This is a genomic window from Actinomadura citrea, assembly GCF_013409045.1.
GTDB lineage: Bacteria > Actinomycetota > Actinomycetes > Streptosporangiales > Streptosporangiaceae > Spirillospora > Spirillospora citrea.
In genome coordinates this window covers 8,141,915-8,368,438 of the sequence record NZ_JACCBT010000001.1, presented here as the reverse complement: position 1 = coordinate 8,368,438, position 226,524 = coordinate 8,141,915, and the positions used below count along the sequence as shown (strand labels likewise).

The following is a 226,524-nucleotide window of genomic DNA, read 5'->3' as shown; positions in this document are numbered from 1 at the left end:
GCGGCGTGGTGGCCTCGTAGCGCAGCAGCTCGGCGTCGTCCTCGTCGGTGATGTAGAGCGTGGAGGAGAAGGTGCTGAACTTGAGCGCCTTCTTGCCCATCCAGGTCGTCTCGATCGGCTTGACGCGCGACAGCCGGGCCGAGCGGATCTTGCTCGCCAGCGCCGTCGGCGACAGCTGCTCCTTGAAGTCGAGGTCGAGCTCGTCCGCGCCCAGCCGGCCCCACTGGTCACCCGAGGTGAGGTAGTAGGGGGTGTCGGTGGAGGAGATCTGCCGCGTCCAGTAGCTCCGGTCGCCCTTCACGAACAGCTTGCCGTCGGCCGACAGCACGGTGACCTGGTCGCTGTTCCAGGTGACGGGCCCCATCGCGCGGCCGCCCTTGGTGACGTTCAGCTCGCCGCGCAGCGTCTCGCTGCCGCCGAACGTGCCCTTCAGCGAGACCGCGCGCGCGGCGTCCATGTTGGTCGCGGCCGCGGTCAGCTTCTCTTCGGGGGACTTGCCGCTGCCCTTGGCCACCACGAACACCACGACCGCGATGATCACAAGGAGGACGACGCCGCCGCCGACGAGGCCGATCACCAGGCCGCCGCCACCGCCGCGCCTCGGCGGCGGCATCGGCGGGCCCATCGGGGCGCCGGGGGGCGGGGGGAAGAAGGGGGGCGGTGTTCCGGGACCTCCGAAGCCGCCGGGCGGGGGCGGCCCGCCCGGACCGCCGGGTCCGCCGGGACCGGGCCCGCCCGGGCCCGCTGGCGGCGGCGGAGGCGGCCAGGAGGCCCCACCCGGGGATTCCCAGCCCGGGGGAGGCGGGGGGTTGCTCATCCGGTCACGTCCTTCCAGGTCAAAACCGACCCATGCGAATCTAGTGTGCAGCAAGAGCATGACATTGTGATCCTCCAGGGGGGAGGTACGAAGTCACACTCCTCGATGCTGCTTCGCGAGATACTGGATGTGACGCACGCGAGGAGGATCTGGTGCATAACTATTTCGACACATATGTCGTCCTGGCCGTCTTGCTCCTCGCGGGCGCCGCTCTCGTGGGGGGAGCGCTGGCGGCGAACCGGCTGCTGCGGCCTCATCGTCCCACGGTCGAGAAGTTGACGACGTACGAGTGCGGCGTCGACCCGGTCGGCGAGGGCTGGGCCCACTCCTACGTGCGCTACTACGTCTTCGCCTACCTCTACGTGGTGTTCGCGGTGGACGCGGTGTTCCTCTTCCCCTGGGCGACCGTCTTCGCCGCCCCGGGCTACGGGGCCACGACGCTCGGCGAGATGTTCGTCTTCCTGGCGTTCCTGGCCGCGGGGCTCGCGTACGCGGGCAAGAAGGGCGTCCTGTCCTGGGTCTGACGCCCCGAGCGCTGTAACAATGGCGTCGTGGGCACCATCGATCTTCCCCCGCCGAGCGTCGGGCCGCTGTCGCGGCTCGCGCCCAAGCCGATCAGGTTCGTGCTCAACTGGGGCCGCCGCTACTCACTCTGGGTCTTCAACTTCGGCCTGGCCTGCTGCGCCATCGAGTTCATCGCGACGTCGATGAGCCGGCACGACTTCATCCGGCTCGGCGTCATCCCGTTCGCGCCCGGTCCGCGGCAGGCCGACCTGATGGTCGTCTCGGGCACCGTCAGCGACAAGATGGCCCCCGCGGTGCGCCGCCTCTACGAGCAGATGCCCGAACCCAAGTACGTCATCTCCTTCGGCGCCTGCTCCAACTGCGGCGGCCCGTACTGGGACTCCTACTGCGTGACCAAGGGCGTCGACCAGATCATCCCGGTCGACGTCTACGTGCCCGGTTGCCCGCCCCGCCCGGAGGCGCTGCTGCAGGGCATCGTCCACCTCCAGGAGAAGATCGCGGCCGAGTCGCTCGGCGACCGCTACGGCGGGGCCGGCGACGGCGGGGAGCCCGTCGCCCCGCCGCCGGCGCCGCGTCCGATCCCGGCCACCGTCCTGCGCCGCCCGCTCCAGCCGCCGCCTCCGCCCGACCAGCACGAGACCTTCGAGCACTGGAACAGCCTGGAGGACGAAGGCCAGGAGGCCCCGGAGAACGCGGCGACGGAGCAAGAGACAGCGGAGCAAGAGGCCGCGGAGCAGGCGGTGACGGACCACGAGGCCACGGAGAACGAGACGCTGCCCGTCCGGCATCTCGGCGATGCGGAGGCCACGGCCGAGGCCCGGCCGGAGCCCGAGGCGCCGCCCGTCAAGCCGACGGACACCACGCAGCCGGTCCGGCACCTCACCGAGGCCGAGGCCGAGGTCGCGGCGAAGCCGGCACCTGAGCCTGGGCCGCCCGTCGAGCCTCCCGTCGATCCGACCGACATCACCCAGCCCGTCTGGCACCTCGGCGAGGCCGACGCCTCGGCCGAGCCCGAACACGAACACGAACCGGAGCCGGAGGGCGCCACGCCCCCCGGCGGGCCGACCGACACCACGCAGCCCGTTCACATGGTCGAGGACCAGGACGTCACCGCGCCCGTCCCGGCGGTGGAGGACGACGATCCCGGCCCCGACCCCTCGCACGATCCTTCGATCATCCCCGGACTGGTGGACGACGACCACGACGACCAGATCGGACGTGACCGATGAGCCCGCAGCCCCCGGGAGCGGAACTCGCGGACGCCTGGACGGGACGCTTCGGCGACGAGGTCACCACCGAGGAGACCTTCGGGGGGCTGGCCGTCGGGGTGGCGCCCGAGCTCTGGGTGGACGCGCTCACCTTCGCGCGCGACGAGCTGGCCTGCGGTTTCTTCGACTGGCTGACCGGCGTGGACGAACTGGAGGAGGGCTTCGCGGTCGTCGTCCACGTGTACTCGCTGGAGCGCCGCCACCACCTGCTGGTCCGCACGCGCGTCACGAAGCGGGCGCCCGTGCTGGCGACGGCTACGGGCGTCTACCGGGGCGCCGCGTGGCACGAGCGGGAGACGTCGGAGATGTTCGGCATCCTGTTCGAGGGCCATCCGAACCTCGTCCCGCTGCTGCTGCCGGACGGGTTCGAGGGCCACCCGCTGCGCAAGGACTTCGTCCTCGCCGCCCGCGTCGCCAAGCCGTGGCCGGGCGCGAAGGAACCGGGCGAGTCCGGGCACGGCGCGCCGAGCCGCCGCCGCGTCCGCCCGCCCGGGGTCCCGGAGGGCTGGGGGCCCCATGCTTGAGATCGTGGTCAAGCTGGTGCTGGTCGCGGGCGCCTTCGCGGTGCTCCCGCTGCTGGTGGGGCAGGCCGAGCACAAGGTGATGGCGCACATGCAGGGCCGCCTCGGCCCCATGTACGCGGGCGGTTTCCACGGCTGGGCGCAGCTCGTCGCCGACGGCGTCAAGTTCGCCCAGAAGGAGGACGTGGTCCCGCGCGACGCCGACCGGTGGGTGTTCAAGCTGGCGCCGGGCGTGGCGATCGTCCCGTACCTGCTGGTGCTGCTGGTGGTCCCGGTCGGGCCCGGCGGGCAGGTCGCGCTCGACCTCGGCCCCGGGGTGTTCTTCGCGCTCGCCGTGATGGGCGTCGGCGTGATCGGCGCGATCATGGCGGGCTGGGCGAGCGCGAACAAGTACTCGCTCCTCGGCGGGATGCGGGTCGCGGCGCAGCTGATGTCCTACGAGCTGCCGATGGTGTTCGCGGCGTCGTCGGTGGCGATGGCGGCGGGAACGCTGTCACTCCAGGGCGTCGTGGAGGAGTGGCGCTGGTGGTGGCTGCCGTGGCAGGCGGTCGGCGGCGTCGTGTTCTTCGTCGCGGGCCTGGCGGAGCTGCGGCGCCCGCCGTTCGACATGCCGGTCGCCGACTCAGAGATCATCTTCGGTCCGTACACGGAGTACGGCGGGCTGCGCTTCGCGCTGTTCATCCTGGCGGAGTACGCCGGGATCGTCGTGCTGTGCGCGCTGACGACCGTGCTGTTCCTCGGCGGGTGGAAGGGCCCGTTCCTGAACACCGAGCTGGGCTGGCTCTGGACGCTGCTGAAGGTCGCCGTGCTGGCGTTCTGCGTGATCTGGCTGCGGGTCAGCTACCCGCGCATGCGCGAGGACCAGCTGCAGAAGCTCGCCTGGGCGTGGCTCGTCCCGCTGTCGCTGGCCCAGCTCGCGCTGACCGGCGTCCTCAGGGTCGCCCTCTGAGCCGCCCATCACCGAGCCGCCCAGCACTGAGCGCCGCCGGCGCCCGGCCGTCACCTGAGGAAGATCGTGAAGTCGGCCAGCTGGGGGAGGACGTCCGGCGGGACGTCGGCGTCGACGGCCATCTCCTCGACGGAGACGAACCCGCCCGTCTGCGCGCGGCGGCGGACGATCCGGTCGGCGATGTCCGGGGTCATGCCGGGCAGCGCCTCGATGATCGCGCGGGGCACGTGGTTGACGTCCACGAGCCCGCCGTCGTCGTAGGTGCGCGGCACGTCGGGGCGGCCGATGCGCAGCTCGCGGGCGAGCGCCGGGTCCTCGGAGGCGAGCGCGCGGGCCTGCTCGCGCAGCGTCCGCCGGTACTTGGCGACCTCGATCGCGTGCTCGTTCAGCACGCTGCGGGGGATCTCGCGGGGGAAGACCGACGACCGGACGGCGAACGCGTGCCCCGTGCCGGCGATCCACAGCAGGAGCATCACGAACGAGCCGAAGACGATGAAGAACGGGTTGCCGGACTGGAGCATCATCAGCACGGCCGCCGTGCCGGCGCCGTAGCCGGCGGCGGTGCCCCCGAGCCCCAGGGACCGCCGGTGGACGGCCGCGTACAGGAACGAGACCGGCGTCCCGAAGCCGAGCGTGATGAAGGGCACGAAAGCCCACAGGATGCCGTGGGCCGTCTGGGGGCTGGGCACCGGGATGGGCGACGGCAGGGGCGGCTGCGGAGGCACGGGCGGACCCGGATACGGGGGGCGCCAGCCGGGCGCCGCGGGCGGACGCCGCGGAGGCGGCGGTCGGCGGTGCGGGGAACGTGGCTGGTCAGACGCCGGCCGAGAGGGGTACTCGGGCTCAGGGTCGTAGGGATGCTCCGCGTGATGACCCACATGCCCTCCCCAGCCGTAAGCCTGCTCCGTGGCACACGACCTATACCTCGTTGGACGAACGCGGAACCCGCCGCGTTCCCCCCGCGCCGATCGTGCGCAATCATGGGGCGCGTGGGACGGCTACCAGGAGGCGGACTGGCCAAGGGACTGGCGGTCACGTTGCGGACGATGACGCGGCGGTCCATAACGCGCCAGTACCCCGAAGTGCAACCGGATCTGCCGCCGCGCGGCAGGGGCGTCATCGCGCTGTTCGAGGAGAACTGCACGGTGTGCATGCTGTGCGCCCGCGAGTGTCCCGACTGGTGCATCTACATCGATTCGCACAAGGAGACGCTCCCCGCCGAAGGCGGCGGACGCCCCCGGACCCGTAACGTCCTCGACCGGTTCGCGATCGACTTCGCGCTGTGCATGTACTGCGGCATCTGCATCGAGGTGTGCCCGTTCGACGCCCTGTTCTGGTCGCCGGAGTTCGAGTACGCCGAGTACGACATCGCCGAGCTGACGCACGAGAAGGAACGGCTGCGGGAGTGGATGTGGACCGTCCCGCCGCCGCAGGCGCACGATCCGTCCGCCGAGCCGCCGAAGGAGGTGGCCGCGGCGGAGAAGGCCGCCGCGCGGGCCGCCCGGCCGCCCCGGACGGGACCGCCCCGCGAGCCGGGGGAGCGCGGATGAGCGGCCAGGAGATCGTCTTCACGCTGCTCGGCGTGGTGGCGGTCGGCTCCGCGATCCTCGTGGTCACGACGCGGCAGCTCGTCCACGCGGCGCTGTGGCTGGTGGTGTCGTTCGGCGCGCTCGCGGGCGGCTACCTCGTCCTCACCGCGGAGTTCGTCGCCTGGGTGCAGGTCCTCATCTACGTCGGCGCCGTCGTGGTGCTGCTGCTGTTCGGGGTCATGCTGACGCGGGCGCCGATCGGGGAGTCCGCCGACCTGGACTCGGGGAACCGGTGGGCCGCGCTGGCCGTCGCCGCCGCCACGGCCGCCGTCCTGATCACCGTGATGGTCATGGGGTTCGGCGACGCGCGGACACCGCTGCGCGCGGGAGGCGGATCGGCGGAGGAGCTCGGCGGCGCCGTGTTCCGGACGTGGGTACTGCCGTTCGAGGTCCTGTCGGTGCTGCTGCTGGCCTCGCTGGTCGGCGCGATCGTCCTGTCGCGGTCGGACATCCGGGCCCGTCCGGGCGCCGCCGCGAAGCCGGACGCGAAGCCCGGCGGGAAGGGCGACGCCTGATGCATCTCGCCTACCCGACGGTCGTCGCCGCCCTGCTGTTCTCCGTCGGTGTCTACGGGGTGCTGGCGCGCCGCAACGCGATCCTCGTCCTGATGTCGGTCGAGCTGATGCTGAACGCGGTGAACCTCAACCTCGTCACGTTCGACGTCTGGTACCGGGACCGCCTGCACGGCGGCCAGGTCCTCACGCTGTTCACCATCGTGATCGCCGCGGCGGAGATCGGGCTCGGCCTCGCGATCGTGCTGCTGGTGTTCCGCAACCGGCAGATGATCGACGTCGACCGGCTCCGCGCCCTCTCCGAGGACGCGGAGGAGACGCGGCCCCGTCCGGACGGACGCGCGTCAGCGGGACGGGAAGCCGGCCCCGAACCGGCACCCGAGCGCGAGGAGGCGCCGTCGTGATCCTGCTCGCGTCGCTCGTCGCGCTGCCGCCGTTCCTCGCCGCGTTCGCCGGGATGCTGTCCGGCCCGTCCCTGACCCGGCTGCTGCGCGGCGCCCCCGCGGGCTCGCCGCTGCGCAACGGCCCGGCGCTGATCGCGTGCGCGCCGGTCGCGGTGTCGCTCGTCCTGTCGGCGATCGTCGCGTTCGCCGTCTGGCGCGACCCGGGCGAGCGCACCGGCACCCTCACGCTGGTCGACACCGGATCGGTGCCGATCGGCGTCGGCCTCCAGGTGGACGGCCTGGCCGCGGTCGTCGGCCTCATGGTCTGCTGCGTGGCGCTCGCCGTCCAGGTGTTCTCGGTCGCGTACATGTCCGGCGACCGCCGGTACTCCTCCTACGCCGCGTTCATCTCGCTGTTCACGTCCGCGATGCTGCTGGTCGTCTACTCCGGCGACCTGCTCGTCCTGTACGTGGGCTGGGAGGTCATGGGCATCTGCTCGTACTTCCTGATCGGGCACCACTGGGAGGAGCGGGCCAACTCGCGGGCGGCGGTCAAGGCGTTCCTCGTCACGCGGCTCGGCGACGCCGGCTTCCTCATCGGCGTGATCGTGCTCGGCGTGGGCGCCGGGACGTTCCAGATCGACCGGATCGTCCGGATGTCCGGCGACCTCCCGCAGTCCACGGTGACGGCGGCCGCGCTGCTGCTGCTCGCCGGGGTCGCGGGCAAGAGCGCCCAGTTCCCGCTGCACACCTGGCTCCCGGACGCGATGGCGGGCCCCACTCCGATCAGCGCCCTCATCCACGCGGCGACGATGGTCGCGGCGGGGATCTACGTCGTGGCGCGGCTGTACGGGGTGTTCCTCGCGGCCCCGTCCGCGCTCGCCGTGCTGGGCGCCGTCGCGGTGGTCTCCATGGTCGGCTCGGCGTGCGCGGCCCTCGCCCAGGACGATCTGAAACGCGTCCTGGCGTACTCCACCATCAGCCAGCTCGCCGTCATGGCCGCGGGGCTCGCGGTGGGCGCGAAGTCGGCCGCGATCTTCCACCTGCTGACGCACGCGGCGTTCAAGGCGCTGCTGTTCCTGGCCGCCGGGTGCGTCATCGTGACCGCAGGGTCGAACATGCTCGCCCACTACGGCGGCCTACGGCGCGGCATGCCCCTCACGTTCTGGTCGATGACCGTGGGCTTCGCCGCCCTCGCGGGCGTCCCGCCGTTCAGCGGATGGTTCAGCAAGGACGCCGTCATAGAGGCCGCCCAGCACGCCGCCCTGCATGGCGGCGAGGTCACATCGGGCGGGATCGCGTGGCTGGTCTATGTCGGATTGCTCGTCACGGTCGTCCTGACGGCCGCCTATGCGATGCGTGCGTGGTTGATGACGTTCTTCGGTGAGCGACGCGGCACATACGAGATCCGCGACCCGGCACGCATCATGTCGTGGACCGTGGCGGCGCTGGCCGTCCCCGCCGCGATCCTCGGATTCTTCGGCCTCGGGGCTCCGGAGCTGCGTCCCCAAATCGGAGCATCGCTGCTCAGCGTGCTGCTGCTCGCCGTGGGGGCGGGCGGTGCGTTCCTTGTGTGGAACCGCGACCCGGCATTGGACCCCGCGCGCGCGCTCGGCCCCGTCCGTACCGTCTTCGCGCGGGCCTTCTTCGTGGACGAGCTCTATGCGGCTGCCATCGTCCGGCCCGTCCAGGCGCTGGCGCGTCACGTCGTCCTGTTCGACCAACGACGCGTGGACGCCGCCGTCGTCGGCACCGGACGGGGCGCGGGCCGCCTGGGCGGCCTGGTCAGATTCGTCCAGAACGGAAACCCCCAGACCTACCTCACCGGCCTGCTCGCCGGTGTCGCCGCCATCGCGGCCGCGGTGGTGATCTTCCAGTGATCTTCGTGCTGATGATGACGCTCCCGCTGCTCGGGGCGCTGGCGATGCTCGTCCCGGCGAACCGGTTCCTGCGCACCGGCTTCGCCGTCCGCGCGTTCGGGACGGCCGTGTCCGCCGCCACCCTGCTCGTCGCGGTCTCGGCCATGTCGGCGTTCGACTTCGGCGACACGTCCCGCATGCAACTGGAGGTCGACCGGCCCTGGGCGCCCGCCATCGGCCTGCGGTTCCACCTCGGCGTCGACGGCATCTCGCTGCCGCTCGTCGTGCTGACCGCCCTGCTGACGTTCCTGTGCTTCCTCTACACGCTGCGGCACCCGCCGGAAGGCAGCCGGATCCGGCTGCTCACCGCGCTGCTGCTCGTCCTGGAGGTCGGGATGCTCGGCACGTTCGTCGCGCTCGACCTCGTGCTGTTCTTCGTGTTCTTCGAGACCGTCCTGGTCCCCATGTACGCGGTGATCATGCTGTGGGGCGGGACGGGACGCCGCGCCGCGGCCACGAAGTTCATCCTCTACACGCTCCTCGGCTCCGGGCTCCTGCTCGCCGGGATGCTGCTCGTCGGCGCCAAGGCCGGCACGCTCGACATGACCGACCTGGCCGCCCGGCACGGGTCCGGCCTGTCGCACGGCCTCCAGGTCACGGCGTTCGCCCTGATGGGGATCGGGTTCGCGGTCAAGGCTCCGATGTGGCCGCTGCACACCTGGCTTCCGGACGCGCACACCGAGGCCCCGACGGTCGGGTCCGTCCTGCTGGCCGGGGTGCTGCTGAAGATGGGCACCTACGGCCTCGTCCGCGTCGCGCTCCCGCTCGCCCCGGACGGCGCGCGGGTCTGGGCGCCGTGGCTCGGCCTCCTCGCCGTCATCGGGATCGTCTACGGCGCGCTCGCCTGCCTCGCCCAGCGCGACCTGAAACGGATGATCGCCTACTCGTCCGTCGGGCACATGGGGTTCGTCCTGCTCGGCATCGCGACCCTCACCCCGGTCGGCATCAACGCCGCCCTGTTCGGCAACATCGCGCACGGCCTCATCACCGGCCTGCTGTTCTTCCTCGCCGGCTCGGTCAAGGAACGCTGGGGCACCGGCGACATGAACGCCCTCGGCGGCGGCATGCTCAGCACGTCCCCGCGGCTGGCCTCCATCCTGACCTTCGCGTCCGTCGCGTCCCTCGGGCTCCCCGGGCTCGCCGGCTTCTGGGGCGAGGTGCTCGCCCTGATCGGCGCGTACCGGCCGCACGCCGACCTGCCCCGCGAGACGTTCGTGACGTTCATGGTCGTCGCCGCGCTCGGCACCGTCCTGACCGCCGCCTACTTCCTGCGCATGCTCGCCAAGCTCACCCACGGGCCGTCCGACGGCGTCGCAGCCCCCCGCGGCCCGGTCGCGTCGATCTCCCTCCAGGAGTACGCCGCCTGGGTGCCGCTGATCGCGCTGACGCTGCTGGTCGGCCTCTGGCCGAAGACCCTGCTGGACGTGACCACGGGTCCGGTCCGCGCGCTGCTCGGAGGCGGCTGATGATCCAGGACATCGACTACGCGGCGGTCGCGCCGCCGCTGGTCCTCGCCGTCGCCGCGATCGGGCTGCTGCTCGCCGACGCCTTCGACGCGCCCCGCCGCGTCCTGTCCCTGCTGTCCGGCGGGTCCCTCGCCACCGCGCTCGTCGCCGTGATCGCGCTGGCCGCCGGGGACCGCCGCGCCACCTTCTGCCTGCCGGACGGCCTGCGCTCCGGCGGCCCCGCCTCCTGCTCCTACGTCGCGGACGACTTCACCCTGCTGTTCCAGGGGATCATCCTCGGCGCCGCCGTCATCGTCGTGCTGCTGTCCCTCCAGGAGATCACCGACTCGAAGATCCCGGTGGGGGAGTACCACTTCCTGCTGCTCGCCGCCGTCATCGGCGCCCTCACCCTGGTCGCGGCCCGCGACCTCATCCTCCTGGTCGTCGCGCTGGAGACCCTCTCCCTCCCGGTGTTCGCGCTGGCCGCGCTGCGCCGCTACGACGGGACGTCCTCCGAGGCCGCGCTGAAGCTCTTCCTCGTCTCCGTCGTGTCCACCGCGGTCATGCTGTTCGGCATCAGCCTCGTGTACGGCGCGACCGGCGCCATGCACCTGGACCGGATCGCGCCCGCCCTCGCCCGGCTGCCAGCCGACCTCGACCCCGTCGCCGCGCTGGGCTCCGTGCTCGTCCTCGCCGGGTTCGCGTTCAAGGTCGCCGCCGTCCCGTTCCACTTCTGGGCCCCGGACGTCTACCAGGGCTCCCCGCTGCCCGTCGCCGCGTTCCTCGCCGTGGTCTCCAAGGCCGCCGGGTTCGCCGGGCTCGCGATCGTCCTCGCCCTGGGCCTGCCCGCCTACGGGCACGTGTGGGGCCCCGTCGTCGCCGTCCTGGCCGCGCTCACCATGACCCTCGGGAACCTCGCCGCGCTTCGCCAGCGGACCGCCATTCGCCTGCTGGCCTGGTCGTCGGTCGCCCAGTCCGGCTACATGCTCGCGCCCCTCGCGGTCGGCTCGCACCGCCTCCCCGAGGCCGTCGCCGCCACCACCGCCTACGTCGCCCTCTACGCCGTCATGAACATCGGCGCGTTCGCCGTCGTGATCGGCTTCCACCGCCGCGGCACCGCCACGGGCCGCCGGGACACCCTGGACGACTACCGCGGCCTCGCCCGCCGCAGCCCCGCCGTCGCCACCGCCCTCGCCTTCTTCCTCATCTGCCTCGCCGGCCTGCCCCCCGGCGTCATGGGGCTGTTCGCGAAGGTCGTCGTGTTCCGCGCCACCCTCGCCGGCGGCGTCACCTGGCTCGCCGTCGTGATGGCGATCAACACGGTCATCGGCCTCTACTACTACCTCGCGTGGGCGGTCCGCCTCTTCACCCCGTCCGCCACCAGCGAGGACTACGACGCGGCGCCCGGTCTCGGCGTCCGTGTCGCCATCACCGCGGCGGCCGCCGGCGCGATCGTGCTGTCAGTCGCGCCGCAGATCGTCCTGCAGACGGTCGCGCAGGCCACGTAACCGGGGAAACGTCTGGGAACGTTCCCCCAGGTCAAACCGTTGATGTTCATGCCGGGGTCGACGGGGAGGCAATGCAGGTGCGGTTCAACGGCGTCAGAACGGCAGCATTGATCGCTGCGCTGTCGGCATTGATGCTGGTCGCCGGCTGGGCGTTCGGCGGCACGGCCGGTCTGACGATCGCGCTGGTCATCGCCCTCGGAACCAACGGCATCGCGTACTTCTTCAGCGACCGGATCGCGCTCCGCTCGATGCGCGCCCACCCGGTCGGCGAGGTCGAGACGCCGGTGCTGTACCGGCTCGTCCGGGAGCTGTCGACCTCTGCCCGCCAGCCCATGCCGCGCCTGTACGTCTCCGAGACCCGCCAGCCCAACGCGTTCGCCACCGGCCGCAACCCGCGCAACGCCGCCGTCTGCTGTACCCGCGGCATCCTCCAGATGCTGGACGAGCGCGAACTGCGCGCCGTCCTCGGCCACGAGCTCTCCCACGTCTACAGCCGCGACATCCTCATCGCCTCCGTCGCCGCCGCCATCGCCACCGTCATCACCTACCTGTCCCACCTGGCGATCTTCCTGCCGATCGGACGGTCCGAGGACGACGACGGCCCCGGCATCCTCGGCGCCCTCCTCATGCTGGTCCTCGGCCCGGTCGCCGCAGCCGTCGTCCAGATGGCCATCAGCCGGACCCGCGAGTACTCCGCCGACGCCGCCGGCGCCCGCCTCACCGGCGACCCCCTGGCCCTCGCCTCCGCCCTCCGCAAGATCGACGCCGGCACCCGCGCGCTCCCCCTGCCGCAGGACCCCGAACTCGCCACCACCAGCTCCCTGATGATCGCCAACCCCTTCCAGGGCGCCGGCATCGGGAAGCTCTTCTCCACCCACCCCCCGACCGCCGACCGCATCGCCCGCCTGGAACGCATGGCAGGCCACCGCTGAGCGTCCGCGGAATTCGACCGAACCACTCTGGACGCCGCCGCGTCATAACACACAAGAGCGCGCCGGCCACTTCTGCGGGGGATGGGGCCGGCGCGCTCCCCTCGTCCTACCGGTAGTTCACGAACTGCAGCGCGACCTCGAGGTCCTTGCCCTTCAACAGGTTGATGACCTGCTGGAGGTCGTCCTTCTTCTTCGAACTGACCCGCAGCTCGTCCCCCTGGACCTGGGCCTTCACACCCTTCGGCCCCTCGTCCCGGATGAGCTTGCCGATCTTCTTCGCGTCCTCCTGGGCGATGCCCTCCTTCAGGCCGACGCCCAGCTTGTACACCTTGCCCGACAGCTTCGGCTCACCCGCGTCGATCGCCTTCAACGAGATCCCCCGCTTGACGAGCTTGTCCTTCAGCACGTCCAGCACCGCGTTCGCCCGCTCCTCGGTGTTCGCCTGGATCTCGATCGACTCCCCGGACCACTTGATCCCCGCGTCCACGTTCCGGAAGTCGAACCGGTTCGCCACCTCCTTGGCGGCCTGGTTCAACGCGTTGTCGACCTCCTGCCGGTCGAGCTTCGACACGATGTCAAACGACGAGTCGGCCATCGCCCACACATCCCCTCAGCAGCAGCATCACGATCTACAGAGCGTATCGACTCCCCACGCCCCGCACGCCCCGCCTCGATGTCACACCCACCCCGAGGGTCCGCTATCCTTTCCAGCGAAACACCACGGCGGGTTGCCCGAGTGGCCAATGGGAGCGGACTGTAAATCCGTCGGCTTAGCCTACGCAGGTTCGAACCCTGCACCCGCCACCACCACGTAGAACGGCCCCTGACCAGCTAGAACGCTGTCAGGGGCCGTTCTCGTTGTTTCCCGGTAGCTCCCCACTCCTACCGGCCATTGCCGGGTGCTCACGGAACAGTCACGGAACACGGCCGGGGCGCCCGAGCGCCCTCTAGTCGACGTCCTCGACCGCGTTGTCGCCCGGACCCGTGTGAGGAGGCACCTTCGGCTTCCACTGCGAGCAGTAGGTGTGGAGCGAGTCGAAACGCCCGGTGTACGCCGCGTACAGCGTGGCGTTCCGCACGCGGAGGATGTTCTCGTCCTGCTGGCGCAGTGCCTGGACGGTGAGGTTGTGGCTGCCCACGTACAGGCCGGACGACGTGCCCTTACTGATCTGCATGAACTTCTCGTGCATCCACGAGATGTTGTTCACCGGCCCGCAGTACCTGACGCCGCCCTCGATGTAGGAGCTGTACGCGAGCTTGTTGACCGCCGCGTAGATCAGCTCCGCCCCACCGTCCTCATAGGCGATGTCCCCGGTGAGCACTCGGACCGTACAGCCGCGCTTCCCAGCATCGATGAGCGCGTTGGCCACCGCCATCCGGGCGACCCTGACGTTCGCCACGTTGATGACGTCGTCGCTGGCACTGCGCGAGCACCTCGCCGCCTTCACGTCCGCCACGACCGGATCGTTGGACGCACTCGTGCGCGCTTTCCCGGCGGCCTCCCTCCGAGGGAACGTGTAGACCTGATACTTCCCGCCGGACGGCTTGTACACGTGACTCGATCCGTAGTTGTCGAGCCGCCCCGACCTGTTCGCGAGACGGTACATGTCGTCGAAATATCTGCTGTAGAACCTGTACAGCCCGGCGTCCCGCACCGTGATGGCACTTTCGTACGAGGTCCACTCGTGCAGATTGGCGGACGCCACGTAAACGACGTTCCGCGCGACGCCTCCCCCCTTCTTCGCGACCTTGTCGATCGTCATGAACTTGTTGTGCATGCGCGAGTAGTTGTCGCCGACCTTCCGGTTGGCGGCGCATCCGCGAGTGGATATGTAGCGCCCGCTCTGCTTCGGGAACCCGCCGGCGCCGTCCGTGACCCGCTGCCCGCACGTCCGCACCGCATCGGGCGAGTCGGCGAACGCCGCCGTCAGCTCCTGGTACTGCGGCATGCCGATCTCGCTGCCGTTGATGACGACCCTGACCTTGACGCCCCGCCCCTTCGCCCTGCTGAGAGAGGTCACGATCTTGCTCTGGCTGAAGTAGTACAGCGGGAGCCGGATCGTCGCCCCGCTCGGCGCGGCGTCGATGAGGGCCTTGGCGTGATCGGAGATCACCGTGTTGTCGTCCTCGGTGAACTTCACATAGTCGTCCACCTGATCGAGAGCGATGGGAATCGCCTCATTCGGCGGATCGGCGTGCACTGGACCGGCCGGGAGCGCGGCACTCGCGAAAGCGAGCGCACTGAGAGCGACGGGCACCTTGAGGGGGAGCTTGCTGGACATCTTCAGCCTTCCGGTAGGGATCCGAGCCTCGCTGTTGGATGCCTTCTGACCGATGTCACATCCGCTGTCTTGCCAATGAGGCTAAAAACCCTCCGAACCCTCAACTAGGGCCCTAGGACCCTAGGACCGCACCGCGGGGACCCCAACCCGAACACCTCACGCCCAAACACCAGCGCTGCCACTGAGCCATCTGGCACAGGACGGCCAGAACGCCCCCGCGCAGCTCACCGTGTCGATGACCTCGCCGGTCCCCTCCGGTCGTCCTGGCGGGCATCGCACTCCTAGCTAGTCGCCGTCCTTGAGAGCTTCCTCGATACGGCCGTTCCACATGTGCTCGTGGCCGTCGATGCACCCGGCGTAGACCCGTAGCAGGACGTCGACGCCGTGGCGGGCGACCTCGGGCGCCGGGACGCCGGCGTTGAGGGCGAGCGTGACGCCGCTGTGGCGGAGGTCGTAGGGCCGTCCGGCCAGGGGAGAGGCCACCTGTGTGGGCGTGAGCGCCATGTCGCGGGCGAGCTGCCAGACGCGCCCGTACACGCTCTCTGAGAGCGGCCCACCGCGCCCACCGGAGAACAGCCGGCCGTCCGGTGCCGTCCCATGCTCGGCCAGGTGACGACGCAGCAGCCGGACGAGCTCGGGCGGGATGGGGACGGGCCGAGCGATCTTCTTCGCCCTGTGCTTCAACTGCCGTTCCTCATGGCTCGTCCCGGTGTCCGTCCACTCCGATCCGACGCGGGGTGAGTTGCCGCTGAGCAAGAGCTGTCCCCATCCCTCGTCGGGCAGGTCGATGCAGTCGCCCTTGCGCAGGACTTTGGCCTCACCGGGCCGCATGTAGGCGTAGTAGAGGCAGCCGTAGAACGCCGTGAGTTCGGGTCGCTTGTCCTCGATCGCGGCCAGGAGTGCCCGGACCTGGCGCGGCCGGGCGACGACGTTGCGGTTGACCTCCTCGGCGATGGCCGGGGCTTTCCATGCCACGCGGTCGATGGGGTTCGCCGGCAAGATGTCGAGTTCCACGGCGTAGTTGAGCGCGCCGTAGAAGATCGCGCGCTTCCTGGCGACGGTCTTCGCTGCGGCGGGCGTGCCGTCCATCTTGAGCGCGATTGTGTCGAGTGCCGAGCGGATGAGTTGGGATCGCTGGTCCTTCTCGTTGAGCGTGACGACTCGCAGAGAGTTGGCCTGTAGCCACTTGAGCGCGGCGGCCTCCTTGCCGGTGAGCTTGGTCGTCTCGCGGCGGACCTTGTGGAAGGCCCAGCCGTACAGCGCCGCGCGTAGAACCTTGTCGTCTGGCTTCCCGCGCTTCGTGGTCACTAGGACGGGCGTGACGGTCGCGAGTGCATCGGCGATGCCGGTTCGGAACTTGGCTGCGGCGTGCGGCCACTTGAGATCGACGTACCGGCACGCGAGGTCGAACCACGTGACCGCGAGTTGGGCCCGGACCATGGACTCGGGAAGGCCCGTGTCCGTGTCGAACCCCTCTCCCTTTCTCGCGGCTTGCATGATGTTTTAGCCGATCTACGGCGCCGGGCGGGCTGTGCACGTTGGGTACTCGTTCCGGGGTGGGCGATCGTGTGTTCGGGGGGCCGGCAACCGCGACCAGGACGACACCCGGGTGAGAGCCCACGGGGGGCGGAACACAGCGCCGCGAGATCCTTGGGTGGCCCGAAGCGCGGACGATCGGAGGTTGGGTATTCAGCGCTTGGTCTCGTACCTGGTCAGGAGTACGCCGTCGGGGAATTTCCGGGTCTCCACCAGGGTCAGGTTCACCCAGTTGTCCAGCGCCGTGAAGAACGGCGTGCCGCTGCCCACCAGGACCGGTGCGGTGAGCAGCACGTACTCGTCGATCAGCCCGGCCCGCATCGCCGCTGCGGCGAGTGTGGCGCCGCCGATGTCCATCGGGCCGCCGTCCTTGGCCTTGAGCCGGGTGATCTCGGTGACCGCGTCGCCGGTGACCAGGCGGGTGTTCCAGTCGACCTTGTCGATCGTGGAGGAGAACACCGCCTTCGGCATGTCCCGCCAGCGGCGGGCGTACTCGATCTCTGCCGGTGTGGCGCCGGGCTGCTGGTCGGCGGTCGGCCAGTGGGAACTCATCGTCTCCCACAATCTGCGCCCGTACAGCGCCAGGCCCGTCGCCCCCACCCGGTCGGACCACCACTGGAACAGCTCGTCGCTCGGCACGCTCCAGCCGAGGTCGTCGCCGGGCGCGGCGATGTAGCCGTCCAAGCTCAGGTTCATGGCGAAGGTCAGTTTCCGCATGGCGTCAGCCTCCTGTGAGTCGGTTGTCGGCGTACAGATCAGCACGGCGCGGAAAAATCATCGGTCAGGCCACGCCGAGGGCCGGTCCGCTTCGGCGTGATCACCGTCGTTGCTACTTCTGAAAAGCGGACGGTCGAGCCGTCGACCCTCCCAGGACCGCAGCGCTTGGCCTTCACAGATCAGTCCAGGGGTGGCTACGCGACCGGTCTGCTGCAGGGCGACTGTGAGGACGACGGCTTGGGCGGAGAGTGAGGACTCTGGCATCAACCGTCCTCGGGATACCGTTCGGCCAGGCGACGTCTGAGAGCGGCTCGCTTACGCGCCGACGCGCCGGGCAATGCGGCTGGGCGTTGCACCTCGTTCGGTTCCAGTTGCCGCCGGGGCGCGAGCGCCAGGACAGCCGCGTATGGGTCTGCCCGTGGAGGTCAGCAATCGAGCCTCAAGCTCGGCCAGCACCTTGCGCAGCACCTGACGATCAGCGTTCGGGTGCTCTGCAGGCAGTCGCAAGAGCCGGCTGTCGTACCACGCGTTATCACGCTTCGAGCACAGCTCTCCCAGGACACTCGCAGGCGGCTACTCCCAGGGCGCTCACCGGCGCATTTACCGGCTTCACGCCTCGGCGCGCTCCTCCGGGCGGCCGAGTATGGCCAGGTATCCGCCGCTGACGATCGCGTCGGCGGACGCCGCGTATTCCGCGGTGTCGTCGGGCAGGGTCGTGCCGAGGCCGTCCACGTACCGGTTGAACATGCAGAACGCGGCGGCGATCAGCACCGTGTCGTGCACCTCGACGTCGGTCGCGCCCTCGGCGCGGGCGGCGGCCACGTCCTCGGGTCGCACGTCGCGCCCGCTCCGCTGGACGGCGCCGGCCACCCGCAGCAGGGCCTTCAGCTTCGCCGGGACGGGCGCGCTCTCGAGGTCGGCCCGTACCTGGTCGACCAACGCGATGCCCTCGGGGAGCTGGGCGGCGGCGAACGCCGCATGCGAGGTGGTGCAGAACTCGCAGTCGTTGAGGGCCGAGACGTAGGAGGCGATCAGTTCCCGCTCGCCGCGGCTCAGCGAGCTCGGGCCGCGCAGCAGCACCTCGGCCAGCTCGCTCAACGGGCGGGCGGTCTCGGGCCGGTAGGCGAACAGCGAGATGATTCCGGACGCGTCGTTCCCCAGGGCGATATGCGGCATCGGCTCTCCAATCGTCGTCCCCGCGTCGGGGGAGCGATTCGCTCTCCGTGCACAAGGAAGTGTCTCGCATCGGGCGCGCCCAGGGCAGGGGTAAGAAGGTGCCAACTCCGGCCATGCCGACATTCGGCTTCGCGGGGTCAATTAGGCTGACGGCCCGTCCTCAGCACCATGCCAGAGCGGCCATGCGGGCCTGTTCACCAGCGTGCCTCTGCGCGGTCACTTCTATCTGCTGTTGCCGCTGGCCCGGCGTGCCGGGCGCTCGGCTACGAGGTGCTCGTGGCGGCACCCCGGACCGTTTCGTGGCTACCGCCGCGCGGGCCGGCCTGCCCGCCACGTCCTGCGATGCTTCAGGTGCTCCAACGCACCGTCCAGGATGTCTAGCTGCGACGATCCTTCCCGGCGTTCGGTGACCTCCAGTCCCCGAAGATGCTCCTATGCTCGCCCAGTGATCGGAGGACTTCCCCGACGAGGCAGATTACCTCTGCGACGTTTTCGACGCCGGAGGCGGTTTCCCCCGCGTCAGCGAGCCCCCATTAGTGCGGACACGCGCCATGACCATCTTGCTGCAATGGTCGGAACTGCCGAGCATATGCCGGACAATCAGTTTCTTAATGTGCCTATCCCGGGGGACATTTTAGATGACCTATCCCAAGAAATAGGCGCTGTTGCGTGCTCATTTATTTGCTTGGCTGCCCGTTCGGAGTCATTGCACATTGCTAGGAACGTGCAAAATCTACTCCCCGGTTCCGCCGCGTGGTAGCCCATCGCCCGCCCGCCCGGCCTCGCCCGAACCCGCAGCATCGCCCCGGTATCCACGACCGCATCTCTGGCGTACACCCACAGCAAGGGCACGGGGAACACGAAGTGATGAACCTCGCGCGGTCGCACGCTTTGCCACCCCAGTGGCCTAAGGCTGATCTTGAGTAGATCTAGCCGCTGTACCGCCAGCTCATGACCAAGGGGCGCTGAGCCAGAGGACAGGGCTGGCGATGGGTGACGACGGCGCGGTAGTGGGCGGCGAGTATCTTGTATCGGGTGGCCAGGCCGCGGAAGCGTTTGAGCTGGTTGAAGCAGCGTTCGACGACGTTGGAGCCCACGCACACCGCCGACCAGTCCACCGCCCCGATCGCGTCGTCGTGCACCTGGACGTGCGTCAGCGGCCGGTCCCAGGTCCCGTCTACGCTCCAGCGGCGGAGCTGCTGGTAGAGCGTCGGCCACGGCCCATAGCGTGCGGGCACGTCCCGCCAGTAAACCTGCCGCACACTCGCCAAGCTCGTCCCGTGACTCCCCTTGCCTGACGCCTGCCGCACCGCTCGGCGATGTTTCGCCCTACGATCGCGACAGCCTGGCTGAGGCGGGTTGCGTGGTCGGGGCGATCGCTGCCGCGCGGCACCGGTGCTCGGACCGTGGCGGAACCTGCGCTCGGGGTCCGCTTGCCCTCGCATGATCGGGGGTGCTGTCGCTGATCCGAGCAGGCCGAGAACGTCCAGCTCAGCAACTCCGGCGGGCGCCCAATTGGCGTGCAATTAGCCAGGGTGATCAAGGGGCCACAGCGGACACTGGCGGTACGCGCGAAAGCCGTGTCAGCCGCTGCGACGACCGGGATCGGTTTGCTTCCCAAGCTGACAGCGCGGGTTTGGTTCCTGTCGCCGCCCTCCGTTATGCGAGCCGAGCATGGGGCCTCTGAGTGCGATATTGTCTCGCGTCGCTGGGCGCGGCGCCCCTATGCTCAGGGTAAGCACCGTTATCTTCATTGGTGGTTCGGGAGGCGTGCCGGATGACCGGCAGAGATGATCCTCGACTGGGCGTGATTAATCGGCTCGTCGCGGAATTGAGCACGTTGTTGCAGGAACCGATCGAAGTTGTAGAGCTTTTGGACGACCGTTTCCAAGACGGCGAGGGCTTGGATTTTTGCGTAAGTATCCGTAGTTCGCCTCCGCAAGGCAATGGCTTCCAATTGTGCTGGGAAGGAGTGATGGGGAGTCAACTCATCCAAGACGGGAGCCGTCGCGCCAGCGTCACGCTCTTCCTGTACAGCAGGAACCGGCGACTCGGGATGATGGAGGATAGAGAGGGCAGTAGCTTGGAGATCGACTACGAGGGTTCGCTGGAACATGGCGGCTGGTGGGGAACTCCCAGATGGCTCGCGGACGAGTTCGGTGAGTTCCTCGGGTACGAATCGTACGGCGACGCCGAGTAGGTCGAGCGTGCACGCCCCGCTTGCTGTTACCAAGCTTGTCGGCCTGCGGCGAGGGGCCGTCTCCGCATACGTATCAAGAACTGGGGCAGTGAGTCACTCAACTCCACCAGGTCCACGTCCAGCCCCGGGATATCCCGTGTCACCACGGGTTCGATGAGGTTCGCGGGACGCCGTGAACTCCGCGACGACTTGCGTTGCGGGGGTGCCCTGTCCAGCGCGAGATCATGAGCGGATGAGGGAATTTTTGAGGGAACCGCTGCTGTCGCCCCCGATGTCGACCGGCCCCGGTCAAAGCGTGCTTCTGACTCTCTTGCGCAGTCGACGGCCGATCTCGATGGCTGCCCCTTCTCCCGTGTCCTTCAGGGGGCGGCGGTGGCGCTGACCTTCGGCTGGTCTCTGGCCGATGACCCGGCCGAGTTCGACGCGGGCGAGGAATTCCTGCTCGCGCGGGCGGCGACCAACCTGCCCCTGCTGATCGCGCTGTCCGCCGTCCGCCGCTCGGGCGGTGGGCGGACACCACCATCGCTGTTCGGCTGGTGGACCGGCCATGAGGGAGCAGTCGGAGGCGCGTTCGTCCGCCCGTCTTTCGGTCCGCTGCTCCTTGGCGACATGCCGGTGGAGGCTGCTGCTGCGTTGCCCGGGCAGTTGGACGGCAGGCCCCATACGTGGGAGGGGCGCAGCGACCTGGCTGAGGCGTTCGCGTCGGAATGTCCTGGGCAGCCGGTCGGCCCTCGATCGCGGCTGCACCGGCTGGAGACGCTCTGCCCGTGTTCGACGCCGGACGGTTTCGCGCGCCCCGCGACGCCGGCGGACCATGACCTGCTGGACCGCTGGTACGAGGCCGTCACCCGGGGCCACGGCACGCTCGGCGCCGTGGCCGGCCGAATCGCCTCCGGCGACCTGAACGTCTGGGAGACCGGTGGCCGCGTGGTGGCCGTGGCCGGTCACGGGCCCCGGTTCGGCCCGGCGGTGCGCCTCGACCCGATCTACACCGCGAGCGAGCATCGGGGACATGGCTACGCGACCGCCCTGGTAGCCGCCATCACCCGCTCACTGCTGGCCACTGGTGTGACCGAGGTCGTGCATGTCACGACCCCAGCGAACCCTGCGGCCTACCAACGTCTCGGCTACCAGCCCGTCGCTGACTATGTGACGTTCTCGCGCTTCGCCTGAGCCCATGCCCTGGACGGCGGTGGCGACCGCCTCCAGCAGTCAGGCATACGGCCCGGCCACGGCGGCCGGTACCGCGGGGACATGCTGCTCATCGTTCGTGGCCGCAGAGGTCCTTCCTGTAGGCAGTGGAGTTCACGGCTCCGCTGGAAGACCCGCGGCGTGGGCGCCGGTCACAGGCGGTGCGGAGCGCCAGCCGGCTCCGCACCGATCGCCCGCCCCAGGGTCGCGGCGCCGCCCTAGGCGGGTCGACGCCGGAGCGTGAAGGCCCGTTCGGCGACGGGCATCGGGGGTGAGTCTGGTCGGGTGACGCCAAGAGCCGGCCCGTCGAATGGGCTTCGTGGCATAAAAGAAGACGGCGGGAAGGATGCACCTGCCCGCCGTCGATTGGGAAGCGATGGGGGTGGCCCCTTCGCCCGCTGGTAGCGATAAAGAGGAGCACCTCTCTCCGCGAGTAAGTTCAGCAGCATGGCCGCTGACCTCATCGGGGGGATGCCACTCCCACCGTTGTGCATGAAGTTTCAGGTCGGGCGGACCTTCGACCTCACGATAGGGTGTCTTGCCCGAGACACCGTTTTTACTTGGATGTAGAACGAGAGTTGCCGGCCCTCGTTCACACCCGCATACACCCACGTCTTCTCACGTGTGATTCCTTGGGTGCGAAGTAAGAGTTAGCCAGCTCTCGACCGGCAGTGTACCGCATGTCCCTCGCCGGACAATACGGTGGTCGGGCCGCGGGATCGATGCCTTGGTTCCGGAGGAGCAGGGAAGCGTGGCACGCACCGGGCGGTCAGTTTCAGGTTCTGGAATATGCGGAATCATCGACAACAACAAGCTGGTGGTTCGGATCCGACGCCGTAGCGGGATCACCCTCCGACCAGTGCGAACACAATCAGATGTTGCTCGCTTTTCGAGATCCTTCGCGTGCGGATGGGGTGCAACTGGGCGTATCTGGATTCCAGCGTTCGGGAGTATGCGCGCATGGACACGGGGGACTCGGGCTGGGTAAGTACAGGGGCTTCGGATAGACCGGAGGGCCCGACATCCTTAATTCAGGGCCGAGGTCCTAGCCGCCGCTGAAACTTGCCGTAGGCGGTGGAGCAACAAATGCGCCCCGCTCAGCCTGGAGGGTCTGCCTCCCGTCAGGCGCCCCGAACTCGCGAGGTGCTCCTGGAGGATCGCCTCCAGGACCGGACGAGGATCGTGATCGCCGGACGAACCTTGAGCACGCGTTACGTGACGCTCTTCCGCTTGGCGGGAACTCAGGCCCTGGCAGAGGCAGCGGTCGCCTCCGGCGGTCCGGCATAGGAGATCCGCTGCGGCGGCCGGTACTGCGGTGCGGGACATGGCCGCGGATGTCCTCGATCACCCAAGATCCAGCGCAAGGTCAACTACCGCAGGTCGACGGGCGAGCGGGACAAGCTGATCAACAAGTCGAAGCGGCCGGTGAAGCGCACCTACACGCTCACCAGGCAGGCGGGCACGAAGTGGAACGTCAGCGTCGAGGCGTCCGCGTCGTTCAAGGTCTGGATCTTTGCCGAGGTGAACGTGAGGTCGCCGGCTCCGTGCGCTGATCGCGATGCGCGCGGCCGTACTCGCGGTCGCCATGAGCCGCTTGCGATGGGGCACCTTCCACGGACAGTCCATTCTGCGGACTCGGTCCGTAGACAACCGAAAAAAAAGAGAAAAGAGGAAAGGCAATGGCAGGCTCCAAGATCACACGACGCCAGGTCATCGCAGCGGCAGCTGTCGGGGCGGTGCTCGCGGTGACCCGTGACAAGGACGAGGAGCAGGGTGACACCACCACCCCGCAGGAGACTCCTCGCTCTGGCGAGTCCACCGAAGAGCAGCCGAACCGCTGATCGCAAAGCATTCCAGCCGGGCCCTCTCGATGAGGGGGCCCGGCCCTTCTCTTGGGCCTGGCAGGGTTATCTCTGAGTGGACGTTGCGAAGAGGTCGTCTCGTGGCGAACCAGATCGCGACCGAGTTGTTCCCCCCTTTTTTCTTGAGCTGGAGCTCTTCCCGCCGCAGTCCGCCCCCTCACTTCGCGGGCGTGGGCCGACGGCAAGAGGAGGGACGAGGGTCACATGCCCAGGGCGTGGCGGAGGTCGTGCGCCGACTCCAGGACGATCAGCGCGCCGATGGTGATGAAGGCGACCGGGACGAGCCATCGGCCGTGCTGGTCGAGAAGGTCGATGACCTTCTTGTGCGAGCCCAGCCAGGACGCGGCCACGCACCACAGAGCCACGCCGGCGGCGAAGACAGCGACGGTGACGAGGGTGGGCGCCGGGCCGATGGTGCGGAAGACCGGGGTGTAGGCCGAGATGTTGTCGGCGCCGTTGGCGATCGTCACGCCGGCGATCGGGAGCAATCCCGAGGCCACCGCGGGAGGGCCGTCTTGGTCGCGGGAACGGACGGCCGCGACGAGCCCGCGGACCCCCAGGGCCAGCGGGACGAGGCCGAGCAGACCGATCCACTCGTCAGGGACGATCGTCAGGCCCAGCGCGGCGACCACCGAGACGAGGACCAGGGCGGCGATGCCCGCGTACTGGCCCGCCCAGATCTGCCGGGGCCTCGGGGATCCCGTCGCTCGCCCGGACAGGAAGAGGACGGTCAGGACGATGAGGTCGTCGACGTTCGTCGCCGCGAACATGCCGCACGCCGTCGCGATCGTGCCCGCGATTCCGTCCACCTGCCGGAACCTACCGGAGCGGGGAGAAGGTCGGGAAGGCGACGTTCGTGGGGGCGGCCGCATCTTGGAAGTGGTCCGGAGGATCGTGGCGGGCGCCGAAACTCCATACATCCGTCTGCGACGTCTCCACGCCTTCGGTGGTCGGCATCCTCGGAGCCGGGTCGAAGACCCAACCTCCGCGTAATGAGAATTCACAGAACGGCCGCTGCTTGACGTCGGCGGGCCGAGTAACAGCGTTGGCCGGGACCGGCCGAAGGGGATCTGTGTTCGGCTCGCGGTAATACCTGTTGTCCGCATGTGGGCAGGTCAGGCCGAATGTCCGCGCGAAGTCAAAGGCGGGATTAGCCTGCCGCCATGTTCGCGCACGAGTGGGTGCTTGTCGACGAGAACGTCACCCGGCGCGTCGCGGAAATGTTTCGTGGATGGGTGCTCCTGGCGCACAACGCGCCTTTCGACTACGGATTCCTGGCCGAGGAGTTTGTCGTCGTGGCGGCGATCGACGGTGTGGTGACGTTCGGGGAAATGGGCGCCGTCGAGGTCACCGTGGGTCCGGGTGACGGCGAGCGGGTGCCGGTGCAGGCGACCCTCGACGCCGGGACCACGGAGCGCACCATGCTCCTCGCCGAGGTCTACCGGCGCGAAGGGCGGTGGCGGCTCCGCGTGGTCGGGCAGGGCCACGACTCCGGCTGTACGGGCCGGCGCGCGGTCTCGGCGTCGACGTCGAGGACCGACCGGCGCCGGGACCGGCGACCACATCAGGACGTGCGGGGGAACGCGGGGTAAGGGAATTGGTCTAGCGGCCCGCAACGGGCGGGCCAGCGGGTAAACCTGCATCTGTGCAGGTGAGTTATGTGAGTGTGGCGACGCCGGGACGGGAGAACGAGGACTTCGTGGCGGCCGGGCCCGGGTGGGTGGTGCTGCTGGACGGCGCGACGGCGCCGCAGGGGGTGGACAGCGGGTGCCGGCACGATCCGGCGTGGCTGGTGCGCAGGCTCGGCGGGCGGATCGCGGCGCTGCTGGCGCTGGAGGACGGCAAGCCGCTGCCCGACCTGGTCGCCGAGGCGATCAAGGTGACCGGGGAGGCGCACACCGAGACGTGCGACCTCGGGAATCCGGACAGCCCGTCCGCGACCGTGTCGCTGCTGCGCCGCCGCGGCGGGGCCGTGGAGTGGTACGTCCTCGCCGACTCGCCGATCGTGGTGGACGTCGGCGAGATCAGGGTCTTCCGGGACGACCGGGTCGACCATCTGCCGAGCTACACCCTGGAGGGCGTGCGGCGTTCGCGCAACAGCCCCGGCGGGTTCTGGGTGGCGAGCACCAGGCCGGAGGCCGCGTACGAGGGGCTGACCGGTGAGGTGCCGGTCGAGGGGCTGCGGCGGGCGGCGGTGCTGAGCGACGGCGCGTCCAGGCTCGTGGAGCGGTTCGGCCAGATGGGGTGGGGCGATCTGCTGCGCCTCCTGGACGAGGAGGGCCCGCGGGAACTGGTCAGGAGGACCAGGGCCGCGGAGGCGGCGGCGACCGCCGCCCGCGGCAAGCGGTACGACGACGCCACCGCCGTCTTCGTGCGCTTCGACACCTGACCGCGGCCCGCCCTTCCGCCAACGCGTCGGGGTCGCCCTGCCTCAGCGCGTCGGGGCCGCCCTGCCTCAGCGCGTCGGGGCCGCCCTGCCTCAGCGCGTCGGGGCCGCGATGTGCGGCCACCAGGCGTCCAGGTCCTCCGGCAGGTGCATGCCGTCCACGCGGAGGGTGGCGGGCATGAGGGGGAAGCGCCGGCCGGCGGGGAACGTGCGCTCGTAGGACGGCGGGTCGATCACGACGACGCGGGTGCCGTTCACGACCGGGATGTCGGCCGGTACGCCCTCGTTCCAGATCCACTCGCCGTGCGCGTCGACGAGGTTCCACGGGCTGGAGATGACCGGCGGCCCGGGCGGGGCGTCGGCGTTCAGGAAGCAGGCGATGATCTCGGGGGCGGGACGGTCGCCGGTCAGCCCGCCGGGACGTCCGATGAGCGCGCCCCCGAGCAGGACGTGCAACTGGAAGTTGTCGCCGATCCCGCCGATGGTGACCGTCCAGCCCTTTCGGCTCGCTCGGTCGAGGACGAGGAGGCGCTCGCCGTCCAGGACGCGCAGCAGCGCCTGGTAGTGCTCCATCTGCCCGAGGTACTGGGACGCCTGCCCGGCGGCGAAGGTGAGGAAGTCGCGGTCGGCGAGGCCGGCCCGCACCGAGGGTCCCATCTGCAGGACGGTGCAGCCCGCCATCGTGAACTGCGGCAGCGCGAACCACGACATCATCGCGGTCACGGCGCCGTCCCCGAGGTGCGGCGCGACGGTGTCGAAGACCTGCTGGGACGGCTGCTCCTCCTGCATGTCCGGCGGCGGCTTGCCGCCGGCGGCCTGGTCCCACGCGTTGGCGAACGCCAGTGCGGCGGCGGTGACCTCGGAGAGGCGGTGGACGAGGGGCTCGCCGACGGCGGCGGGGTCGGCGCCGTTCTCGATCCAGGCGCCGGAGACGATGGCGAGCCAGCCGCCGAGGTTCGGGGGTGCCTCGGCGATGCCCTCGGCCAGGCGGGGCAGCGCGGCGGTCATCTCGGCGGGGGAGGCTGTCTGGAATACCTGCATGAGCTGCGGGAGGAGGTCGCCGAAGGAGCGGTCCTCGACCATCGCGGCCCGGACGATCTGATCGACGAGAGGCTGGAGCGACATAAATGATCAGCCTGGCATATCGGGGGCGCAGGCCCGGAACCCGCCCACCATCCTGGAATCTGATTCTAGAATGACACGCATGGAGCCACAGGATTTCGCCGACGTGCTCAAGGCCGTCCGCAGCTTCGTCCGCGACCAGGTCGTCCCGCGCGAGGAGGAGATCGAGGAGACCGACGCGATCCCGGAGCAGGTGCGGCGCACGTCCCGCGACATGGGCCTGTTCGGGTACGCGCTGCCCGAGGAGTACGGCGGGCTCGGCCTGTCGCTGAGCGAGGAGGTGCGGCTGGTCTTCGAGCTCGGCTACGCCAGCCCCGCGTTCCGCTCCATGTTCGGCACCAGCAACGGCATCGCCGGGCAGGTCCTGGTGAACTCGGGGACGGCGGCGCAGAAGGACGCCTGGCTGCCGAGGCTCGCGTCCGGCGAGGTCATCGGGGCGTTCGCGCTGACCGAGTCCGAGGCGGGGTCCGACCCGAGCGCGCTGACCACGACCGCGGCCCGCGACGGTGACGACTACGTCATCGACGGCGCCAAGCGGTTCATCACCAACGCGCCCGAGGCCGACGTCTTCATGGTCTTCGCCAGGACGGGCGGCCCCGGCTCCCGCGGCATCTCCACCTTCCTCGTCGAGAAGGGCGCGGACGGCCTGCGCGTCGGTCCGTCCGACGAGAAGATGGGCCAGCGCGGCGCCCACACGGCCGAGGTCTTCTTCGACGGTGTGCGCGTCCCCGCCGACGCCTTGGTCGGGACGGAGGGGACGGGCTTCCGCACTGCGATGGCGTCGCTCGCCCATGGACGAGTCAGCATCGCCGCCGTCTGCGTGGGTCTCGCCCAAAGGATCCTGGACGAGACCGTCGCGTACGCGAAGGAACGCAGCCAAGGCGGCAAGGCGATCGGCGAGTACCAGCTCGTCCAAGGGCTCATCGCCGACTCCCAGACCGAGCTTTACGCCGGACGCTCGATGGTCCTGGAGGCGGCCCGCGCCTACGACGCCGGCGAGGACACCAAGCTCGGCCCGTCCTGCGCCAAGTACTACTGCTCGGAGATGGTCGGACGGGTCGCCGACCGCGCCGTCCAGGTCTACGGGGGCATGGGCTACATGCGCGGCGTCGCCGTCGAGCGCTTCTACCGCGACGTCCGCCTCTTCCGCATCTACGAGGGGACGAGCCAGATCCAGCAGCTCGTCATCGCCCGCAACCTGCTGCGCTGACCAGCGCGGACACCGTCGCGGGAATCTGGTTCGCACCACGCGCCCAGGCCGTGTATGGTTTCACTGCGCGAACGACGCAGGCCCCTTTAGCTCAGTCGGCAGAGCGTCTCCATGGTAAGGAGAAGGTCTACGGTTCGATTCCGTAAAGGGGCTCACGACATCCCGGCCGCCATCCGCACTCCGGACGGCGGCCTTCGTCGTACCGGGGGCACGGCCGCCGCCGGTTCGCGGCGCCGACCGTCCTGATTCGCTCCATACCTGGGCCTGTGGTACCGTCCCACCGGTTCTAGCAGGACGTTTCGCAGCTCATCGGTGCACCCGGTAACCTGGGGGACGGTCCCGCGGAGCCCGCGGAACCGGTTCCCCGATGCTCATCCGGGTTCTCGTGTTCCCAGGGCTCGGTGCGCATCCGGTATCCTGGCAATCCGGTCCACACCGACCATCACGGCGGGGTAGCTCAGTCAGGCAGAGCAAGCGGCTCATAATCGCTGTGTCGCCGGTTCAAGTCCGGCCCTCGCTACTACCCAGGTCTCTCACCCCTCGACGGGGGTGAGCAGGCTGGGTCGAATCGCCGGCCGTCCCCCGGGACGGCCGAGGTCCGAAAGTCCATGTCCCTAGCTCAGAAAGGCACTCCATCGTGGCTGCCACCGACGTCCGGCCGAAGATCACGCTGGCCTGCCAGGAGTGCAAGCACCGCAACTACATCACGCGGAAGAACCGGCGCAACGACCCGGACCGCCTGGAGATCAAGAAGTACTGCCCCAACTGCCGGACGCACCGTCCGCACCGGGAGACCCGCTAACCGAGGTCCGGACGGAGAAGTACTGCCCGCTGCGCTCGACCGCAGGGCCAGGACCCACCGTCCGAACAGGGAGATCCCGCCGGCCACGGACTCACCGTCCGGCCCGGGAACCCCGTCCACGGCGCGAGTCCGCCCCGCAGGCCCCGCAGACTTCTTCGCACGCTTGCCCTGACACGAATCAGCCCGTTCTCGCAGTGAGGCCCGCGAGAACGGGCTGAACGTCGTCCTGGTGCCGTCGGTCCGCAAGAAGCGGATCAGCGGTGCTGATCCACCCGGAGAGACGGCCGCCCGCAGCGCAACAGGGCACTGCACAGGTCCCGAGGACCGGTCGGCAGCTCAGCTGCCGACCGGTCCCCGGGCAGGTTTCACCCAGGCGCTTCTCAGGCAGTTTTCACCTGGTTGATTCCCGGGCGGTGTTGGGACGGTTGGTCTCGTCCGTGAGCATGAACTCCTCGATCTCCTGCAGCTCCGGTTCGGCCATCTCGATCAGGTCGGCCTCGACGAGCCACCGGACCCAGGAGAACGTGAGACCGGGCTTGCTGGCCCACTCTTCGTCGGTGAGCTCGTTCCTGACGCGCTGCAGGGTGCGCTGGGCCAGTTCCTGCAACTGGGTCTTGGAGACCCATCGCACGTTGTGGAACGAGCCCCGATCAGGGGTGAGGCACCCTTCCACCTCGGCAACGTACAGCTGCCAGAAGTGGCCGAGTCCGAACGGGCCGTCCCCGCGCTTGCACGGGTTGGAACGCCACACCGGCTCTTCGAACAGCGGTCGCAGCGATGTGACGATCAGGCCCGTTTCTTCGCGGACCTCTCCGTGCGCCGCTTCGTCGAAGTCGGCGAAGTCGTCGGTGACATGCCCGCCCACGCCGGACGCGCCGCGGCCGTCGGAAATGTCGCCGATCAGCACACCCAGCTGCGGATCGGTGACGATGACGGCGACAGAATGACCGTCGCATGGTTTTTTGGGCTTATTCGGGGCAGCGTTCATCGCTGCTTCACTCCCTCTTCTTCTTGTTTGTCGGATATCTCGCGGCACTGTGCCGCAGTCAGGACAGTCCAGGACCGGCGACCTTTGGCAATGGTCGGGCGTGCCCCGACGGGCGACGCCTCCAGGCCGGTGCGCGCACTGATCATCGCGGTGCGCACGCAGGTCAGCGCGGCGCGCACCGCGGGTCCTCGACCGCCGGAACTCGTCCGCCATCGGGGGTTGCGGCCGGCCCGCAGCATCGGACGATCAAGAGCGTGCCCGAGATTCGGGTGCACTTGCGACGTCTCGGACGGCGCAAGGAGCTTCAACGGAGAAAAGAGATGACAGAACCGATTTCTCCCTCAGCCGGTTCGGCTGAGAGGCACGGCCTTCACCTGACCACCTCCGGCGCCCCCGAGCCCGCCCTGGTCGAGCCCAGCTCGTTCCTGGGCCGGCGGGCGCAGGCCGAGTTCGAGAAGGGCTTCCGGGCCCTCGACGGCATCGGCCAGCCGGCGGTCACCGTGTTCGGCAGTGCCCGCACCGAGCCCGGCACGGAGGAGTACGAGCTCGGCGTCGGCATCGGCGCCGCGCTGGTCGCGAAGGGATTCGCCGTGATCACGGGCGGCGGTCCCGGCGCGATGGGCGCCGCCAACAAGGGGGCGCACGCGAGCGGCCTCTCGGTCGGCGTGGGCATCGTGCTGCCCAACGAGCAGCAGCTCAACCCCGACCTCGGCATCGGGGTCGAGTGCCGGTACTTCTTCACCCGCAAGGTGATGTTCGTGAAGTACTCGGACGCGGTCGTGGTGCTGCCGGGTGGTTTCGGCAGCCTCGACGAACTGTTCGAGGTGCTGACCCTCGTCCAGACCCGGAAGATCCCCTGGCGGCCGATCGTGCTGGTCGGCCGGAAGTACTGGGGAGGACTGGACGCCTGGATCCGGGAGACCATGCTGCCCAGCGGCAAGATCTCCCCCGGGGACCCCGACCTCTACCGTCTCGTCGACACGGTGGACGAGGTCATGGACCTCATGCCCGAGCACGCCGTCTCCCAGGACGGCGTGAAGTAGGGATCCCGCTCCCCAGGCGGGTTCCCTGAGCGTCACTGGACTCCCGGTCGGACAGCGCCTCGCTGTCCGCCCGGGAGTTTCACGTATGCGAACGACCCGCGCCCGCCAACCCCGAACAGAGCCCCCGCACCCCGCTCACTCCACGCACCGTCCACTTCCACGGGCGGCCCATTCCCCCGGCCGTCCGCACGGTCCCGGCAGGTCCGTTCTCGGCGGTGAGACCCGCGCGGACGGTGTGAATGCCGTTCTGTTACCGTCCGTCCGAAGAGACGGAACCAGCGCGCTCAGAGGGCGCCCGGGCACCCCCGGCCGGCGTAGCGGTGCGGCCGGCGAGAGTCCGCGGGCCCTGGTCCATCTGGAGGGAACGGACTGCATGGCACTCAACCGTGATTTCATCGGGCGGAGCTTCCCGCCCAGCGAGCCCTACGAGGTCAGCCGGGTGAAGATCCGCGAGTTCGCGGACGCGATCGGTGACCGCAACCCGCTCTACCGCGACCGCGAGGCGGCCAAGGCGGCCGGGTACCCCGACGTCATCGCGCCCCCCACCTTCCCGATCGTGGTCTCCCTCGGCAACCCCGGACTCGCCGACCCCGACCTCGGCCTCAACTACGCGATGGTCGTGCACGGCGAGCAGCGCTTCGAGTACACGCGCCCCCTGCGCGCCGGCGACGTCATCACCTGCACCTCGACGATCACCGAGATCAGGTCGATCGGCAACAACGAGAAGATGGTCGTGGAGACCGAGATCGCCACCGTCGAGGGCGAGCCGGTCTGCAAGTCCTACAACACGATCGTGGAGCGGGGTGCCTGATGACCGCCAAGGTGAACTACGCCGACGTCGAGGTCGGCACCGAGATCCCCAAGCAGACCTACGCCGTCGACCGCGCCAACCTCGTCATGTACGCGGGCGCGTCCGGCGACTTCAACCCGATCCACTGGCGCGAGGGCGTCGCCAGGGCCGTCGGCCTCCCGGACGTGATCGCGCACGGCATGTACACGATGGCGCAGGGCGGCCGGTTCGTCACCGACTGGGCAGGCGACCCGGGCGCCGTCGTGGACTACGGGGTACGGTTCTCCTCTCCGGTCGTGGTCCCGGACGAGGGCGGCGCGACGCTGGAGATCAGCGGCAAGGTGGAGGAGAAGCTCGACGACAACAAGGTCGTCGTGGCGCTCACCGCCAGGTCCAACGACCAGAAGGTCCTCACGCGCGCCAAGGCGGTCGTCAAGCTCGCCTGAGCGCGGTGACGCACCGGCCGGGGCCGCCCCGGCCGGTGCGCACGTCAAGGGGACGAGGGCGGGCCGGCCCGGCGGCGCGGGGCAGGGCAGGAGGGGGAGACGACGTGGCGGTGTTCGCCGAAGACGTGAACCTGGCCGGATACACCACGCTGCGGCTGGGCGGTCCCGCGCGGCGCTTCGTCGAGGCGACGACCGAGGCGGAGCTGGTCGCCGCCGTCCGCAAGGCCGACGACGAGGGCGAACCGGTCCTCGTGCTCGGCGGCGGCAGCAACCTCGTGGTGTCCGACGACGGGTTCCCCGGCACCGTCGTGCACGTCGGGACCCGCGGCACCGAACGCGTCGCAGCCGAGGGCGGCAGGGTGCTCCTGCGCGTCCAGGCCGGCGAGGACTGGGACCCGTTCGTCGCCCGCTGCGTCGCCGACGGGCTCGCCGGCGTCGAGTGCCTGTCCGGCATCCCCGGCCGCGTCGGCGCCACGCCGATCCAGAACGTCGGCGCCTACGGGCAGGACGTCAGCGAGACGATCGTGGAGGTCCGCGCCTACGACCGGGAGGCCCGCGCCTGTGTCACCCTCGACCGCGACGCGTGCCGGTTCACCTACCGGCACAGCGTCTTCAAGGGCAATGACCGTTATGTCGTCCTGGACGTGACCTATGCCCTGGACGAGGCCGAGGAGTCGCAGCCCATCGCCTACGCCGAACTCGCGCGGAGGCTGGGCGTCCGGCCGGGGGACCGGGTCACGCTGAAGGAGGCCCGCGACGCCGTCCTCGAACTGCGGCGCGGCAAGGGCATGGTCCTGGACGCGACCGATCCCGACACCCGCAGCGCCGGGTCCTTCTTCACCAACCCGATCCTCGACCCGGACCAGCTCGCCGAGCTCGAACGCCGCGTGGCCGAACGCCTCGGCCCGGACGCGACGTTCCCGCGCTATCCGGAGGCCGGCGGCCGGGTGAAGACGTCCGCCGCCTGGCTCATCGACCGCGCCGGGTTCACCAAGGGCCACGCGCGCGGACCGGCCCGCATCTCGACCAAGCACACCCTCGCCCTCACCAACCCGGGAGGCGCCACCGCCGCCGACCTGCTCGCGCTGGCCCGCGAGGTCCGCGACGGCGTCCGGGACGCGTTCGGCGTCGAGCTGGTCAACGAGCCCGTCATGATCGGCGCGAACCTCTGACCGCAGGTCCGAGGGCTCTGACCGCGGGCCGCCGGAGCCGCCTTGGTAGGGTGGACGGCGTCGAGGGGGAGTAGTCCCAATCGCGTGATCGACATACTGGCGCCGCCGACGGCGCCCGGTCACGCGGGCCCGATTCACATCGCGGCGGACGAGACCTTCGGCCCGGAAGTCATGCCGGGCCGAGGTCGTGCGCGCGAGCCCCCGCCCTTCGCCCGGCAGCACGAGCGAAAGGGATCAGGTGACCGCCTTCCTCATCAGCCTGGCCGTGATCTTCGTGGCCGAGCTGGGCGACAAGAGCCAGCTCATGGCCATGACGTTCGCGACCCGCTTCCGGGCGCTCCCGGTGCTGATCGGCATCACGGCCGCGACCGCGATCGTCCACCTGGCCAGCGTCGCCCTCGGCGCGGCCCTCGGCGCCGCGCTCCCCACCGGCCCGATCTCGATCATCGCCGGCATCGCGTTCCTCGGCTTCGCGCTGTGGACGCTGCGCGGCGACGAGCTGGACGACGACGAGCGCGACAAGGCGCGGCGCGCCACCGGATCGGCGATCCTCGCCGTCGGCGGGGCGTTCTTCCTCGCCGAACTCGGCGACAAGACGATGCTCGCCACCGTGACCCTCGCCGCCGACCACGGCGGCCTCGCCGGGCTGACCGGCGTGTGGCTCGGCTCGACGGTCGGGATGGTCGCCGCCGACGCGCTCGCCATCGTCGCCGGCCAGATGCTCGGCCGCAGGCTGCCCGAGCGCGTCATCAAGTACGGCGCCGCAGCAGGGTTCGCCATCTTCGGCGTCCTGCTCCTGTTCGAGGGCATCACCGCGTGACCCGGCGGGAACACTCACTCCAGGGCCCTTGAGCAACCGCGAGGCTCCACCGCGGCAGGGCCCGGACGGGAGTTACCACCGTGGCCCTACCCGCCTCCCTTCCCCCGCCGCGGCAGGCGCTCGGCACGCGGCTCCAGCTGAGCGACGAGGCCGCCGCCCGCATCCGAGAACTGATCATGGACGGGCGCATCCGGCCCGGCGACCACCTGCGGCTGGAACGGCTGGCCCTGGAGTTCGGCATCAGCGTCACGCCCGTCAGGGAGGCGTTGAAGTCGCTGCGCAGCGAGGGCTTCGTCGTCCTTGAGCCGCGGCGCGGGTTCGTCGTCGCGCCGCTGTCGGAGCGGGACGTCCAGGACCTGTTCTGGGTGCAGGCGGGCATCGCCGCCGAGCTGACCGTGCGCGCCGCGCCCCGGATCGGGCCCGCCACCCTGGCGCGGCTGGACGGCCTCCAGCACGCGCTGGCGCGCGACAAGGCCGCGCGCCGCCCCGACCTCATGGAAGAGCGCAACCACCTCTTCCACCGGGAGATCAACCTGGCCGCCGACTCACCGAAGCTCGCCTGGTCGCTCGGCACGGCCGCCCGGTACGTGCCGCGCGGCCTGTACGGACGGCTCGCCGACTGGCCGGACGTCGCCGTGAGCGACCACGGGCGGATCCTGGCGGCGCTCCGGGACGCGGACGCCCGCACGGCCGGCGAGGAGATGCGCGCCCACATCGTCCGGGCGGGGGAGCTGCTGGTATCGCACCTCGAACGCCGGGGCCTCTGGCGCCCGGCCACCTGACCGCCGCGCGCCCGGCCACATGACCGCTACCGCACCCGGCCGCACGACCGCCTCCGGCGGCACGACCGCTACCGCGGCGGGTCGCCGAGCCAGGCGTCGACGCCCGCCAGCAGCCGGCGCCGCACGTCCTCCGGGGCCGCCGAGGCCCGGATCGACTGCCGGGCCAGCTCCGCCAGCTCGGCGTCGGTGAACGCGTGGTCGGTGCGGGCCAGCTCGTACTGGCGCGCCAGCCGCGAGCCGAACAGCAGCGGGTCGTCGGCGCCGAGCGCGATCGACGCGCCCGCCTCGAAAAGCCGCCGCAGCGGGACGTCCGCCGCCGTCGCGGCCACGCCGAGACCCACGTTCGACGCCGGGCAGACCTCCAGCGTCACCCCGCGGTCCACGATCCGCTCCAGGAGCCGCGGGTCCTCGACGGCGCGGACCCCGTGCCCTATCCGGTCGGCCTCCAGCGTCTCCAGGCATTCGCGGACGCTCGCCGGGCCGAGCAGCTCCCCGCCGTGCGGGTTCGACAGCAGCCCGCCGCGTTTGGCGATCCGGAACGCGCCCTCGAAGTCGTAGGCGCGGCCCCGCCGCTCGTCGTTGGACAGGCCGAACCCGACGACGCCCTGGCCGGTGTAGCGCACGGCGAGGCGCGCGAGGGTCTTGGCGTCCAGCGGGTGCCGGGTCCGGTTCGCGGCGATCACCACGCCGACGCCGACGCCGGCCGCCTCCGACGCCTGGCGCGCGGCGTCCAGCACCAGCTCCACGGTCGGGGTCAGCCCGCCGAAGCGCGCCGCGTACCCGCTCGGGTCGACCTGGATCTCCAGCCAGCCCGATCCCTCCGCGGCCTCGTCCTCGGCCGTCTCGCGCAGCAGCCGGCGCAGGTCGTCCGGCGTCTGCAGGACCGAGCGGGCGATGTCGTACAGGCGCTGGAACCGGAACCAGCCGCGCTCGTCGGTCGCGCGCAGCCGGGGCGGCCAGTCCTCGACGAGGGCGTCCGGCAGGTGGACGCCGTGCAGGCCGGCGAGCTCCACGAGCGTGGAATGCCGCATCGACCCGGTGAAGTGAAGGTGCAGGTGCGCCTTGGGGAGCAGGGCCACGTCCGGGCGGGCGGGACCGCGCGCGGGCGCGGGTTCCCGGGGGTCCGGCATGGGACGGTGCTCGACCGGACGGGCTGAAACGGTACGTGCCTCCATGAGCCAATGTTGCCGGATCATCGTCCTCGTCGAACGCCCGCCCCGGCAGTATCACCACACCGGACTACCTCGCATGACTCGCGGCGGCCATCACGCCCCATGGGCATCCCCGAAAAAAAGTTGGGAATCCCGTGCAACCCCTCACCGGCACCGTGCGTATACGAGGGGCGCCAGAGAGAGACAGGCACCCCCCAGAGCAACACCCCCGTCAGAAGGGATTCACGATGATCACGCTGAAGGCCGCCTTGATCGCAGCGTCCGCCGTCGGAACCGTGGCCGTGGGCGGCGGCGCGACGTGGGCCATGACCGGCTCCCACCACGAGGCCGGCCTCCAGTCGAACGGCGCCAAGGCCCCCGCGGTGGAGCGCAAGGTGCAGGACGCCGCGCCCAAGAGCGCCCCGACGTGCCTCCCGGCCGACCTCCCGGCCAAGCCCGGACTTCCCAAGGTCCCGGCCGACGGGGTGAAGAAGCAGGTCGAGCAGCACCTCAAGCAGAACCCGGCCACGAAGAACCTGCCGGAGGGCCGGCTGCCGAAGGCGGGCGTCCCCGGCAAGGACCTGCCGCAGGCCGGCATCCCGAGCACCGAGCTCCCCGGCGTGAAGGCCCCGGACGGCAAGACCCTCCCCGCGAAGCCCGGTGTCCCCGCCAAGCCCGGTGTCCCGGCGAACCTGCCCACCTGCGTGCCGTCCACCGGCGACCTGCCCGGCGGCGCCCCGGCGGCCAAGCCGGACGCGGGCGTGCCCGGCGCGCCCGCCAAGCCCGCGGTGCCCGCGCTGCCCAAGCTCGACTGCAGCACGCTGAAGCCCGCCGTGAAGGTCGGCAGCACCGTCGAGAAGACCGTGATGACCGCCAAGGGCCTGCGCTACGTGTCGTCCGTCCCCGGCTCCGCCGACCTGCGCAAGGCGCAGATCTGCGCCGTCACGCAGAAGTGGACCGGCAGGGCCGGCCAGTGGCTCACCGTCGAGACGCTGAAGACGCGCGCCGGCATGACGCAGGAGCAGCTGCGCCAGGCGCTCGGCCTGCCGCAGGGCGGCACCCCGCTGACCATCGCCGGCCTGGCCGCCTGGCAGAGCCCGAACGGCAACGGCGTGCTGCTGTTCGACCCGAACGGCTCCTCGCTGTTCATCAACGGCAGCCCCGTCCTGGCCGGCGGGACGAAGGACGTGGCCGCCGCCCTGCGCAAGGCGGGCTGACACCCGGTAACGGACCAGGGCGACATCAGTAACACCTAACACAACACAGACGTGGGCGGGCGGCCCTGGCGCGGAGGCCGCCCGTCCCGACAACACAAACTGCCGGAACCGCTCTAGCCGGGACGGAGCACTGTGGGGCGTCGAGACGACGAGTCGTTCGTGGAGTTCGTGGCGGCACGCGGCGATGCCCTGCTGCGCACCGCGGCACTGATGTGCGGGGCCCGGCAGGACGCCGAGGACATCCTGCAGACCGCGCTAGAGAAGGCCTACCGCCAGTGGGGGCGGCTGGAAGCCGGCAGCGATCCCGAGCCGTACGTCCGCCGGATCCTGGTCAATCTGGTGATCAGCCGGTCCCGGCGGTGGAAGGTGCTCCGGGAGATCCAAATGGCGCGGCTCCCGGAGACGCCGGCCGAATCGCCGAACCATTCCGTCGAGCTGAGGGGGACCCTCATGGACGAGTTGCGCAAGCTCGGCCCCCGGCAGCGCGCGGTGCTGGTCCTGCGCTTCTGGGAGGACCTCTCGGAGGCGGAGACGGCACAGGCTCTCGGCTGTTCGGTCGGAACGGTGAAGAGCCAGGCTTCCCGGGGGCTCGCCAGGCTCCGGGAACGCCTCGACAGGAACCTGGCTCCTTTGGGGAGATGAGCGATGGATCTGGAGAGTGAACTGCGGAAGGCCATGGCCGAGCAGGTGGCCGGGGCGACCGCGTCACAGTCGCTCGTCACCGACGTCAAGCGGCGCCACCGCCGCCGCAAGGCCCGCGTCCACGCGGCCGCGGGCGTCGCGGCGGCCTCGGTCGCCGCCCTGGCCCTGGTACCCACCTATCAGTCGTTCCGGGCCACACCGGCCGGAGACACCGAGACGACCCGTCCCAGCAACACCGTCTCGGCTCTTCGGCTGCCGGAACGACCTCCCGCCTCGGGCCTCCCCGAGTCCCCGTCTCCTCAGGGGAGGCCCGAGGCAGGAGCCTCGCAGAAGCCGGAGGCGCGCGGCCCGTCCGGCGACGGGCAGGCCCCGCCCAAGCCGGGCGCGGGCGGCGTCGCGGGCGCGCTGCCGAAGTGGATCACGTACCTGCCGGACGGCCTGGCCGCCACCGGCCCGTGCGCGGTCTCCGGCGACGCCGACCGCACGACCACGACCTGCGCGTGGCGCGGCAGCGGCGGCTGGGTGGAGATCGCGCTCGTGAAGGGCGGTCTGACCGGCCCGCAGGACCTGATGCGCGCGCCCGGCATTCCCGGCCGCACGTCCGTGCACGGCATGCCCGCGCTGACCGGCGACCGTCCCGATTCGTCGCGGCAGATCTCCTGGCTGGCACGGCACGGCGTCGGAGTCACCGTGACCGCCTCCGGCTCCGCCAAGGACCGGCTCATGCGCATCGCGGAGGGCGTGCGCCCCTGAACCCCGTTCCGGCGGGGCGTCCCACGGCGGAGAGGGGCCGTGCGCGGGACGTCCCGCCGGACTTCCCGGGACGGGAACCGGCGGAACCCGTCCCATACGAAACCGGCCCCGGGAGTTGTGCGCCCGGGGCCGGTTTCGTGTACGCCGGTTCGCTCACACGGCGTGCCTGTGGGGGTCAGCCCGCCTCGGACAGCAGCTTCGCGACGCGCGAGACGCCCTCGACCAGGTCGTCGTCGCCCAGCGCGTAGGAGAGGCGGAAGTAGCCCGGCGTGCCGAACGCCTCGCCCGGCACCAGCGCGACCTCGGCCTCCTCCAGGATCAGCGACGCCAGCTCCACCGACGTCTCCGGACGCCTGCCGCGCACCTGCTTGCCGAGCAGCGCCTTGACCGACGGGTAGGCGTAGAACGCGCCCTCCGGCTCGGGGCACACCACACCCGGGATCTCGTTCAGCATCCGCACCATCGTCTGCCGGCGCCGGTCGAACGCCGTGCGCATCTCCGCGACCGCCGACAGGTCGCCGGTCACCGCGGCGAGCGCGGCGGCCTGGGAGACGTTCGCCACGTTGGACGTCGCGTGCGACTGCAGGTTCTGCGCGGCCTTCACCACGTCCGCCGGGCCGATCAGCCAGCCGACCCGCCAGCCGGTCATCGCGTAGGTCTTGGCCACCCCGTTCAGGACGAGCGTCCGGTCGGCCAGCTCCGGCACCACCACGGGCATCGAGTGGAACTCGGCGCCCCCGTACACGAGGTGCTCGTAGATCTCGTCGGTGACGACCCACAGGCCGTGCCCGTCCGCCCAGCGCCCGATCGCCTCGATCTCGTCGCGGCTGTAGACCGCGCCCGTCGGGTTGGACGGCGACACGAACAGCAGCACCTTCGTCCGGTCGGTGCGGGCCGCCTCCAGTTGCTCGACGCTCACCTTGTAGCCGGTGGTCTCGTCGGCGACGACGTCCACGGGCACCCCGCCCGCCAGCTTGATCGACTCGGGGTAGGTCGTCCAGTACGGCGTCGGGACGATCACCTCGTCGCCCGGGTCGAGCAGCGCCGCGAACGCCTCGTACACCGCCTGCTTGCCGCCGTTGGTCACCAGCACCTGCGACGCATCGACCCGGTGGCCGGAGTCGCGCTCGGTCTTCTCGGCGATCGCGGCGCGCAGCTCGGGCAGCCCGCCCGCGGGCGTGTACTTGTGGAAGCGCGGCACCCGGCACGCGGTCACCGCGGCCTCGACGATGTAGTCGGGGGTCGGGAAGTCGGGCTCGCCCGCGCCGAAGCCGATGACCGGGCGGCCCGCCGCCTTCAGCGCCTTGGCCTTGGCGTCGACGGCCAGCGTGGCGGACTCGGAAATCGCGGCGATGCGCTTGGAGATGCGAGGACGGTCGATGCTCATCCCCCTATCGTTACAGACGGCGCGCCGGGACCCGCAGCCATATATCCAGGCCGGTCGGACGGGTCGCCGCCGCGGCCTCCCGGCGGTCCCCCGGTATCCGGTTCGACGCGGGCCCCTCCGGCACGTAGACTCCTCCTCCAAGTGACGTGTCGCCGGTATACGCGCCTGTCCGCACGCGGGCACAGATCAGGCCGTAAGCTGGGACCCGGCACCCACCCGATCCTGTGGTCGGGGTTCTCCTTAGCCGGAGAAGCGAAGGGCAGTGGCTCAACTGGTAGAGCTCCGGTCTCCAAAACCGGCGGTTGGGGGTTCGAGTCCCTCCTGCCCTGCGAGGTGCGGTGCGCGCACCCGTGCCGGCCGCGCCATGGCGTCGCCGTGGCACTCCGCGGCACGGGACCGCGCGGCAACCACAGAGTGGTTGGATCACGACCTATGAGGTGAACGGCGGCAAATGGCGACTGAGACTCGCGACGAGCCCGAGGCCAAGGACGAGGGCAAGGGCAAGAACAAGTCCCCTTCCAAGCGGACCTCGCCCGCGCTGTTCGTGCGCCAGATCATTGCCGAGCTGCGCAAGGTCATTTGGCCGACGCGGCGAGAGCTGATCACCTACACGACCGTTTCGCTCGTGTTCGTGCTGGTCATGGTCGCGATCGTCTCCGGCGTCGACTACGGGTTGCAGAAGGGCATCTACGAGCTCTTCGGCTGACGCCGCCCGGCCAGGGCCGGATGCCGGGCCCCGCCGTACCTTCGCAAGTCCATCACCGCAGACCGAGAGAAGAGTTGACCGTGTCCGAGCCCTCACAGCCCTACGACGAGGCCGTGGAAGAGGCCCAGTCCGCTGCGGCTGCTGCGGCCGACCAGGCGGCCGAGCCCGCCGACGAGACGGCCGAGGCGGTCGTCTCCGCCGGTGACGCCGAGCCCGCGGACACGAAGCTCGAGGGGGAGGGCCCCGCGCCGGACGCGGCCGAGGGCGCCGCCGAGCTCGCCGAGTCCGTCGAGGGCGAGGAGCCGGCCCCGTCCGCCGAGGACGAGGCCGCCTCCGAGGAGGCCGCCGAAGGCGAGGCCGGCGAAGAGGAGGAGGCCGCCGCCGAGCCGCCGGCCGACCCGTACGCCGACTTCAAGATGCAGCTCCGCCTCCAGCCGGGCGACTGGTACGTCGTGCACTCCTACGCGGGCTACGAGAACCGGGTCAAGACCAACATCGAGACCCGCACGCAGACCCTCAACATGGAGGACTACATCTTCCAGATCGAGGTCCCGCAGCACGAGGTGACCGAGATCAAGGGCGGCAAGCGCCAGAAGGTCAACGAGAAGGTCCTGCCGGGCTACATCCTCGTCCGCATGGAGCTCACCGACGAGTCGTGGGCCGCGGTCCGCAACACCCCCGGCGTCACCGGGTTCGTCGGCCTGCTGAACAAGCCGTCCCCGCTCAGCCTGGACGAGGTCGCCAACCTGCTGGCCCCCGAGCCGGAGGAGGGCGTCGCCAAGACCGCCAAGGAGCAGGCCAAGGCCCCCGCCACCGTCGACTACGAGGTCGGCGAGTCGGTCACCGTCATGGACGGCCCCTTCGCCACCCTCCCCGCCACCGTCAACGAGATCAACGCCGAGCAGCAGAAGCTCAAGGTCCTGGTCTCCATCTTCGGTCGCGAGACGCCGGTCGAGCTCTCCTTCAACCAGGTCTCCAAGATCTGACAGCTCACGTCCGACCCCGTCCCCGAGACGTCCGGGCCGCTCCGGCCAGGCCGTATCCTGGACGGGCCGTTCCCGCCCAGGCGGGGACGGGTTCGGGTTCCCGGCCTCCGGTCCTCGGAGGCGGGCGCCCGTCGGCCCCGCTCGCGCGGGGATGGCCCCAGCGCTGCGCCCGTGAGGGTGCGGCTTCGCGCCCCGCACACGCGGGGGCGCGGGGGGTCGGCCAAGGTCCCAACGCGGCGGTCTAGTTCCGCCCGCCGTGTCGCCCGGTGTCCGGGAGTCGGGACCACAGTGAAACGGAACACGAGGGAGAGGCATGCCTCCCAAGAAGAAGAAGATCGCCGCGCTCGTCAAGGTCCAGCTGCAGGCCGGTCAGGCCACGCCTGCGCCGCCGGTCGGTACCGCGCTCGGTCCGCACGGCGTCAACATCATGGACTTCTGCAAGCAGTACAACGCTGCCACGGAGTCCCAGCGCGGCAACGTCATCCCCGTAGAGATCACCATCTACGAGGACCGGTCGTTCAGTTTCGTCACCAAGACCCCGCCGGCCGCGCAGCTCATCCTGAAGGCCGCGGGCGTGGAGAAGGGCAGCGGCGAGCCGCACAAGACCAAGGTCGGCTCGGTCACCCGCGACCAGGTCCGTGAGATCGCCACGACCAAGATGCCCGACCTCAACGCCAAGGACCTGGACGCCGCCGAGAAGATCGTCGCCGGCACCGCGCGGTCGATGGGCATCGAGGTCAAGTAAGCCGTCAGTGGGAGGGCCGGCGCTGGCCCCTACCACGAGTTCCAATCTGGAGGAACGCACATGAAGCGCAGCAAGGGCTACCGCGCCGCGGCGGAGAAGATCGACCGGGAGCGGCTGTACAGCCCGGTCGAGGCCGTGAAGCTGGCCAAGGAGACCGCGGTCACCAAGTTCGACGCGACCGTCGAGGTCGCCATGCGGCTGGGCGTCGACCCGCGCAAGGCCGACCAGATGGTCCGCGGCACGGTCAACCTGCCGCACGGCACCGGCAAGACCGCCCGCGTGCTCGTCTTCGCCGTCGGCGCCAAGGCGCAGGAGGCCGAGGCGGCGGGCGCCGACCTGGTCGGCTCGGACGACCTGATCGAGCGGATCCAGGGCGGCTTCCTGGACTTCGACGCCGTCGTCGCCACGCCGGACCAGATGGGCAAGGTCGGCCGGCTCGGCCGGGTGCTCGGTCCGCGCGGCCTGATGCCGAACCCGAAGACGGGCACGGTCACCATGGACGTGTCGAAGGCCGTCACCGACATCAAGGGCGGCAAGATCGAGTTCCGGGTCGACCGGCACGCGAACCTGCACTTCATCATCGGCAAGGCGTCCTTCGACGAGCGCCAGCTGGTGGAGAACTACGCCGCCGCGGTCGACGAGATCCAGCGCCTCAAGCCGTCCGCCGCGAAGGGCCGGTACGTCAGGAAGGCGGCGCTGACCACGTCGATGGGCCCGAGCATCCCGGTGGACCCGAACGCGGTCCGCAACCTGACGGCCGAGCTCGAAGAGGCCTGATCAAGCCTGGCGTAGAACGCCGTCGAGCAGGGCGCCCCCGGTAGGACCGGAGGCGCCCTGCCCGCTTTTCAGGGCTGTTTTTCGCAGGGCCGCTTTCAGGGGCGTTCTTCACGGGGCCGCTCTTCGCCGGGCCGCTTTTCGTGGGGTGCCCTTCACAGGGTCGCTTTTCGCGGGGGCGCTCTTCACCGGGCTGCTCTTGGCGGGGCGCTCCTCACGGGGCCGCCGTTCTCCATGGGGGCTACTGACGGGGCGACGTGCTTCGGGTCGCGTTCAGCGGGACGCGACCGGCATCGCCGACCGGTCCGCCGCTAGATTCGGCGGCCCGGATCGTCGGCGAAGGGATGCCATGGGCGGGTTGCAGCGTCGGGACGTCCACCGGCTGTACGACGTGCTCGACGGGGCCGCGGAAGACGCCCCCGAGGCCCCGGCCGTGTCGGTCGACGGCGCGACGTGGACGTTCCGGGAGCTGCGCGCCCGGACGGACGCGCTGGGCGCCCACCTGTCGGCGCGGTGCTCGCCCGGGGCGCGGGTGGCGCTGCTCGCGCACAACCGGCTGGAGTACGTGGCGGCCTACTACGGGGTCCCGCGCGACGGCAGGATCCTGGTGCCGCTGAACCAGAGGTTGCATCCGCGCGAATGGGCCGACCAGATCGTCCGCTGCGGAGCCGAGCTCGTCATCGGTGAGCCGGAGCTGCTGGAGAGGCTGGCCCGCGAGGGCGGGCTTCCCGGCGACCATCCGCCGCTCGTAGACGTCGCCGACCTGCCGTGGGACGGCCCGGCCCCCTCTCGGGAGGGCGACAACGATCCGGCCGGGGTCGCCTGGCTGATGTTCACCAGCGGCACGACCGGCCGGCCGAAGGGCGTGCGGCTCACCCACCGGAGCCTGCTCGCGGGCATCGCGGTCACGGCTTCGGGGCGTCCCGTGCTGCCAGGTGACGTGTTCTGCACACCGTTCCCCCTGTGCCATGTGGCGGGCTACCAGGTCGTCCTGCACCACCTGTTCCGGCGGCATGCCGTCGTGCTGCGCCGGTTCGGTCCGGCCGTCCTGGTGGAAGCGGCGCGCCGGCACGGCGTCACGAACCTCTCGCTCGCCCCCACGATGCTGGAGGATCTGCTCGCGCACCTGGACGGGGACCCGGTGGCTCTGGCGGCGCTGCGCGCCACCGTCCGGGTGATCGCGTACGGGTCGGCGCCGATGCCGGTTCCGCTGCTGCGCCGTGCGGACGCGGTGCTCGGCTGCGACCTGAACCAGGGGTACGGGATGACCGAGCTGTCCGGCAACGCGACGTTCCTGTCCCCGGCGGACCACCGTGCCGCCGTCGCGGGGCGGCCGGAGTTGGCGGCGTCGGCGGGCCGCCCGGGCGCAGGCGCGGAGATCGCCGTGATCGGTGAGGACGGGGCCCCGCTCCCGCCCGGTGCGCAGGGCGAGGTGGTCGTCCGCGGGCCACAGGTGGCGGACGGGTACTGGGACGATCCGGTGGCGACCGCCGAGGCGTTCGCGGGTGGCCGGTTCCGCACCGGCGACGCGGGCCGCGTCGACGATGACGGCTACCTGTACCTCGCCGACCGGCTCAAGGACGTGATCATCACGGGCGGGGAGAACGTCTCGTCGCGCGAGGTCGAGGACGTCCTGCGCACGGTCCGGGGGGTCGGCGAGGTGGCGGTGGTGGGGCTGCCCGATCCGCGCTGGGGCCAGTCGGTGTGCGCGGTGATCGTGCCGGACGGCGTCCCGCCGCGGGAAGAGGACCTGGTCGCGGCCTGCCGCGCCCGGCTCGCCGGTTTCAAGACCCCGCGGCGCATCGCGTTCGTGTCGGCCCTCCCGCGCACCGGGACCGGCAAGGTCCGCAAGACCGCCCTCCGCACCGAGCTGGCCGCCCGCACCGAGCCGGCCGATCGGCCCGAAGGCTGCTGAACCGGCGGATACACGGCTTGCAGTCCGGAACCGGACAATTTGGTACCTGATTGTTTTGTTACCGCCGAGGAACCTGGTGTTGAATTGCCGCGTGAAGCGTCGTACCGATCGGGCCATCGCCATCTCCGCCGTGACCGCGGTGGCCGTCGTGCCCACGGCGATCCTGATGGTGGTGAAGATCGGGGGCGACTCCCCGAAGGACGCGGGGGCGCTGCCCCCCTCCGCGGCGATGGCCCAGCGCGACCCCGCCAACCCCAACGGCGCCGCGGCCGCCACGGTCTCCCCGGGCACGCCCGGCGCGCCGGGGTCGGCCCCCGGTGCGAGCGCGCGTCCCGGCACGCGCGCACCCGGAAACGGGGGAGCCGCGCACGGCCTGCCGACGGCGCCGCCCCAGCCCGGTCCGAGCCTGCACTCCTTCACCCGCAAGACGGACATGAAGGTGACGGTCGGGCCGAACGGCGACTACCAGCACGCCACCGAGACGGCCACGTTCACGCTGTGGCCGACGTTCGCGATGAGCGCCACCGGCGTCACGCAGACGATGAAGGGCGGCGAGCTGTCCAAGGTCACCCAGAAGGTGATCGTCCAGGGGAGCACGCTCAAGGGCTACGACGGGCAGAAGTGGACGCGGTCCACGCTGACGGCGGCGCAGCTGGGCAAGCTGCAGAGCGACTCCGACCCCCGGCAGTTCACCTTCATGATCGGGACGCTTCCCGGCATGACGGCCGGCGAGCCGGACGCCGCCGGGCTGACGCGCTTCACCGCGCAGGCGCTCATGGGCGGCGTGTACGCGCTGCTTCCGCAGGACGCGGCGACGGCGTTCCGCAAGTGGGTGCCGGACGACACCGGATGCGGGCTCGATCTGCTGGCCGACAGCGAGGCCCGCCCGGCCACGATCAGCCTCGGCGCGCAGGCGCCCGGCGCGGGGTTCGCCGGGTCGATGACCTTCGGCTCCTACCGCTGACGCGGGCTCGGAACACCGGACCACCCTGACGTCAGGTCAGGGGGACGGCTACGCCGTTGGTCGTACCGTGCGGGGGCCCATTCGTACCACCGGGGGATGCCTCGCCGTTAGCGCCCGAAGAGACTGGGAACACCAGCAGGGCGACATGGGAGGCTCAACCCTCATGAACCGACGACTCGTGGTGGCGGCCGGCGGCACCGCAGTAGGTACCGCGCTCCTCCTGTCCGGATGTAACGGGGACGGGTCGGAGAACACCGGCAACATGAAGCTCAGCGCCAACCAGGCGTTGCTGAAGGCGTCCGAGAAGACCGGCAAGGCCGACACGTTCAAGGCCGACCTGACGGTGACGGGCACCGGCGACCGCGGCGGGAAGGTCCACGCCAACGGGCAGTTCCGGCTGCGCCCGTCGCTGGAGTTCAGCGCGAAGCTGGACGACTTCAGCCAGAACGGGCAGAGCGTGCCCGGCGCCAAGGGCCAGGCCGTCTTCACCGACAACGTGCTGTACGCGAAGGTCCCGCAGCTCGCGCAGTTCGTCAGCGGCGGCAAGCCGTGGGTGAAGATCGACGTGAACCAGATGGCGCAGCGGACGGGCTTCGACGTCCGGGGCCTGGTCGACCAGGTGCAGAAGGTGGACCCGGCCGAGCAGACGAAGATGTTCACCGGCTCCAAGGACGCCCGCAGGGTCGGCACCGAGACGGTCGACGGCGTCAAGACGACGCACTACGCCGGGACGGTCACCGTCGAGGACGCGCTGAACCGGCTGGACGCGCAGGCCCGCACGAAGGTCCAGCAGTGGCTGCCGAAGGACCGCGCCAACGGCAAGATCAACTTCGACCTGTGGACGGACGGTGAGAACCTGCCGCGCAAGCTCGTCTCCAAGGCCACCGGCTCGCAGGGCGAGAACGGCTCGGTGACCGTCCTCTACAGCGACTACGGCAAGTCGTTCAACGTGAACACGCCGCCGTCCGACCAGGTGGGGCAGCTCTCCCTCCAGGGCATCCTGGGCGGTAACTGAGAACGGTGAACCGCAGCGGGGTCATTTGCGTCTGATGTACCGTTCGGCTCCATCGCCCGGGCGCCAAGAAGACCAAGGAGACCCCCCTGATGATCCGTCGTTTCGCGGTAGGCACGGCGCTGGCCACCGGCCTCGCCCTCTCGCTGACCGGCTGTCTCGGGGACGCCGAGAAGACGGTGGACGACGCCGGCAAGGGACTGCGGCTGTCCGCCGCGCAGGTCCTCGGCAAGGCCGCCGAGAAGACCGGCCAGATCGACTCGTTCCAGGCCGACATGACGATGAAGTCGACCGGCTCGTCGACGGGCGCCGTGTCGATGAACGGCACGATGCAGTACCGCACGAAGCCCGATCTGGCCTACAGCATGAACTTCGGGCAGATGACGGTCGCGGGCAAGCCGATGTCCGGCATGGAGCAGCGGCTCGTCGGCCGGAACATGTACATGAAGATGCCGATGCTGTCCCAGCTCGGCGGCGGGACCAAGCCCTGGATCAAGATCTCGCTGGACGAGCTGGGCGCCAAGACCGGGATGAACATCGACGAGCTGCTCCAGCAGTCCCGGCAGATGGACCCGGTGCAGAACACCAAGATGCTGACGGCGTCCAAGGACGCGCGCGAGGTCGGCAAGGAGACGATCGACGGCGTCCAGACGACCCACTACACCGGCACGTACAAGATGGAGGACGCGGTCGCGAAGCTCTCCCCGGAGACGCGGGAGGCCTACCGCAAGAGCCTCGGCACGACCGGCCTCCAGGCCATGCACTTCGACCTGTGGGTGGACGGGCAGCAGCTGCCGCGCCAGATGACGATGAAGTCGACGCAGTCGACCGCGGGCGACATGATCATGACGATGAAGTACCGCGACTACGGCAAGCCGGTCCAGGTCACCGAGCCGCCGGCGAGCGAGGTCACCGACTTCGGCGAGATCATGAGCCGCCTCGGCGGCGGCGGTGGACTGCCCGGCACCTGATCCGAACCTGAGCGCGACCGAGGGACCGCACCCCGCCCGGGGCGCGGTCCCTCGCCGTGTCCGCCGATTTGGCCTCCTCAGTCAAGGCACGTATGCTGTCCCGTGCCGAAGACCGCCGGTCGTCACCTCCCGCGAGGTGACCGAAGGACCCGACTCAGTTCGGGCGGCCTGCGTAGGTGAGACGAGAGCTTCCCGCATGGCCTCCGTGTCGTGCCTGAACGCCCCGTGCGCCTGCGCCGGGGCGTTTTTTGGTGGATCGGCGCCCCAGTTCGTCCGCGGACTGCGGCGTGGATCGGACCACCCAGGTAATCGGAAGGAGGGCTATGGCCAAGGCCCACAAGGACGCGGCGATCGCCGAGCTCAAGAACGAGTTCGAGAGCTCCAACGGCGCCGTGCTGACCGAGTACCGCGGGCTTTCCGTCGCGCAGGTCAAGGAGCTGCGCGACAACCTCGGCGAGACCGCGCGGTTCCGCGTGGTGAAGAACACGCTGACCAAGCGCGCCGCGAACGAGGCCGGCGTCGACGAGCAGTTCCGCGACCTGCTCGAAGGCCCGTCGGCCATCGCGTTCGTCCGCGGCGACGTGGTCGAGGCCGCCAAGGGCCTGCGCGACTTCGCCAAGACGAACCCGATGCTGGTGATCAAGGGCGGCTTCATCGACGGTCAGTCGATGGACGCGGCCGAGATCACCAAGCTGGCGGATCTTGAGTCGCGCGAGGTGCTCCTCGCGAAGCTGGCCGGTGCGATGAAGGGCTCGATGGCGAACGCCGCCGCGCTGTTCAACGCTCTGCCGACGCAGGCCGCCCAGCTCGCCGAGGCGCTGCGCGCCAAGCGCGAGGCCGAGGGCGAGACCGCCGAGGCACCCGCCGCCGCCGAGGCGTCCGCCGAGTAGGCAACCCGCGGTTCCGTACCACCCCAGATCACAAGCCATAGCGGAGGAATCATCATGGCGAAGCTCAGCACCGACGACCTGCTCGACGCCTTCAAGGAGATGACCCTTCTCGAGCTCTCCGAGTTCGTGAAGCAGTTCGAAGAGGTCTTCGACGTCAAGGCCGCCGCCCCCGTCGCGGCCGTGGCCGCGGCCCCCGGCGGCGCCGCGGCCGGTGGCGAGGAGGCCCCGGTCCAGGACGAGTTCGACGTCATCCTCGAGGGTGCCGGCGACAAGAAGATCCAGGTCATCAAGGAGGTGCGCGCCCTGACGAGCCTCGGCCTCAAGGAGGCCAAGGACCTGGTCGACGGCGCGCCGAAGGCGCTGCTGGAGAAGGTCAACAAGGAGACGGCCGACAAGGCCAAGGAGGCCCTGGAGAAGGCCGGCGCCTCGGTCACCGTCAAGTAACGACGCTCCAGAGCTCCGGAGCCCGCGCGGCTCCCCCGCTCTCCAGGAGGCGGTCACCCCGATGGGGTGGCCGCCTCCTTCCGTTTGTGCGGGCGGGAGGCGGGGAGGCGCCCGTCAGGCGGCCGACGGACGGTGTTGTCGCGGAACGTGGACCGGCGGGCCGGAAGGGCCCGTTTTCTGTACCGAGGTGACAAACACCTGCGGGAAACCGTGTGTCCGGGCGGGTTGTGCGGGTTCCGGCCCGCGGCGTAGCGTCCCGTCTGACGCTGTGGCCACACCCGGCCGCTCACGTCCCCCCGGTGCGGCGGGCCGCACGGTCGCGGCCGTCCCCGGCACCCCGGTCTTGAGGCTCCGGCTCTTGGACCACTAGTCTCATAGGCGCCGTAAGTAACGATTGTCTTACAACGTCGCATTTAGCCGCTGATCTGGGTGGGAACCCCTTCCATTTGGACGGGGGGCCGCTACGGTAGTGGCACCCGTCACGGCTACCGGACGGTAGCAATGCGGCGGACACGCGGTGTGACGACAGAACGCGGTGTGATGACAGAAAGAGCCTGAGTGCTACTCGCTCATTGGTTCGGGATTCCCCCGGCCTGGACGAAAGGTGACGAGTGGGCGTCGAGATCAGAGTCGAGGGTCTGACGAAGTCCTTCGGCCGCCAGGTGATCTGGCAGGACGTGTCGCTGACCATTCCCGCAGGTGAGATCTCCGTTCTCCTGGGTCCGTCCGGTACCGGAAAGTCGGTCTTCCTGAAGTCCCTCGTGGGGCTGCTCAAGCCCGACCGCGGGCACATCTGGATCGGCGACAGGGACCTGCCGTACCTGCCCGAGTCGCAGCTGTACGACACCCGGAAGCTGTTCGGCGTCCTGTTCCAGGACGGCGCCCTCTTCGGCTCCATGAACCTGTTCGACAACATCGCGTTCCCGCTCCGCGAGCACACCAAGAAGTCCGAGTCCGAGATCAAGCGCATCGTCATGGAGAAGATGGACCTGGTCGGTCTCCTCGGTGCCGAGCACAAGCTTCCCGGCGAGATCTCCGGCGGCATGAAGAAGCGCGCCGGCCTGGCCCGCGCGCTCGTCCTGGACCCCGAGATCCTGCTGGTGGACGAGCCGGACTCTGGCCTCGACCCGGTCCGCACCGCGTTCCTCAACCAGGTGTTCATCGACCTCAACGCGCAGATCGGCGCGACGTTCCTGATCGTCACCCACGACATCAACACCGCCCGTACCCTCCCGGACAACATCGGCCTGCTGTACCAGCGGCACCTGGCGATGTTCGGGCCGCGGGAGATGCTGCTGTCCAGCGAGGAGCCGGTCGTCCGGCAGTTCCTCAACGCCAGCAAGATCGGCCCGATCGGCATGTCCGAGGAGAAGGACGAGTCCGAGCTGGAGGCCGAGGCGAAGATGGGACACGACCCCGGCAAGCTGCCGCCGATCCCGCCGCAGCAGATGCCGAGCAACGGGCTGATCCGCACCGGCATGCACGCGCCCGGCGCGTGGTGCGCGGCGCACGGCGTCACGCCGCCGCCCGGCTCGTTCATCGACGACCTCGGCCGCAACTGGGTGGAGGAGTGGCCGCGGTACGTGGCGTCCATGACGCCCGTCGGCGCCCCCTCCGGCGGCGCGCACGGGGCGCCCGGCGGCATGCCGCCCGCCGGTCCTCCGCCCGGCGGTCCCGGGGACCGGTTCCCCGGCAACCCGCCGCCCGGCCGGCCGGGAGCGGGTGCAGGCTACTGATGTCCACTCCTGGTATCGGCGCGGACCAGCGAGGGGCAGGGAAGGGCGAGGGCTCTTCGGCGACGTTCCGCAAGATCGGGGACGGCGCGGCCAACGTCGCGATCAAGGAACCGGGACGGTTCTTCGCCCTGTGCCTGGACACCGGCCGCGCGATGTTCCAGTGGCCGTTCCAGTGGCGCGAGTTCATCCAGCAGGCCTGGTTCATCGTCAGCGTCACCGTCGTGCCCACGATGCTGGTCGCCATCCCCTTCGGCGGCGTGTTGTCCCTCCAGGTCGGCGGGCTGATCCGGCAACTCGGCGCGCAGTCCTACACCGGCGCGACCGCGGTGGTCGCGATCGTCCGGGAGGCCAGCCCGCTGGTCACCTCGCTGCTGGTCGCGGGCGCCGCCGGGTCGGCGATGTGCGCCGACATCGGCTCCCGGAAGATCCGCGAGGAGATCGACGCCATGGAGGTGCTGGGCATCAACCCCCTGCACCGCCTGGTGGTGCCGCGGATGCTCGCCTGCGCGTTCGTCGCGCTGTTCCTCAACGGGCTGGTCTCGGTGGTCGGCCTGCTGGGCGGCTACTTCTTCAACGTGATGCTGCAGGGCGGCACCCCCGGCGCCTACCTGGCCTCCTTCAACGCCATCGCGCAGCTGCCCGACCTGCTGCAGGCCGAGTTCAAGGCGTTCGTCTTCGGCATCACCGCGGGCCTGGTCGCGGCGTACAAGGGCCTGAACGCCAAGGGCGGGCCGAAGGGCGTGGGCGACGCGGTCAACCAGACCGTCGTCATCACGTTCATGCTGCTCTTCCTGGAGAACTTCCTGATCTCCACGCTGTACTTCCAGTTCGTCCCGTCGAAGGGGATGTAGATGGCTGCCCCTGGCAAGACGGGCAAGGCCGCCCGGCGGGTGGTGAGCGCGCCGCTCGACCGGCTGGACGACTTCGGCCACCAGATGTCGTTCTACGCCCGCGCGTTCGCGTGGGTGTTCCGGGTGCTGCGCCGGTACCGCACGGAGGTGCTGCGGCTGCTGGCCGAGGTGAGCCTCGGCACCGGCGGCCTCGCGGTGATCGGCGGCTCGGTGGTGATCGTCGGGTTCATGACGTTCTTCACCGGCAGCCAGGTCGGCCTGCAGGGCTACGAGTCGCTGAACCAGATCGGCACGGCCGCGTTCACCGGGTTCGTCGCGTCCTACTTCAACACCCGCGAGATCGCGCCGCTGGTGTCGGCGCTCGCGCTGTCGGCGACGGTCGGCTGCGGGTTCACCGCCCAGCTCGGCGCGATGCGGATCTCCGACGAGATCGACGCGCTGGAGGTCATGGCCGTCCCGTCGATGCCGTTCCTCGTCACCACCCGGATGCTCGCCGGGATGATCGCGGTCATCCCGCTGTACATCGTGGGCCTGCTCGCCTCCTACGGCGCGACCCGGGTCATCGTGACGATGTTCTACGGCCAGTCGACCGGCACCTACGACCATTACTTCCATCTGTTCCTACCGCCGTACGACATCTTGTGGTCGTTCGGAAAAGTGATCGTTTTCGCGGTGCTGGTGATGCTGATCCACTGCTACTACGGCTACCACGCCTCCGGCGGCCCGGCGGGCGTCGGCGTGGCGGTGGGCCGCGCGGTGCGGACCAGCATCGTGGTGATCAATGTGGTCGACCTGATGCTCGGCATGGCGATCTGGGGCACCACCACCAGCGTCCGGATCGCGGGGTGACCACATGAGTGAGCGTTTGCGTTACCGGGTCCTCGGCACGTCGATGATCGTCGTGATCATCCTGCTGCTGGCGCTGACCGTGGCGCTGTACAACAAGGCGTTCACGCCGACGCTCGAAGTGAAGGTGCGGAGCGAGCGGGCGGGACTGCAGCTGCTGCCGCACTCGGACGTGAAGGTCCGCGGCCTGATCGTCGGAGAGGTGCGCGGCACCGACGCCGACGCGCAGGGAGCGACGCTCCACCTGTCGCTGGACCCGGGCAAGGCGAAGCTGATCCCGCGGAACGTCCAGGCGCGGCTGCTGCCGAAGACGCTGTTCGGCGAGAAGTACGTGGACCTGGGGATCCCGGCGCAGGCGGGCCCGCTCGGGCTGCGCTCGGGCCAGGTGATCCAGCAGGACCGCTCCCAGGCCGCCGTCGAGATCGACAAGGTGCTGAACGACCTGCTCCCGCTGCTGCAGGCGGTGAAGCCGGCGGAGCTGAACGCGACGCTGAACGCCCTCGCGACGGCGCTGCAGGGCCGCGGCGACCAGATCGGCCGGAACCTGGAGGAGGCCGACGAGCTGCTGCGGAAGATCAATCCGCAGCTCGGCACGCTGGTGCACGACCTGAACGCCCTGGCCGACGTCTCCGACATCTACAGCGCCGCGGCGCCCGACCTGCTGCAGACGCTCCGCAACCTGAACGTCACCAGCAGGACGATCACCGACAAGAAGGCGACGATCGAGCAGCTGATCCCGGCGACGACCGCGCTGGCCCAGGACGGCGACGTGTTCATGCGGCAGAACGCCCCGAAGATCATCGGCTTCAACATCGCGAACCGGGACGGGCTGGACCTGATCGCCCGCTACTCGCCGTCGCTGCCGTGCGTGTTCGCCGGGCTGATGAAGCTCAAGCCGGAGTCCCAGCGGGTGGCCGGCGGCAACGGGTCCAAGACCTTCAACCTGACGGTCGAGATCGTCAAGCCCGTGCCGGGCTACAAGTACCCGCTGGACAAGCCGGAGGCCAAGGACCAGCGCGACCCGCGCTGCTACGGGCTGCCGAACCCCAAGGTCCCGTCCCCGACCTACCTCGCGCTGGACGGCACGCAGGACGACCTGTGGTGGAAGAACCCCGATGACCCGAACGGCGGCGGGAGCCGCGGCCGGGCGCTGTCGAACGTCTTCGTGGACCCGGGCTCGATGAGCGAGAAGGACAAGATCAAGAACGTGCTCGGCCCGGTGACGCGGACCCGCGCCGACCAGCTGTCCGACGTCGCCGCGCTGATGTTCGGGCCGCTGCTGGCCGACGGATCGGTGGTGACGGTCAAGTGAGGACGACCAGTGCGGCGATCAAGCTGGGGATCTTCGTGGTCGTCACCTCGCTGGCCACCGGTGTGCTGGCGATGACGATCTCCAACATGCGGTTCCGGGAGACGACCACCTACAAGGCGATCTTCTCGGACGTGACGGGCCTGCTCGACAACGACGACGTCCGCGTCGCCGGCGTCCGGGTCGGCCAGATCGAGCACATCGAGCTGTACAGGGGCGACAAGGCCGAGGTGACGTTCAGCCTCCAGAAGGAGAACGTGTTCAAGGCGGGGCTGCCCACGTCCACCCAGGCGCAGATCCGGTACCGCAACCTGATGGGCCAGCGGTACCTCGCGCTGACCGACGGCGCCGGGCAGGCCAACGACTACCTCAGGCCGGGCGGGACGATCCCGGTCGCGCAGACCACGCCCGCGCTGGACCTGACGACCCTGTTCAACGGGTTCCGGCCGCTGTTCCGCGCGCTGGAGCCCAAGGACGTCAACACGCTCGCGATGCAGATCATCCAGGTGCTCCAGGGCGAGGGCGGCACGATCAACAGCCTGCTCGCGCACGTCGCGTCGCTGACCAACACGCTCGCCGACCGGGACAAGGTCATCGGCCAGGTGATCGACAACCTGAACACCGTGCTCGGCACCATCGACGAGCGGCACGACGAGGTCAACCAGCTGATCACGGACCTGCGCGGGTTCGTCAGCGGGGTCTCGGGGGACCGCAGGGCGATCTTCGACTCGGTGGCGGCGATCAACGAGCTGACCGGCACCACGCAGGACCTGCTCGCCGACGCCCGCCCGGACATCCGCAACGACATCGCGGGGCTGCGCAAGCTCACCGCCACGTTCGACGCGAACGGCAAGGAGCTCGACGCGGGCCTGCAGCGGACGCCGAAGCGGCTGGAGGGGCTGGTGAACATCTCCTCCTACGGCTCCTGGTTCAACATGTACATCTGCGGCCTCGACGCGCGGGTGCGGCTGCCGGGCGGACCGGTCTACCAGACCCCGGCGATCGTGAACGAGAACGCGAGGTGCAAGTAGATGAGGATCCCGTTCCGGGAACGCAACCCGGTCCCCATCGGGCTCTCCGCGTTCGCGATCATCATCGTGCTGGTGGTGCTGGCGATGAACCTGGAGAACATCCCGTTCATCTCCGGCGGCAACACCCACACCGCCGCGTTCCGGGAGGCGGCCGGGCTGCGGGCCGGCGAGGAGGTCCGCATCGCGGGCGTCAAGGTCGGCAAGGTCACCGCGCTGGATCTGGACGGCGACCACGTCAAGGTCACCTTCCGGGTCGACGACGGCGTGCGGCTCGGCGACCGCACCGAGGCCGACATCAAGATCAAGACGGTGCTCGGCGCGCACTACCTCGCGCTCACCCCGCGCGGGCGCGGCAGGCTCGGCCGCAACGTCCCGATCGAGCGGACGCACACCCCGTTCGAGGTCGTCCCGGCGATCAGCGAGCTGAGCCAGCGCGTCGGCGCGATCGACGTGCAGCAGGTCGCCAAGTCGTTCGACGTGCTGTCGGACACCTTCAAGAACTCCCCGGAGGAGGTCAGGGCCTCCCTGCAGGGGCTGCGCCGGCTGTCCAACACGGTGGCGTCCCGCGACGACGAGCTGCACGAGCTGGCCGGCAAGGCCAAGGACGTCTCCAAGCTGCTCGCCGACCGCAACCAGGACTTCGCCAAGCTCGTCCAGGACGGCGACAAGGTGCTCCAGGCGGTGCAGGCCAGGCGCGAGGTCATCCACCAGCTGCTGATCAACACCGTGACCCTGTCGCAGCAGGTGAACGCGCTGATCAACGAGAACGACAAGCAGTTGCGCCCGATGCTGGACAACCTGGCCAAGGTCAACCGGATCCTGCTGAAGAACCAGAACAACCTGGACCGGATCCTCCAGCTGTTCGCGCCGTTCGCCCGGCAGTTCTCCGACGTGACGGGCACCGGCCGCTGGTTCGACTCGTGGATCCAGAACCTGATCCCGATCCCCGCCTCGATCCAGAACCCCCCGTCCGGCGGAGGCGCGACGACGAACAAGCAGGGCGCCCGCCCGGGCGGCGGATCGTCCGGCCCCGGCAAGACCGGCAACAGCGACAACCCGTTGCCCTTCCTCCCGTGAGCAGGCAGGTCACCAGTGCGTAACTCCACGAGCATCCTCCGCCTGGGCGGCGCGATCCTCGCCGTCGCGGTGCTGGCCGCCGTGCTCCTGCTGGTCCTCCAGGAGCCGAAGCAGCGCCACATGACGGCGTACTTCACCAAGGCGGTCGGCCTGTACAAGGGCGCGGACGTCCGCATCCTCGGTATCCCCGTCGGCGAGGTCACGGGCGTCGAGCCCGTCGGCGACGCGGTGAAGGTCGAGCTGAGCTACGACGCGAAGTACAAGGTCCCCGCGGGCGCGCAGGCCGTGATCGTCAACCAGACCCTCGTCTCCGACCGCTACATCCAGATCACGCCCGTCTACAAGGGCGGCGCCGTCCTCGCCGACGGGGCGACGCTGGGCACGAACCGCACCGCGGTGCCGGTCGAGGTCGACGAGGTCGGCGGGAGCCTGAACGAGCTGTCCAAGGCGCTCGGCCCGCAGGGCGCGAACGCGCCCGGCGCGAACGGCGAGCAGGGCTCGCTGTCGCGGCTGCTGCAGGTCGGCGCGGCGAACCTGGACGGGCAGGGCGAGGACATCCGGCAGACGATCGCCGACGCGTCCAAGGCGCTCAGCACGCTGAGCACCGACCGCGGCGACGTGGCCGAGACGATCAAGAACCTGCGGATCATCACCGACGCGATGAAGGCCAACGACCAGCAGATCAAGTCGTTCTCCGGGCACCTCAACGGCGTCTCCGGGCAGCTCGCGGGGGAGAAGGAGGAGCTGAGCGCGGCCCTCAACACCCTGGCCCCGACGCTGAAGAACGTGCAGCGGTTCGTCAAGGGCAACCGCACCGAGCTGGCCTCCAACGTCCGGCAGCTCGCGCAGATCACCGGAGTGCTGGTGAAGGAGAAGGGCGCGCTCACCGAGATCCTCACCGCAGGCCCGCTGGCGGTCAACAACCTGGCCCGCGCCTACGACCCGATCAGCGGCACGATCCACACCCGCGACAACTTCCGCCAGTTCCACAACCTGGCCGACTGGATCTGCTCGCTGGCGTACTCGGTGGGCACGCCCGCCAAGGAGTGCCTCGACTTCGTCACGCCCTACAACGGGATCGGCAAGGCGCTGACCGGGTTCGGCCTGGACCTTTCCTGGATCACCGCACTGACCACGCACTACGACCCGGTCCCCGTCCCGCCGGACGCCTACGGACCGCGGGGCAGGTCCGGCGGGTCCGGCAAGACGAGCACCACGAACAAGACCGCGGCGACCGGGACCCAGAAGAAGCCCACGGACATCACGGCACTGCTGCCTGGAGGTGGCCGATGAGCAGGCGGTCGATCAGTACACGGTCGACGGGCGCACGGTCGCGGGGCAGGGCGCGGCTGCTCGGCGCCGCCGCGCTCGCGGGCGTGACGGCCCTGTCGGGCTGCTCGTTCAACGGCGTGGAGTCGCTGCCGCTGCCCGGCGGGCCCGACCTCGGCCCGCACCCGCGCACCGTGAAGATCGAGTTCGCGAACGTGCTGGACCTCGTCCCGCAGTCGGCGGTCAAGGTCAACGACGTGTCGGTGGGCAAGGTCGAGAAGATCGAGCTGGCCGGCGAGCCGGGCGGGCAGGGGCAGGGGGGCGGCTGGCACGCCGTCGTCACGGTCAAGTTCCGCGGGGACGTCAAGCTTCCCGACAACGCGATCGCGACCGTCAGCCAGACCAGCCTGCTCGGCGAGAAGTTCGTCCAGCTCGAACCGCCGAAGAACGAGGCGCCGGTCGGGGAGCTCGCCGACGACGACCTGATCCCGCTGAACCGCACGTCCCGCGGCACCGAGATCGAAGAGGTGCTGTCGGCGATGTCGCTGCTGCTGAACGGCGGCGGCCTGGAGCAGGTCTCCACGATCAGCCGCGAGCTGCAGGCCACGATGGGCGGCCGGGAGTCCACGATCAAGTCGGTGCTGCAGCGGGTGAACACCTTCGCCGGGACGCTGGACCAGAACCGCGCCGCGATCACCCGGGCGCTGGACAGCATCGACCGGCTGACCGGCAAGCTGTCCGACGAGCGCAAGACGATCCAGGACACCATCGACGAGACCGGGCCCGCGATCGCCGTCCTCAACCGGAACCGCGCCGACCTCACCAAGATGCTGGTCGCGCTGAACAAGCTCAGCCGCACCACCACGTACGTGATCAACCAGTCCAAGGCCGACATGCTGGCCAACCTGCGGGACCTCGACACGATCCTGCGCAATCTCAACAAGGCCGGCTCCGACCTGCCGAAGTCGCTGGAGACGCTGATCACCTTCCCGTTCCCCTCCACGTTCGAGAACGTCATCGCGGGCGACTACGGCAACGTGAGGCTGACCGTCGACCTGGACTTCGAGTCCATCGCGCAGAACCTGCTCGGCGGCACCGACCTGGAAGGGCTGCTCGGCAGCGGCAAGCAGATGCGCGGCATGCTCCAGGTCCCGAACGTGACGCTGCCGGACTCCCCGCTGGGCGTCCTGCCGCAGACACCGGGCGGCGGCCAGGGCGGCACGGGGCAGGGCGGGCTGCCCGGCCTTCCCGGCGGCACCACACAGACCCCGGGGAAGCCGGCCGGCACGAACGACCAGGGACGGCCGGGCGCGCTCGCCCCCGACCCCGGTGACGGCGGTCTGCGGACCCTGATGACGGGGGGCCTCTCGTGATCCTCAAGCGCGGCGTCATCGTCCAGCTCATCGCCTTCGCGGTCATCACCGTCGTCGGCGTGGCGATCGTCTCGGTCAACTACATCGGCATCGGCCGCGACCTGCTCGGCAAGCAGTACATCGCCTATGTCGACCTGACCGACTCCGGCGGCGTGTTCACCAACGCCGAGGTCACCTACCGGGGCGTCCCGGTCGGGCGCGTCGGCCCCATCGAGCTGACCAAGGACGGCATCCGCGTCAAGCTGCTGCTGGAGCGCGGCAAGCGGATCCCGCGCGAGGGCACCAAGGCCGTCGTGGCGAACCGGTCGGCGGTCGGCGAGCAGTACGTCGACCTGGAGCCCACCACGAAGTCCGGGCCCTTCCTGGACCAGGGCGACCCGTACACCATCCCGCGGAGCCGCACCACGCTGCCGGTGTCCACCGCCGAGCTGCTGCGCAACGTCGACTCCCTCGTCGGCTCGGTGAGCACCAAGGACCTCGGCGTCATCGTGGACGAGCTGGACAAGGCGTTCTCCGGCTCCGCCTCGGACCTGCAGTCGATCCTGGACGATACCGACCGGCTGCTGAAGACCGCCAACGAGGCCTATCCCGACACCGAGCGGCTGCTGAACAACAGCGTGACCGTCCTGGACACCCAGCGCGGCCAGGCCGCCAACATCCAGGGATTCGCCCGCAACCTGAACGCGCTGACCAGCTCGCTCCGCAACGACGACCCGGCGCTGCGCAAGACCATCGAGAACGCGCCGGGCGCGGTGAACGAGACCCACCAGGCCATCAACCAGCTCGCGCCGACGCTGCCCGTCCTGCTGGCCAACCTCACCACCACCGGCCAGGTCATCGCGTCCCGCAAGGCCGGCCTGCGGTCGCTGTTCATCCTCTACCCGGTGACGGTCGCGGGCGCGTTCACCGTCACGCCCGGCGACGGGACCCAGCACCTGGGCCTCGACCTCAACATCGACGCGCCGCCCGCCTGCACCGAGGGCTACGAGAAGGTCAAGCACCGCTGGCCGCAGGACACCTCGAAGAAGAAGCCGCGCCTGGACGTCGGCTGCAAGGCGCCCCACGACGCGCCCACGTCCGTCCGCGGTTCCCGCAACTTCCCGCGCGACGCCATCGCGCCCTTCCCGCAGGTCCCCCCGGGCGCCACCACCGGCGCGGGGTTCCCCGAGGGCGGCGCGTACGGCACCCGCGACAACGGCGACGGGGACGGCGGTGACGGCGACGGCGGCAAGACGGACGCCAAGGGCTCCGGCAAGACCAAGGCGAAGGCCGCGGCCGCCCCGACGGGCCAGCTCGCGAACGGAAACCTGTACCTGTCGTATCCGGCCGGTTCAGTCGAATTCGCTGGATACGATCCAACGACGGGTGCGGTCTACGGCCCCGATGGCAAGCGATACGTCATGCCGCGCAGCGCCGGTACACGCCAGTTGGGAGAGGAATCCTCGTGGAAGTGGCTCCTGCTCGGACCGCTGAGCCAGTGAGGCGGGCACGATGAGGCGCCGTCTACCCCTGATCACCGCGATCGCGCTGGGCGTCGTCGTGGTGGGGCTCGCCATCGCGTCCGGCTGGCTCGGCGTGGTCTCCCTCAGGAACAAGGACGAGGCCGACCAGAAGGCGAAGGCGATCCAGTCGGCGCGCCAGATGGGCGTCAACCTGATGTCGCTCGACGCCGCCACCGCCCAGCGCGACCTGGACCGCATCGTGGGCGGCACCACCGGCGACCTCCGGAACAAGCTGGGCAGCCAGTCGAACGCCTTCATGCAGCAGATCACCAAGGCCAAGGCCAAGTCGACGGTCAGTGAAGTCGACGCCGCGCTGGTCTCCATCGACGGCGACTCCGCCGAGGTGATGGTCTCCCTCACCGGGACCGTCACCAACGACAAGGTGCAGAACGGCACGCCGCAGGGCTACCGGTACCAGATGGACCTCACGCGGCTCGACGGGCGCTGGCTCGTGTCCGGACTGGAGGTTGTCCCGTGACGATCAAGGCGGATCGAGCGGCCAGGGCCGAGGAGGCCGCCGAGGCGGCGCGCCTGGCGGAGGAGGCCGCCGCGAAGGCCCGGGAGGCCGCGCGGCTCGCCCAGATCGCTGCGGACGAGGCGGCCGCCGCCGAGGCGGACGAGGAGCCGGAGGAGACTCCGAAGGCCCTCAAATCCCCCAAGAAGCCCCGTCGTGGTCGGAAGGCGCCCGAAGTCACACCCGATGACGTCGACGCCGCAGAGGTGGACTCAGCAGCCGATGCGGACGCCGAGGCCGTCGTCGACGACGACGTGAACGTCGAAGAGGACGAGACCACGTCCGACGTCGACGCGAAGGCCGTCAGGACGACCAAGACCACCAAGGCCGCCGCGACCACCAAGGCCGCCGCGACCGCCAAGACGACCAAGGCCGGAAAGACGACCAAGGCGGGCAAGAGTGCCGCGAGCACCAAGGCCGCCGAGGCGGAGGAAGACGCCGAGGCTGAAGAAGACGCCGAGGTCGAGGAAGACGCCGAGGACGCGAAGCCTGCCAAGGCCGCCAGGACCAGGCGTCTGAACCTCAAGAAGCCCCCCAAGGCGACCGACGAGGACACCGAGGGTGGCGAGGACTCCGAGGCCGACGAGGACGAGGACGACGACGAGCCGGCAGGCCGGTCCCGGCTGGGCGGCAGGTCGACCGTCATCGCCGTCCTGGTCGTCCTGGCGATCGCGCTCGCGGCCGGCACCACGGCGCTGGCGTTGAAGGTCCGCGAGCAGAACGCGACCGAGCAGGCGTCCAAGGAGGCGTCCTTCGCGGCGTCCCGCGCGGCCCAGAAGCTGTCCTCGTACGACTACCAGACGCTGGACACCGACCTGAAGGCCGCGTCCGCGACCACGACGGGCAAGCTGCACACCCAGTACGACAAGCTCGCCCAGCAGCTCAAGACCGTCGCCGTCCAGCAGCAGGCCGTCTCCAACACGACCGTGATGAAGGTCGGCGTCGTGAGCGCGACCCCCGAGAAGGTCGTGGCGCTCGTCTACGCCAACCGGTCGTCGGCGACCAAGGGCGACAAGCAGCAGCGCCTGCCCGAGCCGCTGCGCATCAAGCTGACGATGGTCAAGGAGGACGGCAAGTGGCTCGCCTCCGAGCTCACCGTCCTCTCCTAGACACCTGTCCCTCCCCGGACCTGCCCCTCCGAGGTCTGGATCTGTCGTTTCGGGGTCGAGCCCTGCCCCGCCGGGGTCAGGACTTGTCCCTCCCGGGCCTGGACGTGTCGCTCCGGGCCCGGGACCTGCCCCTGCGGGCCCTGGACGCCCGTCTCTCCCGGGGTGTTCCAGACGCCCGGCACGGCCCCTGGACGAGCAACCGTTAACCCCCGTGGGCGGCACCTAGCCGAGGTCGCGGGCAGCGCGGCCCGCGGGCGCGCGACCCGCCGCCTGCGGCGATTCGCGGGCTGTCAACCCCGATCCCTAAACTATGGCCTTCCTCACTGCAGGTCAGGGCCTGAAAAGTCCAAGTCCGCTCTTGACTGAGAGGCGCTGAGGGGCGATGCTCCATGGCAACGTGATGCATACTGCGGCGCTAGAGTTGCGAGCGGTGTACCGGTTCGGCTACACTGCCCCTTTGCGCTGCCCTCTGACTATCCACGTGTGAGAGCACCCCTGTGAAGGTCCGCTTTGGACCTCTTTGAGCAGGTCTCGAACGTGGATCGTCTGGCGTGCGTGTCATCTGTTTTACGCCGCGAGCCCTCGGAAGGACCACTCTTGGCAGCCTCGCGCAACGCCTCGAATACCGCAACCGGTCCGAACCGCGTCTCCTTCGCGCGCATCAAGGAGCCGCTCGAAGTCCCGGACCTCCTTGCTCTGCAGACCAACTCGTTCGACTGGCTGCTGGGCAACGAGAGGTGGAAGGCCCGGGTCGAGGCGGCCCAGAAGGCCGGAAGTAAGAGCGTCCCGACGCAGTCGGGGCTGGAGGAGATCTTCGAAGAGATCAGTCCGATCGAGGACTTCTCCGGGACGATGTCCCTGTCGTTCCGGGATCACCGGTTCGAGCCTCCGAAGTACTCCGTGGAGGAGTGCAAGGACAAGGACATGACCTACTCCGCCCCGATGTTCGTCACGGCGGAGTTCATCAACAACACCACCGGTGAGATCAAGAGCCAGACGGTGTTCATGGGCGACTTCCCGCTCATGACCCCCAAGGGGACGTTCATCATCAACGGCACCGAGCGTGTCGTGGTCTCGCAGCTGGTGCGTTCGCCTGGGGTGTACTTCGATCGGGCGCTGGACAAGGCGTCGGACAAGGACATCTACGGGTGCCGGGTGATCCCGAGTCGGGGTGCCTGGCTTGAGTTCGAGATCGACAAGCGCGACAACGTGGGTGTGCGCATCGACCGCAAGCGCAAGCAGCCGGTGACGGTGTTGCTGAAGGCGCTGGGGTGGGACGAGGCGCGGATCCGGGAGCGGTTCGGCTCGTATGAGTCGATCAATGTGACGCTGGAGAAGGATCACACCTCCGGGCAGGATGACGCGCTGCTGGACATCTACCGCAAGCTGCGGCCGGGTGAGCCGCCGACGCGGGAGTCGGCGCAGACGCTGCTGGAGAATCTGTACTTCAATCCCAAGCGGTACGACGTGGCGAAGGTCGGCCGTTACAAGATCAACAAGAAGCTCGGTCTGGACCTGGACATGAACCAGGGGACGTTGACCGAGGATGACGTGGTCGCCACGATCGAGTATCTGGTGCGTCTGCATGCGGGTGAGGAGGAGGCGACCCTGGGCAGTGTGGCGGTGCCGATCGAGGTCGATGACATCGACCATTTCGGTAACCGGCGGCTGCGCACGGTGGGGGAGCTGATCCAGAACCAGGTGCGTCTGGGGCTGGCCCGCATGGAGCGTGTGGTGCGGGAGCGGATGACGACGCAGGACGTCGAGGCGATCACGCCGCAGACGTTGATCAACATCCGGCCGGTGGTGGCCTCCATCAAGGAGTTCTTCGGCACCAGCCAGTTGTCGCAGTTCATGGACCAGACCAACCCTCTGGCCGGGCTCACCCACAAGCGGCGGCTCTCCGCCCTGGGCCCCGGCGGTCTGTCGCGTGAGCGCGCGGGCATGGAGGTCCGTGACGTCCACCCGTCGCACTACGGGCGGATGTGTCCGATCGAGACGCCCGAAGGCCCCAACATCGGCCTCATCGGCTCGCTCGCCGCGTTCGGCCGCGTCAACCCGTTCGGGTTCGTCGAGACCCCGTACCGGCGCGTCACCGAGGGCGTCGTCACCGAGGAGATCAACTACCTGACGGCCGACGAGGAGGACCGCTACGTCATCGCGCAGGCCAACTCCCTGCTCAATGACGACGGCACCTTCGTCGACGACCGCATCCTGGTCCGCCGCAAGGGCGGCGAGGTCGAACTCGTCCCCGCCCGCGAGGTCCAGTACATGGACGTCTCGGCGCGCCAGATGACCTCGGTCGCGACGGCGATGATTCCGTTCCTGGAGCATGACGACGCCAACCGGGCGTTGATGGGTTCGAACATGCAGCGTCAGTCGGTGCCGCTGTTGCGTAGTGAGGCGCCGCTGGTCGGGACGGGTATGGAGTACCGTGCCGCGACCGATGCGGGTGATGTGATCACTGCGGAGAAGGCGGGTGTGGTCGAGGAGGTCTCGGCCGACTACGTCACGGTGATGAACGATGACGGGACCCGGACGACGTATCGGGTGTCGAAGTTCAAGCGGTCCAACCAGGGCACGTGCTTCAACCAGAAGCCGATCGTGGACGAGGGCCGGCGGGTCGAGGTCGGTCAGGTGATCGCCGATGGGCCGTGCACCGATGACGGTGAGATGGCGCTGGGCAAGAACCTGCTGGTGGCGTTCATGCCGTGGGAGGGCCACAACTACGAAGACGCGATCATCCTGTCGCAGCGGCTGGTGCAGGACGATGTGCTGTCCTCGATCCACATCGAGGAGCACGAGGTCGACGCCCGGGACACCAAGCTGGGTCCTGAGGAGATCACCCGTGATATCCCGAACGTGTCCGAGGAGGTCCTGGCCGACCTGGACGAGCGGGGGATCATCCGGATCGGTGCCGATGTGGTGCCCGGTGACATCCTGGTCGGCAAGGTCACTCCGAAGGGGGAGACCGAGCTGACGCCCGAGGAGCGGCTGCTGCGGGCGATCTTCGGTGAGAAGGCGCGTGAGGTGCGCGACACCTCGCTGAAGGTGCCGCACGGTGAGCAGGGCAAGGTCATCGGGGTGCGGGTGTTCTCCCGTGACGACGGTGACGAGCTGCCGCCGGGGGTCAACGAGCTGGTCCGGGTGTATGTGGCGCAGAAGCGCAAGATCACCGATGGGGACAAGCTCGCGGGCCGGCACGGCAACAAGGGCGTCATCTCCAAGGTGCTGCCGGTGGAGGACATGCCGTTCCTGGAGGACGGCACCCCCGTCGACATCGTCCTGAACCCCCTGGGCGTGCCCGGCCGCATGAACGTCGGACAGGTCCTGGAGACCCACCTCGGCTGGGTCGCCTCCCGCGGCTGGAAGGTCGAGGGCGACGACGCCGAGTGGAAGCAGGCCCTCAAGGCCATCGGCGCCGACGAGGCACCGGCCTGGACGAACACCGCGACGCCGGTGTTCGACGGCGCCCGCGAGGACGACGTCACCGGTCTGATCGAGAGCACGCTCCCGAACCGCGACGGCCAGCGGATGGTCGGCCCGGGCGGCAAGGCGCGGATGTTCGACGGCCGCACCGGCGAGCCCTACAAGGACCCGATCTCGGTCGGCTACATCTACATCCTCAAGCTGCTCCACCTGGTCGACGACAAGATCCACGCCCGTTCGACCGGCCCGTACTCCATGATCACCCAGCAGCCGCTCGGCGGTAAGGCCCAGTTCGGCGGCCAGCGCTTCGGTGAGATGGAGGTCTGGGCACTGGAGGCCTACGGCGCCGCCTACGCCCTCCAGGAGCTGCTGACCATCAAGTCCGACGACGTCCTCGGCCGCGTGAAGGTCTACGAGGCCATCGTCAAGGGCGAGAACATCCCCGAGCCCGGCATTCCCGAGTCCTTCAAGGTGCTCATCAAGGAGATGCAGTCGCTGTGCCTCAACGTCGAGGTGCTCTCCAGCGACGGCATGTCCATCGAGATGCGTGACACCGACGAGGACGTCTTCCGCGCCGCGGAGGAGCTCGGCATCGACCTCTCCCGCCGCCCGAACGAGGGCGCGATGAGCGTCGACGAGGTCTGAGAACTCAAGGGGAAAACAGTTGCTTGACGTCAACTTCTTCGACGAGCTTCGCATCGGTCTGGCGACCGCCGACGACATCCGCCAGTGGTCGCACGGTGAGGTGAAGAAGCCGGAGACGATCAACTACCGGACCCTCAAGCCGGAGAAGGACGGGCTCTTCTGCGAGAAGATCTTCGGTCCTACCCGCGACTGGGAGTGCTACTGCGGGAAGTACAAGCGCGTCCGGTTCAAGGGCATCATCTGTGAGCGCTGCGGCGTCGAGGTGACCCGCGCCAAGGTGCGCCGTGAGCGGATGGGCCACATCGAGCTGGCCGCGCCGGTCACGCACATCTGGTACTTCAAGGGCGTCCCGTCCCGGCTCGGCTACCTGCTGGACCTGGCCCCGAAGGATCTCGAAAAGATCATCTACTTCGCGGCCTACATGATCACCAGCGTGGACGTCGAGCGGCGCGACCGCGACCTGCCGACGCTGGAGGCCCACATCTCCGTGGAGCGCCAGCAGATCGAGCAGGCCCGTGACGCGCAGGTCGAGGCCCGCCAGCAGAAGCTGGAGGGCGACCTGGCGGAGCTGGAGGAGGCCGGCGCGAAGGCCGACCAGAAGCGCAAGGTGCGCGACGGCGCCGAGCGGGAGATGAAGCAGCTGCGCGACCGCGCGCAGCGCGAACTCGACCGCCTCGACGAGGTCTGGAGCCGCTTCAAGAACCTCAAGGTCCAGGACCTGGAGGGCGACGAGCTGCTCTACCGCGAGATGCGCGACCGGTTCGGCAAGTACTTCGAGGGCGGCATGGGCGCCGCGGCCATCCAGGCGCGGCTGCAGAACTTCGACCTCGACGCCGAGGCCGAGAAGCTGCGCGACATCATCCGCACGGGCAAGGGCCAGAAGAAGGCCCGCGCCCTCAAGCGGCTGAAGGTCGTCTCGGCGTTCCTCAACACCCGCAACAGCCCGCTCGGCATGGTGCTGGACTGCATCCCGGTCATCCCGCCGGACCTGCGTCCCATGGTCCAGCTGGACGGCGGCCGGTTCGCCACGTCCGACCTGAACGACCTGTACCGCCGGGTGATCAACCGCAACAACCGGCTCAAGCGCCTGCTCGACCTGGGCGCTCCCGAGATCATCGTCAACAACGAGAAGCGGATGCTGCAGGAGGCCGTCGACGCGCTGTTCGACAACGGCCGCCGCGGCCGCCCGGTCACCGGGCCGGGCAACCGTCCGCTGAAGTCGCTGTCCGACATGCTCAAGGGCAAGCAGGGCCGGTTCCGGCAGAACCTGCTGGGCAAGCGCGTCGACTACTCCGGCCGTTCGGTCATCGTCGTCGGCCCGCAGCTGAAACTGCACCAGTGCGGCCTGCCCAAGCAGATGGCGCTGGAGCTGTTCAAGCCGTTCGTCATGAAGCGGCTGGTCGACCTCAACCACGCGCAGAACATCAAGTCCGCCAAGCGGATGGTCGAGCGGGCCCGCCCGGTCGTGTGGGACGTGCTGGAAGAGGTCATCACCGAGCACCCGGTGCTGCTGAACCGGGCGCCGACCCTGCACCGGCTGGGCATCCAGGCGTTCGAGCCGCAGCTGGTCGAGGGCAAGGCCATCCAGATCCACCCGCTGGTCTGCACCGCGTTCAACGCGGACTTCGACGGCGACCAGATGGCGGTGCACCTGCCGCTGTCCGCCGAGGCGCAGGCCGAGGCGCGGATCCTGATGCTCTCGACCAACAACATCCTGAAGCCGTCGGACGGCAAGCCCGTCACCATGCCCACCCAGGACATGGTCATCGGCCTGTACTGGCTGACGACGCAGAAGGACGGCGCGGTCGGCGAGGGTCGCGCGTTCGGCTCGATCGGCGAGGCGATCATGGCCTACGACCGGCACGAGCTGGACCTGCAGGCCCGGATCCAGATCCGGCTCAAGGACGTCCCGCCGCCGCGCGGCTGGAAGGCGCCCGAGGGCTACGAGCCCGGCCGGCCCTACCGGCTGGAGACGACGCTCGGCCGCGCGATGTTCAACGAGACGCTGCCGGACGACTTCCCGTTCGTGGACGACGAGATCGGCAAGAAGCAGCTCTCGGCGATCGTCAACGAGCTGGCGGAGACCTACCCGAAGGTGGCCGTCGCCAACGCGCTGGACGCGCTGAAGAGCACCGGGTTCCACTGGGCGACCAGGTCCGGCGTCACGATCGCGATCGACGACGTCATCACGCCGCCCAACAAGGCGGAGATCCTGGGCGGTTACGAGGCGCGCGCCGAGAAGGTGCAGCGGGAGTTCAACCGCGGCCTGATCACCGACGACGAGCGCAAGCAGGAGCTCATCGAGATCTGGAACAAGGCCACCGCGGACGTCGCGGTGGACATGGAGAAGGCGTTCCCGAAGGCCAACCCGATCTGGATGATGATCCAGTCGGGCGCCCGAGGCAACCCGCTCCAGCTCCGCCAGATCGCCGGTATGCGCGGCCTGGTCTCCAACCCCAAGGGCGAGACCATCCCGCGTCCGATCAAGTCGTCCTTCCGCGAGGGCCTGTCGGTCGTCGAGTACTTCATCTCGACGCACGGCGCCCGCAAGGGCCTGGCCGACACCGCGCTGCGCACCGCCGACTCGGGTTACCTGACCCGGCGCCTGGTGGACGTCGCGCAGGACGTCATCGTCCGCGAGGAGGACTGCGGCACCGACCGCACGATCCCCTTCGAGGTCGCCGACCGCCTGCAGGACGGCACCCTGGTCAAGCTCGCCACCTCGGAGACGAGCCTGGTCGGCCGCACCATCGCCGAGGACGTCGTCGTCGACGGGACGGTCATCTTCCCCGCCGACACCGACCTGTCCGACGCGGTCGTGTCCCGCCTGGTCGAGGCGGGTGTGGAGAAGGTCCGCACCCGCAGCGCCCTCGTCTGCGAGGCCAAGATCGGTGTCTGCGCCGCCTGCTACGGCCGCTCGCTGGCCACCGGCAAGCGGGTGGACGTCGGCGAGGCCGTCGGCATCATCGCCGCGCAGTCCATCGGTGAGCCCGGCACGCAGCTGACGATGCGCACCTTCCACACCGGTGGTGTGGCGGGCGGCGACATCACGCACGGTCTGCCGCGTGTCCAGGAGCTGTTCGAGGCCCGCATCCCCAAGGGTGTGGCCCCGATCAGCGAGGTCGCCGGCCGCGTCAAGATCGACGAGACGGAGAAGGCCCGCAAGGTCGTCGTCGTCCCGGACGACGGCTCCGACGAGATCGCCTACCCGGTGCCGATGCGGTCCCGCCTCCTGGTCAAGGAGGGCGAGTCCGTGGGCGTCGGCCAGCAGCTCATCGCGGGTGCGATCAACCCGCACGAGGTGCTGCGCATCCTCGGTCCCCGCGCCGTGCAGCTCCACCTCGTCCAGGAGGTGCAGGAGGTGTACCGGTCGCAGGGCGTGTCGATCCACGACAAGCACATCGAGATCATCGTGCGCCAGATGCTGAAGCGGGTGAACATCCTGGAGTCGGGCGACACCGACCTGCTCCCGGGTGACCTGGTCGAGCGTCCGATCTTCGAGGAGACGAACCGGAACGTCGTGGCCGAGGGCGGAGTCCCCGCCGCCGGCCGCCCCGTCCTGATGGGCATCACCAAGGCCTCGCTCGCCACCGAGTCGTGGCTGTCGGCGGCGTCCTTCCAGGAGACGACCCGGGTGCTCACCGAGGCCGCGATGCACGCCAAGAGCGACCCGCTGCTCGGCCTCAAGGAGAACGTCATCATCGGCAAGCTCATCCCGGCCGGTACCGGCATGCCGCAGTACCGCAACGTCCGGGTCGAGCCGACCGAGGAGGCGAAGGCGGCGGTGTACTCCGTCGGCTCCTACGACGACGGCGCCGAGTACGCCTTCGGCCAGGGCTCCGGCGAGGCCGTCCCGCTGGAGGAGTACGACTTCGGTCAGTACAACCGCTGAGTCGGCTGACACGCGCCGGCGAAGCACAAGGCGAGGCCCCTTCCGGATTCCGGAAGGGGCCTCGCCCGCTTCCGGGCACGGCGTGTCTCCGATACCGGACACCGGATTCGACGCACGCACACCGGCACGACCGGAGCGGGCCTGCCCGGACGGGTCGCCCTCTGAGGGCGGTGGCGAGCGTGCTCCAGCCAGGCGCCGATGGCGTCGCTCTCCAATCTCTGGACGATCTCTGGTAAGCCGTCCCGCTTTGCGGGACCCAATCGAAACACCAGAGGGAGAACGTCATGGCCCACACTTTGGACCTGAGCGGCGACCCCAGGGCAGCCGCGGAGCAGGCGCTGCACCTGGCCGGCGACGTCAGCGGGGCGGTGGAGCTGAGCTTCACCGGCACCCTCGACGACGTCTTCGAAGGTGAGCACCACCAGGGCCTGACCGTCACGGTCAACCCCGGCACCTCGGTGGACGAGGTCGTGGCCGACTTGCGCGAGGCGGCCCAGCCCCAGCGGTGATCTGATCACCGTCCCCACGTGAAGCGGGCCCGGCGAACGCCGGGCCCGCTTCGACTGTGCTGGGAGCGAATCCTTGCCGTGCCGATGCCCGAGTCATCGTCCCACCGGCCGCGTCCGGCATTCGAAGGGACGCTTCGCGACGCTCCTGCGGCGGCTCAGGTTCCGTAGAAGCGCGCTCGGCCGAGTGGGGTCTACCACATATATCGGAGGACCGAAATACATGAATCTCTGCTCTGGCCGCGGACAGTCTCCACTGTCCCTGCTGATCAGTCGGCAGGGTCGACCACAGTCGCACAAAGCAGACCCTGGAGTTTACCTATGTCCGGAAACGGCAACGGCAACAACAACGGCAACACCGGCGGCAACGGCGACAACGGCGGATCCGCCGGGTCCGGGCCGTCCCTGGAGCAGGCCCAGCAGACGACCAAGGCGCTGCTGGAGGCCGACCTGGAGGCGGGCGTGCCCGCCCAGGAGGCCCTGGAGAACTCGCGCCCGCGGAACTGGAACAGCTGACGGTTCCCGCGCTCGCACCACTTGTCGCCCCCCGCACGCTGTGCGGGGGGCACGTCTCTTTGGTGACGCGCACTCGGAGCAACGGTCGTCGGCTCCTCAGCGCCGGGACCCCACCTGCACAGCCACCGCCCCGCTCGCCGCGATTCTGGGAGACGGGCACGCGAGGGTGCCTGCTCGGTCGGGCCGCCTCGCCCGGCCCGTTACGGGGTTCGGCGGTGTGCGCGGACGGCGAGGGTGAGGCGGAGGGCCGACAGTACGGTCGCGGCCGCGGCGGCGGCGATGAAGGCGTCGGGGACCCAGGTCAGCAGCCGTCGCAGCCGTCGCAGCCGTCCCGGGCCGACCAGCGTCAGGAGGGCGAGCAGGGGAGCCGCTCCGGCCACCGTCCAGGCGGCGGTCGCGGCCTTGTGGGGACGCGGGGGGACGGGGCGGCGCAGCAGCAGGACCGCCCGGCCGACCGCCACGAGCAGTGCGACGGCCACCGCGGTGAGGCCCCAGATGGTCAGCAGGTGTCCGGACGCGGACGGGGCGCCGCCCGGCCTCCCGCCGGCGAGCAGCCGCGCGGCGCCGAACCCGGCCTGCGGGGTCGGGGTCGTCCGGCGGTGACATCGCCAGGACGGTCAGCAGGTGCCGGACGGCTGTGGCCGGCAGCGCGCGCCCGATCTCCGGAATCTTCCGCGGGACGAGGTCGTCGGCGTCGCGGTCCAGCACCACCGCCAGGGCGTCGCCGACCTCGCCCCGAACCTCGCGCGCGATCTGGACCACGCGGTCGCGTCCCAGCTCGCGGGCGAGGAAGTGCAGGGCGTACTCGGCCGCGTCACGGCGCTTGCCCGGCTTGCCGAATGCGGCGGGAAGCAGGAGCCGCGCGGCTTGAGGACCGTGCCCGCGCATCCACGCCTCCGCGTGCGAGCTGCCCGCACCGCCGCGCAGCGGCCAGCCGGCGACCAGCTCGGCGGCCGGTTCGGCGGCGTACGGGACGACCACGTGCCCGCAGTCCGAAGGCCGGCTCCGGGCGGCCTTCAGGACGACGGTGAGCGCGTCCGGGCCGAACCGTTCGGCGATCCTCGGCACCCACCTCTCCGGCTCCTGGTGGGTGCCGTAGCCGTCCTTGGGCACGTACCAGCCCGCGACGAGATGCCGGACCTGCTCGACGGGAGCGAGGCAGAGAAGGGCAACCTGTTCAGCGCTCCTCAGCCGGCCCGCTTCGAAGTCGGCGATCCGTCCCTTCCACGGTCCGCGCACCTCGCCGTGACGGCTCCATCCGTGGGGGACGGGCAGCGCCCACTCACACCGGGTGTCGCGCCCGTCCTCGGCCCACGCGACGGACGGTTCCGGAGCGGAAAGCCCCTTGATGACCAACGGTTCCAGCCGTTCCCGCTTCCGGGCCCAGGGCGGGTCCGCAAGGACGGCCGGCAGGTCCGCCGGGTCGGCGTCGGTGGTCGCATCGAGGTCCTCGGTGATCTGTTCGACCGCCGCGCGGGCGTCCTCCGGAAGCAGCGGGAGCGCGGCCTTGATCACGTCGAGGTTGCCGCGCAGGTGCCCGTCGAGCAGGTCGGTGCCACCCTCCGCGGCCAGTTCCCGCACCGCCCGGACCGGGAACCGCTTCATCGCCCCCCATCAGCTCACCGCTGACGTGCGGGTCGGGGGGCGGACGATCTTGTTTCGCCGCCCGTCCCGCAACTCCCCGGTCCGGCTCGCCTCCAGGCCCCAGCGGTCGGCGAGCGCGCACGCGGCGAACGCGATGCCGTGCCGGAAGGCCCAGGCTTCCACGTGCTGCCGGTGCTCGCGCGCCCAGACCGACTCTCCCGCCGTGACCAGCGACAGAACGGCCGCGCCGCACGGGTCCGGATCGCCCCCGAGATGGGCGCGCGCTGCGGCGGCGAGCATCGGTGCGGTGCCGGGGTCGCGCAGGGTCTGTGCGATCTCGTCCCGCGCGTCGTCCACCGCCTGTGCGACGGCCTTGCTCGCGCCCGCGTCGAGCGTGATCGGGGTTCCGGGCGTGCCACCGCGCCGCGGATGCAGCCGGCTCCGCCAACGCTCCGGCGCGATCAGCACGTCTTCGTCCGCGAGAGTCTCCCGGCGAGGCTGACAAGACGCCCGACACCCGGGGCGCACGCGGAATCCCTTGATGCGAGCGGACTGCGAGGGCGGGGCGAAACGGTCCGGCTGTCACGCGGAACGCCGCATCGACGGCCTGCCGCAGTACGGCGTCCCACAACCTCGGACCGTCGATCCTAGGGAGAACGGTCCGTTTCTCAGCCGCCCGGACGAAGGCAGGCTAAAGGGGTGGCCATTCGGGGCCTGCCGAACGAGGAAGAGCGGTGATCACGCGATGAAGGCGGTGCGGTTCCACGAGTACGGCGGGATCGATGTCCTGCGGGTGGAGGAGGTGGAGCGTCCGGTGCCCGGCCCTGGGCAGGTGCTGGTGGAGGTTCGCGCGGCGGGGATCCAGCCCGGCGAGGCGCATATCCGGCAGGGAGGGCTGCACGCGCGCTGGCCGGCGACGTTCCCCTCCGGGCAGGGCACCGACCTGGCCGGGGTCGTGGCGGAGCTCGGCCCGGAGGTACGGGGCTTCGCGGTGGGCGACGAGGTCCTCGGCTTCACCCACGACAGGGCGAGCCACGCGGAGTTCGTCGCGGTCGACGACGTCCGGCTGACCCCGCGTCCGGAGGGACTGTCCTGGGACGTGGCCGGGTCGTTGCACGTCGCCGGCGTGACCGCGTACGCCACCGTGTTCGCGGTCGACCCCGGACCGTCCGACACGGTCGTGGTCTCCGGTGCGGCGGGCGGCGTCGGGTCTCTTGCCGTGCAGCTCGCGCGGCGGCACGGCGCCACGGTGATCGGACTGGCCAGCGAGCCCAACCACGCCTGGCTGAAGGATCACGGCGTCATCCCGGTCGAGTACGGGGACGGTGTGGCCGACCGGATCAGGCAGGCTTCCGGCGGGACCGTCGACGCGTTCATCGACACGTTCGGCACCGGCTACGTCGACCTGGCGGTGGAGCTGGGCGTGCGGCCCCAGCGGATCAACACGATCCGCGACTGGGGGACCGCGGCCAAGGTCGGCGCACAGACCGCCGGAGAGAGCACGGCGGCGTGCGCGGCCGTCCTCGGCCAACTGGCCCGCCTGGCCGCCCGCGGAGAGTTGGAAGTGACCATCGCCAACGTCTACCCGCTGGCCCAGGTGCAGGACGCCTTCCGCGAACTGGAGCAACGCCGCACGCACGGCAAGATCGTCCTCCACCCCTGACCGGACGCGCCACCGCCTCGGCACCCCACCGAGCCGGGCCTGTCGCGGTGATGGCAGAAGGGCTCCACGCTCGCTGTTCCTACGCCTCGTCCGCACCTGTCGGCGATGACGGCCCCGGGTCGGACGTGTGCGCCTGGCGTTTTGGCCGTGTGGGGCTCGGGTCGGTGCGGAGTGGGGTTGCACGGATCAGCCAGGTGACGCCGAAGGCGAGGGCCGACAGGGCGGCGGCACCGAGGAGGATGCCGTGCAGGCCGCTGGTGACGGCGCTGCGGACGGCCTCACGGGCGGACGCGGACAGATCGTCCAGCATCGCCGGCGTCACTGCGCTCAGCCGGTCCGCCTGCGCGGGGCCGAGACGATCGGTCAGGCCGGCGTGCATCCGGGCGGCGTAGAGGGCGCCGAGTAGAGCGATCCCCAGGGAGCCGCCGGTGGTGCGCAGGAGGGTGACCGTCGCGGTGGCGGCGCCCATGTCGCGGGGATCGGCGCTGTTGATCGTGAGGAGCAGGGTGCTCTGCATGACCAGGCCGATCCCGATCCCGGCGAGGGCGGTGAGGGCGGAGGCGGTGGCCGTGCCGGTGTCCGTGTCGAGCAGGAGCAGGACCAGGGTTCCGGCGGTCATCAGTGCGCCGCCCAGGATGGGGTACATGCGGTAGCGGCCGTTGCGGCTGATGAGGTGGCCGGTGAGGGTCTGGGCGCCGAGCATGCCGAACATCAACGGCAGCAGCAGCATGCCGCTGGCCGCCGGGGACGCCTGCCGCACGTACTGCATGTACTGCGGCAGGTAGTTGACCGCGCTGAGCATCACCGCCCCGGCCAGGAAGCTGAGGATCTGCGCGAGGGTGAAGTCGCGGTCACCGAACAGCCGGGGCGGGATGATCGGCTCGGCGGCGCGGCGTTCGACGGGGACGAGCGCGGCCAGGGCCAGGACGCCGACCGCGGCCGCAACCAGAACCTGCGGGGACGTCCAGGGATGGGCGGTGCCGCCCCAGCCGGCCACCAGGGTCAGGGCCAGGACGGCGACGGTGAGCAGCGCCGCGCCCGCGTAGTCGATGGGCGCCTTGACGCGCTCGACGGGCGGCAGGTGGATGCGGGTGGCGATGAGCAGGAGGGCCAGGGCGCCGACGGGCACGTTGGCGTAGAAGGTCCAGCGCCAGCTCAGCCGGTCGGTGAGCAGGCCGCCCAGCAGCGGACCGCCGACGTAGGCGACCGGCATGATGGCGCCGATCATCGACTGCAGGCGGCCGCTGTCACGGGGCGGGACGAGCACCCCGATGATCGCGATCGCGCCGACCATGAGGCCGCCGGCGCCCAGCCCCTGAACCGCGCGGAACGCGATCAACTGGGGCATGTCCCGCGCCAGCCCGGCCAGCATCGAGCCGGCCAGGAAGATCGTGATGGCGGTGACGAAGGTGGCCTTGCGGCCGTACAGGTCGCCGAGCTTGCCCCAGACGGGGGTGGTGGCGGCGCCGGCCAGCATGTAGGCGGTCACCACCCAGGACAGATGGTCCAGGCCGCCCAGGTCGCCGATGATCGTGGGGAGCGCGGTGCCCACGATCAGGCCGTCCAGCATGGCCAGGAACATGCCGAGCAGCAGCCCGAACACGCCGAGGCGGAAGGATCGCGGACGCGCCGGTGCGGTCACGTCCGTCAAGGTGGTCACGCGGCTCACGCCGCGTACGGGCGGGCGGCGCGGGCCTCGCGCAGGGCGTGCGCCCACCAGGCCAGCCGGTCGAGCATCACCGTCGCGGCGGCGTCGGCGGCCGGGTCGAGGGCCGAGCCGTCGGGCGCGAACTGCGACCAGGCGCCCTGGAACCCGACGCTGTCCCGGATGGTGACGGCGTGCAGTTCGGCCAGCACGAGCCGCAGCTGCTCGACCGCGCGCAGGCCGGCGGAGAAGCCGCCGTAGGACACGAAGCCGACCGGCTTGGCGCGCCACTCCGTCCCGTGCCAGTCGATGGCGTTCTTCAGCGGTGCCGGAAAGCTGTGGTTGTACTCCGGCGTGACGATGACGAACGCGTCGGCGGCTGCCAGCCGCGGTGACACCGCCGCCAGCAGGTCGGCGTCCTCCTGGGACGCGGGCGGCTCGCCGAGTACGGGGAAGACGGTGGGCAGCGGGGTCTCCACCAGGTCGACCAGATCGGCGGTCATGTCCTCCCGGCGCCGCACATGGGCGCCGATCCAGCCGGACACCGCCGGGCCGAAGCGGCCGTCGCGGGTGCTGCCGAGGATGATCGCTACCTTCAGCCGGTCGTCGTTCATCGCGAACCCCTTGAATGTGTACAACGTATCTTGTGGCGGACAACGTACACATCAGTGTGTACGTTGTCTACTGCTGATACGTTGTATCGCGTTGTGACCAGGAGGGAGGCCGTACCCGATGGCGGCTGACAAGGACAGGCCCCGCGAGCCCCTCTGGCAACGCCTGGAGCGCCCCGCCGCCGCCCCGCGGCAGACCCTCACCGCCGAGCGCATCGCGGCCGTGGCCGTCGCGGTCGCCGACGCGGAAGGGCTCGACGCCATCACCATGCGGCGGTTGGCCACCGAGCTGGGCGTCGCGCCGATGGCCGCCTACCGGCACGTGTCGGGCAAGGACGAGCTGCTGGAACTGATGGTCAACCACATCTACGCCGACCTGCGCCTGCCCGAGGACGCCGAATGGCGGGAGACCATGCGAGCCCTGGCGCTGGGCACCCGGAAGCTGATGCTGGAGCACCTGTGGCTGGCGCAGCTGTCGCCCCGGGCCCTGCTCGCGCTCACGCCCAACCGGATGGCGATCGCCGAACGCTCACTGGCCTCCCTGCAGGACCCGGGCCTGCACGCCGACACCATGATGGCCGTCTTCCGCGCCGTGGACGCCTACGTCCACGGCGCCATGAACTACGAGCTCGCCCTCAAAAGCCTGATGCACGAGAACGACTGGACCGAGGGAGACCAGATCCGCGCCGACCTCGCCCCGCAGATGATGTGGCACATGCGAACCGGCCGCTACCCCACCTTCCAGCGCTACCTCGACACCGCCACCCGCAAGGACTCCCTGGAGTGGCAGTTCGAGACCGGCCTCGACTACGTCCTCGACGGCATCGCCGCCCATCTGGCGAGCATCCGCTGAGACGTCCTGGACCTGTGTGAGCGGGAACGCCGGCGACCGACCGGCGGCGACTTGGAGGCGGCCGCCTCCATAAAGGACGACGCCGATCTGCCGAAAGCGACGGCTGCGATCAACAGATTGTCGGGGGACTCGCCAGTGGAGAACCCAAGGTCCGCGAGCTGGCGGCCGCCCATCTAGCGTGCCGCGATTTCGTCAGCTGAACTCGGCCGCGTGGTCTACGGCCCACTTCGCGAAGGTGCCGGCCGGTCGGCCGGTAAGGCCCTCAACGTGATCGGTGATGCGGTTCGACTCCGGTCGCCGCACCGAGGCGGCGATCAGCGCTTCCACCAGTGGCTCGGGGCGACCGTCCGCGAGCATTCGTGATCGCGCGAGGTCGCCGGGGAGCGCCTGGAAGCGCAGAGGGCGCCGGAGAGCAGCACCGAGGTGGGCGACCTGATCGGCGCGGCTGAGGACCTCGGGTCCTGTCAACAGGTGCAGCCCTTGATCCAGCCGGTCGTGTTGCGCGAGCAATACGGCTACGGCCGCATCGGCGACATCGCGCTCGTCCACGACGGCTGTGCGCGCGATGTCCAGCCCTGAGACCATGTCGCCCGCCCGCAACTGGGGTGCCCAGCCGCGGGTGTTGGAGGCCAACGTGTCGCTACGCAGGACCACCGGGCGCAGGCCGGCTCCGTGGAGAAGGGCTTCCATGTCCATGTGGACCTGCACGATGGGATCACTCTGGCGAGCGGCTTCGTCGTCTATGGCGGTCGTGGACAGGTAGACGACACGGGGTGCTGCCGCGTTGAGTTCCGCGACCAGGTCGTGAGCGGAGGAGGAATCAAGCAGCGGCCAGATGAGAAAGACGGCGTCGGTGCCCACGAGCGCCTCACGGACGACAGCGGGATCCGCGACGTCGCCGACCACCGGCTCGACTCCGGCGCGTGGAGCGGGCTGGTGGCGCGTGAGGCTTCGCACGTGCGCGCCGTGTGCTTGGAGACGGTGGACGACCTCTCGGCCGAGGTTGCCGGTCGCGCCGGTGACCAGGATCGATGAGCCGGGCCGGCGGTCCGCGGAGCGGGCGGTGTCAGGCATGATCGAGACGCTAGGGGTTCAGGTCGACATGAGGGCAAGGCGCGTGTAGTGATGAAAATCGGGGAAGTGGCCGCGGAACTCGGGATCGAAGCCCACGTGCTGCGGCACTGGGAGGACGCCGGGGCGCTCACTGTGCGTCGCGATGGCAACGGCTACCGCATCTACGACGACAGTGCTCTGGAGCAAGCGCGTACCGTGCTGAAACTGCGGCGGGTCGGGCTCTCATTGCCCGAGGTCACCGCCGCTATGGCGCCGACGAGGTCGGCGGCGCAGGCGGTCATCAGGGCGAAGATCGGCGCGCTCGAAAGTGAAGTCGTCCACAGGCAGCAGGCCATTGCCTTCCTGCAACACACCGTTGAGTGTCGGCATCGGTATCTCGACGACTGCCCGGACTGCGCGACTTTCGTCCGCGAAGCTTGAGCCACCCTCCCATGGGGAGGCTCCAGCACCGCGCCCACGTCTGACCCGCCCACGTCTGGCCCGCCCGCCACCCTCAAGCGGGTTGTCTGAGGTCTGCCGAAGGCCTCGGCAGTTGGGTGTGTCGGCTTGAAGGCTGACCTTGGTTGGGCAAGTCGGTCTTTTGTGAGCCTCCTCCGCGGTCTGAGGGGGGCCAGCGTGATCGCGATCGGTGCAGCGCTCCCGGGACGGGAAGCCCGACGCTGTCGGTGCACCGAACGGTGTTCGCGCTGCTGGTGGCCGACCTCAAGCGATAGCGTCGGCGGGTGGTGAAGAGCGAGAGCAGGACGGGCGTCGACGCGTGGTGAGGCAGGGACGTGACCGTGTCGTAGACGTCCGGAACATGGTGGCCGCGCATGTCCCCGGCTACAGGGTCGACTCCGTGGTGCTGTTGGGGGAGGGCGAGGACAACATCGCCTTCCAGGTCAACGATGAGCTGATCGTCCGTTTCAGCAAGGAGTCCGACCCCGGGAACCGGGCCGCGCAGGTTCGCGACGAAGCCCGTCTGCTCGCCGCTGTCGCGGATGTGTCACCGGTGCCTGTGCCCGAGCCGAGCTTCACGGTCGCCGAGCAGGGCTGCCTGGCCTACTTCAAACTCCCCGGTCTTCCGCTGATCGACGCGGACCCACTGCGACGATCGGCCGAGTTCGGCTCGGTCGCCGTCGCACTCGGGGAGTTCCTCGGCGCGTTGCATGCCGTTCCGGTCGGCGAGATGGCGGACCTGGTGGAGACCGATGACGAGCCGATGGCGGTGTGGGTGGAGGAGTCCGCGCAGATCTACGCCACGATCGTCGAAGCCGTGCCGCCCGCGCACCGTCCCGCCGTGGAGGCGTTCCTCGGCGCCTCGCCGCCGGCCGACCCGCGTGATCTGGTGTTCTCCCACAACGACCTGGGGATCGAACACGTCCTCATCGACCCGGACGCGTGGACCGTCACCGGTGTCATCGACTGGAGCGATGCCGCGATCACCGACCCGGCCCGTGACTTCGGCCTGCTCTACCGCGACCTCGGACCTGATGCTCTTGATCTGGCCCTGGGCGGATACCGGGCCGAGGCCGGAGACGTCACAGCACGCGCGGGCTTTTACGCCAGGTGCGGCGTTCTGGAGGACATGGCCTACGGGCTCCAGACCGGGCACGGCAAGTACCTTGAAAAATCCGTCGCGGCACTGGAATGGCTCTTCCCTGTGGACGACCTATAGGAGCGTGACGTCCAGGCCCGGTGAGGACTCGCCAGGGGTGTCAGGTCAGCCAGTGGCCGTCGCGCATCAGTTCGCGGCCGTTCAGTTCGTTTTCCTCGCGCCATGCCTGGACGCGGCGCGGAGTGACGCGGAACCAGCGGTACGCCGTGGTCAGGGTGCGCGGGTCGAAGCCGGTGCGCTGGGCGAACCGGTCGCCCCGCTCCTGCGGCAGCGCTGCCATGTCGAGCACCTCGACCACGCCCTCGATCATGACCACGTCGCGGGTGGGGCCCAGTCCCAGCCGGGCGGTTCGGGTGGCGGCCAGGTTCCTGCCGGTCGGGCTGTCCGCCGGGGTGGCGAGCAGCAGCGCCTCGCCGTCCCAGTCGAAGGACAGGGGCACCAGATGGGGCGCGCCCTCCGGTGAGGCGCTGGCCACCCAGAGGTCCACATCGTGGCCGAGCCGGTGCTCGGTGTCGCGGCGGCGCTCGGCGCGAGAGCGGGGCTGGGCGCTCATCGGTTCCCCGGCGGCTGGAAGAGCCCGGACTCGAAGGCCCTCAAAAGCTCCGCCCGCTCGGGCCCGAGATCTTGCCATGTCATGGCGGCAAGGTAGCAGCAGGAGGGCCGCCGGGCGGGGTCCGTCGCGGTGTTCGCGCTGGTAGAGGGACAATGGGGGTGTGGCTCGGTGGGTCCTGCATGTGGACTTGGACCAGTTCATCGCCGCCGTCGAGGTGCTGCGGCACCCGGAGCTTCGCGGGCGGCCGGTCGTCGTCGGCGGGGACGGCGATCCGAGCAAGCGCGGCGTGGTCAGCACGGCCTCCTACGAGGCGCGCGAGTACGGCGTCCATTCGGGGCTGCCGCTGCGCACGGCGGTGCGTCGATGCCCGGACGCCGTGTTCCTGCCCGTCGACAGGGAGCTCTACGAGTCCGCCTCGGAGCAGGTCATGGCGACGTTGCGCAGCCTCGGCGTCGTGGTGGAGGTGCTCGGGTGGGACGAGGCGTTCCTGGCCGTCGACGGTGATGATCCGGAGGCGGTGGCCCGGGAGATCCGTGACCGGGTGCGGGCGGCGACAGGGCTCGAATGCACCGTGGGCATCGGGGAGAACAAGCTCCAGGCGAAGCTGGCGACCGGGTTCGGCAAACCTGCCGGGGTCTTCCGGCTCACCGGGGAGACCTGGTTCGAGGTGCTCGGCGACCGGTCGACCGACGCGCTGTGGGGCATCGGGGCCAAAACGGCCAAGCGGTTGAAGGGACTCGGCATCGTCACGGTGGGCGACCTCGCGTCGGCCGATCCCGATGCCCTGGCCACGGAGGTCGGCCCCACGACCGGGCCGTGGCTGGTGCGGCTCGCCCAAGGGCGGGACCGTTCCCCGGTGAGCGACGCGCCGTACGTCCCGCGCTCGTGCGGCCGGGAGACCACCTTCCAGCGTGATCTGGACGAGTGGGAGGACGTGCGCCGCGAGGTCGCCCGGCTGGCGCAGCGGGTTGCCGGAGACGTGGCCGCGGACGGCAGGGACGTCGCGCGCGTCGTCGTCAAGGTCAGGTACGTCCCGTTCATCACCCGCACCCACGGCCGGACGCTGGACGCGCCGTCGAGTGAGCCGGCCCGGATCCAGGAGGCCGCCCTCGTCGCGCTCGACCGGTTCACCGGGCGGCGTCCGGTGCGGCTGCTGGGCGTCCGTGCCGAGTTCAACCGCTGACCTGGGAAGATGCCCGGAGGATGGTCGGCAGGTGGCGTCGTTTTCTTGACCTTTTGACGGGTTTTGGCGTTTTTGGCGGTGGGGATGAAGGCCGTCGTTGCTCGATGAACGCGACGGGGGAGAGAGCAGATGAAGAGGGTCATGACCGGGGCACTGATCGCCGCTGTGGTCGGAATCGGGGGAGTGGGCGGCGCGGCCGCCGCCCAGGCGTCCGACCCCGGAGAGCAGAACTCGCGCCAGGACTGCCGCACCTACTCCAGTGTCAAGGAGTGCGGCCAGCCCAAGCTGAACGACAAGCAGCGCGCGTGCGTGACTTCGGCGGTCCAGCAGGGCATGACCGAACGCCGTGCCACCGTGGAGTGCTCCGCCTTCGCTTGAGGACACTGCCCGCGAAAGGGACCCGCTCCCGGCGGAGCTGGAGATGGCCGTGAGCGGGTGTCAGGACATGGGGAGTGTCAGGACATGGGCAGTGGGCGGCGGGGGACCGGGGACGACTGGAGGATTGACGTCGTCGTCTTCGCATACGGGGTGAAGCGGTCGAGGATCGGTTCGAGCTCCTCGACGGCGCGCAGGTGCGCGATGAAGTAGAAGCAGTCGTCGCCCGTGATGCGGTGGCACTCGACGATCTGCGGGACCTCGTCGGCGATCTTGGGGATGCGGCTCAGCTCGCGCGGGCTCGGGTTCACGCGGACCAGGACGGCGATCGGGAAGCCGAGCGTGACCGGATCGACGGTGGCGTGGTACCCGGTGATGACGCCGGTGTCCTCCAGGCGCTGGACGCGCTCGGCGACGGCCGGGGCGGACAGCCCGACACGGCGCCCCAGCTCGGCGATGGACGCCCGGCCGTCCAGCTGAAGCTCGGTGAGGATCCGTAGGTCGATCGGGTCGAGCGGCTTGGGTTCGTAGGCGCGGCCCGGTCGGCCCCTTCGGTTCGCCATTCCCCCAACTTACGGACAGACCGACGATACGACCATGCCGTTTCCGCCCTGGTCGTACTTTGTCGGGAGCGCGGTCTTCCACTACCTGGGGCCCTCGTTCGCCGTGCTGCTGTTTCCCAGCATCGGGCCCTTGGGCGTGGCCGGGATACGGATCTGGAGCGCCGCCGCCGTCTTCGCGGTCTGGCGCAGACCATGGCGGACGTTCACAGGGGAGCGGACGCTCACGGGCAAGGGGTGGCGGACGGTCCTGGTGTGGGGCACGGTCCTCGCGGCGATGAACTCGTCCTTCTACATGGCGATCGCGCGGCTGCCCCTGGCGACCGTGGCGGCGATCGAGTTCCTGCCCGTCATCGTCCTGGCCGCCATAGGGGTAAGGACAGGACGCAATCTGATGGCGCTCGGCGCGGCCGTCGGGGGCGTGTATCTCCTGACAGAGGTGCGCATAGAAGGGGAACCGCTCGGGTTCGTCTTCGCGTTCGCCAACGCCGCACTGTTCGCGCTGTACATCGTCGTCGCCCACAAGGCCGCGCAGTCCGACACCGGGGGCATCGACGGGTTGGCCATGGCGATGTCCGCCGCGAGTGTGTTCGTCCTTCCCATCGGCGGTGTGCAGGCCGTGCCGGCCCTGGCCGATCCGGTCGCGCTCGCCGCGGGAGTCGGCGTCGGGATCTCCTCGTCCGTCATCCCGTACGTGTGCGACCAACTCGCGATGGCGCGGCTCGGCCGCGCCACCTACGCGCTGATGGTGTCGCTGCTCCCGGCGACCGCGACCGTGACCGGGCTCGTGGTGCTGCGGCAGGTGCCCGCGCCGGCGGAGCTCGCCGGAGTCGGGTTGGTGATCGCCGCGGTCGCGGTGCACCGTGGAGAGCGTTGAGCACCGTCCAGGACGTTGAGAGGAGAGAGGCCATGGAACAGGTACGGCTCGGGAAGACCGGTCTGAAGGTGTCGCGGATCTGCCTCGGCATGATGAGTTACGGCGATCCGGAGGTGCGGCCCTGGGCCTTGGCCGAGGACGCGGCGGAGCCGATCGTCCGGCGGGCCGTGGAGGGCGGTGTCACGTTCTTCGACACCGCCGACGTGTACTCGGCGGGCGTCAGCGAGCAGATCACCGGACGGCTCCTGCCGAAGTTCTTCCGCCAGAGGGACGACTACGTACTGGCGACCAAGGTGTGCCTCCCCATGGGAGACGGCCCGAACGACCAGGGCCTGTCGCGCAAGCACATCATGGCGGGCATCGACGCATCCCTCACGCGTCTCGGCACCGACTACGTCGACCTGTACCAGATCCACCGCTGGGACTACGGGACGCCCATCGAGGAGACCATGGAGGCCCTGCACGACGTGGTGAAGTCGGGCAAGGCGAGATACATCGGGGCCTCCAGCATGTTCGCCTGGCAGTTCGCCAAGGCGCAGCACGTCGCCGACAAGCACGGCTGGACGAAGTTCGTGGCGATGCAGAACCACTACAACCTTCTCTACAGAGAAGAGGAGCGGGAGATGATTCCGCTCTGCCTCGACCAGGGGGTGGGCCTCATCCCGTGGAGCCCGCTGGCGCGGGGGATGCTCGCCGGCAACCGGGAGAGGGGCGGCGAGCGCAAGACCGTCCGGTCCCAGAACGACGCCTTCGGGGACAGCCTGTACGAAGAGTCGGACTTCGACGTCGTGGACGCCGTACGCGAGGTCGCGGCGGAGCGGGGGGTCCCGGCGGCGCAGGCGGCGCTCGCGTGGCTGCTCGCCAAGCCGGGGGTGACCGCGCCGATCGTGGGAGCGACGAAGCTCACTCACATGGACGACGCGATCGCCGCGGCGGACCTGCGGCTGGACGACAAGGAGATCGAGCGGATGCAGGCCCCGTACCGGCCGCACACGGTCATCGGACATTCCTGACGAATTCGACGGAGGACGCCTCCGGGGCGGAACGCTCCGGAGGCGTCCCGCGTCTATCAGGGGTGGTGATTTGCGATACCACCGGCGATCGGGGCAGGCTGGTGGCGAGAACGCCCACGCATGGCAAGCCCGCCAGGTGGGGACATGGGTGACAAGGTTCGGAGGCCGCGTTATGCGCCGCGCGTCTCCGGACTTCCGGGAGCTGAGGGAGCCCCGGGACGACGGCGCTGAAGGAGCCCGACGATGACCGAGAACGACGGCACGCAGGGACCGCAGCGGCCGACGCCGGAGGACGAGGGGCACCCCAGGCCGCCGGAGGGCCAGGAGCCTCCCGCCCGGCCGCTGGGTGACCGCACCGTGGTGTTCGGCGCTCCGCAGTTGGGCGGCCAGCCCCCGGCACAGCCGGCGCAGCCCCGCGAGGAGGAGCGCCAGGCGCCGCCCCCGCCGCCCCCCACGATGGTCGAACAGCCGATGCAGCAGTTCGGTGAGCAGCCCCCGCCGCCGCCCCCCTACGGCGCTCAGCAGGACCAGCAGCCCCAGTACGGACAGCCGGCCCCCGGGCAGATGCCCTACGGCACGCCTCCCGGGCCGGGTGGATTCCCGCCCCCGCAGGAGCAGCGGCAGCCCCAGTACGAGCAGCCGCAGCAGTACGAGCAGCCTCAGTATGAGCAGCCTCAGTACGGCCAGCCGCAGTACGGGCAGCGGCCGGAACAGTCCCCGTATGGGCAGCAGCCTGAGCAGCAGTACGGGCAGCAGCCTGAACAGCAGTACGGGCAGCAGCCGCCGCAGCAGTCCGGGTACCCGCAGCAGCCGATGCACGGTGCGCCCCAGGAGCAGCAGCCGCAGTACGGCCAGCCCCAGTACGGCGCGCCCGGAGAGCAGGCGCGGCCCGAGCAGCCGCAGGAGTCCGGGACGGACCGGACGCTGATCGTTCCGGGTCCGCCCGCGGGCACGCCCGAGCAGCCGCAGCGGCCCGTGGTGGACGACCAGGCGACGCTGCACTGGTCGCCCGGTACCGACATCCCGGTCGCCACCGGCCCCGAGCGTCGGCAGGAGCCCCCGGCCGAGCCGTGGCAGGCCCCGGCCCCGACCCCGCCGTCCACGCCCGAGCCGTGGGCGCCGGAGGCGTCCCAGCCCGCCGGCCAGGGGCAGTCCGACCACGAGCGGACGATGATGGTCCCGCCGCCCGACTCCGGCTACGGCGCGGGGTCGCAGCAGACGGGCCCCTCGGTGGACGACCTGTACCGTCCGCCCGGCGAGGGCAACGTGGAGGACGCGCGTCCGACCGAGGCGTTCGACCCGTCGGCCGCCTCCCAGGGACGGCACGCGGCCGAACCCCAGGGACGGCACGCCGCCGATTCGTCCGGCATGGGTGAGCACACCCGGCTCGACATCGGCCAGCAGCAGTGGGGTCAGCAGCCGCAGCAGGGCTACGGCCGGCAGCAGTACGGCCAGGGTGAGCAGCAGGGCTACGGCCAGCAGCAGTTCGGCGGCCAGCAGGGCGAGCAGCAGCAACAGCAGTTCGGCCAGCAGGGCTACGGCCAGCAGCAGTACGGCCAGGGTGAACAGCAGGGCTACGGCCAGCAGCAGTTCGGCGGCCAGCAGGGCGAGCAGCAGTTCGGCCAGCCCGGCGGGGAACAGCAGCAGGGTCAGCAGTTCGGCCAGCAGCAGTACGGCCAGCAGGGGCAGCCGGGCCAGCCGGGCCAGCACCAGCAGTACGGTCAGCAGGGGCAGTACGGCCAGCCGACCACCTACGGCGCCGAAGAGGGCGGCAAGGGCAACAAGAACACGCTCCTGCTGGTCGGCGGCGCCGTCGCGGTCGTCGTGATCATCGTGGTCCTGGTCGTCGCCTTCGTCCTGTAGGACGCGAAACTCCCGGAACACGAGACGGCCGGGGACGCAAAAGCTGCTCCACGACTTCCCCAAACACGGGAATGTGGGTCACAATGCAGCAGAGGCGACCCCGGCCGTCGCCGACCCGGCCCCCGCGATCGCGTGCGAACCTGATCGCGCAGTGAGCCGCCAGGCGAGCCGGAGCGATGCAGCGATCGAGCAGTACCCGACGATGGAGGGCCGCCAGGCCCGAAGGAGGCGGGAACTGCCGTGAACACTGCTCGCTTTGCACTTTGGCTGAGTGGTCGGTAACCTCTTCACTTGTGCCCGCTCTGCGGGTCGCTATGCGTGCGCGTCGGCGAGGCCGGTTGGCCAGCCCCAGCGTGCCGCATCTACTCCCCGGCTTGATTCGGCCCAGTTAAGGGCCGGGCGGTCTGTGTCGGTTTCGCGCGGTTGTACTTCCGTGGGGCGGCGACACGCCCGACCGCGGGGGTCGGAGAGGTCGGGAAACCGGCAGGTCACAGCCTCACCTGAGGTGGTGATTGCAGCAATAGGACTTACCGGCTCGGTACGAGGAAGACGGAGACGCGGTGCCCACGATCCAGCAGCTGGTCCGCAAGGGCCGCCAGGACAAGGTGACCAAGAACAAGACGCCCGCGCTCAAGGGCAGCCCCCAGCGCCGGGGCGTCTGCACGCGCGTCTACACAACGACGCCCAAGAAGCCGAACTCCGCGCTCCGGAAGGTCGCCCGTGTCCGGCTGACCAGCGGGATCGAGGTCACGGCCTACATCCCCGGCGTCGGCCACAACCTGCAGGAGCACTCGATCGTGCTCGTCCGCGGCGGCCGTGTGAAGGACCTCCCCGGCGTTCGGTACAAGATCATCCGTGGTTCCCTCGACACGCAGGGCGTCCGGAACCGCAAGCAAGGGCGCAGCCACTACGGCGCGAAGAAGGAGAAGAGCTGATGCCGCGCAAGGGCCCCGCTGGCAAGCGCCAGCTGATCGCTGACCCGGTGTACAACTCGCCGCTGGTCACCGCGCTCATCAACAAGGTTCTCCTGGACGGCAAGCGCTCCATCGCGCAGAGCATCGTGTACGACGCCCTGGAGGGCGCCCGCGAGAAGACCGGCAACGACCCGGTCGTCACGCTCAAGCGCGCGCTCGACAACGTCAAGCCGACCCTGGAGGTGCGCAGCCGCCGCGTCGGTGGCGCGACCTACCAGGTCCCCGTCGAGGTGCGGCCGGCGCGCAGCACCACCCTCGCCCTGCGCTGGCTGGTGCTCTACGCCCGGCAGCGCCGCGAGAAGACCATGACCGAGCGGCTGATGAACGAGCTGCTCGACGCGAGCAACGGTCTTGGCGCGTCTGTCAAGAAGCGCGAGGACACGCACAAGATGGCGGAGTCCAACAAGGCCTTCGCTCACTACCGCTGGTAATCCCGGCGGATCTGCAACGACGAGAGACGACGCGAGGACGGCAGTGGCTACCAAAACCGGTGTAGACCTGGCCAAGGTCCGCAACATCGGGATCATGGCCCATATCGACGCGGGCAAGACCACCACGACCGAGCGCATCCTGTACTACACGGGGATGAGCTACAAGATCGGCGAGGTGCACGACGGCGCCGCCACCATGGACTGGATGGAGCAGGAACAGGAGCGGGGGATCACCATCACCTCCGCCGCCACCACCTGCGAGTGGCCCGTCGACGACGCCAAGCACACGATCAACATCATCGACACCCCCGGCCACGTCGACTTCACCATCGAGGTGGAGCGCAACCTGCGGGTGCTCGACGGTGCGGTCGCGGTGTTCGACGGGGTCGCCGGCGTGGAGCCCCAGTCCGAGACGGTGTGGCGCCAGGCCGACCGGTACGGCGTGCCGCGCATGTGCTTCGTCAACAAGCTCGACCGGGTCGGCGCGGAGTTCCACCGCTGCGTCGACATGATCGAGAACCGGCTCAACGCCACGCCGCTGGTGCTGCAGCTCCCGATCGGCGCCGAGTCCGACTTCAAGGGCGTCGTCGACCTCGTCCGGATGAAGGCCCTCGTGTGGAACGAGGAGGCCAAGCTCGGCGAGATGTACGACACCATCGACATCCCCGAGTCGCACGCCGAGACGGCCCGCGAGTGGCACGACAAGCTCGTCGAGACCCTCGCGGAGAACGACGACGAGATCATGGAGCTGTTCCTGGAGGGCAACGAGCCCACCGTGGAGCAGCTGCACGACGGCATCCGTCGGGCGACGATCGCCGCGAAGCTCACCCCGGTGACCTGCGGCACGGCCTTCAAGAACAAGGGCGTGCAGCCGCTGCTGGACGCGATCGTCCGCTACCTCCCCTCGCCGCTGGACGTGGAGGCCATCGAGGGCCACGCCGTCCGCGACGAGGAGAAGGTCCTCATCCGCAAGCCGAGCGAGGACGAGCCGTTCTCCGCGCTCGCGTTCAAGATCGCGAGCGACCCGCACCTGGGCAAGCTCACCTTCGTGCGCGTCTACTCCGGGGTCCTGGAGTCCGGCGCGAACGTGATGAACTCCGTCAAGGAGCGCAAGGAGCGCATCGGCAAGATCTACCGGATGCACGCCAACAAGCGCACCGAGATCGAGCGCGCGGGCGCCGGCGACATCGTCGCGGTGATGGGTCTCAAGCAGACCACCACCGGTGAGACGCTGTGCGACGACAAGAACCCGATCGTGCTGGAGTCGATGAACTTCCCGGCGCCGGTCATCCACGTCGCGATCGAGCCGAAGACCAAGGCCGACCAGCAGAAGCTGGGCACCGCGATCCAGCGGCTGGCCGAGGAGGACCCCTCCTTCCAGGTCCGCACGGACGAGGACACCGGCCAGACCGTCATCTCGGGCATGGGCGAGCTCCACCTGGAGATCCTCGTCGACCGGATGAAGCGCGAGTTCAAGGTCGACGCCAACGTCGGCAAGCCGCAGGTCGCCTACCGCGAGACGATCAGCCGCAAGGTCGAGAAGGTCGAGTACACCCACAAGAAGCAGACGGGTGGCTCCGGCCAGTTCGGCCGCGTGATCATCGACCTGGAGCCGCTCGGCGGCGGGTCCGACGGCTACGAGTTCGAGAACAAGGTCACCGGTGGCCGCATCCCGCGGGAGTACATCCCGTCGGTCGACGCGGGCTGCCAGGAGGCCGCGGAGTTCGGTGTCCTCGCCGGCTACCCGATGGTGGGCGTCAAGGTCACGCTGAGGGACGGCGCCTACCACGAGGTCGACTCGTCGGAGATGGCGTTCAAGGTCGCCGGTTCCATGGCGTTCAAGGAGGCCGCCCGCAAGGCGTCCCCCACGCTGCTGGAGCCGATGATGTCCGTCGAGGTCACCACGCCCGAGGACAACATGGGCGACGTGATCGGCGACCTCAACAGCCGTCGCGGTCAGGTCCAGTCCATGGACGAGCGGCACGGCATGCGCGTCATCAAGGCGCTCGTGCCTCTGTCCGAGATGTTCGGCTACGTGGGTGATCTGCGCAGCAAGACCCAGGGCCGGGCTGTCTTCACCATGCAGTTCGACTCCTACGCCGAGGTTCCCACGAACGTCGCGCAGGAGATCATCGCCAAGGCGCGGGGCGAGTAAGCACCCGGGCCTGCCCACAGATCACCAGAACGTAAACGAAGCGGTCGTCTAGGCGGCCGAGGAGCAACAAGGAGCAACCAGTGGCGAAGGCCAAGTTCGAGCGGACGAAGCCGCACGTGAACATCGGCACCATTGGACACATCGACCACGGTAAGACCACGCTTACCGCGGCGATCACCAAGGTGCTCCACGACAAGTACCCGGACCTCAACCCCTTCACGCCGTTCGAGGACATCGACAAGGCGCCGGAGGAGCGCGAGCGCGGCATCACGATCTCGATCGCGCACGTCGAGTACCAGACCGAGGCCCGGCACTACGCGCACGTGGACTGCCCGGGGCACGCGGACTACATCAAGAACATGATCACCGGTGCGGCGCAGATGGACGGCGCCATCCTCGTGGTCGCCGCCACCGACGGCCCGATGCCGCAGACCAAGGAGCACGTGCTCCTGGCCCGCCAGGTCGGCGTCCCCTACATCGTCGTCGCCCTGAACAAGTGCGACATGGTGGACGACGAGGAGATCCTGGAGCTCGTCGAGCTCGAGGTCCGCGAGCTGCTGTCGGAGTACGAGTTCCCGGGCGACGACGTCCCGGTCGTGCGCGTCTCCGCCTTCCAGGCGCTGCAGGGCGACGAGAAGTGGTCCGCGTCGATCGTCGAGCTGATGGACGCCGTCGACGAGAACGTGCCGGAGCCGGTGCGTGACACCGAGAAGCCGTTCCTGATGCCGATCGAGGACGTCTTCTCGATCACCGGCCGCGGCACCGTCGTGACCGGCCGCATCGAGCGCGGTGTCGTCAACGTCAACGAGACCGTCGACATCATCGGCATCAAGCCGGAGTCCACCTCGACCACCGTCACCGGTGTCGAGATGTTCCGCAAGCTGCTCGACCAGGGCCAGGCGGGCGACAACGTCGGCCTGCTCCTGCGCGGCATCAAGCGCGAGGACGTCGAGCGCGGCCAGTGCGTGATCAAGCCGGGCACGAACACCCCGCACACCGAGTTCGAGGCGCAGGTCTACATCCTGTCCAAGGACGAGGGCGGCCGGCACACGCCGTTCTTCAACAACTACCGTCCGCAGTTCTACTTCCGGACCACCGACGTCACCGGCGTGGTGAACCTCCCCGAGGGCACCGAGATGGTCATGCCGGGCGACAACACCGAGATGCGCGTCGACCTGATCCAGCCCGTCGCCATGGAGGAGGGCCTGAAGTTCGCCATCCGTGAGGGTGGCCGGACGGTCGGCGCCGGTCGCGTCACCAAGGTCATCAAGTAACACCCCTCGTCACGCGGCGGCCCGGTCGTCGGGCAACCTCAACCGGGCCGCCGCGTCACGACCACTGAAGTAACCAGCGGCACTACAGCAAAGGACACCGAGGCCACCATGGCGGGACAGAAGATCCGCATCCGGCTCAAGGCCTACGACCACGAGGTCATCGACACCTCCGCGAAGAAGATCGTTGAGACGGTGACGCGGACGGGCGCCAAGGTCGCGGGCCCGGTGCCGCTGCCGACCGAGAAGAACGTGTACTGCGTCATCCGTTCGCCGCACAAGTACAAGGACAGCCGCGAGCACTTCGAGATGCGCACGCACAAGCGGTTGATCGACATCATCGACCCGACGCCCAAGACGGTCGACTCGCTGATGCGACTCGACCTTCCGGCCGGCGTTGACATCGAGATCAAGCTCTAAGGGACGCACCGAGAGATGAGTACGCAGAGGAAGGGCGTCCTGGGCGAGAAGCTCGGCATGACCCAGGTCTTCGACGATGAGGGCCGGATCGTTCCGGTGACCGTCGTCCAGGCCGGGCCGTGTGTCGTCACCCAGCTCAAGAGCCAGGAGAAGGACGGCTACACCGCCGTCCAGCTCGGGTTCGGGCAGATCGACCCGCGCAAGGTGAACAAGCCGAGCACGGGTCACTTCGAGAAGGCCGGCGTCACGCCGCGCCGCTACCTCGTCGAACTGCGGGCCGACGACACCACCGAGTTCGAACTCGGCCAGGAGATCACCGCCAGCGTCTTCGAGGCCGGCCAGAAGATCGACGTTACCGGCACCAGCAAGGGCAAGGGCACCGCCGGTGTCATGAAGCGCCATGGCTTCAAGGGCCTCGGCGCCTCGCACGGCACCCAGCGCAAGCACCGCTCGCCGGGTTCGATCGGCGGCTGCGCGACCCCTGGTCGCGTCTTCAAGGGCCTCCGCATGGCGGGCCGGCACGGCAACGCCCGTACCACCGTGCAGAACCTGACCGTCCACGCCATCGACGCGGAGAAGAACCTGCTGCTCATCAAGGGCGCGGTTCCCGGTCCCAACGGCGGCGTGGTGCTGGTCCGCGACGCAGTGAAGGGAGCGGGCAAGTGACCTCCAAGCTCGACATCGAACTGCCCGCCGAGGTCTTCGACGCGAAGACCAGCGTGCCGCTGATCCACCAGGTCGTGGTGGCGCAGCTGGCCGCGGCGCGCCAGGGCACGCACGCCACCAAGACCCGGGGCGACGTCTCCGGCGGTGGCAAGAAGCCGTACCGGCAGAAGGGCACCGGCCGCGCCCGCCAGGGCTCGACCCGCGCGCCCCAGTTCGCCGGCGGCGGCGTCGTGCACGGCCCGCAGCCGCGGGACTACTCGCAGCGGACGCCCAAGAAGATGAAGGCCGCCGCACTGCGCGGCGCCCTGTCCGACCGCGCCCGGTTCGGCCGGGTGCACGTGGTCGACAACCTCATCGAGGGCGACACCCCGAAGACGAGGACGGCGCTGAAGGCGCTGCGCGACATCACCGAGGCCAAGCGCGTCCTGCTGGTTCTGGACCGCGAGGACGACGTGACCTGGAAGAGCCTGCGCAACGAGCCGAGCGTGCACGTGATCGTCTCCGACCAGCTCAACACCTACGACGTGCTGGTGAACGACGACGTCGTCTTCACGAAGACGGCGTACGACGAGTTCATCTCGCGCGCGAAGAAGAAGTAAGGAGGGTCGCACATGAACAAGATCGCTGACCCCCGCGACATCATCATCGCGCCGGTCGTCTCGGAGAAGAGCTACGGGCTGCTGGACGAGAACAAGTACACCTTCGTCGTCCGCACGGACGCCAACAAGACGCAGATCAAGCAGGCCGTCGAGTCGGTGTTCGGTGTCAAGGTGACGAGCGTGAACACGCTCAACCGGCAGGGCAAGCGCAAGCGCACGCGGTTCGGCTACGGCAAGCGCAAGGACACCAAGCGCGCCATCGTCAGCCTCGCCGAGGGCGAGCGGATCGACATCTTCGGCGGCCCGGCCTAAACAGGCCGGGTCGTCCCGAAGACAGACAAGGGATGAACGAAAAAGATGGGCATCCGTAATTACAAGCCGACGACTCCGGGTCGTCGCGGGTCCAGCGTGGCCGACTTCGTCGAGGTCACGCGCCGCGAACCCGAGAAGTCGCTGCTGCGTCCGCTCCCCAAGAAGGGCGGCCGCAACAACCACGGCCGCATCACGACCCGGCACCAGGGCGGCGGGCACAAGCGCGCGTACCGCCTGATCGACTTCCGCCGGCACGACAAGGACGGCGTTCCGGCCAAGGTCGCGCACATCGAGTACGACCCGAACCGCACCGCGCGGATCGCGCTGCTGCACTACGCGGACGGCGAGAAGCGTTACATCCTCGCGCCGCGTGGCCTGCGCCAGGGCGACCGGGTGGAGAACGGGCAGGGCGCGGACATCAAGCCGGGCAACTGCCTTCCGCTGCGCAACATCCCGACCGGTACGGTCGTGCACGCCATCGAGCTGCGGCCCGGCGGCGGCGCCAAGATCGCCCGCAGCGCGGGCGCCGGCGTCCAGCTGCTGGCCAAGGAGGGCAAGTACGCCACGCTGCGCATGCCTTCCGGCGAGATGCGGATGGTGGACGTGCGCTGCCGCGCGACGGTCGGCGAGGTCGGCAACGCCGAGCAGTCGAACATCAACTGGGGCAAGGCCGGCCGCATGCGGTGGAAGGGCAAGCGCCCGACCGTCCGCGGCGTGGCCATGAACCCGATCGACCACCCGCACGGTGGTGGTGAGGGCAAGACCTCCGGTGGCCGGCACCCGGTGAACCCGGCCGGTAAGAAGGAAGGCCGCACTCGCCAGGCGAACAAGTCGAGCGACCGGCTGATCGTCCGTCGTCGCAGCAAGAAGAAGCGGTAGGAGTCGCTCGTCATGCCACGTAGCCTGAAGAAGGGCCCGTTCGTGGACGACCACCTCATCAAGAAGGTGGACGTCCAGAACGAGAAGGGCACCAAGAACGTCATCAAGACGTGGTCGCGGCGCTCCATGATCGTGCCGGACATGATCGGTCACACGATCGCCGTGCACGACGGCCGCAAGCACGTCCCGGTGTTCATCACCGACTCGATGGTGGGACACAAGCTCGGCGAGTTCGCGCCGACGCGTACGTTCCGCAGCCACGTCAAGGAAGACCGCCGCAGCCGCCGAGGCTGAGCAGGCAGAGCAGTTAGCACGTAGGAGAGAGGGAACAGCGATGGAAGCCAGGGCCCAGGCGCGGTTCATCCGCGTCACGCCCAGGAAGGCCCGCCGCGTGGTGGACCTCATCCGCGGCCTGCCTGCCGCGGAGGCTCAGGCGGTGCTGCGGTTCGCCCCCCAGGCAGCCGGTGAGCCGGTGGGCAAGGTGCTGGCGAGTGCCATCGCCAACGCCGAGCACAACTTCAAGCTCGACTCGGGCACGCTCGTCGTCAGTCGCGCGTGGGTGGACGAGGGGCCGACGCTGAAGCGTTTCCGCCCCCGCGCCCAGGGCCGGGCTTACCGCATCAACAAGCGCACGAGCCACATCACCGTGGTCGTGGAGTCGCGAGACGACGCTGTGGCCGCGTCCGGCGGCGGTAAGAAGACGAGGAGGGCCCGGTAGTGGGTCAGAAGATCAACCCGCACGGGTTCCGGCTCGGCATCACCACCGATCACAAGTCCGTGTGGTTCGCCGACAAGCTCTACAAGGACTACGTCAAGGAAGACGTCCAGATCCGGCGCATGCTGCAGAAGGGCATGGACCGGGCGGGCATCTCCAAGGTGGAGATCGAGCGGACCCGTGACCGCGTCGAGGTCAACATTCACACCGCCCGGCCGGGCATCGTCATCGGCCGTCGCGGCGCGGAGGCAGAGCGCCTGCGCGGCGACCTGGAGAAGCTGACCGGCAAGCAGGTCCGGCTGAACATCCTCGAGGTCAAGAACCCCGAGATCGACGCGCAGCTCGTCGCGCAGGGCGTGGCCGAGCAGCTGTCCAGCCGCGTCGCGTTCCGCCGTGCCATGCGCAAGGCGATCCAGTCCGCGATGAAGTCCGGTGCCAAGGGCATCAAGGTCCAGTGCGGCGGCCGCCTCGGCGGCGCCGAGATGTCGCGGTCGGAGTTCTACCGCGAGGGCCAGGTCCCGCTGCACACGCTGCGCGCCGACATCGACTACGGGTTCTACGAGGCCCGGACGACGTTCGGCCGCATCGGCGTCAAGGTGTGGATCTACAAGGGCGAGGCCGCGCAGACGCGCGCCGAGCGCGAGCAGCAGGCCGCGCAGCAGCGCGCCGCGGGCGGCGGCGGTGGCCGTGAGCGTCGCGGTGAGCGTCGTGGCGGCGGCCGTGGTGGCCGTGGTGGCCGTGGCGGCGCCGGTGGCGCCGGTGGCGGCGGCGGTCGCGGCGGCGAGCAGAAGCAGCAGCAGGGTTCCGAGCAGCCGGCGCCGACCGCCGAGGCTGCTCCGCAGGGTGAGGGGAGCTGAGTAACCGATGCTGATCCCTCGCAAGGTCAAGCACCGCAAGCAGCACCACCCGAAGCGCCGCGGCATGGCCAAGGGCGGCACGAGGGTGACGTTCGGCGAGTACGGCATCCAGGCCGTCGAGAGCGCGTACGTGACCAACCGGCAGATCGAGGCCGCTCGTATCGCCATGACCCGCCACATCAAGCGTGGCGGCAAGGTCTGGATCAACATCTTCCCGGACCGTCCGCTGACCAAGAAGCCCGCCGAGACCCGCATGGGCTCCGGCAAGGGTTCCGTGGAGTGGTGGGTGGCCAACGTCAAGCCGGGCCGCGTGCTGTTCGAGATCTCCTACCCGAACGAGCAGGTCGCTCGGGAGGCGCTCACCCGCGCGATCCACAAGCTGCCGATGAAGTGCAAGATCGTCAAGCGAGAGGTGGGTGAGTCCTGATGGCCAAGGGTCTTACCGCCGACGACCTGCGGACCGAGCCCGAGGACGTCCTGGTCACCAAGCTCAAGGAGGCCAAGGAGGAGCTGTTCAACCTCCGCTTCCAGGCCGCGACCGGCCAGCTTGAAAGCCACGGGCGGCTGCGCACCGTCAAGCGCGAGATCGCTCGCATCTACACCGTGATGCGGGAGCGCGAGCTCGGCATCGTGACGGTCGAGGACGCCGCGGAGGGCAACGAATGACCGAGCAGCAGACCGAGCAGCGGAGCAGCCGCAAGATCCTTGAGGGTCTCGTGGTCAGCGACAAGATGGACAAGACCGTGGTCGTGTCCGTCGAGGACCGCGTGAAGCACCCCAAGTACCACAAGGTGATCCGCCGCACGAAGAACTACAAGGCGCACGACGAGGCCAACGAGTGCGGCGTCGGCGACCGTGTCCGTCTCATGGAGACCCGCCCGCTGTCGGCCACCAAGCGGTGGCGCGTGGTGGAGATCCTCGAGAAGGCCAAGTAGGGCCGCAGGCCCGCGGGACGCAGTCCCGCTATTGACCACAGTCTGGTTCCACCAGGCTCGGCGCCCGCGAAGGGGGCGCCGAGAACCGGTGTGACGAACAGGAGTTAGACGTGATCCAGCAGGAGTCGCGACTCAAGGTCGCCGACAACACGGGTGCGAAGGAGATCCTTTGCATCCGGGTTCTCGGCGGCTCGGGTCGGCGCTACGCGGGAGTCGGCGACATCATCGTCGCGACGGTGAAGGACGCCCTTCCCGGCGCCGGCGTGAAGAAGGGTGACGTCGTCAAGGCGGTCGTCGTGCGCACCCGCAAGGAGCGCCGGCGCCCGGACGGCTCCTACATCCGCTTCGACGAGAACGCCGCCGTCCTCATCAAGGACGGCGGCGACCCCCGCGGCACCCGTATCTTCGGCCCGGTGGGCCGCGAACTGCGCGAGAAGAAGTTCATGCGCATCATCTCGCTCGCGCCGGAGGTGCTCTGATGAAGATCCGTAAGGGCGACGAGGTCATCGTCATCGCCGGCAAGGACAAGGGCGCGACGGGCAAGGTCCTGCGCGTCATCCCGCGCGAGGAGCGGGTCGTCGTCGAGGGCGTCAACCTCATCACCAAGAACATCAAGGCCGACCAGCAGCGTGCCGGCAAGGAGAGCGGTCGCGTCACGGTCGAGGCGCCGCTGCACGTCAGCAACGTCGCGATCGTCGAGGACGGCAAGCCGGCCCGGGTCGGTTACCGCACCAACGACGACGGCACGAAGGTTCGGATCTCGCGCCGTAGCGGTAAGGAGATCTGAGACCGATGACCGAGACCGTTACCGAGCGTCCCGTGCCGACGCCGAGGCTCAAGGTGCGCTACCGCGAGGAGATCGCGGGCCAGATGCGCGAGCAGTTCGGCTACGCCAACGTCATGCAGATCCCCTCGCTGACCAAGATCGTGGTCAACATGGGGGTCGGTGACGCGGCCAAGGACGCCAAGCTGATCGAGGGCGCGATCCGCGACCTGGCGGCGATCACCGGGCAGAAGCCCGCGGTGAACCGGGCCCGCAAGTCCATCGCGCAGTTCAAGCTGCGCGAGGGCATGCCGATCGGCGCGCACGCCACGCTGCGCGGCGACCGGATGTGGGAGTTCCTGGACCGCCTGCTCGCCACGGCGCTGCCCCGTATCCGCGACTTCCGCGGGCTGTCGCCGAAGCAGTTCGACGGCAACGGCAACTACACCTTCGGGCTGACCGAGCAGGTCATGTTCCACGAGGTCGACCCGGACAAGATCGACCGCTCGCGGGGCATGGACATCACGGTCGTGACGTCCGCGAAGACCGACGACGAGGGCCGGGCGCTGCTCAAGCTCCTGGGCTTCCCCTTCAAGGAGAGCTGAGCATGGCGAAGAAGTCGCTGATCGCCAAGGCGGCGCGGAAGCCGAAGTTCGGCGTGCGCGCGTACACTCGGTGCTCGCGCTGCGGGCGTCCGCGCTCCGTCTACCGGAAGTTCGGCCTGTGCCGTGTGTGCTTCCGGGAGATGGCCCACCGCGGCGAGCTGCCTGGCATCACGAAGTCCAGCTGGTGACCGCGTCCCCCGGAGCGCGGCTCCGGGGGCGGCGGGAGCCGGCCTGTAATGACCAACCGGGCGCCTGAGAGGGCGCCCACGACCGCGCCAAAGGTCCACGGGCCGCATCAATCCGAGGAAACCGTGGCGAGGGAGGGCCAGTAGGCCATGACGATGACCGACCCGATCGCAGACATGCTGACGCGTCTGCGTAACGCGAATTCGGCGTACCACGACTCCGTGGCGATGCCGTACTCGAAGATCAAGGCGCACATCGCCGAGATCCTCCAGCAGGAGGGCTACATCTCGGGCTGGACCGTGGAGGACGCCGAGGTCGGCAAGAAGCTCCTGATCGAGCTGAAGTTCGGCCCGACCCGCGAGCGTTCGATCGCCGGCATCAAGCGCGTCTCGAAGCCGGGTCTGCGCGTGTACGCGAAGAAGGACAACCTGCCGAAGGTCCTGGGCGGGCTGGGCGTCGCGATCATCTCGACGTCCTCGGGCCTGATGACGGACCGTCAGGCCGGCAAGCGTGGAGTGGGCGGGGAAGTCCTCGCCTACGTTTGGTGAGGGGAGGGCACTACAAATGTCTCGTATCGGACGTCTCCCCATCAGCCTGCCCAGCGGTGTCGAGGTGAAGCTCGAAGGCCGCGAGGTCACCGTCAAGGGCCCGAAGGGCACGCTCTCGCACACCGTCGCCGAGCCCATCGAGGTCAAGCAGGAGGACGGCCAGCTCGTCGTCTCCCGGCCCAATGACGTCAACAAGGTGCGCGGTCTGCACGGGCTCACCCGAACGCTGATCAACAACATGGTCGTCGGGGTCACCGACGGCTACAAGAAGACCCTGGTCATCCAGGGCGTCGGCTACCGGGTGGTGGCCAAGGGCAAGAACGTGGAGTTCTCGCTCGGCTACAGCCACCCGATCCCGTTCGAGGCGCCGGAGGGCATCACCTTCACGGTGGAGAGGCCGACGCAGCTCGTCGTCGAGGGCATCGACAAGCAGCTCGTCGGTGAGATCGCCGCCCGCATCCGTAAGCTGCGCAAGCCCGACCCGTACAAGGGCAAGGGCGTGCGCTACGAGGGCGAGCAGATCCGCCGCAAGGTCGGAAAGGCTGGTAAGTAGTCATGGCAGGCACCAAGACCCTGGCCGGCAAGGCCACGAGCGGTCGCCAGCTTGCTCGCAAGCGCCGGCACCTGCGGGTCCGCAAGAAGGTCGTGGGCAGCGCCGCACGGCCGCGCCTGGTCGTGACCCGCTCCAGCAGGCACGTGTTCGTCCAGGTCATCGACGACGACAAGGGCCACACGCTGGCCAGCGCGTCGACGATGGAGGCGGACCTGCGCGCCGACTCCGGCGACAAGACGGCCAAGTCCCGCAAGGTCGGCGAGCTCGTCGCCGAGCGGGCCAAGCAGGCCGGCGTCCACGCGGTCGTGTTCGACCGCGGCGGCAACAAGTACCACGGTCGCATCGCCGCTGTCGCGGACGGTGCGCGTGAGGGGGGCCTCGAGCTCTGATGGCCCTTTACAAGGTGAACGAGAGGAACCACTGATGGCAGCGCAGAGGCGTGGCGGCGGTCAGGGTGGCGACCGTCGCGACCGCCGCGACGACCGCCGCGGTGGCGCCGACAAGGGCCAGTCGTACATCGAGAAGGTCGTGGCGATCAACCGTGTCGCCAAGGTCGTCAAGGGCGGACGTCGCTTCAGCTTCACCGCCCTGGTGATCGTCGGTGACGGCAACGGCACCGTCGGCGTCGGCTACGGCAAGGCCAAGGAGGTGCCCGCGGCGATCGCCAAGGGCGTCGAGGAGGCCAAGAAGCACTTCTTCAAGGTGCCGCGGATCCAGGGCACCATCCCGCACCTGGTGCAGGCGCGCGACGCGGCGGGCGAGGTCCTGCTCCGTCCGGCCAGCCCCGGTACCGGCGTCATCGCCGGCGGCCCGGTGCGCGCGGTCCTGGAGTGCGCCGGCATCCACGACGTGCTGAGCAAGTCGCTGGGCAGCGACAACGCGATCAACATCGTGCACGCCACGATCGCGGGTCTGAAGTCGCTGAAGCGTCCCGAGGAGATCGCGGCCAAGCGCGGCCTGCCGATCGAGGACGTCGCCCCGGCGGCCATGCTGCGCGCGCGCGCCGCGGGCAGCGAGCCGAGGGCGGAGGTCGCGTCGTCGTGAGCAACCTGAAGATCACGCAGACCAAGTCCGTGATCAGCGAGAAGCAGAACCAGCGTGACACGCTGCGCACCCTGGGCCTGAAGAAGATCGGGCAGAGCGTGGTCCGCGAGGACCGCCCCGAGGTGCTCGGCATGATCCGGACGGTGGCGCACCTGGTCGCCGTCGAGGAGGTCGACTGACATGGCGGCTGATCTCGGTAAGGACTCCGCCGCGGAGACCGAGGGCACCCCGCTCAAGGTGCACGACCTGCGTCCGGCCCCCGGCGCCAAGAAGGCCAAGACCCGCAAGGGCCGTGGCGAGGCGTCCAAGGGCAAGACCGCAGGCCGCGGCACCAAGGGCACCAAGGCCCGCAACACCGTCCCCGTGGGTTTCGAGGGCGGCCAGATGCCCCTGATCCGCCGGGTTCCGAAGCTGAAGGGCTTCAAGAACCCGAACCGGGTCGAGTTCCAGGTCGTGAACCTGGACAAGCTCACCGCGCTCTACCCCGAGGGCGGCGAGGTCACGGCGGAGGACCTGGCGAACAAGGGCGCGGTGCGCCGCGGCCGTCCGGTCAAGATCCTCGGCACGGGCGACATCTCCGTCGCGGTCCAGGTGAAGGCGCACGCCTTCTCCGGCGCCGCCAAGGAGAAGATCGCCGCCGCCGGCGGATCCGCCGACGAGCTGTAAGAAGGAACACCTTCGATGCCGGGGCCGTGCCCGCGTGAGGCCCGGGGCCGTCAGGCCGCCGGGTCAGGCGGGGCGGCCCCGGTGTCATCTGCTGTTAGAGTCACACGAGCGAAGGTACTCGGCGTGAGATTGCGCACTCTGCCGTCACACCGGGTATTCTCCGCCCGAACTCATGGATCTGAAACCGCCCCCTCGGCGGCCATGAACCCGCCAGTCGCGCAGGAGGAATGGTGCTGACCGCGTTCGCTCGGGCTTTCCGTACGCCTGACCTGCGTAAGAAAATCCTCTTCACGTTGTTCATGATCGTGGTGTTCAGGATCGGCTCGATCCTGCCGACGCCCAACGTGAACGTGAAGGTGCTGAAGGAGACCGCGGACGCGGCCAAGGACAGCAACCAGCTCTACGGCCTGGTCGATCTGTTCAGCGGCGGCGCGTTGCTGAAGCTGTCGGTCTTCGCGCTCGGCATCATGCCGTACATCACGGCCAGCATCATCTTGCAGCTGCTGACGGTGGTGATCCCGCGGCTGGAGGCCCTCAAGAAGGAGGGCCAGGCCGGCACGACGAAGATCACCCAGTACACCCGGTACCTGACGGTCGGGCTGGCGATCCTGCAGGCGACCGGCATCGTCGCGATGGCGAGCACCGGCCAGTTGTTCCAGGGCATCTCCGGCAGCGGCGACATCCTGTACGACAAGGGCATCTTCCCGATCATCACCATGGTGGTCATCATGGTGGCGGGCACGAGCGTCATCATGTGGCTGGGCGAGCTGGTCACCGACCGCGGCGTCGGCAACGGCATGTCCATCCTGATCTTCACCCAGGTGGTGGCGGTCTTCCCCGCCCAGTTCTGGAGCATCTACAAGACCAAGAACGGGTTCGTCTTCGCGATCGTGATCCTGGTCGGTCTGGCGATCATGGCCGGGGTGGTGTTCGTCGAGCAGGCGCAGCGGCGCATCCCCGTCCAGTACGCCAAGCGGATGGTGGGGCGCCGCATGTACGGCGGCACGTCGACCTACATCCCGCTGAAGGTCAACCAGGCCGGCATCATCCCGATCATCTTCGCGTCCTCGCTGCTCTACCTGCCGGTCCTGGCCACCCAGTTGTGGCCCAACACCAAGTGGCTGCAGAAGGTGCAGCCCTATCTCCAGCAGGACAACGCCTGGCATATGGGGATCTTCTTCGTCTTCATCATCTTCTTCACGTACTTCTATGTGGCGATCACCTTCAACCCCACTGAAGTCGCCGACAACATGAAGAAGTATGGTGGATTCATCCCAGGTATCCGGCCTGGTCGGCCGACCGCCGAGTACCTCGACTTCGTGCTGACCCGGATCACCACACCCGGTGCGCTCTACCTGGGGCTCGTGTCCCTCATCCCGATGGTCGCCTTCGCACTCATGAAGGCGAGCTCGGACTTCCCGTTCGGCGGCACGAGCATCCTCATCGTCGTCGGCGTCGGACTGGATACCGTGAAGCAGATCGAGAGTCAGCTCCAGCAGCGCAACTACGAGGGCTTCCTCCGGTAGTGCGTATCGTCCTGGTGGGCCCCCCGGGAGCGGGCAAGGGGACGCAGGCCCAGTTCATCGCATCTCATCTGTCGGTCCCGAAGATATCGACAGGTGACATCTTCCGCGCGAACGTCAGCGGCGGGACGCCGCTCGGCCGGCAGGCCAAGCAGTACATGGACCGCGGCGACCTCGTCCCCGACGAGGTGACGATCGCGATGGTCCGCGACCGGCTCGGCGAGGACGACGCACGCGACGGCTTCCTGCTGGACGGGTTCCCGCGCAACGTCCCGCAGGCCGAGACGCTGAAGAAGATCCTCGCCGAGTGGGACACCCGCCTCGACATCGTGCTGGAGCTCGTCGTCGACGAGGACGAGGTCGTCCGGCGGCTGTCGGGGCGGCGCACCTGCGACAAGTGCGGCCGGATCTGGCACGTCGACTTCGACGACAAGCAGGACGACATCTGCGACGACTGCGGCGGTCGCCTGTTCCAGCGGGACGACGACAAGGAAGAGGTCGTCATGCACCGCCTGGAGGTGTACCGGCACGACACGTCGCCGCTGGTGCAGTTCTACGCCGACGAGAACATCCTCGTCGGCATCGACGCGACGGGACCGGTCGAAGAGGTCACCAAGCGCGCCCTCACCGCCCTGCGCCCGCTGGAGAAGTGACGGGCCCGCGGGAGAAGTGACGGGCCGCCGTGAAGCCGTAGGCGCGGACGCGGGTGATCCCGCGTCCGCGCGGCCGTTTCGGCGCCAGAACCGGTGCAAGGGGAGAGATGTTCAAACGGCGTAGGCTCACGATCCAGATGAAGACCGCGGAGCAGATCGAGCTGATGCGCGCGGCGGGGCTGCTCGTCGGCCGGACGCTGGAGCTGCTGCGCGAGGCCGTCAAGCCCGGCATGAGCACCCTGGACCTGGACGCGCTCGCCGAGCGGCACATCCGCGACAACGGCGGCGTCCCCTCGTTCAAGGGCTACCACGGCTTCACCGGCACGATCTGCGCGTCGGTCAACGAGGAGATCGTGCACGGCATCCCGCGGGCCGACAAGATCCTTCGCGAGGGCGACGTGCTGTCCATCGACTGCGGCGCGATCGTGGAGGGCTGGCACGGCGACGCGGCGATCACGGTCCCGGTGGGGGAGATCACCGACGAGGAGCGGCGGCTGCTGGAGGTCACGGAGGCGTCCCTGTGGCGCGGCCTCGCGGCCGGGCGCGCCGGCGCCCGCCTCACGGACATCTCCCATGCGATCGAGGCCCACATCCGTTCTCAGGGTCCCTACGGCATCGTCGAGGGCTACGGGGGGCACGGCATCGGGACCGAGATGCACATGGACCCGCTGATCCCCAACCACGGGGCGCCCGGGCACGGGCCCGTCCTGGAGCCGGGCATGTGCTTCGCGGTGGAGCCGATGGTGAACCTCGGCACGAAGGAGACCGCCGAGCTCGACGACGGCTGGACGGTCGTGACGACCGACGGGCGCGCCTCGGCGCACTTCGAGCACACGTTCGCGGTCACGGCGGACGGGCCTCGCGTGCTGACCGCGCTCGACGAGGGCCGCGATCGGTTCGCGAAGCTCGGATCCGCGCCGCAGAATGGATAGAGAAGGCAGGTCCTGAGGAGCGGAGGAACGATGGCGCCGAACCCTGAGATCCGGGCGTCGGACGCCGACCGCGACCGGGTGGCGGCGAGTCTGCGCGAGCACTGCGCGGAGGGCCGGATCACGATGGACGAGCTGCAGGAGCGGCTGGACGCGGTCTACGGGGCGAAGACGCTCGGGCAACTCCAGGAGGTCACGTCCGACCTGCCGGAGGAGGACCTTTACCAGCTCCCGGTCCCCGCGACGCAGAGCAAGGGCACCGCGTCGCCGGCGCGGCGGCCGTCCGGCGACCTCGAACCGCAGCGGATGTGGGCGATGTGGGGCGCCTGGGCGACGGTCAGCGCGATCAATGTGACGGTGTGGCTGATCATCCTGGTGACGGCGGGCGCGGTCTACCCGTGGTGGATCTGGGTGGCGGGCCCGTGGGGCGCCGTCCTGCTGATGCGCACGCTCTTCGGCGGGCGCCGGGGCGACTGCTGACGCGCCCGCCCGGCGGGGCTCACTCCACGTCCATCAGGGGCCGGTAGTTCCCGGTCGGGGCGAAGTGGGTGGTGGCGGTGCCGTCCTCGCCGACCAGGTGGAGGGCGAACCCGGCGGGCTCCCCGGTGACGGCCGCGCGGCCCCGCTGGGTGAGGTCGAGGAACAGCTGCCGGTAGGTGCTCGGGCAGGTGGTGCAGACCCGTCCCGCCAGCGATCCGACCGTCGCCCGGTGCGCGTGCCCGGAGATCACCCGGACGACCTGCGGGTGCCGGGAGATCACGGACGCGAATCCGGCGGGGTCGACGAACCGCAGGTCGTCGATGAACCGCATCCCGATCGGGTACGGCGGGTGGTGCGTGGCGATGACGGTCGGGACGCCGGGCGCGGCGCTCAGCGTCTCCTCCAGCCAGTCGAGCCTCTCCTCGCTCATGTGCCCGTGGGGATGGCCGTCGACGGTGGTGTCGCAGCACACCAGGCGCACGCCGGCCACGTCGACGGCGTACTGGACGGGAGCCCCGGGCCCGGTCCCCGTCGCCGCGACCGCCGGATGGTCGGCGAACATCCGGCGCATCTCGTCGCGGTCGTCGTGGTTGCCGCACATCGGGTAGACGGCCATCGGCAGCGGCGACAGCAGCGCGTGCAGCCGGGCGTACTCGGCCGGCTGGCCGCGGTCGGCGAGATCTCCGGTCAGGACGACGGCGTCCGGCCGCGCGGGCAGCGACAGCAGGCTCGACACGGCGGCCCGCAGGGCGCGGACCGGCCCGGAGTCGTCGTCCATCCCGCCGTCGCGCCCGGCCGCCAGATGGATATCGCTGAGCTGCGCGATGATCGCCATCGATCCCCTCCCCGTTGCCCCCAGCACATCACGGAACCCCGCGCCCCGGGCAGCCCCGGGCGCCGGGCGCCGGGACGATCTTCGCGTCCGCGCGGCCGCACTGTCGACCCGCCCCCCGGCGAGGACCTCGTCGCCCGGGCGTGAAGGTGTGCGGGGCACGTCCGTCCGCGCCCCGGGCGGGAGCCTGGCCGCCTGGGCGCCGGTCAGGCGACGTGGGGGATGACCAGGGACAGGGCCGAGGTGATCTCTTCGGGGGCGGGGGCGACGTCGGGGACGACGTCGCGGAGGGCGAGCCAGCCGTTGATGGCCTGGACGGTCGGCTTGGCCTCGATGAGCTGGGGGTCGTCCAGCCCGTACCAGGCGGCGACCTTGGACCACCGCCACAGCCGGTGACCGGCGGTGGACATCTCCGAGGACGGGAAGCCGGTGGTGCCGCGCGCCCCGGTGATCGCGTGCCGGACCGAGTCGAGGGACCGGCCCACCCGCTCGGCGATGTCGCGGATGGTCAGCAGCGGGTCGGCCTCCACCTGCAGGACGTGCAGGCCGGGCGCGCTCTCCTCGACGTGCCCGACCACCTCCATGATCGCCACGGCGAGGGTGGCGCCCGGCCAGGTGCACGAGGCGTTGCCCAGACGGTCCGCCGAGCGGAGCTCGTCGTTCGGATGGTGGTGGGCGGGGGCTGGAGGACGGTCGGTGTGCTGCGGCTCGCTGATGATCGACACCGTGACCGCGCCGTACGTGCGGTCGAACAGGGGGTCGAGTTCGTCCTCGTAGAGGGGACGGCTGAGGATCAGCGCGAAGTCATAGCTCGGCATGCTGACCCTCCTCGTACGTCTCTCCTCCTGGAAAGGTACAACGCGCAGGCGATGTATGCTTGACTCGGGAGCAGTCTCCGGACGCGTGTCATGCGTCGATTTCGCATTGGACGGCCGGTTGACGTAGACTCCCTTGTCGGTCCGTCGACGGCCGCCCGATTTCCCCTTCCTGGCGCTTCCGCGCCGCGGTGCGGGTCGCGGCCGATTCTCCTCTGGAGAGCCGGGCCGCGTCCAATGAGCCGATCAGCGAAGCGCGGAGGACATGCCCAAGAAAGAAGGGGCCATCGAGATCGAGGGCACCGTCATCGAGTCGCTGCCGAACGCCATGTTCAGGGTGGAGCTCGACAACGGGCACAAGGTGCTCGCCCACATCAGCGGCAAGATGCGGATGCACTACATCCGAATCCTGCCGGACGACCGCGTTGTTGTGGAGCTGAGCCCCTACGACCTCACGCGCGGTCGGATCGTCTACCGCTACAAGTAAATCCCACTGGGGTTGCCTTCCCTGTGCGTGGCGGCGCGGGGGTGACCCTTATCTCTAGGAGACCCAGTGAAGGTCAAGCCGAGCGTCAAGAAGATCTGCAACAAGTGCCGCGTCATCCGTCGGCACGGCCGGGTCATGGTCATCTGCTCCGACCCGCGCCACAAGCAGCGTCAGGGCTGACGCTCACCACCCAGCAAGCGCACCGCAGCCTTCACACGGCCGTACGTGCCGGGTCCGGGAAATCCGGAGTCCAGCACGTACGGCAGTGTCGTGTGGAGGAGCACCCCCGGACCTTCGGAGGCCGGGGCCGCCACCCGGGCAGGGTGTTCGCGGAAGCGGTGCGTCCATACCTCCGGACAAATGAAGGGAACTGCCCACATGGCACGCCTCCTCGGCGTCGACCTCCCGCGCGAAAAGCGCCTTGAGGTCGCTCTCACCTACATCTTCGGCATCGGCCGGACGCGGGCGCTGGAGACCCTCTCGGGTACCGGCATCAGCGGCGACCTGCGCGTGCACCAGCTCGGCGACGACGAGCTGGTCAAGCTCCGCGACTGGATCGAGGCGAACTACAAGATCGAGGGTGATCTTCGCCGCGAGGTCCAGGCGGACATCCGCCGCAAGATCGAGATCGGGTGCTACCAGGGCATCCGGCACCGCCGCGGGCTTCCGGTGCACGGTCAGCGCACGCAGACCAACGCGCGCACCCGCAAGGGCAAGAAGAAGACCGTGGCCGGCAAGAAGAAGGCCGGCAAGAAGTAGTCCGGAGTCGGTCCTCCGGATCGATGACCTCAAGAGTAGAGAGAGCACATGCCTCCTAAGAGCCGTGTCGGCGCCAAGAAAGTGCGCCGCAAGGAAAAGAAGAACGTCGCTCACGGGCACGCCCACATCAAGAGCACGTTCAACAACACGATCGTTTCGATCACCGACCCCAACGGCAACGTGATCTCCTGGGCCTCCTCGGGCCACGTCGGGTTCAAGGGCTCGCGCAAGTCCACCCCGTTCGCCGCGCAGCAGGCCGCCGAGGCCGCCGCCCGGCGCGCGATGGAGCACGGCATGCGCAAGGTCGACGTCTTCGTGAAGGGCCCGGGCTCGGGCCGCGAGACCGCCATCCGGTCGCTGCAGGCGACCGGCCTCGAGGTGGGCTCGATCCAGGACGTCACGCCCGTTCCGCACAACGGCTGCCGCCCGCCGAAGCGTCGCCGGGTCTGAGGCAGGGGGAGATCTAGAACAATGGCTCGTTACACCGGTGCGGACTGCAAGCTCTGCCGCCGCGAGAAGATGAAGCTGTTCCTCAAGGGCAGCAAGTGCGAGGGCCCGAAGTGCCCGATCGAGATCCGTCCCTACCCGCCGGGTGAGCACGGTCGCGGTCGGCCCAAGGAGACCGAGTACCTGCTGCAGCTTCGCGAGAAGCAGAAGGCGCGGCGCATCTACGGCGTGCTGGAGCGGCAGTTCCACAACTACTACGTCGAGGCGACCCGCCAGCAGGGCAAGACGGGTGACAACCTGCTCACGCTGCTGGAGCGCCGGCTCGACAACGTCGTCTACCGGGCAGGCTTCGCCAAGTCCCGCGACATGGCCCGCCAGCTCATCCGGCACGGCCACATCCGGGTCAACGGCAAGAAGGTCAACATCCCGTCGGCCCTGGTCGGCGAGGCCGACATCCTCGACGTCAAGCCCAAGTCGCTGGAGATGACGCCGTTCCAGGTCGCCAAGGCCGAGGTCGGCGAGCGTCAGGTCCCGGCGTGGCTCGGGGTCGACGGCGAGAAGATGCGGATCCTCGTGCACTCCCTGCCCGTCCGGCAGCAGATCGACGCTCCCGTCCAGGAGCAGCTGATCGTCGAGCTCTACTCCAAGTAAGGGCTCAACGCCCGCCGGGGTCCCCCGTTGGGACCCCGGCGGATCGGGGAAGAATCCAGAACGCGGTAGTCAAATAGCGGGCACCGCGGAAAGAAGGCACCACCATGCTCATCGCTCAGCGTCCGACTCTCACCGAAGAGCAGGTCGACGAGTACCGGTCGCGGTTCACCATCGAGCCGCTGGAGCCGGGCTTCGGGTACACGATCGGCAACTCGCTGCGCCGTACCCTGCTCTCCTCCATTCCCGGTGCCGCCGTCACCAGCATCCGGATCGAGGGCGTCCTGCACGAGTTCTCGACCGTGCCGGGGGTGAAGGAGGACGTCACCGACATCATCTTGAACCTCAAGGAGCTCGTCGTCTCCTCCGAGCACGACGAGCCCGTCGTCATGTACCTGCGCAAGCAGGGCCCGGGCGAGGTGACCGCGGCCGACATCGCGCCTCCGGCGGGCGTGGAGGTCCACAACCCGGACCTGCACATCGCCACGCTGAACAACAAGGCCAAGCTGGAGATGGAGCTGACGGTCGAGCGCGGCCGCGGCTACGTCTCGGCCGCGCAGAACAAGCAGCCGGGCCAGGAGATCGGCCGGATCCCGATCGACTCCATCTACTCGCCCGTGCTCAAGGTCACCTACAAGGTCGAGGCCACCCGAGTCGAGCAGCGCACCGACTTCGACCGCCTCATCCTGGACGTGGAGACCAAGCAGGCGATGCTGCCGCGCGACGCGGTCGCCTCCGCCGGCAAGACCCTCGTCGAGCTGTTCGGGCTGGCCCGGGAGCTCAACGTCGAGGCCGAGGGCATCGACATGGGCCCGTCCCCGACGGACGCCGCGCTGGCCGCGGACCTCGCCCTGCCGATCGAGGAGCTGAACCTCACCGTTCGCTCCTACAACTGCCTGAAGCGCGAGGGCATCCACTCGGTGGGCGAGCTCGTCGCCCGCAGCGAGCAGGACCTGCTCGACATCCGCAACTTCGGCGCCAAGTCGATCGAAGAGGTCAAGCAGAAGCTCAACGACATGGGCCTGTCGCTGAAGGACTCCCCGCCCGGGTTCGACCCGAGCGCGGCGGCCGACAACTACGGCGACGACGACCAGGGCTACGCCGAGACCGAGCAGTACTAGGAACCCGAGTCCGGCGGCCGGGGGCCCGAGGCCCCCGGCCGGTCCGGAACCAGCTGACACCGGTACCTGACACGGCCGGTGCAGGAAGGAAACGACATGCCCCAGCCCACCAAGGGCGCCCGCCTCGGCGGCGGCGCCGCGCACCAGCGCCTGATCCTGGCCAACCTGGCCACGGCGCTGTTCGAGCACGGCCGCATCACCACCACCGAGGCCAAGGCCCGGCGGGTGCGTCCGCTGGCGGAGAAGCTGATCACCAAGGCGAAGAAGGGCGACCTGCACAACCGTCGCCTGGTCGCCAAGACGATCCGCGACAAGGGCGTCCTGCACGAGCTCTTCACCGAGATCGCGCCGCGCTTCGAGAGCCGTCCCGGCGGCTACACCCGCATCACCAAGATCGGGCCGCGCAAGGGCGACAACGCCCCGATGGCCGTGATCGAGCTGGTGCAGGAGCAGCTGGCGGCGTCCACCGGCGGCTCCGCTCCCGCCGCCAAGGCCGCCCCGGAGCCGAAGGCCGAGGAGAGCGACGCCAAGGCGGACGAGGCGGCGACCGAGGCGGACGACACCGCCGCCGTCGACGCCAAGGACGAGGCCGCCGGGGACGCGGAAGCCAAGGACAAGGGCGAGAAGGAGTAATCCGCCGTTTGACCTGGTCGAGCGTTTGCTCGACATTCGTGAGGGCCCGCCGTTTCCATCGGGACGGCGGGCCCGAACTTTGCCAGACTTGATCGCATGGTCATGGCAGGAGGGCGAGGGTTCACCGGGGAGCGTGTCAGGGGAGTGCCCGACGAACGCGGTGTGCCCGGAGGGATGAACGGACGTTGCAGAAGGACGACTCGGCTGACATGACCGCACTGGTACGACTCCGGCTCGACATCTCCTACGACGGGTCGGACTTCGCGGGCTGGGCGAGGCAGCCGAACCAGCGGACGGTCCAGGGCGTCATCGAGGACGCGCTGGCCCGGATGCTGCGTCTGGACCCGCCGCCCATGCTCACCGTCGCCGGCCGCACCGACGCCGGCGTCCACGCCCGCGGGCAGGTCGCCCACCTCGTCGTCCCCGTCGCCGCCTACTCGGCGATCAACGGGACGATGCCGCGCCGTCTCGCCGGGCTGCTGCCCCCGGACGTGCGGGTGTGGCGCGTGTCGATCGCCCCGGAGGGGTTCGACGCGCGGTTCTCCGCGCTGTCGCGCCGCTACGTGTACCGGGTGTGCGACAACCCCTTCGGGGTGGAGCCGCTGCGCCGCCACGACGTGCTGTGGCACCCCCGCCCCCTGAACCTCGGCCGGATGAACGAGGCCGCCCGCAGGCTGGTCGGCGAGAACGACTTCGCCGCGTACTGCCGCAGGCGGGAGGGCGCGACGACGATCCGCGAGTTGCTGCGCTACGAGTGGGCGCGCGACGACCGCGACCCGCACCTCGCGCTCGCCACCGTGCAGGCCGACGCGTTCTGCCACTCGATGGTCCGCGCGCTCGTCGGCGCGCTGCTGATGGTGGGGGACGGGCGGCGCGAGGTCGAGTGGCCCGCGCAGGTGCTCGCGGCGCGCGTCCGCGACTCCGGCGTGAACGTGGCGCCCGCACACGGCCTGTCGCTGGAGGAGATCCGGTATCCCGAGGACGAGAGCCTGGCCAGGCGGGCCCAGGAGACCCGCCGCGTACGGACGCTGAACGCCACGGCCGCCGCGGCCGCCGACCAGCCGCCCGCCCCGCCCGGCGGCGCCGCGCCCCGGCAGGGCGGCTGACCCGCCGTCCCGCGGCTCAGCCCCGGGACCGCGCCACGATCGGGCGCAGGTCGTAGTCCAGGAAGAGCTGCGCCGCCTTCTTGATCGTCGGGTCGCCGGGCTTGGCCTTCCTGCCGTTCGCCCACTGGACGTAGGCGTAGGCGACGTACCGGCCGCGGACGGTCGCCGCCGCGTACCCGCCGGCCTGGTCGATGTCGGGGGACCGCTTGCCCGCCATGCCGCGGAACCACTCGTAGCGGGCGGGGTCGCCCGACTTGCTCACGGCGATCGCGGCCGCCTTCGTCGGCATCACCGCGATCCCCGAGGTGACGGCGAGCTTGCTCTCCGGGTCGATGTAGGTGGCACGGACGATCTTGCGGCACTGGTCCTTGCGCAGGGCGGCGAGCATGGAGCCGCGGGCCGCGTAGGTGACGTCCCGGTTGAGCGACCAGCGGTCCCGGAGGTAGGTCCGGTCGCCGAACCGGATGGTCTCGGTCGGAAAGACGTCGTGGAACGTCAGGTCGGCGGTGTCGGTCTTCTCGTTGGTGATGTCCACGGGGGCGGCGGCCGTGGCGGACGGTGTGACCGGGGGCGTGGTCTGCGCCGCCGCGGGCGACTCGGGGGTCCTGCGGTCCTTGCCGTCGTCGCCGTCCGATCCCGTTCCGCCGATGAGGAACAGGGCGCCGACCGCCGCGAGGATGACGGCGGCGACGCCGCCGATCAGCACCGGGCGCCCCTTGCCGCCGGCCCGGCCGGTGACGGGCATGCCCTGGGGAGGGCGTCCGGGCGGCGGGGCGTCGGCCGGGGCGGCGCCCTCGCCAGGGAAGAGCGGCGTGCCCGCCTGGGGCTGTTCGGCGTCCGCCGCGCCCACCGCTGCCGGGTCGGCGTGTGGGAACGGGCCGCTTCCGGTGGGCGGGACGACGCCGGGCGGCAGGATGGCGTCCGGGACGAGCACGGGCGCGAGCGAGGCGGAGTCCTCCGCCTTCTTGGCCTTCTCGAACGCCGAAAGCGACGCGGGGATGTCCGTCGCGGTGTCGGTCGCGGCGGGGTGTTCCACGGTGGCCTCGGTCTCTGGTGTGACGACCCCCGCGCCCTCGCCTCGTGGCGTCGCGTCCGGGAACCCGCCCTGCACGGGCGGGACGGGCGGGAAGCCTTCGGGGTCGGTCTCGTCGGGGGAGATCGGTGGCTTGACGATCGGCTCGGCGGGGACGGCGCCGCGGGAGTCGACGCGCGGGACGCCCCTCCCGGCGACGAGCGTCCCTGGCGGGGCCGAGGCGATGTGGGGAGCGGTGGGGACCTCGGGGAGGCGGGGGGCCTCAGGAGCGGAGACGTCCGCCTCGGCGAGGGCCTCCTCGGCCAGGGCCTCCTCGACCACGGGCGCCGACAGCATCTCCGGCGCCTGCTCGGCCGGCGGGGCGGCGTCCGCGGACTCCGCGGCCCACCAGGGGGCCTCCAGCCCGAAGGCGGGGAGCTTGAGGGGAGCGGCCTCGTCGGCCTGCTCGCCGTGCTCCCGTGCGTCTCTAGGTCCAGACATAAGCAGTGAGGGTATTCATGGGGGTCACTTCTGAAGGGGCTTGCCTTCGGTCTCCCGGTAGTGCAGCGCCAGTGCCAGGTTGCTGCCCTTGACCAGCTGGGTGCCGAAGACCCGGACGGCGGCATGGTACTTGGTGGAAATCTTCTTGCCGTCCGGCCGCTGCACCCAGGTCATGATGACGTAGTGGCCGCGCGCCTGCGAGGTGCCGAGCGCCTCGCCCTTGCCGTTGTTCTTGCTGACGCCCTTGCCGGGCAGCGCCACCAGGAACGCGTCCTTGGCGGCGGCGGCCTTCACGGCCGTCTTGGCCGCGGTCTCGGTCTGCAGGTTGAACACGCCGACCGTGCCGATGAGGGAGCCGTTGCTGAGGGCGTAGGTGGCCCGGAGCGACTGCGTGCAGCGCCCCTTCTTGAGGGCCTTCGCCAGCGCCGTGCCGCCGACGACGCCGGTGCAGCTCTTCTTCCCGGTGGCGGCCGTCCGCACGTACTTGAGACGGCCCGACTTGAACGTCGCCTTGCCGAAGACCTCCTTGAGGGTCAGCGGCGCGGGGTCGGTGGTGCGGCTCTGCAGCTTCACCGGAGCAAGGACGGGCTGCGTGGGGCTCGGCGTGGCCTGCGGCTGCCGGGACGTGGCCTGCGTCGGCTTCGACTCCGGCTTGGAGTCGCCCTTCAGCATCGACGACAGTCCGACGCCGCCGCCGATGAGGAGGATCCCGGCGACCGCGGCGCCGCCGATGATCAGCGGCAGGTTGCGGCGGCGCTCGGGGCGCTCGGGCGGGCCGGACGGCCCGGGCGGCATGCCCTCGTAGGAGCCGAAGCCGCCCTCGCCCGGGGGGTTCTCGCCATAGGCGCCGCCGGCGACGGGCTCGTCGCCCCATGCGGGCGGCTGGTCGGACCAGGCCGCGGTCTGCTCGCCGGGCGCCTCGCCCCCGGGCCCGCCACCGGGCGCACCGCCGCCGTACGGGGCGTTGCCGAACCCGTCGTTGCCGAAGTTGTCCTGGCCGAACTTGTCCTGGCCGAAGCTGCCGCCGCCGCCGAACGGCGGCGTGCCGGGCCCCTCGTCACGTGGTGCGAAAGGGGATTCGTCGTTGTCCTGGCCGTACGGTGGCGCTTCGGCTCCGGGTCCGTACGGCGCGTGCGGCGACTGCCGGGGAGGCCAGTCGCCGGGTTTGCCTTGATCGCCCGGATAACCCATGGGTTGGACCTTACCGTTCCTCGTTCAGGGTTCTGGACCTTCGCGACACCCACCATGACATGGGGGCGAACCGGACGCCGGTGATTTGCCGAAGGTCGTGTCCCCGCCGGGCGGGGGCGGTCACTTCCAGCCGAAGTCCTGCGTCCACAGCGGCCCGCCGGACCCCGAGGCCATCCCGACGCCGATGGCGCGCAGCCCGCAGTTCAGGATGTTGGCCCGGTGGCCGGGGCTGTCCATCCAGCCCTTCACGACGGCCGAGGCGGTCGGGTAGCCCTTGGCGATGTTCTCCGCCCCGGGGCTGCTGTACCCGGCGTCCTCCATCCGTTTCCACGGGCTGTCGCCGTTGCGGGACGTGTGGTCGAAGTAGTTGTTGGCCGCCATGTCCGCCGAGTGCTTGCGGGCGGCGGTGGCGAGCCGCGCGTCGGTGCGCAGCGCCGGGCAGCCGTGCTTGGCGCGTTCGGCGTTGGTGAGCGACACCACGCTCGCCTCGGGGCCGGACGCTCCGCCGGAGCCGCCGGACCCGCCGCCCGGGGTCGTGCCCCCGCCCGGCGTCGAGGGGGCGTCCGACCCGGGGGACCGCTTGGACTTGGAGGGCTTGGCCGACGCGCTCTTCGGCGGATGGATCACCTTCAGCGGCGGCGTCTGCTCCTCGGCGGTCGGCGCGGGAGAGGCGCTCGTCCGGCCGCCCGCGCCCGTGCCCGAACCGGATCCCGAGCCGGAACCGGAGCCCTTGCCGGTCGCGGCGAGCGGGTCGCTCTGCGGTCCGGTCGGGACCTCTACGGACGGGTCGCGCTGCGCCCCGGAGGCGGACGTCTTCTCCGACCGGAACTGAGGCAGGACGAGGCGGTCGATCACGACGCCGGTGCCGATGGCGAGGGCGGACGCGGTGGCGGCCACGACGATCCCCCTCGCGCCTTTCCGCTTCGTGCGCTTCCCGCGCGGCGGGCGGTCGTTCCAGAACGCGTCGCCGTCGCCCGGCCGCGGCCCCGCGGGCGGGGGTTCCCGGTGGGCGCGCCGCGGGCCGCTGGCGACGAGTTCGTCCCGGTAGGGAGGGCCGTCGGGCCGCGCGGGGACGTCACGGGGCGCCGAGGCGCCGCGCCGCGCGGGGCCGGAGCGCCCGGCGTTGCCGGGCCGGCGGCCTCCGGCGGGATCGGCTGGTCTGCGGGGAGTAGTCAGCGGGGGCTCCCGGGTGCGGGCCGGCGTGAGCCGGCGTGGACCGGTCGCCCGGCACCATATCCCGATATGGACCCTCCGTTACCGAAATGATTCCAGAAAAGGCCGAATCGCTACAAAGCGTGATCGTTGCGGTGCTGAACGTCCTCTTTCGGGCATTCCGGGAGATGCGGCATACTGGGCACGCGGCTGGAAGCGCCACGGCGGCTCGTTTTGACCCGTGTGCGCGCGGCCGAGTATCCTGCGTGTTTGTTGTGTGCGTCGGCGCCTGCTCGCTGCAGGCGGGAGGCGCGACGACCTGTCGGTGTGTCCCCATCATGTGCGCCCCCGTGGCCGCGTGCGGGCCCCGGCATCCCGGAGCGCCGGGTCGGGTGATCCTCTGATCGGCGCGAGCAGGATTCCGCTGCCAGTGGCACCCGTCCGCGAGGACGGGTGGAGGATCGAGACCGCTGAGAGTCGACGAGAAACGAAGGCTGACGACCGTGCGCACGTACACCCCTAAGCCCGCTGACGTCCAGCGTCAGTGGTACGTCATCGACGCGACCGATGTCGTGCTGGGCCGTCTCGCCAGTCAGGTCGCACAGCTGCTCCGGGGTAAGCACAAGCCGATCTACGCCCCGCACCTCGACACCGGTGACTTCGTCGTCATCGTGAACGCCGACAAGGTGGCGCTGTCCGGCAACAAGCTGGAGCAGAAGCGGGCCTACCGGCACTCCGGCTACCCGGGCGGTCTGCGCTCGGTGAGCTATGCCGACCTGCTGGCCAAGCACCCCGAGCGGGCGGTCGAGAAGGCGATCAAGGGCATGCTGCCCAAGAACTCCCTCGGCCGGAAGATGTTCGGCAAGGTGAAGGTCTACGCCGGGCCGGACCACCCGCACCAGGCGCAGAAGCCGGTCCCGTTCGAGATCACCCAGATCAGCCAGATCAAGAAGTGACGCCCGCGCACGAGCGATCGTGCGCGACCCGGAAGCAGAGGCCGCCGGGGCACCCGCCTGACGGGCCAGCCGCCCTGGCTAGAACACCACAAGGAGAACCGTGGACGACACCACCGGCGCCGAGCAGGCCGCCGAGCTCGACTCGTACGAGGAAGCTCCCTCCGAGTACAGCACCGAGACCCCCGAGTCCGCCGGCGAGGGCCTCCTCGGCCAGCCGGTCGCGACCGGCCCGGCGGCCGGCACCGGCCGCCGCAAGCAGGCCATCGCGCGGGTCCGCATCGTCCCCGGCAGCGGCCAGTGGAAGATCAACGGCCGCACCCTGGACCAGTACTTCCCGAACAAGGTGCACCAGCAGATCGTGAACGAGCCGTTCGTGCTGCTGGGCCTGGAGGGCCAGTTCGACGTGCTCGCTCGCGTGAACGGCGGCGGCACCACCGGCCAGGCCGGCGCGCTGCGCCTCGGCATCTCCCGCGCGCTGCAGTTCGCCAACATCGAGCACCGCCCGGCGCTGAAGAAGGCCGGCTTCCTCACCCGCGACGCGCGGGTGCCCGAGCGCAAGAAGGCCGGTCTCAAGAAGGCCCGCAAGGCTCCGCAGTACAGCAAGCGTTGATCGACGGCACGAGCCGTCGCACCCCGTGGCTTCTCCGCAGCCGGCCCGCACGGCCGGCGCACCCGGGTGCGGCGGCTCGTCCGCTTTTCCGGGTGTCCTCTCCCTCTTTTCCGGAACCTTTCCTCTGATCGGGAGTTGAACTGTGGCTCGTCTGTTCGGGACCGACGGCGTGCGCGGACTCGCCAACCGCGACCTGACCGCCCCGCTCGCCATGGACCTGTCCGTCGCGGCGGCGCGAGTGCTGGGGGAGCAGGGCGCGTTCAAGGGGCACCGCCCGGTCGCGGTGGTCGGCCGCGACCCCCGCGCCTCGGGCGAGTTCCTGGAGGCCGCGGTCGTGGCGGGCCTCGCGAGCGCCGGGGTGGACGTGCTGCGGCTCGGCGTCCTGCCGACGCCCGCGGTGGCGCATCTGGCCCACGCGCTGGACGCCGACCTCGGCGTGATGCTGTCGGCCTCGCACAACCCGGCCCCCGACAACGGGATCAAGTTCTTCGACCGCAGCGGCCACAAGCTCCCCGACGAGCTGGAGGACCGCGTCGAGGCGCGGCTCGGCGAGGCGTGGGAGCCGCCGACCGGCGCGGGCGTCGGCCGCGTCCGGGAGGCGCACGGCGCGGTCGAGCAGTACGTCGCGCACCTGCTGACCACGGTCCCGGTGTCGCTGGACGGCCTGCGCGTCGTCATCGACTGCGCCAACGGCGCGTCCAGCGACGTCGCCCCGGAGGCGCTGCGCCGCGCGGGGGCCGAGGTCATCACGATCGGCACGGCCCCCGACGGGCTGAACATCAACTCCGGCTGCGGTTCCACGCACCTGGAGGCGCTGCAGAAGGCCGTCCGCGAGCACGGCGCGGACGCCGGCATCGCCAACGACGGCGACGCCGACCGGTGCCTGGCGGTGACCGCGGGCGGCGAGGTCGTCGACGGCGACCAGATCATGGCGATCCTGGCCCTGGACCTGCGGGAGGCCGGCGCGCTCGCCGGCGACACCGTGGTCGCGACCGTGATGTCGAACCTCGGCTTCAAGCTGGCCATGCGGGAGGCGGGCATCACCGTCGTGGAGACCGCGGTCGGCGACCGGTACGTCCTGGAGGCGATGAAGGAGGGCGGCTTCGGCTTCGGCGGCGAGCAGTCCGGCCACGTCATCATGCTGGACCACGCGACGACCGGGGACGGCGTCCTCACCGGCCTGCACCTGCTCGCCGCGATGGTCCGCCGCGGGCGCCCGCTGGACGAGCTGGCCAAGGTGATGACGCGGCTGCCGCAGGTCCTCATCAACGTCAAGGACGTCGACAGGGACCGCGCCAAGACCTCCCCCGAGCTGGCCGCGGCCGTCTCCGCCGCCGAGGCCGACCTCGGCGACACCGGACGCGTCCTGATCCGCCCGAGCGGCACCGAGCCGATGGTGCGCGTGATGGTGGAGGCGGCGTCCGAGACGCAGGCCCGGTCGGTGGCCGAGCACCTCGCCGGCGTGGTCCGCACGACCCTCGGCTAGCCGGACGGGCGCCGCCCGCCCGGCTAGCGCTCGTCGATCTCCAGCCGGCCGACCTTCAGGTGCCGGATCTCGACGGTCCCGGCCTGGAGATGGTCGACGACCGCCCGCTTCACGACGAGCTTGCCGATCGCGACCGCGCCGACCGCGACCGCGCCGAGGGCCATGGCCCCGAGCGCCAGGGAGCCGAGCCCGTTCCCGGCCCGCAGCGTGAGCCCGGTCGCGGACGCGCCGGTCACCTCCGCACCGGTCGCCCGCGCCCCCACGCCCCGTTCCGTCCGCACCCGCGGCGGCTCCCGCTCGGCGCTCTCCACGTCCTGCTCGGCGTCCTTGCCGCGAGATTCGCTCATGGGGACGAGCTTACGGCCGGTCAGCAGCGGGCGAGGAAGTCCTGGAGCGCGTCGTGGTCGGAGCGCGTCACCGGGAGCGAGTACTCCTTCGCGACCGCGATGTACTTGATCGCGTAGACGCACTGGAACCCCTTCTGGGGCTTCCACTCGCCGGGGCCGGAGTCGCTCTTCTGACGGTTGGGCACGCCCCAGACGGCGAGCAGGTTGTCGTGGTCGTTGGCGAACTGCTCGCGCCTGTCCTCGCTCCAGCGGGAGGCGCCCATCCGCCAGGCGAGGGCGAGCGGGTAGACGTGGTCGATCTGCACCTCGGCGGCGTCCTTCTTCTCGAAGGTGATCTGCTTGCCGCTGTAGGGGTCGTCCAGCTTCCCGGCGAGCACGATGCAGCGGCCCTTCTTCTCGACCTTCGCCAGGTCGCGGGCGAGGACGTCGTTGCGCTGGTCGCAGCCGTTGTGGTCGGTGTCCTTCCAGCGCGTGCCGAACTTGTCGCGCCGGTAGCCGCCGTCCGACGAGGACGAGATCCGCAGCCCGGACAGGTTCTTGCGCGCCTTGGCCTCGTCGCCGGAGGCGGGCTTGGTCGAGCCGGACGAGGGCGATCCCGTCTGCGAGAGGCCCACGTCGCCCTCGCAGCCCGCCGTCGCCAACGGGACGACGAGCGCGAGACCCGCCGCGGCCGTCCGCGCGGCCTTCAACAGCACCGGAGGCTGTGTCATGACTTCACCGTCCTGGGGGGAGTTTCCGGGGGTTTTTGCCCTCTTGAAGGCAAATAATCGATCAATCATTGTGGCCTGGTCTTCCTCGGGGTCCGCCCGCGTGGAATCGCCGCGACGCATACGGCACGATTGGCCCGTGTTGCATCTCAGAGCGATCGTCCCGGCCGAGCGCACGGAAGCGGTCTGCAAGGAGCTGGCGGCCTGCGCGGGCGCCACCAACGTCGTCGTGATCGAGGGCGCCGCCCGTGCCCCGCAGGGCGACCTCGTCACCGCCGACATCGCCCGCGAGTCGGCCAACGAGGTGCTGGACGCGCTGCGCGCCCTCGACGTCGACCGGGACGGGTCGATCGCCCTCGACAAGGTCGATCTCACGCTCTCCGACCGCGCCGAAGTGGCCAAGGACCTGGCGCCGGGGCATGGCGACGACGCCGTCGTCTGGGAGGAACTGGACCGGCAGGTCAGCGAGGGCACCGCGCTGACCTGGTCGTTCGTGGCGTTCCTCGTGCTGGCCACGCAGCTCGCCGCGATCGCGGCGCTGATCGACTCGCCGGTGCTGGTGGTCGGCGCCATGGTCCTCGGACCGGAGTTCGCGGCCATCGCGGCGATCTGTTACGGGCTCGTCCGGCTCCAGCCCGGACGCATCGTGCACGCGCTGCGGGCGCTGGTCGTCGGGTTCGCCGCGGCGATCGCGGTCACCTACGTGTGCGCCCTGGCCGCCCGGTGGACCGGCGTGATCGAGCTGGACCGCCTGCCGGACGACCGCCCGCTCACCGCGTTCATCTACAGCCCGGACCGCTGGTCGTTCATCGTCGCGCTGCTCGCCGGCGCCGCGGGCGTGCTGTCGCTCACCGCGGGCAAGTCGTCGGCGCTGGTCGGGGTCTTCATCTCGGTCACCACCGTGCCCGCGGCGGGCAACCTCGCGGTCGCGATGGCGCTCAAGCACGGCAGCGAGATCAACGGATCGCTGCTCCAGCTGGGCGTCAACGTCGCCGGAATGATCATCGCGGGGACGCTGACGCTGCTCCTCCAGCGGGCCGTGTGGGCCGTCGTGCTGCGGCAGCGTGGCCGAAGGAGTGCCCTGCGGGGAACTTAGGTCGTTGCGGCATCGGACCAAAGGCTGCCCCTGATCGCCCTTCAGGGTGACGTGCCACGCGGAGCCAGCCGCTAGGTTCGACGGTATGCCCATCATCGCCACCCAGGGCCTGACGATGAGGTTCCCCCGGGTGACCGCCTTGGACGACCTCTCCGTGGCCGTCGAGCCCGGAGTCGTCGGCCTGGTCGGCGCCAACGGCGCCGGAAAGTCGACGCTCATCAAGATCCTCCTCGGGCTGCTGCCACCCACCTCCGGGACCGCGACCGTCCTCGGCCTCGACATCGCGCGCGAGGGTCTGCGGATCCGGGAAAGCGTCGGGTTCATGCCCGAATACGACTGCCTGCCGCCGGACGTGTCCGCGACCGAGTTCGTCGTGCACATGGCCCGGATGTGCGGGCTGCCGCCGACCGCGGCCCGCGAGCGCGCCGCCGACACCCTGCGGCACGTCGGCCTGTACGAGGAGCGCTACCGTCCCATCGGCGGCTACTCGACGGGGATGCGCCAGCGGGTCAAGCTCGCCCAGGCCCTCGTCCACGACCCGAAGCTCGTCTTCCTGGACGAGCCCACCAACGGCCTCGACCCGGCCGGACGCGACGAGATGCTCGAACTGATCCGCCGGATCGGCACCGAGTTCGGGATCAGCGTCCTGGTCACCTCGCACCTGCTGGGCGAGCTGGAGCGGGTCTGCGAGCACGTCGTCATCATCGACGGCGGGAGGCTGCTGCGCTCCCAGGCCGTCGAGGCGTACACGGCCGAGAGCGGCGTCCTCACCGTCGAGGTGGACGAGGGACGCGACGTGCTCGGGCGGCACCTCCACGACCAGGGCGTGACCGTCCATCCGGAGGGCCGGTTCCTCGTCGTGGACATCGCCGGCGAGCAGACCTACGACCTGGTCCGCGACGGCGTCGCCGAGCTCGGGCTCCGGCTGATCCGGATGGAGCAGCGCCGGCACCACATCGAAGAGGTCTTCCAGACGCCGCCCGCGGCGCAGGCCCCGGCCGGAGACGTGCGGCCCGGAGACGTGCGGCCCGGAGACGTGCAGCAGGGAGCGCCGCGATGAGCACAAGCACCATCCACGACATCGGCTACCGGCACTACGAGGGGCGCCGCAACGGCCGCGCGTACGTGCTGCGGTCCCTGTACGTGCACAACCTGCGCGCCGCCTACGGCCTCGGCCGTCCCGCGCGGGCGAAGGTGATGCCGTTCCTGCTGGCGGCGATCATGCTGCTGCCGGCCGCCGGGTCGGTCGCGGCGTTCGCGTTCACCAAGCAGGAGGACGCGCTGTTCCGCTACGCCTCCTACGCCAACATCATGCAGGTCATCGTGGCGATCTTCCTGGCCACGCAGGCGCCGGTGCTGGCCTCGCGGGAGGTGCGCTTCCACGTCATCCCGCTGTACTTCTCGCGCCCGGTCGGCCATCTCGACTTCGTGCTGGCGAAGGCCGCCGCGATGGCGACCGCGCTGTTCGCGCTGATGGCGGTGCCCGTCACCGTCCTGTACGTCGGCGGCCTGATCTCCAAGATGCCGGACCCGGGCGAGCAGTTGCTGAAGTACCTCGGCGCGCTCCTCGGCTGCGTGCTGTTCGCGCTCGTCCTGGCCGCCATCGGGATGGTGGTCGCGGCGTTCACCCCGCGGCGCGGGTTCGGGGTCGCGGCGGTCATCGCCGTCTACATGATCAGCGCGGCGTTCGTCGGCGCCGTCCAGGGGATCGCCGAGGCGCAGACGAACTTCACGCTCCAGGGCTGGGCGGGGCTGTTCACGCCGTTCAACCTGGTCGACATCGTCCAGGTACGGCTGCTCGGCGCCCAGTCGTCGTCGGCCGGGGTACCGTCCGGCGTCGCCGGAGGCGTGGTCGCGCTCGCGGTGTGCGCCCTGATCGTCGTCGGCTCGGTCGCGGTGCTGTACCGCAGGTTCCGGAAGGCGGGGCTCTCATAATGAGCGAAGCGACCCGGGGGGTGTGGGGGGTCGTCCCCCCACCAATAACACGGATGAGCGAAGCGACCCGGGGGGTGTGGGGGGTCGTCCCCCCACGTGGGAGGACGATATGAGCGAGCTCATCTTGGAGAACGTGTCCCGGTGGTACGGGAACGTCGTCGCCGTCAACGGCGTGACGATGAAGGTCGGGCCGGGCGTCACCGGGCTCCTCGGCCCGAACGGGGCGGGCAAGTCGACGCTCATCCACATGATGGGCGGGTTCCTCGCCCCGTCGTCCGGCTCCGTCACGCTGGACGGGACGCCGATCTGGCGGAACCCGGGCGTCTACCGCAGCCTCGGGCTCGTGCCCGAGAGGGAGTCGGCGTACGACTTCCTCACCGGCCAGCAGTTCATCCTCGCGATGGCCAAGCTGCACAAGCTGCCCGATCCGGGCGCGGCCGCCCGCCGCGCCATCGGCCTGGTGGAGATGGACTACGCGGCCGGGCGCCCCATCGGCAACTACTCCAAGGGCATGAAGCAGCGCATCAAGATGGCGTCGGCGCTGGTGCACGACCCGCCCGTGCTGCTGCTGGACGAGCCGTTCAACGGCATGGACCCGCGGCAGCGGCTCCAGCTCATGGACCTCATCCAGCGGATGGCCGCCGAGGGCCGCACCATCCTGTTCTCCTCGCACATCCTGGAGGAGGTGGAGCGGCTCGCCAGCCACATCGAGGTGATCGTGGCGGGGCGGCACGCCGCGTCCGGCGACTTCCGCAAGATCCGGCGGCTGATGACCGACCGGCCGCACATCTTCCTCGTCCGCTCGTCCGACGACCGGCGGCTCGCCGCCGCCGTCATCGCCGACGGGTCGGCCCGCAGCGTCCAGCTCACCGACAAGGGCCTGCAGGTCGAGGCGGTCGACTTCCAGCGCTTCACATGGTTGCTCCCGCAGATCTCCCGGGACGCCGACGTGCGCCTGTGGGAGGTCTCCCCGGCCGACGAGTCCCTCGAAAGCGTCTTCTCCTACCTGGTGGCCCGATGAATGGCACGATCGCGATGATCACGTTCCGGGCGATGCTCGGACGCAAGCGCGCGCTGCTCCTGCTGGGGCTGCCGCTGCTCCTGCTGGTGCTGGCGGCGGCGCTGAAGGTGACCGGCAACGACGACCTGGACGTCTCGGCGAACGTCCTGCAGAAGTTCGGCCTGGCGACGCTGCTGCCGCTGCTCGCGCTGATCGCCGGGACCGGCGTGATCGGGCCGGAGATCGACGACGGCCAGATCATGTACGTGCTGACCAAGCCGGTCGCGCGCGAGGTGATCGTGCTGACGAAGCTGGCCGTGGCGATCGTCCTGGTGACGGCGTTCGCCGCGGTGCCGACGCTGCTGGCGGGGCTGGTCCTCACGGGGACGACCGCGCAGCTGACGCCGGCGTTCGCGATCGGCGTGCTGATCGGCGGCGTCGTCTACAGCGCCGTGTTCGTCGCGCTGGCCGTCGCGAGCCGCAACGCCGTCACGATCGGCCTGCTGTACGCGCTGGTGTGGGAGTCGCTGCTCGGCAACTTCGCGCCGGGCGCCAAGTCGGCGTCCATCCAGCAGTGGTGCCTGTCGGTGACGGACGCGCTCACCGACGCGTCGCCGGTGAGGTCGACCGTGGACCTGCCCGTGGCGATCGGGCTGCTGGTCGCGGTGACGCTCGTCGCGGCGTTCCTCGCCACCTTCCGGCTCCGCTCCCTGCCCGTCGCCAGCGCCGACTAGCGGGGAAGCAGGCCGCGGTCCATGGCGACGACGACGGCGTGCGTGCGGTCGCCGACGTCCAGCTTGGCGAAGACGCGGAGCAGGTGCGTCTTGACGGTCGCCTCCGCGATGACGAGCCGCCGCCCGATCTCGGCGTTGGACAGGCCGTCGGCGACCGCCCGGAGCACCTCGACCTCCCGGGCGGTCAGCGCGGCCGGCTCGGGGCGGCGCATCCGGGCGACGAGCTTCTCGGCCACGCGGGGCGCGAGGACGGTCTCGCCGCGGGCCGCCGCGCGGATGGCGTCGACCAGCTGGTCGCGGGTGGTGTCCTTGAGCAGGTAGCCGATGGCCCCGGCCTCGATCGCGCGCTCGATCTCGGTGTCGGTGTCGTAGGTGGTGAGGACGAGGACGCGGGTGCCGAGCCGGCCGATCTCGGCCGTGGCCGCGACGCCGTCCAGCACGGGCATCCGCAGGTCGAGCAGCGCGACGTCGGGCCGGAGCCGCTCGGCCAGGGCGATCGCCGCGCGGCCGTCGCCCGCCTCGCCGACGATCTCGATGCCGGGGTCGGCGGCCAGCAGCGCGACGACGCCCGCGCGCATGACCGTGTGGTCGTCCACCACGATGATCCTGAGTTTCGCGGTCATCTCACGCCCTCGCGGGGATCATGGCGAGGATCCGGGTGCCCTCGCCGGGGGAGCTGGTCACGGTGAGCTCGCCGCCCAGTTCGGCGAGGCGGCGGCGCATGCCGTCGAGGCCGAAGCCGCGCGACCCGGCCACCGCGAATCCGCGCCCGTCGTCGGTGATCTCCAGCTCGACGCCGTGCGGGTGCCCTTCGAGGACGACGCCGACCGTGGACGCGGCGGCGTGCTTGCGGACGTTGGCGAGCGACTCCTGCGTGCAGCGCAGCAGCGCGATCCGGGTCGTCTGGTCGCACTCGACGTAGGGCAGTTCGGCGTGGACGGTGAGCCCGGTGTCCTCGGCGAACCGGTCGAGGGTGCGGCGCAGCGTCCGGGCGACCGACGCGGGCGCGACGCTGCCCTGCGACGCCGCCCCGACCAGGACGCGCGCCTCGGCGAGGTTGTCCCGCGCCGTCTGCTCGATCGACACGAGCTGCCGGCCGCTGCGGTCCGGGTCGGAGCGGAGGCCGTCGCGGGCCGCCTCCGCCAGGACGACGATGGACGCGAACCCCTGCGCGAGCGTGTCGTGGATCTCGCGGGCGATCCGTTCGCGCTCGTCGGCGGCGCCCTGCCGGCGCTGCGCCTCGGCGAGGCGGCGCTCGGCGTCGGCCAGGTCCGCCTCGAGGAGCCGGGCGCGCTCGTCGTGCTGCCCGACCACCCGGTTCATCCACAGCCCGAGCAGGACCCCGGCCGCGTATCCGACGAGGGCGGCGATCGAGTTGCCGGTGAGCGGTTCCCCGTCCGGGGCGGCCCGGACGGCGCCCCCGGCGACCGCGGCCGCGGCGGCGGCGCCGCTGAGCAGCACCGCGCGCCGCGGGTTCCCCGCGAGGATCCAGAAGTGCGGGAGGGACGTGATGAGCAGGGACGCGGCGCCGCCCATCAGGTAGGAGACGGCGCCGATCCCCGCGATCAGCGCGCCCAGGAACGTGTTCCGGCGGATCACCGGGTTCCCGGGGAAGGTCTCCGTGATCGGGTAGCAGAGCCCGAGCGCGGACAGCAGCGCCAGCGTCGCGGCCCTGGTGGAGTCCGGCTGGTCCGCCACCGCCAGGGCCGGCGGAACCAGTCCGAACAGGATCCAGGCGGCGGCGTACCACCTGCGGAGCGCCCGCACCTGGGGTCGTTCACCGGGCTGCACCATGCGGGTCAGCCTATGTTCTGCGGCAGGGCCCCGGCCGCGCGGTCCGGCGTCCGGCGGGGGCCGCGCCGCTGCCGCCGGCCGGGCCACCAGCACCGGTCGCCGAGCAGCAGCATCAGCGCGGGCAGGACCGTGATGCGGATGACGGCGGCGTCCAGCAGCACCGCCACTGCCAGCGCGAAGCCCATCTGCTTCAGCTCCATGATGTGCACGGTGGCGAAGCCGGCGAACACCGTGACCATGACGAACGCGGCGCTGGTCACCACGCTCGCCGAGCCCCCGACCCCGTCCAGCACCGCCTGCCGGGTCGGGACGCCGCGCAGCGCCGCCTCCCGGATCCGGCTGATCACGAACACCTGGTAGTCCATCGACAGCCCGAACAGGATCACCAGCAGGAAGAGCGGGACGCGGGAGCCGACCGAGCCGGTGGAGGTGAAGCCGAGCAGCCCTTCCGCCCATGTCCCCTGGAACACCAGGGTGAGCAGGCCGAGCGAGGCGCCGGCCGACAGCAGGTTAAGCACCACGCCGATCAGCCCGAGGACCACCGAGCGGAACGCCCACACGGTCATCGCGAACGTCACCAGCAGGAGCGCCCCGATGACGAACGGCAGCTTGCTCTCCTGGTGCTCGGGATAGTCGGCGTAGCGGGCCACGTCCCCGGTCACGGCGGTCTCCACGCCGAGCTTCCCGACGGTCTGCGGGACGTACTCGCCGCGGACCCGCTCCAGGGAGCGCCGCGCCGCGTCGGTGCTCACGTGGTGCGGCACCGCGAGTTCGAGCAGGCTGATCCGCCCGTCCGGCGAGGTGCGCAGCTCGGACGTCCCGGCGAGCAGGGGGTCGCCCTCGGCGCGCTCCGCCAGGGCGTGCAGGGCCGCGGTCACCTCGTCCGCGCGTCCGGCGCCGGCCCTGACGACGACCTGGTGCATGGCCTTCAGCTCCGGGAATGCCGCGTTCAGCCGGTCGTAGGTCCGCATCGCCGGGATCTCGCGCGGGTGGCTGTCGCGGCCCATGTCCGTGAGGTCGATGCTCAGCAGCGGCGCGGTCAGCGCCAGCATCGCCGTGACGGCCACGGCCAGCGTCGCGGCCGGGTGCCTTCCGGTGGCGCGCAGCATCGCCCGGGTGATCCGGCCGCCGCCCGTCCGCGGCGGCTTCGGCGTCCGGCCGCGCCGGACCGCCCGCCGCTCCGCCCACCCGCCGAGCTTGGCCAGCACCGCCGGGAGGACGGTCAGCGAGCTGACGACCGCGATCAGCGTGACGACGATCGCCGCGGTCGCGATGGAGGAGAAGATCACGTCGTCGGCCAGGTAGAGGGTCGCGCTGGACGCGGCGACCGCAAGCCCGGACACCACCACCGAGCGGCCCGACGTCGCCGCGGCGGTCTCCACGGCCGCCCGCGCGTCAAGCCGGCCGCCCGAGCGGGCCCGCTCCTCCCGCTCCCGCTTGAGGTAGAAGAGGGTGTAGTCGACGCCCACCGCCATGCCGATCAGCAGGATCACGCTGGCGCCGACCCCGGCGTCCGGGAAGACGTGCGAGGCGAGCATCGACAGGCCGATCGCCGCCGCGATCGAGGTCAGCGCGAGCACCACCGGCACGACCGCCACCGCGAACGAGCCGAACACCAGCAGCAGCGTGACCAGCGTGATCGGCAACGCGATCATCTCCGTGCGGGCGAGGTCGTCGTCGCGCAGTTCCCCGACGCCCTTGCTGATGGACGGGCTGCCCGTCTCCTCCACCCTCACGCCCGGGTGCGCCGCCTGGACCGCCGCGGTCTGGGCCCGCAACGGCTCGACGTGGTCCTTGCCCTGGAGTTCGGAGCCCTTCAGCGTCACGTCGACGCGGACCGCCGAGCCGTCCTTGGACCGCACGGGCGCCGACACCGACGCGACCTCGGGCAGCCGCCCCATCCGCGCGGCGGCGTCCCGCGCCGCGGCGTCGGCGACCGCGCCCCTGCCGGTGACCAGCACGTGCTCGACGGGCCTCTGCTGGAGCCCGCCCTCGGCGGCGATCGCCTCCCCCCGACCGGCCTCGCCGATCCGGAAGTCCTCGGTCGTGGCCGCGTGCCCGCCGGCCGCGACGCCGATGCCGAGGCACAGCACCACGAACAGCAGCCAGGCGGCCATGCCGCGCCAGGGATGCCCGGCGCTCCACCGGGCCATGCGTACGAGAAGATCCGTCATACCGGAAATGCTGGCCGCGGCGTCCCGGCGCGCATGAGCCTCGACCGGTGGAACCCTCCGTCCACCGATCGGTGGACGGAGGCGCCGGTGAGGTGGTGGGGCCGGTCAGGCGGTGGGGCCGGTCAGGCGGTGGGGCCGGTCAGGCGGGTCAGCTCGGCGAGCATCTCGGACGCGGTGACCGGATCGAGCGCCCCGAAGGGATGCGCCTTCCCGGAGTAGCGGCCGGTCATCAGCATGACGCGCTCGATCGTCTGCTCCGCGAACTCCTCGGGGTCGAGGACGCGGATGCCGGGCTCGAACGCGACCATCACGTGCCGCTCGTCCGGAGTGATCAGGTTGACCTGGCGGCGGAACCCGCCGGTCTCCTTGTCGCCGAGCTCCCAGCCGCGGGACGTCATGCCCATGAACCTGCCGAAATGGGCGGTGAGTCCTTCGAAGCGGGCCAGCCGGGCGGCGTCGCGCTCGCCGTCCTCCAGCGTGTGGACGGGACGTCCGAGCTGCGGGAACGGCTGGAGGATCTCGTAGTCGCCGAAGACCGAGGCCCAGGCCGCCACGGTGTCCTCCCCGAGAAGGACCGGGTGCGGGAGCGTCACGCGGGCGTCCTGCGGGAGGACGTGCTCGTCGTCGTGGACGTCGGCGAGCGTCCCGTCCTCGGCGACCCGGAACGCGGTGCCCTCCGCCGACCACACCAGGCGGCGCGCGATGTGGCGCATCAGGGGGTGCCGCACGAAGGCCGAAAGGAACTCCTCGGGCGCCCAGGAACGCCCGGCCACCATCGCCTTCTCCAGCCGCTTGATCTGGTCGGCGGCGACCGCCCGGGCCTCCTTCCGGAGGTCGGCGAACCGCTGGTGGGCGAGCGGCGCGAGCTTCTCGTCGTCCTTGACGCCCGGCTTCGGCAGGGCCTTGCGGGGCTTGCCGTCCTCGTCGGTCACGAAGGGCTTGAGCTGCTCGTCGAAGCCCACGACGAAGCGGCGCGGGCCGTAGTCGAGCGTCATCGAGCCTTCGGCGTCCAGGCCGAGGTCCGGGACGAGCAGGTCCGCCAACTGCTCGGGGGTCAGCCCGCGATCCCGGGCGGCCGTGTTCAACCGGCCCTGCACGCGGGGGCGCAGGTGCTTGGCGTCGGCGCCGCGGCGGGCGATGCGGTCCAGAAGGCGCAGCCTGTCGTCGGCGGGCATGTCGATCGCCATGAGGACGTCGACCGCCGTCCACCCCTTGAACGTCCAGGTGTAGTAGTTGTCCCAGCGCACCATGCGGTCGGCCAGCCGGGCGGCCGTGCCGGCGTCGCCGAGGCGCCGGAGGGCGTACTGCACGCCTTGCGACGCCCACAGCCCGCTGCCCCGGTCGTTGACGCTGAGAGCCGAGGCGAACTCGGCCAGGGAGGCCGGGTCGCACAGCTCGATGACCTGCTCGCAGCCCGGATACGGATCCTGCGGGGTGGAGATCAGCAGCATGGTCACGAAGTGCCGGACGGCCTCCACCGGCAGTGCCCGGTCGCGACCGCGCAGCAGGAGTCGCGGGAGCCTGCCGACGGTCTCCTCGTCCCATTCCGGCAGATCGTCGGGATACTGGTCCAGCGGGTCGGTGCGCAGCGCCTCGATCGCCGCGACCGCCTCCTCGCCGTACCCCCGCGCCGCGTCCACGACGCAGCCGCTGCCGTGCTCGCGGGCGATCAGCATGAGGCCCTGCTCGGCCTTCGTGCGCTTGGGGCCCGGCTTGCGCAGCGCATCCGGGACCACGAAAGGGGCCGCGTCGGCACCGTGCCAGGTGAACCAGAGCCGTGCGGCCTCGTCGACCCGGCCGAGCGCGCCGATCACGATCTGCGCCGTGGCGTCGTCCAGGAACGGGACGAGCGCCGCCGAGCAGGAGATGTGCCCTTTCGCCGCGCGGAGCAGCAGCCGGTGGGCGGCGAGGCCGCGACGGGCGGCGAAGTGCTTCAGCGGGTCGACGAAGACGTAGCTGTCCCAGTCGGCGTAGTAGCGCTCGTCGGCGAGAAGCTCTTCGGCGAGGTCGTCGGGACCCCGCATCACCAGCCAGTAGTAGTCACGGCGCCGGCTCCCGCCCCGCGGGTGGCTCAGCACCTCGCCGCTGCGGAACCGCTCGGCCATGGCCGCCCAGTCGGGCTCCTCGGGGAACGGCTCGTACGCCTTCGGGAACGCGTGCGGAGTTTTCAGCCACGCGTCCCGCAACCCGGGCGGCCAGGACTCCACGGCGGGCGTCTTGGGCCTTTTCAGACCCTTCAGGACGATCGGCTCGGCGCTCGCGCGCGTCCGGCGCGTCCACGGCGGATCGACGAGCAGGCGGGGCAGGGCGCTCGCGGGGGCGTACTCGACGCCGAGGGTGTCGGTCATCGCTCCAGTCTCACTGCAGGCACGGACAGTATCGATCTTCAGACGCACCGCCCGGATCCGCGGTTCGGCCGGTTCCGCGCGCGCGTCGGTTCACAATCGATGTGACGCGTGTTACAACGAGCAAGAGGATCTTGTAACGATCCATCAGGGAGTGTGCTCATGACAGTTTCGCGCCGCCAGCTCCTCGCCAGGACGGGTGCGGTGGGGGCGGGGATCGCCTTCACCGGATCCGTGGAGCAGTTGTTCGCCGGAAGCGCGTCCGCCGCCCCGACCGGCGGCCACGACGGGTACGGACCCCTCGTGCCCGACCCGAGGGGACTGCTGGACCTGCCGCGCGGCTTCCGCTACACCGTCCTGTCCCGCGAGGGCGACCCGCTGCGCTCGGGAGAGGGGCCGGTACCGAGTCACTGCGACGGGATGGCGGCCTTCCCCGGGCGCCGGGGCCGGACGTGGCTCGTCCGCAACCACGAGAACCGGCCGGACGCCGCGCACCGGGTGCCGGCGGTCGAGGACGTCACCTACGACCCGGGCGGTCTCGGCGGCTGCACCGCGCTGGAGGTCGACGCGGCCGGGCGCGTGCACACCGAGCGCGTCGCCATCGCCGGGACGGCCGTCAACTGCGCCGGGGGCCCCACCCCGTGGCACACGTGGCTGACCTGCGAGGAGACCGAGGACAAGGCGGGCACGGGGAACTACACCAAGGACCACGGGTTCATCTTCGAGGTCGACCCGTACGACCAGGACCGCACCGTCCCCGAGCCGCTGACCGCGATGGGGCGGTTCCAGCACGAGGCGATCGCCGTCGACCCGCGGGACGGCACCGTCTACGAGACCGAGGACGCCTTCGAGAAGCCGTTCGGGCTGTTCTACCGGTTCCAGCCGAAGCGTCCGCGCGGCGGTTTCGGCAGCCTGCGGGCCGGTGGGCGGCTTGAGGCGCTGTGCGTCCCCGGCGTCCCGGACCTGTCGGTCGTGCAGGAGCCCGGCACCGTGTTCGAGCACGTCGAGTGGAAGAAGGTGCCCGACCCGCTCGCGGCGCAGACGCCGATCCGGTTCCAGGACTTCGGGTCCGGAGGCATCACCCACGCGCAGAAGCTGGAGGGCTGCTACTGGGGCGGCGACCGCGTCTACTTCGTGTCGAGCTTCGCGAAGACGAAGGACGGCTCCCGGGCCGACCACTTCGGGCAGGTGTGGTCCTACGAGCCGCGCCACCGCCGGCTCACCCTCGTCATCGTGTTCGGCCCGGACACCGACGTCGAGAAGCCCGGCGAGTCGCCCGACAACATCTGCCTGGCGCCGCAGGGCGGCCTGATGGTGTGCGAGGACGGCAACGGCGCCCAGCACGTCTTCGGCGTCTCCCGCCGCCGCACGGTCTACCCGGTGGCCCGCAACCGCCAGAACATCGGCACGGAGACCGAGCCGGAGTGGGGAGAGTTCGCCGGCGTCACGTTCTCCCCCGACAACCGCACGATGTACGTCAACGTCTACACCCCAGGGACCACCTTCGCCGTGACAGGCCCCTGGTCCCGCGGCTGACCTCGGCTGATCGCGAGAAATCAAATCCGACGAAGTCGGATTTTCTGGACACTGTGCTTCTTGTCCTTGTGGAGGACGAGGGTGGCGCGGGCGCGGGTCGGAAGGATGTTGGAGACGAGGTTGATCTCGTTGACGTCCCGCCACACGCGCTGGGCGAACGCGGCGGTCTCGTCCTCGTCCAGTTCGCGGGCGTACTTGTGGAAGTAGGAGCGCGGGTCGGTGAACGCGGTGCGGCGCAGCGCGAAGAGCCGGTCGATGTACCACTGCCGGATGTCCTCGACCCGCGCATCCACATAGATGGAGAAGTCGAAGAAGTCGGATACGCCCAGGGTGCCGGGCGGGGGCGCCTGCAGCACGTTGAGGCCCTCGACGATCAGGATGTCGGGACGCCGGACGGTCTGCGCCGCGCCCGGGACGATGTCGTACTCCAGGTGCGAGTAGACCGGGATCGACGCCTCGGCGGCACCCGACTTGATCGCCGAGACGAACCGGACGAGGGCGCGGCGGTCGTAGGACTCGGGAAACCCCTTCCGGTCCATGATCCCGCGCTCGGCCAGAACGGTGTTCGGGTGCAGGAAGCTGTCGGTCGTGACCAGTTCCACGCTCGGGTGCTCCGGCCAGCGCGCGAGGAGCGTGCGCAGCAGCCGGGACGTGGTGGACTTGCCGACCGCGACGCTGCCCGCCACGCCGAGGATGAACGGGGTGGGCTGCACCGCGCCGCCGAGGAAGCCGCTGACGGTGTCGCGCAGCCGCCCGTCCGACAGGAAGAACAGGTTGAGCAGCCGGGACAGCGGCAGGTACACCTCCTCGACCTCGGTGATGTCGATCGGGTCGCGCAGGCCGCGCAGGGCGTCCAGCTCACCGGGCGTGAGCGGGAGCGGGGTGTTCTCGCGCAGGCCGCGCCAGGCCTCACGGGAGAGTTCCACGTAGGGGCTCGGCACGCTGTCCCATCCGCTCGTCATGGCTGAACAGTAACCGGGCTTGCGTTCCGGTCACCGGGTTTCCACCGGTCGTCCACGCTAGCGTCATGCTCCGGAGGCCCTCGCAGGTAGGTCCGGTGGGCGGCACCGAATAGAGTTGCCGCCATGTGCGGAATCGTGGGTTACGTGGGCGGCCGTTCCGCCCTCGACGTGGTCGTCGACGGGCTGGCGCGGCTGGAGTACCGCGGCTACGACTCGGCCGGAGTGGCCGTGCTGGCCGACGGGAAGCTGACGACGGCCAAGCGCGCGGGCAAGCTGGTGAACCTGCGCGGCGCCCTGGCGGAGGAGCCCCCGCCCGCCGGGACGCTCGGCATGGGGCACACCCGGTGGGCGACGCACGGCCCGCCGAACGACCGGAACGCCCACCCGCACCTCGACTGCACCGGCTCCGTCGCGGTGATCCACAACGGCATCATCGAGAACTTCGCGGAGCTGCGGGCGGAGCTGGAGGAGGGCGGGCACGGGCTCGGGTCCGACACCGACACCGAGGCCGTCGCCCACCTGCTGGAGGACGAGCTGAAGGCCGGCGGCGACCTCGCCGACGCCATGCGCCGCGTCTGCGGCCGGCTGGAGGGCGCGTTCACCCTGGTCGCGACGCACACCGGCTCGCCGGGCCTGGTCGTCGGGGCGCGCCGCAACTCCCCGCTCGTCGTCGGCGTCGGGGACGGCGAGAACTTCCTCGCCAGCGACGTGGCCGCGTTCATCGAGCACACCCGGGACGCGATCGAGCTGGGCCAGGACCAGGTCGTCGAGCTGCGCGCGGAAGGGGTGACGGTCACCGACTTCGACGGGCGCCCCGCCGAGGTGAAGGAGTACCACGTCGACTGGGACGTGTCCGCCGCGGAAAAAGGCGGCTACGACTACTTCATGCTCAAGGAGATCGCCGAGCAGCCGCGCGCCGTCGCCGACACGCTGCTCGGCCGGATCGGCGCCGACGGGCGCCTGCACCTGGACGAGATGCGCATCCCGGACCAGGAGCTGCGCGAGGTCGACAAGATCATCATCGTGGCGTGCGGGACGTCCTTCCACGCCGGGCTGATCGCCAAGTACGCGATCGAGCACTGGGCGGGGCTGCCCTGCGAGGTCGAGCTGGCCAGCGAGTTCCGCTACCGCGACCCGATCCTGTCCCCGACGACGCTGGTCATCGCGATCTCCCAGTCGGGCGAGACGATGGACGCGCTGATGGCCGTCCGGCACGCCCGCGAGCAGAAGGCCAAGCTGCTCGGCATCTGCAACGTCAACGGCTCCACGCTGCCCCGGGAGTGCGACGGCGTCCTCTACACGCACGCCGGGCCGGAGATCGCGGTCGCGTCCACCAAGGCGTTCCTCACCCAGCTCGTCGCCGTCTACCTCATCGCCCTCTACATCGCGCAGGTGCGCGGCACCAAGTGGGGCGACGAGGTCTTCGCCATGGTCCAGCTCCTCGAACGGATGCCGGAGAAGGTGGAGAAGGTCCTGGAGACCATGGAGCCGGTGCGGGAGCTGGCCCGCTCGCTGGCCGGCGAGCGGTGCGTGCTGTTCCTCGGCCGGCACGTGGGCTTCCCGGTCGCCCTGGAGGGCGCGCTCAAGCTCAAGGAGCTGGCGTACATGCACGCCGAGGGCTTCGCCGCCGGCGAGCTGAAGCACGGCCCGATCGCGCTGATCGAGAAGGACCTGCCCGTCGTGGTCGTCGTGCCGCCGCGGGCGCGGGACGTCCTGCACGACAAGATCGTGTCGAACATCCAGGAGATCCGGGCCCGCGGCGCCCGGACGATCGTGATCGCCGAGGAGGGCGACGCGTCGGTCGAGCCCTACGCGGACACGCTGATCAGCGTCCCGGCCGTCCCGACGCTGCTGCAGCCGCTGGTCACGACCGTCCCGCTGCAGGTCTTCGCGTGCGAGCTGGCCACCGCCAAGGGCCACGACGTCGACCAGCCCCGCAACCTCGCCAAGTCCGTCACCGTCGAATAGCACTCGATTTCGGGCGAGTAGCCCGAAATCGAGTGAACCCTCCGGCGGCGGGCCGCGTCCCATCGGAATCGGGACCGGCCCGGCGTCGGAGGTGACGGGTGGCAGGAGACGGTGGCCTCGCGATCGAGGCGCGCGGGGTGGTGCGGCGCTTCGGGCCGGTGGAGGCGCTGCGCGGCCTCGACATCACCGTCCGGTACGGGCAGGTCACGGCGCTCGTCGGGGCCAACGGCGCGGGCAAGACGACCTTGCTGCTGATCCTGGCGACCCTGCTCGCGCCCGACGCGGGCACGGTGCGGATCGCGGGGCACGACGCACTGGCCCGGCCCGCGCGGGCTCGCGAAGCGCTCGGCTGGATGCCGGACACGTTCGGCGTGTACGACCAGCTCACAGTGGACGAGTACCTGGCGTTCTTCGCCGACGCCTACGGGCTGTCCAGGCAGGAGCGCCCGCGCCGGATCAGGGCGCTGCTCAGCCTCGTCCACCTGGAGGACCATCTCGGGCAGCCCGTCCACGCCCTCTCGCGCGGGCAGAAGCAGCGCCTCGGGATGGCGCGGGCCCTCGTGCACCGGCCGCGCGTCCTGCTGCTGGACGAGCCCGCGTCCGGCCTCGATCCGCGCTCCCGCATCGAGCTGCGCGACCTGCTGCGCTCCCTCGCGGCCGACGGGGTCGCGGTGCTCGTGTCGAGCCACATCCTCAGCGAGCTGGAGGAGATCGCCGACCGGGTCGTCCTGGTCGACCACGGCCGGACGGCCGGGGACCACGCGATGGCGGAGATCGCCGGCGCGTCGGCCCGGGTCCGGTGGCGGATCCGCTCACTCGACCCCGAGGCGCTGGCGGCGGCGCTGGACCGCGAGCTCGACGGGCTGCCCTGGGTGCGGGCGGCCGACGCGGCGGGAGGCGCCGAGGTCGGGCCGCTGACCGAGGGCGAGGCGGCCGGGCTGCTGGCCAGGCTCGTCGCCGCCGGCGTGCCCGTCAGCGGCCTCGCGCCCGCCGGCAGCGCGCTCGAATCGGCCTACCTGGCGATGACCGAGGACCGGAGGTGAGCGCCATGACCGCGCACGGAATCGGCCTGGTGGCACGGCAGGAGATCAGGACGCGGCTGCGGACCGGCCGCTGGAAGATCCTTCTCGCGGCCTGGTTCCTGGCCGTCAACGGACTCGGGCTGCTGTTCCGGGTGGCGCTGGAGTACGGCGACACCTCGTCCTACGGCGAGCCCGGCGTCCCCATGTTCGGCGGGGTCCTGCTCGGGGTGCTGGTGCTGACGCTGCTCGTCACCCCGGCGCTCGGCGGACAGTCGGTCAACGGAGACCGGGAGCGCGGGACGCTCGCGACGCTCCAGGTCACCCGGCTCACCCCGGTCGAGATCGCGCTCGGCAAGCTCGCCGCCGCCTGGGGGACCGGCCTGGTCACCCTGCTCCTGACGCTGCCGAGCCTGCTGCTGCCGGTCGCCGAGGGCGCCATCGGCGCGGGTCGGGCCTTCGTCGTCCTGCTCGTGACGGCGCTGATGATCGGCGTGGTCTGCGCGGTCTCGCAGGCCTGGTCGGCGGTACTGGCTCGCAGCGTCACCTCGATCCTGCTGTCGTATCTGACGGTGTTCGGCCTGCTCGTCGGGACGCCGCTGCTGTTCACGCTGGCGGTCCCGCTCACGTCCGAGCATGTCGACGGCTCGTACGGCGGGTACAGCCGGGAGCACACCGAGCGGATCTGGTGGCTGCTGGCCCCGAACCCGGTCGTCGCGCTCGCCGACGCCGCGCCGCGCCTGCCCGAGCGCCGCATCTTCGTGGGCGACCAGGTGATCACCCGCTCGGCGTCGTCCGACCCGCTCGGGCAGATCAGCCGCGGCGTGCGCGAGATCCGCGCGGGGGACGACGACCGGTACGGGTCGTCGCGCTCGGACGGGGCCGCGGTGTGGCCGTGGGGGCTGGCGTTCGATCTGGCCCTCGCGGGAGGCGCGGTGGCCGTGACGGCCTCCCGGCTGCGAACGCCGCTTCACCGGGTCCCCCGGGGCGTTCGGGTGGCGTGAGCGGGCTCACAATGCGATCGACTTCAGGAAAATGCGATCAGCGGGAGCGGGGTGCCGCGGAAAAACAGGTGGCATATCCTGCGGCGGCGCGAATCCGCTCCCGTTGATCGCAATTCTCCGGCCGGACTGGAAATCTCTCCGGCGATGCAAGTTGCAGTGACTATTTCAGTGGCTGGTCGAAACGGCCGTCTTTGGCCTCCTCCGTGAACCGGAGCCATTCGTCGGGCCGGAACGACAGGATCGTCGCGGTGTCCTCGGTGTCGCGCACGGATATGGCGTCCTCCGTGCGCCGTGCGACCTCGACGCAGCCGTTGCTGGCGCCGCATCGAGCGCTCTTTCTCCATCGGGCGGGCGGTGTCCCCTGGAAACTCATTCCGGCTCCCTGCATTGAAAGTTGCATTGCCCGCGGCCGCGCTGCCGGTGCTCAAGCACACGGTAACAAGATCGCAAAAAACGCCTGATCACGTCCGGGTGGCGCGGTACCCGTGTGACAGGCGTGCCGAGGTAGTTGCCGAGTTGCGGATGAGGGGGCGACGAGCCGGGTCAGCGGTGGACCCGGCCCGTGCGGCGTGGCCCCGCGCCGCACGGGGCGGACGGGGCCGGACGGCGCGTCGGCGCCGGGTCAGCAACCCAGGTCGAAATCACCCTTCTTTGCTCGTTTGAGAAATTCCCGCCATTCGCCCTGGGAGAATGACAGAACCGGACTCTGCGTGCCGTGCTTGGCGTCCCGCGCCCCGATAAGACGGGATGAATCGGACAGTGTGGCGATCTCGACGCAGGTATTGCTCGCCCCGCAGTAGGCGCTTTTCCTCCATTGTGGAACAGGAGTGGCGAAAGGGGACACTCGGTGCCTTTCACAAGAATTGAGCCCCTTGGGGGACCGTCACCACGCCTCTTTGACCTCGGCTATGCGCCGCCGCGACTCCGCGGCGTCCAGCGCCTGCCGGGACAGGCTCGAATAAGCGAGCCGGTACATATAGGTGACGGCTTCATCCCCGAAGTGGCTGATCGTCAGTGATTCCGTGTGCACGATATCAGGAAAGGTGATGTCGTGCACCGAAGAGAATTCTAGAAGGATAAACGATTCAGCCAACACCGAGTGTGCTATGTCCAAGGGCAAGATCTGTACGTTCACGTTCGGCCGCTCGGTCATCTGGTACAGATGTTCGAGCTGCTCGCGCATGACCTTGTGATCGCCGATGCGGCGCCGTAGAACCGCCTCGTCGATAATCGCCGACAGTTCCAGCGGGGTGGGACCGTCCAGCAGTTCGCGCCGCCGCATTCGCACGTCGAGCCGGCGTTCGAGTTCCTGCGGGGGCAGGGTGGCCAGGTCGCTCCAGCCGCCGATCACATTTCGGGCGTAGCTCTCCGACTGCAGCAGCCCGGGAATGACCGTGCTGCCCCATTCCCTGGCCGCCGTGGCCTCGGACTCCAGCGCGATGAAGTCCGCGAGCTGGCTCGGCAGGTCGCGGTAGTCCTCCCACCAGCCCCGCTGGGCGGCGTCGTGCGCCAGGGCGATCAGGTCGTCGTGCCGCGCGCCGTCGATCTCGTACAGATCGAGCAGCCGCCGCACATCGCCGATCTTCGCGCCGGTCCGCGCGTTCTCGATCCGGCTGACCTTGGCTGTGGACCAGGTGAGCCGTTCGGCGACCTCGTCTCCGGTCAGACCCTTGCTCTCGCGCAGTCTCCGGAGCTCGGCGGCCAGCCGCCGCTGCCGGACGGAGGGACCTCGGGAAGTGCTCATTGCTCGGGCCTCTCCAGTCCCGGCGGACTGATCTGGGCGCATTCTGCCGCACCGGGGGGTGGCGGCGCGAATACATCGGACCGGTGGACCAAGATTCTACGGCTGAAGATTCTTTTACGCACATGACACCGAAACTTGCGCTGCAAGTTGTGATCACCTCCGCCGGAGGTTGCGGACGGTCCCCACGTGGCACTCTAAGTGTGTGATCGACTTGGGGAGCCGCGGATGAGGTACGCGCACGAGGTCGGCAAGGTCCGGGCGGCCGAGCGGGCCCTCATGGCCCGCCTCCCGGACGGCGCCCTGATGCAGCGGGCCGCCGCCGGGCTGGCCTCGGTCTGCACGCGCGTCCTGCCCGCCGTGTACGGGGCCCGCGTCGTCCTGCTGATCGGCGGCGGCGACAACGGCGGCGACGCCCTGTACGCCGGGGCCCGCCTCGCCCGCCGCGGCGCCCGCGTCCGGGCCGTCCAGGCCGGGTCCGCAATCCACCCGGCCGGGCTGGCGGACCTGCGCGCCGCCGGCGGCCGCCTGCTGGACTCCGGCGCCGAGGCCGCGATCGCCGGCGCGGACCTGATCATCGACGGCCTGACCGGCATCGGCGGCACCGGCGCGCTCCGCGAGCCCCACGCCCGGTACGCCGCCCTCGCCTCCGAGTCCGCCGGGCTCGTGATCGCCTGCGACGTCCCGAGCGGCGTGGACGCGAGCACCGGGCGCGTCGAGGGCGCGGCGGTCCACGCCGACATCACCGTCACCTTCGGCACGCACAAGCCGGGCCTGCTCATCGACCCGGGCGCGGCCCACTGCGGCGTGGTCGAGCTGGTCGACATCGGGCTCGGCCCCGACCTGCCCGACCCCGACGTCGTCGCCGCCCGGCCCGCCGACATCGCCCCGCCCGAGCCCGGCCCCGAGTCCGACAAGTACCGCCGCGGCGTCGTCGGCATCCTCGCCGGAGGCGACCGGTTCACCGGCGCGGCCGTCCTCAGCACCGGCGGCGCCCTCCGCGGCGGCGCCGGAATGGTCCGCTTCGCCTCGGTGGCCCGCCCGGTCGAGCTCGTCCGGCAGCGCTGGCCCGAAGTGGTCACCACGGTCGTCGAGCCCGGCCGCCACGACGCGGGGATCCTGGAGCGCATCGGGCGCGTCCAGGCCTGGGTCGCCGGCCCCGGCCTCGGCACCGGCGACGCCGCCGAGTCGCTGCTGGAGGCCGTCCTCACCACCGACCTGCCCGTGCTGGTGGACGCCGACGGCCTCACCGTCCTGGCCCGCCGCCGCGACCTGCTCCGCCGCGCCGCCCCGACCGTCCTCACCCCGCACGCGGGCGAGCTGTCCCGCCTCGTCGCCGCCGACCGCGAGGACATCGAGGCCGCCCGCCTCGACCACGTCCGCCGCGCCGCCGCCGAACTCTCCGCGACCGTCCTGCTCAAGGGCTCCACGACCCTGGTGGCCGAGCAGGACCGCCCCGTCCGCGTGAACCCGACCGGCACCCCCCGCCTCGCCGCCGCCGGTACGGGCGACGTCCTGTCCGGCCTGATCGGAGCCCTCCTCGCCGGCGGGATGCCCGCCCTGGACGCGGCCGCCGCCGGCGCCTACCTGCACGGCCTGGCCGCCCGCCTGGCCTCGGCCCCCACCCCCGGCCCCGAAGCCCCCATCAGCGCCCAAGACGTAGTCGAAGCCCTCCCCGCCGCCTTCAGGACCGTGTCGGCCCAGGGGTGACGACCCCCTGGCCCCGTCACGACGCAGGCGATCCTCACGCTGCCCTTGCGGTTCGCGGTGCCCGTGACGGCCGGTGTGGCTGCCGTCGCCTGCGTCGGCCCCGGCTGAGGCTCGGACCGTTCGCCGGGGGTGAACCTGGAGTCGGGCATTTACGTCATATTGGATTAAGGGGCGCCGGGGGAGCGCTCGTGAGGGGCCGTTCCGGCCGTGACCTGGGGGATGAGGCGCGGGCATGGGGGTGGGGGCGGCAGACTGGGTGACCATGAGGGTTCCTGCGGAGGCACGGGTCGATCTCGGCGCCATCGGCCACAACATCGGGGTGCTGCGCGAGTACGCGGGGGGCGCCGAGGTGATGGCCATGGTGAAGGCCGAGGCGTACGGGCACGGGCTGGTGGAGGCCGCCCGCGCCGCGCTCGCCGGCGGGGCGTCCTGGCTGGGCGTCGCGAAGCTGGCCGAGGCGCTGCGGCTGCGGGACGCGGGGCTCACCGTCCGGACGCTGGTCTGCCTGGGCGTTCCCGGCGAGCCTTACGAGGAGGCCGTCGCGCGGCGGGTGGACCTGACCGTGGGGGCGGTCTGGCTGCTGGACGAGGTCGTCCGGGCGGCGGAGCGGGCCGGACGCGAGGCGCGGATCCACCTCAAGGCCGACACGGGCATGTCGCGCGGGGGCGCGCGGGGCGACGGCTGGGAGGCGCTGGTCGACGCGGCGCTGAAGGCGGAGGCCACGGGGCACGTGCGGGTGGCCGGGGTCATGTCGCACTTCGCCTGCGCGGACGAGCCGGGCCATCCCTCGATCGCGGCGCAGCTCGGCGCGTTCACCGAGATGGTGGCGCACGCGGAGAGGGCGGGGGCGCGGTTCGAGGTGCGGCACATCGCGAACTCGGCGGCGGCGCTGACGCTGCCGGAGGCGCGGTTCGACCTCGTCCGGCCCGGCATCGCGACGTACGGGCTGACCCCGGTGCCGGAGCTCGGCGGGTTCGGGCTGCGGCCCGCGATGACGCTCGTGGCGGACGCGGCGCTGGTCAAGCGGGTCCCGGCGGGCAGCGGAGTGTCGTACGGTCACACGTACCACACCGAGCGGGAGACCACGCTGGCCGTGGTGCCCGTGGGGTACGGGGACGGGATCCCCCGAAACGGGTCCAACGTGCTGGAGGTCCTCGCGGGCGGGCGCCGCAGGACGATCGCCGGGCGGGTCTGCATGGACCAGTTCGTCGTCGACCTCGGCGACGACCCGCTCGCGGCGGGAGACGAGATCGTCCTGTTCGGCCCGGGGGACCGGGGCGAGCCGACCGCGCAGGAGTGGGCGGAGGCGCTGGGGACGATCTCGTATGAGATCGTCACCCGCATCGGAGCCCGGGTACCGAGGGCGTACCCGGGAGGGGGGCTGTAGGGGGCACGGGCATGGACAGCAGGAACAGGCGCAGGATCGGCGTCGCCGGGGTCATCGCGGGCGTGGGCGCCGCGGGGTTGGGCGCGGCGGTCGGGCTGCGGCGCCTAGCCGTCGGACGGGTGCGGCTGCGCCCGGACCCCGACGCGGACGAGCCCTTCGGCGAGCTGCGCGGGCGGGAGTTGTCCGTCCGGACCGACGACGGCGTGCCGCTGCACGTAGAGGTGGACGGCCTCGACGACGCCGACCTCACCGTCGTGTTCTGCCACGGCTACACCCTCAACCAGGACTCGTGGCACTACCAGCGCCGCGACCTGCGGGGTTCGCTGAGGTTGGTGTTCTGGGACCAGCGCAGCCACGGCCGTTCGGGACGCGGCAGGCCCGGGGACGCGACGATCGAGCAGACCGGCGACGACCTGCGCGCGGTGCTGGACGCGGCCGTCCCGCCGGACCGTCCCGTCGTCCTCGTGGGGCACTCCATGGGCGGCATGTCGATCATGGCGCTGGCGGACCGGCACCCCGAGCTGTTCGGGTCGCGGGTCGTGGGCGTGGCGCTGGTGAACACCTCCTGCGGCGACATGGGGGAGATGACGCTGGGGCTTCCGCTGCTGCTGGCCAAGGCCGTCCGGCCGCTCGCCCCGGGGACGCTGCGCGGCCTCGGCCGCCGCGCCGAGCTGGTCGACAAGGCCCGCGGGCTGGGCGCCGACCTGGCGTTCGTCGTCACGCGGAAGATGGCGTTCGCCGACAAGCACGTCAGCCCGTCCGTGGTGGGCTTCCTGGAGCAGATGATCAGGGAGACGCCGATCGACGTGATCGCGGAGTACTACCCGGCGCTGATGGCGCACGACAAGATCGGGTGCCTGGACGTGCTCGGCGGGGTGCCGATGCTGGTGCTGGCGGGCGGCCGGGACCGGCTGACCCCCGCGGAGCACGCCCGCCGGATCGCCGCGGCGCTGCCGGACGCGGAACTGGTCGAGGTGGAGGAGGCCGGGCACGTGCTGCCGCTGGAGTACCCGGGCGTGGTGACCGGGGGGCTGCGCCGGCTGGTCGAACGGGTCCGCCCCGTGTACGAGGAAGAGGAGCGCACCGCGTGAAAGCCGTCACCGTCGCCGTCCCGACCGCCGAGGACATGCGCGAGCTCGGGCTGCGCCTGGCCGGGCTGCTGCGGGCGGGCGACCTGCTCGTGATGACGGGCCACCTCGGCGCGGGCAAGACGACCCTCACGCAGGGCATCGGCGAGGGGCTGAAGGTGCGCGGCCCGATCACCTCGCCCACGTTCGTCATCGCGCGGGTGCATCCGTCGCTCGCGGGCGGGCCGTCGCTGGTGCATGTGGACGCCTACCGGCTGGGCGGTTTCGCGGAGCTGGACGATCTCGATCTCGACGCGTCGATCGCGGAATCGGTGACGATCGTGGAATGGGGAGAAGGGCTCGCCGAAGGCCTCGCCGAGGACCGGCTGGAAATGATCATTTCTCGCGGTGACGGACCCGGCGAGGGGCGCGAGGTAAGGATCGTCGGGGTCGGTGATCGCTGGTCCGACCTGGAACTCGGCCCCGGATGACACGGGTCTGGCAACTTCTACGGTTTTTGCCTGGCGAGTTGGTCCATTTTACGGCTTGATGTCGTACTCTTTGCCGGAACGAACCTCACCTTCGCGACATATCGATTCCGAACGGGAGTGGGGCCGGTGAGTGGTAACCATCGCAGCGGGAATTACCGCGACGGCCACCGGGCTTCGGACGGTGGCCAGGGATCAGGCGGCGGTTACCGGCCGGACGGCGGTGGATACGGCGCGGGCGGAGAAGAGTACGGGCGGTACTCCTCCGGACGGCCGGGCAGCGGTCCGTACCAGCGGGAGACCGGCCCGTACGAGACCGGTGGCGGATACCGTGCCGAAAGCGGCGGATACCGCACCGAGAGCGGCGGATACCGGGCGGGCAGCGGACCCCATCGTGGCGGGAGCGGCGGATACCGCACCGGCAGCCACCGGGCGCGCGAGCGCCGCACCGGGCGGCGCTGGGCCGTCGTCCTCGGCGGCGCCGTCGCCGGTGTCGCCGTCTGCGGGGTCGCGGCGTTCGCCGTCCTGACGGGCGTCGGCGCGAGCGGCGACAAGAGCACCGGCCAGGTCGTCGGCAGCGGCGCCACGGACGACTCCCCGGCGTCCAAGGGGGAGCGCACCACCGTCCCCGACTCGTGCACGATCGTCGGCGACGGTCTGATCGGCCGGCTGGCGCCCCAGTCCGAGCGCACCGACGCCGACAACTACCAGGGCGACGACCAGCAGAACCAGTGCGTGTGGGGCGCCTACGCGGGAGAGAAGAGGCGGCAGCTCACCATCGAACTGCGCGCGATCACGGCCGGGGCGGCGGCGTCGCCCACGGACGCCGCCCGCAAGACGTTCGCGACCGAGCGGACCGCCGACGAGTCCGGCAAGGCGCTGCTGGCAGGGCAGAAGCTCACCGACAAGATCCGGCTCACCGGCGTCGGAGACGAGGGCTACATCGTCTACAGCGTGGACGACAACCAGGGCTCCGGCGAGGCCATCGGCAACGTGCGCGTCGCCAACGTCCTGGTCACCGTCCACTACTCGGGCTCGGACAAGGGCGATCCGCTCTCGTCGGACACCGCCACCGGCGGCGCCACCGAGGTCACCAAGGCCGTGGTCACCGCGCTGAGCCGGCGCTGAGCCCGCCTGAGCCCGGCTGGGCGAGAGCCGGACCACCCCGTGCCGGCGGCCGGTAGGCTTACAACCCGTGCTGGTCTTGGCTTTCGATACCGCGACCGCCGCGATCACCGTGGCGCTGTACGAGTGGATTCCCGGCGAGGACGCGGCGCCGCGCGGCCTGGCGGAGGCCGTCGACCGGCGGCGCCACACCGAGCTGCTCACCCCGTCCATCGCGGAGGTGATGGCGGAGGCGGGGGCTGCGCCCGATGATCTCAGCGCGATCGCCGTCGGCGTCGGGCCGGGGCCCTACACGGGCCTGCGGGTCGGGCTGGTCACCGCCCGTGCGATGGGCGAGGCGCTCAGCGTTCCCGTGCACGGTGTCTGCACGCTCGACATCATGGCCTGGGCCACGAAGCGGGACGGGCCGTTCGCCGTCGCCACCGACGCCCGCCGCAAAGAGGTCTACTGGGCTCGGTACGACTCGGCACGGTTCCGCGCCACCGAGCCCGCCGTGGGCCCGGCGGCGGACGTCCTGAAGGGCGCGCCCGAGGGGCTGCCCGTCGTGGGCGAGGGCGCGGCCCTGTACCCGGAGGTCCTCGGAGAGTCCGGGCACGAGCCGCTGCTGCCCACCGCGAGCGCCCTCGCCGAGCTGGCCGTCGCGCGGCTGTCGGGCCTGAAGGGGCCCGAGCTGCTGCCGCCGGAGCCCCTCTACCTGCGCCGGCCGGACGCGAAGGAGCCGGGCCCCCGCAAGAAGGTGACGCCGGCGTGAGCGACGTCGTCCTGCGGCCCATGACCGGTGCGGACCTTCCGGTCGTCCACCGGCTGGACCGGGCGCTGTTCCCGGAGGACGCCTGGAGCGAGGAGATGCTCGCCGGCGAGCTCGCCGACCAGCCACGCACCCGGTACTACGTCGTCGCGGAGGCGCCCGGCGGCGAGATCGTCGGCTACGCGGGCCTGGCGGCGGCGGGCGGGCAGGCCGACGTGCAGACCATCGGGGTGCGCGCGGACCGCCGCAAGGGCGGCATCGGCGCGGTGCTGCTCACCGCCCTGCTGGAGGAGGCCGTCCGGCGCGGCAGCGAGTCGGTGTTCCTGGAGGTCCGGGCCGACAACGACGCCGCCCACCGCCTCTACGAGCGGTTCGGCTTCGAGCGGGTCGGCATCCGCAAGCGCTACTACCAGCCCTCGGACGTGGACGCGATCGTCATGTGCCGCAAGCTCCGCGACCGTCCGCCCATGGGCTTCACCAGAGCCGAATGAGCCGGAGCGGCAGAAGGCGCCCTGGAAGCGGGCGGGACAGGGCGAACGGGGAGACAGGGAGACTCACGTGATTCGGGACGAGCCACTGGTGCTCGGCATCGAGACGTCCTGCGACGAGACCGGGGTCGGGATCGTGCGCGGGCACACGCTGCTGGCGGACGCGATCGCCTCCAGCGTGGACCAGCACGCCCGGTTCGGCGGCGTCGTGCCGGAGGTCGCGTCGCGGGCGCACCTGGAGGCGATGGGGCCGACCGTCGAGCGCGCGCTCGCGGACGCCGGGGTGGCGTTCACCGACGTGGACGCGCTCGCGGTCACCGCGGGCCCGGGGCTGCCGGGCGCGCTGATGGTCGGCGTCGCGGCCGCCAAGGCGTACGCGCTGTCGCTCGGCAAGCCGCTCTACGGCGTCAACCACCTGGCCGCGCACGTCTGCGTCGACCAGCTCGAACACGGCCCGCTGCCGAAGCCGTGCGTGGCGATGCTGGTCTCGGGCGGCCACTCCTCCCTGCTGCTGGTCCCGGACGTGGCGGGCGACGTCCGGCCCCTCGGCGGCACGGTGGACGACGCGGCGGGCGAGGCGTTCGACAAGGTCGCCCGCGTCCTCGACCTCGGGTTCCCCGGCGGCCCCGTCATCGACCGCATGGCCCGCGAGGGCGACCCGGCCGCGATCGCGTTCCCGCGCGGCAAGTACAACGACGGCACCTACGACTTCTCGTTCTCGGGCCTGAAGACCGCCGTGGCGCGCTGGGTGGAGGCGAAGGAGCGCGCGGGTGAGCCCGTCCCGGTCGCCGACGTCGCGGCGTCCTTCCAGGAGGCCGTCGTGGACGTCCTGACGCGGAAGGCGCTGAAGGTCTGCAAGGACAACGGCGTCGACCACCTGCTGATCGGCGGCGGCGTCGCGGCCAACTCGCGGCTGCGCGCGCTCGCCGCGGAACGTTGCGCGGACGCCGGGGTCCGCCTGCGCGTTCCGCGCCCGAAGCTGTGCACCGACAACGGCGCCATGGTCGCCGCCCTGGGCTCGGAGCTGGTCGCCTCCGGCATCGGTCCGTCCGATCTGGAACTGCCCGCCGACTCCAGCCTCCCGGTCGAGGCCGTCACCCTGTGAACGCGCGCGCCGTCACGCCCGCCCCGGGCGCCTGACGCGCCGGCGCGTCCGTGGGGCGGCGCCTCAGCACTGGGCGAGGAGCCTGTCGAGGTAGTCCTCGTAGAGGGGGACCTGGGGTTCGTCGAGCGTGCGGGCGCCGTCCTCGGGGAGCAGGTCGAGGAGGCCGCGGACGTCCCAGTACGGGTCGTGCTCGTGGCCGCCGGAGACCTGGTCGAAGGAGCACAGGAAGCGGTCGGCGACGGACGCGCCGTAGCGCAGCGCAAGGCCGCGGCGCATGCAGGCGATGTCGACGGAGATGGGGCCGGACGAGGCGTCCGACCAGTCGACGACGCCGGTGAGCCTGCCGAAGGACCACAGCGTGTTGTCGGCGTGGTAGTCGCGGTGGATGAACCGGGCGGGCGCCTCCGGGGCGGGCCGGGCGGCGACCTCGAAGGCGCGTTCCCACAGGTCGGGACGGAGCGCGTGCTTGGGCGCGAGCCGCGCGTCGAGGCGGTTGTGCGGGACGTACGGCGGCATCGTGGACGCGCCGTTCAGCTCGTGCACCGCCAGCAGCGCGGCGGCCAGCTGGATCAGGTACTCGGGCAGGTCGTCGTGGGACGGGCGCGGCGGGTGGCCCGCGAGCCGGGTGATGAGCAGGGCGGGGACGTCGCAGTAGGCGCCCGACGGGTCGGCGGCCACCAGGGACGGTGTCGGGATCGCGCAGCCGGCGAGCAGCGCGAGCGCCGCGATCTCGCGCTCGGGGGAGAACTCGGCGTCGCCGTAGCAGCGGCGGGGGGCGGCCTCGCGGGAGGTCCAGCGGCGCAGGACGAGGTGGTGCGCCTCGCCGGAGCGGCTCTCGACGAGGAGGGCGTGGTTGGCGTGGGCGGAGCCGCCGGCGAGGGGCCGCACCATGCGGACCTCGGCGCCCTTGCCGAGGCACTCCTCCACCCATCGCAGGGTGGTGTGCCCGGGCGGGACGCCGGTCGGCAGGCAGGGAGCCGGTAGGTGGGTCACCTGGTCCATGAAAACGGATTCCGAAGGGTATTGGGAGTGATTTTGTGAAGACGGAAAGTAACAAAGCGCACGTCATCGGGGTGACATGAGGGCAGCATCTTCGGTCGTCCCGGCGGTTCGCGGGACGAACGCCGCGGATACCGGAAGGTATTCGAATGCCGGGTGGGGCCCGCGCCGGCCCCACCCGGACGCTCGTCAGTCCTTGGTCTCGCGGCGGGGACGCAGCAGCGCCTCGGCGAGCGCGAGCATCGTCTCCTCCAGGGTGGACAGCCGCTTCAGCACGTCCTCGTGCACCGCGTTGACCTGCTTGGACACATCGTCGTGGACGCCGTCCATCTTCCGGCCGACCTCGTCCTCGACATGGGAGAAGCGCTTGGCGACATCCGCCTGCGCCGCGTCGGCGCGCCGCGCCGCCTCGTCCTGCATGCTCTCCACCCGCCTCGCGAATTCGGACTGCACGCCGCCGACCTGCCGCGCGACGTCCTCCTGCATGGTCCCGACCTGCTTGGCGACGTCGTCGTGGATGCTGCCGACCTGCCGCGTGACGTCCTCGTGGATGTCGCCGATCCGCTTGCCGAAGTCGTGGTGGACCCCGCTGACCTGCCGCGACATCTCGCTGTGCACGGACTCGACCTGCTTGGCGACGTCGGTGTGCACCGACTCGACGCGGCGGGAGACGATGTCGACCTGCGTGGTGAACTCCTCCAGCGCGCTGTCGACCCGCTTGGTGACCTCCTCGTGGATGTTCTCGATGCGCTTGCGGACGTCGTCGTGCACGTCCTCGAACCTGCGGGAGAACTCGTCCATGCGCTTGGCGACGTCGCTGTAGGCGGTCTCGGCGATCTGCGACATGGTGGCCTTGACCTCGTCGCGGTCCGGCCGGGCGCGCAACTCCTCGATCAGCGGGTCGACGGCCTCGGCGAGGTGCTTCTCCAGCGCGTCGAACCGGTCGCCGTACTCGGCCGCGGGGCGCTGCGCCAGCTCGGCCAGCAGCCGGTGCACCTCGGCGATCTCCAGCGTGGCGGGCAGCCGTTTGATCCGCTCGCCGAGCCCGTCGAGGCGGCCGTCGACGCTCTCGAACCGGCCGTCCAGCCCGCCCAGTTTGCCCGACACCCCTTCGAGGCGGCCGTCGACGCCGTCCAGGCGCCCGTCGAGCCCGTCGAGGCGGCCGCCGACGCCCTCGACCCGGCCGTTGACCGCCTCAAGACCCTGCTCCATCCGCTCGGCCATCTCGCCGAGCGCCTGGTCGACCCGTGACGTGACCCCGTTGACCGAGTGTTCGAGCCGCTCGGACCGGTGGCCGAGCTCGGCGAGCGACTTGTCGAGCCGGTTGAAGCGGACGGACGCGGCCTCCATGCTGCCCTGGAGCTTGTCCAGCCGCTTGGTCATCTCGTCCATGCGCTGCGACGCCTGCTGCGTGGCGTCGGTGATCTGCTGCGCGGAGTCGAGGACGGCCTGGATGCGGGTCAGGCCCTCGTCGACGTTCTCGGCCACCACGCCGACGTCGGCCCACAGTGCGGGCAGCTCGGCGACGGGCTTGACCCGCTCGCCGAACGCCTCGATGTGCTCGGCCAGGCCCTCGGCCCATTCAGGGGGCTTGCCGGACAGGTCGTCGACCTGCCCGCGAACGCTCTCGATCTGCCCGGTCAGCCCGGTGAGCTCCCGCTCCCGGACCTCGCGGAGAAGCCACTCCATGCCTTCGAGTCGCTGGCGGATCTCGTCCAGGACCTGCCCCTGTGAGCGCTGTTCGTAGACGTGGTCCTGCGCCGCACGGGCGAGCAACTCCCGCATCCGATCCGAGACCGGTTGACCCCCTGTCTGCAGGAAGTTGTGATTCGTTTCCACCCGATGCTCCTTCGTGTGCCGGCGCGACGAAATGACGCACGGCAAATGAATCTCTGGAGTGGCCACTGTAGTGCGTGTAGAGCGCGGCTAAAACGGGTAGCAGAGAAGATTGCGAGTTCTGCGGAATGCGCCTGTTATCCGACTAGGTGGGATAGCGAGATATCGCCGGGTGTATGGCGAATTTCCTGCTTCGCGGTTATTGCCCTTCTTGGTGGGAGTTGTGGGGTGGACGGTGGCGGGCGGTGCGGGACGGGTCCGGCGTTCCGGGTGTCGTTCTGTCCGTACATCTCGTCCAACATCGGCAGTTCCCGAACCCGGCGGGGGGCCACGCCGACCTGATGCGCGTGCGACGGGCGTGATGCGGCGGGGCGGGATCCGGGCCTTTTCGGGAGGGCTTTCGGGGAGCCGGTGTCCCGGCGGGTGAACCTGCCTTGGTGTTTTTCGCGCCGGTTGATCTCGGTGCGCCGATTCCCGCGCCGCGCCGTGCCCTTGCCGGGCGGCCGCAATCCCTGGTGCGCGCAATGCCGGAAAGCGTCGATGATTTGCACCGCCGTGGCGCGTCGCCCGGTCCCTCTTGGCATTGCGCCGCCGAGGGGAAGATCTTTGGGCAGGGTTGCGGGGCGGCGCCCGTTCCGGGCGGGTCCGGCCCCGTGGCAGGCCGGTCAGGCCCCGGCGACGGGGTGCGTCAGCAGGGCGACGGGGTCGCGTCCGACGCGCGTCACCACGAGGGTCAGCTCCTTGGCGCGGCGTCCCGCGCGGCGCCCGCCGAAACCGAGGTCGCGGCGGAGCCGGTCGACGTCCACGGCGGAGCCGCGCTTCTTGACGGTCAGCACGCCGATCTCGCGGCGGCGCAACTCGGCGCGCAGCCGCTTCACTGAGAACGGGAGCACGTCCTCCACCTCGTAGGCGGAGGCGAAGGGCGTCGGGCGCAGCTCGTCGGACGTGACGTAGGCGATGTGAGGGTCCGCCAAGCCGCCGCCGACCAGTTCCGCGACTTCGCCGACCAGGTGGGCCCGGATCACGGCGCCGTCAGGCTCGTACAGGTAACGGCCCCACGCGCGTACGTCCGGGTCGCCCAGCCCCCGGGGAGTCAGAGTCCGCACCTGGGGCTCTGAGCCCGAGAGGTCCGAGAGGTAGGTGTCGGACGCGAGGAGAGTGGCCCGCCGGCCCACGTCGCCTGCGAGCCCGCCCAGCCACAGGGCCGCTTCCTTGACGTCACCCCCGACCGAGACCCACTCGGCCTCCGCGTCGTCCGGTACTGCCTCATGCGGAATGCCGGGCGCGACCTTCACGCAGGCCGCGGGCACCTGGCCGGCCATGGCCAGGACGACGTCGAGCGGCGGCTCGTACGAACGGGGATCGAAGACACGGCCCCGTGCCGTGCGCCGTCCAGGATCGGCGAAGACCGCATCGAACCCGGACGGATCCTCCTCGGTGGCGTCCCCGACCCGTACAGAGGCGAGACCCTCCAGTCCGAAGGCGGCCACGTTGGCGCGAGCCACCTCAGCGGTCAGCGGGTCCAGCTCCACGCCTTCCCCGGCCAGGCCCGCGCGCGCTCGGGCGATGAGGTCGGCGCCTATCCCGCATCCCAGTTCCAGCACACGCGCGCCGGGCAGCCGATCCGCGAACCGTCCGGCACGGTAGGCCGCCACGCTCGCGCGGGTCGACTGCTCAAGCCCCGCCTGCGTGAAATACATGCGGTCGGCGTCCGCCCCGAACTTGGCCCGGGCCCTTTCCCGCAGCCGGACCTGCGTCAGCGCGGCGGCCACGAGCGGGGGCTCGTGCCGCTCGCGCAGCCGTGATGCCGTGGCGAGCAGGCCGTCCTCGCTCACGTCCGCCTCGGCCGTCTCCCTGAGGAGCGCCTGGCCGGAGGGGGTGCGCAGGACCCGGAACGACGCGATGTCCATAGGGTGGAAGTTAGCGGCAGAGCCGGAGACCGGGGGCCGGTGAACGCCCGGAGACGGCCGCCGGGCGGGCTCGTGTCCGTGTTGACGGGCCAACGGGCACGGAATAGTCTCACGACTGGCACTCTCAAGGGTAGAGTGCCAAATACAGCGACGAAGGTCGGTCTGGCACCCGCGACGGCAGGCCGGTCCAGGGTCGCCTCTTCTGTCACATGTGCTGGTCGGTCATCCATGGCCGGCCGAGGACCAATCGAAGGGGAGGTCAGATCGTGACGACCGCCACCAAGGTTGTTCTCAAGCCGCTTGAGGACCGCATCGTCGTCCAGCCGCTTGAGGCCGAGACCACCACCGCGTCGGGCCTGGTGATTCCGGACACCGCCAAGGAGAAGCCCCAGGAGGGCACCGTCCTTGCCGTTGGCCCGGGTCGCGTCGACGACAAGGGCGAGCGCGTCCCCGTCGACGTCAAGGTCGGCGAGGTCGTGCTCTACAGCAAGTACGGCGGCACCGAGGTCAAGTACAACGGCGAGGACTACCTCGTCCTCTCGGCCCGCGACGTGCTCGCGGTCATCGAGAAGTAATCACCGAGACGTGATGCACCCGCCCCGGTCGGCGCCGCCTTCGGGCGGCCCGCCGGGGCGGATCGCGTGAAAGAGGAGTATCCGCATGGCGAAGATCCTGGAATTCGAGGAGGACGCTCGCCGGGCTCTTGAGCGCGGCGTCAACGCTCTCGCGGACGCCGTCAAGGTGACGATCGGCCCGCGCGGCCGCAACGTCGTCATCGACAAGAAGTTCGGCGCGCCGACGATCACCAACGACGGCGTCACCATCGCCCGCGAGGTGGAGCTGGAGGACCCCTACGAGAACCTCGGGGCCCAGCTCGCCAAGGAAGTGGCGACCAAGACCAACGACATCGCGGGCGACGGCACCACCACGGCGACCGTCCTCGCTCAGGCGCTGGTCCGCGAGGGGACCCGCAACGTGGCGGCCGGCGCCTCGCCGCTCGCGCTCAAGCGCGGCATCGACGCGGCCGCCCAGTACGTCTCCGACCAGCTGCTGAAGTCGGCCCGCGAGGTCGAGGAGAAGGGCGAGATCGCGCACGTCGCGACCATCTCCGCGCAGGACCCGCAGATCGGCGAGCTGATCGCCGAGGCGTTCGAGAAGGTCGGCAAGGACGGCGTCATCACCGTCGAGGAGGCCCACACGATGGGCCTCGAGCTGGAGTTCACCGAGGGCCTCCAGTTCGACAAGGGCTACCTGTCGCCGCACATGGTCACCGACCACGAGCGCATGGAGGCCGTCCTGGAGGACGCCTACGTGCTCATCGTGGACGGCAAGATCTCCAACGTGCAGGAGTTCCTGCCGCTGGCCGAGAAGGTCGCCCAGACCAAGAAGCCGCTGCTCGTGGTGGCCGAGGACGTCGAGGGCGAGGCGCTGGCGCTGCTCGTCGCCAACAAGATCCGCGGCACCTTCCTGTCCGTCGCGGTCAAGGCTCCGGGCTTCGGCGACCGCCGCAAGGCGATGCTCGGCGACATGGCCACCCTGACCGGCGGCCAGGTCGTCAGCGAGTCGATCGGCCTCAAGCTCGACTCGATCGGGCTGGAGGACCTCGGCCGCGCTCGCCGGATCACCGTCACCAAGGACGCCACCACCATCGTCGACGGCGAGGGCTCCGCGGACGAGGTCACCGCCCGGATCAACCAGATCAAGGTGGAGATCGAGAACAGCGACTCCGACTGGGACCGCGAGAAGCTGCAGGAGCGCCTGGCCAAGCTGGCCGGCGGCGTCTGCGTGCTGCGCGTCGGCGCCGCCACCGAGGTGGAGCTGAAGGAGAAGAAGCACCGCCTGGAGGACGCCATCTCGGCGACCCGCGCGGCGATCGAGGAGGGCATCGTCTCCGGCGGCGGCAGCGCCCTGGTGCACGTCGCCAAGGAGGGCTTCGGCGCCCTCGGCCTGTCCGGCGACGAGGCGACCGGTGCGGAGGCGGTCCGCCGCGCGCTGCCCGAGCCGCTGCGCTGGATCTCCGAGAACGCCGGCCAGGAGGGCTACGTCGTCGTCTCCAAGGTGGAGGAGTTGCAGGTCGGCCACGGCTACAACGCCGCCACCGGCGAGTACGGCGACCTGATCGCCCAGGGCGTCATCGACCCGGTGAAGGTCACCCGCTCGGCGGTCACCAACGCCGCCTCCATCGCGGGCATGCTGCTCACCACCGAGGTGCTCGTGGTCGACAAGCCGGAGGAGGCCGACGAGGCCGCCGGCGGCGGTCACGGCCACGGTCACGGTCACGGCCACTGAGATCGGCCGACCGGCGGGCTCGTCCCGTCCGGGAAGCACAGGTGAGACCCCCGTCCGTCCGGGCGGGGGTCTCACCGCGTCTGGCGGAGGTGCTGTGCCGGTGGGGGCGCCGGACGGATCGCGTTCCCGCCGGGAGAAGCGTCTTCCCGCCGGGAAAAGTCCGCCACGCCCGGCAGCATGATGACCACGACGCGTAGTAACTCCAGGTTCGCTCCCGCACTGTGACCATTCCGTTGTAGAGGACAGTGGAGACACGCCCGGGGGTGCTGGGCATCATGCTTGACGTGACCGAGGGATGCTTCGCCGGGACCGTGAGCGCGCGCGCCGCCGACCCCTCGAACGGGCCGGCACCTCCCGCCCCCCGCGACACCGCCCGTTCGGCTCGGGCGCTGCGCGCCGCGGACGCCGGTGACGGCGACCTCAAGGAGCTGACCCATCTCGCCGTGCAGGGCGACCCGGGTGCCATCGAGATCCTCATCGCCGAGGTGCGTCCCATGATCGTCCGGTACTGCCGCGCCCGGCTCGGCCGGGTCTCCGGGCAGTACCACATCGCCGACGACGTGGCGCAGGAGGTCTGCATCGCCGTCCTGTCGGCCCTGCCGCGCTACCGGGACATGGGCCGGCCGTTCGCGTCCTTCGTCTTCGGCATCGCCGCGCACAAGATCGCGGACGCGCTGCGCAGCGCGGTCCGCGCCGCCGTGCCCACCGAGGACCTGCCGGACGGTCCGGACGACCGCCCGGGCCCCGAGGAGACGGTGGTCCGCTACATCGAGGCGCAGCGCGCCCGCGACCTGCTCACCCGGCTGCCCGAGCACCAGCGCGAACTGGTGCTGCTGCGGGTCGTCGCGGGCCTGTCGGCGGAGGAGACCGGTAATGTGCTGGGCATGTCCGCGGGGGCGGTACGGGTCGCGCAGCACCGGGCCCTGGCCCGGCTCCGGGCGATGGCCAGAGAGGAGTCGATCGCTTGACGGAGCGCGGCCCCCTCACCGGCCTGCGGGGCGCCCCGAATCCGGACGAGCCGGCCCACTTCGGCGACGCCCCGGCGCAGGCGCCGCAGGCCCGCCCGCCCGCCGTCGCGCCCGTGGACCTGTCCGCGGTGCGCCGTACCGACGCGCTCTTCGAGTCGCTGGCGGCGCGGGACGCTGCCGGTTCCGCGGCCCCCGCTGAAGGCCCCGCCGAGGCGCCCGCCGAAGCCCCCCGCGCCGTCCCGCAGGACGACGACCGCGACCCGGCGGAGGAGGGGCGCGCCGACGACCGCGACCCCGTGGTGCGGCTGCTGCGGGCGCTGGTCGCCGACGTCGACGACCCGACCTGCGACGCCCCCGGACCGCCGGCCCCCTCGGGCCCTGGCCCGCGCCGGCGCGGGCCGCGCACCATCGTGGCCCTGAGCGTGGCCGGCGCCGTCCTCGCCAGCAGCGGCGTCGCGGCCGCGGGCGGCGGCGCCGCCGACCGCACCACCGCCTCCCCGGCGCCGAGCGCGTCCAGCGTGGCGGAGGGCGCGGACAGGACGGCCGACACCGACGCCGGCACCTACACGCGCCCGCGGCCGCCCGTGCGCCCGGCCCCCGAGGCGGGACGTCCCGCGGCCCGCACGCCGTCCGGCGGCCCGGGCCGCGAGGAGAACCCGCAGCTCAGGCGGCGCCCGGAGGGCCCTTCCCTCCGTCACCTGCCGCGCCGCCCCTCCCGCAGGCAGGAGGCGCCCACGATGTTCACGGAGCCGGTCGGGAGGCCCGAAGCCCAGCCGGTGGCCGACCCGCCGCCGCGCCTCGACGATCTGCGCCGGATCGTCCGCAAGCGCGCACTCGGCTACCAGAACCGCGCCACCGACGACTGACGGCGGCGTCCTCCAGGTCTCTCGAGTCCTGCGCGTCCGGACCGGTGCGGGCCCGCGCGGTCAGTTCTCGTCGCGGCCCTCTTCGCTGTCGATCACGCCGTCGACGTAGCCGCGGGCGTACTCCCAGCTGACGTAGTCGACGGGATCGGGGGAGAGCGCGGGTTCGTGCACACGGGGGAGGCCCTGGTCCAGCAGGTGGCGCAGGTTGCCGTGCAGCAGGTCCCAGTCGATGTAGTGCATCTTGCCGCAGTCGCCGCAGTCGACCGTGAGGCCGCGCACCCCGAGCGGCTCCAGCAGGGCGCGGAAGACCTCCAGGTCGGCGAGGTCGGCCAGCACGTCCTCCCGCTCCGTCACACTGAGCGGAGCGGTCTCGTCGCCCGGGTCGCCGAGCGCCGCCGCCGGATCCTCCGGATCTCCGGCGAACGGGTCGAGCGGAGCATCGTCGTGCACGTACCCACGCTACTGCGAGACGCCCCGAGAGGTGCACCCCCCGGTCCCTCCGTGCGCGAACGAGCGCGAAGCGTGCGGGCACGGAGGGGAATGCGAAGGACCGCCCGGCGTGTTGGGGGATGTCATCAAGACCACGTGGCCGCCGCGCGCAAACCCCGGCCGGCCGCGGGCTCCGGCCCCTACCATGGGGACAGGGTCCCTTGTGACCTGGCCCGATGCCGCCACCACCACGGGAAGGTTGTCATGATCCCCGCCGCCGAGCCCGACAAGTTCCTCCCGCAGGGCCTGACCTTCGACGACGTGCTCCTGCTGCCGGGGTACTCCGACCTGCAGCCCGGCGAGGCCGACACCACGACCCGGCTGACCCGCGAGATCACGCTGCGGATCCCGCTCGTCTCGGCGGCGATGGACACCGTGACCGAGGCCCGCACCGCGGTCGCGATGGCCCGCCAGGGCGGCATCGGCGTGCTGCACCGCAACATGTCGATCGAGGAGCAGGCCGCGGAGGCCGACCGGGTCAAGCGCTCCGAGGCCGGGATGATCACCAACCCGGTGACCTGCCTGCCGGACGCCACCCTCGCCGACGTCGAGGCGCTGTGCGCCCGCTACCGGATCTCCGGCGTGCCGGTCACCGACGTGCGCGGCGTGCTGGTCGGCATCGTGACCAACCGGGACATGCGCTTCGAGACCGACCTGTCGCGCTCCGTGCGCGAGGTCATGACGGCGATGCCGCTCATCACCGCCCCGGTGGACGTCTCGCGCGAGGAGGCGTTCCGCCTGCTCGCGGGCAACAAGGTGGAGAAGCTCCCGCTCGTCGACGGCGAGGGCCGCCTCAAGGGCCTGATCACCACCAAGGACTTCACCAAGAGCGAGCAGTACCCCGACTCCACCAAGGACGCCGACGGCCGCCTGCTCGTCGCCGCGGCCGTGGGCGTCGGCGAGGACGCCCTGCGCCGCGCGAGCGCCCTCATCGACGCCGGCACCGATGTGATCATCGTGGACACGGCGCACGGCCACTCCAAGGGCGTCGCCGACACGATCGCCGCGATCAAGGGCAACGCGTCCGTCCAGGTCGTCGGCGGGAACATCGCCACCGCGGCCGGCGCCCAGGTGCTGGTGGACGCGGGCGCCGACGCGATCAAGGTCGGCGTGGGCCCCGGCTCCATCTGCACCACCCGCATCGTCGCCGGCGTCGGCGTCCCGCAGATCACCGCGATCTCCGAGGCGGCCCGCGCGGCGAAGGCGGCGGGCGTCCCGGTGATCGGGGACGGCGGCCTGCAGTACTCGGGCGACATCGCCAAGGCCCTGGTCGCGGGCGCCGACACCGTGATGCTCGGCAGCCTGCTCGCCGGCGTCGAGGAGTCCCCGGGCGAGCTGATCTTCGTCCACGGCAAGCAGTACAAGTCCTACCGCGGCATGGGTTCGCTCGGCGCGATGCGCAACCGCGAGCGCGGCGCCTCCTACTCCAAGGACCGCTACGCCCAGGCCGAGGTCAACGCCGAGGAGAAGCTGATCCCCGAGGGCGTCGAGGGCCAGGTCCCCTACCGGGGGCCCCTCGCCAACGTCGCGCACCAGCTCGTCGGCGGGCTCCACCAGTCGATGTGGTACGCGGGCACCCGCACCGTCCCCGAGCTCCAGGAGCGCGGCCAGCTCATGCGCATCAGCGTCGCGGGCCTGCGCGAGAGCCACCCGCACGACATCCAGATGACCGTGGAGGCCCCCAACTACCAGGGCCGCTGACCTGACGTAAGCTCTTCCGGGGCTGGGTCCCGCGAACCGCGGGAAGACCTGATCACGTGGAGGAAGGGCGCAGTGGCTGCTGAGGTGGAGATCGGCCGTGGCAAGAGCGGCCGTCGGGCGTACGCCTTCGACGACATCGGCATCGTGCCGTCCCGCCGGACGCGCGATCCCGAGGAGGTCAGCGTCGCCTGGCAGATCGACGCCTACCGGTTCGACATGCCGCTGGTCGTCGCGCCGATGGACAGCGTCGTCAGCCCCGCCATCGCGATCGCCGTCGGACGGCTCGGCGGCCTGGCCGTGCTCGACCTCGAAGGGCTCTGGACGCGCTACGACGACCCGGGGCCGCTGCTCGCCGAGATCGCCTCGCTGGACGACGTCCAAGCCACCCAGCGGCTCCAGGAGATCTACTCCGAGCCGATCAAGGAAGAGCTGATCGGCCGCCGGATCGAGGAGGTCCGCGAGGCGGGCGTCACCGTCGCGGCGCGGCTGTCGCCGCAGCGCACCGCCCAGTTCCACAAGGCCGTGATCGACGCCGGCGTCGACCTGTTCGTGATCCGCGGGACCACCGTGTCCGCCGAGCACGTGTCGGGGCGCGCCGAGCCGCTGAACCTCAAGCAGTTCATCTACGACCTCGACGTCCCTGTGATCGTCGGCGGCTGCTCCACCTACACCGCGGCGCTGCACCTGATGCGCACCGGCGCGGCCGGCGTGCTGGTCGGGTTCGGCGGCGGCTCCGGGCACACGACCCGGACCGTCCTCGGCGTCGCGGTCCCGATGGCCACCGCGGTCGCCGACGTGGCCGCCGCCCGGCGCGACTACATGGACGAGTCCGGCGGCCGCTACGTGCACGTGATCGCCGACGGCGGCATGGTCAACAGCGGCGACCTCGCCAAGGCGTTCGCCTGCGGCTCCGACGCCGTGATGGTCGGCTCCCCGTTCGCCCGCTCCACCGAGGCGCCCGGGCGCGGCTACCACTGGGGCAGCGAGGCCCACCACGGCGACGTCCCCCGCGGTACCCGCATCGAGCTCGGGACGATCGGGACGATGGAGCAGATCCTGCACGGCCCGTCCCACGTCGCGGACGGCTCCATGAACCTCATCGGCGCGCTGCGCCGTTCGATGGCCACCGCGGGATACACCGAGTTGAAGGAGTTCCAGCGGGTGCAGGTCGTCGTGGCCCCCGGCCAGTCCACCGACTGAGAGCGACCCCACGTCCGTTCATACGCATCTCGGTGTGAACCGGTCCTTACTCTTGGGTAGGAACCGTTCGGAAACCGAACCGCTGTGGGGGGATGCGCGATGACGGGATCACCGGTGACGGGTCTGGGAAGCTCGCGGCTCGGCCCGGCCGAGCGCGCCGCGGCGCTCGACCGCATGGCCCGCGAGGAGTTCGACGTGGTCGTCGTCGGCGGCGGCATCGTCGGCGCGGGCGCGGCGCTCGACGCGGCCACCCGGGGCCTGTCGGTCGCGGTGGTCGAGGCCCGCGACTTCGCGTCCGGCACGTCCTCGCGGTCGTCCAAGCTGATCCACGGCGGACTGCGCTACCTGGAGCAGTACAACTTCGACCTTGTCCGGGAGGCGCTGACCGAGCGCGCGCTGCTGCTCCAGCAGATCGCGCCGCACCTGGTGCAGCCCGTCCCGTTCCTGCTGCCGACCACGCACCGCGTGTGGGAGCGCGCGTACCTCGGCGCGGGCGTGGCCCTCTACGACCTCCTCGCCTTCCAGATGGGCAGCACGCGCGGCGTCCCGCACCACCGGCACCTGACGCGCCGCGGCGCGCTGCGCCTCGCGCCGTCCCTGCGCAAGGACGCCTTCACCGGCGCGATCCAGTACTGGGACGCGCGGGTCGACGACGCCCGCTACGTCATGACCGTCCTGCGGACGGCCGCGGAGTACGGCGCCCAGATCGCCTCGCGCACCCAGTGCCTGGGGTTCCTGCGCGAGGGGGAGCGCGTCACCGGCCTGCGCATCCGCGACCTTGAGGGCAACACGACCAGCGAGGTCCGCGCCAAGCAGGTCGTCAACGCCACCGGAGTGTGGTCGGACGACATCCAGGAACTCGTCGGCGGGCGCGGCCAGATCCACGTGAAGGCGTCCAAGGGCATCCACCTGGTCGTCCCGAAGGACCGTATCCACTCCGCGACGGGGATCATCCTGCGCACCGAGAAGTCGGTGCTCTTCGTGATCCCCTGGGGCCGCCACTGGATCATCGGGACCACCGACACCGCCTGGGACCTCGACAGGGCCCACCCCGCCGCGTCCAAGGCCGACATCGACTACGTCCTGGACCACGTCAACTCCGTCCTCGCCACCCCGCTCACCCATGACGACGTGGAGGGCGTCTACGCGGGACTGCGCCCCCTCCTCACCGGCGAGACCGAGGAGACGTCGAAGCTCTCCCGCGAGCACGTGGTCGCGCACCCCGTCCCGGGCCTGGTCCTCGTGGCGGGCGGCAAGTACACGACGTACCGCGTCATGGCCAAGGACGCCATCGACGCCGTCGCGCACGGCCTCGACGGCAAGGTCGCCGAGTCCTGCACCGACCGCATCCCGCTCGTCGGCGGCGACGGCTTCCAGGCCATGTGGAACGCCCGGCACCGCCTCGCCGCGCGCTCCGGCCTGCACGTCGCCCGGATCGAGCACCTCCTGCGCCGCTACGGGACGCTCCTGGACGACCTGCTCGAACTGATCGCCGACAAGCCCGACCTCGCCAAGCCGCTGAGCGGTGCCGACGACTACCTGCGCGCCGAGGTCGTCTACGGCGCCACGCACGAGGGCGCCCGGCACATCAACGACGTCCTCGCCCGCCGCACCCGCATCTCCATCGAGACCTGGGACCGCGGCGTCGGCGTCGCCCAGGAGGCCGCCGACCTCCTCGCGCCCGTCCTCGGCTGGTCCAAGAAGCAGCGCGACCGCGAGATCGAGTACTACCGCAAGCGCGTCGAGGCCGAACGCGCCTCCCAGACCCAGGAGGACGACCAGGAGGCCGACGCCCGGCGCCGGGGCGCCCCCGAGATCGTCCCCATCGCCACCCCCTGACCTGGAGGCCCGGGGTTCAGGGCTGAGGGCGGCCCTGCACGAGGGTCTTGCCGGTGCTGTAGAGGTCGGCGGGGACCCGGACGGGGTCGAGGAGGTGCTGGAAGGCCAGGCCGAAGTCGAGGGCCATGGTCAGGGCGGCGCGGTCGTCGGGAGCGAGCCCGTCGGGTGCGGGGCCGTCGGCGGGCTCCAGCTCCTGGGCCAGCTGGGCGCGGCGTTCGGCGTACCAGTCGGCGATGCGCCAGCCGGCGGCGTAGTCGCGCATGCCGTAGAGCCAGAACTCGACCAGGAGCAGGGCCAGGCGGCGGGGGGCCTCGTCGGAGTCGCGGCGGGACGGGCGGCCGGTGCGGTCGGCGTCCTCGGCGGCGGCGCGGAGCTCGTCGCAGACGTCGGTCCGGGTGCGAGCGCTGGTGATGCGCTCCATCAGGGCGAGCAGCAGGTCGGTCTTGCCGGCGAAGTTGGAGTAGACGGCGCCCTTGGTGAGGCCGGCGGCCGCCGCGATGTCGTCGAGCGAGGCGCCGTGGATGCCGCGTTCGGCCCAGAGGCGCTCGGCGGCGGCGAGCAGGGCGGCGCGGGTCTGCTCGCGCCGGTCGCCGCGCGCTCCGGGGCGGCCGGAGCCGCTCTCGGGCCTGTGGCCGCGGGCGTCCGTCATCGCTGTCCCCTCCCCTGGGCAGCGCCGCCCCCCGACGGCGCTGAAATTCTCCGCTGCTTTCGGGATACACCGGGCCGGGGCGGTCAGTCCTCGACTTGCACAACTCAACCTGGCTTGGAACGGTCCGTTTGGCAGGGGTTGTCAGTCGCGAACGGAGAAGCCGGGATCGCGGACGGAGATAGCAGGCCCTAGTGGGGCATATCACTGCAAGTAGCGCGTTACTTGCGGGTAGCCAAACTGGGCGGGTGGTCATACCCTGCCTGCATGGCATCCCCGACGGTCCCTGCCGAAGGCGCGGCAGACCCAGCCGAAGGCGCAACAGGCCCAGCCGAAGGCGCGGCGACCTCCGCGGAAGGCGCGGCGACCTCTGCCAAGGGCGCGGCGGACACTGCCGGCGGCGGGGGGGACTCTGCCAAGGGCGCGGCGGAGCACTCGCTTCCTCAGACCTTGGTCGACCGGCTGGTCTCGCACGTCGCATCGGACGGTGCCGAGACCGCGACGATCCCGAGCCCCTTCACCGGCGAACCCCTGGCGACCGTTCCGCTGTCGAGCCCCGAGGACGTCCGGGCCGCCTACGAGCGGGCGCGGGAGGCGCAGCGGGCCTGGGCCGCGCTGCCCGCGAGGGAGCGGGCCAAGCCCTTCCTGCGGCTCGCGGACGCGCTGGTCGACCGGCGCGGGGAGATCCTCGACATCATCCAGCTGGAGACCGGCAAGGCGCGCCGCCACGCGATGGAGGAGTTCCTCGACGTCGCGCTGTGCTCGCTCTACTACGCCCGGCGGGCCCCGCGGCTGCTGAAGCCGCGCCGCCGCAAGGGGATGGTGCCGGGGCTGACCCGCGTCCAGGAACTGCGGCACCCGAAGGGCGTCGTGGCGCTGATCGCGCCGTGGAACTACCCGTTCGCGCTCGGGGCCAGCGACATCGCGCCGGCGCTGATGGCGGGCAACGCGGTCGTCCACAAGCCGGACACCCAGACGTGCCTGTCCAGCCTGTGGGTGCTGGACCTGCTGGTCTCGCTCGGGCTGCCCCGGGACCTCTGGCAGATCGTCGTCGGCGATCCCGCCGAGATCGGCGACCCGCTGGTGGAAAACGCCGACTACGTCTCGTTCACCGGCTCGACGCGCGGGGGCAAGGCGATCGCGGAGAAGGTGGCGCCCCGCCTGGTCGCCTACTCGCTGGAGCTCGGCGGCAAGAACCCGATGATCGTCATGCCGGACGCCGACGTCGAGCGCGCCGCGCGCGGCGCGGTCCGCGCGTGCTTCACCAACGCCGGTCAGCTGTGCATATCGATCGAGCGGATGTACGTGCACGAGGACGTCTACGACCGGTTCGTGCCGCGGTTCGTCGAGCTGGTCAAGGGCATGCGGCTCGGCACCGGCCTGGACTTCGACGCCGAGATGGGCTCGCTGACCCACAGGCGCCAGCTGGACGCGGTGACGGCGCACGTCGACCAGGCCGTCAAGGAGGGCGCGACCGTCCTGGCCGGAGGGAAGGCCCGTCCCGACGTCGGCCCGCTGTTCTACGAGCCGACGGTCCTCGCGGACGTCAACGGCGACATGGACCTGTGCGCGAACGAGACGTTCGGGCCCGTCGTCGCGGTCTACAGGTACCGGGACGAGGACGAGGTCGTCGCCCGCGCCAACGACACGCCCTACGGGCTGAACGCGTCGGTGTGGACGAAGAGCCCGGCGCGGGGCCGCCGCCTCGCCGCCCGCATCCAGGCGGGGACGGTCAACATCAACGACGGCTACGGCGCCGCCTACGCCTCCTACGACTCCCCGATGGGCGGGATGAAGCAGTCCGGTGTGGGACGCCGCCACGGGTCCGAGGGGCTGCTGAAGTTCACCGAGGTCCAGACCGTCGCGAGCCAGCACATCCTGGACCTGGAGCCGCCCGGCGCCATCGGCTACGACAGGTTCGCCGACTCCATGGCGACCGGCATCAAGCTCATGAAGAAGCTGCGGATCAAGTAGGGATCGCCTGTGAAGCATGACTTCGACGTGCTCGTCGTCGGGTCGGGGTTCGGCGGCAGCGTCTCGGCGCTGCGGCTGACCGAGAAGGGCTACAGGGTCGGCGTCATCGAGGCCGGCCGCCGCTTCGACACGAATCCGGGCGGCGCGCCGGGGTCCCGGTATCCGGAGCTGCCGAAGACGAACTGGCGCATCGCCCGCTACCTGTGGGCGCCCGCGCTCGGCCTGACCGGCATGCAGCGGATGCACCTCATCCGCGGCGCCAAGTCGAGCCGCGTGATGGTGCTGGCGGGTGCGGGCGTCGGCGGCGGGTCCCTCAACTACGCCAACACGCTGTACGTCCCGCCGGAGCCGTTCTTCAAGGACCGGCAGTGGGCCCACATCACCGACTGGCGGGACGAGCTGACCCCCCACTACGAGCAGGCGAAGCGCATGCTCGGCGTCGTCCAGAACCCGACGACGACGGCGGCCGACAAGGTCATGAAGAGGGTCGCCGACCGGATGGGCAAGGGCGAGACGTTCGTGAGGACGCCGGTCGGCGTCTACTTCGGGAGCGGCGCCGGGGTCGAGAGCGCCGACCCCTACTTCGGCGGGGCGGGCCCGCGCCGGCGCGGCTGCCTGGAGTGCGGCGAGTGCATGGTGGGCTGCCGCCACGGTGCGAAGAACATGCTGACGGAGAACTACCTGTACCTGGCCGAGAAGGCGGGCGCCCGGGTGATGCCGCTCAGCCGCGTCACCTCGGTGCGGCCGCGCGCCGGCGGCGGGTACGAGGTCGAGATCGTCCGGACCGGCTCGTTCGGCCGCAACCGCAAGACGCTCACCGCCGAGCAGGTCGTCTTCGCCGCCGGCACCTACGGGACGCAGAAGCTCCTGCACAAGCTCAAGTCGACCGGGCTGCTGCCGCGCCTGTCTGACCGGCTCGGCGCGCTGACCCGCACCAACTCCGAGGCGATCCTCGGCGGCGGGCGGCGGGGCGGCAGGCCGGGCCCGGACTTCTCCGAGGGGGTGGCGATCACGTCGTCGTTCCACCCGACGCCGGACACCCACGTCGAGCCCGTCCGGTACGGCCGGGGCTCGAACCTGCTCGCCTCGCTGCAGACCCTTCTGGTGGACGGCGACCGTCCGGGCGAGCCGCACACGCCCCGGATCCGCAAGTTCGCCCGCGAGGTGGTGCGCCGGCCGGGCGACCTCCTCCAGCTCTTCGACGTCCGCCACTGGTCGGAGCGGACGGTGATCGCCCTGGTCATGCAGACCCGCGACAACTCGATCACGCTGAGCCCGAGGAAGGGCCCGTTCGGCTGGGACGTCCGCGCGTCCGCCGGGCACGGCGAGCCGAACCCGACGTGGATCCCCGAGGGGCACGAGGCGACCCGCCGGATCGCCGAGGAGATCGGCGGCATCCCGGGCGGCGCCTGGGGCGACCTGTTCGACGTCCCGATGACCGCGCACTTCCTCGGCGGCTGCGCCATCGGCGACTCCGCCGAGACCGGCGTGATCGACCCCTACCACCGCGTCTACGGGCACCCCGGCCTGCACGTCGTGGACGGCTCCGCCGTCTCGGCCAACCTGGGCGTCAACCCGTCCCTCACCATCACGGCCCAGGCCGAGCGCGCCATGTCGTTCTGGCCGAACCGCTCGGAGGAGGACCGGCGTCCCGCCCTCGGTGACGCCTACCGCCGCCTCGCCCCCGTCGTCCCGAAGAACCCGGCCGTCCCGGCCGACGCCCCCGCGGCCCTGAAGCTCCCGATCGTCGACATCACCTGAGGGTGGACGAGTCCGGCGCCGGAGCGGTCATCCGCTCCGGCACCGGGTGTCGGATCAGGCGCGGTAGGCGGCCCACTGGTTCTTCATGCGCGTGGACTGGCCCGGCGTGAACTCGTACATGCACGAGTCGTAGCTGTAGTCCATGAAGTTGTGGATGGGGTCGGCACCGGCCGTGGAGCAGGTGTCGCGGCCGGTCGGGCAGCCCGAGGCCGGGCTCTGCTCGGCGGGCGTGTCGGAGACGCTGTCGCCGGTGCTGCCGCACCCGCCCTGGAACGTGTGGTACAGCCCCATCCAGTGGCCCACCTCGTGGGTCCCGGTGTCGCCCTCGTTGTAGTTGCCGAGCGAGCCGCCCGGCAGGCTCTGGTAGTGGACGACGACGCCGTCCAACGACGGCTGGGAGCGGTAGCTGCTCGGGAACGTGGCCCAGCCGAGGAGGCTGCTGCCGAGGTCGGCCGTGTAGAAGTTGAGGTCCTGCGCGTTGCCGGCGTGCAGGGCGGACTTCATCTGCCGCTCGTAGCCCTCGGGGTCGGAGAACCAGGCCGCGTTCTTCGTCCGCCTGGTCTCGGCCAGGGTGAACGTGACGCCGCTGCCGGCGTAGGCGTTGTTGAGGACGCTGAGCTGCTTGGTCAGGGCCGAGTCGGACACGTTGCCCGCGCTGCCGTAGACGACCTGGAAGTGCACGCGGACGGTGATGGCCGCCGCCGTGCTCGCCTTCCTCAACTTGCCGAGGCGGTTCTGGAAGTCCTTCTCCATCGCGGCGACCTGGGCCGTTCCGGGCTGGTTCCGCTCGGTGGCGTGGGCCCCGGCGCGGACGCGGGCCTGGGCGGGCTGGTCGGCGCACACCGTGGACGAGGTGGACGGTGCGGCCAGCGTGGCGGGGGCGGCGGGGGCGTACGCCGTGAAGGCGGCGGCCATGCCGAGGACGGCGGCGATTCCGGCGCGTTTCATGGAACTCCTTGGGGGGTGCGGCGCGTGCGGGGGAGCGCGCGCGTGGGGAGCGGAGTCATCGCTGGAACCAGGGTGGATGCGAACAAACATCGCGTCTTTAGCAAACGTGGACGAACAGGGGTGAGTAAGACTGAATACGGCACCGTAGCGCGGCGGCGTAGCGTGTCTCCCATGGATGCGGAGGGGGAGGCGGCACGGATCCTGGCCGAACTGAGGGCGCAGGCGGACCCGGTGCGCGCCGAAGGAGAGAAGCGCTACCTGAAGAGCGATTTCGCCCATTTCGGCGTGCCCGTCCCCGCGTTGCGCAAGGTCGCGTTGCGGGCGGTGAAGCCCACCCCGGCACGGGAGGAACTGGTCGCCCTCGCCGAGACGCTCTGGGGTGCCACAGAAGGGGGCCGCCCGGTGCACGAGGCCCGCATGGCCGCCATCGAGGTCCTTGTGAAGCGGGCGGCGCTGCTGGAGCCGCGCGACGTGGGTCTGGCCGAACGGCTCATCCGCGACTCGGCGAGCTGGGTGTACGTCGACCATCTGGCGGAGAAGGTCGTCGGGGCGCTGGTCGTCCGTCACCCCGACCTGGCGACGGTACTGGACGCGTGGGTCGCCGATCCCTACATGTGGGTGAGGCGCACGGCCATGCTGGCGCTCCTGGCGGGTGTCCGGACGGGCGACCCTGATCTCGACCGCATCGACCGCTATGGAGACGCGCTCAGTGGTGAGCGCGAGTTCTTCATCCGCAAGGCCCTCGGATGGGTGCTCCGAGAGCTGTCCAAGAAGAACCCCGAATGGGTGGCCGCCTGGGTCGAACCCCGCGTGGACGCCCTCTCAGGCGTCACGCTACGCGAGGCCCTCCGCCACCTCCCTCCCGAAGCCCATCTCCCTCCCGGAGCCCACCACCCGCCTCGGTTCTAGGCGCGGTAGGCGGTCCACACGTTGTGGATGCGGGTGCCCTGGCCGGGGGTGAAGGACGTCATGCAGGTGTCGTAGCCGTAGTCCATGTAGTTGTGGACGGGGTCTTCCCCGGGGGTGGGGCAGGTGTCCTTGAAGGACGGGCAGCCGTTCGTGGGGTCGCGCTCGGCAGGGGTGTCGGCGACCCGGTCGCCTTGGCCGCTGCAGCCGTCCTGGAACGTGTGGTAGAGGCCCAGCCAGTGCCCGACCTCGTGGGTCGCGCTGAACCCCTTGTTGAAGTTCTCGATGGAACCGCCCGGCATGCTGGCGTAGTGGATGGTCACGCCGTCCATCGTGGGGTCGGACTTGTACTTCCAGGGGAACGTCGACCAGCCGAGCAGGTCGCCGCCGATATAGGTGCTGTAGAGGTTCAGCGTCGACTTGCCGCCCTGGTGCAGCCTCGGCTTGTAGGTGCCCTCATAGCGTTCCGGGTCGCCGAACCATGCCGCGTTGTCGGTACGGCTCACGGCCTTGAGCGTGAAGGAGACGTGCGCGTTCGCGCCGCCGTCGCCTCCGCCGTAGGACGTGTTCAGCGTGCTGATCTGGCGCTGGATCATGGCGTTGGACACGTTGCCCTGCGCGCCGGCGTGGATCACGTGGAAGTAGACCGGGACGGTGATCGGCGCGGCCCTGCGCAGGCTCGCGCTCTTCGAGGGTCCGTGCCCGCCCTGGACGAGGCCGTCCAGGATCCGGTTCAGGCGCGTCTCCACGGCGGCGGCCTCGGCCGGGCTCAGATCCATGCGGTCCCGGGCGTGGCCGTCGTCCGTCCGGTGGCGCGCCTCAGGTGCCGCAGGGGGGCGAGCGCAGTCGTCGCCCCGGCGTTCGTGCCCTGTGCTCGCGGACGGTCCTGTGCTCGCGGACGGCGCGGACTGCCCGAAAGGCACGGCGGGGACGAGGGCGGCGAGCAGAGCGGCGGCGGCGAGCGGCTTCACGGCACTCCTAGGGACGGCGTTCCGGCGAGCGCGGCGTTCCCGAGGAAACCAGCGCTTCGCCGAATACAGGGCGTCATCAACTGATATCAGACCGCAGTCATCCCTGACGTGTGAGCAAGGTAAATGGATGCTGACCGTTATCGGTCAGTCGCGCATCGTAACGATCACGTCCGGGGCGCGGCGCATCGGCGCAGGCAGGGGCCCGTAGACTGGGGAGTCCCTTCCGGCCGGGCGAAAGGCGTAGTTGGTGGTCGCAGACCAATCCTTTGACACCGTCCTCGTCGTCGACTTCGGCGCGCAGTACGCGCAGCTGATCGCACGACGGGTCCGCGAGTGCCATGTGTTCAGCGAGATCGTGCCGTCCACGATGCCGGCGGCGGAGATGCTCGCCAAGCGGCCGAAGGCGATCATCCTGTCCGGCGGTCCGGCGTCGGTGTACGCCGAGGGCGCACCGGTCGTGCCGGAGGGCCTGTTCGACATCGGCGTCCCCACGCTCGGCATCTGTTACGGCCACCAGGTGATGGCGCAGGCCCTCGGCGGGACGGTCGAGAACTCCGACGTCGCCGAGTACGGCGGCGCCACTGTCGCCGTGACGTCCCCCGGCATGCTGTTCGCGGGCCTGCCCCACGAGCAGGCGGTGTGGATGTCCCACCGCGACTTCGTGAGCAGCGCCCCGTCCGGCTTCACCGTGACGGCCAGCACGGACGTCACCCCGGTCGCGGGCATGGAGGATCTGGAGCGCGGCTTCTTCGGCGTCCAGTTCCACCCCGAGGTCCTGCACACCGAGCACGGGATGGAGATCCTGCGGCGCTTCCTCTACGAGGGCGCCGGGTGCCGGCCGAGCTGGACGATGGTGAACATCGCCGACGAGTCGATCGAGGCCGTCCGGGAGCGGGTCGGGGAGAAGCGGGTGATCTGCGCGCTGTCGGGCGGGGTCGACTCCGCTGTCGCCGCCGCGCTCGTCCAGCGCGCCATCGGCGACCAGCTGACCTGCGTGTTCGTCGACCACGGCCTGTTGCGCAAGGGCGAGCCCGAGCAGGTCGAGAAGGACTTCGTCGCCGCCACCGGGGTGAACCTGCACGTCGTGGACGCCCAGGAGCGCTTCCTGTCCGCCCTCGACGGCGTCACCGACCCGGAGGAGAAGCGCAAGATCATCGGGCGCGAGTTCATCCGGGTGTTCGAGGAGGCGGCCCGCGAGATCGTGCACGGCGGGGCGGGGGCGGCCGGAGAACCGGCCGAACCGGTCGAGTTCCTCGTCCAGGGGACCCTCTACCCGGACGTGGTCGAGTCGGGTGGCGGTACCGGCGCGGCCAACATCAAGTCGCACCACAACGTCGGCGGCCTCCCCGAGGACCTCCAGTTCAAGCTGGTCGAGCCGCTGCGGACGCTGTTCAAGGACGAGGTCCGCGCGCTCGGCGAGCAGCTCGGCCTGCCGTCCGAGATCGTCTGGCGGCAGCCGTTCCCCGGCCCCGGCCTCGGCATCCGCATCATCGGCGCCGTCACGCGCGACCGCCTGGACATCCTCCGCGACGCCGACGCCATCGCCCGCGAGGAGCTCACCCGCGCCGGTCTCGACCGGGCCATCTGGCAGTTCCCGGTCGTCCTGCTCGCGGACGTGCGGTCGGTGGGCGTGCAGGGCGACAGCCGCACCTACGGGCACCCAATCGTCCTGCGCCCGGTGACCAGCGAGGACGCGATGACGGCCGACTGGGCGAAGCTGCCCTACGACGTCCTGCAGCGGATCTCCACCCGCATCACCAACGAGGTCCGCGAGATCAACCGCGTCACCGTCGACATCACCTCCAAGCCCCCGGGCACCATCGAGTGGGAGTAGCCACGGCGAGGTGAGCACGGCGAGGTGAGCACGGCGAGGTGAGCACGGCGAGGTGAGCACGGCGAGGTGAGCACGGCGAGGTGAGCACGGCCCGGTAGGCACGGCGAAAGGCCCGGACGGATTCCGTCCGGGCCTTTCGCCCGCCGTCGAACGTGCCCGCCGTCAGACCGTGGCGGGGGCCAGCGCGGCCTCCGCGTCCAGGGTCGCGGCGGTCGCGTTCACCACGGCGGCGATCCGCAGCACCTCCTGGACGAGCTCGCGCGACAGGCCGGCCTCGCGGACGACCTTCTCGTGCGACTCCAGGCACCGCCCGCAGCCGTTGATCGCCGACACGGCGAGGCACCACAGCTCGAAGTCGACCTTCTCCACGCCGGGCCTACCGATGATCGACATCCGCAGCCGGGCCGGGAGGGTCGCGTACGTCTCGTCGCCGATGAGGTGGGTGGCGCGGTAGTACACGTTGTTCATCGCCATGATCGACGCGGCGCCCTTGGCCGCCTCGAACGCCTCGGCGGACAGGTTGCCGCCCGCCTCCTCGGCCAGTTCCCGGATGACGACGGCGCTCCGCGTGGCGAGGGCGCAGGCCAGGACCGTCCCCCACAGCTGCTGGTCGCTGAGCTGGGAGGTCGAGGTCAGCGAGCCCAGGTTGAGCTTGGTGTCCTTGGCGTAGCCCGGGAGGGCGCCCTTCAGCGCGTCAACGCTCATGATCATGCGTCCTTTCGTGCGGACGGCCGGCCGCGGGTCGCGCGGCCGGCCGCCGTCGGTCCGTGCTCGGACTCCGCCGGGTCCGGCCCGGCGAGAGGCTCAGACCCCGGCGAGCAGCTTGGCCGCGTCGAGCGTGTCCTCGCCCTTGTTCCAGTTGCAGGGGCACAGCTCGTCGCTCTGCAGCGCGTCCAGCACCCGCAGGACCTCCTTGACGTTCCGGCCGACGGAACCGGCGGTGACCATGGCGAACTGGATCTCGTTGTTCGGGTCGACGATGAACGTCGCGCGCTGCGCGACGCCGTCCTCGGTGAGGATGCCGAGCGACTCCGACAGCTCGCGCTTGAGGTCGGACAGCATCGGGAACGGGATCTCCCGCAGGTCCGGGTGGTCCTTGCGCCACGCGTAGTGGACGAACTCGTTGTCGACGGACGCGCCGAGCACCTGCGCGTCGCGGTCGGCGAAGTCCTCGTTGAGGCGGCCGAACTCCGCGATCTCGGTCGGACAGACGAACGTGAAGTCCTTGGGCCAGAAGAAGACTACTTTCCAACCCTCATACGTCTTGTGGTTGATCGTCTCGAAGGCGTGGTCCGGATCGAGCGAGACGCACGCGGTGAGCTCGTACTCGGGGAACTTGTCACCGACAGTAAGCACGCATGCTCCTTCATCATGAGAAAGGGGTCGCCTCGCGATGAGAGGCGCGGGAGGGCCGCCGGCTTCCGTCTCGGCGGCCGTGTCACTCAGCGTGCCGCGACCCGATTCCCAAGAGAAATCGATCGATCCCAAGTGATCGATAGGAGCTTCTTATCAATGGCCCGTAAGGCCCTCTGACCTGCGACGGAGGGGGTGTTCGGCGTGGACGAGAAGCGGGGCACTAGATGTACATCACATCGGATCACCCAAAGCGGGCTTCACGCTCGGTAGCGAGTCAGTGTAGGGCCACCCGCCCCCGCAATACGCATCGAGTGACCAATACCTCAAAGACTGTGATTGCGTGCAAGGCCCGACTTTTAGCAGCATTTCCCGCTCTTGCCGATGGACCAGGATCTCCGAAACCCTCTCAATATGATGAGAGCGAGATCCCTTCGGGGGTGCCTTCGGCCGTGCGGGTGCCGGGTGGGCGCGGATGGGCACCTGGACGGTGGGGCGTGAGCGGGCTGCCGTCCCGGCTTCCACCTGGTTTCTGGGCTGTTCGGTATGTCGGAGCCCGGTATCCGGGATCACAGGCCGTCGTCGAGCGTCCCGGCATCGCCGACGGCGCGAACTGCCAGCTGTTCGCGTACGAGGTGCTCAGGCACTTCGGGCTTGAGGTGCCCGCGTTGCGGTCGAGCGAGTTGTGGGCCGACACGACGGCGACGACACCCGTCTCGGAGGCCCGGCCGTTGGATCTGGTTCTCTTCAACGCCACGGGCGACGCCTGGGGCGCCCATGTCGGCGTCTGGATCGAGGACGACCAGGTTCTTCATCTCTGCGCCGAGGTCGGGCGTCCGGTCGTGTGGCGCATGGACGAGTTCGCCGCCCGGGACCGGTATCGGACCGTGATCGGGATCAAGCGCGTCGTCCGGTCGGCGGGCATGGGCGGTACCGGACATTCTTGACACGGCCGTGACCAGAACCTACCTTTCTGGCAACAGGCGTAGCCAGATGGGGGAACCCTCGTGCCCCAGACCAGCGAGACCGGCCGGACCGCGGAACCCGCGAACGGCGAGCCGGACATGGCGCGCGTCTTCGCGCCGCTCATGCGCGAGCACGACTACGTCGTCGACCAGATCGACGGCGAGCTCCCGTCCGGCCTCACCGGCACGCTGTACCGGATCGGCCCGGGCAAGTGGGAGGTCGGGCGGACGCTGATGCACCACCTCTTCGACGGCGACGGGATGGTCTCGCAGTTCGCCTTCGACGGGCGGTCCGTGCGGTTCCGCAACCGGTACGTCCGGACGCCGCAGTTCAAGCACGGCATGGTGTCAGGCGGGCCCGTCCATCCGGGGGTCGGAACGCCGCTTCCCGGCGGCTTCTGGGCCAACTTCGTCAAGGGGAAGGGGCCGGCGAACGTCGCCAACACCGGCATCGCACTGCATGCCGACCGGCTGCTGGCCCTGTGGGAGGGCGGCCCGCCGCACCGCCTCGACCCCGACACCCTGGAGACGCTCGGCACGTACGACTTCGACGGACGGCTGCGCGGCGCGCTCAAGGCGTTCTCCGCCCACCCGAAGTGGGATCCGGTGACGGGCGAGATGTTCAACTTCGGCCAGGACTTCGGCCCGCTGCCGTCCCTGAACTGCTGGAAGGTCGACCGGCGCGGCCGGCTGCGGCGGCTCGCCCGGGTCCGGATGCTGAACATGCCGTGGAACCACGATGTGGCGCTGACGACCGAGCACATGGTGTTCGTCCTGGACCCGTACATGGTCGACGTGCGCACGATGTTCGGCGGGGGCGCGTCGGTGTTCGACGCGATCCGGCACCGTCCCGAGAAGGGGACGCGGTTCGTGCTGGTGCCGCGCAACGGCGGCCCGGCGCGGGTCGTGGAGCACGAGGCGCTCGTGCACGTCCACCTGGCGAACGCCTTCGAGGACGGCGCCGACACCGTCGTCGACCTGGTGCTCTTCGACGACTTCGAAGCGATCAGACGTGATCTGTCCGACTTCCGCACGCGCTTCACCGACCTGCCGTCCAGCAGGCTCATGCGCTACCGGATCACCCCGGCTGGACGTGTGATCGAGACGCCGCTGTCCGACCGGCCCGGCGAGTTCCCCCAGTACGACTGGCGCCGTTCCACGCGAAGGCACCGCTACACCTACATGACGGGACGGATGGGCTCGACCGGCGAGTACGACACCGTCCTGAAAGTCGACAACGACACGGGCCGCACCCAGGCGCACGATGCCGGCCCGCACACCTACGTGGGCGAGCCCATCTTCGTGCCCCGCGCACCGGATTCCGCCGAGGACGACGGGTGGCTCCTGTCCGTTGTGTATCTCGCCGCGGAACACCGCTCGCGGCTCACCATCCTGGACGCCCGGGACCTCGCCCCGGTCGCGGACCTCCACCTCCCGCACCACCTCCCGTTCGGCTTCCACGGCACCTTCACCCCCCGTGTCGCCGACCCCGGCGCCCCCATCCCGCACCCCGACCGCCTGCCCATCCGCTGACCGCCCGCCCGCTGTGGTGAATCCCACCCCGCCTCGACCTGGGACAAGTCACGGTGCGTGACCGCCCTTCGGTAATGTCTGCGTCAGGATGGCGATCAGCAGACCCACGGTGGCCCAGTTGCGGGCGTTCCTGGCATTGGCGGAGTACCTGCATTTCCGTGACGCCGCCGCCGCTCTGCGCATGAGCCAGCCCGCCCTGTCCGGGGCCGTGGCGGCGCTTGAGGAGGGCCTCGGGACGCAGCTCGTCGAGCGGACGACGCGCAGGGTCCTGCTGACGCCCACGGGGGAACGGGTCGCACGGCGGGCCGAGACGGTCCTCGCGGAACTCGACCGGCTGGTCGAGGACGTCCAGGCCGTCCGAGGGACGCTCGTCGGGCCGCTCCGGGTGGGCGTCATCCCGACCGTCGCGCCTTACCTGCTGCCCGTCGTCCTGCCGAGGCTCACCAAGGAGTTCCCCGACCTGGAACTGTCCGTCCACGAGGAGCGGACCGGCCACATCGTCGCGGAACTGCTCGCCGGGCGCCTGGACGTGGTGCTGCTGGCGCTCCCCGTGCCGGCGTCGGGCGTGACGGAGCTGCCGCTGTACGACGAGGACTTCGTGCTCGTCGCGCCCGCCGGGTTCGAGCTGGGCGCCACCGAGGTCGCGCGGGAGGCGCTGAACGACCTCGACGTCCTCCTGCTGAACGAGGGCCACTGCCTGCGCGACCAGGCGCTGGACGTCTGCCGGGAGGTGGGGGCGCGCGCCGCCGCGGCCACGTACGCCACGAGCCTGGCGACGCTGGTCCAGCTCGTGGCGGGCGGGCTGGGGGTGACGCTCGTCCCCGAGACGGCGCTGCCCGTGGAGACCCGCCGGGCGCCGAACCTCGGTCTGCACCGCTTCGCGGCACCGGCGCCCTTCCGCCGCGTCGGCCTGGGCTTCCGGTCGACCTCCCCGCGCGCGGACGAGTTCGAGGCGCTCGCGGCGAGCCTGCGCGCCGCCGTCGTGGAGTCGGGCGTGGCCCCCGGCATCCGCCCCGCCTGATCTGCGGGATTCCTGGCCCGGTGGATTAACGCCCAGGTCAAGTGGTGGCCAGGCGAGGTCAAGTCTGCGTCAGGGGACGGCCTCGCAATCGCGATGCGCGTTCGTGCCGCGGCGTGACGTCACCATGCTCGTGGGGCGAGGAGGAGGCCCCATGTCCCCGAAGCTCAGCGTGGTCGTGCCGTTCCACAACACCGAGGAGTACCTCCAGGAGTGCCTGGAATCGCTGGCGGGCCAGACGCTGGGCGACCTCGAAGTGATCATGGTGGACGACGGGTCCACCGACAACGGCGCCGTGATCGCCAAGGACATGTGCGGCCGCGACCCGCGGTTCCGGCTGCTCACGCGGGAGAACGAGGGGCCGGGGCCCGCCCGCAACGCGGGCGTGCGGCAGGCGAGGGGCGAGTACCTGGCGTTCGCCGACGCCGACGACGTCGTGGAGCGCGAGGCGTACGCGCGGCTGGTCGCGTCCCTTGAGCGGACCGGGTCGGACCTGGCGTCCGGGAACGTCCAGCGGATGGACGACGACCGGACCTGGCAGTCGCACCTGCACGACGGGCTGTTCACCGAGTCCCGTGCGAAGACGCATGTGTCGTCCATGCCGATGCTCATGCGCGACCGGACGCCGTGGAACAAGGTGTACCGGCGCGTGTTCTGGGCCCGGACGGGTCTGGAGTTCCCTCCGGGCTACTACGAGGACCCTCCCGTCACGGCGCGCGCGCACGCCCTGGCCCGTTCGGTGGACGTCCTGAGCGAGACGGTCTACTTCTGGCGCAAGCGCCCCGGGTCCATCACAGAGGACCGCTACGACTGGGACAACTTCAGCCAGCGCATGCGTTCCGCGCGGACCGTACGGGAGGGCCTGGCCGACTACGCGCCGCAGCTCCTGAACGCCTACGACGAGCACGTCCTCATTCCCATCGAGCTTCGCGTCCTGTTCGAGGCCCTCCCCAGGACGCAGGAGGAGAACCGCGGAGAACTCGTCGCCATGGGGGCGGCCCTGGCCCGGCAGGTGAGCGCCCGCGTCCTGAAGCGGCAGCCGGCGATGACGCGCCTGCAACTGCACCTGCTGTGCCGGCGGATGCTGCCGGAACTGCTGGAGGTGCTGCGCTACGTCCAGTTGCGCAAGGCGGCGGACGCGCCGCGCGTGCGTCGCGGCCTGCGGCACCGCTGGTACGCCGAGTACCCGTTCTTCGAGGACGAGGACCGCGGCGTCCCGGCGCACGTGTACGACGTGACCGACGAGCTCAGACCGGTCGCGGCGATCGACCGGGCCACCTGGGCGGACGGCCGGCTCCGCCTGGAGGGCCACGCCTACATCCGGCATCTGGACGCCTCCAGCGAGGACGGGTCCCGCATCCGGATCTGGCTGGTGGCGGCCAACAGGCGGGGCCTCATGCGCGTCCCGGTCAGGAGGGTCCGCAGGCCGGACGTGACCGCCGGGTCGCGGCAGTCGAACGTGTCCTACGACTGGTCCGGGTTCGTCGCGGAGCTCGACCCGTCCGCGCTGCGGATGTTCGGGCGCTGGCGGGACGTCGACTGGGTGCCGTGCGTCGAGATCGTCAACCGCGGGCTGCGGCGCCGGTCGACGTTCGCCGGCCCGCGGCTCACCGGGCGGCAGTGGCCGCAGGACCGGGAGTGCGCGCCGGGCGTGCTCGTCCAGGGCGTCACGGGCCGGAACCGGTTCGTGATCCAGGTGCGCCGCACGCCGGCCGCGGTCATCGGCTGCCACCTGGAGGGCGGCGAGCTGTGGCTGGACGGCTGGAGCCGCCTCCCGTTCGGGGACGAGCCGCGCGTCACCGCCGCCCCGAGGGCGGGGCGCACCGCGGTGCTCGGGCCGGTCGAGCCGGTCGGCGCCGACGGGTTCCGGGCGCGGCTGCCGGTCGCCGGGCTGGCCCGGAGGCACGGCGACTGGGAGATCACCCTCTCGGAGGGGATCCGCCCGTACCTGGACGAGGACCCGGCGGGCGCCGCCTTCCCCATCCCCGGCGGCGAACTGGAGATCGCCAGGACCCGGCGCAGCACCCTGCGGATCGTCTCCCGCGGCCGCGTCCTCGCCGTCGACGAGGTGGCGTGGTCGTCCGAGGGCGCCCTTCGCCTGGCGGGCACGTGCTCGGACCGGATCGGGCGGCCGGACTCGCTGATCCTCAGGCGGCGGCGGTCGAGCGAGGAGCACGCCGTCAGGCTGCACTGGGAGGACGAGCGGTTCACGGCGGTGTTCTCGCCCGCGCGCATGCCGGTGCTCGGCCTGTCGCGCCCGCTGGTCTCCGGCCGCTGGGACGCCCTCGCCACGGTCGGAGGGCAGGAGCAGCCGGTGGTCGTGCGCCGCCACACCCTCCGCGACCTGCCCGAGCCGTTCGAAGCGGGACTGCACCGGATCACCGTCCGGGCCCAGCGGACCGACCAGTTGCAGCTGCGCGTCGAGACCGCCTTGGACGACGACGAGCGCGGTGCCTACGCGCAGAGCCGCATCCGGTCCGGACACTACCGGCGCCACCTGAACCTGCCCGTCCGGGAACTCGTGGTGTTCGACGCCTACAAGGGCCGCCAGTACGCGTGCAACCCGCGCGGCATCTACGACGAGCTGCGGCGGCGCGAAACCGACCTGGAATGCGTGTGGGTCACCGAGAACGGACAGTTCGGCAAGCCATCTGGTGCCCGCACCGTCCTGGCCGGGACGCGGGAGCACTACGAGGCGCTCGCCCGCGCGCGCTACATCTTCGGCAACTGGTCGCAGCAGGAATGGTTCACCAAGCGCGAGGACCAGACCTACGTGCAGTGCTGGCACGGGACGCCGCTCAAGAAGCTCGGATACGACGTCAAGAAGATGCCCTTCAAGCGCACCGAGGGCGTGGACTGGATGGAGTACGACGTCCCCCAGTGGGACCTCCTCCTCGCCCAGAACGCTTTCTCCGTGCCGCTGTTCCGGCGCGCGTTCGGCTACACCGGGGACGTCCTCGAAAGCGGCTACCCCCGCAACGACGTGCTGAGCAGCCCGCACCGCGATGAGATCGCCGCGGCGGTGCGACGCCGGCTCGGCATCCCGGAGGGCAAGCGGGTCGTCCTGTACGCCCCGACGTGGCGGGACGACTTCCACCAGGCGATCGGCAAGCGCGCGTTCAGCCTCGAATTCGAGATCGACCGGTTCCGGGCCGCGCTGGGACGCGACCACGTCCTGCTCCTGCGGACGCACTATCTCGTCACCGACCGCCCGAGGCTGCGGCCGGGCGACTGCGTCATGGACGTCTCGGTCTATCCCGACATCTCGGAGCTGTTCCTCATCAGCGACGTGCTCGTCACCGACTACTCGTCGTCCATGTTCGACTTCGCCGTCACCGGCCGCCCGATGGTGTTCTTCACCTACGACCTGGAGCGCTACCGCGACCACGTGCGCGGCTTCTACTTCGACTTCGACGCCGAGGCGCCCGGTCCGCTGCTCGCCACCACGCAGGACGTCGTCGAGGCACTGCGCGATCCCGCCGCGCTGGAGACCGGGTTCCGGGACGCGCGCGCCGCCTTCGCCGCCCGGTACTGCCCGCACGACGACGGCCACGCCGGCGCCCGCGTGCTCGACCGTGTCCTTCGCTGAGCCCGTCCCGCCCGCCGAAGCCCGCTCGACCGCCGAAAGCTCACGCATCCCCGTAAGCCCACGCATCCCCGAAAGCCCAGTACGGAGCCGCCCGTGTCCCCGCAGATCAGCATCGTCGTCCCCATCCGCAACACCGGCGGCCGCCTGGCGGAGTGCCTGGAGTCGATCGCCGGGCAGACGCTGCGCGACATCCAGGTGCTCATGGTGGAGGACGGCCAGGGCGGAGCCGCCAAGGACGCCGCCGTCGCCAAGGAGTTCGCGGGACGCGACGACCGCTTCGCCCTCCTGCAGCCCGCCCCCGGCACGACGGCGGCCGACGCGGGCGTCGAGCAGGCGAAAGGCCGCTACCTCGCCTTCGCCGACGGTGAGGACGCGGTGCCGCCCTACGCCTACGAACTGCTGGTCGGGACGCTGGACGGCACCGGCTCGGACCTCGCGGGCGGGAACGTCATGTGCCTGGACGAGGAACAGGTGTGGCAGTCGCCGCTCCACAGCGACCCCTACGCGGAGACCATGCTGTCGACGCACGTGACCAGGCACCCCGCCCTCCTGCAAGACAGGACGGTGTGGAACAAGGTCTACCGGCGCTCCTTCTGGGACGCGTACGGCTTCGAGTTCGGGGCCGGCGGAGACCTCCTCATCGCCGTGCAGAGCCACGTGTTGGCCTCCGCCGTGGACGTGGTGGACGCGACCGTCTACTTCTGGCGGGACCGACCCGGAACGGCCCCGCGCATGCGCCCCGACCCGGCCGACATCACCGAACGCATGGCGACCCTGGCGAGGACGCGGGAGTTCGTCCGCACGCATGAGCCGGACCTTCTGGCCGTCCACGACATGTACGCGCTCGACCTGGACGTGCGCGAACTGATGCTCGCCCTGCCCACGGCCACCTGGGAGGAGCGCGAACACCTGGTCGAGCTGGGCGCCGAGGTCGTCGCCGGCTCCGGGCGCCGGGCCACCGCGGGTCTTGAGGCCATCAGGCGGCTGGAGACGTACCTGCTCGGCGAGCGCATGCTGCCCGAACTGCTGGAGGTGCTGCGCTTCGAGGAGGACGGCCTGCGGGACGTCCCGCTGGTGTCGCGCGGTCGTCTCCGGCAGCGCTGGTACGCCCGCTACCCCTTCTTCGACGACGCCGACCGGGGCGTCCCGGAGGACGTGTACGACGTCACCGACGAGCTGGCGCTGTGGGCGGACGTCGACCGCGTGGAGTGGGACGTCGACACCCTCATCGTCGAGGGGCACGCCTACTTCGACCGGTTCGCGGTGGCGGCGGTGGACGACTCCCGGATCCGCGTCTGGATGCGCGACGTGCGGACCGGCAAGGAGATCCGGCTGCCGGTGGAGCGCCGGTACGTCCCGGAGGTCACGGTGCGCTCCGGGCAGGCGAACGTCTCCCTCGACTGGTCGGGCTTCACGGTACGGGTGGAGCCCGAGTACCTCCTGGACAGCGACGAGTGGCGGACGGCCACCTACGAGCTGTTCGCCGAGGTGTCGACGGCCGGGCGCAGGGCGGTCCAGCGGCTGACCGCGACGGCTCCGGCCGTCCGGTGGACGTCGCCGCGGCAGGTGGACGAGCACGTGGCCGTCCAGCCGGCGGCGGGCGACGACGACGTGTTCGTCGTCCACGTCAAGCGGGCCAAGGCCGTCCTCACCGGGATCGGCCTCGACGGCGACGCGCTGGAGCTGTCCGGCTGGACGCGGCGCGCGCTCGGTGCCGGGGCCGCGATGGTCGCGGTGCGCAGGCACGGGGGAGACGAGATCCGCGGCGAGGTGACGCTGCGGCAGTCGGCCGTCCTGCGGATGGCGGAGGGCACCGGGTTCGACTTCACGGCCAGGCTGCCCCTGAAGTACCTCGCGTCCGTGCCGAACAGCGAGCCGAACAGCGAAGCGTACGGCACGCACCTGCGCGACACCATCGACTGGGACATCCGGTTGACGGGTGAAGGCGGCCCGCTGCGCCTCACCGTCGCGAACAACGTCAAGCCCGCCCGCTTCGCCCTGCCGGAGAGCGCGGGGCGCGGCCGGGAGTTCGCCGTCAGCCGCACCGCGTTCGGGAACCTGCGCGGGGTCGAGCGCAGCTTCCGTCCGGTCGTCACGGGAGCCGAGTGGGACGCCAACGGACTGCTCACGCTGGGAGGCGACTTCGCCGACCCGGAACACCGCCCCGACCACTTCGTCCTGCGGCGGCGCCGATCCGGCGAGGAGTACCGCGTCCCCGTCACCTGGGAGGACGACGCCACCGGTAGGGGAGGCCGGTTCACCGCCGCGTTCGCCCCCGCGACGATGTCGGTGTTCGGGACGGACCTGCCGCTGAGCAGCGGAACCTGGGACCTGGCGGCGCGCACGCGTTCCGGCGAGGTGGCCGTCGTCGTCGAACGCGAGGCCATCCCCGGCCTTCCCGGCCGGCACCGCGCGGGCACGCACGAATTCGAGATCGGCGTCCACCAGATCGACGCGCTGATGCTGCACAGCCGCGTGTCGCTGGAGGACGACGAGCGCGGCGGGCACGCGCAGACCCTCCTCCAGCAGAGGGACTATTCGGTCTACCTGCGGAGTCCTCTGGCAGGCATGGTGGTGTTCAGCAGCTACGACGGCTCCCAGTACAGCTGCAGCCCGAGGGCCGTCTACGAGGAACTCATCCGGCGCGACACCGACCTGGAATGCGTGTGGGTGTCCCAGGACGACCAGTTCGCGGCGGACGGAAAGGCCGCGACCGTCCTGGCCGGGAGCCGCGAGCACTACCGCGTCCTCGCACGCGCCCGGTACGTCGTCGCCAACCACGCGATGCCGCCCTGGTTCTTCAAGCGGACAGGCCAGATCTACCTCCAGACCTGGCACGGCACCCCGCTGAAGCGCCTCGCCTACGACTTGCGGGACATGCCGTACCAGCGCACCGAGCGGCTGGACTGGATGGAGCGGGAGGTGCCGCGCTGGGATCTCCTGCTGTCTTCCAGCCCGTACGCCACCCAGGTCATGCGGCGGGCCTTCCGGTACGAGGGCGAAGTCCTGGAGACGGGGTTCCCGCGCAACGACATCCTCAGCACGCCCGAGTGGGAACGCATCGGAAGCCGCATTCGGAAGCGCCTGGGGATTCCGCAGGGCAAGAAGGTCGTCCTTTACGCGCCGACATGGCGTGACGACCGGCACCACGCAGAAGGCAGGCAGGGCTTCTCGCTGGAGCTGGACGTGGAGACCATGCGAGAGGCCCTGGGTGACGACCACGTCCTCCTCCTGCGAACGCATCACCTCATCACCGACCGGGACCGCGCGGCCGCGGCTCGACTCGCCGGGGGCGACTCCGACCCCTTCGTCATCGACGTGTCCCGGTATCCCGACATCGCCGAGCTGTACATGGCCGCCGACGTGCTCGTCACGGACTACTCGTCCGCCATGTTCGACTACGCGATCCTGGGTCGCCCCATCGTCCTCTACACCTACGACCTGGACTGGTACCGCGACCACGTGCGCGGCTTCTACTTCGACCTGGAGGCCGAAGCGCCCGGCCCGGTCGTGCGGACGTCCGCGGAGGTCGCCGAAGCGGTCAGGACGGCGCCGGCGGGAGAGCAGCGCTACGCGGACGCCTACGACCGATTCTTCGTGAAGTACTGCCCGCACGACGACGGCCAGGCCGCGTCCAGGGTGGTCGACCGCGTCTTCGGCAAAGCCTGAGACGGGGGAGCTCGCCGTTCAGCCTGGGCGGCGCGCCCGCGCGAACAGCCATACACCAGGCCACGAGGCGACCGGCAGGCGCCGCTCCAGCGAGGCGGACAGGCGCAGCGTCTCGTTGACGAGCGGATGCAGCGGAGCCAGATCCTCGCGCCGCACCGTCCGGTTCCTGAGCAGACGCAGGAGCGGACGGTGCAGGACGCCCCTGCTCCACACGCGCTCCAGCACCAGCCCCGCGCCCTCCAGGAGTTCGACCAGAGTGCGGCGGGAGTAGCGGCGGACGCGTCCGAGAGCCACGTCATGCGCCGACCACAGAGCCATGTCGCAGGGCACGGACACCAGCATCGTCCCACCCGGCCGCAGCACCCGCGCGACCTCCGCGGCCGCCCGCTCGTCGTCCTCCACGTGCTCAAGCACGTCGAGAGCCAGCGCCAGGTCGTACTCGCACGCCGGCAGCGGCAGGTAACGCGCGTCGCCCTCGTAGGCCTCGATGCCGTAGGCACGGACCAGCGCAACGGCGTCCGGGCTCAGATCGATCGCGGTGGCGCCCCAGCCGTGACCGGCCAGCACGCGGCAGGACGCCCCGGACGCGGCGCCGATGTCGACGGCCGTCCCGGGCACGCTGAACCGCAGCAGCTCCGCGGCCAGGATCTCGCGGCGCTCGCGGTACCACCAGTTGTCGTTCTCGATCCGCACGATCCGCTGGAGCTCGGTGGTGTCCACCGGACCAGCCGACCGCACCGGCGACGGCGCGTTCCATCGACGCCGCCGCCCGCGCACGGATCGTTGACGGCGGCTTGACCTCGTCCCGGAGGTGAGCGCCCGTCAGCGCTTCCTGCGGCGGCGCACGAGGAAGCGGACGGCCAGGAGGACGGCGACCAGGCCGCCGACCGCGGGAACGGCCCGCTTGGCGATCGACGGGCCCACGAACTCCAGCAGATCGATCGCGTCGTCCTTCTCCTCCACCCGCCCCCCTTCTTCACGCCCGCCCGCCACGTGCAGCGACGGGCGCTCCCCGGGCTCGGCCTTGACGGGGCCGGGCTTGTCGGCGGACTCCTCCGGTGTCGCGGGGGCCACCCCGGTCTCCGCCTCCAACTCCGGTTCGGCGGCCTTCTCAGGACTCTCCGGGGTCGCGGCAGGCGTCTCCGTGGGCGCCACGGCGGCGGTCGCCGGTGTGTCGGCGGTGGCCTCGGCGGGCTTCTCGGTGGTCTTCTCGGCGGGCGTCTCAACAGGAGCGGCAGCGGCGGCCGGGGCCTCGGCGGCGGTCCCGCCGGGGGCCTCGAGCTCGGCGGCCAGCTGCTTGGCGAACCGCGCGATGATCTTGGAACCGACCTCGGACAGGATGTTGCGGCCGAACTGCGCCGGGCGGCCCGTGACGTTCAGCTTGGTGTGGACGCTGACGCGGGTGACGCCGTCCTCCGCGTGCAGCCTCGCCTGCACGGTCGCCGCCGCCGTCCCGGACCCGCGGGCCTCCTTGGCGGACGCCTCCATCGTGACGACGCGGGACGACGCGTCCGCCGAGACGATCCGCGCGGTGCCGCGGTAGGTGATGGTCATCGCGCCGACCTTCACCTTCATCCGGCCCGAGTACTCCTCGCCGTCGACCGAGTCGAGCGTCGCGCCCGGCATGCAGGCCGCGACGCGCTCCACGTCGAGCAGCACCGACCAGGCCTGATCCACCGGCACGGGGACGGTGAAATCGTGGTCGAGCTCCATGATCAGTGTCCTTATCGTCCGGAGACCTTGCCCGCGACCCTACGGTGGCCGCCCGTCGCGTCGCCAGTGGGGCCCCGGGCACCCCGGTACGCCCCAGGCACCCCGGTACCCCGCGCCGCTGTGATCATGCGGCACCGGCGAACATGCGGCCGGGCGCCGGGGCGACGGGCCCGGCCGCATGTTCCCGCCCCGCGGGCGGGTCAGCCCGCGGCGGCCGCCAGCGCGCGCGCCGTCAGCACCGTCGCCAGATGGGCCCGGTACTCCGACGACCCGTGCAGGTCCGTGGGCGGCTCCGTGCCCGCCGCGGCCTGCGCGGCGGCGGTCCGGAACGCCTCCTCCGACGCCGAACCCCCTCTGACGGCGGTCTCCACCGCGCTCGCCCTGACCGGGGCCGCGCCCATGTTGGTCAGCGCGACGCGCGCCTCCTCGACGCCGTCACCGTTGCGGTGGACGGCGCACGCCACCCCGACGATCGCCCAGGCCTGCGCGGTCCGGTGGAACTTCTCGTAGTGGACGCCCCAGCCCGCACCCAGCTTCGGCACGCGCACGCCCACGAGGAGCTCGTCCGGCTCCATCGCCGACGTCATCCAGTCGACGAAGAACTCCGACGCGGGGATCTCCCTCTCGCCGCGCGAGGACCGGACGAGGAGCACCGCGTCCAGCGCGAGCGCGACGGCGGGCAGGTCGCCGGCCGGGTCCGCGTGGGCGAGCGACCCGCCGAAGGTGCCGCGGTGCCGGACCGCCGGGTCGGCGACGGTCTCCGTCGCCTGCACGATCAGCGGGACGTGCTCGCGCACCAGCGGATCGCGGATCACCTGGTGGTGCGTCGCCATGGCGCCGATGACCAGCGAGTCGCCCTCGTCGCGGATCTCCCGGAGCGCGTCGAGCCGGCCCAGGTCGATCAGCGAGTCGGGATAGGCGAGCCGCAGCCGCAGCAGCGGCATCAGGCTCTGCCCTCCCGCCAGCACCTTGGCGTCCTCGCCCCCGTCGGACAGCGCCTGGACGGCGTCGTCCACCGAGGTGGGACGGACGTAGTCGAACGTCGCGGGGATCACTGGTCACCTCCGGCCGAGCCGAGCCCGCCGCCCGCGCCCGGTTCCGCGGCCGCCGGCTTCTCCTCCGCGCGCATCGCGCGCCACACGCGCTCGGGCGTGCACGGCATCGGCACGTCGTGCACCCCGTAGGGGCGCAGCGCGTCCACGATCGAGTTGACGACCGCCGGGGTCGAGGCGATCGTGCCGGCCTCGCCGACGCCCTTCACGCCCATCGGGTTGGACGTCGCGGGCGTCTCGGTCCGGTCGGTCGTGAACGTCGGCAGGTCCGCGGCCGACGGGACCAGGTAGTCGGCCATCGTGGTCGTCGTCAGGTTGCCGTCCGCGTCGTACACGGCCTCCTCGTAGAGGGCCTGGGCGATGCCCTGCGCGAGCCCGCCGTGGACCTGGCCCTCCACGATGAGCGGGTTGACGACCTTGCCCACGTCGTCCACGGCCACGTACTTGCGGAGCTTCACCATCCCGGTCTCGGTGTCGACCTCGGCTGCGCACAGGTGCGTGCCGTGCGGGAAGGAGAAGTTCTCCGGGTCGAACGTGGCGTCGGAGTCCAGGGACGGTTCGATTCCGTCCGGCAGGTCGTGCGCGGCGAACGCGGCCAGCGCGACCTCCTGGATCGTCCTGCCCTCCTCCTGGACGCCGCGGACGCTGAACCGTCCGCCGTCGAACTCCAGGTCCTGCTCGGACGCCTCCAGCAGATGCGCGGCCACCTTGCGGGCCTTGTCCACCACCTTCTCGCAGGCGGAGAACAGAGCGACGCCTCCCACGGCCAGGGAGCGGGACCCGTAGGTGTCCATTCCCTTGGGCGAGATGGCGGTGTCGCCGTGCAGGACCTTCACGTCCTCGAACGGCACGCCGAGCCGGTCGGCGGCGATCTGCGCCCACGCCGTCGCGTGGCCCTGCCCGTGCGGGGACGAACCGGTGACGACCTCGACCTTGCCGGACGGCAGTACCCGCACCGACGCGTGCTCCCAGCCCCCGGCCCCGTACGACAGCGACCCGAGGACCCGGGACGGGGCGAGACCGCACATCTCCGTGAAGGTGGACACTCCGATGCCCAGCTGCACCGGATCGCGCCGTTCCCGCCGGTCCAGCTGCTCCGCGCGGAGCTTGTCGTACTCGAACAGCTCCAGCGCCTTGTCGGTGGCCGCCTCGTAGTTGCCGGAGTCGTAGGTGAGGCCCGCGATCGTCTCGTACGGGAACTCCTCGTGCCCGATCCAGTTGCGGCGCCGTACCTCGATGGGGTCGACGCCCAGTTCGGCGGCCAGCTCGTCCATCATCCGCTCGATGGCGTAGGTGGCCTCTGGGCGGCCCGCGCCCCGGTAGGCGTCCGTGGGCGTCTTGGTGGTGAAGACCCCCGTGCAGGTGAACGACAGCGCGTCCATCTTGTAGATGCCGTTGAACATGAACGCGCCCAGCAGCGGTATGCCGGGGGTGACCAGCATGAGGTACGCGCCCATGTCGGCCAGCAGTTCGACCTTCAGGCCGCGGATCCGGCCGTCGCGCTCGGCGGCGAGCGTGAGCCGCTGGATCTGGTCGCGGCCGTGGTGGACGGTCATGTTGCCCTCGCTGCGGGTCTCCGTCCACTTCACCGGACGGCCGAGCCTGCGGGCGAGCAGCAGCGCGAGGACCTCCTCCCCGTACACCTGCAGCTTCGAGCCGAAGCCGCCGCCGACGTCCGGCGCGACGACCCGGATCCGGTGCTCGGGGATCTCGGTGACCGTGGCCAGCATCAACCGCAGGATGTGCGGGATCTGCGTGGCCGAGTACAGCGTGAACTCGTCCCCCTCGGGGACGCACAGCACCGACCGCGGCTCCATGGCCGTCGGGATGAGCCTCTGCTGGACGTAGCGGCGCTCCAGCACGACCGGCGCGTCCCGCATCGCGGCGTCGAGATCCCCGTTCTCGAAGACCCACGTGTAGGACTTGTTCGTGCCGAGGTCCTCGTGGACCAGATCGGCGCCGTCGGCCACCGCCGCCTCCATGTCCACCACGGCGGACAGCGGCTCGTAGTCGACGTCGATCTCCTCCAGGGCGTCGACGGCCGCGGCCCTGTCGCGGGCCACGACGCAGGCGACGGGCTCGCCGACGTAGCGGACCTCGTCCACCGCCATGGGCGGATGGGCCGGGTGCTTCATGTCCTCGGTCACGACCCACGCGCAGGGCAGCGAACCCTGTTCCGCGGCGAAGTCCTGGCCGCTGAACGCCGCGACGACCCCGGGACGCTCCTTCGCCGGCGCCGTGTCGACCCCGGTGATCCGGGCGTGCGCGAACGGGCTGCGCAGGAACGCCACGTAGAGCGTCCCCGCCGGCGTCATGTTGTCGGTCCACCGCGTCCTGCCCGTGATGAGCCGGGCGTCCTCCGACCGCTTGCGCGGGGTGCCGACCTCCTGCACGGTCACGGCGTCACCTCCTGCCGGCCGGGCTCGCGCATCTCGCTCGCCGCCCGCCGCACGGCCTTGACGATGTTCTGGTAACCGGTGCACCTGCACAGGTTCCCTTCCAGCCCCTCCCGGACCTCGTCCTCCGACGGGTCGGGGTTCTCCCGCAGCAGGTCGAGCGACGCCATGATCATGCCGGGCGTGCAGTAACCGCACTGCAGCGCGTGCTCCTCGTGGAAGGCCCGCTGCATCGGGTGCGTGCCGCCGTCGACGCCGAGCCCCTCGACGGTCGTCACGTCTTGGCCGTCCGCCTGGACGGCGAGCACGGAGCAGCTCTTCACGCTCATCCCGTCCATCAGGACGGTGCAGGCTCCGCAGTTGCTGGTGTCGCACCCGACCGGGGTTCCGACCTTTCCCAGCCGTTCGCGCAGATAGTGGACGAGTAGGAGGCGCGGCTCGACGTCGTCTTCGTACGTCGCTCCGTCGACCTCCACACGGATACGTGGCATGCGGTTTCTCCCAGGGACGTCTCGGGGTGGAAGGTGAGAGGGACGCCCCTGGGAGGAGCGCGCTGATCCGGCCACGTCATCGGGGCCACCTCCGTGGAAGGCGACCCTACGAACCTATGCCGGGGTTGAATGCCGTACTAGTCCCCGGCATCGCTTATTTGCCGACGTCTGGGGGACTGATGGCCGTTAGTGCACGCGGAGCAGAACCGGCCAGGTCTTCGGCCCGACGATCCCGTCGTCTTCGACGCCGCCCCACCGCTGCATGGCCTTCACGGCCGACTCTGTCGTGTCGTCGAACTTCCCGGTCATGCTCACCTCGGGGTGGCTGCGCGCCAGCAGGAGACCCTGCAGGGTCTCCACGTGCTCCCCGGAGTCTCCCTTGTTCAGCTCCGGCAGCTTCTTCACCATGTCCTCCGTCCAGTTGCCCCCGCCGTAGGCGGGCCGTCCGTAGCCAGCGATGACACTGGAGTCCCTGACGCGGCGCCTCACCGAGTCGCTCGTGTTGCCCTCGATCGTCTGGAGGCGCCCGCCGCCGAGGACCTTCTCGACGACGCCGACATGGTCGATCGCGCCGACGCTGTTGGTGGCGCCCCAGTCGAAGAACACGATGTCGCCGGGCTTCGCCTGGTCGACGCTCGCGGTCGTCCCGCTGTGCCAGCGCCCGGCCTTCTGGAAGTCCTGCGCGTGCCACACGGTGTAGGCGCGGTCCCCGCCGGGCAGGACGGCGCCCGCGTTGCCGCTGTGCCGCGCCCAGTAGGTGATGGCCATGTCGCACCAGGACGCCTTGAGGAACTCGCTTCCGTGCCTGGAGGCGTACTCCCGGGTGATGGTGTTCGGGCGGCCCGACATCCCGAGCGACCGGCGGGCCTCGGCGATCATCCCCGCGGCGCTCATGCCGGGCCCTCCTGCGCGGGCCCGGCCTGCTCGGTGCCGTCGTCCTGGAGGGCCTGGCCCTCCCCGCGGAAGATCCCGTCGGCGTCGGGCTCGCCGTACAGCTCCCGGAGGACCTGCTCCTCGTCGGGTTCGGTGGCCCGGTGGACGTCCGGGTTCACGTCCACCTCGTCCATGTGAGTCGCTTCCGCGGTGTCTGTTTCGGTATGGGGGGTCACGTTGCTTCTCCGCAGCGTCGGACTGTCCGATCGGTCGGGAGCCTCCTCCGTTCCGTGGGCGGCTCCGGGCCGACCGTAATGGGAACAACCCCACTTTCTCCGGATTTTGCGCGAAAACACGCATTAGCTGGATTTCTACCATTCACCAGCGAAGACGGCCGATCGGCCGGGGCATGCTTCCCTGGCCGTTCCCCCCGGAGGGACGGACGCCGGGGCCTCCCGGTGGCGGCTGGGAGCGTTCCATGTCGACGGGCGGAGGCGGGAAGGCGGCCGCGGGAAAGGCGGCGGGTGGGCGTTCCCTCGGGGGGCTGTGGCGCTCTGAGCAGGGGATATTCGCCGTTTCCGGGGTAGAGGCCGCCTATGTTCTTCTTTTCCTCTTCCCGGCTGGGTTGCCTGGGGTCACTGCTCGTGACCCTGGTGCTCACCTGGGTCGTTTACGTGTTCCTCAGCCGCTGAGCCCCTCCCGCGGGGCCGGGGCCGCCGAGGAGCGCCGAGGGGCCGCCGGGGCCTTCGCCGGACGGATTCCGGTCGACTCTCGGTGATCAGCTTGACAAGGTTCGGTTACCGAGTGTCTCCTTGTGTCCGTGACGAAGCGCGTGCAGACCGACAGCCCCGTGGCCTTGGGCCGCGTGGCCAGCGCGCTGTGTCCTTCGTGTTGTCGCTGATCCCCGTTCCGGGCGATCGCCGCTCCCGCTGACGATCCCTTTCCAGCCGGCACACCTGCACGAAGGACTCCCCATGGACCTTTCCGTGGTTCCCGACCTCACCATGCGCGGCCAGGACGATCCGCACGGCCGCGCGGCCGCCGTCCGTCCCGCGACCGTCGGGCAGCTCGCCGCCCGCGTCCGCGACCTCGCCGGACGCCCCGCCGAGTGGTGGCGGCTCGTCCGGTTCGACGCCGCGGGGCCGGTGCACCTCCCGCTGGACGGCCAGACCTGGCTGACCACCTGGCCGCCCGGCCATGGCGGGACGATCCGCGCCCAGGTCAGCACCCTGATCGCGGGCGAGCTGGCGGAGGTGACGATCACCGCGCGCGGCGTCACCGAGCGTCCGCTGCGGGCCAACCGGGTCCGGGTGCACGGCGGGTCGCACGCGCTGACGAATCCGGGGCCGGCGTTCGCGGTCAGCCTGCACGCCGGTGCAGGACGTCCTCAGGTCCTCCCGTCCACGTGACCACCAGCTTCCCCGAGCGCAGGGCGGCGCGTCCGTCCAACCGCTCACGGGAGCCGTTCGCGCAGCTCAGCTTGATGCGGCCCTTCGCGTCCACGGTGCCGGTGCAGAAGCCCGGCGAGTTCAGCGCGGCGGCGCCCCGGTAGAGGAAGAGGGCCACGCGCCGCGAACCGGAGCCCGCCGTCCAGGTGCCGTCCATCTGCGACTTCTTCTCCGCACCGGGCCGCACCCCGTTCAGCAGCGGCGGCGTCGGGCGCGCCGTCGGCGCGGACGGCGAGGGCCGCGCGGACTCGGGCTCACCCGAGCCGCCGCAACCGGCCAGCGAGGCGGCGAGCAGCGCGGCCAAGGGCAAGCACAGCGCGGACACGGCAGGCCGCATGTGGGTCCTCCAGAGAACTGAGCGCGCGACGGGCCCCCGGGGGATGAGGCCCGCCGCGCGTGCACCGGGGGTCGGCGCGGGACGGCCCGGACCGCCCGGAGGTCCCACGCAAGATCCACACCAATAGAAACCCGTGGGTTTTTCACGTCAAGGGCGTCGGCGCCCTCCGGCCGCATCCGGTCAGCGGGTCGACCGGGGGGAGCGCCACCGGACCCGCGCCGCCAGGACCGCGCGCCGTCCCGGTAATCCCAGGTCAGCCGGGGTCGTCGGCCAGATAGGGGGAGGCGGCCTCGCGGCCGACGAGGGGGAGCAGCGCGAAATAGGTGAGGGACGGCAGCAGCGACGGCAACTCCTCCGCCTCGCCCGTCTCCATCTGGACGTGGATCGCGCTGTAGATGCCGCCCACGATCGCGTCCACCACCGAGATCGGGACGGGCGCCAGGGACGGGTCGGCGAAGAAGGTGCGGAACCGGGCGAGGTTGTCGATGCGCGCCTGCCTGACCTGCGGCCCCGCCGCGTTCACCTCCACCAGCGACGCCCGTGCGAACCTGGGCTCCCGGGCGAGGGCGGCGAGCAGCGTGCGCAGCCCCGCGTGGATCCCGTCCGGCCACGACGGCGCGGCCTCGTGGGCCTCCGTCATGCGGCGGAGCAGGATGTCCATGCCGCGCTGGTAGGCGGCGAGGAAGCACGCGTCCAGGTCGGAGAAGTGCGCGTAGAACGTCTTCTTCGTGACGCCCGCGCCCTCGGTGACCCCGCTGATCGTCGTGTGCGCGAAGCCCCGCTCCGAGACGACGTGGACGAACGCGTCGATCAGCCGCTCGCGCTGGATCCCGGCGACGGTCTCGGGGGAGAGCCCGTGGCGGCCCGGCTTGATGGCGCGGCCCGGGTCCAGCGCGGACCGGGAGCCGGGCAGCGCGTCGGAACCGGGCAGCGCGTCGGAACCGGGCGGCGCGTCGGCGCAGCCCGTCTCCGGTGTCCCGGTCTTCCCCGCCATCGGCCCTCGATCCGTCACCTGCCGTCGAGGTCACATTACTTGGCGTTCCCTGCGCGGGGGGAAGCCCCGGGCCGTGCGGCGCGGGTCACAGCGGTCCCGCGGAGGCGGCGCGTCAGCGCAGGTGGCGGCGCCGCGAGCGGGTCAGCACCCGGACGGTCCCGACGAGCCCCAGGCCGATCAGCACGACCGGGACCAACGTCGTGACGGGCAGGACGTCCCCGTCGGCCAGGCCGTCCGCGAGGAACAACCCGGCCAGGAAGAGGAAGAACAGCCCTGTCACGGGCCCCGCCGGATCGAACCGGAACCGCTTCTCGCCCGCCGTCTTCTTACCTGCCATCTCCCCGCCCGCCTTCATTCGCCGTAACCCGTCTCACGGAGACCCGTCCCGCCGCAGTCCGTCCCACGGCCCTGCCGCGCTCAGACACGGTGCACGTCCACGTCTCCGAGCTTCCCGCGGATCCGCAGGACGATCACCGGCGGGTTCGCGGCGTGCGCGCCCTCCGGTTCCAGGGTCCGCACGACCTTGGCGGCCGGCCCGCTCGTCGTCCGGTGGTCGACCCGCACGTCGCCGAGCCCGATCCGCGCGTCCACCATGACGCGGGCGGTGGGCGGCACCGTGACCTCCAGCCCCCCGAGCCCGACCTCGGCGTTGATCGTGACCTGCTGGCCGGCGGCGACCGGCAGGGCGGTGAGGTCGAGGTCGCCCTGGCCGACGCCCACCTTGTACACCCGGCCGATCTGCGAGGTGTCGGTGGGACGCCAGTCGACCTCCCCGTACTCGGCGTTGCGCGGGACGTCGCCCACGACCGACGTGGTCAGCATGGCGAGGGTCAGCACGGTCCCGGCCGCCGCGAGGCCGCGCGTCCGGAACCAGCCGCCGACGATGAGCCCGAGCCCGAGGACGGCGAGCGCGGGCGCCATGACGATCAGCCAGGAGTCCGGGGCGGGGTAGGGCTGGGCCACCGGGACCAGCGCCGCGCCGGCGGCCATGGCCGCGAGCAGCGAGATCGCCGCCACCGGCGGCGTCCTGCCGCCGGAGTCGTGCCGCGCCGCGGGCGCGGCGCCGTGGGGTGCCGCGGCGCCGGGCGCGTCCGCCCAGGCGGCGGAGTACGCGGCGAGGTCGATCATGCCCTCGGGCAGGCCCCCCGGCCGGGACGCCCCGTGCGCACCCGGGGACCCGTGCCCGCCGAAAGGGACGTCCTTGTCGAGCGAGACGCCGCCGACGGACGCCGTCTCCGTCCGCGTCCACGTCGCGGCGGGCTCCGGGGCGTGCCCGGTGATCCGTTCGGGGACGGTCCGCGCCACGGACACGAGGTCCACGCCCCGCGAGTGCGCGACCAGCAGTACCAGCCCGAGCACCACCAGGGGCACGATGGCGTCGGTGGGGACCCCGCCGAACAGGTTGAACGCGACGCCCACGCACATCAGCGCACCGAGGATCGTGAGGACGGCCTGCCCGTCGAACCACCGCTTGAGCCACTGCTCGGCCAGCGACGACTCGCCCGGGCTCGCCGGCATCAGCAGCGCCGCCACGATGTAGAGGAAGATCCCCTGCCCGTGCGCGAGGGCGAGGATCGCGAACCCGACGCGGAACAGGACCGGGTCGATGCCGGTGTAGCGGGCGAGTCCCGTGCACACGCCGGCGAGCACCTTCCGCTCGGCGTCCCGCGAGAGACGCCGGTAGCCGCTCGCCGCCGGCTCGCCGGCACCGGGCTCGCCGGCACCGGGCTCGCCGGCACCGGGCTCGCCGGCACCGGGCTCGCCGGCACCGGGCTCGCCGGCACCGGGTCCTGCCATGCCGTGCTCTCCCGAACCGGGCCCGTCGGCGGTGCGCCCGCGCAGGTCCTCGTTCTGGTCCTCTTTCTCGCCCATACCGACCATGGTCGCCTGCCGCGCGTGGCGCACGGTATCGGGGACGTCCCTGATTCCGACCCTGAGACCGGTCCGGGGTAGTTCCCTGATGCGCATCATGTCCGGGCGTGTGACGATCGATGACGTGGGAGAACCTTGGGAAGGGCGGCGGTGAGCCAGGAGACGGCGGGGCGGCCGGTGCCGCCGGGACCGGTGGGCGCGACACCCCTCGGGCCCGCCCGGCTGGAACGGGCGGCCGAAGGGCGGCTCGTCGCCGGAGTGTGCCGGGGCCTGGCCGTGCACCTCGGCGTGGACGTGTTCCTCGTGCGAAGCGCGTTCGTCCTGCTCACGATGGCGAGCGGGCTGGGCGTCGCCGCCTACGCCGCGCTCTGGATCCTCGTCCCCGTCCAGGAGAGGGCATCGGCCGAGGCGGGCGGGCGGCGGCGCGGCCGGGACTGGGGCCAGCTGCTCGCCTACGCGGCCGTCGCGCTCGGGCTCGCGGCCCTGCCGTGGGGCGCGGCCGGGGTCGTCCGGTGGGCGCTGTGGCCCTTCATCGTCGGCGGCGTCGGCGCCGCGATCCTGTGGCAGCAGGCCGACCGCGACCAGCGGCAGCGCTGGACGCTGCCGCTGCGCCAGCGGTGGCTGCGCAGCCTGCTCGGCCTGCTCCTCGTCGTCGGCGGCATCGGCGGTTTCGTGGCGCAGAAGGTGGAGGCCGACCAGGCGCGGTCCGTGGTCATCGCGATGCTGATCATCCTCACCGGCGTCGCGGTGATCATGACGCCGTGGGTGGTGCGGCTCTGGCAGGACCTCGATGCCGAGCGGCAGGAGCGCATCCGGTCCCAGGAGCGCGCCGAGCTGGCCGCGCACATCCACGACTCCGTCCTGCACACGCTGACCCTCATCCAGCGGAACGCACAGGACACCCGCGAGGTGCAGCGGCTCGCCCGCTCCCAGGAGCGGACGCTGCGGACATGGCTCTACCAGCCGCGCGCCGACCCCGACCAGACGTTCGCCGCCGCGATCAGGGAGGCGGCCGGAGAGGTCGAGGACGACCACAACGTCCCGATCGAGGTCGTCTGCGTGGGCGACACGGCGCTGGACGAGCGGCTCGGCGCCGCGCTGCAGGCCGCGCGGGAGGCGATGGTGAACGCCGCCAAGTACGCGGAGGCGCCCTCGGTGTCGGTGTACGCCGAGGTGGAGGGCGACGAGATCGCCATCTTCGTCCGCGACCGGGGCAAGGGATTCGTTCTCGACCAGGTCCCGGAGGACCGGATGGGCGTGCGAGGGTCCATCATCGGACGTATGGAGCGCAACGGCGGCAAGGCCACCGTCCGCACGGCGCCGGGCGAGGGCACCGAAGTGCGCCTGGAGATCAAGAAGTCGTGAGCGCGGCCGCCGGGGCGTCCCCGAGGAGCAGGGCGGAGTGAGGCGTTGACATGAGCGGGACGTGGACATGAGCGAAACGTTGAAGAGGGTCGTGCTGGTCGACGACCACCAGATGTTCCGGACCGGCGTGAAGGCGGAGCTGGGCGGCGGCGTCGAGATCGTCGGGGAGGCCGGCGACGTCGACGAGGCGGTCGCGGTGATCCGCGGGACGCAGCCGGACGTGGTGCTGCTGGACGTCCACCTGCCCGGCGGCGGCGGGATCGAGGTGCTGCGGCGGCTGCACGGCGCCGTCTCGTCCAAGTTCCTCGCGCTGTCGGTGTCGGACGCGGCGGAGGACGTGATCGGCGTCGTCCGGGGCGGGGCCCGCGGCTACGTCACCAAGACGATCTCCGGTCCCGAGCTGACGGACGCGATCGGCCGGGTCGCCGACGGAGACGCGGTCTTCTCGCCGCGTCTCGCCGGTTTCGTCCTGGACGCGTTCGCCGCCACGGACGTCCCGGCCGTCGACCCGGAACTGGACCAGATCACCCAGCGGGAGCGCGATGTGCTGCGGCTGATCGCGCGCGGCTACGCCTACAAGGAGATCGCCAAGGAGCTGTTCATCTCGGTGAAGACGGTGGAGACGCACGTCAGCAGCGTCCTGCGGAAACTGCAGCTGTCGAACCGGCACGAGCTGTCGCGCTGGGCCGCCGCCCGCCGCCTCGTCTAGCGGGGCGAATCCCACCCCCGGCGAGGCCCCGGAGTAAACGTTTTCACTGCAGTCGTGAGCGAATTGTAATCCGCGGGTCCCGTCCAGCGTGATCACGGGCGCCCTCCGGTGTGGAACAGTCGCTCGTCATGACCTATCCCCCACCCGGACCCGCGCAGCCGGGTCCCCAGGCCCCCTATCCGTCCCCGCCCCCGCCGATGCCCGGCGAGCACGGCCCCGGCTCCCCGTACGGATCCAACGCCGACAAGACCAACGGGCTGGCGATCGCCGCGTTCGTGACCGGCCTCCTCGGATGCCTCGGTGTCGTCGGCCTCATCCTCGGAGCCGTCTCCCTCAGCCAGATCGCGAAGAAGGGCGGCAAGGGCCGCGGCCTCGCGATCGCGGGGATCGTTCTGTCCTGCCTGTGGATCGTGGGCGGCATCGTCGGCTTCGTGCTGAGCGGGGACGGCTCGTCCGACGGCGCCGGGGCGACGCCCAAGGTCACCCAGACCAAGCCCAAGGAGGTGGACGCCAAGAAGATGAAGGTCGGCGACTGCATCAACGACAACTCCGGCGCCACCAGCTCCGCGACCGAGGAACCGGTCGAGGTGGAGAGCGTCAAGATCGTCCCCTGTACGGGACCGCATGACGGCGAGGTGACGGCCGTCTTCCGGGTGAAGGGGTTCGTCATCCCGCCCGAGGCGCGGCTCCAGCAGCTCGCCTCGAACGGGTGCAAGCTCCGCACGCAGGCACGGATCAACCGCGACCCCGCCGCGCGGGGCATCGCGAACTCCTACTACTACCCGACGGCCGACTCGTGGAAGTCCGGTGACCGCACCGTCACCTGCGTCGCCGTGGCCGCCGCCGACGGCAAGAAGCTCACCCGACCGCTGCACCGCTGAGGTTCCCGGCGTACGCTGGGCGGCCGGCCCGCCGCCCGGTCCGGAACCGCGACGTTCCCCCGATTCCTGAGCCCCGTCTCTTCGGGTGCCCGTTTCCCCGAGCCGGCGCCTTTCCAGACGCCCTCCCACCGCACGAACCCGCTCACGGCCCCGCCGCGCGCAAGCCGTCGACGACCATGTCGGCGACGTGTTCGACGGTGGACACCCCCGTCTCCATCGTCGGGTTGCCGCTGCTGCACACCGCGATGAGGAAGTCGTGGTCGCGCCCGCTGACGCGGCCGATGCTGTTGACCGCCCAGCCGTGCCCCTGGAAGCGGAGCGGCACCCAGCCGTTCTTCAGCGCCACCCTCTCTCCCGGACGCGCCGCCGCGCTGATGCCCCACGCCTGCTCGTCCAGTACGGAGCCCATCAGGCCGAGGACGTACCGGCGTCCGCGCGCCTTCAACGGGCTCCTGTCCGACACCAGGTTCGTCAGCAGCCGCACCTGGTCGGTCGGGCTCGTCACGGACGAACCCCACGAGGTGGGGAACGGCTTCGTGTGCTTCAGCCCGAACGTCCTGTTCGCTCTGGCGACGCCGGGACCGTACCCGGCCTCGGCGTACAGGACGTCCGCCGCCGTGTTGTCGCTCTCCCTGATCATCGTCCCGGCCAGCGCACGCTCGGCACCGGTCAGCCCCCGGCCGTCGCGCTGCCGCTGCAGGAGGAGGCTCGCCAGAATGTCGACCTTCATGATGCTGGCGGTGACGAACCGGCCGCCGTCGTTCTCGCCGAACGACCTCCCCGTCCGCAGGTCCGTCACCATCACTCCCGCCCTGCCCGGACGTTTCCGGATATAGGTCCGCAGGTCCCGGTGCAGCGCCCCGGGGTCGAACGGGGGGAGCGCCAGCCGGACCGCGGACACGTCCCGCCCCGCCGCCGCGGACTCTCCCGCGCTCGCGACGACCCCGCCCTCGCGCTTCTCCCCGTCCGCCATGAACCAGTAGACGGCCGAACCAGCCCCGCTGCCCGCCACCAGAGCGAGCACGATCAGATGACGCCGCATCGATTCCCCCGAATGTCGTGCGACCCGAAACCAACGTCCAACTCGAACTGGCAAGCGCCCAAGCCGAGCGCGCATCCCCGCACCCCCCGGTGCGCACGCGTGCCCCACCGCCGGTGCGCGCCCAACCGGCCGTGCATCACCTGTCGGGCGTGCCTGTACCGGCGGCCCCGCAAGATCCCCGCACCCGTGCAGGACCCGGTGGACGCGTAGGCCCACTGGGCGCGCACGACCCGGCGGGCGTGCAGGACTCCGCAGGAGTGCATGTCCCGGTGGCCGTGCGTGCCCCCGGCCGCGCATGACCAGGCGGAGGCGCGCGATCCCCCCGGATTGCGCGACCTACCGGTCGTGCGTGAACCCCCGGGTGTGCATCCCTTTTGGGTGTGCGTCACCTGGTGGTTGCGCGTGGCTCGGCGTGCGCGTCCCGTGGGTCATGCGTGACCTGGCGGTCGTGCGTGACCTACCGGTCGTGCGTGGGCCTTCGGGTGTGCGATCTCCGGTGCATGCCCCGTGGGCGTGTGTCGTGGCCGGCCGTCGCCTGGGGTGCGCGCCTGGTGCGGCGTGCGTGCCTGGGTGTGGGCGGGCCTAAAGGGCGCCTGGTAGGCGGGCCGGGCAGCCTGGTTCGCAGCGCTCGGAATGCCTCGCCACACGGTGCGCGTAGGCGTCGAGGCGGCGGCGCAGGACGGCGCTTGTGAGCGGTCCGGTGCCCGGGAAGCCGTCCACCTCGCCGCGCCAGCGGATCAGCGTGCCCGCGAAGTGCGGTTCCAGCGTGATGTCCGCGCGAAGGCGCCGCTCCGGACGGCCCGCCAGCGCGATGTAGCCGTAGTGGCGTGGCGGATCCCAGGCCACGACCTCCTCGCGCCACGACCGGATGTACCGGACGGCCCCGAGCCCGTTCGGGTGCTCCTGACCGGCGGACTCCCGCCGCGCCCTGGTCCAGAAACCGCCCCACTCGTCCCACGCCTCCGGGACGCACAGGTGCTTGAAGATCACCTCAGGCGCGGCGGCGGATGTGGCGGTGGCCTCGATCTCACGCGGCATGACGACCCCCCGAGTTCTGTCACATGGGGTACATGCCCGCTCGGAAGCTGATTACGGCTTGTAAGAGACTGTATTTGCTAAGTGACCGATACTTGGGCGGCCTGACCGCTTCGGTGAGGCTTCGTGAGGGCGGCGCATTACCTCGGGGCCGGGTGTCCGCGCGAGCGGTGGTGCTCAGGCAGTGTCGATGACCTGGAACGACTCGGCGAGACTGCCCTCGGGCAGCCCCGCAGCGGCGGCGTTGCTCCCGAGCCAGCCGCGCAGCATCTCCGGCAGGCCGTCCCCCATGTGCGCGGTCTGGCTGGCGTGTGCCCGCAGCGCGTTCACCTTCCGGTCGAACCGGTCGGTGATGTCGACGTAGTGGTTGACGACGGGGCCGCCGGACAGCCACACCTCCCGCGCAGTCCACGCCTCCAGGCCCTCGTCGGCGAGAAGCTCCGGGAACGCGTAGGGATTGCGGGCGTCGGGGTAGACGGCGTCGAGCGCGGCCGCCCCGACCGCCCGGTGGTCGGGGTGGCTCGGGTAGATCCGCTCGTAGTTGCGCTCGGGGCTCGGCATCAGCACCCGGTCCGGGCGCACCTGCCGGATCACGCGGGCGATGTCGCGGCGCAGGCCGAAGCCCACCTCGACCCGGCCGTCCGGGTAGCCGAGGAACCGGACGTCGCTCACCCCGACGCACTTGGCCGCGGCGCGCTGCTCCTCGCGGCGCAGGGCGGCCATCTCCTCGCGGGTGACGCCGTCGTCGAAGCCGCCCGCGTCACCGTCGGTGACCATGAGGTAGACGACCTCGATGCCGCGGTCCGTCCAGGCCGCCACCGTCCCGGCCGCGCCGAAGTCGACGTCGTCGGGATGCGCCATCACGGCGAGGATCCGCTGCAGCTCGCTGTCGTCCAGAACGTTGGTCACATCTTCAACAATAAGGTCGGCCAACGGTTCCGGCATACCCGGATATCGCTGCTTTCAGTGAACGTTCCGGGTACGCCGGACGGCCGCGCGCCCGCACCGGGAGGCCGGGGCGGAGGCCGGCGGGATGTGAGCCCTGCTCAGAAGGTGAGGAGGGCCGACAGCAGGCGCTCCTGGAACTGCGCCACGTCGCTGCCGACGGCCACCTTCACCGGACGGCGCGTGTCGTCGGCGGGCAGGGAGCGGGCGTCCCACACGGTCGTGCCCCGCGTCAGCTCGCCTCGCAGCTCCACCCGCACCGGACGCTGGACGTACTCGCCGAGGTCCGGGTCGACGATCAGCATCGCCGCGAGTGCGTCGTGGATGACCGCGCCCCGGCGCTTGAGGGTGGGCGTGTAGGCGTCCGCGTAGAACTCCAGGATGTTCGCGGCGAACCGGGCGACGGGAGTGTCGTGCGCGGCCAGCCGGTCCAGCCAGTCGTCGTGGACGGCGGTCGGGTGCGTGGCGTCCAGCGGTACCAGGACGATCGGCCAGTCCGCCGCGAACACCAGGTCGGCTGCCTCGGGGTCGTGCCAGATGTTCGCCTCGGCGTGCGTGGTGATGTTGCCCGGATGATCGAACGCGCCGCCCATCACCACGACCTCGCGGACCAGCGACGGCAGCTCGCCGTCCAGCAGCAGCGCCGAGCCGAGGTTGGTCAGGGGGCCGGTCGCGAGCAGGGTCAGCTCGCCGGGCATCGCGCGGGCCAGCCGGACGATCTGCGCGGCGGCGGGCTCGTCGACCGGGCGTCCCGCGGGCTCGGGAAGGTGCGTGTCGCCGAGGCCGTCGGTGCCGTGCCAGTCCAGCGCGTAGTGGACGTCCTGCGCCATGGGCCGGGCGGCGCCGACCGCGACCGGCACCGCCGGACCGGCAGGCTCCCGCCCGCCCGAGGTGAGGCCCGCGGCCTCCAGCACCCGCAGTGTGTTCAGCGCGCCGGTCATCGGGTCGATATTGCCGTGCACCGTGCCGACCGCCGCCAGCTCCGCCTTCCCCGCCTGGACCAGTGAGGCCAGATAGAGCAGCGTCATCGCGTCGTCGATGCCGGTGTCGCAGTCATAAAGAATCTTCGGTGCCTTCGTCACGGATGCAACCTATGCGGGCGCGGACCCCTCCGGGCACCCCCCGAATCGCATGATCGGCGATTGGGCCTGGGACGGGACGCTTCGCCGGGGTAGAGCTGAGACATGCGCAAACTCATCAACGCCCCGGCGGACGTGGTGTCCGACGCCCTGCGCGGACTGGCCGCCGCGCACCCGTCCCTGAAGGTCGACCCCGGGAACGGGACCGTCATACGGGGGGACGCCCCGCGGAGCGGGAAGGTCGCCCTGGTCTCGGGCGGCGGATCCGGCCACGAACCGCTGCACGCCGGATTCGTCGGCCACGGGATGCTGGACGCGGCCTGCTGCGGCGAGGTCTTCACCTCTCCCGTTCCCGACCAGATCATCGCCGCGACGATGGCGGTGGACGGCGGCGCCGGCGTGCTGCACCTGGTGAAGAACTACACCGGCGACGTCATGAACTTCCAGATGGCCGCCGAACTCGCCGAGGACGAGGACATCGAGGTCGTGTCCGTCGTCGTCGACGACGACGTCGCGGTGGAGGACAGCACGTTCACCGCCGGCCGGCGCGGCACCGGCGCCACGCTGTTCGCCGAGAAGATCGCCGGGGCGCTCGCCGAGGAGGGCGCGCCCCTCGCGGACGTGGCGGCCGTGGCACGGGAGGTGAACGAGCGCAGCAGGTCGTTCGGCGTGGCGCTGTCGTCCTGCACGGTCCCGGCGGCCGGGACGCCGACGTTCGAGCTGGGCGAGGACGAGATGGAGCTCGGCATCGGCATCCACGGCGAGCCCGGCCGCGAACGCGTCCGGGTCGGCACCGCCGCGCAGATCGTGGACGCCACGCTCAGCGCGATCGACGCGGACATGCCGCTGTCGGGTTCGGAGGTGCTCGTGCTGGTCAACGGGATGGGCGGCACCCCGCTGATCGAGCAGTACGTCGCCTACGCGGCGGCGGCCGAGTGGCTGGAGGCGCACGGCGCGACCGTCGTCCGCCGCCTCGTCGGGCCGTACGTGACCAGTCTGGAGATGGCGGGTTGCATGATCAGCGTGTGCCGGGTGACGCCCGAGCTGATCCGCCTGTGGGACGCGCCCGTCGAGACGCCGGGGCTGCGGTGGGGCCGGTGAGCGCGGGTTCGATGGACGCGGGGGACTTCGCGGCCTGGATCAGGCGGACGGCCGAACGGGTGTCCGCCGACGCCGAGCGGCTGACCCGGCTGGACGCGGCGATCGGCGACGGCGACCACGGCCTCAACCTCGACCGGGGCTTCCGCGCCGCCGTGGAGGCGCTCCCCGGGGACGTCCCGCCGGGCGCGGTGCTGATCGCCGCCGGCCGGGCCATCGTGTCGAAGACCGGAGGCGCGTCCGGCCCCCTCTACGGGACGGCGCTGCGCCGCGCGGGCAAGGCGTTCGGCGACGCCGCCGACGTGGACGCCGCAGCGCTCGGCTCCGCGCTCCGGGCCGCCCTCCAGGGCGTCCAGGATCTCGGGAAGGCCGTCGAGGGCGACAAGACGATGGTCGACGCGCTGGCGCCGGCCGTCGCGGCGTACGAGGCGGCCCTGGCGGACGGCTCCGGCCTCGCCGGATGCGCGCGGGCCGCCGCCGAGGCCGCCGCGAAGGGCGCGGACGGCACCGTCCCGATGCGGGCGCGCAAGGGCCGGGCCAGTTACCTGGGCGAACGCAGCGAGGGGCACCTGGACCCCGGCGCCTCGTCCACCGCCCTGGTGCTGAGAGCCCTCGCCGATGTCGCGGGATCAGACGGTGTCGCGGGTTCAGACGCTGCGGGGGAGGGGTGACATGGTCGGGATCGTCATCATCTCCCACAGCCGGACGCTCGCCGAAGGCGTCGCCGAGGTCGCCCGCGCGATGGGCGTCGGCAAGGCCGTCGTCGAACCCGCCGGCGGCGACTCCGAAGGGCGCCTCGGGACGAGCATCGACCTCGTCGAGCAGGCGGTCGCCGCGGCGGACGACGGCGACGGGGTCGTGCTGCTCGCCGACCTCGGCAGTTCCGTGCTGACGGCCAAGATGCTCATCGAGGACGCCGAAGGCGACGACGTGCTGCTCGCGGACGCCCCGCTGGTCGAGGGCGCCGTCGCCGCCGCGTCCATGGCCGCGACCGGGGCGGACCTCGCCGCCGTCCACGCCGCGGCCGAATCCGCCCGCGACCACCGCAAGACGAACTGACCTCGGCGTCCGGGCGGTGCCGCGCTCCCGGCCCGCCACGGTGGCCCCAAGGCGCACCGGGCGGAGTCAGGGGGTGGCGTCGGGGCCTTCGATGAGTGTGCCGAGGACGGATGCGACTCCCGCGGTCGGGTCGCCCCGTATCTCGTAGACGCGCGGTTCACCCTCCGCGCCGTACTCCTCCGCCCCGTCCCCGGAGACCGTGATCCGGTACGCGGGCAGGTCGGCGCCGATCTCGCCCGTCCCGCCGCGGGCGTGCGCGGCGGCCAGCGCGTCCACGGCCTCGCGGACGCGGCCGGCCTGTCCGGCGGGGAGGGCCGCGGTGTCGTACTGCGCGACGACGGCGCTCTGGCCGCTGAAACCGCCGGTGCTCTCGATCGTCACGCGCATGCCCGCGCACCTCCCCGTCGACTCGCCTGCTCCCTACCCGCTCGCCGCGGGTCGCCACCTCCCGAACGGCTCCCCGCGAAACGGTGCTACTTGCTGAACGTGCTGCGCAGCTCGTCCAGCTGGCTGCGGAGGATGTCGTCGTCCTCCAGCGAGCCGCCCTGGGCCAGCTTCTCCGCGGGGACGGCCTGGTACTCGGGCATCTGCATCGTCCCGCAGCAGCGCGACCTGTCCTGGGCGGCCAGCAGGCTCGCCGAGTTCTCGTCGTGCGGCTCGACCTCGGTGACGTCCTGCCCGTCTCCGGTGTAGGCGGCCTCGGTCATCGCCATCTGCCCGGTCATCAGGTCGCGCAGCGGCGTCGCCGCCGTCGTGACCTCCCGGACGGCGAACCGGTTGCGGATGAACGTCCGGTAGACGGCCGGGTCGCCGCGGTCCGCCGAGGCCTGCAGCATCTTGTTCGCCACGTCCACGTACCGGGCGTCGGTCGCGGGGGACGCGACGATCGCGTCGAACACGAGCCTGCACAGCGCGGACGCCGTCTCGATCAGCACGACCGTGGCGTCCTTCGTGCGCTGCTGCCGGCTCAGCTCGAAGGTGTAGACGTCGGCGAGGATGTCGTAGATCGCGCCGGTGAACACCTGCGAGATCGAGTGCACCTCGTTGCCGACCTCGCTGAGCTTGAGGTCGTTGTCGGCGTTGCGGAGCCCGGACGGCATGCCGAGCGCCTTGCCGAACTGCTCCGCCATCTCCGCCAGGAACGACCTGTCGTGCAGGTTCGCCTTGGTGAGCGCGACGAGCGCCTCCGCCTGGTCCGGTTGCGCCAGGGCCAGGAAGATCGCCGTGATGTCGCCGAACGCCTCGTGCAGGCCGCCGGTCTGCGGCGGGGCGTCCGCCGAAAGCCAGCCGGGCTTGAGGCCGTCCAGGATCGCGTGGCCGGTCTCGTGCGCGACGATGTCGAAGGACTGGCACGTGAAGAGCACGTTCGACGCGGGCTGTCCCTTCGGCGTGAAGAAGAGGAACTTCAGCGCCTTGGCCGTCCGCGAGTAGAACGCGTTCGCGCCCTCGGCGGCGTGCGGGAACACCGTGACGCGCTCGGTGTTGCCCCCGACGTTCCACGCGAACGGGATCGGGACCCCGCCGTTGTGCCGCTCGTACATGGCCATCGTCTCCCGGACGACGGCGAACGTGTGCGCGCAGTCGAACTCCGGGGTGCCGGCGGTGAACACGAAGTCGCCGCTGATGTTGCGCGCGATCGGGGTGACACCCTGCAACTCGGTCTGGACGCGCACGTCCATGGGGCCGTTCAGCACCACGGTGGGGATGTAGGTCAGCCGCGAGCCCAGTTCGGCGACCGACGGGTCCTGCTTGTAGATCAGGAACCTGTGGCCGGGCTGCGCCGGTACCGGAACCGGCACCGGCCGCGGGACGGAACGCGGAAGCGGCGGCGGCGCCGCCTGGGACGCCCGTCCCGGCCACTGCGCGGGCACCACGACCTCGGCGTCGAACTGCGTCTGGAGTTCCTGCTGGTGGGTCATCAAAGCCACCTCCCCTGTGACAGTGCGCGAGTCCTGTTGACTCTGCGTCGCTGTACGCGAACATGCGGGCATGCAATACGGGGACTTGCATTCCGAGTACGGGCCGGGCCGGTGCCCGACCCCCGTCCGCTCTACCTCCAACGTCAGTCGCGACGTGAGATCGAGTCAACCCACCGTGTCCAAAAGGCGCCCCATGTGTCCACATGCAGCCGCCGGGCCCCTGATCAAGCTCACAGGGGGTATCGGCCGGACGCGGAGGCGGCGCCCGCGGGGGCGTCCGGCGCGCGGGCGGGCGGGTCCGGGACGCCCCGGCTCGGCGGACGCGCCGAAAACGTCCGCGCAGCGCCGTAGACTCGCACGTGATGTCGAAGACCGAAGCTCACCCCCTGCTGGACGGCCTCAACCCGCAGCAGCGCGCCGCCGTCGTGCACTCCGGCAGCCCCCTGCTGATCGTCGCCGGCGCCGGCTCGGGCAAGACCCGGGTGCTCACCCACCGCATCGCCCACCTGCTCGGCGAGCGGGAGGTGCACCCCGGCCAGATCCTCGCGATCACCTTCACCAACAAGGCCGCCGCCGAGATGAAGGAGCGGGTGGACGCCCTCGTCGGGCCGCGCTCGCGGGCCATGTGGGTGATGACGTTCCACTCCGCGTGCGTCCGGATCCTGCGCCGCGAGGCCAAGCGCCTCGGGTTCCCCACGAGCTTCTCGATCTACGACCAGGCCGACGCGAACCGGCTGATGGCGCTCGTGTGCCGCGAGCTCGACCTCGACCCGAAGCGCTACCCGCCGAAGTCGTTCAGCGCGCAGGTCTCCAACCTGAAGAACGAGCTGATCGACTACGAGTCGTTCAAGGCGCGGGCGTCCACGCACATGGAGCAGACGCTCGCCGAGGCCTACGAGATGTACCAGGCGCGCCTGCAGCAGGCCGGCGCCATGGACTTCGACGACCTGATCATGATGACGGTCAACCTGCTGCAGGTGTTCCCCGAGGCCGCCGAGCACTACCGGCGCCGCTTCCGGCACGTCCTGGTGGACGAGTACCAGGACACCAACCACGCGCAGTACGAGCTCGTCCGCGAGCTGACCGCGCCCGTGGAGGGCGTCGGGGCCGCCGAGCTGTGCGTCGTCGGCGACGCCGACCAGTCGATCTACGCCTTCCGCGGGGCGACCATCCGCAACATCCTCGAGTTCGAGCGCGACTACACCGACGCCACCACGATCCTGCTGGAGCAGAACTACCGCTCCACGCAGACGATCCTGTCCGCCGCGAACGCCGTCATCGAGCGCAACGCCGACCGCAAGCCCAAGAAGCTCTGGTCCGACCAGGGCGAGGGCCACAAGATCATCGGCTATGTGGCCGACAACGAGCACGACGAGGCCGCGTTCGTCGCCCGCGAGGTCGACCGGCTCACCGACGACGGCGAGGCCCGTCCCGGCGACGTCGCCATCTTCTACCGCACCAACGCGCAGTCCCGTGTCTTCGAAGAGGTCTTCATCCGGGTCGGGCTGCCGTACAAGGTCGTCGGAGGCGTCCGGTTCTACGAGCGCAAGGAGATCCGCGACGCGCTCGCCTACCTGCGCTGCCTCGCCAACCCCGAGGACACCGTCTCCCTGCGCCGCATCCTGAACGTCCCCAAGCGGGGCATCGGCGACCGCGCCGAGGCCTGCGTCGAGGCGTACGCGTCCCGCGAGCGCATCTCGTTCTGGCAGGCCCTCCGGACGCCGGAGGACGTCCCCGGCATGGCGACCCGCTCGCTCAACGCCGTCCGCGACTTCGTCGCCCTGCTGGACGAGCTGCGCGCCGCCGCCGAGTCGCTCGCCCCCGCCGACCTCGTCGCGGAGGTGCTGAAGGCCAGCGGCTACCTCGCCGAGCTCCAGGCGTCCAAGGACCCGCAGGACGAGACCCGCATCGAGAACCTCCAGGAACTCGAAGCCGTCGCCCGCGAGTTCGAAGAGCGCCTCGACGGCGAGTCCGCCGAGGGCCGCCTCCCCGAGTTCCTGGAACAGGTCGCCCTGGTCGCCGACGCCGACTCCATTCCCGGGGGCGCGAAGGGCGCGCCCGTCCCGCCGGGAGAGCAGCCCGAAGAAAGCGAGCACGGCGTCGTCACCCTGATGACGCTGCACACCGCGAAGGGCCTCGAGTTCCCGGTCGTCTTCCTCACCGGCATGGAGGACGGCGTCTTCCCGCACCTGCGCGCCATGAGCAACCCCAAGGAACTCGAAGAGGAACGCCGCCTCGCCTACGTCGGCATCACGCGCGCCCGGCAACGCCTGTACGTCTCCCGGGCCACGATGCGCAGCTCGTGGGGAGCGCCGCAGGTCAACCCGCCGTCGCGCTTCCTCGGCGAGGTCCCGAAATCCCTCGTCGAATGGGAACGCGAGGCGTCCTCCACGTCCGGCTCCGCCATGTCGCGGATGGCGGAACGCCCGGGGACCCGCTCACCGGGCAACCGCCCCGTCCCGTCCTTGTCCCCGGGCGACAAGGTCACCCACGACGCCTTCGGACTGGGCACCGTCGTCTCCGTCTACGACAAGGGCGAGAAGGCCAGCGTGGATTTCGGCGGCGACTACGGCGTCCGCACCCTGGTCCTCCGCTTCGCCACCATCGAGAAACTCTGACGCTCACCCGAGCGCAGACCTGACGGGCCCGGTGGCACTGGGGCTCAGGGGCACCACCGGCGCGGCATGGGTTATGGCCAGAACGATGAGTTCCGGTGGCGGCGCCGGTCGAACCTGGTGAGCACCATGGTCGTCAGGCTGTCGAAGGAGTCTCAGGATGCGGAAGATCACCGCAGGGTTGTTCATCTCGCTCGACGGAGTCGTCGAAGACCCGCAGGACTGGCATTTCCCGTACTTCAACGAGGAGATGGGTCAGGCCGTCGACGCCCAGATGGGGTCGGCCGACACCCTCCTGCTCGGCCGAAGGACCTACGACAGCTTCGCGGGCGCGTGGCCGGACCGTGAGAAGGCAGGCGGCGAGGACGCCGGCTTCGCCAAGAAGCTCGGAGACGCCCGCAAGATCGTGGTGTCCGGCCAGGACCTCGACTTCACCTGGCGCAACTCCGAACGGCTCCGGGGCGATCTCATCGAGGCCGTGACCGCGCTGAAGAAGGAGCCGTCCACGTCGGACATCGCGATGAGCGGTTCGGTCTCGGTCGTCCGCCGGCTTCTGGCGGCAGGTCTTCTGGACGAGCTGCACCTGCTCGTCCACCCGATCGCCGTGCGCAGGGGAATGCGGTTGTTCGAGGACGCCGACGCGCCGCTGCCGCTGAAGCTCATCTCCTCCAAGACCTTCACGACCGGTGTCGTCCACCTCGTCTACCGCCTGGATGACGAGGCTCCGGTCGGCGACTACGAGAAGGCCAAGGCGAGCCTCCCCCAATCCGACGACGACTAGTGTTCCGCGCCCGTGCGAGGGGCGGGGAGCCTTGTCACCGTGGCTTCGCGCGGAAGGTGCGGCGGTAGGCGCCCGGCGTCGTGCCCAGGGTGTTGAGGAAGCGTCTGCGCAGGTTGGTGGCCGAGGAGAGGCCGACGCGGCGGGCGATGGCGTCCAAGGGGAGGTCGGAGGACTCCAGCAGGTCCTGGGCCGCGGCGATTCGCCGGGTGAGCAGCCACTGGCCCGGGCTGGTGCCGAGCTGCTCGGCGAACCGGCGGGCGAGGGTGCGCGTGGAGACGCGCGCGTGCGCGGCCATGCTCTCGATGGTCACCGGCTCGCCGAGCCGCTCGGCGATCCAGTCCAGCAGCGGCGCCAGGGTGCCGTCGATCTGGGCGGGGTGCGGCGGCGCCGAGTACTGCAGTTGGCCGCCCTCGCGGTGGGGCGGCATGACCATGGTCCGTGCGACGTGGGCGGCGTACCGGGCGCCCTGGTCGGTGCGGACCAGGTGCATGCACAGGTCGATGCCGGCTCCGGCCCCGGCGCTGGTGGCCACGTCACCGTGGTCCACGTACAGCACGTCCGGGTCGACCTGGATGTGCGGGAAGCGTGCGGCGAGCTCGTCCGCCAGGGCCCAGTGGGTGGTCGCCTTCCGCCCGTCGAGCAGACCGGCGTGCGCCAGGGCGAAGGCGCCGGAGCAGATGCTGACCACTCGGGCGCCGCGGGAGTGCGCGCGGCGGAGGGCCTGGACCACCGCGGGGGACGGGGGCCTCCTGGCGGGAAGCCAACCCGGGACGACCACGGTGTCGGCCCCGTCGAGCGCGTCCAGCCCGTCGGTCACGAGCATGTCGTACCCGGCCAGCGTCGCGACGGAGCCGGGGCGCTCCGTGCACACGCCGAAGGTGTACCGGTCCGGGAGCCCGGCTCGCTCGATCCCGAACATCTGGGCCGCGCAGCCGAGCTCGAAGGTCGACTGAGGTGGGCGCACGAGCGCCGCGACGCGATGCATGGCATGAAAGTACCGCATCATGTCTTTCCTGACACTCGGCCGGAGGGGGCGCCGGTCGTCAGGCTGGTCCCATGACGACGGAACAGAGCACGCCCGGCTATGTGTGGTCCACCGTTCAGGACGCCCCGGTCCGCGAACTCTTCCCGGGCATCCGCCTCCGGCCGCTGTGGAACGGGGACAGCGGCGCGAAGGCCTTCGTCCTGGAGATGGACGCGAACACATGCTGGGAGGGAGTCGACGTCCACGAACCGGGCCCTGAGGAGGTTTTCGTGGTCTCCGGGACCTTCAACGACGGCGACCGGGACTACCCGGCCGGCTCGTTCATTCACGCCCCCGCGGGCTCTTCCCACGTCCCGCAGACGTCGACCGGCTGCACCCTGTTCCTCTTCTTCCCGGAAGGCTGACTTCGCCTGGACGTGTTGGCTGGACGTTCCCCACACGTCTCCGGGGGTGCGTTCGCGTAACGGGCCAGGGCCCGGGGTCAAGGACGGATGGCGCTCACCAGCCATACGGAGCCGCGGATCCGGACGCCGCCCGGAGTCTCGAAGGCCGCGAGTGCGGCCTGGAGGTCGCGCTGGACGCGGGTGGCGGTGGCCTGGTCCGCGTCTTGGAGGTTGTAGCGGACCGGGCCCTGGCTGAGGATGAAGTTCGCGGCGTCGCCGGCGTCGCGGCCGTAGTCCATCGGCGCATGGACCGGGGTCGCGTTCACCTGCGTCAGGCCCGCTTGGTGCAGTACCTGGCGGACACGGTCGGGGTCGGACAGCGAGCCCATGCCACGGGCCGCGGGTGAGGGACGGCGCATCAGCGGCGCGAGAGCGGCGGTGGCCTTGGCGTACTCGCTGTCAGGGGCACCGGCCTGCGGGACGATGAACACCATCCGGCCGCCGGGCCGCAGCGCGCGGGCGATGTTGGCGAACGCGGCCGTGGGGTCGGAGAAGAACATGACGCCGCCGCGACTGACGACGACGTCGAAGCCGCTCTCCTCGAAGGGGTGGACCTCCGCGTCGGCCTGGTCGAACCGCGCGTTGGCGATGCCCTGCTCGGCCGCGTCGGCGCGGGCGCGGGTCAGCATGGGCTCGGAGATGTCGACGCCGACCGCCTGCGCTCGGACCGTCCGGCGTGCGGCCAGCAGGGTGAGTTGTCCGGTGCCGCATCCGACGTCCAGGACGGTCTCGTTCTCGCCGATCGCGGCGCGGTCCAGGAGCGGCCGGTTGAAACCGCCCATCATCGCGTCGTACCGCGGGGCGTTGTCGGCCCAGGCCGTCCCCTCCCATCCGTTCCATGCTTCGGCCTGCTGGACGTTGACGACGGTGTGCATCCCATCTCCTTTGCTGAGGGTGCGGCCGGGGGCCCACCCATCGGTATTTAGATGTGAACTCTAGTGATGAACTCTAGAGATATACTCCCGCCATGGACACCGTCAAGCGGCCGGACAAGCGGGCCGAGCGCTCGCGCCGCACTCGTGGGAAGGTCATCGAGGCGGCGCGGGAGCTGTTCGTCGCGCAGGGCTACGGGGCGACGAGCCTGCAGGAGGTCGCCGACCGGGCGGGGGTGGCCGTCCAGACGGTCTACTTCGTCTTCGGCAACAAGCGCACGCTGTTCAAGGACGTCGTGGACTCGTCCGTCGCCGGGGACGTCGAGCCGGTCGCCACCATGGACCGGGAGTGGTTCCGCGCCGCATGCGCCGCGCCCACCGCGGCCGGCCAGCTGCGCGCGCACGTGCGCGGCACCGGCGAGATCCTCGGCCGGGTCGCCCCGATCGTGCCGATGATCGCGGCCGCCGGTGCCACCGACCCGCAGATCGCCGCGCAGTGGCCCGACGGCCCCGATCCGCGCTACACCGTGCAGCGCGCCGCGGCCGAAGCGCTGGTCGGCAAGCCCGACGCGCGCCCCGGCGTCTCGGCCGCGATGGCCGCGGACGTCCTGTTCGGCCTGCTCAGCCCCCAGCTGTACCTGCTCTTCGTGCAGGACCGCGGCTGGTCGCCGGACGCCTGGGAAGAGTGGGCCTACACCACCTTGGCCGCTCAGCTGTGCAACTGACTCTGAGCGGTGAGGACCGCCGGCGGAACGGCGATCAGGCGAGGCGCATGCTCCGGCGGGCGTCTTCGACGGCGTGGAAGGCGGGGGCGCTCAGCAGGGATTTCCAGGTGACGAACAGGTCCAGAAGTCCGGTGATCTGGGATCTGTCCAGGTTGGCCGTGCGCACGACGTCCAGTTCGTTGGCGACGGTGAGTTCGGCGAGGTCCCGGCGTCGGCCTGGTGGGGCGGGAGACGACGTCCCGGTGAAGCGGTCGGCTATGGCGCCGTCGGGCCGGTGGAGGGCAGGGTACGTGCGGGCGCGGTCGCAACTGGCGTACATGTAGACGAGGTCCTCGGCGTCGGTCCCGATGGCCACGCTCAGTTCCTCGCGCCGGTGAACGGAGCCGAGCGCGACGGGGAAACCGTCGGTTCCGTAGAAGGCGTGGCACAGTCCCGCAAGACGAAGTGTGCGCCGCGCGCCCCAGGCGTCCAGCAGACCGTGCACCCGGTGGAGGTGCTCCAGCAGAGTGCCACCGGGATGCTGAATCAGGTCGGCGCGTTTGGCGCGTAGCCATTCGGTGGCCTCGGCCTCGCCGTTCACATGGTCGTCCCGCCCTGCCGTCACGGCCGCTCCTTCGTCGTCACGCTCCGTCCCCGGGCCCCCGTGGACAGGCTGCGCGTCAGAACGGACCCTCGTCAATCCATGGGTTTGGTTCGCTCTACCCAAGGTTGAGCTTGGGAGTGGACCGGCGGTCGTGATCACCAGTGGACGGGCCCGATGGTGCTCGCGCCCGTGCGGCCCGAGCCGGCCCTGCCGGAGATGAGGAGGTAAAGACACTTCGACTGGTCATTGGGCGTTTCGGGCGGTAGCCGGGGTATCGGTGCGGCTGGTTGCTGAACGGCCGTTCTGTCGCTGCGTGGCACGGCCGTCCCGGCCATCGTGTCCACAGGAGCGCTACGGGGGTTCGAGCATGGGATTCGTCACCACTCGCGACGGCAACGAGATCTTCTACAAGGACTGGGGCAGCGGGCACACCGTGGTCTTCATCCACGGCTGGCCGCTCAACGCCGACGCGTGGGAGGACCAGCTGAAGATGGTGGCCGACAACGGCTACCGCGGCATCGCCCACGACCGCCGGGGGCACGGACGCTCCAGCCAGCCCTTCGACGGCTACGACTTCGACACCTTCGCCGACGACCTCAACGATCTGATCAACCGGCTCGACCTGCGGGACGTCACGCTGGTCGCGCACTCGATGGGCGGCGGCGAGCTGGCCCGCTACATCGGGCGCCACGGCACCGGGCGGGTCCGCAAGGTCGTCCTGCTGTCGGCGATCACGCCGCTCATGCTCCAGACCGAGGACAACCCCGAGGGCGTGCCCGAGCAGGCGTTCGAGGAGATCAAGAACGGCATCCTGCGCGAACGCTCGCAGTACTGGAAGGACGCCTCGGAGGCGTTCTTCTCCGCGAACCGTCCGGGCGCCAAGGCCACCCAGGGCAACCGCGACGCGTTCTGGTTCATGGGCATGCACGAGACCATCCAGGCCGGCGTGAAGTGCGTGGACGCCTTCGCCCGCACCGACTTCCACGAGGATCTGCGCAGGTTCGACATCCCGACGCTGATCGTGCACGGCGACGACGACCAGATCGTGCCGATCGACGCCACCGCCCGCAAGGCCGCCAAGATCATTCCGAACGCCGTCCTGAAGGTGTACGAGGGGTCTTCCCACGGGATCGCGCTCGTGCCGGGCGACAAGGAGAGGTTCAACGCCGACCTGCTGGACTTCCTGAAGAACTGACCCCTCCCGCCGGCCCGCTCATGCGGGGTGGTGGGTGCCCGGGGTGTGGCCGAAGGCTCGGCGGAAGACGTCGATGAAGCTGCTGGCGGACGACCAGCCGCACTGGTGGGCCACGGTGGTCACCGGTGTGTTCTCGGCCAGGAGGATCAGCGCGTGGTACAGGCGCAGTTGGGTGCGCCATTGCGGGAACGTCATCCCGAGATCGCTCCTGAAGAGCCGGGAGAGGGTGCGGTCGCTCGCGCCGACCTCCCTGCCCAGTTCGGCGAGGGTCCGGTCGTCGGCGGGGTCGGCGTGCAGGATGCCGCACAGCGCCCTGAGGTGCGGCACGGTCGGGGCGGGCAGATGCAGCGGCTGCTGGGCCGAGACGCGCAGCTGGTCCAGCAGGACGGCGCGCAGCCGGGTCCGGGCGGGGGTGTCGTCGTCCGGATCGCGGGTGTAGGCGAGGATCAGTTCGCGCAACAGGGGGCTGACGCCGAGCACCGCCGGCTCGTTCAGCCCGAGCGGATTGGCGGTCGCGGGCAGGCCGACCAGGTGCAGTTCGAGCTCGCCGTGGGCCTGGTGGGCGTGGACGGCCCCGGCCGGGATCCAGATGGCGCGGTCGGCGGGCGCCACCCAGGAGCCCGCGTCGGTGGTGACGGCCACCACGCCCCGTCCGGCGTAGGTGATCTGGTGGTCGTCGTGGCGGTGGGCGTCGATGGCGGCGCCCGGCGCGAGCGAGCGCGCTCGGGTCGGTGCGATCGATTGATGGCGGGTTTCCTGCATCGGTTGGCAGATTATCGGAAGTCCGACACCGGTCCGCGGCGCGAGCATGAGGGACGTGTCGACGAGTTCACGAGAAGCCACGAGTTCCCGAGAAACAGGGTCGGTTCTCCTGCTGTCCGCCGGGCATGCCTGCGTGGACGTCTACCAGGGGTCCGTGACGGCCCTCGTCCCGTTCTTCGTGGCCGAGCGCGCCTACACCTACGCCGCCGCCTCGGGGATCGTGCTCGCTGCGTCGTTGCTGTCCTCGGTGGCGCAGCCGCTGTTCGGCGCGCTCACCGACCGGTGGGCGATGCCCTGGTTGCTCCCGCTGAGCACGCTTCTGGCGGGAATGGGAATCGCCCTGAGCGGCCTCAGCGGCGACTACGCCCTCACCCTGGCGTTCGTGGCGATCTCCGGGATCGGGGTCGCGGCCTACCACCCCGAGTCCGCCCGGGTCGCGCGGAAGGCGAGCAAGGGAAGCCACACGGCGATGAGCTGGTTCTCCGTCGGCGGCAACCTCGGGTTCGCGCTCGCGCCGCTCCTGGTCGCGGCGGTCGTCGCGACGGGGGGCCTGCGGTGCACGCCGTTCCTCGCGGTGCCGGCGCTCGCGGGCAGCGTCGTCTGCCTGCCCGTCCTGCGCGCCCTCGCGGGGACGGCCTCCGGCGGGCGCGCCGGCACGACGACCGGGGTGGACGACGCACGCTCCTTCATCAAGCTGTCGCTTGCCGTGATCTGCCGGTCGATCGTGTTCGTGGGGCTGAGCACGTTCATCTCGTTCTACGCGCGGCAGCGCACGGGAGGGGGAGTGGCGGCGGGCACGGCGGCGCTGTTCGTCCTGTACATCGGGGGCGCGGTCGGCACCGTGGCGGGCGGTTCCCTTGCCGCCCGCTGGGACCGGGTCACCGTCGTGCGCCGGTCGTACCTGCTGACCGTGGTCGCCGTCGCGGGCATCGTGTTCGTGCCCGGCCCGGCGCTCTACCTGTTCGTCGCGCTGACCTCAGCCGGCCTCTACGTCCCGTTCTCGCTGCAGGTCACCCTCGGGCAGGACTACCTGCCCACGCGGGTCGGCACCGCCGGCGGCGTCACCCTCGGCCTGACGGTCAGCGTCGGCGGCCTCGCGAGCCCCGTCCTCGGCGCCGTCGCCGACGCCGCGTCGCTGCGCGTCGCCCTCGCCCCGCTGATCGCGCTGCCCGCGCTGGCCTGGCTGCTGTTCCGGACGCTGCCCGAGCCCGCCGTCCTCGTGCCGGCCGCCGAGCCGCGGCCGGTGCGGGAGGGCGCGCGCTGATCAGGCCGGGCGGCGGCGCAGGAGGTTCGCCGGCAGGGTGTGCAGGACGACCTGGTCGTCCTGGTTGAGGAGTTCGGCGCGGGTGCTGACGATGCCGCGGTCCGGCTTGGAGCGGGACGGGCGGGCCTCCAGGACGGCGACGCGCAGGCGCAGGGTGTCGCCGGGACGGACGGGAGCGGGCCAGCGCAGCTCGTCCACGCCGGGGGAGGCGAGGCTGGCCACCCGGGACAGGAAGTGGTCGGCGAACAGCCGCATCATGATCGAGCCGGTGTGCCAGCCGCTGGCGATGATGCCCTTGAACGGCCCGGACACGGCGAAGTCCGGGTCCACGTGGATGGGCTGCGGGTCGAAGCGGCGGGCGAACTCGATGATCTCCGCCTCGTCCACGGTGACGTGGCCGTACTCGTAGGTGGTGCCGGCGGTGTAGTCCTCGAGGTAGCGGTCGTCGATGGGGGCGGCGAAGTCGTCACCGAGGGCGCGCGTCCTGATCGTCATGGGATCAGGATGACTCAGCGGCGTCCGCCCCGTCGCCGTGGCCTTGGGGCAGCGGCGAGGCGTGGCGCCGCCATCCCTCCCAGAGTTCGGCGTGCAGGCGGTAGAGGCCGTAGGGGGTGTCGCCGGACGGTTCTCTGAAGCGGGTGCCCTGGTCCACCGGCATCGCCGCCAGTCTGACGGGGAAGAAGGCGGCCTGGCGCTCGCGTTCCTCGGATCGCACCTGGAGCAGCCAGAAGCCGTGGTGGGCGTCCGCGCTGATCTCGATGATCTCCGTCCACGCGAACCGGCGGCGGCCGTACCCCGAGACGAGGGTGAGGCCCTCCGCGTCCAGGATCATGCGTGTCCGCAGCTGGGGGACGACGCCGAGCGCGAGGGCGAAGCAGGCGGTGCCGGCGGCGAGAGCCGGGGCGCCCGCGCCGTCGCGGGCCTTCTCGGTCGCCACGACGCCGAAGAGGGCGGCGATGGCGACTCCGGCGAGGATCATGCCGAGGTGGCGCGGGCAGCGCAGTGTGCGCGGCTTGGTCATCGGGACATTATGCGTCCGCGCCGGGCGCCGTGGGCATGGGGTGACCCGTGGTCAGGGCGGCGAGGAAGGCGTCCAGCATCGCGGTCTGGCGGGCGGCCGGGTAGGCGTCCGGGTCGAACAGGGCGTGCACGACCAGGCCGTGCGTGAACGCGGCGGCGGCCGCGACGGCGTCGTCCGTGCCGGGCCCGGCGGGCAGTTCGCCGCGCTCGACGGCGGTGGCGACGTGGGGGCGGAGGCGCGCGCGCCAGTTCTCGTAGCGGCGCCGCTGGCGCTCGCCGAGCCCGGGATCGGCGAGCGCGACGTCCCACGAGCTCACCCAGATGCGGTTCATGGCCGACGCGGCGGGGGTCAGCGGCAGGACGTCCAGGAGCGCGGCGCGCAGGGACGCCAGGCCGGGCGGGGCCTCGCGGAGCGCGCGGCTCGCGGTGCGCTCGTCGGCGAGGTCCAGGGCGTACGCGACGAGGGCCTGCTTGTTCGGGAAGTAGTGGGTGAGCAGTCCGGTGGACGCGTCCATCTCCGCCGCGACCGCGCGCAGGGTCAGGCCGCCGAAGCCGCGGCCGGCCAGGACGCGCCAGACGGCCTCGGTCACGTCCCGGCGCCGGGCGTCGTGATCACCTCGGGCAGGCATTCCCGTAGAGTACATAACAAACGTTCGGTACGTACTCCCCGGGGAGGCCCCATGTTCGCTCGCACGCTCGCCGAGGGCGCTGAGCTGCGCCCGTTCGAGCCCTGGCAGGCGGCCGAGTTCGCCGAGCACGCCGACCGGGTCCGCAAGGACATCGACCGGTACATCCCCTGGGCCCGGACCGTGGTGGACGAGGAGACGGCCCGTGAGCTGCTCCAGGCCTACGCCTACAAGCAGGCCAGGGACGAGGGCCGCCTCTACGGCATCTGGGTGGACGGCGTCCTCCAGGGCGGCACGGTCTTCCGGACGTTCGACGCCGCGCAGGGCGTCTGCGAGGCGGGCGTCTGGCTCGCGGCCGAGGCCCGGGGGCGCGGGCTGATCACCAAGGCCGTCCGCATCATGATCGACTGGGCGATCGGCACGCGGGGGATGCACCGGGTGGAGTGGCTGTGCGACCCGCGCAACACCGCGAGCGCCGCCGTGGCGGAACGGCTCGGGATGACGTGCGAGGGCGTCCTGCGGCAGGCGTTCGTCCTCGACGGCGACCGCCGCGACGTCCAGGTGTGGGCGGTGCTCGCCGACGAATGGAAAGCCCGCTGAGAGAGCGACCCCCTCCCCGGGGAGTGGGCGGGCGGAGGGGCGGTGGAGGCGGCCCGCTAGGGTAATTGGTGATCCGTCTTTTACTCCTTACCTCCCGGGAGCCCCGTGCACGCCGAGCAGATCGCCTTGCTGTTGGCCGCCGCCGTCGCGGCGGGCTGGGTCGATGCCGTGGTCGGGGGCGGCGGGCTGATCCAGCTGCCCGCGCTGCTGCTGCTCAACCCGGGACAGCCGGTCGCGACCGCGCTCGCCACCAACAAGCTGGGCTCGATCGCGGGCACCACGTCGGCCGCCATCGCCTACGCGCGCAAGGCCAAGCCGGACGTCCGGGTGGCCGTCCCGGCGGGGCTGCTCGCGGTGTGCTGCGCCGCCGGCGGCGCCCTCTGCGCGGCGGCGATCTCCTCGGACGTGCTGAAACCCGTCATCATGGTCGTCCTGCTGGCGGTGGCCGCGATCGTGGTGCTCAAACCGGATCTCGGCCGGCTCCCGCAGCCGGTGCTGCGGACGCGCCGCCGGGTCGCCGCCGCCGTCCTCGTCCCGGGCGTCGCGATCGCCTTCTACGACGGGCTCCTCGGTCCGGGGACCGGGACGTTCCTGGTGATCGCGTTCACCATGCTGCTCGGCATGGACTTCGTCAACGCCTCCGCCACCTCGAAGATCATCAACGCGGGCACCAACCTGGGCGCGCTCGCCGTGTTCGCGGCGCAGGGGCACGTGCTGTGGGCCATCGGATTGGCCATGGCGGTCTGCAACAGCGTCGGCGCGCAGCTCGGCGCCCACATGGCGATCAACCGCGGTGCCGGTTTCGTCCGTGCCGTCCTGCTCTGTGTCGTCACCGCCCTCGTGCTGAAGCTCGGCTACGAGCAGTTCGGCTAGATCCTCCCCGTCACGGGACGGGAAGCGGCCGGTCCAGCGCGGAGAGGCTCAGCAGGACCAGCGACGCCGTCCAGCCCAGGGGCGCCGGGCCCGCGGGCCTGCCCGTCACGCCGACCTTCTCCGGCAGGACGCCCAGGGACGTGCGGTGCGCGGAGAGCCAGTCGAGCCGCTCCAGCGCCTCGTCCTTGCGGCCCGACGCGGCCGCGTTCAGCCCGAACAGCGCGGTCTCCGGGGTCCAGGCGACGTCGGGGTCGCCCGACCAGCGCTCGCCCGGCAGGACGCCCCCGTTCGGCAGCGCCTGCTTGCGCGCGGCGTCCCCGATCGCGGTGGTCACGCCCGGATCGGCCGGTGCGAACGGCGGCGCGAGGAACGTCACCGAGGTGTCCATCAGCCCGCCGGGGATGGGGGAGCGCGGGTAGCCGTAGGGGGCGAACTGCCTGGCCACCGCGTCCGAGACCCGCTGCGCCGCGTGCCGCCACTCCGCCGCCTTCGCGTCCTCGCCGCGCATCCGCGCGAGGTCGGCCGCCGCGCGCAGCCCCGCCAGCGCGGGGCCGACCACGCCGAGCGTCGGGCGCCGCGGGTCCTGCTCGCGCCGGTGGTCGCGTTCCCAGTAGTCGGACGAGGCGGGCGGCAGCCCCTCGGCGTCCAGGGAGCGTGCCAGATGGTCGGCGGCGCGCTGCACCATCGGCCACAGCGTGGGCAGTTCGTCCTGGTCCGCGGCCCGGACGCGGTAGAACCACGTCGACCACAGCACCCAGCCGAGCGAGTCGAGCTGCGGGGCGCGGCCGTCGGCGACGGCCGTCCCGTCGGCGTTGTACCGCGCGGCCCACATGCCGTTGTCGTGCTGCGCCCGGGCGAGGAAGTACAGGATGCGGCGCGCCTCGGCCGGATGGCCGGTCACGGTGAACGCGGCCACGGCGAACGCGGAGTCGCGGGGCCAGCAGTACCGCCACTTGGAGTACCAGGACGCGAGGGACGCGCCGTTCGGGCGGGTGAGGAGCCGGAGGTCGAGCAGGGCGCGCGTCGCCATGTCGCGGTAGGCCTCGTTCGTCCCGCCTCCCGGGACGGTGCCCTGCGCCAGCCATGCGCCGTCGGACCGGACCGCCCGGCCCACCCGCGGGTCGGAGGCGTCCACGGTGATCGGCGCCTCGCCGCCGGACGGGACGAACCGGACCTGCCCGTCCGCGAGCCTGACGACCGAGCTGCCCGGCAGGTAGGAGGCCCCCTCGGCCTGGTCGGGGGCCAGCGGGACGCCCGCGAACGGCCATCCGCCGCCGCCGACGAGCCCGGGGCTCGCCCAGCCGGGGTCGGGCGGCTCGGGGACGGTGGCGCCGCCGGTCGCGACGAGCGCCGCCACGATGAGCAGGCCCGCGGTGCGCCGCACCTTGCGGGCGCCCGAGCGCCCGCGCGCCGCGACGCGCCTGCGCGGAGCGGTGGGCCCGCCCGCGGGCGGCGGGACGGATATGACGGGCGCGGCGGGCACGGGTGCCGCGACGGACGTGTCCCGTCTCTCCGCCATCGCCATGCGTTCGCCCCCTGTCCGCCTGGCCGTCTCGCCGAATTAGTACATCAAACTATGTCAATCGGTTCATCCTCCTCACGAGCCACTCGTGCCCTCCCTTGAGGATGAGCACACCTACCGCCCCGCGCGCTCCCGTTCAAGAGAAGTCCGCGTGACATATGGACCCGGCGGCGTCACCATCAAGACGGGTTGACTAGGCTGCTTCGACGGAGCGGACCGCAGAGTGCCGGCCGCACGGACACCCGTGTAACCCCCACTCGTGTGGTCGCACATTCGGCTGTCGATCCGTAAAAGGACGCCCTCGTGGACCTGTTCGAACATCAGGCGAAGGAACTCTTCGCCGAGTACGGGGTACCGGTGCCCACCGGCAAGGTCGCCCATACTCCCCAGGAAGCCCGGGCCATCGCGGCGGAGCTGTTCGCCGCGGGGAGCTCGAAGGTCGTCGTCAAGGCCCAGGTGAAGACCGGCGGCCGCGGCAAGGCCGGCGGCGTGAAGCTGGCCGACTCCGCCGACGAGGCCGAGCAGCTCGCCGGCCAGATCCTCGGCATGGACATCAAGGGCCACACGGTCCACAAGGTCCTGGTCGAGGAGGGCAGCGCGATCGCGCAGGAGTACTACTTCTCCTTCCTGCTCGACCGCGCCAACCGGACCTTCCTGTCCATCTGCTCCGTCGAGGGCGGCGTGGAGATCGAGGAGGTGCCGCACGACCGGCTGGCGATGGTGCCGGTCTCGCCGCTGGAGGGCGTCGATCGCGCCCGGGCCCGCGAGATCGCCGAGAAGGGCCGCCTCCCGCAGGAGGCCCTCGACGGCGCCGCCGAGCTGATCGAGCGGCTGTGGGCCGTCTTCCTCGACGAGGACGCCTCCCTCGTCGAGGTGAACCCGATGATCCTCACCGCCGACGGCCAGGTGAAGGCCCTCGACGGCAAGGTCTCCCTGGACGACAACGCCTCGTTCCGCCAGGACGACCACGAGAGGCTGGAGGACAAGGCCGCGGCCGACCCCCTGGAGGCGGCGGCGAAGGCCAAGGACCTCAACTACGTCAAGCTGGACGGCAGCGTCGGCATCATCGGCAACGGCGCCGGGCTCGTCATGTCCACCCTCGACGTGGTCGCCTACGCGGGCGAGCAGTTCAACGGCCAGAAGCCCGCGAACTTCCTCGACATCGGCGGCGGCGCGTCCGCCGAGGTGATGGCGAACGGGCTGGAGATCGTCCTGTCCGACGCCGACGTCAGGTCCGTCTTCGTGAACGTCTTCGGCGGCATCACCGCCTGCGACGCCGTCGCCAACGGCATCGTGTCGGCCTACAAGCTGCTGGCCGACCGCGGCGAGACCGTCAACCGCCCGCTCGTCGTCCGGCTGGACGGCAACAACGCCGAGCTCGGGCGAAAGATCCTCAACGATGCGGCGCTGCCCGGCGTCCAGCAGGTCGACACCATGGACGACGCGGCCAGGCGCGCCGCCGAACTCGCAGCGGCAGGTGCATGACAATGGCCATCTGGCTCACCGAGAACAGCAAGATCATCGTCCAGGGCATCACGGGCTCCGAGGGCACCAAGCACGGCCGCCGGATGCTCGCCTCCGGCGCCCAGGTCGTCGGCGGCGTGAACGCCCGCAAGGCCGGGCAGTCGGTCGACTTCGACGGCACGACCCTCCCGGTGTTCGGCACCGTGGCCGAGGCCATGCGGGAGACCGGCGCGGACGTCTCCGTCGTGTTCGTGCCGCCGAAGTTCACCAAGGACGCCGTGGTCGAGGCGATCGACGCCGAGATCCCGCTCTGCGTCGTCATCACCGAGGGCATCCCGGTGCACGACACCGCCTACTTCTGGGCGTACGCGGAGTCGAAGGGGAACAAGACCCGCATCATCGGGCCGAACTGCCCCGGCATCGCGTCCCCCGGCAAGTCCAACGCCGGCATCATCCCGGCCGACATCACGACCCCCGGCCGCATCGGCCTGGTGTCCAAGTCGGGCACGCTGACCTACCAGATGATGTACGAGCTGCGCGACATCGGCTTCTCCACCTGCGTCGGCATCGGCGGCGACCCCGTCATCGGGACGACCCACATCGACGCGCTCCAGGCGTTCCAGGACGACCCGGAGACCGACGCCATCGTGATGATCGGTGAGATCGGGGGCGACGCCGAGGAGCGCGCCGCCGCCTACATCGAGCAGCACGTGACCAAGCCGGTCGTCGGCTACGTCGCCGGGTTCACCGCCCCCGAGGGCAAGACCATGGGCCACGCCGGCGCCATCGTGTCCGGCTCCGCCGGCACCGCGCAGGCGAAGAAGGAGGCCCTGGAGAAGGTCGGCGTCCGGGTCGGCAAGACCCCGAGCGAGACCGCCGTCCTCATGCGGGAGATCATGCAGAAGAGCTGATCCCCCCGGACCACCCGAAAGACGCCCGAGCCGCCCTGCGGCCCGGGCGTCTTTCGCGTCCCGGCCGCGCGGCGTGCCGTCGGCGGGCGCGACCGCGAAGCCGCGGGGAGTGATCACAAAGGCGACACGCCGGGCGGGCGGGCCGTGCGGGGGCGGGCGCGGTGCCAGCATGGACCGGTGAGCGACAAGACCCCCGGGCAGCGTGCGAAGCGGGAGCCGTCCAAGGCCGCACCGTCGAAGGGTGCACCGTCGAAGGGCGCCCCGAAGGCCGCGCCGCCTCCGGGCGAAGCGGGCCGGGCCGCCGCGCCGCCGGGCGCGGACTCCGGGCGCGGGCGCCCGCCGTCCGCGCCCGCCAGGCCGCTGTACGTGACGGGGCTCGTCGCGGCGCTGTGGTGCATCGGCATCGGACTCGCCGTGCTCACCACGATCACGCTGATCGGCTGGATCGCCGCGCCGAAGACCGCGCTCGGCCACGGCCTGGCCGGCGTGTTCCGGACGGCCGTGAACTTCTGGCTGGTCTCGCACCACGCGGGCTTCTCCTACGGGCAGGGGCGGTTCGGGCTCCTTCCGCTCGGCGTGCTCGTCCTGCCCGGTGTCCTGCTGTACCGGGGCGGCGGCTGGATGATCCGGGTGGCCGGGCTGCCGCACCGGCAGCGCACCGCGGTCCTGCACGTGGCCGTCGCGCTGGCCGCCCCGTACGCGGCGCTGGCCGGGCTGCTCGCGCTCGCGGCGGCGTCCGCGGAGGTGCGGCCGTCGGCGTGGCAGGCGCTCGTCGGGTGCTTCCTCGTCGCCGCCGTCGCGGGCGGGCTCGGCGCGGCGCGGGCGGTGGTGGCGGCGGAGGCGCGGGGGCGGCGGGTCCGGTCCGGGCTGGGCGCCCTGCTGCGGCTGCTGCCCGAACGGCCGCGCTCCCTGGTGATCGGCGTGGCGGGGTCGCTGAGCGTGCTGCTCGCGTCGGGGGCGCTGCTCGTCGGCGGGTCCCTCGCCACCCACCTGTCGGACGCCGGCGACCTCTACGACATGCTCGCCCCCGGAGCCGTCGGCGGCGTCCTCCTGCTGCTGGTCGAGCTGGCGTTCCTGCCGAACGCGGCGATCTGGGGCATGGCGTACGCGGTCGGGCCCGGTTTCTCCGTCGGCGCCGGGACGAGCGTCTCCCCGACCGGGGTGTTCCTGGACGCCGTGCCCGCGTTCCCGCCGCTCGCCGCCCTTCCCCAGCCGGGCCCGGCGCCCGCGATCTCACTGCTGGCGCTGGCGGCGCCGTTCGTCGCGGGTGCGGTGGGCGGCGTCCTGACGATCCGGTCATTGCCGAGCCCGGTGTCGGAGGGGGCGCCGCTGTGGGGCTTCGTGTCCGGCGCCCTGACCGGGGCCGTCGCGGCGCTGCTGAGCGCGCTGGCCGGGGGCCCGCTGGGCGGCGGACGGATGGCGACCGTGGGCCCGTCCGCGTGGCAGGTGGGGCTGCTGGCCGCCCTTGAGGTGGGGATCTCCGCGGCGATCGCGGCGTGGGTGGCGAACTGGATGGTGCTGCGGCGTCCGGCGAGCGCCCCGTCCAGGAAGCCGGGCTCCAAGAAGCGGGCGGCCGAGAAGCGGGCGGCCGAGAAGCGGGCGGCCGAGAAGCGGGCGGCCGAGAAGCGGGCGGCCGAGAAGGCCCCTGCCGAGAAGGCGCCCTCCACGAAGGGGGCGGCGAAGAAGCCCGCCAAGCCGAAGAAGCCGGTGCGGGCGGTTCCGGAGCCGGCCGTGCCGCTGTCCGCGCCCGTCCCCGGGGATGACGACCTGCGCCTGGAAGGCCCGCCCAAACCGGCGCCGAAGGCCCCGCACGCTCCGGACCCGCTGGAGTTCGAGGAGGCCGAGCCCGTCCTCGCGCCCCGGCGGCCCCGCCGCCGGACGGAACCGGCCCCCGGCCCCGTCAAGGACGAACCCCAGCCGCCGGGCGACGGCACGATCGTCGTCGAGGGGCACCTGGAGCCCGAGGAGCCCGGCGGACCGCACGAGCCCGGCGGGCGGAAGCCAGCGGATGAGCGGCGTCCCGTCCCCCCGCCCCGCGAGGACTCGGGCCGCACCGAGAACCGGGGCGGCGCCATCTACGTCCTCCGCGACGACCCCGACCAGGACGCCTAGCCGGGCGGCTCCGGGGGACGGCCGGTCAGAGCAGGTCGCCGTACTTGTCCATGCTGCCGGCGGGCAGGTCGAGCTTCTTCTCGATCTTCGGGTAGAACTCCGCGCGGCACGCCTGCTTGTCGGCGGTGGTGTTGGACGCGCTGACGCAGCTCTGGTAGCCGCTCAGCTCCGTCCAGAGGAACGCCGTCAGGGAGACCGACAGCAGCGAGAACACCAGCCCGATCGACCCGAGCACGATGCCGGGGACGGCGCCGGGGGCGGCGTCGTGCGTGCGGCGCGCGCCCCGGCGGGCCCTGATGCCGACGACGAGCGCGGCGACGCCGAGCACCAGGCCGAGCGGATAGAAGAAGAACGCGGTCAGCAGGGCGATGCCGCCGAGCCACAGGGCCCGCCAGCCGGTGCCCCGCCCGCCCTGGCGCGGCTCCGCGGGCGGCTCTCCCGCCGGCCGCCCGTCCGGGCGGTCTTCGGGCTGGGCCGGACGGTCCGGCTGGTCGCTCACGTTCTTCTCCTCCTTGGCCGTGCGCATAGGGGTTCCATGCGGGTGTGTTCGTACGGTCTGCGTTCGTACCGTCTGCGTACGTACTGTCTGGCTCGTTCGGGCTCCGGTTCGGGCGGTCTGGGGTGAGGCGGCGCCGAGGTCGCCCGATAGGCTTCGTGTGTCCCAGCAACGTCCACCGGGGAGTAATGGTGTCCGCCCGGCTCGTCGTCCTCGTCTCCGGCGCGGGGACCAACCTACAAGCGCTGCTCGACGCGTGCGCGGATCCAGCCTACGGGGCGAAAGTGGTGGCCGTGGGGGCGGACCGCCCCCATATCGCCGGAACCGAGCGCGCTGAACGGGCGGGATTGCCCGCTTTTACCCTCTGCATACCGGATTTCCCGTCTCGGGACGACTGGGACGCGGCGCTCGCCGAGACGGTGGCCGAGTACGAGCCCGACCTCGTGGTGTCCGCCGGCTTCATGAAGATCCTCGGCCCGCGGTTCCTGGCGCGCTTCGGCGGCCGGACGGTCAACACCCACCCCGCGCTGCTGCCGTCCTTCCCCGGCGCGCACGCCGTACGGGACGCCCTGGCGTACGGGGTGAAGGTCACGGGCTGTACGGTTCACTTCGTCGACGAAGGCGTGGACACCGGACCCGTCATCGCCCAGGAGACCGTCCCCGTGGGCTGGCATGACGACGAAGACTCCCTGCATGAGCGGATCAAGCAGGTGGAGCGCCGGCTCCTCGTCGACGTCGTCGGACGGCTGGCCCGCGACGGGTGGACCGCGCGCGGCAGGCGGGTCTCGATGAAGTGCCGGACCTGCGCGGACCCGCCCGGCGGCGAGGCCTCCGCGAGGGGTCCTTCCGACAGCGGTTCTGACAGGGGTTCGTCCGATCAAGAGGGGAGCTCGGCCGGTGAGTCGGGTGGCGATTAAGCGCGCGCTGATCAGTGTGTACGACAAGTCCGGGCTGGAGGAGCTGGCCCGCGGCCTGCACGAGGCGGGAGTGGAGATCGTCTCGACCGGGTCGACGGCGGGCCGGATCTCCGCCGCCGGCGTCCCGGTGATGAGGGTGGAGAAGCTCACCGGGTTCCCCGAGTGCCTGGACGGGCGGGTCAAGACCCTGCACCCGAAGGTGCACGCGGGCCTGCTCGCCGACCGGCGCAAGGAGGACCACCTCCAGCAGCTCGACGATCTGGCCGTCGAGCCGTTCGACCTCGTGGTCGTGAACCTGTACCCGTTCGCCGACACGGTGGACTCGGGCGCGACGCCGGACGAGTGCGTCGAGCAGATCGACATCGGCGGGCCCACGATGGTCCGCGCCGGCGCGAAGAACCACGCGAGCGTCTCCGTCGTGGTGGACCCGTCCGCCTACGGGACCGTCCTGGACGCCGTGAGGGCCGGCGGGTTCACCCTGGAGGAGCGCCGCCGCCTGGCCGCGCGGGCGTTCGCGCACACCGCGTCCTACGACGTGGCCGTGGCCTCCTGGTTCGCCGGTGACTACGCGCCCGACGAGACCGCCGCCGAGACGCGGTGGCCCGACTTCCTCGGGGCCACCTGGGAGCGCTCGAACACCCTGCGGTACGGCGAGAACCCGCACCAGCGGGCCGCCCTGTACCGCTCGCCGGGCGAGAAGGGCCTGGCCGGGGCCGAGCAGCTCTACGGCAAGGAGATGTCCTACAACAACTACGTCGACACCGACGCCGCGCGCCGCGCCGCCTACGACTTCACCGAGCCGTGCGTCGCGATCATCAAGCACGCCAACCCGTGCGGCATCGCGGTCGGCGCGGACATCGCCGAGGCGCACCGCCGGGCGCACGCCTGCGACCCGGTGTCGGCGTACGGCGGCGTGATCGCGGCGAACCGGCCGGTCACCGCCGACCTGGCCCGCCAGGTCACCGAGAGCTTCGCCGAGGTGCTGGTCGCCCCGTCCTTCGAGGACGAGGCCGTGACCGTCCTGAAGGACCGCTTCAAGAACATCCGCCTGCTGGTCTGCCCGGACGCCCCGGCGGGCGGCGTCGAGTACCGGCGCGTCGACGGCGGCGTGCTGCTGCAGGACGTGGACGGCGTGGACGCGGACGGCGACGACCCGTCCGCCTGGGAGCTCAAGACCGGCGCCGCCGCGGACGAGGCGACCCTGCGCGACCTGGTGTTCGCGTGGCGGGCGATCCGCTCGGTGAAGTCCAACGCGATCCTGCTGGCCGCGGACGGCGCCA

The 226,524-nt window shown here is 70.9% G+C and carries 223 protein-coding genes, 4 tRNA genes and 2 pseudogenes (2 of these 229 only partly in view); 158 read left to right on the top strand and 71 right to left on the bottom strand.

The features are described 5' to 3' along the window. Positions 1-613, bottom strand: the 5' portion of a protein-coding gene (locus BJ999_RS38325; RefSeq protein WP_229810609.1) for a hypothetical protein. Its footprint begins 455 nt before the window's first position; only the first 613 of its 1,068 coding nucleotides appear in the window; it begins with the start codon at positions 611-613; its stop codon lies off the left edge, out of view. A gap of 356 nt (positions 614-969) precedes the next feature. Between BJ999_RS38325 and BJ999_RS38320 the strand changes: the two genes are divergently transcribed. From BJ999_RS38320 to BJ999_RS38305, 4 genes are read left to right on the top strand one after another with little or no spacing between them, the layout of a single operon-like run. Then, entirely contained in the window at positions 970-1,341 is a 372-nt protein-coding gene (locus tag BJ999_RS38320; protein WP_179837756.1) for an NADH-quinone oxidoreductase subunit A, read from the top strand. A 27-nt stretch (positions 1,342-1,368) separates the two neighbouring features. Beyond that, positions 1,369-2,571, top strand: coding sequence for an NADH-quinone oxidoreductase subunit B (locus tag BJ999_RS44195; protein WP_179837755.1), 1,203 nt, complete (start codon positions 1,369-1,371; stop codon positions 2,569-2,571). Next, entirely contained in the window at positions 2,568-3,134 is a 567-nt protein-coding gene (locus BJ999_RS38310; protein WP_179837754.1) for an NADH-quinone oxidoreductase subunit C, read from the top strand. The genes BJ999_RS44195 and BJ999_RS38310 overlap by 4 nt, the downstream gene beginning before the upstream one ends. After that, on the top strand, positions 3,127-4,080 hold the full coding sequence (locus tag BJ999_RS38305) for a complex I subunit 1/NuoH family protein (RefSeq protein WP_179837753.1): 954 nt from the start codon (positions 3,127-3,129) through the stop codon (positions 4,078-4,080). The genes BJ999_RS38310 and BJ999_RS38305 overlap by 8 nt, the downstream gene beginning before the upstream one ends. A gap of 50 nt (positions 4,081-4,130) precedes the next feature. Here BJ999_RS38305 and BJ999_RS43330 read toward each other — a convergent pair whose 3' ends face one another. Further along, complete coding sequence (locus BJ999_RS43330; protein WP_179837752.1) at positions 4,131-4,727, bottom strand: ComEA family DNA-binding protein; 597 nt, start codon at positions 4,725-4,727, stop codon at positions 4,131-4,133. Between the two features lie 342 nt (positions 4,728-5,069). On the opposite strand from BJ999_RS43330, the gene BJ999_RS38295 reads away from it, so the two are divergent. The 7 genes from BJ999_RS38295 to htpX all read left to right on the top strand — a co-directional run bounded on the left by BJ999_RS38295 (position 5,070) and on the right by htpX (position 12,368). Then, positions 5,070-5,630, top strand: a complete 561-nt coding sequence (locus BJ999_RS38295; RefSeq protein ID WP_089315568.1) for a NuoI/complex I 23 kDa subunit family protein — start codon at positions 5,070-5,072, stop codon at positions 5,628-5,630. After that, a complete protein-coding gene (locus BJ999_RS38290; protein WP_179837751.1) occupies positions 5,627-6,184 on the top strand; it encodes an NADH-quinone oxidoreductase subunit J family protein in 558 nt (185 codons plus the stop codon). Before BJ999_RS38295 ends, BJ999_RS38290 begins: the two co-directional genes overlap by 4 nt. Continuing rightward, the gene (gene nuoK, locus BJ999_RS38285) at positions 6,184-6,585 is read left to right on the top strand and encodes an NADH-quinone oxidoreductase subunit NuoK (protein ID WP_179837750.1); all 402 of its coding nucleotides are present in this window, start codon (positions 6,184-6,186) and stop codon (positions 6,583-6,585) included. The genes BJ999_RS38290 and nuoK overlap by 1 nt, the downstream gene beginning before the upstream one ends. Further along, positions 6,582-8,444, top strand: coding sequence for an NADH-quinone oxidoreductase subunit 5 family protein (locus BJ999_RS38280; RefSeq protein WP_179837749.1), 1,863 nt, complete (start codon positions 6,582-6,584; stop codon positions 8,442-8,444). The genes nuoK and BJ999_RS38280 overlap by 4 nt, the downstream gene beginning before the upstream one ends. Then, the gene (locus BJ999_RS38275) at positions 8,441-9,949 is read left to right on the top strand and encodes a complex I subunit 4 family protein (protein WP_308427282.1); all 1,509 of its coding nucleotides are present in this window, start codon (positions 8,441-8,443) and stop codon (positions 9,947-9,949) included. The genes BJ999_RS38280 and BJ999_RS38275 overlap by 4 nt, the downstream gene beginning before the upstream one ends. Next, complete coding sequence (locus BJ999_RS38270) at positions 9,949-11,436, top strand: NADH-quinone oxidoreductase subunit N (RefSeq protein ID WP_179837748.1); 1,488 nt, start codon at positions 9,949-9,951, stop codon at positions 11,434-11,436. The genes BJ999_RS38275 and BJ999_RS38270 overlap by 1 nt, the downstream gene beginning before the upstream one ends. Before the next feature lie 77 nt (positions 11,437-11,513). Continuing rightward, positions 11,514-12,368, top strand: coding sequence for a zinc metalloprotease HtpX (gene htpX / locus BJ999_RS38265; RefSeq protein ID WP_229810623.1), 855 nt, complete (start codon positions 11,514-11,516; stop codon positions 12,366-12,368). A 106-nt stretch (positions 12,369-12,474) separates the two neighbouring features. Here the strand turns inward: htpX and BJ999_RS38260 are convergent, their stop codons facing one another. Then, a complete protein-coding gene (locus tag BJ999_RS38260) occupies positions 12,475-12,963 on the bottom strand; it encodes a YajQ family cyclic di-GMP-binding protein (RefSeq protein WP_179837746.1) in 489 nt (162 codons plus the stop codon). A 127-nt stretch (positions 12,964-13,090) separates the two neighbouring features. Here BJ999_RS38260 and BJ999_RS38255 point away from each other — a divergent pair. After that, positions 13,091-13,175 (top strand) — tRNA-Tyr (locus tag BJ999_RS38255). A 140-nt stretch (positions 13,176-13,315) separates the two neighbouring features. Here BJ999_RS38255 and BJ999_RS38250 read toward each other — a convergent pair. The 5 genes and pseudogenes from BJ999_RS38250 to BJ999_RS42670 form a co-directional block, all read right to left on the bottom strand. Continuing rightward, on the bottom strand, positions 13,316-14,521 hold the full coding sequence (locus BJ999_RS38250; RefSeq protein ID WP_179837745.1) for a phospholipase D-like domain-containing protein: 1,206 nt from the start codon (positions 14,519-14,521) through the stop codon (positions 13,316-13,318). A 414-nt stretch (positions 14,522-14,935) separates the two neighbouring features. Beyond that, entirely contained in the window at positions 14,936-16,147 is a 1,212-nt protein-coding gene (locus BJ999_RS38245; protein ID WP_179837744.1) for a tyrosine-type recombinase/integrase, read from the bottom strand. A gap of 192 nt (positions 16,148-16,339) precedes the next feature. Beyond that, entirely contained in the window at positions 16,340-16,903 is a 564-nt protein-coding gene (locus BJ999_RS38240) for a dihydrofolate reductase family protein (protein WP_179837743.1), read from the bottom strand. A 609-nt stretch (positions 16,904-17,512) separates the two neighbouring features. Continuing rightward, positions 17,513-18,079: a carboxymuconolactone decarboxylase family protein gene (locus tag BJ999_RS38235; protein WP_179837742.1), complete on the bottom strand. Its 567-nt coding sequence runs from the start codon at positions 18,077-18,079 to the stop codon at positions 17,513-17,515. A gap of 1,079 nt (positions 18,080-19,158) precedes the next feature. Further along, positions 19,159-19,326 (bottom strand): annotated as a pseudogene (locus tag BJ999_RS42670) (transposase); the annotation flags it as partial. A 728-nt stretch (positions 19,327-20,054) separates the two neighbouring features. On the opposite strand from BJ999_RS42670, the gene BJ999_RS38225 reads away from it, so the two are divergent. From BJ999_RS38225 to BJ999_RS38215, 3 genes are all read left to right on the top strand, one after another. Continuing rightward, entirely contained in the window at positions 20,055-20,279 is a 225-nt protein-coding gene (locus BJ999_RS38225) for a hypothetical protein (protein ID WP_179837740.1), read from the top strand. Positions 20,280-20,651: 372 nt separating this feature from the next. After that, positions 20,652-21,452, top strand: a complete 801-nt coding sequence (locus BJ999_RS38220) for a GNAT family N-acetyltransferase (protein WP_179837739.1) — start codon at positions 20,652-20,654, stop codon at positions 21,450-21,452. Positions 21,453-23,149: 1,697 nt separating this feature from the next. Further along, complete coding sequence (locus BJ999_RS38215; protein WP_179837738.1) at positions 23,150-23,311, top strand: hypothetical protein; 162 nt, start codon at positions 23,150-23,152, stop codon at positions 23,309-23,311. A 221-nt stretch (positions 23,312-23,532) separates the two neighbouring features. Here BJ999_RS38215 and BJ999_RS38210 read toward each other — a convergent pair whose 3' ends face one another. Further along, positions 23,533-24,141: a cadmium resistance transporter gene (locus BJ999_RS38210; RefSeq protein ID WP_229810608.1), complete on the bottom strand. Its 609-nt coding sequence runs from the start codon at positions 24,139-24,141 to the stop codon at positions 23,533-23,535. A gap of 354 nt (positions 24,142-24,495) precedes the next feature. Between BJ999_RS38210 and BJ999_RS38205 the strand changes: the two genes are divergently transcribed. Together BJ999_RS38205 and BJ999_RS38200 are read left to right on the top strand one after the other, a co-directional pair. Then, positions 24,496-24,924 (top strand): TerD family protein, encoded by a 429-nt coding sequence (locus BJ999_RS38205; RefSeq protein ID WP_218935424.1) that lies wholly within the window; start codon positions 24,496-24,498, stop codon positions 24,922-24,924. Between the two features lie 68 nt (positions 24,925-24,992). After that, positions 24,993-25,721, top strand: coding sequence for a PP2C family serine/threonine-protein phosphatase (locus BJ999_RS38200; protein WP_229810607.1), 729 nt, complete (start codon positions 24,993-24,995; stop codon positions 25,719-25,721). Between the two features lie 90 nt (positions 25,722-25,811). Here BJ999_RS38200 and BJ999_RS38195 read toward each other — a convergent pair whose 3' ends face one another. Next, positions 25,812-26,843 (bottom strand): hypothetical protein, encoded by a 1,032-nt coding sequence (locus BJ999_RS38195; protein ID WP_179837735.1) that lies wholly within the window; start codon positions 26,841-26,843, stop codon positions 25,812-25,814. 79 nt (positions 26,844-26,922) lie between these two features. Between BJ999_RS38195 and BJ999_RS38190 the strand changes: the two genes are divergently transcribed. From BJ999_RS38190 to rpmG, 4 genes are all read left to right on the top strand, one after another. Then, complete coding sequence (locus BJ999_RS38190) at positions 26,923-28,050, top strand: acyl-CoA dehydrogenase family protein (protein WP_179837734.1); 1,128 nt, start codon at positions 26,923-26,925, stop codon at positions 28,048-28,050. An 80-nt stretch (positions 28,051-28,130) separates the two neighbouring features. Further along, positions 28,131-28,203 (top strand) — tRNA-Thr (locus BJ999_RS38185). A 293-nt stretch (positions 28,204-28,496) separates the two neighbouring features. Next, positions 28,497-28,570, top strand: a tRNA-Met gene (locus BJ999_RS38180). 117 nt (positions 28,571-28,687) lie between these two features. Next, complete coding sequence (gene rpmG, locus BJ999_RS38175) at positions 28,688-28,852, top strand: 50S ribosomal protein L33 (RefSeq protein WP_026404241.1); 165 nt, start codon at positions 28,688-28,690, stop codon at positions 28,850-28,852. Between the two features lie 391 nt (positions 28,853-29,243). Here rpmG and BJ999_RS38170 read toward each other — a convergent pair whose 3' ends face one another. Both BJ999_RS38170 and BJ999_RS38165 read right to left on the bottom strand, forming a co-directional pair. Beyond that, entirely contained in the window at positions 29,244-29,840 is a 597-nt protein-coding gene (locus tag BJ999_RS38170; RefSeq protein ID WP_179837733.1) for an NUDIX hydrolase, read from the bottom strand. Next, the gene (locus BJ999_RS38165; protein WP_179837732.1) at positions 29,837-30,019 is read right to left on the bottom strand and encodes a hypothetical protein; all 183 of its coding nucleotides are present in this window, start codon (positions 30,017-30,019) and stop codon (positions 29,837-29,839) included. The genes BJ999_RS38170 and BJ999_RS38165 overlap by 4 nt, the downstream gene beginning before the upstream one ends. Positions 30,020-30,160: 141 nt before the next feature. On the opposite strand from BJ999_RS38165, the gene BJ999_RS38160 reads away from it, so the two are divergent. The 6 genes from BJ999_RS38160 to BJ999_RS38135 all read left to right on the top strand — a co-directional run bounded on the left by BJ999_RS38160 (position 30,161) and on the right by BJ999_RS38135 (position 34,893). Further along, on the top strand, positions 30,161-30,883 hold the full coding sequence (locus BJ999_RS38160; protein ID WP_179837731.1) for an LOG family protein: 723 nt from the start codon (positions 30,161-30,163) through the stop codon (positions 30,881-30,883). Positions 30,884-31,256: 373 nt separating this feature from the next. Then, entirely contained in the window at positions 31,257-31,694 is a 438-nt protein-coding gene (locus BJ999_RS38155; RefSeq protein ID WP_179837730.1) for a MaoC family dehydratase N-terminal domain-containing protein, read from the top strand. Further along, positions 31,694-32,119 (top strand): MaoC family dehydratase, encoded by a 426-nt coding sequence (locus tag BJ999_RS38150; protein ID WP_179837729.1) that lies wholly within the window; start codon positions 31,694-31,696, stop codon positions 32,117-32,119. Before BJ999_RS38155 ends, BJ999_RS38150 begins: the two co-directional genes overlap by 1 nt. A 104-nt stretch (positions 32,120-32,223) precedes the next feature. After that, complete coding sequence (locus BJ999_RS38145; protein ID WP_179837728.1) at positions 32,224-33,291, top strand: UDP-N-acetylmuramate dehydrogenase; 1,068 nt, start codon at positions 32,224-32,226, stop codon at positions 33,289-33,291. Positions 33,292-33,529: 238 nt separating this feature from the next. Next, complete coding sequence (locus tag BJ999_RS38140) at positions 33,530-34,111, top strand: TMEM165/GDT1 family protein (protein ID WP_179837727.1); 582 nt, start codon at positions 33,530-33,532, stop codon at positions 34,109-34,111. An 80-nt stretch (positions 34,112-34,191) separates the two neighbouring features. Beyond that, positions 34,192-34,893 (top strand): GntR family transcriptional regulator, encoded by a 702-nt coding sequence (locus tag BJ999_RS38135; protein ID WP_218935422.1) that lies wholly within the window; start codon positions 34,192-34,194, stop codon positions 34,891-34,893. Between the two features lie 68 nt (positions 34,894-34,961). On the opposite strand, the gene BJ999_RS38130 is transcribed toward BJ999_RS38135, so the two are convergent. After that, entirely contained in the window at positions 34,962-36,023 is a 1,062-nt protein-coding gene (locus tag BJ999_RS38130) for an adenosine deaminase (RefSeq protein WP_229810622.1), read from the bottom strand. Positions 36,024-36,292: 269 nt separating this feature from the next. Here BJ999_RS38130 and BJ999_RS38125 point away from each other — a divergent pair, with 269 nt between their 5' ends. The 3 genes from BJ999_RS38125 to BJ999_RS38115 all read left to right on the top strand — a co-directional run bounded on the left by BJ999_RS38125 (position 36,293) and on the right by BJ999_RS38115 (position 38,656). Beyond that, positions 36,293-37,261 (top strand): hypothetical protein, encoded by a 969-nt coding sequence (locus BJ999_RS38125; RefSeq protein WP_179837725.1) that lies wholly within the window; start codon positions 36,293-36,295, stop codon positions 37,259-37,261. Between the two features lie 132 nt (positions 37,262-37,393). Then, entirely contained in the window at positions 37,394-37,903 is a 510-nt protein-coding gene (locus BJ999_RS38120) for a SigE family RNA polymerase sigma factor (RefSeq protein ID WP_179837724.1), read from the top strand. 3 nt (positions 37,904-37,906) lie between these two features. Then, positions 37,907-38,656, top strand: a complete 750-nt coding sequence (locus BJ999_RS38115) for a hypothetical protein (protein ID WP_179837723.1) — start codon at positions 37,907-37,909, stop codon at positions 38,654-38,656. A gap of 175 nt (positions 38,657-38,831) precedes the next feature. Here BJ999_RS38115 and BJ999_RS38110 read toward each other — a convergent pair whose 3' ends face one another. Continuing rightward, positions 38,832-40,043 (bottom strand): pyridoxal phosphate-dependent aminotransferase, encoded by a 1,212-nt coding sequence (locus tag BJ999_RS38110; RefSeq protein ID WP_179837722.1) that lies wholly within the window; start codon positions 40,041-40,043, stop codon positions 38,832-38,834. Positions 40,044-40,299: 256 nt separating this feature from the next. On the opposite strand from BJ999_RS38110, the gene BJ999_RS38105 reads away from it, so the two are divergent. From BJ999_RS38105 to BJ999_RS37980, 26 genes are all read left to right on the top strand, one after another. After that, positions 40,300-40,372, top strand: a tRNA-Trp gene (locus BJ999_RS38105). A gap of 122 nt (positions 40,373-40,494) precedes the next feature. Then, complete coding sequence (gene secE / locus BJ999_RS38100) at positions 40,495-40,749, top strand: preprotein translocase subunit SecE (RefSeq protein WP_089315420.1); 255 nt, start codon at positions 40,495-40,497, stop codon at positions 40,747-40,749. Positions 40,750-40,829: 80 nt separating this feature from the next. Next, positions 40,830-41,735, top strand: a complete 906-nt coding sequence (nusG, locus tag BJ999_RS38095) for a transcription termination/antitermination protein NusG (RefSeq protein ID WP_229810606.1) — start codon at positions 40,830-40,832, stop codon at positions 41,733-41,735. A 313-nt stretch (positions 41,736-42,048) separates the two neighbouring features. Continuing rightward, on the top strand, positions 42,049-42,480 hold the full coding sequence (rplK, locus tag BJ999_RS38090) for a 50S ribosomal protein L11 (protein WP_179837720.1): 432 nt from the start codon (positions 42,049-42,051) through the stop codon (positions 42,478-42,480). 60 nt (positions 42,481-42,540) lie between these two features. Beyond that, a complete protein-coding gene (rplA, locus tag BJ999_RS38085; RefSeq protein ID WP_179837719.1) occupies positions 42,541-43,257 on the top strand; it encodes a 50S ribosomal protein L1 in 717 nt (238 codons plus the stop codon). 346 nt (positions 43,258-43,603) lie between these two features. Then, positions 43,604-45,169, top strand: coding sequence for a class I adenylate-forming enzyme family protein (locus BJ999_RS38080; protein ID WP_179837718.1), 1,566 nt, complete (start codon positions 43,604-43,606; stop codon positions 45,167-45,169). Positions 45,170-45,260: 91 nt separating this feature from the next. Further along, the gene (locus BJ999_RS38075; RefSeq protein ID WP_179837717.1) at positions 45,261-46,133 is read left to right on the top strand and encodes a hypothetical protein; all 873 of its coding nucleotides are present in this window, start codon (positions 45,261-45,263) and stop codon (positions 46,131-46,133) included. 163 nt (positions 46,134-46,296) lie between these two features. Next, positions 46,297-47,148: an SCO4651 family lipoprotein gene (locus tag BJ999_RS38070; RefSeq protein ID WP_218935421.1), complete on the top strand. Its 852-nt coding sequence runs from the start codon at positions 46,297-46,299 to the stop codon at positions 47,146-47,148. Between the two features lie 89 nt (positions 47,149-47,237). Next, complete coding sequence (locus BJ999_RS38065; RefSeq protein WP_179837716.1) at positions 47,238-48,116, top strand: SCO4651 family lipoprotein; 879 nt, start codon at positions 47,238-47,240, stop codon at positions 48,114-48,116. 323 nt (positions 48,117-48,439) lie between these two features. Beyond that, positions 48,440-49,006: a 50S ribosomal protein L10 gene (gene rplJ, locus BJ999_RS38060; RefSeq protein ID WP_179837715.1), complete on the top strand. Its 567-nt coding sequence runs from the start codon at positions 48,440-48,442 to the stop codon at positions 49,004-49,006. Positions 49,007-49,060: 54 nt separating this feature from the next. After that, entirely contained in the window at positions 49,061-49,450 is a 390-nt protein-coding gene (gene rplL / locus BJ999_RS38055) for a 50S ribosomal protein L7/L12 (RefSeq protein ID WP_179837714.1), read from the top strand. A gap of 611 nt (positions 49,451-50,061) precedes the next feature. After that, the gene (locus BJ999_RS38050) at positions 50,062-51,186 is read left to right on the top strand and encodes an ABC transporter ATP-binding protein (RefSeq protein WP_229810605.1); all 1,125 of its coding nucleotides are present in this window, start codon (positions 50,062-50,064) and stop codon (positions 51,184-51,186) included. Further along, on the top strand, positions 51,186-52,037 hold the full coding sequence (locus BJ999_RS38045) for an MlaE family ABC transporter permease (RefSeq protein ID WP_179839091.1): 852 nt from the start codon (positions 51,186-51,188) through the stop codon (positions 52,035-52,037). Before BJ999_RS38050 ends, BJ999_RS38045 begins: the two co-directional genes overlap by 1 nt. Further along, positions 52,038-52,886 (top strand): MlaE family ABC transporter permease, encoded by an 849-nt coding sequence (locus tag BJ999_RS38040; protein WP_089315409.1) that lies wholly within the window; start codon positions 52,038-52,040, stop codon positions 52,884-52,886. Positions 52,887-52,890: 4 nt separating this feature from the next. After that, complete coding sequence (locus BJ999_RS38035) at positions 52,891-54,195, top strand: MCE family protein (protein WP_179837713.1); 1,305 nt, start codon at positions 52,891-52,893, stop codon at positions 54,193-54,195. Next, positions 54,192-55,223 carry an MCE family protein gene (locus tag BJ999_RS38030; RefSeq protein ID WP_179837712.1) on the top strand — a complete coding sequence of 344 codons (1,032 nt, stop codon included), beginning with the start codon at positions 54,192-54,194 and terminating at the stop codon, positions 55,221-55,223. Before BJ999_RS38035 ends, BJ999_RS38030 begins: the two co-directional genes overlap by 4 nt. Then, complete coding sequence (locus BJ999_RS38025) at positions 55,224-56,300, top strand: MCE family protein (protein WP_179837711.1); 1,077 nt, start codon at positions 55,224-55,226, stop codon at positions 56,298-56,300. Between the two features lie 15 nt (positions 56,301-56,315). Then, positions 56,316-57,593, top strand: coding sequence for an MCE family protein (locus tag BJ999_RS38020; RefSeq protein WP_179837710.1), 1,278 nt, complete (start codon positions 56,316-56,318; stop codon positions 57,591-57,593). After that, entirely contained in the window at positions 57,590-58,942 is a 1,353-nt protein-coding gene (locus BJ999_RS38015; RefSeq protein WP_179837709.1) for an MCE family protein, read from the top strand. Before BJ999_RS38020 ends, BJ999_RS38015 begins: the two co-directional genes overlap by 4 nt. After that, positions 58,939-60,423, top strand: coding sequence for an MCE family protein (locus BJ999_RS38010; protein ID WP_179837708.1), 1,485 nt, complete (start codon positions 58,939-58,941; stop codon positions 60,421-60,423). Before BJ999_RS38015 ends, BJ999_RS38010 begins: the two co-directional genes overlap by 4 nt. 10 nt (positions 60,424-60,433) lie before the next feature. Continuing rightward, positions 60,434-60,922, top strand: coding sequence for a nuclear transport factor 2 family protein (locus BJ999_RS38005; RefSeq protein ID WP_179837707.1), 489 nt, complete (start codon positions 60,434-60,436; stop codon positions 60,920-60,922). Then, on the top strand, positions 60,919-62,067 hold the full coding sequence (locus BJ999_RS38000) for a hypothetical protein (protein WP_179837706.1): 1,149 nt from the start codon (positions 60,919-60,921) through the stop codon (positions 62,065-62,067). The genes BJ999_RS38005 and BJ999_RS38000 overlap by 4 nt, the downstream gene beginning before the upstream one ends. A gap of 597 nt (positions 62,068-62,664) precedes the next feature. Beyond that, on the top strand, positions 62,665-66,141 hold the full coding sequence (gene rpoB / locus BJ999_RS37995; RefSeq protein WP_179837705.1) for a DNA-directed RNA polymerase subunit beta: 3,477 nt from the start codon (positions 62,665-62,667) through the stop codon (positions 66,139-66,141). Between the two features lie 19 nt (positions 66,142-66,160). Beyond that, positions 66,161-70,033, top strand: a complete 3,873-nt coding sequence (locus BJ999_RS37990) for a DNA-directed RNA polymerase subunit beta' (RefSeq protein WP_179837704.1) — start codon at positions 66,161-66,163, stop codon at positions 70,031-70,033. Positions 70,034-70,317: 284 nt separating this feature from the next. Beyond that, positions 70,318-70,542, top strand: coding sequence for a hypothetical protein (locus tag BJ999_RS37985; protein ID WP_179837703.1), 225 nt, complete (start codon positions 70,318-70,320; stop codon positions 70,540-70,542). A 318-nt stretch (positions 70,543-70,860) separates the two neighbouring features. Continuing rightward, positions 70,861-71,055 (top strand): hypothetical protein, encoded by a 195-nt coding sequence (locus BJ999_RS37980; RefSeq protein WP_179837702.1) that lies wholly within the window; start codon positions 70,861-70,863, stop codon positions 71,053-71,055. 96 nt (positions 71,056-71,151) lie between these two features. Here BJ999_RS37980 and BJ999_RS37975 read toward each other — a convergent pair whose 3' ends face one another. Beyond that, positions 71,152-72,660 carry a hypothetical protein gene (locus BJ999_RS37975; RefSeq protein ID WP_179837701.1) on the bottom strand — a complete coding sequence of 503 codons (1,509 nt, stop codon included), beginning with the start codon at positions 72,658-72,660 and terminating at the stop codon, positions 71,152-71,154. 9 nt (positions 72,661-72,669) lie between these two features. Further along, positions 72,670-73,107: a hypothetical protein gene (locus tag BJ999_RS37970; RefSeq protein ID WP_179837700.1), complete on the bottom strand. Its 438-nt coding sequence runs from the start codon at positions 73,105-73,107 to the stop codon at positions 72,670-72,672. Positions 73,108-73,384: 277 nt separating this feature from the next. Here BJ999_RS37970 and BJ999_RS37965 point away from each other — a divergent pair, with 277 nt between their 5' ends. Beyond that, a complete protein-coding gene (locus BJ999_RS37965; protein ID WP_179837699.1) occupies positions 73,385-74,302 on the top strand; it encodes an NADP-dependent oxidoreductase in 918 nt (305 codons plus the stop codon). 79 nt (positions 74,303-74,381) lie between these two features. On the opposite strand, the gene BJ999_RS37960 is transcribed toward BJ999_RS37965, so the two are convergent. Next, the gene (locus BJ999_RS37960; protein ID WP_229810506.1) at positions 74,382-75,944 is read right to left on the bottom strand and encodes an MDR family MFS transporter; all 1,563 of its coding nucleotides are present in this window, start codon (positions 75,942-75,944) and stop codon (positions 74,382-74,384) included. Between the two features lie 23 nt (positions 75,945-75,967). Further along, complete coding sequence (locus BJ999_RS41600) at positions 75,968-76,561, bottom strand: NADPH-dependent FMN reductase (RefSeq protein WP_218935420.1); 594 nt, start codon at positions 76,559-76,561, stop codon at positions 75,968-75,970. Between the two features lie 118 nt (positions 76,562-76,679). Here BJ999_RS41600 and BJ999_RS37955 point away from each other — a divergent pair, with 118 nt between their 5' ends. After that, entirely contained in the window at positions 76,680-77,411 is a 732-nt protein-coding gene (locus BJ999_RS37955; RefSeq protein WP_179837697.1) for a TetR/AcrR family transcriptional regulator, read from the top strand. A gap of 192 nt (positions 77,412-77,603) precedes the next feature. On the opposite strand, the gene BJ999_RS37950 is transcribed toward BJ999_RS37955, so the two are convergent. Further along, complete coding sequence (locus tag BJ999_RS37950; protein ID WP_179837696.1) at positions 77,604-78,485, bottom strand: NmrA family NAD(P)-binding protein; 882 nt, start codon at positions 78,483-78,485, stop codon at positions 77,604-77,606. A 51-nt stretch (positions 78,486-78,536) separates the two neighbouring features. Between BJ999_RS37950 and BJ999_RS37945 the strand changes: the two genes are divergently transcribed. Both BJ999_RS37945 and BJ999_RS37940 read left to right on the top strand, forming a co-directional pair. Further along, entirely contained in the window at positions 78,537-78,905 is a 369-nt protein-coding gene (locus tag BJ999_RS37945; RefSeq protein WP_218935419.1) for a MerR family transcriptional regulator, read from the top strand. Between the two features lie 379 nt (positions 78,906-79,284). Beyond that, entirely contained in the window at positions 79,285-80,142 is an 858-nt protein-coding gene (locus tag BJ999_RS37940) for a phosphotransferase family protein (protein ID WP_179837695.1), read from the top strand. Between the two features lie 40 nt (positions 80,143-80,182). Here BJ999_RS37940 and BJ999_RS37935 read toward each other — a convergent pair whose 3' ends face one another. Beyond that, positions 80,183-80,635: a pyridoxamine 5'-phosphate oxidase family protein gene (locus tag BJ999_RS37935; RefSeq protein WP_179837694.1), complete on the bottom strand. Its 453-nt coding sequence runs from the start codon at positions 80,633-80,635 to the stop codon at positions 80,183-80,185. Positions 80,636-80,795: 160 nt separating this feature from the next. Here BJ999_RS37935 and BJ999_RS37930 point away from each other — a divergent pair, with 160 nt between their 5' ends. Together BJ999_RS37930 and BJ999_RS37925 are read left to right on the top strand one after the other, a co-directional pair. Further along, positions 80,796-81,818, top strand: a complete 1,023-nt coding sequence (locus tag BJ999_RS37930) for a DNA polymerase IV (protein ID WP_179837693.1) — start codon at positions 80,796-80,798, stop codon at positions 81,816-81,818. 129 nt (positions 81,819-81,947) lie between these two features. After that, the gene (locus tag BJ999_RS37925) at positions 81,948-82,196 is read left to right on the top strand and encodes a hypothetical protein (protein WP_179837692.1); all 249 of its coding nucleotides are present in this window, start codon (positions 81,948-81,950) and stop codon (positions 82,194-82,196) included. Positions 82,197-82,273: 77 nt separating this feature from the next. On the opposite strand, the gene BJ999_RS37920 is transcribed toward BJ999_RS37925, so the two are convergent. After that, positions 82,274-82,756 carry an Lrp/AsnC family transcriptional regulator gene (locus BJ999_RS37920; RefSeq protein WP_179837691.1) on the bottom strand — a complete coding sequence of 161 codons (483 nt, stop codon included), beginning with the start codon at positions 82,754-82,756 and terminating at the stop codon, positions 82,274-82,276. Between the two features lie 34 nt (positions 82,757-82,790). Here BJ999_RS37920 and BJ999_RS37915 point away from each other — a divergent pair, with 34 nt between their 5' ends. From BJ999_RS37915 to BJ999_RS37760, 32 genes are all read left to right on the top strand, one after another. Beyond that, positions 82,791-83,630, top strand: coding sequence for an EamA family transporter (locus tag BJ999_RS37915; RefSeq protein ID WP_179837690.1), 840 nt, complete (start codon positions 82,791-82,793; stop codon positions 83,628-83,630). 32 nt (positions 83,631-83,662) lie between these two features. Further along, positions 83,663-84,643 (top strand): aldo/keto reductase, encoded by a 981-nt coding sequence (locus tag BJ999_RS37910; protein ID WP_179837689.1) that lies wholly within the window; start codon positions 83,663-83,665, stop codon positions 84,641-84,643. Positions 84,644-84,886: 243 nt separating this feature from the next. Beyond that, positions 84,887-86,506 (top strand): hypothetical protein, encoded by a 1,620-nt coding sequence (locus tag BJ999_RS37905; RefSeq protein WP_179837688.1) that lies wholly within the window; start codon positions 84,887-84,889, stop codon positions 86,504-86,506. A 560-nt stretch (positions 86,507-87,066) separates the two neighbouring features. Then, a complete protein-coding gene (gene rpsL / locus BJ999_RS37900) occupies positions 87,067-87,441 on the top strand; it encodes a 30S ribosomal protein S12 (RefSeq protein WP_021597495.1) in 375 nt (124 codons plus the stop codon). Further along, a complete protein-coding gene (rpsG, locus tag BJ999_RS37895; RefSeq protein ID WP_067806994.1) occupies positions 87,441-87,911 on the top strand; it encodes a 30S ribosomal protein S7 in 471 nt (156 codons plus the stop codon). Before rpsL ends, rpsG begins: the two co-directional genes overlap by 1 nt. A gap of 43 nt (positions 87,912-87,954) precedes the next feature. Next, positions 87,955-90,066 (top strand): elongation factor G, encoded by a 2,112-nt coding sequence (fusA, locus tag BJ999_RS37890; protein ID WP_179837687.1) that lies wholly within the window; start codon positions 87,955-87,957, stop codon positions 90,064-90,066. Positions 90,067-90,146: 80 nt separating this feature from the next. Next, entirely contained in the window at positions 90,147-91,340 is a 1,194-nt protein-coding gene (gene tuf / locus BJ999_RS37885) for an elongation factor Tu (protein ID WP_179837686.1), read from the top strand. A gap of 108 nt (positions 91,341-91,448) precedes the next feature. Then, positions 91,449-91,757, top strand: coding sequence for a 30S ribosomal protein S10 (gene rpsJ / locus BJ999_RS37880; RefSeq protein WP_018657599.1), 309 nt, complete (start codon positions 91,449-91,451; stop codon positions 91,755-91,757). A 15-nt stretch (positions 91,758-91,772) separates the two neighbouring features. After that, positions 91,773-92,423, top strand: coding sequence for a 50S ribosomal protein L3 (gene rplC / locus BJ999_RS37875; protein WP_179837685.1), 651 nt, complete (start codon positions 91,773-91,775; stop codon positions 92,421-92,423). Then, positions 92,420-93,022 (top strand): 50S ribosomal protein L4, encoded by a 603-nt coding sequence (gene rplD / locus BJ999_RS37870; protein WP_179837684.1) that lies wholly within the window; start codon positions 92,420-92,422, stop codon positions 93,020-93,022. The genes rplC and rplD overlap by 4 nt, the downstream gene beginning before the upstream one ends. Before the next feature lie 12 nt (positions 93,023-93,034). Then, positions 93,035-93,334, top strand: coding sequence for a 50S ribosomal protein L23 (rplW, locus tag BJ999_RS37865; RefSeq protein ID WP_089314948.1), 300 nt, complete (start codon positions 93,035-93,037; stop codon positions 93,332-93,334). A 45-nt stretch (positions 93,335-93,379) separates the two neighbouring features. Further along, entirely contained in the window at positions 93,380-94,213 is an 834-nt protein-coding gene (gene rplB, locus BJ999_RS37860; RefSeq protein WP_179837683.1) for a 50S ribosomal protein L2, read from the top strand. A 12-nt stretch (positions 94,214-94,225) separates the two neighbouring features. Next, a complete protein-coding gene (gene rpsS, locus BJ999_RS37855; protein WP_089314946.1) occupies positions 94,226-94,507 on the top strand; it encodes a 30S ribosomal protein S19 in 282 nt (93 codons plus the stop codon). A gap of 40 nt (positions 94,508-94,547) precedes the next feature. Next, positions 94,548-94,931 (top strand): 50S ribosomal protein L22, encoded by a 384-nt coding sequence (gene rplV, locus BJ999_RS37850; RefSeq protein ID WP_089314945.1) that lies wholly within the window; start codon positions 94,548-94,550, stop codon positions 94,929-94,931. Continuing rightward, on the top strand, positions 94,931-95,785 hold the full coding sequence (rpsC, locus tag BJ999_RS37845; protein ID WP_179837682.1) for a 30S ribosomal protein S3: 855 nt from the start codon (positions 94,931-94,933) through the stop codon (positions 95,783-95,785). Before rplV ends, rpsC begins: the two co-directional genes overlap by 1 nt. A gap of 7 nt (positions 95,786-95,792) precedes the next feature. Next, positions 95,793-96,212 (top strand): 50S ribosomal protein L16, encoded by a 420-nt coding sequence (gene rplP / locus BJ999_RS37840; RefSeq protein ID WP_089314943.1) that lies wholly within the window; start codon positions 95,793-95,795, stop codon positions 96,210-96,212. After that, positions 96,212-96,451: a 50S ribosomal protein L29 gene (rpmC, locus tag BJ999_RS37835; RefSeq protein WP_089314942.1), complete on the top strand. Its 240-nt coding sequence runs from the start codon at positions 96,212-96,214 to the stop codon at positions 96,449-96,451. Before rplP ends, rpmC begins: the two co-directional genes overlap by 1 nt. Next, entirely contained in the window at positions 96,448-96,720 is a 273-nt protein-coding gene (gene rpsQ / locus BJ999_RS37830; RefSeq protein ID WP_089314941.1) for a 30S ribosomal protein S17, read from the top strand. Before rpmC ends, rpsQ begins: the two co-directional genes overlap by 4 nt. A 110-nt stretch (positions 96,721-96,830) precedes the next feature. Further along, positions 96,831-97,199, top strand: coding sequence for a 50S ribosomal protein L14 (rplN, locus tag BJ999_RS37825; RefSeq protein WP_021596728.1), 369 nt, complete (start codon positions 96,831-96,833; stop codon positions 97,197-97,199). Next, entirely contained in the window at positions 97,199-97,507 is a 309-nt protein-coding gene (gene rplX, locus BJ999_RS37820) for a 50S ribosomal protein L24 (RefSeq protein WP_141580642.1), read from the top strand. The genes rplN and rplX overlap by 1 nt, the downstream gene beginning before the upstream one ends. Before the next feature lie 5 nt (positions 97,508-97,512). Further along, a complete protein-coding gene (gene rplE / locus BJ999_RS37815; RefSeq protein WP_089314939.1) occupies positions 97,513-98,088 on the top strand; it encodes a 50S ribosomal protein L5 in 576 nt (191 codons plus the stop codon). Between the two features lie 2 nt (positions 98,089-98,090). Next, positions 98,091-98,276 carry a type Z 30S ribosomal protein S14 gene (locus BJ999_RS37810; RefSeq protein WP_018657585.1) on the top strand — a complete coding sequence of 62 codons (186 nt, stop codon included), beginning with the start codon at positions 98,091-98,093 and terminating at the stop codon, positions 98,274-98,276. 147 nt (positions 98,277-98,423) lie between these two features. Beyond that, complete coding sequence (gene rpsH / locus BJ999_RS37805) at positions 98,424-98,822, top strand: 30S ribosomal protein S8 (protein WP_089314938.1); 399 nt, start codon at positions 98,424-98,426, stop codon at positions 98,820-98,822. A 16-nt stretch (positions 98,823-98,838) separates the two neighbouring features. Continuing rightward, on the top strand, positions 98,839-99,375 hold the full coding sequence (gene rplF / locus BJ999_RS37800) for a 50S ribosomal protein L6 (RefSeq protein ID WP_179837681.1): 537 nt from the start codon (positions 98,839-98,841) through the stop codon (positions 99,373-99,375). Positions 99,376-99,377: 2 nt separating this feature from the next. Next, on the top strand, positions 99,378-99,764 hold the full coding sequence (gene rplR, locus BJ999_RS37795; protein ID WP_089314936.1) for a 50S ribosomal protein L18: 387 nt from the start codon (positions 99,378-99,380) through the stop codon (positions 99,762-99,764). 34 nt (positions 99,765-99,798) lie between these two features. Then, entirely contained in the window at positions 99,799-100,419 is a 621-nt protein-coding gene (rpsE, locus tag BJ999_RS37790) for a 30S ribosomal protein S5 (RefSeq protein WP_372505490.1), read from the top strand. After that, positions 100,416-100,598, top strand: coding sequence for a 50S ribosomal protein L30 (gene rpmD, locus BJ999_RS37785; protein ID WP_179837680.1), 183 nt, complete (start codon positions 100,416-100,418; stop codon positions 100,596-100,598). The genes rpsE and rpmD overlap by 4 nt, the downstream gene beginning before the upstream one ends. Position 100,599: 1 nt before the next feature. Continuing rightward, positions 100,600-101,085, top strand: coding sequence for a 50S ribosomal protein L15 (gene rplO, locus BJ999_RS37780; protein WP_179837679.1), 486 nt, complete (start codon positions 100,600-100,602; stop codon positions 101,083-101,085). Positions 101,086-101,312: 227 nt separating this feature from the next. Beyond that, positions 101,313-102,611, top strand: a complete 1,299-nt coding sequence (gene secY / locus BJ999_RS37775; protein WP_218935418.1) for a preprotein translocase subunit SecY — start codon at positions 101,313-101,315, stop codon at positions 102,609-102,611. Further along, complete coding sequence (locus tag BJ999_RS37770) at positions 102,611-103,261, top strand: adenylate kinase (RefSeq protein ID WP_179837677.1); 651 nt, start codon at positions 102,611-102,613, stop codon at positions 103,259-103,261. The genes secY and BJ999_RS37770 overlap by 1 nt, the downstream gene beginning before the upstream one ends. A 107-nt stretch (positions 103,262-103,368) precedes the next feature. Beyond that, complete coding sequence (gene map / locus BJ999_RS37765) at positions 103,369-104,193, top strand: type I methionyl aminopeptidase (protein ID WP_179837676.1); 825 nt, start codon at positions 103,369-103,371, stop codon at positions 104,191-104,193. 30 nt (positions 104,194-104,223) lie between these two features. Further along, a complete protein-coding gene (locus BJ999_RS37760; RefSeq protein WP_179837675.1) occupies positions 104,224-104,670 on the top strand; it encodes a DUF1707 SHOCT-like domain-containing protein in 447 nt (148 codons plus the stop codon). A 19-nt stretch (positions 104,671-104,689) separates the two neighbouring features. On the opposite strand, the gene BJ999_RS37755 is transcribed toward BJ999_RS37760, so the two are convergent. After that, positions 104,690-105,505, bottom strand: a complete 816-nt coding sequence (locus tag BJ999_RS37755) for a phosphodiesterase (RefSeq protein ID WP_179837674.1) — start codon at positions 105,503-105,505, stop codon at positions 104,690-104,692. 203 nt (positions 105,506-105,708) lie between these two features. Then, a complete protein-coding gene (locus BJ999_RS37750; protein ID WP_179837673.1) occupies positions 105,709-106,320 on the bottom strand; it encodes a hypothetical protein in 612 nt (203 codons plus the stop codon). Between the two features lie 262 nt (positions 106,321-106,582). Here BJ999_RS37750 and infA point away from each other — a divergent pair, with 262 nt between their 5' ends. From infA to truA, 8 genes are all read left to right on the top strand, one after another. Further along, complete coding sequence (gene infA / locus BJ999_RS37745; RefSeq protein WP_018657567.1) at positions 106,583-106,804, top strand: translation initiation factor IF-1; 222 nt, start codon at positions 106,583-106,585, stop codon at positions 106,802-106,804. Positions 106,805-106,870: 66 nt separating this feature from the next. Further along, positions 106,871-106,984, top strand: coding sequence for a 50S ribosomal protein L36 (gene rpmJ, locus BJ999_RS37740; RefSeq protein ID WP_021596712.1), 114 nt, complete (start codon positions 106,871-106,873; stop codon positions 106,982-106,984). A gap of 198 nt (positions 106,985-107,182) precedes the next feature. Then, entirely contained in the window at positions 107,183-107,563 is a 381-nt protein-coding gene (gene rpsM, locus BJ999_RS37735) for a 30S ribosomal protein S13 (protein WP_149258930.1), read from the top strand. Between the two features lie 48 nt (positions 107,564-107,611). Then, positions 107,612-108,013 carry a 30S ribosomal protein S11 gene (rpsK, locus tag BJ999_RS37730; RefSeq protein ID WP_021596710.1) on the top strand — a complete coding sequence of 134 codons (402 nt, stop codon included), beginning with the start codon at positions 107,612-107,614 and terminating at the stop codon, positions 108,011-108,013. A gap of 21 nt (positions 108,014-108,034) precedes the next feature. Continuing rightward, a complete protein-coding gene (rpsD, locus tag BJ999_RS37725) occupies positions 108,035-108,661 on the top strand; it encodes a 30S ribosomal protein S4 (RefSeq protein WP_179837672.1) in 627 nt (208 codons plus the stop codon). A gap of 104 nt (positions 108,662-108,765) precedes the next feature. Continuing rightward, positions 108,766-109,779 (top strand): DNA-directed RNA polymerase subunit alpha, encoded by a 1,014-nt coding sequence (locus BJ999_RS37720; RefSeq protein ID WP_067454600.1) that lies wholly within the window; start codon positions 108,766-108,768, stop codon positions 109,777-109,779. Positions 109,780-109,875: 96 nt separating this feature from the next. Further along, the gene (gene rplQ / locus BJ999_RS37715) at positions 109,876-110,412 is read left to right on the top strand and encodes a 50S ribosomal protein L17 (RefSeq protein ID WP_179837671.1); all 537 of its coding nucleotides are present in this window, start codon (positions 109,876-109,878) and stop codon (positions 110,410-110,412) included. 209 nt (positions 110,413-110,621) lie between these two features. Further along, a complete protein-coding gene (gene truA, locus BJ999_RS37710; protein ID WP_179837670.1) occupies positions 110,622-111,518 on the top strand; it encodes a tRNA pseudouridine(38-40) synthase TruA in 897 nt (298 codons plus the stop codon). Positions 111,519-111,534: 16 nt separating this feature from the next. Here the strand turns inward: truA and BJ999_RS37705 are convergent, their stop codons facing one another. From BJ999_RS37705 to BJ999_RS43325, 3 genes are all read right to left on the bottom strand, one after another. Then, positions 111,535-113,031, bottom strand: coding sequence for a hypothetical protein (locus BJ999_RS37705; protein ID WP_179837669.1), 1,497 nt, complete (start codon positions 113,029-113,031; stop codon positions 111,535-111,537). Positions 113,032-113,055: 24 nt separating this feature from the next. Then, the gene (locus tag BJ999_RS37700; protein WP_179837668.1) at positions 113,056-114,222 is read right to left on the bottom strand and encodes a hypothetical protein; all 1,167 of its coding nucleotides are present in this window, start codon (positions 114,220-114,222) and stop codon (positions 113,056-113,058) included. A 120-nt stretch (positions 114,223-114,342) separates the two neighbouring features. After that, on the bottom strand, positions 114,343-115,119 hold the full coding sequence (locus BJ999_RS43325) for a CAP domain-containing protein (protein ID WP_179837667.1): 777 nt from the start codon (positions 115,117-115,119) through the stop codon (positions 114,343-114,345). A 758-nt stretch (positions 115,120-115,877) separates the two neighbouring features. Here BJ999_RS43325 and rplM point away from each other — a divergent pair. The 3 genes from rplM to glmM all read left to right on the top strand — a co-directional run bounded on the left by rplM (position 115,878) and on the right by glmM (position 118,426). Then, positions 115,878-116,330, top strand: a complete 453-nt coding sequence (rplM, locus tag BJ999_RS37690) for a 50S ribosomal protein L13 (protein ID WP_179837666.1) — start codon at positions 115,878-115,880, stop codon at positions 116,328-116,330. Between the two features lie 100 nt (positions 116,331-116,430). Continuing rightward, on the top strand, positions 116,431-116,940 hold the full coding sequence (gene rpsI / locus BJ999_RS37685) for a 30S ribosomal protein S9 (protein ID WP_179837665.1): 510 nt from the start codon (positions 116,431-116,433) through the stop codon (positions 116,938-116,940). A gap of 142 nt (positions 116,941-117,082) precedes the next feature. Continuing rightward, positions 117,083-118,426 carry a phosphoglucosamine mutase gene (gene glmM / locus BJ999_RS37680; protein ID WP_179837664.1) on the top strand — a complete coding sequence of 448 codons (1,344 nt, stop codon included), beginning with the start codon at positions 117,083-117,085 and terminating at the stop codon, positions 118,424-118,426. 23 nt (positions 118,427-118,449) lie between these two features. On the opposite strand, the gene BJ999_RS37675 is transcribed toward glmM, so the two are convergent. Both BJ999_RS37675 and BJ999_RS37670 read right to left on the bottom strand, forming a co-directional pair. Next, positions 118,450-118,773: a hypothetical protein gene (locus BJ999_RS37675; protein ID WP_218935417.1), complete on the bottom strand. Its 324-nt coding sequence runs from the start codon at positions 118,771-118,773 to the stop codon at positions 118,450-118,452. Between the two features lie 20 nt (positions 118,774-118,793). Next, on the bottom strand, positions 118,794-119,483 hold the full coding sequence (locus BJ999_RS37670) for an HNH endonuclease family protein (RefSeq protein WP_179837663.1): 690 nt from the start codon (positions 119,481-119,483) through the stop codon (positions 118,794-118,796). A 136-nt stretch (positions 119,484-119,619) separates the two neighbouring features. Between BJ999_RS37670 and BJ999_RS37665 the strand changes: the two genes are divergently transcribed. The 5 genes from BJ999_RS37665 to BJ999_RS37645 all read left to right on the top strand — a co-directional run bounded on the left by BJ999_RS37665 (position 119,620) and on the right by BJ999_RS37645 (position 124,245). Next, entirely contained in the window at positions 119,620-120,576 is a 957-nt protein-coding gene (locus BJ999_RS37665) for a DUF389 domain-containing protein (RefSeq protein WP_179837662.1), read from the top strand. A gap of 85 nt (positions 120,577-120,661) precedes the next feature. Beyond that, entirely contained in the window at positions 120,662-121,636 is a 975-nt protein-coding gene (locus BJ999_RS37660; protein ID WP_179837661.1) for an ABC transporter ATP-binding protein, read from the top strand. Further along, positions 121,633-122,511 (top strand): ABC transporter permease, encoded by an 879-nt coding sequence (locus BJ999_RS37655; protein ID WP_179837660.1) that lies wholly within the window; start codon positions 121,633-121,635, stop codon positions 122,509-122,511. The genes BJ999_RS37660 and BJ999_RS37655 overlap by 4 nt, the downstream gene beginning before the upstream one ends. A 109-nt stretch (positions 122,512-122,620) precedes the next feature. Then, complete coding sequence (locus BJ999_RS37650) at positions 122,621-123,532, top strand: ABC transporter ATP-binding protein (protein ID WP_179837659.1); 912 nt, start codon at positions 122,621-122,623, stop codon at positions 123,530-123,532. Then, complete coding sequence (locus tag BJ999_RS37645) at positions 123,529-124,245, top strand: ABC transporter permease (protein WP_179837658.1); 717 nt, start codon at positions 123,529-123,531, stop codon at positions 124,243-124,245. The genes BJ999_RS37650 and BJ999_RS37645 overlap by 4 nt, the downstream gene beginning before the upstream one ends. Here BJ999_RS37645 and BJ999_RS37640 read toward each other — a convergent pair. From BJ999_RS37640 to BJ999_RS37625, 4 genes are all read right to left on the bottom strand, one after another. Further along, the gene (locus BJ999_RS37640) at positions 124,242-124,868 is read right to left on the bottom strand and encodes a response regulator (RefSeq protein ID WP_179837657.1); all 627 of its coding nucleotides are present in this window, start codon (positions 124,866-124,868) and stop codon (positions 124,242-124,244) included. The genes BJ999_RS37645 and BJ999_RS37640 overlap by 4 nt on opposite strands. A gap of 1 nt (position 124,869) precedes the next feature. Beyond that, positions 124,870-126,039 carry a sensor histidine kinase gene (locus BJ999_RS37635; RefSeq protein WP_179837656.1) on the bottom strand — a complete coding sequence of 390 codons (1,170 nt, stop codon included), beginning with the start codon at positions 126,037-126,039 and terminating at the stop codon, positions 124,870-124,872. Positions 126,040-126,044: 5 nt separating this feature from the next. Further along, complete coding sequence (locus tag BJ999_RS37630; RefSeq protein WP_179837655.1) at positions 126,045-128,213, bottom strand: MMPL family transporter; 2,169 nt, start codon at positions 128,211-128,213, stop codon at positions 126,045-126,047. 122 nt (positions 128,214-128,335) lie between these two features. Beyond that, positions 128,336-130,561, bottom strand: a complete 2,226-nt coding sequence (locus BJ999_RS37625; RefSeq protein ID WP_179837654.1) for a DUF4132 domain-containing protein — start codon at positions 130,559-130,561, stop codon at positions 128,336-128,338. Positions 130,562-130,720: 159 nt separating this feature from the next. Between BJ999_RS37625 and BJ999_RS37620 the strand changes: the two genes are divergently transcribed. Then, a complete protein-coding gene (locus BJ999_RS37620; RefSeq protein WP_179837653.1) occupies positions 130,721-132,094 on the top strand; it encodes an alkaline phosphatase PhoX in 1,374 nt (457 codons plus the stop codon). 20 nt (positions 132,095-132,114) lie between these two features. Here the strand turns inward: BJ999_RS37620 and coaA are convergent, their stop codons facing one another. After that, positions 132,115-133,056, bottom strand: a complete 942-nt coding sequence (gene coaA / locus BJ999_RS37615) for a type I pantothenate kinase (protein ID WP_179837652.1) — start codon at positions 133,054-133,056, stop codon at positions 132,115-132,117. A 123-nt stretch (positions 133,057-133,179) separates the two neighbouring features. Between coaA and glmS the strand changes: the two genes are divergently transcribed. The 3 genes from glmS to BJ999_RS37600 all read left to right on the top strand — a co-directional run bounded on the left by glmS (position 133,180) and on the right by BJ999_RS37600 (position 137,047). After that, a complete protein-coding gene (gene glmS / locus BJ999_RS37610; protein ID WP_179837651.1) occupies positions 133,180-135,024 on the top strand; it encodes a glutamine--fructose-6-phosphate transaminase (isomerizing) in 1,845 nt (614 codons plus the stop codon). 98 nt (positions 135,025-135,122) lie between these two features. Then, entirely contained in the window at positions 135,123-136,067 is a 945-nt protein-coding gene (locus tag BJ999_RS37605; RefSeq protein WP_179837650.1) for an ABC transporter ATP-binding protein, read from the top strand. Positions 136,068-136,072: 5 nt separating this feature from the next. After that, complete coding sequence (locus BJ999_RS37600; protein ID WP_179837649.1) at positions 136,073-137,047, top strand: ABC transporter permease; 975 nt, start codon at positions 136,073-136,075, stop codon at positions 137,045-137,047. 160 nt (positions 137,048-137,207) lie between these two features. On the opposite strand, the gene BJ999_RS37595 is transcribed toward BJ999_RS37600, so the two are convergent. From BJ999_RS37595 to BJ999_RS37585, 3 genes are all read right to left on the bottom strand, one after another. Next, positions 137,208-137,420, bottom strand: a complete 213-nt coding sequence (locus BJ999_RS37595) for a DUF397 domain-containing protein (protein WP_179837648.1) — start codon at positions 137,418-137,420, stop codon at positions 137,208-137,210. Between the two features lie 249 nt (positions 137,421-137,669). Continuing rightward, positions 137,670-137,891, bottom strand: coding sequence for a DUF397 domain-containing protein (locus BJ999_RS37590; RefSeq protein ID WP_179837647.1), 222 nt, complete (start codon positions 137,889-137,891; stop codon positions 137,670-137,672). A 39-nt stretch (positions 137,892-137,930) separates the two neighbouring features. Next, on the bottom strand, positions 137,931-138,791 hold the full coding sequence (locus tag BJ999_RS37585; RefSeq protein WP_179837646.1) for a helix-turn-helix domain-containing protein: 861 nt from the start codon (positions 138,789-138,791) through the stop codon (positions 137,931-137,933). A 225-nt stretch (positions 138,792-139,016) separates the two neighbouring features. Here BJ999_RS37585 and BJ999_RS37580 point away from each other — a divergent pair, with 225 nt between their 5' ends. The 8 genes from BJ999_RS37580 to tsaD all read left to right on the top strand — a co-directional run bounded on the left by BJ999_RS37580 (position 139,017) and on the right by tsaD (position 146,906). Beyond that, positions 139,017-140,498: an NAD(P)H-hydrate dehydratase gene (locus BJ999_RS37580; RefSeq protein WP_179837645.1), complete on the top strand. Its 1,482-nt coding sequence runs from the start codon at positions 139,017-139,019 to the stop codon at positions 140,496-140,498. A gap of 262 nt (positions 140,499-140,760) precedes the next feature. Then, positions 140,761-141,885 (top strand): alanine racemase, encoded by a 1,125-nt coding sequence (alr, locus tag BJ999_RS37575; protein ID WP_179837644.1) that lies wholly within the window; start codon positions 140,761-140,763, stop codon positions 141,883-141,885. An 11-nt stretch (positions 141,886-141,896) separates the two neighbouring features. Beyond that, complete coding sequence (locus tag BJ999_RS37570; protein ID WP_179837643.1) at positions 141,897-142,976, top strand: alpha/beta fold hydrolase; 1,080 nt, start codon at positions 141,897-141,899, stop codon at positions 142,974-142,976. Beyond that, positions 142,973-143,443: a tRNA (adenosine(37)-N6)-threonylcarbamoyltransferase complex ATPase subunit type 1 TsaE gene (gene tsaE, locus BJ999_RS37565; RefSeq protein ID WP_268247842.1), complete on the top strand. Its 471-nt coding sequence runs from the start codon at positions 142,973-142,975 to the stop codon at positions 143,441-143,443. Before BJ999_RS37570 ends, tsaE begins: the two co-directional genes overlap by 4 nt. A 126-nt stretch (positions 143,444-143,569) precedes the next feature. After that, complete coding sequence (locus BJ999_RS37560) at positions 143,570-144,568, top strand: hypothetical protein (RefSeq protein WP_179837642.1); 999 nt, start codon at positions 143,570-143,572, stop codon at positions 144,566-144,568. Positions 144,569-144,635: 67 nt separating this feature from the next. Further along, on the top strand, positions 144,636-145,316 hold the full coding sequence (gene tsaB, locus BJ999_RS37555) for a tRNA (adenosine(37)-N6)-threonylcarbamoyltransferase complex dimerization subunit type 1 TsaB (protein ID WP_179837641.1): 681 nt from the start codon (positions 144,636-144,638) through the stop codon (positions 145,314-145,316). Further along, positions 145,313-145,804: a ribosomal protein S18-alanine N-acetyltransferase gene (gene rimI / locus BJ999_RS37550; RefSeq protein ID WP_338070791.1), complete on the top strand. Its 492-nt coding sequence runs from the start codon at positions 145,313-145,315 to the stop codon at positions 145,802-145,804. The genes tsaB and rimI overlap by 4 nt, the downstream gene beginning before the upstream one ends. 67 nt (positions 145,805-145,871) lie before the next feature. After that, positions 145,872-146,906 (top strand): tRNA (adenosine(37)-N6)-threonylcarbamoyltransferase complex transferase subunit TsaD, encoded by a 1,035-nt coding sequence (gene tsaD, locus BJ999_RS37545; RefSeq protein ID WP_229810505.1) that lies wholly within the window; start codon positions 145,872-145,874, stop codon positions 146,904-146,906. Positions 146,907-146,969: 63 nt separating this feature from the next. On the opposite strand, the gene BJ999_RS37540 is transcribed toward tsaD, so the two are convergent. The 3 genes from BJ999_RS37540 to BJ999_RS37530 form a co-directional block, all read right to left on the bottom strand. Continuing rightward, on the bottom strand, positions 146,970-147,908 hold the full coding sequence (locus BJ999_RS37540; RefSeq protein ID WP_179837640.1) for an aminoglycoside phosphotransferase family protein: 939 nt from the start codon (positions 147,906-147,908) through the stop codon (positions 146,970-146,972). A 186-nt stretch (positions 147,909-148,094) separates the two neighbouring features. Continuing rightward, on the bottom strand, positions 148,095-149,744 hold the full coding sequence (locus BJ999_RS37535; protein WP_229810503.1) for an apolipoprotein A-IV repeat region-like domain-containing protein: 1,650 nt from the start codon (positions 149,742-149,744) through the stop codon (positions 148,095-148,097). Positions 149,745-150,406: 662 nt separating this feature from the next. Continuing rightward, positions 150,407-151,651: a class I SAM-dependent methyltransferase gene (locus tag BJ999_RS37530; RefSeq protein ID WP_179837639.1), complete on the bottom strand. Its 1,245-nt coding sequence runs from the start codon at positions 151,649-151,651 to the stop codon at positions 150,407-150,409. A gap of 266 nt (positions 151,652-151,917) precedes the next feature. On the opposite strand from BJ999_RS37530, the gene groES reads away from it, so the two are divergent. From groES to BJ999_RS37510, 4 genes are all read left to right on the top strand, one after another. After that, on the top strand, positions 151,918-152,226 hold the full coding sequence (groES, locus tag BJ999_RS37525; protein WP_089314894.1) for a co-chaperone GroES: 309 nt from the start codon (positions 151,918-151,920) through the stop codon (positions 152,224-152,226). An 85-nt stretch (positions 152,227-152,311) separates the two neighbouring features. Beyond that, positions 152,312-153,940 carry a chaperonin GroEL gene (gene groL, locus BJ999_RS37520; protein ID WP_179837638.1) on the top strand — a complete coding sequence of 543 codons (1,629 nt, stop codon included), beginning with the start codon at positions 152,312-152,314 and terminating at the stop codon, positions 153,938-153,940. A gap of 275 nt (positions 153,941-154,215) precedes the next feature. Beyond that, positions 154,216-154,908 (top strand): sigma-70 family RNA polymerase sigma factor, encoded by a 693-nt coding sequence (locus BJ999_RS37515; RefSeq protein WP_373292800.1) that lies wholly within the window; start codon positions 154,216-154,218, stop codon positions 154,906-154,908. Further along, positions 154,905-155,774: a hypothetical protein gene (locus BJ999_RS37510; protein WP_179837637.1), complete on the top strand. Its 870-nt coding sequence runs from the start codon at positions 154,905-154,907 to the stop codon at positions 155,772-155,774. Before BJ999_RS37515 ends, BJ999_RS37510 begins: the two co-directional genes overlap by 4 nt. 60 nt (positions 155,775-155,834) lie before the next feature. Here the strand turns inward: BJ999_RS37510 and BJ999_RS37505 are convergent, their stop codons facing one another. After that, complete coding sequence (locus BJ999_RS37505) at positions 155,835-156,224, bottom strand: DUF5319 domain-containing protein (RefSeq protein ID WP_179837636.1); 390 nt, start codon at positions 156,222-156,224, stop codon at positions 155,835-155,837. A gap of 243 nt (positions 156,225-156,467) precedes the next feature. Here BJ999_RS37505 and guaB point away from each other — a divergent pair, with 243 nt between their 5' ends. The 3 genes from guaB (at position 156,468) to BJ999_RS37490 (ending at position 161,003) form a co-directional block, all read left to right on the top strand. Beyond that, entirely contained in the window at positions 156,468-157,964 is a 1,497-nt protein-coding gene (gene guaB / locus BJ999_RS37500) for an IMP dehydrogenase (RefSeq protein WP_179837635.1), read from the top strand. Between the two features lie 84 nt (positions 157,965-158,048). Beyond that, positions 158,049-159,164, top strand: coding sequence for a GuaB3 family IMP dehydrogenase-related protein (locus BJ999_RS37495; protein WP_179839083.1), 1,116 nt, complete (start codon positions 158,049-158,051; stop codon positions 159,162-159,164). Positions 159,165-159,263: 99 nt separating this feature from the next. Further along, positions 159,264-161,003 carry a glycerol-3-phosphate dehydrogenase/oxidase gene (locus BJ999_RS37490; protein ID WP_179837634.1) on the top strand — a complete coding sequence of 580 codons (1,740 nt, stop codon included), beginning with the start codon at positions 159,264-159,266 and terminating at the stop codon, positions 161,001-161,003. 16 nt (positions 161,004-161,019) lie between these two features. On the opposite strand, the gene BJ999_RS37485 is transcribed toward BJ999_RS37490, so the two are convergent. Then, positions 161,020-161,652, bottom strand: a complete 633-nt coding sequence (locus BJ999_RS37485) for a TetR/AcrR family transcriptional regulator (protein WP_179837633.1) — start codon at positions 161,650-161,652, stop codon at positions 161,020-161,022. A gap of 426 nt (positions 161,653-162,078) precedes the next feature. Between BJ999_RS37485 and BJ999_RS37480 the strand changes: the two are divergent. Further along, positions 162,079-163,623, top strand: a pseudogene (locus BJ999_RS37480) (succinic semialdehyde dehydrogenase); the annotation flags it as partial. Positions 163,624-163,632: 9 nt separating this feature from the next. Beyond that, on the top strand, positions 163,633-165,384 hold the full coding sequence (locus tag BJ999_RS37475) for an FAD-dependent oxidoreductase (RefSeq protein WP_179837631.1): 1,752 nt from the start codon (positions 163,633-163,635) through the stop codon (positions 165,382-165,384). Positions 165,385-165,438: 54 nt separating this feature from the next. On the opposite strand, the gene BJ999_RS37470 is transcribed toward BJ999_RS37475, so the two are convergent. Beyond that, entirely contained in the window at positions 165,439-166,332 is an 894-nt protein-coding gene (locus tag BJ999_RS37470) for a zinc metalloprotease (RefSeq protein ID WP_179837630.1), read from the bottom strand. 171 nt (positions 166,333-166,503) lie between these two features. On the opposite strand from BJ999_RS37470, the gene BJ999_RS37465 reads away from it, so the two are divergent. Then, complete coding sequence (locus BJ999_RS37465; protein WP_179837629.1) at positions 166,504-167,241, top strand: DNA alkylation repair protein; 738 nt, start codon at positions 166,504-166,506, stop codon at positions 167,239-167,241. On the opposite strand, the gene BJ999_RS37460 is transcribed toward BJ999_RS37465, so the two are convergent. Next, on the bottom strand, positions 167,238-168,209 hold the full coding sequence (locus BJ999_RS37460; RefSeq protein WP_179837628.1) for a zinc metalloprotease: 972 nt from the start codon (positions 168,207-168,209) through the stop codon (positions 167,238-167,240). The two genes, BJ999_RS37465 and BJ999_RS37460, sit on opposite strands and share 4 nt — an antisense overlap. A 247-nt stretch (positions 168,210-168,456) precedes the next feature. Between BJ999_RS37460 and guaA the strand changes: the two genes are divergently transcribed. Then, positions 168,457-170,043 carry a glutamine-hydrolyzing GMP synthase gene (gene guaA, locus BJ999_RS37455; protein ID WP_179837627.1) on the top strand — a complete coding sequence of 529 codons (1,587 nt, stop codon included), beginning with the start codon at positions 168,457-168,459 and terminating at the stop codon, positions 170,041-170,043. 162 nt (positions 170,044-170,205) lie between these two features. Here the strand turns inward: guaA and ahpD are convergent, their stop codons facing one another. Together ahpD and BJ999_RS37445 are read right to left on the bottom strand one after the other, a co-directional pair. After that, on the bottom strand, positions 170,206-170,748 hold the full coding sequence (gene ahpD, locus BJ999_RS37450; RefSeq protein WP_179837626.1) for an alkylhydroperoxidase, AhpD family: 543 nt from the start codon (positions 170,746-170,748) through the stop codon (positions 170,206-170,208). Between the two features lie 99 nt (positions 170,749-170,847). Further along, the gene (locus BJ999_RS37445; RefSeq protein ID WP_179837625.1) at positions 170,848-171,399 is read right to left on the bottom strand and encodes a peroxiredoxin; all 552 of its coding nucleotides are present in this window, start codon (positions 171,397-171,399) and stop codon (positions 170,848-170,850) included. Positions 171,400-171,893: 494 nt separating this feature from the next. Between BJ999_RS37445 and BJ999_RS37440 the strand changes: the two genes are divergently transcribed. From BJ999_RS37440 to BJ999_RS43865, 5 genes are all read left to right on the top strand, one after another. Next, positions 171,894-172,343: an NlpC/P60 family protein gene (locus tag BJ999_RS37440; RefSeq protein ID WP_179837624.1), complete on the top strand. Its 450-nt coding sequence runs from the start codon at positions 171,894-171,896 to the stop codon at positions 172,341-172,343. 60 nt (positions 172,344-172,403) lie between these two features. Further along, positions 172,404-173,894 (top strand): carotenoid oxygenase family protein, encoded by a 1,491-nt coding sequence (locus tag BJ999_RS37435; protein WP_218935413.1) that lies wholly within the window; start codon positions 172,404-172,406, stop codon positions 173,892-173,894. Positions 173,895-173,982: 88 nt separating this feature from the next. Next, positions 173,983-174,915 carry a LysR substrate-binding domain-containing protein gene (locus BJ999_RS37430; RefSeq protein WP_179837623.1) on the top strand — a complete coding sequence of 311 codons (933 nt, stop codon included), beginning with the start codon at positions 173,983-173,985 and terminating at the stop codon, positions 174,913-174,915. 151 nt (positions 174,916-175,066) lie between these two features. Then, positions 175,067-178,501 carry a bifunctional glycosyltransferase/CDP-glycerol:glycerophosphate glycerophosphotransferase gene (locus BJ999_RS37425; protein ID WP_179837622.1) on the top strand — a complete coding sequence of 1,145 codons (3,435 nt, stop codon included), beginning with the start codon at positions 175,067-175,069 and terminating at the stop codon, positions 178,499-178,501. A 93-nt stretch (positions 178,502-178,594) separates the two neighbouring features. Next, on the top strand, positions 178,595-182,170 hold the full coding sequence (locus tag BJ999_RS43865; protein WP_179837621.1) for a bifunctional glycosyltransferase/CDP-glycerol:glycerophosphate glycerophosphotransferase: 3,576 nt from the start codon (positions 178,595-178,597) through the stop codon (positions 182,168-182,170). Positions 182,171-182,188: 18 nt separating this feature from the next. On the opposite strand, the gene BJ999_RS37415 is transcribed toward BJ999_RS43865, so the two are convergent. The 7 genes from BJ999_RS37415 to BJ999_RS37385 all read right to left on the bottom strand — a co-directional run bounded on the left by BJ999_RS37415 (position 182,189) and on the right by BJ999_RS37385 (position 188,889). Further along, positions 182,189-182,890 carry a class I SAM-dependent methyltransferase gene (locus BJ999_RS37415; RefSeq protein ID WP_179837620.1) on the bottom strand — a complete coding sequence of 234 codons (702 nt, stop codon included), beginning with the start codon at positions 182,888-182,890 and terminating at the stop codon, positions 182,189-182,191. A 102-nt stretch (positions 182,891-182,992) separates the two neighbouring features. Beyond that, the gene (locus BJ999_RS37410; protein ID WP_179837619.1) at positions 182,993-183,883 is read right to left on the bottom strand and encodes an SRPBCC family protein; all 891 of its coding nucleotides are present in this window, start codon (positions 183,881-183,883) and stop codon (positions 182,993-182,995) included. A 200-nt stretch (positions 183,884-184,083) separates the two neighbouring features. Next, positions 184,084-184,938: an FAD binding domain-containing protein gene (locus BJ999_RS37405; protein ID WP_179837618.1), complete on the bottom strand. Its 855-nt coding sequence runs from the start codon at positions 184,936-184,938 to the stop codon at positions 184,084-184,086. After that, complete coding sequence (locus BJ999_RS37400) at positions 184,935-187,334, bottom strand: xanthine dehydrogenase family protein molybdopterin-binding subunit (protein WP_179837617.1); 2,400 nt, start codon at positions 187,332-187,334, stop codon at positions 184,935-184,937. Before BJ999_RS37400 ends, BJ999_RS37405 begins: the two co-directional genes overlap by 4 nt. Then, positions 187,331-187,822: a (2Fe-2S)-binding protein gene (locus BJ999_RS37395; protein ID WP_179837616.1), complete on the bottom strand. Its 492-nt coding sequence runs from the start codon at positions 187,820-187,822 to the stop codon at positions 187,331-187,333. Before BJ999_RS37395 ends, BJ999_RS37400 begins: the two co-directional genes overlap by 4 nt. 186 nt (positions 187,823-188,008) lie before the next feature. After that, entirely contained in the window at positions 188,009-188,716 is a 708-nt protein-coding gene (locus BJ999_RS37390) for a peptidoglycan-binding protein (RefSeq protein WP_179837615.1), read from the bottom strand. Next, positions 188,713-188,889, bottom strand: a complete 177-nt coding sequence (locus BJ999_RS37385; RefSeq protein ID WP_179837614.1) for a hypothetical protein — start codon at positions 188,887-188,889, stop codon at positions 188,713-188,715. The genes BJ999_RS37390 and BJ999_RS37385 overlap by 4 nt, the downstream gene beginning before the upstream one ends. A 780-nt stretch (positions 188,890-189,669) precedes the next feature. Here BJ999_RS37385 and BJ999_RS37380 point away from each other — a divergent pair. Continuing rightward, positions 189,670-190,104, top strand: a complete 435-nt coding sequence (locus BJ999_RS37380; protein WP_179837613.1) for a cupin domain-containing protein — start codon at positions 189,670-189,672, stop codon at positions 190,102-190,104. On the opposite strand, the gene BJ999_RS37375 is transcribed toward BJ999_RS37380, so the two are convergent. The 4 genes from BJ999_RS37375 to BJ999_RS37360 all read right to left on the bottom strand — a co-directional run bounded on the left by BJ999_RS37375 (position 190,055) and on the right by BJ999_RS37360 (position 193,346). Beyond that, positions 190,055-190,480 carry a hypothetical protein gene (locus BJ999_RS37375; RefSeq protein WP_179837612.1) on the bottom strand — a complete coding sequence of 142 codons (426 nt, stop codon included), beginning with the start codon at positions 190,478-190,480 and terminating at the stop codon, positions 190,055-190,057. The genes BJ999_RS37380 and BJ999_RS37375 overlap by 50 nt on opposite strands. Positions 190,481-190,733: 253 nt before the next feature. After that, positions 190,734-191,474, bottom strand: a complete 741-nt coding sequence (locus BJ999_RS37370; protein WP_179837611.1) for a TetR/AcrR family transcriptional regulator — start codon at positions 191,472-191,474, stop codon at positions 190,734-190,736. Between the two features lie 112 nt (positions 191,475-191,586). Further along, positions 191,587-191,811, bottom strand: coding sequence for a hypothetical protein (locus BJ999_RS37365; RefSeq protein WP_179837610.1), 225 nt, complete (start codon positions 191,809-191,811; stop codon positions 191,587-191,589). An 80-nt stretch (positions 191,812-191,891) separates the two neighbouring features. Continuing rightward, positions 191,892-193,346, bottom strand: coding sequence for a PspC domain-containing protein (locus tag BJ999_RS37360; RefSeq protein WP_179837609.1), 1,455 nt, complete (start codon positions 193,344-193,346; stop codon positions 191,892-191,894). 150 nt (positions 193,347-193,496) lie between these two features. Between BJ999_RS37360 and BJ999_RS37355 the strand changes: the two genes are divergently transcribed. From BJ999_RS37355 to BJ999_RS37345, 3 genes are all read left to right on the top strand, one after another. Next, positions 193,497-194,711, top strand: coding sequence for an ATP-binding protein (locus BJ999_RS37355; protein ID WP_373292799.1), 1,215 nt, complete (start codon positions 193,497-193,499; stop codon positions 194,709-194,711). A 67-nt stretch (positions 194,712-194,778) separates the two neighbouring features. After that, positions 194,779-195,420, top strand: coding sequence for a LuxR C-terminal-related transcriptional regulator (locus BJ999_RS37350; RefSeq protein WP_179837608.1), 642 nt, complete (start codon positions 194,779-194,781; stop codon positions 195,418-195,420). A gap of 128 nt (positions 195,421-195,548) precedes the next feature. Further along, a complete protein-coding gene (locus tag BJ999_RS37345) occupies positions 195,549-196,301 on the top strand; it encodes a DUF4190 domain-containing protein (RefSeq protein ID WP_179837607.1) in 753 nt (250 codons plus the stop codon). 142 nt (positions 196,302-196,443) lie between these two features. Here BJ999_RS37345 and BJ999_RS37340 read toward each other — a convergent pair whose 3' ends face one another. From BJ999_RS37340 to BJ999_RS37325, 4 genes are all read right to left on the bottom strand, one after another. Further along, complete coding sequence (locus BJ999_RS37340; protein ID WP_179837606.1) at positions 196,444-197,343, bottom strand: serine hydrolase; 900 nt, start codon at positions 197,341-197,343, stop codon at positions 196,444-196,446. 582 nt (positions 197,344-197,925) lie between these two features. Next, the gene (locus BJ999_RS37335) at positions 197,926-198,381 is read right to left on the bottom strand and encodes an SRPBCC family protein (protein WP_179837605.1); all 456 of its coding nucleotides are present in this window, start codon (positions 198,379-198,381) and stop codon (positions 197,926-197,928) included. Positions 198,382-198,555: 174 nt separating this feature from the next. Further along, positions 198,556-199,239 carry a PIG-L deacetylase family protein gene (locus BJ999_RS37330; protein WP_373292802.1) on the bottom strand — a complete coding sequence of 228 codons (684 nt, stop codon included), beginning with the start codon at positions 199,237-199,239 and terminating at the stop codon, positions 198,556-198,558. Between the two features lie 185 nt (positions 199,240-199,424). Continuing rightward, positions 199,425-200,405 carry a nucleoside hydrolase gene (locus BJ999_RS37325; protein WP_229810501.1) on the bottom strand — a complete coding sequence of 327 codons (981 nt, stop codon included), beginning with the start codon at positions 200,403-200,405 and terminating at the stop codon, positions 199,425-199,427. Positions 200,406-200,507: 102 nt separating this feature from the next. Between BJ999_RS37325 and dhaK the strand changes: the two genes are divergently transcribed. Genes dhaK through dhaM form a run of 3 tightly spaced genes read left to right on the top strand, consistent with a single transcriptional unit; the run spans position 200,508 to position 202,559 of the window. Next, the gene (dhaK, locus tag BJ999_RS37320) at positions 200,508-201,503 is read left to right on the top strand and encodes a dihydroxyacetone kinase subunit DhaK (protein ID WP_179837603.1); all 996 of its coding nucleotides are present in this window, start codon (positions 200,508-200,510) and stop codon (positions 201,501-201,503) included. After that, positions 201,500-202,171 carry a dihydroxyacetone kinase subunit DhaL gene (dhaL, locus tag BJ999_RS37315; protein ID WP_308427274.1) on the top strand — a complete coding sequence of 224 codons (672 nt, stop codon included), beginning with the start codon at positions 201,500-201,502 and terminating at the stop codon, positions 202,169-202,171. Before dhaK ends, dhaL begins: the two co-directional genes overlap by 4 nt. Position 202,172: 1 nt before the next feature. Further along, complete coding sequence (gene dhaM / locus BJ999_RS37310; protein ID WP_179837602.1) at positions 202,173-202,559, top strand: dihydroxyacetone kinase phosphoryl donor subunit DhaM; 387 nt, start codon at positions 202,173-202,175, stop codon at positions 202,557-202,559. 66 nt (positions 202,560-202,625) lie between these two features. Here dhaM and BJ999_RS37305 read toward each other — a convergent pair whose 3' ends face one another. Beyond that, positions 202,626-202,946, bottom strand: a complete 321-nt coding sequence (locus BJ999_RS37305) for a protealysin inhibitor emfourin (protein ID WP_179837601.1) — start codon at positions 202,944-202,946, stop codon at positions 202,626-202,628. A gap of 86 nt (positions 202,947-203,032) precedes the next feature. Further along, entirely contained in the window at positions 203,033-204,478 is a 1,446-nt protein-coding gene (locus tag BJ999_RS37300) for a gluzincin family metallopeptidase (protein WP_179837600.1), read from the bottom strand. A gap of 362 nt (positions 204,479-204,840) precedes the next feature. On the opposite strand from BJ999_RS37300, the gene pcrA reads away from it, so the two are divergent. Both pcrA and BJ999_RS37290 read left to right on the top strand, forming a co-directional pair. Continuing rightward, entirely contained in the window at positions 204,841-207,096 is a 2,256-nt protein-coding gene (gene pcrA / locus BJ999_RS37295; protein WP_218935411.1) for a DNA helicase PcrA, read from the top strand. Between the two features lie 157 nt (positions 207,097-207,253). Continuing rightward, a complete protein-coding gene (locus tag BJ999_RS37290; protein ID WP_179837599.1) occupies positions 207,254-207,874 on the top strand; it encodes a dihydrofolate reductase family protein in 621 nt (206 codons plus the stop codon). Positions 207,875-207,908: 34 nt separating this feature from the next. On the opposite strand, the gene BJ999_RS37285 is transcribed toward BJ999_RS37290, so the two are convergent. After that, positions 207,909-208,859, bottom strand: coding sequence for a GlxA family transcriptional regulator (locus BJ999_RS37285; RefSeq protein ID WP_179837598.1), 951 nt, complete (start codon positions 208,857-208,859; stop codon positions 207,909-207,911). A 71-nt stretch (positions 208,860-208,930) separates the two neighbouring features. Between BJ999_RS37285 and BJ999_RS37280 the strand changes: the two genes are divergently transcribed. Next, positions 208,931-209,263: a cupin domain-containing protein gene (locus BJ999_RS37280; RefSeq protein WP_179837597.1), complete on the top strand. Its 333-nt coding sequence runs from the start codon at positions 208,931-208,933 to the stop codon at positions 209,261-209,263. Positions 209,264-209,340: 77 nt separating this feature from the next. Here BJ999_RS37280 and BJ999_RS37275 read toward each other — a convergent pair whose 3' ends face one another. Continuing rightward, positions 209,341-210,177: a class I SAM-dependent methyltransferase gene (locus BJ999_RS37275; protein WP_179837596.1), complete on the bottom strand. Its 837-nt coding sequence runs from the start codon at positions 210,175-210,177 to the stop codon at positions 209,341-209,343. A gap of 92 nt (positions 210,178-210,269) precedes the next feature. Between BJ999_RS37275 and BJ999_RS37270 the strand changes: the two genes are divergently transcribed. Then, positions 210,270-210,899: a TetR/AcrR family transcriptional regulator gene (locus BJ999_RS37270; RefSeq protein WP_179837595.1), complete on the top strand. Its 630-nt coding sequence runs from the start codon at positions 210,270-210,272 to the stop codon at positions 210,897-210,899. Positions 210,900-210,933: 34 nt separating this feature from the next. On the opposite strand, the gene BJ999_RS37265 is transcribed toward BJ999_RS37270, so the two are convergent. After that, on the bottom strand, positions 210,934-211,503 hold the full coding sequence (locus tag BJ999_RS37265; RefSeq protein ID WP_218935409.1) for a DUF6817 domain-containing protein: 570 nt from the start codon (positions 211,501-211,503) through the stop codon (positions 210,934-210,936). A gap of 346 nt (positions 211,504-211,849) precedes the next feature. Here BJ999_RS37265 and BJ999_RS37260 point away from each other — a divergent pair, with 346 nt between their 5' ends. Beyond that, a complete protein-coding gene (locus tag BJ999_RS37260) occupies positions 211,850-212,677 on the top strand; it encodes an alpha/beta fold hydrolase (RefSeq protein WP_179837594.1) in 828 nt (275 codons plus the stop codon). Between the two features lie 18 nt (positions 212,678-212,695). On the opposite strand, the gene BJ999_RS37255 is transcribed toward BJ999_RS37260, so the two are convergent. Next, the gene (locus BJ999_RS37255) at positions 212,696-213,439 is read right to left on the bottom strand and encodes an AraC family transcriptional regulator (RefSeq protein WP_179837593.1); all 744 of its coding nucleotides are present in this window, start codon (positions 213,437-213,439) and stop codon (positions 212,696-212,698) included. A 133-nt stretch (positions 213,440-213,572) separates the two neighbouring features. Here BJ999_RS37255 and BJ999_RS37250 point away from each other — a divergent pair, with 133 nt between their 5' ends. Further along, the gene (locus tag BJ999_RS37250) at positions 213,573-214,703 is read left to right on the top strand and encodes an MFS transporter (RefSeq protein ID WP_229810500.1); all 1,131 of its coding nucleotides are present in this window, start codon (positions 213,573-213,575) and stop codon (positions 214,701-214,703) included. On the opposite strand, the gene BJ999_RS37245 is transcribed toward BJ999_RS37250, so the two are convergent. The 3 genes from BJ999_RS37245 to BJ999_RS37235 are packed head-to-tail and all read right to left on the bottom strand — an operon-like array spanning position 214,704 to position 216,352. Continuing rightward, on the bottom strand, positions 214,704-215,198 hold the full coding sequence (locus BJ999_RS37245; protein WP_179837591.1) for a MaoC family dehydratase: 495 nt from the start codon (positions 215,196-215,198) through the stop codon (positions 214,704-214,706). A gap of 4 nt (positions 215,199-215,202) precedes the next feature. Further along, positions 215,203-215,724, bottom strand: coding sequence for a PH domain-containing protein (locus tag BJ999_RS37240; RefSeq protein WP_179837590.1), 522 nt, complete (start codon positions 215,722-215,724; stop codon positions 215,203-215,205). 7 nt (positions 215,725-215,731) lie between these two features. Continuing rightward, a complete protein-coding gene (locus BJ999_RS37235; RefSeq protein ID WP_179837589.1) occupies positions 215,732-216,352 on the bottom strand; it encodes a TetR/AcrR family transcriptional regulator in 621 nt (206 codons plus the stop codon). Positions 216,353-216,403: 51 nt separating this feature from the next. On the opposite strand from BJ999_RS37235, the gene BJ999_RS37230 reads away from it, so the two are divergent. Both BJ999_RS37230 and BJ999_RS37225 read left to right on the top strand, forming a co-directional pair. After that, complete coding sequence (locus BJ999_RS37230; protein WP_179837588.1) at positions 216,404-216,949, top strand: GNAT family N-acetyltransferase; 546 nt, start codon at positions 216,404-216,406, stop codon at positions 216,947-216,949. Positions 216,950-217,054: 105 nt separating this feature from the next. Then, on the top strand, positions 217,055-217,822 hold the full coding sequence (locus tag BJ999_RS37225; protein ID WP_179837587.1) for a sulfite exporter TauE/SafE family protein: 768 nt from the start codon (positions 217,055-217,057) through the stop codon (positions 217,820-217,822). 10 nt (positions 217,823-217,832) lie between these two features. Here the strand turns inward: BJ999_RS37225 and BJ999_RS37220 are convergent, their stop codons facing one another. After that, positions 217,833-219,347: a glycoside hydrolase family 15 protein gene (locus BJ999_RS37220; RefSeq protein WP_229810499.1), complete on the bottom strand. Its 1,515-nt coding sequence runs from the start codon at positions 219,345-219,347 to the stop codon at positions 217,833-217,835. A 300-nt stretch (positions 219,348-219,647) separates the two neighbouring features. On the opposite strand from BJ999_RS37220, the gene sucC reads away from it, so the two are divergent. The 3 genes from sucC (at position 219,648) to BJ999_RS37205 (ending at position 223,831) form a co-directional block, all read left to right on the top strand. Further along, positions 219,648-220,829, top strand: a complete 1,182-nt coding sequence (gene sucC / locus BJ999_RS37215) for an ADP-forming succinate--CoA ligase subunit beta (protein ID WP_179837586.1) — start codon at positions 219,648-219,650, stop codon at positions 220,827-220,829. Between the two features lie 2 nt (positions 220,830-220,831). Beyond that, positions 220,832-221,719, top strand: coding sequence for a succinate--CoA ligase subunit alpha (gene sucD / locus BJ999_RS37210; protein ID WP_179837585.1), 888 nt, complete (start codon positions 220,832-220,834; stop codon positions 221,717-221,719). Between the two features lie 177 nt (positions 221,720-221,896). Continuing rightward, positions 221,897-223,831, top strand: a complete 1,935-nt coding sequence (locus BJ999_RS37205) for a cell division protein PerM (protein WP_229810498.1) — start codon at positions 221,897-221,899, stop codon at positions 223,829-223,831. 25 nt (positions 223,832-223,856) lie between these two features. On the opposite strand, the gene BJ999_RS37200 is transcribed toward BJ999_RS37205, so the two are convergent. After that, on the bottom strand, positions 223,857-224,357 hold the full coding sequence (locus BJ999_RS37200) for a hypothetical protein (RefSeq protein ID WP_179837584.1): 501 nt from the start codon (positions 224,355-224,357) through the stop codon (positions 223,857-223,859). A gap of 158 nt (positions 224,358-224,515) precedes the next feature. On the opposite strand from BJ999_RS37200, the gene purN reads away from it, so the two are divergent. Both purN and purH read left to right on the top strand, forming a co-directional pair. Further along, the gene (gene purN, locus BJ999_RS37195) at positions 224,516-225,244 is read left to right on the top strand and encodes a phosphoribosylglycinamide formyltransferase (RefSeq protein WP_179837583.1); all 729 of its coding nucleotides are present in this window, start codon (positions 224,516-224,518) and stop codon (positions 225,242-225,244) included. After that, a protein-coding gene (gene purH, locus BJ999_RS37190) for a bifunctional phosphoribosylaminoimidazolecarboxamide formyltransferase/IMP cyclohydrolase (protein ID WP_179837582.1) crosses the window boundary here: on the top strand, positions 225,225-226,524 show its 5' portion. It continues 266 nt past the right edge of the window; only the first 1,300 of its 1,566 coding nucleotides appear in the window; its start codon is at positions 225,225-225,227; its stop codon lies beyond the right edge, outside the window. Before purN ends, purH begins: the two co-directional genes overlap by 20 nt.

Coding starts and splice junctions, on each gene's coding strand:
- BJ999_RS38310 (WP_179837754.1), top strand. CDS start 2,568: ATGAGCCCGCAGCCCCCGGGAGCGGAACTCGCGGACGCCTGGACGGGA.
- BJ999_RS38305 (WP_179837753.1), top strand. CDS start 3,127: ATGCTTGAGATCGTGGTCAAGCTGGTGCTGGTCGCGGGCGCCTTCGCG.
- BJ999_RS38290 (WP_179837751.1), top strand. CDS start 5,627: ATGAGCGGCCAGGAGATCGTCTTCACGCTGCTCGGCGTGGTGGCGGTC.
- nuoK (WP_179837750.1), top strand. CDS start 6,184: ATGCATCTCGCCTACCCGACGGTCGTCGCCGCCCTGCTGTTCTCCGTC.
- BJ999_RS38270 (WP_179837748.1), top strand. CDS start 9,949: ATGATCCAGGACATCGACTACGCGGCGGTCGCGCCGCCGCTGGTCCTC.
- BJ999_RS38260 (WP_179837746.1), bottom strand. CDS start 12,963: ATGGCCGACTCGTCGTTTGACATCGTGTCGAAGCTCGACCGGCAGGAG.
- BJ999_RS38245 (WP_179837744.1), bottom strand. CDS start 16,147: ATGCAAGCCGCGAGAAAGGGAGAGGGGTTCGACACGGACACGGGCCTT.
- BJ999_RS38240 (WP_179837743.1), bottom strand. CDS start 16,903: ATGCGGAAACTGACCTTCGCCATGAACCTGAGCTTGGACGGCTACATC.
- BJ999_RS38235 (WP_179837742.1), bottom strand. CDS start 18,079: ATGCCGCATATCGCCCTGGGGAACGACGCGTCCGGAATCATCTCGCTG.
- BJ999_RS38225 (WP_179837740.1), top strand. CDS start 20,055: ATGGGGAGTCAACTCATCCAAGACGGGAGCCGTCGCGCCAGCGTCACG.
- BJ999_RS38215 (WP_179837738.1), top strand. CDS start 23,150: ATGGCAGGCTCCAAGATCACACGACGCCAGGTCATCGCAGCGGCAGCT.
- BJ999_RS38205 (WP_218935424.1), top strand. CDS start 24,496: ATGTTCGCGCACGAGTGGGTGCTTGTCGACGAGAACGTCACCCGGCGC.
- BJ999_RS38195 (WP_179837735.1), bottom strand. CDS start 26,843: ATGTCGCTCCAGCCTCTCGTCGATCAGATCGTCCGGGCCGCGATGGTC.
- BJ999_RS38190 (WP_179837734.1), top strand. CDS start 26,923: ATGGAGCCACAGGATTTCGCCGACGTGCTCAAGGCCGTCCGCAGCTTC.
- BJ999_RS38170 (WP_179837733.1), bottom strand. CDS start 29,840: ATGAACGCTGCCCCGAATAAGCCCAAAAAACCATGCGACGGTCATTCT.
- BJ999_RS38160 (WP_179837731.1), top strand. CDS start 30,161: ATGACAGAACCGATTTCTCCCTCAGCCGGTTCGGCTGAGAGGCACGGC.
- BJ999_RS38155 (WP_179837730.1), top strand. CDS start 31,257: ATGGCACTCAACCGTGATTTCATCGGGCGGAGCTTCCCGCCCAGCGAG.
- BJ999_RS38150 (WP_179837729.1), top strand. CDS start 31,694: ATGACCGCCAAGGTGAACTACGCCGACGTCGAGGTCGGCACCGAGATC.
- BJ999_RS38130 (WP_229810622.1), bottom strand. CDS start 36,023: ATGCCGGACCCCCGGGAACCCGCGCCCGCGCGCGGTCCCGCCCGCCCG.
- BJ999_RS38125 (WP_179837725.1), top strand. CDS start 36,293: ATGATCACGCTGAAGGCCGCCTTGATCGCAGCGTCCGCCGTCGGAACC.
- BJ999_RS38115 (WP_179837723.1), top strand. CDS start 37,907: ATGGATCTGGAGAGTGAACTGCGGAAGGCCATGGCCGAGCAGGTGGCC.
- BJ999_RS38110 (WP_179837722.1), bottom strand. CDS start 40,043: ATGAGCATCGACCGTCCTCGCATCTCCAAGCGCATCGCCGCGATTTCC.
- secE (WP_089315420.1), top strand. CDS start 40,495: ATGGCGACTGAGACTCGCGACGAGCCCGAGGCCAAGGACGAGGGCAAG.
- rplK (WP_179837720.1), top strand. CDS start 42,049: ATGCCTCCCAAGAAGAAGAAGATCGCCGCGCTCGTCAAGGTCCAGCTG.
- rplA (WP_179837719.1), top strand. CDS start 42,541: ATGAAGCGCAGCAAGGGCTACCGCGCCGCGGCGGAGAAGATCGACCGG.
- BJ999_RS38080 (WP_179837718.1), top strand. CDS start 43,604: ATGGGCGGGTTGCAGCGTCGGGACGTCCACCGGCTGTACGACGTGCTC.
- BJ999_RS38070 (WP_218935421.1), top strand. CDS start 46,297: ATGAACCGACGACTCGTGGTGGCGGCCGGCGGCACCGCAGTAGGTACC.
- BJ999_RS38065 (WP_179837716.1), top strand. CDS start 47,238: ATGATCCGTCGTTTCGCGGTAGGCACGGCGCTGGCCACCGGCCTCGCC.
- rplJ (WP_179837715.1), top strand. CDS start 48,440: ATGGCCAAGGCCCACAAGGACGCGGCGATCGCCGAGCTCAAGAACGAG.
- rplL (WP_179837714.1), top strand. CDS start 49,061: ATGGCGAAGCTCAGCACCGACGACCTGCTCGACGCCTTCAAGGAGATG.
- BJ999_RS38045 (WP_179839091.1), top strand. CDS start 51,186: ATGTCCACTCCTGGTATCGGCGCGGACCAGCGAGGGGCAGGGAAGGGC.
- BJ999_RS38040 (WP_089315409.1), top strand. CDS start 52,038: ATGGCTGCCCCTGGCAAGACGGGCAAGGCCGCCCGGCGGGTGGTGAGC.
- BJ999_RS38035 (WP_179837713.1), top strand. CDS start 52,891: ATGAGTGAGCGTTTGCGTTACCGGGTCCTCGGCACGTCGATGATCGTC.
- BJ999_RS38025 (WP_179837711.1), top strand. CDS start 55,224: ATGAGGATCCCGTTCCGGGAACGCAACCCGGTCCCCATCGGGCTCTCC.
- BJ999_RS38015 (WP_179837709.1), top strand. CDS start 57,590: ATGAGCAGGCGGTCGATCAGTACACGGTCGACGGGCGCACGGTCGCGG.
- BJ999_RS38005 (WP_179837707.1), top strand. CDS start 60,434: ATGAGGCGCCGTCTACCCCTGATCACCGCGATCGCGCTGGGCGTCGTC.
- BJ999_RS37985 (WP_179837703.1), top strand. CDS start 70,318: ATGGCCCACACTTTGGACCTGAGCGGCGACCCCAGGGCAGCCGCGGAG.
- BJ999_RS37980 (WP_179837702.1), top strand. CDS start 70,861: ATGTCCGGAAACGGCAACGGCAACAACAACGGCAACACCGGCGGCAAC.
- BJ999_RS37975 (WP_179837701.1), bottom strand. CDS start 72,660: ATGAAGCGGTTCCCGGTCCGGGCGGTGCGGGAACTGGCCGCGGAGGGT.
- BJ999_RS37965 (WP_179837699.1), top strand. CDS start 73,385: ATGAAGGCGGTGCGGTTCCACGAGTACGGCGGGATCGATGTCCTGCGG.
- BJ999_RS41600 (WP_218935420.1), bottom strand. CDS start 76,561: ATGAACGACGACCGGCTGAAGGTAGCGATCATCCTCGGCAGCACCCGC.
- BJ999_RS37955 (WP_179837697.1), top strand. CDS start 76,680: ATGGCGGCTGACAAGGACAGGCCCCGCGAGCCCCTCTGGCAACGCCTG.
- BJ999_RS37950 (WP_179837696.1), bottom strand. CDS start 78,485: ATGCCTGACACCGCCCGCTCCGCGGACCGCCGGCCCGGCTCATCGATC.
- BJ999_RS37945 (WP_218935419.1), top strand. CDS start 78,537: ATGAAAATCGGGGAAGTGGCCGCGGAACTCGGGATCGAAGCCCACGTG.
- BJ999_RS37940 (WP_179837695.1), top strand. CDS start 79,285: ATGGTGGCCGCGCATGTCCCCGGCTACAGGGTCGACTCCGTGGTGCTG.
- BJ999_RS37935 (WP_179837694.1), bottom strand. CDS start 80,635: ATGAGCGCCCAGCCCCGCTCTCGCGCCGAGCGCCGCCGCGACACCGAG.
- BJ999_RS37925 (WP_179837692.1), top strand. CDS start 81,948: ATGAAGAGGGTCATGACCGGGGCACTGATCGCCGCTGTGGTCGGAATC.
- BJ999_RS37920 (WP_179837691.1), bottom strand. CDS start 82,756: ATGGCGAACCGAAGGGGCCGACCGGGCCGCGCCTACGAACCCAAGCCG.
- BJ999_RS37915 (WP_179837690.1), top strand. CDS start 82,791: ATGCCGTTTCCGCCCTGGTCGTACTTTGTCGGGAGCGCGGTCTTCCAC.
- BJ999_RS37910 (WP_179837689.1), top strand. CDS start 83,663: ATGGAACAGGTACGGCTCGGGAAGACCGGTCTGAAGGTGTCGCGGATC.
- BJ999_RS37905 (WP_179837688.1), top strand. CDS start 84,887: ATGACCGAGAACGACGGCACGCAGGGACCGCAGCGGCCGACGCCGGAG.
- rpsG (WP_067806994.1), top strand. CDS start 87,441: ATGCCGCGCAAGGGCCCCGCTGGCAAGCGCCAGCTGATCGCTGACCCG.
- rpsJ (WP_018657599.1), top strand. CDS start 91,449: ATGGCGGGACAGAAGATCCGCATCCGGCTCAAGGCCTACGACCACGAG.
- rplC (WP_179837685.1), top strand. CDS start 91,773: ATGAGTACGCAGAGGAAGGGCGTCCTGGGCGAGAAGCTCGGCATGACC.
- rplW (WP_089314948.1), top strand. CDS start 93,035: ATGAACAAGATCGCTGACCCCCGCGACATCATCATCGCGCCGGTCGTC.
- rplB (WP_179837683.1), top strand. CDS start 93,380: ATGGGCATCCGTAATTACAAGCCGACGACTCCGGGTCGTCGCGGGTCC.
- rpsS (WP_089314946.1), top strand. CDS start 94,226: ATGCCACGTAGCCTGAAGAAGGGCCCGTTCGTGGACGACCACCTCATC.
- rplV (WP_089314945.1), top strand. CDS start 94,548: ATGGAAGCCAGGGCCCAGGCGCGGTTCATCCGCGTCACGCCCAGGAAG.
- rplP (WP_089314943.1), top strand. CDS start 95,793: ATGCTGATCCCTCGCAAGGTCAAGCACCGCAAGCAGCACCACCCGAAG.
- rpmC (WP_089314942.1), top strand. CDS start 96,212: ATGGCCAAGGGTCTTACCGCCGACGACCTGCGGACCGAGCCCGAGGAC.
- rpsQ (WP_089314941.1), top strand. CDS start 96,448: ATGACCGAGCAGCAGACCGAGCAGCGGAGCAGCCGCAAGATCCTTGAG.
- rplX (WP_141580642.1), top strand. CDS start 97,199: ATGAAGATCCGTAAGGGCGACGAGGTCATCGTCATCGCCGGCAAGGAC.
- rplE (WP_089314939.1), top strand. CDS start 97,513: ATGACCGAGACCGTTACCGAGCGTCCCGTGCCGACGCCGAGGCTCAAG.
- BJ999_RS37810 (WP_018657585.1), top strand. CDS start 98,091: ATGGCGAAGAAGTCGCTGATCGCCAAGGCGGCGCGGAAGCCGAAGTTC.
- rpsH (WP_089314938.1), top strand. CDS start 98,424: ATGACGATGACCGACCCGATCGCAGACATGCTGACGCGTCTGCGTAAC.
- rplF (WP_179837681.1), top strand. CDS start 98,839: ATGTCTCGTATCGGACGTCTCCCCATCAGCCTGCCCAGCGGTGTCGAG.
- rplR (WP_089314936.1), top strand. CDS start 99,378: ATGGCAGGCACCAAGACCCTGGCCGGCAAGGCCACGAGCGGTCGCCAG.
- rpsE (WP_372505490.1), top strand. CDS start 99,799: ATGGCAGCGCAGAGGCGTGGCGGCGGTCAGGGTGGCGACCGTCGCGAC.
- rplO (WP_179837679.1), top strand. CDS start 100,600: ATGGCGGCTGATCTCGGTAAGGACTCCGCCGCGGAGACCGAGGGCACC.
- secY (WP_218935418.1), top strand. CDS start 101,313: ATGGTGCTGACCGCGTTCGCTCGGGCTTTCCGTACGCCTGACCTGCGT.
- map (WP_179837676.1), top strand. CDS start 103,369: ATGTTCAAACGGCGTAGGCTCACGATCCAGATGAAGACCGCGGAGCAG.
- BJ999_RS37760 (WP_179837675.1), top strand. CDS start 104,224: ATGGCGCCGAACCCTGAGATCCGGGCGTCGGACGCCGACCGCGACCGG.
- BJ999_RS37755 (WP_179837674.1), bottom strand. CDS start 105,505: ATGGCGATCATCGCGCAGCTCAGCGATATCCATCTGGCGGCCGGGCGC.
- BJ999_RS37750 (WP_179837673.1), bottom strand. CDS start 106,320: ATGCCGAGCTATGACTTCGCGCTGATCCTCAGCCGTCCCCTCTACGAG.
- infA (WP_018657567.1), top strand. CDS start 106,583: ATGCCCAAGAAAGAAGGGGCCATCGAGATCGAGGGCACCGTCATCGAG.
- rpsM (WP_149258930.1), top strand. CDS start 107,183: ATGGCACGCCTCCTCGGCGTCGACCTCCCGCGCGAAAAGCGCCTTGAG.
- rpsK (WP_021596710.1), top strand. CDS start 107,612: ATGCCTCCTAAGAGCCGTGTCGGCGCCAAGAAAGTGCGCCGCAAGGAA.
- rpsD (WP_179837672.1), top strand. CDS start 108,035: ATGGCTCGTTACACCGGTGCGGACTGCAAGCTCTGCCGCCGCGAGAAG.
- BJ999_RS37720 (WP_067454600.1), top strand. CDS start 108,766: ATGCTCATCGCTCAGCGTCCGACTCTCACCGAAGAGCAGGTCGACGAG.
- rplQ (WP_179837671.1), top strand. CDS start 109,876: ATGCCCCAGCCCACCAAGGGCGCCCGCCTCGGCGGCGGCGCCGCGCAC.
- truA (WP_179837670.1), top strand. CDS start 110,622: ATGACCGCACTGGTACGACTCCGGCTCGACATCTCCTACGACGGGTCG.
- BJ999_RS37705 (WP_179837669.1), bottom strand. CDS start 113,031: ATGTCTGGACCTAGAGACGCACGGGAGCACGGCGAGCAGGCCGACGAG.
- BJ999_RS37700 (WP_179837668.1), bottom strand. CDS start 114,222: ATGGGTTATCCGGGCGATCAAGGCAAACCCGGCGACTGGCCTCCCCGG.
- BJ999_RS37675 (WP_218935417.1), bottom strand. CDS start 118,773: ATGAGCGAATCTCGCGGCAAGGACGCCGAGCAGGACGTGGAGAGCGCC.
- BJ999_RS37670 (WP_179837663.1), bottom strand. CDS start 119,483: ATGACACAGCCTCCGGTGCTGTTGAAGGCCGCGCGGACGGCCGCGGCG.
- BJ999_RS37660 (WP_179837661.1), top strand. CDS start 120,662: ATGCCCATCATCGCCACCCAGGGCCTGACGATGAGGTTCCCCCGGGTG.
- BJ999_RS37655 (WP_179837660.1), top strand. CDS start 121,633: ATGAGCACAAGCACCATCCACGACATCGGCTACCGGCACTACGAGGGG.
- BJ999_RS37650 (WP_179837659.1), top strand. CDS start 122,621: ATGAGCGAGCTCATCTTGGAGAACGTGTCCCGGTGGTACGGGAACGTC.
- BJ999_RS37645 (WP_179837658.1), top strand. CDS start 123,529: ATGAATGGCACGATCGCGATGATCACGTTCCGGGCGATGCTCGGACGC.
- BJ999_RS37640 (WP_179837657.1), bottom strand. CDS start 124,868: ATGACCGCGAAACTCAGGATCATCGTGGTGGACGACCACACGGTCATG.
- BJ999_RS37635 (WP_179837656.1), bottom strand. CDS start 126,039: ATGGTGCAGCCCGGTGAACGACCCCAGGTGCGGGCGCTCCGCAGGTGG.
- BJ999_RS37630 (WP_179837655.1), bottom strand. CDS start 128,213: ATGACGGATCTTCTCGTACGCATGGCCCGGTGGAGCGCCGGGCATCCC.
- BJ999_RS37625 (WP_179837654.1), bottom strand. CDS start 130,561: ATGACCGACACCCTCGGCGTCGAGTACGCCCCCGCGAGCGCCCTGCCC.
- BJ999_RS37620 (WP_179837653.1), top strand. CDS start 130,721: ATGACAGTTTCGCGCCGCCAGCTCCTCGCCAGGACGGGTGCGGTGGGG.
- coaA (WP_179837652.1), bottom strand. CDS start 133,056: ATGACGAGCGGATGGGACAGCGTGCCGAGCCCCTACGTGGAACTCTCC.
- glmS (WP_179837651.1), top strand. CDS start 133,180: ATGTGCGGAATCGTGGGTTACGTGGGCGGCCGTTCCGCCCTCGACGTG.
- BJ999_RS37600 (WP_179837649.1), top strand. CDS start 136,073: ATGACCGCGCACGGAATCGGCCTGGTGGCACGGCAGGAGATCAGGACG.
- BJ999_RS37595 (WP_179837648.1), bottom strand. CDS start 137,420: ATGAGTTTCCAGGGGACACCGCCCGCCCGATGGAGAAAGAGCGCTCGA.
- BJ999_RS37585 (WP_179837646.1), bottom strand. CDS start 138,791: ATGAGCACTTCCCGAGGTCCCTCCGTCCGGCAGCGGCGGCTGGCCGCC.
- BJ999_RS37580 (WP_179837645.1), top strand. CDS start 139,017: ATGAGGTACGCGCACGAGGTCGGCAAGGTCCGGGCGGCCGAGCGGGCC.
- alr (WP_179837644.1), top strand. CDS start 140,761: ATGAGGGTTCCTGCGGAGGCACGGGTCGATCTCGGCGCCATCGGCCAC.
- BJ999_RS37570 (WP_179837643.1), top strand. CDS start 141,897: ATGGACAGCAGGAACAGGCGCAGGATCGGCGTCGCCGGGGTCATCGCG.
- BJ999_RS37540 (WP_179837640.1), bottom strand. CDS start 147,908: ATGGACCAGGTGACCCACCTACCGGCTCCCTGCCTGCCGACCGGCGTC.
- BJ999_RS37530 (WP_179837639.1), bottom strand. CDS start 151,651: ATGGACATCGCGTCGTTCCGGGTCCTGCGCACCCCCTCCGGCCAGGCG.
- groL (WP_179837638.1), top strand. CDS start 152,312: ATGGCGAAGATCCTGGAATTCGAGGAGGACGCTCGCCGGGCTCTTGAG.
- BJ999_RS37515 (WP_373292800.1), top strand. CDS start 154,216: ATGCTTGACGTGACCGAGGGATGCTTCGCCGGGACCGTGAGCGCGCGC.
- guaB (WP_179837635.1), top strand. CDS start 156,468: ATGATCCCCGCCGCCGAGCCCGACAAGTTCCTCCCGCAGGGCCTGACC.
- BJ999_RS37490 (WP_179837634.1), top strand. CDS start 159,264: ATGACGGGATCACCGGTGACGGGTCTGGGAAGCTCGCGGCTCGGCCCG.
- BJ999_RS37485 (WP_179837633.1), bottom strand. CDS start 161,652: ATGACGGACGCCCGCGGCCACAGGCCCGAGAGCGGCTCCGGCCGCCCC.
- BJ999_RS37470 (WP_179837630.1), bottom strand. CDS start 166,332: ATGAAACGCGCCGGAATCGCCGCCGTCCTCGGCATGGCCGCCGCCTTC.
- BJ999_RS37465 (WP_179837629.1), top strand. CDS start 166,504: ATGGATGCGGAGGGGGAGGCGGCACGGATCCTGGCCGAACTGAGGGCG.
- ahpD (WP_179837626.1), bottom strand. CDS start 170,748: ATGAGCGTTGACGCGCTGAAGGGCGCCCTCCCGGGCTACGCCAAGGAC.
- BJ999_RS37430 (WP_179837623.1), top strand. CDS start 173,983: ATGGCGATCAGCAGACCCACGGTGGCCCAGTTGCGGGCGTTCCTGGCA.
- BJ999_RS37425 (WP_179837622.1), top strand. CDS start 175,067: ATGTCCCCGAAGCTCAGCGTGGTCGTGCCGTTCCACAACACCGAGGAG.
- BJ999_RS37410 (WP_179837619.1), bottom strand. CDS start 183,883: ATGGAGCTCGACCACGATTTCACCGTCCCCGTGCCGGTGGATCAGGCC.
- BJ999_RS37395 (WP_179837616.1), bottom strand. CDS start 187,822: ATGCCACGTATCCGTGTGGAGGTCGACGGAGCGACGTACGAAGACGAC.
- BJ999_RS37390 (WP_179837615.1), bottom strand. CDS start 188,716: ATGAGCGCCGCGGGGATGATCGCCGAGGCCCGCCGGTCGCTCGGGATG.
- BJ999_RS37385 (WP_179837614.1), bottom strand. CDS start 188,889: ATGGACGAGGTGGACGTGAACCCGGACGTCCACCGGGCCACCGAACCC.
- BJ999_RS37380 (WP_179837613.1), top strand. CDS start 189,670: ATGGACCTTTCCGTGGTTCCCGACCTCACCATGCGCGGCCAGGACGAT.
- BJ999_RS37375 (WP_179837612.1), bottom strand. CDS start 190,480: ATGCGGCCTGCCGTGTCCGCGCTGTGCTTGCCCTTGGCCGCGCTGCTC.
- BJ999_RS37370 (WP_179837611.1), bottom strand. CDS start 191,474: ATGGCGGGGAAGACCGGGACACCGGAGACGGGCTGCGCCGACGCGCCG.
- BJ999_RS37365 (WP_179837610.1), bottom strand. CDS start 191,811: ATGGCAGGTAAGAAGACGGCGGGCGAGAAGCGGTTCCGGTTCGATCCG.
- BJ999_RS37360 (WP_179837609.1), bottom strand. CDS start 193,346: ATGGGCGAGAAAGAGGACCAGAACGAGGACCTGCGCGGGCGCACCGCC.
- BJ999_RS37350 (WP_179837608.1), top strand. CDS start 194,779: ATGAGCGAAACGTTGAAGAGGGTCGTGCTGGTCGACGACCACCAGATG.
- BJ999_RS37345 (WP_179837607.1), top strand. CDS start 195,549: ATGACCTATCCCCCACCCGGACCCGCGCAGCCGGGTCCCCAGGCCCCC.
- BJ999_RS37340 (WP_179837606.1), bottom strand. CDS start 197,343: ATGCGGCGTCATCTGATCGTGCTCGCTCTGGTGGCGGGCAGCGGGGCT.
- BJ999_RS37335 (WP_179837605.1), bottom strand. CDS start 198,381: ATGCCGCGTGAGATCGAGGCCACCGCCACATCCGCCGCCGCGCCTGAG.
- BJ999_RS37330 (WP_373292802.1), bottom strand. CDS start 199,239: ATGGCGCATCCCGACGACGTCGACTTCGGCGCGGCCGGGACGGTGGCG.
- dhaK (WP_179837603.1), top strand. CDS start 200,508: ATGCGCAAACTCATCAACGCCCCGGCGGACGTGGTGTCCGACGCCCTG.
- dhaM (WP_179837602.1), top strand. CDS start 202,173: ATGGTCGGGATCGTCATCATCTCCCACAGCCGGACGCTCGCCGAAGGC.
- BJ999_RS37305 (WP_179837601.1), bottom strand. CDS start 202,946: ATGCGCGTGACGATCGAGAGCACCGGCGGTTTCAGCGGCCAGAGCGCC.
- BJ999_RS37300 (WP_179837600.1), bottom strand. CDS start 204,478: ATGACCCACCAGCAGGAACTCCAGACGCAGTTCGACGCCGAGGTCGTG.
- pcrA (WP_218935411.1), top strand. CDS start 204,841: ATGTCGAAGACCGAAGCTCACCCCCTGCTGGACGGCCTCAACCCGCAG.
- BJ999_RS37290 (WP_179837599.1), top strand. CDS start 207,254: ATGCGGAAGATCACCGCAGGGTTGTTCATCTCGCTCGACGGAGTCGTC.
- BJ999_RS37285 (WP_179837598.1), bottom strand. CDS start 208,859: ATGCATCGCGTCGCGGCGCTCGTGCGCCCACCTCAGTCGACCTTCGAG.
- BJ999_RS37280 (WP_179837597.1), top strand. CDS start 208,931: ATGACGACGGAACAGAGCACGCCCGGCTATGTGTGGTCCACCGTTCAG.
- BJ999_RS37275 (WP_179837596.1), bottom strand. CDS start 210,177: ATGCACACCGTCGTCAACGTCCAGCAGGCCGAAGCATGGAACGGATGG.
- BJ999_RS37270 (WP_179837595.1), top strand. CDS start 210,270: ATGGACACCGTCAAGCGGCCGGACAAGCGGGCCGAGCGCTCGCGCCGC.
- BJ999_RS37260 (WP_179837594.1), top strand. CDS start 211,850: ATGGGATTCGTCACCACTCGCGACGGCAACGAGATCTTCTACAAGGAC.
- BJ999_RS37255 (WP_179837593.1), bottom strand. CDS start 213,439: ATGCAGGAAACCCGCCATCAATCGATCGCACCGACCCGAGCGCGCTCG.
- BJ999_RS37245 (WP_179837591.1), bottom strand. CDS start 215,198: ATGACGATCAGGACGCGCGCCCTCGGTGACGACTTCGCCGCCCCCATC.
- BJ999_RS37240 (WP_179837590.1), bottom strand. CDS start 215,724: ATGACCAAGCCGCGCACACTGCGCTGCCCGCGCCACCTCGGCATGATC.
- BJ999_RS37235 (WP_179837589.1), bottom strand. CDS start 216,352: ATGCCTGCCCGAGGTGATCACGACGCCCGGCGCCGGGACGTGACCGAG.
- BJ999_RS37230 (WP_179837588.1), top strand. CDS start 216,404: ATGTTCGCTCGCACGCTCGCCGAGGGCGCTGAGCTGCGCCCGTTCGAG.
- BJ999_RS37220 (WP_229810499.1), bottom strand. CDS start 219,347: ATGGCGATGGCGGAGAGACGGGACACGTCCGTCGCGGCACCCGTGCCC.
- sucD (WP_179837585.1), top strand. CDS start 220,832: ATGGCCATCTGGCTCACCGAGAACAGCAAGATCATCGTCCAGGGCATC.
- BJ999_RS37200 (WP_179837584.1), bottom strand. CDS start 224,357: ATGCGCACGGCCAAGGAGGAGAAGAACGTGAGCGACCAGCCGGACCGT.
- purN (WP_179837583.1), top strand. CDS start 224,516: ATGGTGTCCGCCCGGCTCGTCGTCCTCGTCTCCGGCGCGGGGACCAAC.